At 67.8% G+C, this 230,686-nt stretch carries 195 protein-coding genes and 2 pseudogenes (2 of these 197 cut by a window edge); 58 read left to right on the top strand and 139 right to left on the bottom strand.

Features of this window, described 5'->3' with window-relative positions; genetic code table 11:
* Both MJO54_RS12120 and MJO54_RS12125 read left to right on the top strand, forming a co-directional pair.
* Nucleotides 1-540, top strand: partial view of an NUDIX hydrolase gene (locus MJO54_RS12120; protein WP_082957391.1) — the 3' portion only. 153 nt of this gene lie to the left of the window's left edge; the window shows 540 of its 693 coding nt (coding positions 154-693); its start codon lies off the left edge, out of view; the stop codon is at nt 538-540.
* A 42-nt stretch (nt 541-582) separates the two neighbouring features.
* Nucleotides 583-1,920 carry a lipase family protein gene (locus MJO54_RS12125; protein ID WP_046283085.1) on the top strand — a complete coding sequence of 446 codons (1,338 nt, stop codon included), beginning with the start codon at nt 583-585 and terminating at the stop codon, nt 1,918-1,920.
* On the opposite strand, the gene MJO54_RS12130 is transcribed toward MJO54_RS12125, so the two are convergent.
* The 3 genes from MJO54_RS12130 to bioB are packed head-to-tail and all read right to left on the bottom strand — an operon-like array spanning nt 1,886 to nt 3,752.
* On the bottom strand, nt 1,886-2,518 hold the full coding sequence (locus tag MJO54_RS12130; RefSeq protein WP_046283084.1) for a DUF2567 domain-containing protein: 633 nt from the start codon (nt 2,516-2,518) through the stop codon (nt 1,886-1,888). The genes MJO54_RS12125 and MJO54_RS12130 overlap by 35 nt on opposite strands.
* Complete coding sequence (bsaP, locus tag MJO54_RS12135; protein WP_192830542.1) at nt 2,515-2,754, bottom strand: biotin synthase auxiliary protein BsaP; 240 nt, start codon at nt 2,752-2,754, stop codon at nt 2,515-2,517. The genes MJO54_RS12130 and bsaP overlap by 4 nt, the downstream gene beginning before the upstream one ends.
* A complete protein-coding gene (gene bioB, locus MJO54_RS12140) occupies nt 2,754-3,752 on the bottom strand; it encodes a biotin synthase BioB (protein ID WP_046283082.1) in 999 nt (332 codons plus the stop codon). The genes bsaP and bioB overlap by 1 nt, the downstream gene beginning before the upstream one ends.
* A 101-nt stretch (nt 3,753-3,853) precedes the next feature.
* Here bioB and MJO54_RS12145 point away from each other — a divergent pair, with 101 nt between their 5' ends.
* The gene (locus MJO54_RS12145) at nt 3,854-4,429 is read left to right on the top strand and encodes a TetR/AcrR family transcriptional regulator C-terminal domain-containing protein (protein ID WP_046283081.1); all 576 of its coding nucleotides are present in this window, start codon (nt 3,854-3,856) and stop codon (nt 4,427-4,429) included.
* On the opposite strand, the gene MJO54_RS12150 is transcribed toward MJO54_RS12145, so the two are convergent.
* The 4 genes from MJO54_RS12150 to MJO54_RS12165 are packed head-to-tail and all read right to left on the bottom strand — an operon-like array spanning nt 4,422 to nt 8,099.
* Nucleotides 4,422-4,928 carry a 2'-5' RNA ligase family protein gene (locus MJO54_RS12150; RefSeq protein WP_046283080.1) on the bottom strand — a complete coding sequence of 169 codons (507 nt, stop codon included), beginning with the start codon at nt 4,926-4,928 and terminating at the stop codon, nt 4,422-4,424. The genes MJO54_RS12145 and MJO54_RS12150 overlap by 8 nt on opposite strands.
* Before the next feature lie 2 nt (nt 4,929-4,930).
* Complete coding sequence (gene bioD, locus MJO54_RS12155; RefSeq protein WP_046283079.1) at nt 4,931-5,611, bottom strand: dethiobiotin synthase; 681 nt, start codon at nt 5,609-5,611, stop codon at nt 4,931-4,933.
* Complete coding sequence (locus MJO54_RS12160) at nt 5,608-6,765, bottom strand: 8-amino-7-oxononanoate synthase (protein WP_046283078.1); 1,158 nt, start codon at nt 6,763-6,765, stop codon at nt 5,608-5,610. The genes bioD and MJO54_RS12160 overlap by 4 nt, the downstream gene beginning before the upstream one ends.
* Before the next feature lie 41 nt (nt 6,766-6,806).
* The gene (locus tag MJO54_RS12165) at nt 6,807-8,099 is read right to left on the bottom strand and encodes an adenosylmethionine--8-amino-7-oxononanoate transaminase (protein WP_152665876.1); all 1,293 of its coding nucleotides are present in this window, start codon (nt 8,097-8,099) and stop codon (nt 6,807-6,809) included.
* Nucleotides 8,100-8,256: 157 nt separating this feature from the next.
* Here MJO54_RS12165 and ripD point away from each other — a divergent pair, with 157 nt between their 5' ends.
* The 3 genes from ripD to glgX all read left to right on the top strand — a co-directional run bounded on the left by ripD (nt 8,257) and on the right by glgX (nt 13,396).
* Nucleotides 8,257-8,895, top strand: a complete 639-nt coding sequence (gene ripD, locus MJO54_RS12170; protein ID WP_046283077.1) for an NlpC/P60 family peptidoglycan-binding protein RipD — start codon at nt 8,257-8,259, stop codon at nt 8,893-8,895.
* Between the two features lie 71 nt (nt 8,896-8,966).
* Nucleotides 8,967-11,177 carry an acetyltransferase SucT gene (gene sucT, locus MJO54_RS12175; protein ID WP_434006646.1) on the top strand — a complete coding sequence of 737 codons (2,211 nt, stop codon included), beginning with the start codon at nt 8,967-8,969 and terminating at the stop codon, nt 11,175-11,177.
* Nucleotides 11,178-11,227: 50 nt separating this feature from the next.
* A complete protein-coding gene (glgX, locus tag MJO54_RS12180) occupies nt 11,228-13,396 on the top strand; it encodes a glycogen debranching protein GlgX (RefSeq protein WP_105295552.1) in 2,169 nt (722 codons plus the stop codon).
* Between the two features lies 1 nt (nt 13,397).
* On the opposite strand, the gene MJO54_RS12185 is transcribed toward glgX, so the two are convergent.
* The 3 genes from MJO54_RS12185 to MJO54_RS12195 form a co-directional block, all read right to left on the bottom strand.
* Nucleotides 13,398-14,747: a threonine/serine exporter family protein gene (locus MJO54_RS12185; RefSeq protein WP_240174976.1), complete on the bottom strand. Its 1,350-nt coding sequence runs from the start codon at nt 14,745-14,747 to the stop codon at nt 13,398-13,400.
* 81 nt (nt 14,748-14,828) lie between these two features.
* On the bottom strand, nt 14,829-16,142 hold the full coding sequence (gene ilvA / locus MJO54_RS12190; protein ID WP_434085407.1) for a threonine ammonia-lyase IlvA: 1,314 nt from the start codon (nt 16,140-16,142) through the stop codon (nt 14,829-14,831).
* Nucleotides 16,143-16,170: 28 nt separating this feature from the next.
* Nucleotides 16,171-16,608 (bottom strand): nitroreductase family deazaflavin-dependent oxidoreductase, encoded by a 438-nt coding sequence (locus MJO54_RS12195; protein ID WP_240174977.1) that lies wholly within the window; start codon nt 16,606-16,608, stop codon nt 16,171-16,173.
* A gap of 90 nt (nt 16,609-16,698) precedes the next feature.
* Here MJO54_RS12195 and MJO54_RS12200 point away from each other — a divergent pair, with 90 nt between their 5' ends.
* The gene (locus MJO54_RS12200) at nt 16,699-16,902 is read left to right on the top strand and encodes a hypothetical protein (protein ID WP_046283071.1); all 204 of its coding nucleotides are present in this window, start codon (nt 16,699-16,701) and stop codon (nt 16,900-16,902) included.
* 13 nt (nt 16,903-16,915) lie between these two features.
* Here MJO54_RS12200 and MJO54_RS12205 read toward each other — a convergent pair whose 3' ends face one another.
* The 4 genes from MJO54_RS12205 to MJO54_RS12220 form a co-directional block, all read right to left on the bottom strand.
* Nucleotides 16,916-17,302 carry a hypothetical protein gene (locus tag MJO54_RS12205; protein ID WP_240174978.1) on the bottom strand — a complete coding sequence of 129 codons (387 nt, stop codon included), beginning with the start codon at nt 17,300-17,302 and terminating at the stop codon, nt 16,916-16,918.
* 86 nt (nt 17,303-17,388) lie between these two features.
* Nucleotides 17,389-17,859, bottom strand: a complete 471-nt coding sequence (locus MJO54_RS12210) for a DUF488 domain-containing protein (protein WP_064889589.1) — start codon at nt 17,857-17,859, stop codon at nt 17,389-17,391.
* A gap of 63 nt (nt 17,860-17,922) precedes the next feature.
* Nucleotides 17,923-19,755, bottom strand: coding sequence for a fatty acid--CoA ligase FadD11 (fadD11, locus tag MJO54_RS12215; protein WP_240174979.1), 1,833 nt, complete (start codon nt 19,753-19,755; stop codon nt 17,923-17,925).
* 24 nt (nt 19,756-19,779) lie between these two features.
* Complete coding sequence (locus MJO54_RS12220) at nt 19,780-20,577, bottom strand: enoyl-CoA hydratase/isomerase family protein (protein WP_240174980.1); 798 nt, start codon at nt 20,575-20,577, stop codon at nt 19,780-19,782.
* A gap of 86 nt (nt 20,578-20,663) precedes the next feature.
* Here MJO54_RS12220 and MJO54_RS12225 point away from each other — a divergent pair, with 86 nt between their 5' ends.
* Nucleotides 20,664-21,497 (top strand): class I SAM-dependent methyltransferase, encoded by an 834-nt coding sequence (locus MJO54_RS12225; RefSeq protein WP_240174981.1) that lies wholly within the window; start codon nt 20,664-20,666, stop codon nt 21,495-21,497.
* Between the two features lie 9 nt (nt 21,498-21,506).
* Here the strand turns inward: MJO54_RS12225 and MJO54_RS12230 are convergent, their stop codons facing one another.
* Complete coding sequence (locus MJO54_RS12230) at nt 21,507-22,223, bottom strand: hypothetical protein (RefSeq protein ID WP_240174982.1); 717 nt, start codon at nt 22,221-22,223, stop codon at nt 21,507-21,509.
* Nucleotides 22,224-22,495: 272 nt separating this feature from the next.
* Nucleotides 22,496-22,882 carry a MerR family transcriptional regulator gene (locus MJO54_RS12235; protein WP_240174983.1) on the bottom strand — a complete coding sequence of 129 codons (387 nt, stop codon included), beginning with the start codon at nt 22,880-22,882 and terminating at the stop codon, nt 22,496-22,498.
* A 54-nt stretch (nt 22,883-22,936) separates the two neighbouring features.
* On the opposite strand from MJO54_RS12235, the gene MJO54_RS12240 reads away from it, so the two are divergent.
* Nucleotides 22,937-23,389 carry a PPOX class F420-dependent oxidoreductase gene (locus tag MJO54_RS12240; RefSeq protein ID WP_240174984.1) on the top strand — a complete coding sequence of 151 codons (453 nt, stop codon included), beginning with the start codon at nt 22,937-22,939 and terminating at the stop codon, nt 23,387-23,389.
* A gap of 4 nt (nt 23,390-23,393) precedes the next feature.
* Here the strand turns inward: MJO54_RS12240 and dnaE are convergent, their stop codons facing one another.
* Nucleotides 23,394-26,945 (bottom strand): DNA polymerase III subunit alpha, encoded by a 3,552-nt coding sequence (dnaE, locus tag MJO54_RS12245; RefSeq protein ID WP_240174985.1) that lies wholly within the window; start codon nt 26,943-26,945, stop codon nt 23,394-23,396.
* Between the two features lie 137 nt (nt 26,946-27,082).
* Between dnaE and MJO54_RS12250 the strand changes: the two genes are divergently transcribed.
* Both MJO54_RS12250 and MJO54_RS12255 read left to right on the top strand, forming a co-directional pair.
* On the top strand, nt 27,083-27,313 hold the full coding sequence (locus tag MJO54_RS12250; protein WP_046283061.1) for a dodecin family protein: 231 nt from the start codon (nt 27,083-27,085) through the stop codon (nt 27,311-27,313).
* 14 nt (nt 27,314-27,327) lie between these two features.
* Entirely contained in the window at nt 27,328-28,101 is a 774-nt protein-coding gene (locus MJO54_RS12255) for a methyltransferase domain-containing protein (RefSeq protein WP_240174986.1), read from the top strand.
* A gap of 19 nt (nt 28,102-28,120) precedes the next feature.
* Here MJO54_RS12255 and MJO54_RS12260 read toward each other — a convergent pair whose 3' ends face one another.
* Together MJO54_RS12260 and lspA are read right to left on the bottom strand one after the other, a co-directional pair.
* Nucleotides 28,121-29,041 carry an RluA family pseudouridine synthase gene (locus MJO54_RS12260; RefSeq protein WP_240174987.1) on the bottom strand — a complete coding sequence of 307 codons (921 nt, stop codon included), beginning with the start codon at nt 29,039-29,041 and terminating at the stop codon, nt 28,121-28,123.
* A 7-nt stretch (nt 29,042-29,048) separates the two neighbouring features.
* The gene (gene lspA, locus MJO54_RS12265; RefSeq protein WP_275564459.1) at nt 29,049-29,669 is read right to left on the bottom strand and encodes a signal peptidase II; all 621 of its coding nucleotides are present in this window, start codon (nt 29,667-29,669) and stop codon (nt 29,049-29,051) included.
* Nucleotides 29,670-29,702: 33 nt separating this feature from the next.
* Between lspA and MJO54_RS12270 the strand changes: the two genes are divergently transcribed.
* From MJO54_RS12270 to MJO54_RS12280, 3 genes are read left to right on the top strand one after another with little or no spacing between them, the layout of a single operon-like run.
* Entirely contained in the window at nt 29,703-30,641 is a 939-nt protein-coding gene (locus MJO54_RS12270) for an asparaginase (protein ID WP_240174988.1), read from the top strand.
* A gap of 3 nt (nt 30,642-30,644) precedes the next feature.
* Nucleotides 30,645-31,106 (top strand): hypothetical protein, encoded by a 462-nt coding sequence (locus MJO54_RS12275; protein ID WP_046283057.1) that lies wholly within the window; start codon nt 30,645-30,647, stop codon nt 31,104-31,106.
* Nucleotides 31,107-31,140: 34 nt separating this feature from the next.
* A complete protein-coding gene (locus tag MJO54_RS12280) occupies nt 31,141-31,611 on the top strand; it encodes an OsmC family protein (RefSeq protein WP_064889740.1) in 471 nt (156 codons plus the stop codon).
* A gap of 4 nt (nt 31,612-31,615) precedes the next feature.
* On the opposite strand, the gene MJO54_RS12285 is transcribed toward MJO54_RS12280, so the two are convergent.
* Nucleotides 31,616-32,971, bottom strand: coding sequence for a DNA polymerase IV (locus tag MJO54_RS12285; RefSeq protein ID WP_065153347.1), 1,356 nt, complete (start codon nt 32,969-32,971; stop codon nt 31,616-31,618).
* A gap of 57 nt (nt 32,972-33,028) precedes the next feature.
* On the opposite strand from MJO54_RS12285, the gene MJO54_RS12290 reads away from it, so the two are divergent.
* Nucleotides 33,029-33,595 carry a class I SAM-dependent methyltransferase gene (locus tag MJO54_RS12290; RefSeq protein WP_240174989.1) on the top strand — a complete coding sequence of 189 codons (567 nt, stop codon included), beginning with the start codon at nt 33,029-33,031 and terminating at the stop codon, nt 33,593-33,595.
* Nucleotides 33,596-33,602: 7 nt separating this feature from the next.
* Here the strand turns inward: MJO54_RS12290 and MJO54_RS12295 are convergent, their stop codons facing one another.
* The 4 genes from MJO54_RS12295 to ileS all read right to left on the bottom strand — a co-directional run bounded on the left by MJO54_RS12295 (nt 33,603) and on the right by ileS (nt 40,144).
* On the bottom strand, nt 33,603-33,947 hold the full coding sequence (locus MJO54_RS12295) for a DUF732 domain-containing protein (protein ID WP_046283053.1): 345 nt from the start codon (nt 33,945-33,947) through the stop codon (nt 33,603-33,605).
* Between the two features lie 46 nt (nt 33,948-33,993).
* On the bottom strand, nt 33,994-35,322 hold the full coding sequence (locus tag MJO54_RS12300) for a PPE family protein (protein WP_240174990.1): 1,329 nt from the start codon (nt 35,320-35,322) through the stop codon (nt 33,994-33,996).
* A gap of 18 nt (nt 35,323-35,340) precedes the next feature.
* The gene (locus tag MJO54_RS12305) at nt 35,341-36,600 is read right to left on the bottom strand and encodes a PPE family protein (RefSeq protein ID WP_064889746.1); all 1,260 of its coding nucleotides are present in this window, start codon (nt 36,598-36,600) and stop codon (nt 35,341-35,343) included.
* 388 nt (nt 36,601-36,988) lie between these two features.
* Complete coding sequence (ileS, locus tag MJO54_RS12310; protein WP_240174991.1) at nt 36,989-40,144, bottom strand: isoleucine--tRNA ligase; 3,156 nt, start codon at nt 40,142-40,144, stop codon at nt 36,989-36,991.
* A gap of 281 nt (nt 40,145-40,425) precedes the next feature.
* On the opposite strand from ileS, the gene MJO54_RS12315 reads away from it, so the two are divergent.
* Nucleotides 40,426-41,193 carry a lipase family protein gene (locus MJO54_RS12315; RefSeq protein ID WP_240174992.1) on the top strand — a complete coding sequence of 256 codons (768 nt, stop codon included), beginning with the start codon at nt 40,426-40,428 and terminating at the stop codon, nt 41,191-41,193.
* 4 nt (nt 41,194-41,197) lie between these two features.
* Here MJO54_RS12315 and MJO54_RS12320 read toward each other — a convergent pair whose 3' ends face one another.
* From MJO54_RS12320 to MJO54_RS12330, 3 genes are all read right to left on the bottom strand, one after another.
* Nucleotides 41,198-41,671, bottom strand: coding sequence for a hemerythrin domain-containing protein (locus tag MJO54_RS12320; protein WP_046283048.1), 474 nt, complete (start codon nt 41,669-41,671; stop codon nt 41,198-41,200).
* 135 nt (nt 41,672-41,806) lie between these two features.
* Nucleotides 41,807-44,812, bottom strand: a complete 3,006-nt coding sequence (locus tag MJO54_RS12325) for an MMPL/RND family transporter (protein ID WP_217266634.1) — start codon at nt 44,810-44,812, stop codon at nt 41,807-41,809.
* Between the two features lie 75 nt (nt 44,813-44,887).
* On the bottom strand, nt 44,888-46,384 hold the full coding sequence (locus MJO54_RS12330; protein ID WP_064889751.1) for a flavin-containing monooxygenase: 1,497 nt from the start codon (nt 46,382-46,384) through the stop codon (nt 44,888-44,890).
* Between the two features lie 246 nt (nt 46,385-46,630).
* Here MJO54_RS12330 and MJO54_RS12335 point away from each other — a divergent pair, with 246 nt between their 5' ends.
* The 5 genes from MJO54_RS12335 to MJO54_RS12355 all read left to right on the top strand — a co-directional run bounded on the left by MJO54_RS12335 (nt 46,631) and on the right by MJO54_RS12355 (nt 51,815).
* A complete protein-coding gene (locus MJO54_RS12335) occupies nt 46,631-47,704 on the top strand; it encodes an AurF N-oxygenase family protein (RefSeq protein ID WP_396877162.1) in 1,074 nt (357 codons plus the stop codon).
* A 97-nt stretch (nt 47,705-47,801) separates the two neighbouring features.
* The gene (locus MJO54_RS12340; protein ID WP_046283088.1) at nt 47,802-48,569 is read left to right on the top strand and encodes a phthiotriol/phenolphthiotriol dimycocerosates methyltransferase; all 768 of its coding nucleotides are present in this window, start codon (nt 47,802-47,804) and stop codon (nt 48,567-48,569) included.
* A 177-nt stretch (nt 48,570-48,746) separates the two neighbouring features.
* A complete protein-coding gene (locus MJO54_RS12345) occupies nt 48,747-50,105 on the top strand; it encodes a cytochrome P450 (protein ID WP_046283046.1) in 1,359 nt (452 codons plus the stop codon).
* Nucleotides 50,102-50,932: an SDR family NAD(P)-dependent oxidoreductase gene (locus MJO54_RS12350; RefSeq protein ID WP_046283045.1), complete on the top strand. Its 831-nt coding sequence runs from the start codon at nt 50,102-50,104 to the stop codon at nt 50,930-50,932. The genes MJO54_RS12345 and MJO54_RS12350 overlap by 4 nt, the downstream gene beginning before the upstream one ends.
* Nucleotides 50,933-51,002: 70 nt before the next feature.
* The gene (locus MJO54_RS12355; RefSeq protein WP_064889756.1) at nt 51,003-51,815 is read left to right on the top strand and encodes a phthiotriol/phenolphthiotriol dimycocerosates methyltransferase; all 813 of its coding nucleotides are present in this window, start codon (nt 51,003-51,005) and stop codon (nt 51,813-51,815) included.
* A 33-nt stretch (nt 51,816-51,848) separates the two neighbouring features.
* Here the strand turns inward: MJO54_RS12355 and MJO54_RS12360 are convergent, their stop codons facing one another.
* Together MJO54_RS12360 and MJO54_RS12365 are read right to left on the bottom strand one after the other, a co-directional pair.
* A complete protein-coding gene (locus MJO54_RS12360) occupies nt 51,849-52,634 on the bottom strand; it encodes an alpha/beta hydrolase (protein WP_065153373.1) in 786 nt (261 codons plus the stop codon).
* An 87-nt stretch (nt 52,635-52,721) separates the two neighbouring features.
* Nucleotides 52,722-53,522 (bottom strand): annotated as a pseudogene (locus MJO54_RS12365) (SDR family NAD(P)-dependent oxidoreductase); the annotation flags it as partial.
* A 150-nt stretch (nt 53,523-53,672) separates the two neighbouring features.
* Here MJO54_RS12365 and MJO54_RS12370 point away from each other — a divergent pair.
* Nucleotides 53,673-54,752 carry a PE-PPE domain-containing protein gene (locus MJO54_RS12370; RefSeq protein ID WP_233428757.1) on the top strand — a complete coding sequence of 360 codons (1,080 nt, stop codon included), beginning with the start codon at nt 53,673-53,675 and terminating at the stop codon, nt 54,750-54,752.
* Between the two features lie 162 nt (nt 54,753-54,914).
* Here MJO54_RS12370 and MJO54_RS12375 read toward each other — a convergent pair whose 3' ends face one another.
* The 5 genes from MJO54_RS12375 to MJO54_RS12395 form a co-directional block, all read right to left on the bottom strand.
* Complete coding sequence (locus tag MJO54_RS12375; RefSeq protein WP_240174993.1) at nt 54,915-56,267, bottom strand: hypothetical protein; 1,353 nt, start codon at nt 56,265-56,267, stop codon at nt 54,915-54,917.
* Between the two features lie 239 nt (nt 56,268-56,506).
* Entirely contained in the window at nt 56,507-58,012 is a 1,506-nt protein-coding gene (locus MJO54_RS12380) for a hypothetical protein (RefSeq protein ID WP_046283041.1), read from the bottom strand.
* A gap of 456 nt (nt 58,013-58,468) precedes the next feature.
* A complete protein-coding gene (locus MJO54_RS12385; RefSeq protein ID WP_105294924.1) occupies nt 58,469-59,122 on the bottom strand; it encodes a nitroreductase family protein in 654 nt (217 codons plus the stop codon).
* A gap of 58 nt (nt 59,123-59,180) precedes the next feature.
* Entirely contained in the window at nt 59,181-59,684 is a 504-nt protein-coding gene (locus MJO54_RS12390) for a DUF2505 domain-containing protein (protein ID WP_065153355.1), read from the bottom strand.
* Nucleotides 59,685-59,697: 13 nt separating this feature from the next.
* On the bottom strand, nt 59,698-60,396 hold the full coding sequence (locus MJO54_RS12395; protein WP_082957403.1) for a flavodoxin family protein: 699 nt from the start codon (nt 60,394-60,396) through the stop codon (nt 59,698-59,700).
* A 217-nt stretch (nt 60,397-60,613) separates the two neighbouring features.
* Between MJO54_RS12395 and MJO54_RS12400 the strand changes: the two genes are divergently transcribed.
* Nucleotides 60,614-61,444 carry a class I SAM-dependent methyltransferase gene (locus MJO54_RS12400; RefSeq protein WP_065153356.1) on the top strand — a complete coding sequence of 277 codons (831 nt, stop codon included), beginning with the start codon at nt 60,614-60,616 and terminating at the stop codon, nt 61,442-61,444.
* Here MJO54_RS12400 and MJO54_RS12405 read toward each other — a convergent pair.
* From MJO54_RS12405 to mutA, 12 genes are all read right to left on the bottom strand, one after another.
* Entirely contained in the window at nt 61,437-62,693 is a 1,257-nt protein-coding gene (locus tag MJO54_RS12405; protein ID WP_064889764.1) for a phthiocerol/phthiodiolone dimycocerosyl transferase family protein, read from the bottom strand. The two genes, MJO54_RS12400 and MJO54_RS12405, sit on opposite strands and share 8 nt — an antisense overlap.
* Nucleotides 62,694-62,719: 26 nt before the next feature.
* Nucleotides 62,720-67,126, bottom strand: coding sequence for a type I polyketide synthase (locus tag MJO54_RS12410; RefSeq protein WP_259602738.1), 4,407 nt, complete (start codon nt 67,124-67,126; stop codon nt 62,720-62,722).
* Nucleotides 67,123-72,549, bottom strand: coding sequence for a type I polyketide synthase (locus MJO54_RS12415; protein ID WP_240174994.1), 5,427 nt, complete (start codon nt 72,547-72,549; stop codon nt 67,123-67,125). Before MJO54_RS12415 ends, MJO54_RS12410 begins: the two co-directional genes overlap by 4 nt.
* Entirely contained in the window at nt 72,549-78,002 is a 5,454-nt protein-coding gene (locus MJO54_RS12420; RefSeq protein WP_240174995.1) for a type I polyketide synthase, read from the bottom strand. Before MJO54_RS12420 ends, MJO54_RS12415 begins: the two co-directional genes overlap by 1 nt.
* Nucleotides 77,999-82,789, bottom strand: coding sequence for a type I polyketide synthase (locus MJO54_RS12425; protein ID WP_240174996.1), 4,791 nt, complete (start codon nt 82,787-82,789; stop codon nt 77,999-78,001). Before MJO54_RS12425 ends, MJO54_RS12420 begins: the two co-directional genes overlap by 4 nt.
* Before the next feature lie 19 nt (nt 82,790-82,808).
* Entirely contained in the window at nt 82,809-88,136 is a 5,328-nt protein-coding gene (locus tag MJO54_RS12430) for a type I polyketide synthase (RefSeq protein ID WP_240174997.1), read from the bottom strand.
* 40 nt (nt 88,137-88,176) lie between these two features.
* Nucleotides 88,177-89,934 (bottom strand): AMP-binding protein, encoded by a 1,758-nt coding sequence (locus MJO54_RS12435; RefSeq protein ID WP_064889154.1) that lies wholly within the window; start codon nt 89,932-89,934, stop codon nt 88,177-88,179.
* A gap of 564 nt (nt 89,935-90,498) precedes the next feature.
* A complete protein-coding gene (locus MJO54_RS12440; RefSeq protein ID WP_240174998.1) occupies nt 90,499-91,215 on the bottom strand; it encodes a thioesterase II family protein in 717 nt (238 codons plus the stop codon).
* 82 nt (nt 91,216-91,297) lie between these two features.
* Nucleotides 91,298-92,563: an esterase/beta-lactamase LipL gene (lipL, locus tag MJO54_RS12445; protein WP_275564460.1), complete on the bottom strand. Its 1,266-nt coding sequence runs from the start codon at nt 92,561-92,563 to the stop codon at nt 91,298-91,300.
* 60 nt (nt 92,564-92,623) lie between these two features.
* On the bottom strand, nt 92,624-93,613 hold the full coding sequence (meaB, locus tag MJO54_RS12450; protein WP_064888341.1) for a methylmalonyl Co-A mutase-associated GTPase MeaB: 990 nt from the start codon (nt 93,611-93,613) through the stop codon (nt 92,624-92,626).
* Nucleotides 93,614-95,902, bottom strand: a complete 2,289-nt coding sequence (gene scpA, locus MJO54_RS12455; RefSeq protein ID WP_240174999.1) for a methylmalonyl-CoA mutase — start codon at nt 95,900-95,902, stop codon at nt 93,614-93,616.
* A 5-nt stretch (nt 95,903-95,907) separates the two neighbouring features.
* Entirely contained in the window at nt 95,908-97,824 is a 1,917-nt protein-coding gene (gene mutA, locus MJO54_RS12460) for a methylmalonyl-CoA mutase small subunit (protein ID WP_240175000.1), read from the bottom strand.
* Nucleotides 97,825-97,992: 168 nt separating this feature from the next.
* Between mutA and MJO54_RS12465 the strand changes: the two genes are divergently transcribed.
* The 6 genes from MJO54_RS12465 to MJO54_RS12490 all read left to right on the top strand — a co-directional run bounded on the left by MJO54_RS12465 (nt 97,993) and on the right by MJO54_RS12490 (nt 102,968).
* Nucleotides 97,993-98,754 carry a TVP38/TMEM64 family protein gene (locus MJO54_RS12465; RefSeq protein WP_064888342.1) on the top strand — a complete coding sequence of 254 codons (762 nt, stop codon included), beginning with the start codon at nt 97,993-97,995 and terminating at the stop codon, nt 98,752-98,754.
* Between the two features lie 82 nt (nt 98,755-98,836).
* A complete protein-coding gene (locus tag MJO54_RS12470; RefSeq protein ID WP_046282978.1) occupies nt 98,837-99,127 on the top strand; it encodes a FeoA family protein in 291 nt (96 codons plus the stop codon).
* Nucleotides 99,124-101,037 carry a ferrous iron transporter B gene (gene feoB / locus MJO54_RS12475; protein WP_240175001.1) on the top strand — a complete coding sequence of 638 codons (1,914 nt, stop codon included), beginning with the start codon at nt 99,124-99,126 and terminating at the stop codon, nt 101,035-101,037. The genes MJO54_RS12470 and feoB overlap by 4 nt, the downstream gene beginning before the upstream one ends.
* Nucleotides 101,034-101,636 carry a NifU family protein gene (locus tag MJO54_RS12480; RefSeq protein WP_064888337.1) on the top strand — a complete coding sequence of 201 codons (603 nt, stop codon included), beginning with the start codon at nt 101,034-101,036 and terminating at the stop codon, nt 101,634-101,636. The genes feoB and MJO54_RS12480 overlap by 4 nt, the downstream gene beginning before the upstream one ends.
* A 10-nt stretch (nt 101,637-101,646) precedes the next feature.
* Nucleotides 101,647-102,117, top strand: a complete 471-nt coding sequence (locus MJO54_RS12485) for a nitroreductase family deazaflavin-dependent oxidoreductase (protein WP_240175002.1) — start codon at nt 101,647-101,649, stop codon at nt 102,115-102,117.
* Nucleotides 102,118-102,284: 167 nt separating this feature from the next.
* Nucleotides 102,285-102,968: an MIP/aquaporin family protein gene (locus MJO54_RS12490; RefSeq protein WP_046282981.1), complete on the top strand. Its 684-nt coding sequence runs from the start codon at nt 102,285-102,287 to the stop codon at nt 102,966-102,968.
* Between the two features lie 10 nt (nt 102,969-102,978).
* Here MJO54_RS12490 and MJO54_RS12495 read toward each other — a convergent pair whose 3' ends face one another.
* Genes MJO54_RS12495 through MJO54_RS12505 form a run of 3 tightly spaced genes read right to left on the bottom strand, consistent with a single transcriptional unit; the run spans nt 102,979 to nt 104,953 of the window.
* Nucleotides 102,979-103,362, bottom strand: a complete 384-nt coding sequence (locus MJO54_RS12495; protein WP_064888336.1) for a DoxX family protein — start codon at nt 103,360-103,362, stop codon at nt 102,979-102,981.
* The gene (locus MJO54_RS12500) at nt 103,359-104,504 is read right to left on the bottom strand and encodes an SPFH domain-containing protein (protein ID WP_046282983.1); all 1,146 of its coding nucleotides are present in this window, start codon (nt 104,502-104,504) and stop codon (nt 103,359-103,361) included. The genes MJO54_RS12495 and MJO54_RS12500 overlap by 4 nt, the downstream gene beginning before the upstream one ends.
* 14 nt (nt 104,505-104,518) lie before the next feature.
* Nucleotides 104,519-104,953: an NfeD family protein gene (locus MJO54_RS12505; protein ID WP_046283022.1), complete on the bottom strand. Its 435-nt coding sequence runs from the start codon at nt 104,951-104,953 to the stop codon at nt 104,519-104,521.
* 79 nt (nt 104,954-105,032) lie between these two features.
* On the opposite strand from MJO54_RS12505, the gene MJO54_RS12510 reads away from it, so the two are divergent.
* Nucleotides 105,033-105,866: an Rv1486c family protein gene (locus tag MJO54_RS12510; protein ID WP_065153493.1), complete on the top strand. Its 834-nt coding sequence runs from the start codon at nt 105,033-105,035 to the stop codon at nt 105,864-105,866.
* 222 nt (nt 105,867-106,088) lie between these two features.
* Here the strand turns inward: MJO54_RS12510 and MJO54_RS12515 are convergent, their stop codons facing one another.
* The 9 genes from MJO54_RS12515 to MJO54_RS12555 all read right to left on the bottom strand — a co-directional run bounded on the left by MJO54_RS12515 (nt 106,089) and on the right by MJO54_RS12555 (nt 115,059).
* Entirely contained in the window at nt 106,089-107,129 is a 1,041-nt protein-coding gene (locus MJO54_RS12515) for a ferrochelatase (protein ID WP_240175003.1), read from the bottom strand.
* 11 nt (nt 107,130-107,140) lie between these two features.
* Complete coding sequence (inhA, locus tag MJO54_RS12520; protein ID WP_024443408.1) at nt 107,141-107,950, bottom strand: NADH-dependent enoyl-ACP reductase InhA; 810 nt, start codon at nt 107,948-107,950, stop codon at nt 107,141-107,143.
* A 32-nt stretch (nt 107,951-107,982) separates the two neighbouring features.
* On the bottom strand, nt 107,983-108,726 hold the full coding sequence (gene fabG1, locus MJO54_RS12525; protein ID WP_373693004.1) for a 3-oxoacyl-ACP reductase FabG1: 744 nt from the start codon (nt 108,724-108,726) through the stop codon (nt 107,983-107,985).
* A 108-nt stretch (nt 108,727-108,834) separates the two neighbouring features.
* Nucleotides 108,835-109,842: a VWA domain-containing protein gene (locus tag MJO54_RS12530; RefSeq protein ID WP_046282987.1), complete on the bottom strand. Its 1,008-nt coding sequence runs from the start codon at nt 109,840-109,842 to the stop codon at nt 108,835-108,837.
* Between the two features lie 28 nt (nt 109,843-109,870).
* Nucleotides 109,871-110,782, bottom strand: coding sequence for a DUF58 domain-containing protein (locus MJO54_RS12535; protein WP_046282988.1), 912 nt, complete (start codon nt 110,780-110,782; stop codon nt 109,871-109,873).
* A gap of 62 nt (nt 110,783-110,844) precedes the next feature.
* Nucleotides 110,845-111,963 (bottom strand): chaperone MoxR1, encoded by a 1,119-nt coding sequence (gene moxR1 / locus MJO54_RS12540; protein WP_046283023.1) that lies wholly within the window; start codon nt 111,961-111,963, stop codon nt 110,845-110,847.
* A gap of 142 nt (nt 111,964-112,105) precedes the next feature.
* Complete coding sequence (ripB, locus tag MJO54_RS12545; protein WP_396876351.1) at nt 112,106-112,744, bottom strand: NlpC/P60 family peptidoglycan endopeptidase RipB; 639 nt, start codon at nt 112,742-112,744, stop codon at nt 112,106-112,108.
* Nucleotides 112,745-112,817: 73 nt separating this feature from the next.
* Nucleotides 112,818-114,245, bottom strand: a complete 1,428-nt coding sequence (gene ripA, locus MJO54_RS12550; protein WP_064888333.1) for an NlpC/P60 family peptidoglycan endopeptidase RipA — start codon at nt 114,243-114,245, stop codon at nt 112,818-112,820.
* 253 nt (nt 114,246-114,498) lie between these two features.
* Nucleotides 114,499-115,059, bottom strand: coding sequence for an Rv1476 family membrane protein (locus MJO54_RS12555; RefSeq protein WP_174549801.1), 561 nt, complete (start codon nt 115,057-115,059; stop codon nt 114,499-114,501).
* 105 nt (nt 115,060-115,164) lie between these two features.
* Between MJO54_RS12555 and acnA the strand changes: the two genes are divergently transcribed.
* Together acnA and MJO54_RS12565 are read left to right on the top strand one after the other, a co-directional pair.
* A complete protein-coding gene (gene acnA / locus MJO54_RS12560; protein ID WP_065153491.1) occupies nt 115,165-118,026 on the top strand; it encodes an aconitate hydratase AcnA in 2,862 nt (953 codons plus the stop codon).
* Between the two features lie 14 nt (nt 118,027-118,040).
* Nucleotides 118,041-118,604, top strand: coding sequence for a TetR/AcrR family transcriptional regulator (locus MJO54_RS12565; protein ID WP_046282992.1), 564 nt, complete (start codon nt 118,041-118,043; stop codon nt 118,602-118,604).
* An 11-nt stretch (nt 118,605-118,615) separates the two neighbouring features.
* Here MJO54_RS12565 and MJO54_RS12570 read toward each other — a convergent pair whose 3' ends face one another.
* The 4 genes from MJO54_RS12570 to trxA all read right to left on the bottom strand — a co-directional run bounded on the left by MJO54_RS12570 (nt 118,616) and on the right by trxA (nt 121,797).
* Nucleotides 118,616-118,816 (bottom strand): helix-turn-helix domain-containing protein, encoded by a 201-nt coding sequence (locus MJO54_RS12570; protein WP_046282993.1) that lies wholly within the window; start codon nt 118,814-118,816, stop codon nt 118,616-118,618.
* An 85-nt stretch (nt 118,817-118,901) separates the two neighbouring features.
* Nucleotides 118,902-120,539, bottom strand: coding sequence for an ABC-F family ATP-binding cassette domain-containing protein (locus MJO54_RS12575; protein ID WP_065153490.1), 1,638 nt, complete (start codon nt 120,537-120,539; stop codon nt 118,902-118,904).
* A gap of 23 nt (nt 120,540-120,562) precedes the next feature.
* Nucleotides 120,563-121,396, bottom strand: coding sequence for an enoyl-CoA hydratase (locus MJO54_RS12580; protein WP_064889155.1), 834 nt, complete (start codon nt 121,394-121,396; stop codon nt 120,563-120,565).
* A 26-nt stretch (nt 121,397-121,422) separates the two neighbouring features.
* On the bottom strand, nt 121,423-121,797 hold the full coding sequence (gene trxA / locus MJO54_RS12585; RefSeq protein WP_065038683.1) for a thioredoxin: 375 nt from the start codon (nt 121,795-121,797) through the stop codon (nt 121,423-121,425).
* A gap of 177 nt (nt 121,798-121,974) precedes the next feature.
* Between trxA and MJO54_RS12590 the strand changes: the two genes are divergently transcribed.
* Nucleotides 121,975-122,628, top strand: a complete 654-nt coding sequence (locus MJO54_RS12590) for a DUF5666 domain-containing protein (RefSeq protein ID WP_240175005.1) — start codon at nt 121,975-121,977, stop codon at nt 122,626-122,628.
* Nucleotides 122,629-122,653: 25 nt separating this feature from the next.
* On the opposite strand, the gene MJO54_RS12595 is transcribed toward MJO54_RS12590, so the two are convergent.
* The 9 genes from MJO54_RS12595 to MJO54_RS12635 all read right to left on the bottom strand — a co-directional run bounded on the left by MJO54_RS12595 (nt 122,654) and on the right by MJO54_RS12635 (nt 131,821).
* Nucleotides 122,654-124,387, bottom strand: coding sequence for an amidohydrolase (locus MJO54_RS12595; protein WP_064889158.1), 1,734 nt, complete (start codon nt 124,385-124,387; stop codon nt 122,654-122,656).
* Nucleotides 124,388-124,487: 100 nt separating this feature from the next.
* Nucleotides 124,488-125,312 (bottom strand): MBL fold metallo-hydrolase, encoded by an 825-nt coding sequence (locus MJO54_RS12600; RefSeq protein WP_240175006.1) that lies wholly within the window; start codon nt 125,310-125,312, stop codon nt 124,488-124,490.
* A 2-nt stretch (nt 125,313-125,314) separates the two neighbouring features.
* On the bottom strand, nt 125,315-125,656 hold the full coding sequence (locus tag MJO54_RS12605; protein WP_024443391.1) for a metal-sulfur cluster assembly factor: 342 nt from the start codon (nt 125,654-125,656) through the stop codon (nt 125,315-125,317).
* Nucleotides 125,653-126,168 carry a Fe-S cluster assembly sulfur transfer protein SufU gene (gene sufU / locus MJO54_RS12610; RefSeq protein WP_240175976.1) on the bottom strand — a complete coding sequence of 172 codons (516 nt, stop codon included), beginning with the start codon at nt 126,166-126,168 and terminating at the stop codon, nt 125,653-125,655. The genes MJO54_RS12605 and sufU overlap by 4 nt, the downstream gene beginning before the upstream one ends.
* Nucleotides 126,155-127,414: a cysteine desulfurase gene (locus MJO54_RS12615; protein WP_240175977.1), complete on the bottom strand. Its 1,260-nt coding sequence runs from the start codon at nt 127,412-127,414 to the stop codon at nt 126,155-126,157. The genes sufU and MJO54_RS12615 overlap by 14 nt, the downstream gene beginning before the upstream one ends.
* A 49-nt stretch (nt 127,415-127,463) precedes the next feature.
* A complete protein-coding gene (gene sufC, locus MJO54_RS12620; protein WP_046283001.1) occupies nt 127,464-128,249 on the bottom strand; it encodes a Fe-S cluster assembly ATPase SufC in 786 nt (261 codons plus the stop codon).
* Between the two features lie 34 nt (nt 128,250-128,283).
* Nucleotides 128,284-129,477: a Fe-S cluster assembly protein SufD gene (gene sufD / locus MJO54_RS12625; protein ID WP_434085408.1), complete on the bottom strand. Its 1,194-nt coding sequence runs from the start codon at nt 129,475-129,477 to the stop codon at nt 128,284-128,286.
* Complete coding sequence (gene sufB / locus MJO54_RS12630) at nt 129,478-130,923, bottom strand: Fe-S cluster assembly protein SufB (RefSeq protein WP_046283002.1); 1,446 nt, start codon at nt 130,921-130,923, stop codon at nt 129,478-129,480.
* Nucleotides 130,924-130,990: 67 nt separating this feature from the next.
* Nucleotides 130,991-131,821: a helix-turn-helix transcriptional regulator gene (locus MJO54_RS12635; RefSeq protein ID WP_052741111.1), complete on the bottom strand. Its 831-nt coding sequence runs from the start codon at nt 131,819-131,821 to the stop codon at nt 130,991-130,993.
* 140 nt (nt 131,822-131,961) lie between these two features.
* Between MJO54_RS12635 and mptB the strand changes: the two genes are divergently transcribed.
* The 4 genes from mptB to MJO54_RS12655 are packed head-to-tail and all read left to right on the top strand — an operon-like array spanning nt 131,962 to nt 136,423.
* Nucleotides 131,962-133,710 carry a polyprenol phosphomannose-dependent alpha 1,6 mannosyltransferase MptB gene (gene mptB / locus MJO54_RS12640; RefSeq protein WP_240175007.1) on the top strand — a complete coding sequence of 583 codons (1,749 nt, stop codon included), beginning with the start codon at nt 131,962-131,964 and terminating at the stop codon, nt 133,708-133,710.
* On the top strand, nt 133,707-134,645 hold the full coding sequence (locus MJO54_RS12645) for an ABC transporter ATP-binding protein (protein ID WP_065153489.1): 939 nt from the start codon (nt 133,707-133,709) through the stop codon (nt 134,643-134,645). The genes mptB and MJO54_RS12645 overlap by 4 nt, the downstream gene beginning before the upstream one ends.
* Entirely contained in the window at nt 134,642-135,430 is a 789-nt protein-coding gene (locus MJO54_RS12650) for an ABC transporter permease (protein ID WP_046283005.1), read from the top strand. The genes MJO54_RS12645 and MJO54_RS12650 overlap by 4 nt, the downstream gene beginning before the upstream one ends.
* A gap of 57 nt (nt 135,431-135,487) precedes the next feature.
* Nucleotides 135,488-136,423 carry a COX15/CtaA family protein gene (locus tag MJO54_RS12655; protein WP_240175979.1) on the top strand — a complete coding sequence of 312 codons (936 nt, stop codon included), beginning with the start codon at nt 135,488-135,490 and terminating at the stop codon, nt 136,421-136,423.
* Here MJO54_RS12655 and MJO54_RS12660 read toward each other — a convergent pair.
* Nucleotides 136,379-137,080, bottom strand: a complete 702-nt coding sequence (locus MJO54_RS12660; RefSeq protein WP_046283029.1) for a DcsG N-terminal domain-containing protein — start codon at nt 137,078-137,080, stop codon at nt 136,379-136,381. The genes MJO54_RS12655 and MJO54_RS12660 overlap by 45 nt on opposite strands.
* 31 nt (nt 137,081-137,111) lie before the next feature.
* Here MJO54_RS12660 and MJO54_RS12665 point away from each other — a divergent pair, with 31 nt between their 5' ends.
* A complete protein-coding gene (locus MJO54_RS12665) occupies nt 137,112-138,095 on the top strand; it encodes a quinone oxidoreductase family protein (RefSeq protein ID WP_046283006.1) in 984 nt (327 codons plus the stop codon).
* A 103-nt stretch (nt 138,096-138,198) separates the two neighbouring features.
* Here MJO54_RS12665 and MJO54_RS12675 read toward each other — a convergent pair whose 3' ends face one another.
* The gene (locus MJO54_RS12675; protein ID WP_046283030.1) at nt 138,199-139,791 is read right to left on the bottom strand and encodes a PPE family protein; all 1,593 of its coding nucleotides are present in this window, start codon (nt 139,789-139,791) and stop codon (nt 138,199-138,201) included.
* A 62-nt stretch (nt 139,792-139,853) separates the two neighbouring features.
* On the bottom strand, nt 139,854-141,404 hold the full coding sequence (locus MJO54_RS12680; RefSeq protein ID WP_240175980.1) for a PPE family protein: 1,551 nt from the start codon (nt 141,402-141,404) through the stop codon (nt 139,854-139,856).
* A gap of 169 nt (nt 141,405-141,573) precedes the next feature.
* On the opposite strand from MJO54_RS12680, the gene MJO54_RS12685 reads away from it, so the two are divergent.
* Entirely contained in the window at nt 141,574-142,053 is a 480-nt protein-coding gene (locus MJO54_RS12685) for an NUDIX hydrolase (RefSeq protein WP_046283007.1), read from the top strand.
* On the opposite strand, the gene MJO54_RS12690 is transcribed toward MJO54_RS12685, so the two are convergent.
* Nucleotides 142,050-142,973, bottom strand: coding sequence for a heme o synthase (locus MJO54_RS12690; protein ID WP_046283008.1), 924 nt, complete (start codon nt 142,971-142,973; stop codon nt 142,050-142,052). The genes MJO54_RS12685 and MJO54_RS12690 overlap by 4 nt on opposite strands.
* Nucleotides 142,974-143,202: 229 nt before the next feature.
* Here MJO54_RS12690 and tkt point away from each other — a divergent pair, with 229 nt between their 5' ends.
* From tkt to MJO54_RS12720, 6 genes are read left to right on the top strand one after another with little or no spacing between them, the layout of a single operon-like run.
* The gene (gene tkt / locus MJO54_RS12695; protein WP_046283032.1) at nt 143,203-145,302 is read left to right on the top strand and encodes a transketolase; all 2,100 of its coding nucleotides are present in this window, start codon (nt 143,203-143,205) and stop codon (nt 145,300-145,302) included.
* Between the two features lie 33 nt (nt 145,303-145,335).
* Nucleotides 145,336-146,448 carry a transaldolase gene (tal, locus tag MJO54_RS12700; protein ID WP_064889802.1) on the top strand — a complete coding sequence of 371 codons (1,113 nt, stop codon included), beginning with the start codon at nt 145,336-145,338 and terminating at the stop codon, nt 146,446-146,448.
* 4 nt (nt 146,449-146,452) lie between these two features.
* Complete coding sequence (gene zwf / locus MJO54_RS12705) at nt 146,453-148,009, top strand: glucose-6-phosphate dehydrogenase (RefSeq protein WP_046283010.1); 1,557 nt, start codon at nt 146,453-146,455, stop codon at nt 148,007-148,009.
* Nucleotides 148,006-148,917 carry a glucose-6-phosphate dehydrogenase assembly protein OpcA gene (gene opcA / locus MJO54_RS12710; protein ID WP_046283033.1) on the top strand — a complete coding sequence of 304 codons (912 nt, stop codon included), beginning with the start codon at nt 148,006-148,008 and terminating at the stop codon, nt 148,915-148,917. Before zwf ends, opcA begins: the two co-directional genes overlap by 4 nt.
* Complete coding sequence (gene pgl / locus MJO54_RS12715; protein WP_046283011.1) at nt 148,914-149,651, top strand: 6-phosphogluconolactonase; 738 nt, start codon at nt 148,914-148,916, stop codon at nt 149,649-149,651. The genes opcA and pgl overlap by 4 nt, the downstream gene beginning before the upstream one ends.
* A 13-nt stretch (nt 149,652-149,664) precedes the next feature.
* On the top strand, nt 149,665-150,063 hold the full coding sequence (locus tag MJO54_RS12720; RefSeq protein ID WP_046283012.1) for an ATPase: 399 nt from the start codon (nt 149,665-149,667) through the stop codon (nt 150,061-150,063).
* A gap of 52 nt (nt 150,064-150,115) precedes the next feature.
* Here MJO54_RS12720 and secG read toward each other — a convergent pair whose 3' ends face one another.
* The 5 genes from secG to MJO54_RS12745 all read right to left on the bottom strand — a co-directional run bounded on the left by secG (nt 150,116) and on the right by MJO54_RS12745 (nt 155,313).
* Nucleotides 150,116-150,349 carry a preprotein translocase subunit SecG gene (gene secG / locus MJO54_RS12725; RefSeq protein ID WP_046283013.1) on the bottom strand — a complete coding sequence of 78 codons (234 nt, stop codon included), beginning with the start codon at nt 150,347-150,349 and terminating at the stop codon, nt 150,116-150,118.
* Between the two features lie 43 nt (nt 150,350-150,392).
* Complete coding sequence (tpiA, locus tag MJO54_RS12730) at nt 150,393-151,178, bottom strand: triose-phosphate isomerase (protein ID WP_046283014.1); 786 nt, start codon at nt 151,176-151,178, stop codon at nt 150,393-150,395.
* Nucleotides 151,175-152,413 carry a phosphoglycerate kinase gene (locus tag MJO54_RS12735; protein ID WP_046283034.1) on the bottom strand — a complete coding sequence of 413 codons (1,239 nt, stop codon included), beginning with the start codon at nt 152,411-152,413 and terminating at the stop codon, nt 151,175-151,177. The genes tpiA and MJO54_RS12735 overlap by 4 nt, the downstream gene beginning before the upstream one ends.
* A 13-nt stretch (nt 152,414-152,426) precedes the next feature.
* Complete coding sequence (gene gap / locus MJO54_RS12740) at nt 152,427-153,449, bottom strand: type I glyceraldehyde-3-phosphate dehydrogenase (RefSeq protein WP_046283015.1); 1,023 nt, start codon at nt 153,447-153,449, stop codon at nt 152,427-152,429.
* A 103-nt stretch (nt 153,450-153,552) separates the two neighbouring features.
* Complete coding sequence (locus MJO54_RS12745; RefSeq protein WP_046283016.1) at nt 153,553-155,313, bottom strand: DUF3556 domain-containing protein; 1,761 nt, start codon at nt 155,311-155,313, stop codon at nt 153,553-153,555.
* 282 nt (nt 155,314-155,595) lie between these two features.
* Between MJO54_RS12745 and MJO54_RS12750 the strand changes: the two genes are divergently transcribed.
* Nucleotides 155,596-157,029 (top strand): glycosyltransferase family 39 protein, encoded by a 1,434-nt coding sequence (locus MJO54_RS12750; RefSeq protein ID WP_240175981.1) that lies wholly within the window; start codon nt 155,596-155,598, stop codon nt 157,027-157,029.
* A gap of 18 nt (nt 157,030-157,047) precedes the next feature.
* Here the strand turns inward: MJO54_RS12750 and whiA are convergent, their stop codons facing one another.
* From whiA to MJO54_RS12795, 9 genes are all read right to left on the bottom strand, one after another.
* Nucleotides 157,048-158,025: a DNA-binding protein WhiA gene (gene whiA / locus MJO54_RS12755; protein WP_105295195.1), complete on the bottom strand. Its 978-nt coding sequence runs from the start codon at nt 158,023-158,025 to the stop codon at nt 157,048-157,050.
* Nucleotides 158,022-159,101 (bottom strand): gluconeogenesis factor YvcK family protein, encoded by a 1,080-nt coding sequence (locus MJO54_RS12760; protein WP_046283018.1) that lies wholly within the window; start codon nt 159,099-159,101, stop codon nt 158,022-158,024. Before MJO54_RS12760 ends, whiA begins: the two co-directional genes overlap by 4 nt.
* Before the next feature lie 90 nt (nt 159,102-159,191).
* On the bottom strand, nt 159,192-160,127 hold the full coding sequence (rapZ, locus tag MJO54_RS12765) for an RNase adapter RapZ (protein WP_046283019.1): 936 nt from the start codon (nt 160,125-160,127) through the stop codon (nt 159,192-159,194).
* Complete coding sequence (gene uvrC, locus MJO54_RS12770) at nt 160,124-162,082, bottom strand: excinuclease ABC subunit UvrC (RefSeq protein ID WP_046283020.1); 1,959 nt, start codon at nt 162,080-162,082, stop codon at nt 160,124-160,126. The genes rapZ and uvrC overlap by 4 nt, the downstream gene beginning before the upstream one ends.
* A gap of 114 nt (nt 162,083-162,196) precedes the next feature.
* Entirely contained in the window at nt 162,197-162,625 is a 429-nt protein-coding gene (locus tag MJO54_RS12775) for a PH domain-containing protein (RefSeq protein WP_046287042.1), read from the bottom strand.
* A 47-nt stretch (nt 162,626-162,672) separates the two neighbouring features.
* Nucleotides 162,673-163,155: a 6,7-dimethyl-8-ribityllumazine synthase gene (ribH, locus tag MJO54_RS12780; RefSeq protein ID WP_046287041.1), complete on the bottom strand. Its 483-nt coding sequence runs from the start codon at nt 163,153-163,155 to the stop codon at nt 162,673-162,675.
* Nucleotides 163,156-164,433: a bifunctional 3,4-dihydroxy-2-butanone-4-phosphate synthase/GTP cyclohydrolase II gene (locus MJO54_RS12785; RefSeq protein WP_046287040.1), complete on the bottom strand. Its 1,278-nt coding sequence runs from the start codon at nt 164,431-164,433 to the stop codon at nt 163,156-163,158.
* Between the two features lie 96 nt (nt 164,434-164,529).
* The gene (locus MJO54_RS12790; RefSeq protein ID WP_064889810.1) at nt 164,530-165,138 is read right to left on the bottom strand and encodes a riboflavin synthase; all 609 of its coding nucleotides are present in this window, start codon (nt 165,136-165,138) and stop codon (nt 164,530-164,532) included.
* Complete coding sequence (locus tag MJO54_RS12795) at nt 165,138-165,269, bottom strand: hypothetical protein (RefSeq protein WP_256364668.1); 132 nt, start codon at nt 165,267-165,269, stop codon at nt 165,138-165,140. The genes MJO54_RS12790 and MJO54_RS12795 overlap by 1 nt, the downstream gene beginning before the upstream one ends.
* 78 nt (nt 165,270-165,347) lie before the next feature.
* Between MJO54_RS12795 and MJO54_RS12800 the strand changes: the two genes are divergently transcribed.
* Both MJO54_RS12800 and MJO54_RS12805 read left to right on the top strand, forming a co-directional pair.
* Entirely contained in the window at nt 165,348-166,046 is a 699-nt protein-coding gene (locus tag MJO54_RS12800) for an LppX_LprAFG lipoprotein (protein ID WP_046285321.1), read from the top strand.
* Complete coding sequence (locus MJO54_RS12805) at nt 166,046-167,584, top strand: MFS transporter (protein ID WP_046285320.1); 1,539 nt, start codon at nt 166,046-166,048, stop codon at nt 167,582-167,584. Before MJO54_RS12800 ends, MJO54_RS12805 begins: the two co-directional genes overlap by 1 nt.
* A gap of 13 nt (nt 167,585-167,597) precedes the next feature.
* Here MJO54_RS12805 and ribD read toward each other — a convergent pair whose 3' ends face one another.
* The 6 genes from ribD to MJO54_RS12835 all read right to left on the bottom strand — a co-directional run bounded on the left by ribD (nt 167,598) and on the right by MJO54_RS12835 (nt 174,110).
* The gene (gene ribD / locus MJO54_RS12810) at nt 167,598-168,629 is read right to left on the bottom strand and encodes a bifunctional diaminohydroxyphosphoribosylaminopyrimidine deaminase/5-amino-6-(5-phosphoribosylamino)uracil reductase RibD (RefSeq protein WP_046285319.1); all 1,032 of its coding nucleotides are present in this window, start codon (nt 168,627-168,629) and stop codon (nt 167,598-167,600) included.
* Nucleotides 168,626-169,303 (bottom strand): ribulose-phosphate 3-epimerase, encoded by a 678-nt coding sequence (gene rpe / locus MJO54_RS12815; protein WP_192830614.1) that lies wholly within the window; start codon nt 169,301-169,303, stop codon nt 168,626-168,628. The genes ribD and rpe overlap by 4 nt, the downstream gene beginning before the upstream one ends.
* Nucleotides 169,304-169,307: 4 nt before the next feature.
* The gene (locus tag MJO54_RS12820; protein WP_046285318.1) at nt 169,308-170,714 is read right to left on the bottom strand and encodes an RsmB/NOP family class I SAM-dependent RNA methyltransferase; all 1,407 of its coding nucleotides are present in this window, start codon (nt 170,712-170,714) and stop codon (nt 169,308-169,310) included.
* Entirely contained in the window at nt 170,711-171,643 is a 933-nt protein-coding gene (gene fmt / locus MJO54_RS12825; protein ID WP_046285317.1) for a methionyl-tRNA formyltransferase, read from the bottom strand. The genes MJO54_RS12820 and fmt overlap by 4 nt, the downstream gene beginning before the upstream one ends.
* A gap of 9 nt (nt 171,644-171,652) precedes the next feature.
* On the bottom strand, nt 171,653-173,158 hold the full coding sequence (locus tag MJO54_RS12830) for a bifunctional aminoglycoside phosphotransferase/ATP-binding protein (protein WP_105295179.1): 1,506 nt from the start codon (nt 173,156-173,158) through the stop codon (nt 171,653-171,655).
* A 67-nt stretch (nt 173,159-173,225) separates the two neighbouring features.
* Nucleotides 173,226-174,110 carry a universal stress protein gene (locus MJO54_RS12835; protein ID WP_105295180.1) on the bottom strand — a complete coding sequence of 295 codons (885 nt, stop codon included), beginning with the start codon at nt 174,108-174,110 and terminating at the stop codon, nt 173,226-173,228.
* A gap of 530 nt (nt 174,111-174,640) precedes the next feature.
* Here MJO54_RS12835 and MJO54_RS12840 point away from each other — a divergent pair.
* Nucleotides 174,641-175,510 (top strand): DUF732 domain-containing protein, encoded by an 870-nt coding sequence (locus MJO54_RS12840; protein WP_064889853.1) that lies wholly within the window; start codon nt 174,641-174,643, stop codon nt 175,508-175,510.
* A 19-nt stretch (nt 175,511-175,529) separates the two neighbouring features.
* Here the strand turns inward: MJO54_RS12840 and MJO54_RS12845 are convergent, their stop codons facing one another.
* Nucleotides 175,530-177,473: a primosomal protein N' gene (locus tag MJO54_RS12845; protein WP_240175982.1), complete on the bottom strand. Its 1,944-nt coding sequence runs from the start codon at nt 177,471-177,473 to the stop codon at nt 175,530-175,532.
* 167 nt (nt 177,474-177,640) lie between these two features.
* On the opposite strand from MJO54_RS12845, the gene MJO54_RS12850 reads away from it, so the two are divergent.
* Nucleotides 177,641-178,999, top strand: coding sequence for an alpha/beta hydrolase (locus MJO54_RS12850; RefSeq protein WP_240175008.1), 1,359 nt, complete (start codon nt 177,641-177,643; stop codon nt 178,997-178,999).
* 23 nt (nt 179,000-179,022) lie between these two features.
* On the opposite strand, the gene MJO54_RS12855 is transcribed toward MJO54_RS12850, so the two are convergent.
* The gene (locus MJO54_RS12855) at nt 179,023-179,763 is read right to left on the bottom strand and encodes a lysoplasmalogenase (protein ID WP_240175009.1); all 741 of its coding nucleotides are present in this window, start codon (nt 179,761-179,763) and stop codon (nt 179,023-179,025) included.
* On the opposite strand from MJO54_RS12855, the gene MJO54_RS12860 reads away from it, so the two are divergent.
* The 3 genes from MJO54_RS12860 to MJO54_RS12870 all read left to right on the top strand — a co-directional run bounded on the left by MJO54_RS12860 (nt 179,744) and on the right by MJO54_RS12870 (nt 182,627).
* A complete protein-coding gene (locus MJO54_RS12860) occupies nt 179,744-180,670 on the top strand; it encodes an alpha/beta hydrolase (RefSeq protein ID WP_046285313.1) in 927 nt (308 codons plus the stop codon). The two genes, MJO54_RS12855 and MJO54_RS12860, sit on opposite strands and share 20 nt — an antisense overlap.
* 4 nt (nt 180,671-180,674) lie before the next feature.
* Nucleotides 180,675-181,073 carry a VOC family protein gene (locus tag MJO54_RS12865; RefSeq protein WP_240175010.1) on the top strand — a complete coding sequence of 133 codons (399 nt, stop codon included), beginning with the start codon at nt 180,675-180,677 and terminating at the stop codon, nt 181,071-181,073.
* 69 nt (nt 181,074-181,142) lie between these two features.
* The gene (locus MJO54_RS12870) at nt 181,143-182,627 is read left to right on the top strand and encodes a flavin-containing monooxygenase (protein ID WP_064889826.1); all 1,485 of its coding nucleotides are present in this window, start codon (nt 181,143-181,145) and stop codon (nt 182,625-182,627) included.
* Nucleotides 182,628-182,703: 76 nt separating this feature from the next.
* On the opposite strand, the gene metK is transcribed toward MJO54_RS12870, so the two are convergent.
* The 7 genes from metK to mihF all read right to left on the bottom strand — a co-directional run bounded on the left by metK (nt 182,704) and on the right by mihF (nt 188,782).
* Nucleotides 182,704-183,915 carry a methionine adenosyltransferase gene (gene metK / locus MJO54_RS12875; protein ID WP_046285324.1) on the bottom strand — a complete coding sequence of 404 codons (1,212 nt, stop codon included), beginning with the start codon at nt 183,913-183,915 and terminating at the stop codon, nt 182,704-182,706.
* Between the two features lie 201 nt (nt 183,916-184,116).
* Entirely contained in the window at nt 184,117-184,701 is a 585-nt protein-coding gene (locus MJO54_RS12880) for a TetR/AcrR family transcriptional regulator (RefSeq protein ID WP_046285323.1), read from the bottom strand.
* 26 nt (nt 184,702-184,727) lie between these two features.
* Nucleotides 184,728-186,086, bottom strand: a complete 1,359-nt coding sequence (gene hpnE, locus MJO54_RS12885; protein WP_046285311.1) for a hydroxysqualene dehydroxylase HpnE — start codon at nt 186,084-186,086, stop codon at nt 184,728-184,730.
* Between the two features lie 104 nt (nt 186,087-186,190).
* Nucleotides 186,191-187,438, bottom strand: a complete 1,248-nt coding sequence (gene coaBC / locus MJO54_RS12890) for a bifunctional phosphopantothenoylcysteine decarboxylase/phosphopantothenate--cysteine ligase CoaBC (protein WP_046285310.1) — start codon at nt 187,436-187,438, stop codon at nt 186,191-186,193.
* A gap of 28 nt (nt 187,439-187,466) precedes the next feature.
* Nucleotides 187,467-187,787, bottom strand: a complete 321-nt coding sequence (rpoZ, locus tag MJO54_RS12895) for a DNA-directed RNA polymerase subunit omega (RefSeq protein WP_046285309.1) — start codon at nt 187,785-187,787, stop codon at nt 187,467-187,469.
* A 67-nt stretch (nt 187,788-187,854) separates the two neighbouring features.
* Nucleotides 187,855-188,457: a guanylate kinase gene (gmk, locus tag MJO54_RS12900; RefSeq protein ID WP_064889832.1), complete on the bottom strand. Its 603-nt coding sequence runs from the start codon at nt 188,455-188,457 to the stop codon at nt 187,855-187,857.
* A gap of 7 nt (nt 188,458-188,464) precedes the next feature.
* The gene (gene mihF / locus MJO54_RS12905) at nt 188,465-188,782 is read right to left on the bottom strand and encodes an integration host factor, actinobacterial type (protein WP_003932123.1); all 318 of its coding nucleotides are present in this window, start codon (nt 188,780-188,782) and stop codon (nt 188,465-188,467) included.
* Nucleotides 188,783-189,547: 765 nt separating this feature from the next.
* Between mihF and MJO54_RS12910 the strand changes: the two genes are divergently transcribed.
* Nucleotides 189,548-189,982, top strand: coding sequence for a hypothetical protein (locus MJO54_RS12910; protein WP_240175011.1), 435 nt, complete (start codon nt 189,548-189,550; stop codon nt 189,980-189,982).
* Nucleotides 189,983-190,068: 86 nt separating this feature from the next.
* On the opposite strand, the gene pyrF is transcribed toward MJO54_RS12910, so the two are convergent.
* From pyrF to pyrR, 7 genes are read right to left on the bottom strand one after another with little or no spacing between them, the layout of a single operon-like run.
* Nucleotides 190,069-190,905, bottom strand: a complete 837-nt coding sequence (pyrF, locus tag MJO54_RS12915; RefSeq protein WP_046284734.1) for an orotidine-5'-phosphate decarboxylase — start codon at nt 190,903-190,905, stop codon at nt 190,069-190,071.
* The gene (carB, locus tag MJO54_RS12920) at nt 190,905-194,249 is read right to left on the bottom strand and encodes a carbamoyl-phosphate synthase large subunit (RefSeq protein WP_240175012.1); all 3,345 of its coding nucleotides are present in this window, start codon (nt 194,247-194,249) and stop codon (nt 190,905-190,907) included. Before carB ends, pyrF begins: the two co-directional genes overlap by 1 nt.
* Entirely contained in the window at nt 194,249-195,373 is a 1,125-nt protein-coding gene (carA, locus tag MJO54_RS12925) for a glutamine-hydrolyzing carbamoyl-phosphate synthase small subunit (RefSeq protein ID WP_046284736.1), read from the bottom strand. Before carA ends, carB begins: the two co-directional genes overlap by 1 nt.
* A gap of 60 nt (nt 195,374-195,433) precedes the next feature.
* Entirely contained in the window at nt 195,434-195,940 is a 507-nt protein-coding gene (locus MJO54_RS12930) for a PH-like domain-containing protein (RefSeq protein WP_046284737.1), read from the bottom strand.
* Nucleotides 195,937-197,229: a dihydroorotase gene (locus MJO54_RS12935; RefSeq protein ID WP_046284738.1), complete on the bottom strand. Its 1,293-nt coding sequence runs from the start codon at nt 197,227-197,229 to the stop codon at nt 195,937-195,939. The genes MJO54_RS12930 and MJO54_RS12935 overlap by 4 nt, the downstream gene beginning before the upstream one ends.
* The gene (locus tag MJO54_RS12940; protein WP_046284739.1) at nt 197,226-198,206 is read right to left on the bottom strand and encodes an aspartate carbamoyltransferase catalytic subunit; all 981 of its coding nucleotides are present in this window, start codon (nt 198,204-198,206) and stop codon (nt 197,226-197,228) included. Before MJO54_RS12940 ends, MJO54_RS12935 begins: the two co-directional genes overlap by 4 nt.
* The gene (gene pyrR, locus MJO54_RS12945; RefSeq protein ID WP_046284740.1) at nt 198,203-198,775 is read right to left on the bottom strand and encodes a bifunctional pyr operon transcriptional regulator/uracil phosphoribosyltransferase PyrR; all 573 of its coding nucleotides are present in this window, start codon (nt 198,773-198,775) and stop codon (nt 198,203-198,205) included. The genes MJO54_RS12940 and pyrR overlap by 4 nt, the downstream gene beginning before the upstream one ends.
* Nucleotides 198,776-198,886: 111 nt before the next feature.
* Between pyrR and MJO54_RS12950 the strand changes: the two genes are divergently transcribed.
* Nucleotides 198,887-200,089, top strand: a complete 1,203-nt coding sequence (locus MJO54_RS12950) for a serine hydrolase domain-containing protein (RefSeq protein ID WP_046284741.1) — start codon at nt 198,887-198,889, stop codon at nt 200,087-200,089.
* 108 nt (nt 200,090-200,197) lie between these two features.
* Here MJO54_RS12950 and MJO54_RS12955 read toward each other — a convergent pair whose 3' ends face one another.
* From MJO54_RS12955 to MJO54_RS13015, 13 genes are all read right to left on the bottom strand, one after another.
* Nucleotides 200,198-200,821 (bottom strand): FMN-dependent NADH-azoreductase, encoded by a 624-nt coding sequence (locus tag MJO54_RS12955; RefSeq protein WP_046284742.1) that lies wholly within the window; start codon nt 200,819-200,821, stop codon nt 200,198-200,200.
* Between the two features lie 17 nt (nt 200,822-200,838).
* A complete protein-coding gene (locus tag MJO54_RS12960; RefSeq protein WP_046284755.1) occupies nt 200,839-201,999 on the bottom strand; it encodes an acyl-CoA dehydrogenase family protein in 1,161 nt (386 codons plus the stop codon).
* Between the two features lie 42 nt (nt 202,000-202,041).
* Nucleotides 202,042-202,620: a TetR/AcrR family transcriptional regulator gene (locus MJO54_RS12965; protein ID WP_105295188.1), complete on the bottom strand. Its 579-nt coding sequence runs from the start codon at nt 202,618-202,620 to the stop codon at nt 202,042-202,044.
* Between the two features lie 6 nt (nt 202,621-202,626).
* Nucleotides 202,627-205,338, bottom strand: coding sequence for a fumarate reductase/succinate dehydrogenase flavoprotein subunit (locus tag MJO54_RS12970; RefSeq protein WP_105295189.1), 2,712 nt, complete (start codon nt 205,336-205,338; stop codon nt 202,627-202,629).
* A complete protein-coding gene (locus MJO54_RS12975; RefSeq protein WP_105295190.1) occupies nt 205,335-206,066 on the bottom strand; it encodes an ABC transporter ATP-binding protein in 732 nt (243 codons plus the stop codon). The genes MJO54_RS12970 and MJO54_RS12975 overlap by 4 nt, the downstream gene beginning before the upstream one ends.
* Nucleotides 206,063-206,911, bottom strand: a complete 849-nt coding sequence (locus MJO54_RS12980) for an ABC transporter permease (RefSeq protein ID WP_065153475.1) — start codon at nt 206,909-206,911, stop codon at nt 206,063-206,065. The genes MJO54_RS12975 and MJO54_RS12980 overlap by 4 nt, the downstream gene beginning before the upstream one ends.
* On the bottom strand, nt 206,908-208,269 hold the full coding sequence (locus tag MJO54_RS12985; protein WP_240175013.1) for an ABC transporter substrate-binding protein: 1,362 nt from the start codon (nt 208,267-208,269) through the stop codon (nt 206,908-206,910). The genes MJO54_RS12980 and MJO54_RS12985 overlap by 4 nt, the downstream gene beginning before the upstream one ends.
* Before the next feature lie 24 nt (nt 208,270-208,293).
* On the bottom strand, nt 208,294-208,521 hold the full coding sequence (locus tag MJO54_RS12990) for a 4Fe-4S dicluster domain-containing protein (RefSeq protein WP_046284748.1): 228 nt from the start codon (nt 208,519-208,521) through the stop codon (nt 208,294-208,296).
* Nucleotides 208,518-209,258, bottom strand: coding sequence for a GntR family transcriptional regulator (locus MJO54_RS12995; RefSeq protein ID WP_046284749.1), 741 nt, complete (start codon nt 209,256-209,258; stop codon nt 208,518-208,520). The genes MJO54_RS12990 and MJO54_RS12995 overlap by 4 nt, the downstream gene beginning before the upstream one ends.
* Nucleotides 209,259-209,430: 172 nt before the next feature.
* Nucleotides 209,431-212,169 (bottom strand): aminotransferase class I/II-fold pyridoxal phosphate-dependent enzyme, encoded by a 2,739-nt coding sequence (locus MJO54_RS13000; protein ID WP_046284750.1) that lies wholly within the window; start codon nt 212,167-212,169, stop codon nt 209,431-209,433.
* Between the two features lie 87 nt (nt 212,170-212,256).
* Nucleotides 212,257-212,778, bottom strand: a complete 522-nt coding sequence (gene nusB, locus MJO54_RS13005; RefSeq protein WP_046284751.1) for a transcription antitermination factor NusB — start codon at nt 212,776-212,778, stop codon at nt 212,257-212,259.
* Nucleotides 212,779-212,780: 2 nt separating this feature from the next.
* Nucleotides 212,781-213,344 carry an elongation factor P gene (efp, locus tag MJO54_RS13010; RefSeq protein WP_024442176.1) on the bottom strand — a complete coding sequence of 188 codons (564 nt, stop codon included), beginning with the start codon at nt 213,342-213,344 and terminating at the stop codon, nt 212,781-212,783.
* Nucleotides 213,345-213,359: 15 nt separating this feature from the next.
* Complete coding sequence (locus MJO54_RS13015) at nt 213,360-214,481, bottom strand: aminopeptidase P family protein (protein ID WP_105295191.1); 1,122 nt, start codon at nt 214,479-214,481, stop codon at nt 213,360-213,362.
* 33 nt (nt 214,482-214,514) lie between these two features.
* Here MJO54_RS13015 and MJO54_RS13020 point away from each other — a divergent pair, with 33 nt between their 5' ends.
* On the top strand, nt 214,515-215,252 hold the full coding sequence (locus tag MJO54_RS13020) for a B-4DMT family transporter (RefSeq protein WP_064889545.1): 738 nt from the start codon (nt 214,515-214,517) through the stop codon (nt 215,250-215,252).
* On the opposite strand, the gene aroQ is transcribed toward MJO54_RS13020, so the two are convergent.
* The 11 genes from aroQ to MJO54_RS13075 form a co-directional block, all read right to left on the bottom strand.
* Nucleotides 215,198-215,662, bottom strand: coding sequence for a type II 3-dehydroquinate dehydratase (aroQ, locus tag MJO54_RS13025; RefSeq protein WP_046284753.1), 465 nt, complete (start codon nt 215,660-215,662; stop codon nt 215,198-215,200). The genes MJO54_RS13020 and aroQ overlap by 55 nt on opposite strands.
* Nucleotides 215,659-216,756 (bottom strand): 3-dehydroquinate synthase, encoded by a 1,098-nt coding sequence (gene aroB, locus MJO54_RS13030; protein ID WP_046284757.1) that lies wholly within the window; start codon nt 216,754-216,756, stop codon nt 215,659-215,661. The genes aroQ and aroB overlap by 4 nt, the downstream gene beginning before the upstream one ends.
* Before the next feature lie 5 nt (nt 216,757-216,761).
* Nucleotides 216,762-217,382: a shikimate kinase gene (locus MJO54_RS13035; RefSeq protein ID WP_064889541.1), complete on the bottom strand. Its 621-nt coding sequence runs from the start codon at nt 217,380-217,382 to the stop codon at nt 216,762-216,764.
* A gap of 3 nt (nt 217,383-217,385) precedes the next feature.
* On the bottom strand, nt 217,386-218,612 hold the full coding sequence (gene aroC, locus MJO54_RS13040) for a chorismate synthase (protein WP_082108477.1): 1,227 nt from the start codon (nt 218,610-218,612) through the stop codon (nt 217,386-217,388).
* A 115-nt stretch (nt 218,613-218,727) separates the two neighbouring features.
* Nucleotides 218,728-219,111, bottom strand: coding sequence for a hypothetical protein (locus MJO54_RS13045; protein ID WP_046286943.1), 384 nt, complete (start codon nt 219,109-219,111; stop codon nt 218,728-218,730).
* 185 nt (nt 219,112-219,296) lie between these two features.
* Nucleotides 219,297-219,725 carry a prepilin peptidase gene (locus MJO54_RS13050; RefSeq protein WP_064889539.1) on the bottom strand — a complete coding sequence of 143 codons (429 nt, stop codon included), beginning with the start codon at nt 219,723-219,725 and terminating at the stop codon, nt 219,297-219,299.
* Nucleotides 219,726-219,735: 10 nt separating this feature from the next.
* Nucleotides 219,736-220,563, bottom strand: coding sequence for a shikimate dehydrogenase (locus MJO54_RS13055; protein WP_105295192.1), 828 nt, complete (start codon nt 220,561-220,563; stop codon nt 219,736-219,738).
* A complete protein-coding gene (locus MJO54_RS13060; protein ID WP_064889535.1) occupies nt 220,541-221,803 on the bottom strand; it encodes an endolytic transglycosylase MltG in 1,263 nt (420 codons plus the stop codon). Before MJO54_RS13060 ends, MJO54_RS13055 begins: the two co-directional genes overlap by 23 nt.
* Complete coding sequence (gene ruvX / locus MJO54_RS13065) at nt 221,796-222,320, bottom strand: Holliday junction resolvase RuvX (RefSeq protein ID WP_046286197.1); 525 nt, start codon at nt 222,318-222,320, stop codon at nt 221,796-221,798. Before ruvX ends, MJO54_RS13060 begins: the two co-directional genes overlap by 8 nt.
* Entirely contained in the window at nt 222,317-225,019 is a 2,703-nt protein-coding gene (gene alaS / locus MJO54_RS13070; RefSeq protein ID WP_240175014.1) for an alanine--tRNA ligase, read from the bottom strand. The genes ruvX and alaS overlap by 4 nt, the downstream gene beginning before the upstream one ends.
* Before the next feature lie 84 nt (nt 225,020-225,103).
* The gene (locus MJO54_RS13075) at nt 225,104-225,514 is read right to left on the bottom strand and encodes a secondary thiamine-phosphate synthase enzyme YjbQ (protein WP_046286195.1); all 411 of its coding nucleotides are present in this window, start codon (nt 225,512-225,514) and stop codon (nt 225,104-225,106) included.
* A 205-nt stretch (nt 225,515-225,719) separates the two neighbouring features.
* Here MJO54_RS13075 and MJO54_RS13080 point away from each other — a divergent pair, with 205 nt between their 5' ends.
* On the top strand, nt 225,720-226,340 hold the full coding sequence (locus MJO54_RS13080; RefSeq protein ID WP_046286194.1) for a hypothetical protein: 621 nt from the start codon (nt 225,720-225,722) through the stop codon (nt 226,338-226,340).
* A 59-nt stretch (nt 226,341-226,399) separates the two neighbouring features.
* Here the strand turns inward: MJO54_RS13080 and MJO54_RS13085 are convergent.
* The 4 genes and pseudogenes from MJO54_RS13085 to MJO54_RS13100 all read right to left on the bottom strand — a co-directional run.
* Nucleotides 226,400-226,531 (bottom strand): annotated as a pseudogene (locus MJO54_RS13085) (HpcH/HpaI aldolase/citrate lyase family protein); the annotation flags it as partial.
* An 83-nt stretch (nt 226,532-226,614) separates the two neighbouring features.
* Nucleotides 226,615-227,964 (bottom strand): replication-associated recombination protein A, encoded by a 1,350-nt coding sequence (locus tag MJO54_RS13090; RefSeq protein ID WP_174549793.1) that lies wholly within the window; start codon nt 227,962-227,964, stop codon nt 226,615-226,617.
* Nucleotides 227,965-228,005: 41 nt separating this feature from the next.
* Entirely contained in the window at nt 228,006-229,115 is a 1,110-nt protein-coding gene (locus MJO54_RS13095) for an NDMA-dependent alcohol dehydrogenase (protein WP_046286193.1), read from the bottom strand.
* 287 nt (nt 229,116-229,402) lie between these two features.
* On the bottom strand, nt 229,403-230,248 hold the full coding sequence (locus MJO54_RS13100; RefSeq protein WP_064889524.1) for a DUF3097 domain-containing protein: 846 nt from the start codon (nt 230,246-230,248) through the stop codon (nt 229,403-229,405).
* A gap of 362 nt (nt 230,249-230,610) precedes the next feature.
* On the opposite strand from MJO54_RS13100, the gene MJO54_RS23830 reads away from it, so the two are divergent.
* A protein-coding gene (locus MJO54_RS23830; protein WP_204368935.1) for a transglycosylase family protein crosses the window boundary here: on the top strand, nt 230,611-230,686 show its beginning. Its footprint extends 353 nt past the window's final position; the window shows 76 of its 429 coding nt (coding positions 1-76); the start codon lies at nt 230,611-230,613; its stop codon lies off the right edge, out of view.

Below are 230,686 nucleotides of genomic sequence, written 5' to 3' on the forward strand. Positions count from 1 at the left end.
AACGACGAGGATGTCACGGCATCGGCCCGTCGCCAGCTGGCCGAGAAGGTCGATCTACGTGAGATCGCCCACCTTGAGCAGCTGGCTGTGTTTTCCGACCCCGGCCGCGTGCCGGGAGTCCGCACTATCGCCTCGACGTTTCTGGGCCTGGTGCCCTCCCCCGCCGACCCGGAATTACCGAGTGACACCCACTGGCATCCGGTTGACGACTTGCCGCCGATGGCGTTCGACCACGGACCGATGGTGGCGCACGCACACAGCCGTCTGGTGGCAAAGATGTCGTACACCAACATTGGATTCGGTTTGGCGCCAACCGAATTCATCCTGTCAACGCTGCGCGACATCTACAGCGTCGTGTTGGACTACCAGGTCGACGCGACCAACCTGCAGCGGGTGTTGGTGCGCCGTGGGGTGATCACCCGTACCGGCACCACCGCCCGTTCAGGGCGAAGCGGGGGCCGTCCGGCGGCCCGATATCGGTTCACCGACTCCGAACTTCGCGTCACCGACGAATTCGCCGCGTTGCGTCCGCCCGGGTGAGTCGACTGGAATCTTAACGCCTTCTTAAGCAACAATGCCGGGATGGACGTCGACAGTCTGGCCCGCGAAACATCTGTCGAGTGGATCGGGCAGGCCCCGCACCAGCCGTTGCAAGCGGGCGAACGCCCCCTGCCGGTCGCCGAAGATCCGTTCTATGAGCCACCTGCCGGCTTCCAGCACGCGGTGGTCGGCACCGTTCTCCGCTCTCGCGACGTTGAGCTGGCCTTTTTGGGCCTAATCCCGCAGCAACTGCAGGCCACCCAGCTGCTGTACCGTACCGTCGACCGCAACAACGTCCCGCAGGTGTCGGTGACCACCGTGGTGGTGCCCACCGATCGGGATCGGACCCGGCCGACTCCGATCGTGTCGTACCAGTGCGCGATCGACGCGGTGGACGGTCGGTGTTTCCCGTCTTTCGCGCTGCGCCGCCTCGCTCGGGCGCACGGATCGTTCACCCAACTCGAGTTCGTGCTGATCGCAGCCGTCCTGTCGCAGGGGTGGGCGGTGTCGATTCCCGACCATGAGGGCCGCTTCGGTCACTGGGGGGCACCGGACGAACCCGGCTACTACGTGCTCGACGCGCTGCGGGCCGCGCTGGGCTTCGAACAGCTGGGACTGTCCCCCGACACCCCGGTGGGCCTGTGGGGCTATTCCGGCGGCGGCCTGTCCACGGCGTGGGCGGCCCAGGTCTGCGGCGACTACGCGCCCGACCTCAACATCGTCGGCGCTGCCCTGGGCTCACCGGTGGGCGATTTGGGCAACACCCTGCAGCGACTCAACGGGTCATTCTGGTCCGGCCTGCCGGCCATCATGATCTCCGCGCTGGCCCGGGTCTATCCCGACCTCGACAAGGTCATCGAGGAGCACGCCACCGTCGAAGGCCGTGCACTGCTGCACTCACTGGAGTCGGTCACCACCGCGAGCGCGGTGCTGCGATTGCACCACCGAGCCCTGGACACCTTCATCGACCGGCCGCTGCAGCAACTGATCGAACACCCCGTCGTCCAGCACGTGTTCGACGACACCCGGTTGGGCGGCGAGATCCCGGCTGTCCCGGTGCTGATGCTGCAGGCCATCCACGACCAGGTGATCTCCGTCGACGACATCGACACCCTCGCCGAGACCTACGCCGCCGGCGGCGTGCGGATCACCTATCACCGCGATCTGCTCAGCGAGCACGTGACCTTGCATCCACTGTCGGCACCGATGGTGCTGGACTGGTTGCGGGACCGGTTCGCCAATCGGCCGTTGCCCCAGACACCGGTGAGCAGCGCGTGGCCGGCGTTGCTGAATCCCAAGACCTACCTCGGGCTGTTGCGCCTGGGTGTGGTCGCGGGCCGGGTCATCACCGGCGGGGCGGTGCGACGCCTTCCGCTGTGACGGCAGGCTGCGGTCGCCGCACGGGCTCCGGCGGATAGCCGCCAAGGTCATCACGAGTGCTCCACGTGGCGCACATGCCGTACACCAGCGCCGCAGTGGCGGCGGGCAACAGCAGTGAGGCCGCGATCTGCAGCGGCGTGTGTCCGAAGAACACCGGCGGCCCCTCGGCGACGTAGTGCACCCGGTGCTCGGGGCTCACCGGTGCGGCCTCGACATCGATCGTGCCGTAGCGCCGCTGCACCAAGACGGTGCCGGTCAGTACCGCCAGCACTGCCCCGGCACTCAGGCCCACCAACAGGCCGGCGACCATTCCCGGCCCCCGATGCGCCCGCCACTGCCAGGCCAGGGTGGCCGCTACCACCGCCGTCACACTCAACAGGCCGAGCAGCAGAAACGGCGCGATGAAGAAGTGTTCGGCCTCGTTGCCCAGGTAGGCCTGCACTCGTTCGCCGCTGCGGGTCAATGCCACTACCCCATTGATGGGCGGGGCGACCCACGCCCACAAGGCGCCGATCGGCAGGCCCACCACGGCCAATCCGGCCGCGATGGTCAGGTACGCGCGTCCCCGCGTGATCCGCGGGGCGCCGGGCGATGTCACCGCTGGGTGTCCAGGTCGGTCGAATCGACCAGGCCGTGCCGCGAGCACTTGGCCCACCAACCGTCCGGGCGGACCTGCACCATCATCCGGCGACCGCAGGATGCGCAGAATCGCGGCGGCTCCAGACCCAACTGGGCCGCGGTGGGCAGCGATGCGCCGGCAGGATCGTCGATCTGCACGCCGGTGTAGACGTTGTAGACACCGGCTCCCACCGGAACGGGCAGGTCGCGGACCATCACAGGGTGGCGTTGAGTGCCTTGATCGGCATCTGCAGGTCGTCGAGCAGTTCCAGATCGGTCTCGGCCGGCCGGCCCAGGGTCGTCAGGTAGTTGCCGACGATGATGGCGTTGATGCCGCCCAGGATGCCCTGCTTGGCGCCCAGGTCGCCCAGCGTGATCTCCCGGCCGCCCGCGAAGCGCAGCATGGTGCGCGGCAGGGCCAGCCGGAACGCAGCGACAGCCCGCAGTGCGTCGGCGGCCGGCAGCACTTCCAAGTCGCCGAACGGGGTGCCCGGGCGCGGGTTGAGGAAGTTCAGCGGTACTTCGTCGGGGTTCAGCTCAGCCAGATCGGCGGCGAACTCCGCGCGCTGTTCCAGCGTCTCGCCCATGCCGAGGATGCCGCCGGAGCAGACCTCCATGCCGGCTTTGGCCACCATGCGCAGGGTCTCCCAGCGCTCTTCCCAAGTGTGGGTGGTGACGACGTTGGGGAAATGCGATCGCGCGGTCTCCAGGTTGTGGTTGTAGCGGTGCACGCCCATGGCGGCCAGCTTGTCCACCTGCTCCTGGGTCAGCATGCCCAGCGAACAGGCGATCTGGATGTCGACCTCGTTGCGGATCGCTTCGATGCCCGCGGCGACCTGGGCCAGCAGCCGTTCGTCGGGCCCGCGTACCGCGGCGACGATGCAGAACTCGGTGGCACCGGTCTTGGCGGTCTGCTTGGCCGCCTCGACCAGGCTGGGAATGTCCAGCCACGCGCTGCGCACGGGCGAGGAGAACAGTCCCGACTGCGAGCAGAAGTGGCAATCCTCCGGGCAGCCACCGGTTTTCAGGCTGATGATGCCCTCGACCTCGATCTCCGGACCGCACCAGCGCATCCGCACCTCGTGGGCCAACGCCAGCAGCTCATCGAGGCGGTCGTCGGGCAGCTGCAGCACCTCGAGAACCTGATCGCGCCGCAACGCCTCGCCGCGCTCCAGTACCTGTTCCCGCGCCAGCGCCAGGATGTCGTCAGTCATGCGCGCCGCTCCTCCTCATCGCTTCGCTTCTGCATCGTCGCCGCCGCGGGTCACGCGTGCTCCCCTCAAGACTTGAACGGTGTTCAGGTTAGGCTAGCGGGGTGCAGCTGCACAAACCTGACGTGGTCGCCGCGGCGACCACCATCCTGGACGACTACGGCATCGCCGATCTGTCGATGCGCCGGCTGGCGCGCGAGCTCAATGTCAGCCCCAGCGCGCTGTACTGGCATTTCGCCAACAAGCAGCAGCTTCTGGGGGCGGTCGCCGACCGCGTATTGGCGCCGGCCTGTGCAGACCCCGGGCCGGGCGGCTGGCAGTGGCGGATCCAGACCGTAGGTGAACGCCTGCGGGATGCACTGCTGTCTCACACCGACGGCGCCGAACTGGTGTCGGCCAGCATGGCGGCGGGTCAGTCCCGGGCGGCCACCGACATTCTGGCGCTGTTGGCGGAGTCGGCGACCGCCGCAGGCGTGCACCCGGATCAGGCCGGGCAGGTCGCCCGCACCGTCGTCTACTACGTCTTGGGGTTCACCGCCGACGAACAGTCCCGCCTGCAGTGGGACGCCGCCGGGGCCGCCGAGATCACGCCCGAGGCCGACCCGAGCAGCGCATTCGCGTTCGGGCTGGGATTGCTGATCGACGGGCTGGCGATGCGGGCCGGTCTCGCAGTCAGGTAATGAGATATTCGGTGCGCGCGTTGCCATCCCATCGGCGCAGCCCGACAAAGCTCCCGCTGATATCGGAGCGGCCGGCGATGCGCTGAGCCCGGCCCAACTGGGCCGGACCGACCCGGCGGGCCAGCGTAGTGTGCGCCGTCCACTGGCCGGGCGCCACATTGGCCAGCGGGCCCGGACTCAGATGCGGCGCGCACAACCGGTACACCTGCTCGTGCAGCTCCAGCAGTGCCGCCGTCGGCACCACCAGCCGAGCCAGTACCCCGTGCGAGCGGCCGAAGATCAGCGTCGCGCCAAGCGTGCAGGCCATGGGCAGTCGGTGAGCAACGGTGGCCAGCGCGGCGTCGACCTGCGGGTCGATGCGCTGGGTGACCACCAGGGTGACGTGCGGTCGAGCGGCCGGGGCCTGGCTGGGCACCCCGGCGGCGGCCAGATCGGTCCAGATCTGCCGGACCGTTGTCTCGGTGTCGGCGTCGAAGACCAGCTCGATCGAGTGCACCATTGCTACCCCGCCAGGGTGCGCACCCAATCGGTGTCGAACGCTGCGGTACTCATCGCGGCGAACTCCGCATCGCCCAGCGCGCCGGCTCCGGCCGGCAGCACGGCGCGTACCGGCGCCTGCCGGGCCAGCACCCCGCGATTGCTGGCGGCGGCCGGTCCGGGCTGAGGCGGCCAGCTGCCGATCACCAGACCGGCGCACGACAACCCTTGACCGGCAAGCGATTCCAGGGTCAGTGCGGTGTGATTTAAGGTGCCCAGTTCGGCGTCGACCACCACCAGCACGGCAGCCCCAAGGTCGACGGCCAGATCGCGCAGCGTGACGCCGCCGGCGGCCAGCTCCACCAGTAGGCCACCGGCGCCCTCCACGAGGGTCAGTCGTCCCGGCCGGTCGGCGGCGCGGATCATGGCCAGCAGGTCTGCGCGGGTCGGCAGCGCCATACCGGCCTGCTCGGCCGCTGCCGCCGGGGCCAGCGGCGCCGGATAGCGGGCGGCGCCGAACAGTTCGCTCACCCCCGACAGCCGGCCGACCTCGGCCAGGTCGTCGTCACCGTCCGCGGTGCCGGTCTGAACCGGCTTGCATACCGCCACATCCAGGTCCGCCTGCCGGGCAGCGCCGGCCAGCGCGGCGGTGGCGACCGTCTTGCCCACCCCGGTGCCAGTGCCGGTGATGACCAGGATGGTCATGACAAGGAGGCGGGATGGTCGCGCAGCACGTCGCGCAGCACCCGTCGCGCCAGCTCCAGATCGTCGGTGGTCAGCGAAGCCCGCGCGGTCAACCGCAGCCGCGATGTGCCCGCCGGCACCGTGGGCGGCCGGAAGCAGCCGACCCGGACCCCAGCATCCAGGCATGCCGTCGCGGCGGCTACCGCGGTCTCCGCGTCCCCGAGAATGACCGAGACCACCGCCGATTCCGGCTGATGGCCCAGTCCACAGATCCCCGCCAGCACGCCGGCGTGCCGCAATACGTCGGCGGCGCGCGATGGCTCGGCAATCAGCACGTCCAGGGCGGCCGAGGCGGCACCCAGCGCCGCCGGGGCCAGACCGGTGTCGAAGATGAACGTGCGGGCGGCGTCGATGAGGTGGTCGCGAACCTCCACCGGTCCCAGCACCGCACCGCCCTGACTGCCTAGGGCCTTGGACAACGTCGTAGTGACCACCACGTCGGGTGCGCCGGCCAGCCCGACCTCGTGCACCAGCCCGCGGCCGCCGGCGCCCCGCACGCCCAGCGCGTGCGCCTCATCGACGATCAACAGCGCGCCGTATCGGCGGCATACCTCATGCAGTTGGCGCAGCGGGGCCAGCGCGCCGTCCGTGCTGAACACCGACTCGGTGAGTACCACGGCGCGGTCCTCGGTCCGGCCGGCCAGGGCGACGGCCACCGCGTCCACGTCACGGTGCTCGGTGACGACGACCCGCGCCCTCGAGAGCCGGCAGGCGTCCACCAGAGATGCGTGACAGTAGGCGTCCGACACCAGCAGTGCCCCCGGCCCGGACAGGCTGACCACCGCGCCGAGGTTGGCGGTGTAACCGGAGGAGAACACCAAACCCGCTGGCGCACCGACGAAGTCGGCAAGTTTCTGTTCGAACTGCTGATGCAGTTCGGTATTGCCGGTCACCAGGCGCGATCCCCCGGCGCCGCCGCCCCAGGTCTGCAGCGCCTCGACACCGCCGGCGATGACGGCCGGGTGTGTCGCCAGGCCGAGGTAGTCGTTGGACGCCAGGTCCAGTTCGGTGGCGACGACGGGCCGCACCCGCAGTGAGCGTCGCAGACCGGCCTGTCGACGCCGCTGTTCCACTTCGGCCAGCCAGGCCAGTGGCGACACATCGGTGCGGGTCACGCGGCGCTCCCTGTGCGGTCTCGAGACGACTTGAACACTGTTCAGGCTAAGGCATGCACCGCGCCGACCATCGCGCCGCCGATCCGGGCGATCTCCTCGGGCGTGCAGACGTAGGGCGGCATCGCGTAGATCAGGTTGCGGAACGGGCGTAGCCACACGCCGTCGGCCAGCGCCGCTCGAGTCGCAACGGCCAGGTCCACTGGCTGCCGGCATTCGATGACTCCGATGGCACCGCAGACGCGGACATCGGCGACTCCGGGTAGCTCATGTGCGGGTTCCAGGGCGGCGGTCAACCCGGCACCGATCTCGGCGACCGAGGCGCGCCAGTCCTGGCCCAGTAGCAGCTCGGTGCTGGCGACCGAGACCGCACAGGCCAGCGGGTTCGCCATGAACGTCGGCCCGTGCATCAGTGCGCCGGCTTCGCCGCCGCTGATGGTGTGGGCGATCTCGGTGCTGCACAAGGTGGCGGCCAGGCTGAGGTAGCCGCCGGTCATGGCCTTGCCGACACACATGATGTCGGGGCTCACGCCCACGTGGTCGGCGGCGAAGAGTTCACCGGTGCGCCCGAAGCCGGTGGCGATCTCGTCGAATATCAGCAGCACGCCGTGGCGGGTGCAGGACTCGCGCAGGTCCGCCAGATAACGCGGATCGTGGAAGCGCATGCCGCCCGCGCCCTGCACCACCGGCTCGACGATCACGGCCGCCAACTCTTCGCGGTGCTGCTCCAGCTGCGCCTCGAACGCGGCACTGTAGGCCGGGTCGTAGTCGCGGGGCACCTGCGGGGCGAACAGCTGCGCCGCCAAGACATCGCGCCACAGCGAGTGCATGCCCCCATCGGGGTCGCAGACGCTCATCGGGGTGAACGTGTCGCCGTGGTAGCCGCCGCGCCAGGTCATCAACCGGTGTTTGGCGCCGCGGCCGCGAGCGCGCCAGTACTGCAGCGCCATCTTGACCGCGACCTCCACCGACACCGACCCCGAGTCGGAGAAGAACACCGTGTCCAGCCCGGCCGGGGTGATGTCGACCAGCAGCTTGGCCAGCCGGGCGGCGGGTTCGTGGGTGAGCCCGCCGAACATGACGTGGCTCATCGTGCCCACCTGCGCCGTGAGCGCGGCATCCAGATCGGGGTGGCCGTGGCCGTGGATCGCAGTCCACCAGGAGCTCATCGCGTCGAGTACGTCAACCGGTGCATCGTCGACGACCAAAGTCAGGTAGGCGCCTCGGGCGGCCAGCGCCACCGTCGGCGCCAGAGATTCGGCGCCAATGGTGCTGTATGGATGCCACAGGTGTGCGGCGTCGATGGCGCTGATCTGGTCGGGACTCAACGCGGACATGCCTGACGACAGTAGTGGCCGCCGGCGTAACCGTTGGATCACAGGTTGCGCAATTTCTCCTCCACGGCGGCTGACGGGGCGTAAACGCCGGTAGTCTCTGTGACAGAAGTGACGAGTGATACTGCCGTGAATATCGGCCGAGAAGGGGGTTGCTCCTATGAAACGCGTCTGCGCTACCGCGATCGCATTGGCGGCGGCCCTGGCCCCGGCGCTGACCACCGCGCCTGCCTCTGCCGACCCGCTGTCACAGACCGGTCAGAACCAGCTCGTCGAGCGGGTGATCCAGCGTGCGCTGTCGCAGCGCGGCGTGCCCTTCGTCTACGGCGGCGGTGACGTCAACGGGCCCACCAACAGCGCGCGGGCCCGCGCGGCCACCACCCGCAGCTCGCTGACCGACATCACCGGCCGCGCCAGCCTCCCGAGCGCCCCCAGCAATCCCCTGCTGCCCGGCAGCGTCACCCCGGCCCTGCCGGGTGCGTCGCTGGTGCCGACCGAGGAAATCCCGGACACCACCACCGTCGGTTTCGACGCATCCGGCCTGATCCAGTACGCGTTCGCCGGTGCCGGCATCAGGATGCCGCGCACCTCCGGCGAGCAGTGCAGCGTCGGACAGAAGGTCCCGCCCGCTCAGGCCCGCCCAGGTGATCTGCTGTGCTACGGCCCGGGCGGAACCCAGAGCGTCGCGCTGTACCTGGGCAACAACCAGATGATCGAGGGCACCAGCCCCGCGGTCGCGGTGTCGCCGGCGCGCACCTCCAACATGGTCCCCTACCTGACCCGGGTGCTCGGTTCCTGACCGACTCGGTCGACGTCACAACGCACAGAATGCGGTTTCTCCAGGCAGGTTAGGTAGATTGTCGGGCGATCATGATTGCCCTGTCCCCGCCTCGACCGGCAGTAAAAGCTGTCGCGGAACCCGCATCCGGTCCACGTCCGACCCCCGGGTCGGCCACCGCGATGGGCACCCGCAAACAGGGCTTCTACCGCCACGATCTGGACGGTCTGCGGGGCGTCGCAATCGCGTTGGTGGCGGTGTTCCACGTCTGGTTCGGGCGGGTCTCCGGCGGGGTCGACGTCTTCCTGGCGCTCTCGGGTTTCTTCTTCGGCGGCAAGCTGCTGCGGGTCGCGCTGAACCCGACCTCGTCACTGTCACCGGTCCCCGACCTGGTCCGGTTGGTCCGCCGCCTGCTGCCCGCCCTGGTGGTGGTGCTGGCCGCCTGCGCGGTGCTGACCATCTGGATCCAGCCGCAGACCCGCTGGGAGACGTTCGCAGACCAGAGCCTGGCCAGCCTCGGCTATTACCAGAACTGGGAGCTGGCCCGCAGCGCCGCGGACTACCTGCAGGCCGGTGAGGCCGTCAGCCCCCTGCAGCACATCTGGTCGATGTCGGTGCAGGGCCAGTTTTACTTGAGCTTCCTGCTGCTCGTCTTCGGCTTCGCCTTCCTGTTCCGGCGCGTGCTCGGCAAGCACCTGCGTGCCGCGTTCGTCGTGCTGCTCACGGCGCTGACCGTGGCCTCGTTCTGGTATGCGATCGTCGCGCATCAGGACAATCAGTCACTGGCCTACTACAACAGCTTCGCCCGCGCCTGGGAGCTGTTGATCGGCGCGCTGGCGGGCGCGCTGGTCCCCTACATCCGCTGGCCGATGTGGCTGCGGACGGTCGTCAGCACGGTGGCGCTGGCAGCCATCCTGAGCTGCGGGGCCCTGATCGAGGGCGTGCGAGAGTTCCCCGGCCCGTGGGCGCTGGTGCCGGTCGGCGCCACGGTGGCATTCATCCTGGCCGGGGCCAACCGGCAATCCCGGCCAAGTACCAGCGCCAAACTGCCCTGGCCCAACCGGTGGCTGGCGTCAGCGCCGCTGGTGACGCTCGGCTCGATGGCCTACTCGTTGTACCTGTGGCACTGGCCGTTGCTGATCTTTTGGCTGTCCTACAGCGGGCATCGGCACGCAAGCCTGCTCGACGGCGCAGTGATCCTGTTGGTGTCGGGTGTCTTGGCATATCTGACCACCCGGTTCGTCGAAGATCCGCTGCGCTCCCGCAAGCCCGCCGGCCAGGCGGCTGCGCCGGTGGTGCGGCCGCGGTGGCGCAAGCCCGCGGCCGGCTGGTGGCGGCGCCCGACGTCGGTGCTGGGCTCGACGGTGGTGCTGCTGGGGGTGGCGCTGACGGCGACGTCATTCTCCTGGCGCGAACATGTCACGGTGCAGCGTGCCAGCGGCACCGAGCTGGTCAAGCTCAGCAAGGACGACTACCCCGGCGCCCGCGCGCTGCTGAAGCACAAGCGAGTCCCCAAACTGCGGATGCGGCCCACCATCCTCGAGGCCAAGAAGGACCTGCCGCGCTCCACTCGGGAAGGTTGCATCAGCAACTTCACCAACCCGGACCTGATCAACTGCACCTACGGCGACAAGGAAGCGACGCGGACGGTCGCGCTGGCCGGCGGATCGCATGCCGAACACTGGCTGCCCGCGCTGGACATCCTCGGCCAGCGGCACCACTTCAAGGTGGTCACCTACCTCAAGATGGGCTGCCCGCTGTCCACCGAGAAGGTCCCGCTGATCATGGGAAACAACGCCCCCTACCCGCAGTGCTACCAGTGGGTGGGCAAGACGATGGAAAAGTTGATCGCCGATCACCCGGACTTCGTATTCACCACCGCCACCCGGCCGTGGAACATCAAACCCGGCGACGTGATGCCGGGAACCTATATCGGGATCTGGAAGCAGCTGTCGGACAACCACATTCCCATCCTGGGAGTCCGCGACACCCCGTGGCTGGTCCGCGACGGTGACCCGTTCCAGCCGGCGGACTGCCTGGCCTCCGGCGGTGACGCGGAGTCCTGCGGCATCAAACGCTCCGAAGTGCTCGTCGAGCGCAACCCCACCCTGGACTTCGTTGGGAAATTCCCGCTGCTCAAGCCGCTGGACCTCTCCGACGCCGTCTGCGACAAAGAGATCTGCCGCGCGGTCGAGGGGAATGTGCTGGTCTATCACGACTCTCACCACCTGTCGGCGACCTACATGCGCACCATGACCGGAGAGCTCGGTCGTCAGATGGGTGCGGCCACCGGCTGGTGGTGAACCCGGCCATGCTCGGCGGCGGACGCCGGGAAAGCGGATAAGGTCGAGCGGTGTCGTCGGCTGAGTCGGGTCCCGAGCCCCCACCAGAGCCGTCCGCGCCCACAGTCTGGCCCGGAAACAGCTATCCGCTGGGCGCGGTATACGACGGAGCTGGCACCAACTTCGCGGTGTTCTCCGAAGTGGCCGAGCGCGTCGAACTCTGCCTGATCGACGACCGTGACCACACCGAGACCCGGATCGCCCTCGATGAGGTGGACGGCTACGTCTGGCACGCCTACCTTCCTGGCGTCGGCCCCGGGCAGCACTACGGTTTCCGGGTACACGGACCGTTCAACCCCGCCGCGGGCCAGCGCTGCGACCCCAGCAAGCTGCTGCTGGACCCGTACGGCAAAGCCTTTCACGGCTCCTTCGACTTCGGCCCGGAACTGTTCTCCTACGACCTGGCCGATCCCGACAATGGTGCTGCGCCCCCCGGACTCGACTCGCTGGGCCACACCATGACCAGCGTGGTGATCAATCCCTACTTCGACTGGGCGGCCGACCGATCACCGCGCACCCCGTATCACCAGACGCTCATCTACGAGGCGCACGTCAAAGGCATGACCGCGACCCACCCGGGCATTCCGGCCGAACTACGCGGCACCTACGCCGGGCTGGCACATCCGGTGATCATCGACCACCTCAAGTCGCTGAACGTCACGGCCATCGAGCTGATGCCGGTCCACCAGTTCCTGCACGATCAGCGACTGCTGCAGCTGGGGCTGCGAAACTACTGGGGTTACAACACGTTCGGCTTCTTCGCGCCGCACAACGAGTACGCGGCCAACCGTCAGGCCGGCGGTGCGGTGGCCGAGTTCAAGGCAATGGTGCGCGCGTTCCACCAAGCCGGCATCGAGGTGATCCTCGACGTGGTCTACAACCACACCGCCGAAGGCAACCACCTGGGCCCGACGCTGAACTTCCGCGGTATCGACAACGCCGCCTACTACCGGCTCGACGAGGACGACCTGCGGCACTACACCGACTACACCGGCACCGGCAACAGCCTCAACGCCCGCCATCCGCACACCCTGCAGCTGATCATGGACTCGTTGCGCTACTGGGTGACCGAGATGCACGTCGACGGCTTCCGCTTCGATCTGGCCTCCACCCTGGCTCGGGAATTGCACGACGTCGATCGGCTGTCGGCGTTCTTCGACCTGGTGCAACAGGACCCGGTGGTCAGCCAGGTGAAGCTGATCGCCGAGCCCTGGGACGTCGGCGAAGGCGGCTACCAGGTGGGCAACTTCCCGGGGCTGTGGACGGAATGGAACGGCAAGTACCGCGACACCGTGCGTGACTACTGGCGCGGCGAGCCGGAAACCCTCGGCGAGTTCGCCTCCCGCCTGACCGGCTCCTCGGACCTCTACGAGGCGACCGGGCGACGTCCCAGCGCAAGCATCAACTTCGTCACCTGCCACGACGGATTCACGCTGGCGGATCTGGTGTCCTACAACGAGAAACATAACGAAGCCAACGGCGAGGACAATCGGGACGGCGAGAGTCACAACCGTTCGTGGAACTGTGGTGTGGAGGGCCCAACCGACGACCCCGCGATCCTGGCGTTGCGGGCCCACCAGATCCGCAACATCATGGCGACCCTGCTGATCAGCCAGGGCACCCCGATGATCTTGCACGGCGACGAGATGGGCCGCTCCCAGCGCGGCAACAACAATGTCTATTGCCAAGACTCCGAACTGTCCTGGATGGACTGGACGCTGGCTGAACGCAACGCCGACCAACTTGCCTTCACTCGGGCGATGACCGCGTTGCGCGCCGCACACCCGGTGTTCCGGCGACGCCGGTTCTTCGAGGGCCGGCCGATCTGCGGCGGCGACGAGGTGCGTGACATCGCCTGGTTGACCCCGGCCGGCGAGGAGATGACTCAGCAGGACTGGGGCAGCGAATTCGGCAGGTGCGTCATGGTTTTCCTCAACGGCGAGGCCTTGCCGGAACCGGATCTGCGCGGGCAGCGGATCATCGACGACTCATTTCTGTTGTGCTTCAACGCCGGTGAGACAGCGGTGGACTTCGTGACACCCAATACCGATTACGCACAGGTCTGGACCGCGGTGATCGACACCGCGCATCCGGCCGGCAGTACCGACCTGGTGGTTGACGCCGGGCAGGTGGTGACGGTGGCGGGCCGCTCGCTGACCGTGCTGTGCAAAAGCCGGTGAGCTAGGCCGCCCGGCGCCCGAAGTAGCGGATCCCGGCGAGCTGTGGAATGCGATACGGGCTGCGGAGGCGCCGCGTCGCCTGCCCGCGTCCGCGCAAGTGATATCGGCTCAGTTCGCGTCGCACCGAGGGCGCCAGCAGCGGCCCCAACACGGCGCCGGCGCCCAGCGCCAGGGCAAGCCCGGCGGCCAGTCCGAGGGTGCCTCCGGCGTTGGGCTGCCCGTTGACCAGTTGCACGAAGCCCCGGAACAGGGTCAGTCCGGGAACCAGCGGGATGATGCCCGCCATGATGATCACCAGCGGCGTGACCCGCAGCCGCGGCGCCAGCAGGGTGCCGACCAGCCCGGTCGCCGCGGCGGCCGCGAACGAGCTCACAATCGGATTGGCCTGCACCAGTTGCAATCCGAAGAACAGCAGCGTGGCGGTCGCCCCGGCGAGACCAGCCGCCAGTGCCGCCTTGAGTTGCGCGTAGCCGGCAAGCGCAGCGGCGGCCGCGCCGGTGGCGCCCGCCATTAGGTACACCGGAACGCTCAGCGCCGCGACCGGCATCTCGGGGCTCACCCGGACCTGCACTCCGAACGCCCCGCCGATCTGCACCGCGATCGAGACGCCGACCAAAATGCCGACCGACAAGAGCAGGATGTCCATGCCCCGGGAGACGGCCGTGAGTTGGTAGCCGGTGATGGCGTCCTGCACGGAGCCGACGGTGGCCAGCCCGGACAACAGCACCACGATATTGGCGGCCACCACCGGTGCCACCGGGGTCCCGGCGGGCAGCCAGCCGACGGCATGCAGGCCGATGGCCACCCCGGTGGCGACCGCGGCGGCGACGACCTGCTGGAACAGCAGTGGCAGTTGCCAGCCGTTGAGCACGCGGCCGATCCGGTCGATCAGGGCGGTGGTGCCTGCCGAGATCAGGGCGACCAGGGGCCCGGCGCCGATCAGTACGGCGAAGGCACCGGCCATCACCGCCCAGCCGGTGGTGGCCACCCAGCGGGGATAGGGGTGGTCGGCCCGAATCACGATGTCGAGCTGCTGTTGCACCCACTCGGGATCGGGCGTCGTGTTCACGACGCGCTCGGCCAGGTTGGTGGCCAGCTGCAGCCGGGTGTAGTCCAGTGAGCGTGACTGCACCAGATACATCGCGGTGACCGGGGCGCCCGGCACCCCGCGCGGTACCGACACCCGGATCGAGTTGGCCATGATGTCCACCTGGGTCTGCGGCAGCCCGTAGGCGGTGGCGATGGCCAACATGCTCGAGGCGACGTCGGCGGTTCCCGCCTGTGACCCCAGCAGCAGCTGCCCGAATCGCAGGGCGATATCCAGCACCCGACGGACGTCGGTTTCATCCATGCGCATTGTCTCCGATGACACCATCACGGTCGGCTACCCGTTCGGCGCCCGGAGCTCACCTGCCGCGGCGGATCCGCGCTGCTACAGCAGGTAGCGATAGGCCGGAGAGCCCGGCTCCAGCGGCTCGACGTGGATCTCCGAGGTGCGCATCCGGTCCAGCAGGCCGTCGAGATCGGCAGCCGAGCCCAGTTGCACACCGACCAGGGCCTCGCCGGTCTCCCGGTTATTGCGCTTGACGTACTCGAACAGTGTGACGTCGTCGCTGGGCCCGAGAACCTCGTCGAGGAAGCGCCGCAAGGCGCCCGGTTCCTGGGGGAAGTCGACCAGGAAGTAGTGCTTGAGGCCCAGGTGCACCAGCGAGCGCTCCAGGATCTCGCCGTAGCGGGAGACGTCATTGTTACCGCCGGAGATCAGGCACACCACCGTGGAGCCCGGGGCGACATCGGCCTCCAGCAGCGCGGCCACCGAGAGGGCGCCCGCCGGCTCGGCGATGATCCCCTCGTTCTGATACAGGTCGAGCATCGCGGTGCAGACCGCACCTTCGTCGACGGTGGTCACCGACACCATGTCGCCGGCCCCGGACAGCACCGCAAACGGCAGCGCACCGGCACGCCGGACGGCCGCACCGTCGACGAACTGGTCGACGTGGTCCAGGCTCACCAGCTCCCCCGCGGCCAGCGCGGCCATCATCGATGCGGCGCCGGCCGGCTCGACGCCAAGCACGGCACTCTTGGTGGTCCGCTCGGCCAGGTAGGTGGTGATGCCAGAGATGCAGCCACCGCCCCCGACCGGCACCACCACCAGGTCCGGTTCGGTATCGAGCTGGTCGAGTAGCTCCACCGCGATGGTGCCCTGGCCCGCCATTGTCCGCAGGTCGTCGTAGGGCGGCACCAGCGTCGCACCGGTGCGGGCGACATCGGCCAAGGCCGCCTCCGCGGCCAGGTCGTAGGTCGCACCGCCGACGATCAGCTCAATGAACTCGCCGCCGTGGTAGCGAATGCGGTCCCGCTTCTGCTTCGGCGTCTTGGCAGGCACATAGACCCGGCCGTGCACACCGAGCGACCGGCACGCGTAGGCGAATCCCTGCGCGTGATTACCGGCCGACGAGCACACCACGCCGGCCGCGAGCTCGGCCTCGCTGAGCTGGACCAGCAGGTTGTAGGCGCCACGCAGTTTGTAGGAGCGCACCGACTGCAGATCTTCACGCTTGACATAGACGTTGGCGCCGGTCAGCTCTGAGAGCCGGTCGCTGTACTGCAGCGGGGTGGGTGCGACCACACCGGCGATTCGCTTGGCCGCCGCGTCAATGTCGGCCGCGGTCAACGGACCCTTCAACGGGCCCTGTGCGGGGCCTGGATGGGAGCCACTTCGGTTCTGGCGCAGTTCGGCGGACACCGCAATATGGTGTCACCCAGCAGGGGGTTCAGCCCACCGGGGTCAGCACGAACACCGGGATCTGACGATCGGTCTTCTCCTGATACTCGGCGTAGTACGGGAACGCTTCGACCGCGCGTTCCCACCACAGCGCCTTTTCCTCGCCGAATACCTCGCGGGCGTCGTAGTCGCCGGTGACGGGTCCGTCCTGCAGCTCGACGCGCGGGTTCGCGGCGACGTTGTAGTACCAGACCGGGTTCTGCGGGGCGCCGCCCAGCGACGCGACGATCGCGTACTCACCGTTGTGCTCCACCCGCATCAGCGGGATCTTGCGTAGCTTGCCGGTCTTGGCGCCGACCGTGGTCAACAGCACGACCGGCTTGCCTTTCATCTCGATGCCCTCGGTGCCACCGGACTCCATGTACTTCTCGGCGTTCTCACGTGACCAATCCAACGGGCTGGGTGCATATTCTCCGCTCAGAGGCATGCAGCCAGAGTAGTACCGTGCTACGACATAACAATCCGACCTGCAGATTTCGGCTGGCCTAACAATTGGTTATCGCGTACCGTTAATCGCATGACCACCGCCGAGCGCTTCGGGCAGCAAGTGCCCATCGCCGGTGTGCCCTGGCCGGCCTACAAACTGGTTGCGCTGGCCATTGGCCTGGTCACCCTGTTGATCGTCGGTGCCGTGACAGCCAGCGCAGCGGCCGCGGTTCTGACCGCGGCTGGTGTCTGTACCGCGGTGTGGCTCGGCTTGGGACCGCTTCGCCGATCGTGACTGGGGCCGGGCGTTACTGCTCGAGCTTCTCGCCTTGAAGGCTGTAGCGGGGATTGGCGTGGCCGCGCGGGCCCGTCACTTCCACCTGGATGCGCGGCGGAGCGCCTTCGACAGCCACTAACGGGTAGGAGATCGTCGCCCCGGACGCGGTTGCCTGCTCGATACCCGACTGTCCCGGAGCCTCCTGGATGCTCCTGGCGATCACGTTCGGGTTCAGGTCGGCACGAGGGATGGTGTTCTGCTCGAGTGCGCCCGGTTCACTGCCGGTCAGATCCACCGGGATGGGCGCGTCGACGGCCGCCTTTCCGCGGCGGTAGTCATATTCATCGACATTGCTCGGATTGTTCGGATCCACCACCTGCATCGCGACCATCGACGGGTTGACTGACACCCGGATCACGCCGTAATCCGGCACGCCGACTTTGGCGTCGATCGCCTTGAACGCCCGGGCTGGGGAACCCTAACGCCCGCAGATGGGCCCGGCCCTCAGCCGTCATAGACCAGGACGCCGTGGGCAACTCGGGCTTCGGCGGTCGGCCGATGGTCGCGCAGCTTGCCGTCGTGCATCAGGTGCCGTACCTCGGTTGCGCGGACCAGTGCGAGATAGTCGGCGATCAGCTTGCGATGACATCGCCACCAGACGGTCTCGGCGCACATCACCGCAACCTGTTGGCCCGCCGCTTCCGCCAGCAGCTCGTCGATTCCGGCCTGGAAGTCCGCGCTGCGCATGTAGGCCGCGTAGGACCGAAACGAGTCATTGCGCAACCCGATGTCGGGGCTTGGCCCCTTGACCCGTCGCCAGCCGCCGAGCCGCGGTTCCCACCGATAGCCGATGCCGGCTGCTGGCAGCCAGTGCTGCATCTCCTCTCGCGCGGTGTCGGGATTGCGCCGGCTTCCCGGAGCGCTGCGTACGTCGACCAGGCTTTGCACGCCGGCACCCGCGAGCAGCGTGGCGATCTCGGCCCGGTCCGCGGTGCCGTGGCCGAACGTGAAAACCGTTGGCGACGTAGCATTCTCCCGTCAGACTGCGGCGGCCGGTGCCGCGTCTTCGGCGGCTCGGGGCTGATGTACCTGGGGACCCGGGTCGTGGGCGTAGAGGCTTTCGATCTCCTCGGCGTATTTCTCGGCGATCGGCCGTCGTTTGAGTTTCATCGTCAGCGTCACCTCGTCGCCGCCGGGTTCCCATAATGCGGGCAGAACCCGGAAACGCTTGATCTGCTCGACCCGAGACAGCTTGGCGTTGCCCTCGGCGACGCCCGCCGCGATCTGCGCGATCACACCCGGGTCATCGGCCAGCGCTGACGGTGTCGCCGAAAGGCCATGAGCAGCGGCATAGGGCGCCACCGAGTCGGCGTCGAACACCATCAGCGCGGTGTTGTAGGGCCGGGAATCGCCGATCGTGACCATCGCGCCGATCATCGGGCAGGCCGCCAGGATCGCGTTCTCGATGTTCGCCGGCGACATGTTCTTGCCCGCCGCGTTGATGATCAGTTCCTTCTTGCGGTCGACCACCCGCAGATAACCCTCGGCGTCCTGTTCGAGGATGTCGCCGGTGTGCAGCCATCCGTCGGCGTCGATCGCCTCGGCGGTCTTCGCCGGCTCCTTGCGGTAGCCCCGCATCACCAGGGGTCCGCGCACCAAGAACTCGCCGTCGTCAGCGATGCGGCTTTCCAGTCCCGGCAACAACTTTCCGACCGTACCGAGCCGGGCATCCCGCGGGTGCACGGTCGTCGCCACGCAGCTGAGTTCCGACATGCCCCACACTTCGCAGATCGGGATTCCGAGACCCGCGAAGAACGCGATGGTCTCCTTGGGAATCGGCGCCGCGCCCGACACCGCCCACCGCAGCTCACCCAGGCCCAGCTTGGCACGAAGCCTGGACAACACCAGCTCGTCGGCCTGCGCCCACTCCGCGGCCAGCTCGTCGGGGACCGGGTCACCGGCCAGTTGCGCCGCGGACCGTTTCGCGCCTACTGCCAGCGCCCACTGCAACGCGGCGCGACGATTGTCGTCCGGCTCCCCCGCGACAGCGAATTCGACTGCCGCCTTGAGCTTCTCCCACACCCGCGGCACCGCGCCCCAGATCGTCGGCCGCACATCCGGCAGGGCCGCACCGATCTGGCGTGCGTCGGGCACCACGGTCACCTGGACTCCGGCGATCTCGGAGTTGTAGAGGCCCATCGCGCGGTCGGCGATATGCGCCGAGGGCAGGTACGAGGTGATCCGGTCGCCGAAGCGCACCCCGAGCACCGCGTCGAGGGCAGCCGCCTCGAACAGCAGATTGGTGTGCGTCATCTCCACACCCTTGGGCAGGCCGGTGGTACCGGAGGTATAGATCAGCGTCACGACATCGTCGGGCTGCACTGCCCGCCAGGCAGATTCGAAGTCAAAGTCGTTGTCGGCGGCGGCCAGCAGCTCCTCGACCGACAAAGTGCCGTCCGGATGCCCGTCTACGCAGACGATGTGTTCGATCGCCGCTCCGCTGGCCCGGATGGTCTCCACATACGCCTGCTCGCACATCACGACCTTGGTGCCGGCATTGGCGAACAGGTAGCCGAGCTGCTCGGCTGGCAGGGTGTTGTACACCGAGAACGACGTCGCGCCCAGATGCTGTGCTCCGACCTCCAGCGGGTAGAACTCGATCCGGTTCGCCATCATCAGCGACACCGTGTCACCGCGGCGTACCCCGAGCCCGGCCAGGCCGGCCGCGACTTGGCGCACCTGCTGGGCGTAGTCACGCCAGGTCAGGGTCTGCGTATCGCCGACGGTGCGCAATGCGACCGCGTCCGGATCGATTGCGGCGGTGCGCTGAAAGGCCTCGCATAAGGTGGCCGCCGGCGGTGTCTGCGTCATCTGTTCCTCCTGCTCGCGGCCGCGTCAGCGGCGACTGACTCGTTCCAGATATGCCATCGCCGATGCCTGCGATTCGGGATCGTGCACCGCGGTGACCAGTGCATCGGCGTCGTTCCAGCTGCGAGTGGTCCCCACCATGCCGTCGGTCACGGCATTGACCTGCCGTTTGGTGCCGCCCAACGTGAGGGCGGACTTGTTGACCAGCTGGCCCACCAGCTCGTCGACCGCCGTGTCGAGGTCTGCCTCGGGTACCACTCGGTTGAGGAATCCGATCGCCTTGGCCTCGGCGGCACCGAACGGGCGGCAGGTCATCACCAGTTCCTTGGTGAGCGCCGGACCTATCTCGCGGACCAGCCTCGAGATCCCGCCCCAGGCCAGCGGAATGCCCAGGTCGACCTCCGGAATCGAGAACCGGGTGCCCTCGGCCGCCACCCGCAGGTCACACGCTGCGGCCAACACGACGCCGCCGCCCACACAGTGACCGTGCAGCCGCGCCACCGTCACCGCCCGCATGGCCTCGATGGCCTCTGCCATCCGACGACCGGCGTCGGCGGCCTCCCGCAGGGCTCCGGCACCATCGGCGGCGGCCACGAACGCGGCCAGATCGGCGCCGGCAGAGAACGCCCGGCCGCTCCCGGCCACGACCACCACCTTGACCGCGGGCCGAGCATCGAACCAGCGGGCCGCCGCCACCAGCTCGTCGAGCGTCACGGTGCCCAGCGGGTTGAGCTTGTCAGGCCGACTCAGCGTGATGGAGCCGAGCGCCCCGTCGGCTGTCACCGCGATGGTGGAGGCCTGCAGAATCTCGGTGGCGGTTTCCATGGCGTCGACGTTAGTGGCGCTGCCCCGGCCAAGGCGCGGGATTGCCGTTACGGGCCGCTACCGGCGATATCGCTTACGGTGAGCGAATGTCGATTCCCGTCACCGAGTTCAGCCGCCTCGAGCAGACCGCCTTCCTCACGGCGTATGCCCGCGCACTGGACTGTCGTGCTCCCGTCCCGATCCTCGGTGACGAGTTCTCCGACCGTGTCGTCGGCCTCATCGATTACGACTTCCCCGCATTCCGGATCCCGGCCAGTGTGGTGCGACAGACCGCCCTGCGCGCCAAAATGCTCGATGAGCGCGTCCGCGCCTACACGGCTGCGCATTCCGACGCGGTGGTGGTCGACCTCGGTGCCGGGCTCAACGAGCCGTTGGCGCGGGTGAAGCCGCCGGCCGGCGTCGATTGGTACAGCATCGATCTGCCGCACGTGATCGCGCTGCGCGAGAAGGTGGTACCGGCTCAGCGCGCCGAGCATATGATCGCCGCCGATCTCACCGGTACGGAGTGGACCGACGGGATCCCGGTCGGGCGACCCACCATGGTGATCGCCGACGGGCTGTTCGCCTTTCTCACCGAGCCGCAGGTCATTGCCCTGATAGGGCACGCCATCGACCATTTCGGTACCGGTGAGTTGGCGTTCAACGACTACGGCCGGGTCGGGCCGTTCAGCTGGCTGGGCATGAAGCTGGCGCCCCGCGGAATGTTCACCGTGCTGCGCCATGTCTGGGCCAATCCCGGCTTCACCGACCCTCGCACGCCGCAGCGGTGGGAGCCTCGGCTGCGCCTGGTCGAACAGGCCTGCCTGGCGCACGCCGCCGAGGTGGATTCGTTTCCCGGCCCGGCCCGCGCGATCACCCGGCTTGCCGGCCGATTCAAGTCGGTGGCCGGCAAGGCCCGGGTGCTGCGCTACAAGTTCTGACGTGCCTGGCTAGACACAACCGCCGAGGAAGTCACACGGGTCGAAGTCCAGGTTGGCGAACGGATCGTTCGGAATGAGATAGTCCGGAACCTCAGGGGTCCACGAGTGGAACAGGCTGTTCCATATCTGCATCGGGGCGTCGTCGCCGAACTGGATCACGCCCGCGGACGTGAAGTTGATCGGGTCTGTCACCACGGAGTAGTTGATGTCACCGAGAGACATGACCCAGTAGTTCAGGTCGTGCGGCCCGACGCCGTTGATCGTCAGGTTGGTGAAGTCGCCGATGTTGACCTCGTAGATCGAGGATCCGGACAGATATCCGAAGTTGCCCAGGCTGCTCATATCGAAGTCGGCGGGCAGGCTGGAGTTGGCGGTGAAGTCACCGAATTGGTAGGCCCTGGTGGAGAAGAACGAGTTCCAGTAGTCCTCGATCTTGATGTTGTACGTTCCGGCGTCGATCGTGTTGTCGCCGTCGGTCACCTGGACGGTGTAAGGCTGGTCGCCCTTCCAGTCCGTGATGACCGGACGGATGCCCTCGTATTTCCAGTTCCCATCCAGAATGTCACCCATCACCAGGCAGACCGCCCCGTTGCAGGTCTCGTACGGGCCGCCGTCCAGGAACGGGTCCCCCGCCGCGTTGGCGGTCGACACGGGTAGTACCAGCGCGGCGAATGCGGCGGCAGCGCCCATCCCGAGCAGGTTGAGAAGACGACGCGAAACCCACATGACTGCCTCCGTGTTGTTCATGCACATGCTTTTCTGTGTATCAACAGACGTTTTTCGTTACGTCTGTGTTACAACATTGATATCCTATGCTAATTCTATTCTTGGGTAAAGTTCGATTATTTGGGTTAGTGCGCCCGCCGAAACCGGCTCCGCACAGCCGTCAACAGTCTCCACCTCCCCCCGAGGCCACACGTGTTGTGTGAGAAGTTTCAGACGTTACACCAGTGATGCGATGTTGTAATCAGGAACGGATCTAACCGTAATGTTGAGAGTCAGACTTTCGGCGGATGGATTCCACAGGTACACGCGTCGATGGACGGACAGGTGCACCGCATTCCCCATTCGATGACCGCGCGAGCGCGCGACAACGACTCCAGCTGCGCATCGATCTCGGCGAGCTTGGCCTGGGCCAGCGCATGGCTCGCCGGACGCCCGGGCGCGTCATCGGCGAACAGCAACGCAATCTCGTCGAGCGCGAACCCCGCCGCCTTGCACAGGCCGATCACCTCCAGCCGGGCCAGCACTGCTTCGTCATAGCGGCGCTGGCCGCCGGCCCGAGGCGGCGACGCCAGCAAGCCGATCCGCTCGTAGTAGCGCAGTGTGGTTGCGGCGACGCCGCTGCGGTGAGCCACTTCGCCGATGGTGAACCGACCGGACATCGGCACCTCCGAAGGACTTGACTTGAAGTCAACTCTAAGTTGTTTCGTGGTGGTATGCATCCCCAACAACTCGAAGAGCTACGCGACACCCGCTACGCGCTGCTGCGCACCTTCCGCCGCGACGGCACGCCGGTGGACACTCCGGTGTGGTTCGCGGTCGAAGACGGCGCCGTGTTGTTTCGGACCAAGACCGGACCCAAGACTCGCAGGCTGACCCCTCGTCCGGATGTCGAGCTGACCGCCTGCGATTATCGCGGCCGGCGCCGTCACCATGCGACCGCGCTGCGCGGCCGGGCCACCATTCTGTCTGGCAATGAGGCCGAAGCCGCCAACCGCACCCTGCACCGGCGCTACGGCTGGCAGTGGAACGTCGTGCCGATGGTCCCGGTACCCGGCGTGACCAACGTCCACCGCGACCTGCCACTGCGGGACAAGTTGCGGCGCACCCGAACTCGTAACCTGTGGCCGGACAGCGTGATCGTCCGAGTTGTCCCGCTCGGGCGGTAGACCGTTACCCGCCCAGGCAGCCGGGGCCGAGCAATGCCTTCAAATCGCCCATCAGTGCCGACGACGGCGTCACGCGCAGCGAGGGATCCAGCTCCAATACGGTGATGCGCTCCCCGCTGATCAGCCGCAGCTGTACCTGCGCGGTGCCGGGATGGCGGGTCAACACCTGCTTGAGCGCACTGACCTTGTCCATCGTGCACTGCCGGGTCGGAAGGCTCACCGCCAGTGGACGATCCGGGGCATTGGCGGAGAAATCAGGCACCACCAGTTCGTTGGCGATCAACGAGATCCGGTCGTCGCGGATGTTGACCTTGGCGCTGACCAGCACCACGGCGTCGTCGGCGACGTCAGCGCCGTACGCCGAGTAGGTCTGCGGAAAGAACATCACTTCGATGCCGCCGGTGAGATCCTCCAATTGCGCCGAGGCCCAGGGCAATCCGTTCTTGTTGACGCGGCGGTTCACCGATGCCAGGATGCCGCCCACCCGCACCTGGGTGTCGGCGGCGACGTCACCCTCCAGGATCGCCGGGATCTGGGTGTCGACCTGGGCGGCCAGCAGATGGGCGATGCCGTTGAGCGGATGCCCGGACACATATAGGCCGAGCATCTCTCGCTCCAGGGCCAGCTTGTGCTTGTCGGCCCACTCCTCGTCGGGCACCTTGATGCCGAAAACGGCGTCGGTGGCGGCACTTTCGCCGTCTCCCCCGCCGAACAGGTCGAACTGCCCCACCGCCTCGGCCTTCTTGGTGCCCAACACCGAGTCGACGGCGTCGGTGTGCACCAGGAACAGCCCCTTACGCGGGTGCCCCAGCGAGTCGAAGGCGCCGGCCTTGATCAAGGATTCGGTGACCTTCTTGTTGCAGGCCGCGATGTCGATCTTGTTGAGGTAGTCGGAGAAGTCGGTGAACCGGCCCTTGTGTGTCCGGGTGGCGATCAGGGAACCGACGACATTGGCGCCTACGTTGCGCACCGCGCCCAGCCCGTAGCGGATGTCTGGGCCCACCGAAGCGAAGTTCAGCTCGGACTCGTTGACGTCCGGCGGCAGCACGGTGATCCCCAGCCGGCGGCAGTCAGCCAGGTACACCGCGGCCTTGTCCTTGTCGTCGCCGACCGACGTCAACAGTCCCGCCATGTATTCGGCCGGATAGTTCGCCTTCAAGTAGGCCGTCCAGTACGACACCAGTCCGTAGGCGGCCGCATGCGACTTGTTGAACGCGTACCCGGCGAACGGAAGGATGGTGTCCCACAACGCTTTCACGGCCTTCTCGGAGAAGCCGTTGGCCGTCATCCCCTCATAGAAGCCCTTGTATTCGGCTTCCAGCACTTCGAGCTTCTTCTTGCCCATGGCTTTACGCAGCGCATCGGCCTTGCCCATCGTGTAGGAGGCGACCTTCTGCGCGATGAACATGATCTGCTCTTGGTAGACGATCAGGCCATAGGTCTCCGACAGGATGCTGCGCAGCGGCTCTTCGAGCTCGGGGTGGATCGGCTTGATGACCTGACGGTTGTTCTTACGGTCGGCGTAGTCGTTGTGGGCGTTCATGCCCATCGGGCCGGGCCGGTAAAGCGCCAGCACCGCGACGATGTCGTTGAACTCGGTGGGCTGCATGCGGCGCAGCAGGTCACGCATCGGGCCGCCGTCGAGCTGGAACACGCCCAGGGTGTCACCGCGGCCCAGCAGTTCGTACGTGGCGGGATCATCGAACGGCACGGTGTCCAGGTCCAGGTCGATGCCCCGGTTGGCCTTGATGTTCTCTAGACAGTCGCCGATGATCGTCAAGTTGCGCAGGCCCAGGAAGTCCATCTTCAGCAGGCCGATTTCTTCACACGACGGGTAGTCCCAGCCGGTGATGATCGCACCGTCCTGCGGGCGCTTCCACAACGGGATCGCGTCGATCAGCGGCTCGGAGCTCATGATCACCGCGCAGGCATGCACGCCGGCGTTGCGGACCAGGCCCTCCAGGCCGCGTGCCGTCTCGTAGATGGTCCGCACGTCGGGATCTGTGTCGATCAGCCCGCGAACCTCCGCGGCCTCCTTGTACCGCTCGTGGTTCGGGTCGGTGATACCCGACAGCGGAATGTCCTTGGCCATGATCGGCGGCGGCAGCGCCTTGGTGATCCGGTCGGCGATCGCATAGCCAGGCTGGCCGTAGTGCACACGGGCTGAATCCTTCAGCGCCGCCTTGGTTTTAATGGTGCCGAAGGTGATCACCTGGGCGACCCGGTCACTACCCCACCGCTCTGCGGCGTAGCGCACCATCTCGCCGCGGCGACGGTCGTCGAAGTCGATGTCGATATCGGGGGCCGACGGCCGTTCCGGGTTGAGGAAGCGTTCGAACAACAGCCCGTGCGGGATCGGGTCGATGTTGGTGATCCCCAGCGCGTAAGCCACCAGCGACCCGGCGGCCGAACCTCGGCCCGGGCCCACCCAGATGTTGATCGAGCGGGCGTAGCTGATCAGGTCCGCGACGATCAAGAAGTAGGACGGGAATCCCTTGCCGCAGATGACGTCGATCTCGTAGGACGCGCGGTCGGTGTACTCGCTCGGCACACCTGCCGGAAAGCGTCGTTCCAGACCCGCCTGCACCTCGTGGCGCAACCAGGATCCTTGGTCATGACCGTCGGGCACCGGAAACACCGGCATCCGGTCGCGCGGCGCCCAGACATCGGCATAGGACTGCACCCGCTCGGCGATGAGCAGGGTCGAGTCACAGGCGTCGGGCAGCTGGGCGTCCCAGAGCGCGCGCATCTCGGCGGCCGACTTCAGGTAGTAGCCGTCCCCGTCGAACTTGAAGCGGGTGGGATCCGACAGCGTCTTGCCGGTCTGAATGCACAGCAGCGCCTCGTGATTCTGCGAGGCGTCGCGGGTGACGTAGTGGCAGTCGTTGGTGGCCAATGTCGGGATGCCAAGCTTGCGCCCGACCTCCAGCAGCCCTTCGCGTACCCGGCGCTCGATGGACAGCCCGTGGTCCATCACCTCCAGGAAATAGTTCTCCGCTCCGAAGATCTCCCGCCATTTGGCGGCCGCCTCCAGCGCCTCTCGTTCGTGGCCCAGCCGCAGCCGGGTCTGCACCTCCCCGGACGGGCAGCCGGTGGTGGCGATGATGCCCTCGGCGTGCTCGGCGATGATCTCGGCGTCCATCCGCGACCATTTGCCGAGTTGGCCCTCGAAGGAAGCCAGCGAGGAGAGCTTGAACAGGTTGCGCAATCCGGTGGCGTTCTCGGCCACCATCGTCATGTGGGTGTAGGAGCCGCTGCCGGAAACGTCGTCGCTCTTCTGGCTGGGGTCACCCCACTGGACCCGGCGGGTGTCGAAACGAGACGCTGGGGCGATGTAGGCCTCCACCCCGATGATCGGCTTGATGCCGGACTTGGTCGCCGCGTTGTAGAACTCGCTGGCGCCGAACATGTTTCCGTGGTCGGTCATCCCGATCGCGGGCATCTCCAACCGCTGCGCCTCGGCCAGCATCGGGGCGATCTTCGCCGCGCCGTCGAGCATCGAGTACTCGGTGTGGTTATGCAGGTGCACGAAGGACCGCGAGGATGAACTGTCCATAGGACCGCCAGTCTATGGCCGAGCACCGACGCTTCTCGGGCGTGTCGTCAACCGTGTCTTTCCCGCTGCCGTTTCCCGGGACAGCGGGCGCCGCCGTGCACTACGTTGAGGTTCGGCGCAAGCGAGGAGAGTCACACATGAGCGTGTACCGGGTGATCGACATCATCGGGACCAGCCCGTCGTCTTGGGAGAACGCCGCGGCCGAAGCGGTACACCGGGCCAAGCAGACCATCGACGACATCCGCGTTGCTCAGGTCGTCGAGCAGGATCTCACCCTCGACGACAAGGGCGGGATCATCTACCGCACCAAGCTGCGCATCTCCTTCAAGATCCGGCCGCCGAAGTCGGCCAAGCCGGCCGACGAATAGCGCTAACGAGCTCGATGTCGCGCAGCTTCGACGATTTGGTGGCCGAAGCCGCCGCCGCACCCGTTGACGGCTGGGAATTCTCCTGGCTCGACGGCCGCGCCACCGAACAGCGACCGTCCTGGGGCTATCAGCGTCAGCTGGCGGGGCGGCTGTCGGGTGTCTCGGCCGCGGTCGACCTGCACACCGGTGGCGGCGAGGTGCTGGCCGGCGTGGAGAAGTTGGCGGAGTTCACGAGCTTCCCCCCGACTATGGCGGCCACCGAATCCTGGCCGCCGAATGCCGCACGCGCCACCGCGCTGCTACATCCGCGTGGCGTGGTGGTGGTGACGGTGCCGGACCGGCCGCCGCTGCCTTTCGGCGACGAGGCATTCGATCTGGTCAGCAGCCGGCACCCATTGGCGACGTGGTGGGACGAGATCGCCCGCGTGCTACGGCCCGGCGGCCACTATTTCGCCCAGCAGATCGGGCCGGCGACGATGCGCGAGCTGACCGAGTTCTTTCTCGGGCCGATGCCGGGCAAAGGTGCCCAGTATGAGCCGGAAGCGGTGCGGGCCGAGGCGGCAGCCGCCGGCATGGAGATCCTCGATCTGCGGCTCGAGCGGCTGCGGGCCGAGTTCTTCGACGTGGGTGCGGTCATCTATTTCCTACGCAAGGTGATCTGGACCGTGCCTGACTTTGCGGTCGAGGATCACCGTGATCGGCTGCGCGAGATGCACGAGCAGATCGAGGCGCAGGGGTGCTTCGTCGCACACGCCACCCGGGTGCTCGTCGAGGCCCGCAAGCCCTGACGCTGCGCTTTGGGTGCGCTCAGCGGTTCAGGATGTCCAAGGCGTGTTGCAGGTCAGCGGGATATTCGCTGGTGATCTCGATGCGCCGCCCGTCGCCGGGGTGGGCGAAAGCCAGTGAGCGGGCGTGCAGCCACTGGCGTTCCAGCCCGAGCTTGCGCGCCAACGTCGGATCGGCGCCGTAGGTGAGGTCGCCGCAGCACGGATGCCGCAGGGCCGAGAAGTGCACCCGGATCTGGTGGGTGCGGCCGGTTTCCAGATGGACGTCGAGCAGGCTCGCGGCGACGAACGCCTCCACGGTGTCGTAGTGGGTGATGCTGTGCCGTCCGTCGGCGGTCACGGCGAATTTCCAGTCCGGTCCGTGATGGCGCCCGATCGGTGCGTCGATGGTGCCACTGGACGGATCCGGATGGCCCTGCACCAGGGCGTGATAGCGCTTCTCGACGGTGCGCGCCTTGAACGCGCGTTTGAGCGCGGTGTAGGCGCGTTCGGAGATCGCCACCACCATCACCCCGGAGGTCCCGACATCGAGGCGGTGCACGATGCCTTGGCGCTCCGGAACCCCGGAGGTGGTGATGCGGTAGCCGGCCGCGGCCAGGCCGCCCAGCACGGTAGGCCCGGTCCAGCCCACCGACGCGTGCGCGGCGACTCCGGGGGGTTTGTCGACGGCGACGATGTCGGCGTCGGAGTACAGAATCGTCATGCCCTCGACCTCGGCCGGGGTGTTCTCCAGCGGCGGCGGCGCCTCGGGTAGCCGTACCTGTAGCCACGCACCGGCGACGAGCCGGTCGGACTTTCCGACGGCTACGCCATCCAGTTCCACATCGCCGTTCTCGGCGAGGGTCGCCACAACATTGCGCGACAGGCCCAACAGGCGGGCCAGCCCAGCGTCCACGCGCATGCCGGCCAGCCCCTCGGGGACCGGCATGGATCGTTCGGTCACAGCCGCATCAGGCTTGCTCGCCGTTGCCGCCGCTGTCGCCGTCGGCGGTGCTGTCGCCGGCGCGGCGGCGACCCACCGCGTCGAAGTCGAAGCCGAACACCGACAGCGCCACCAGCAGGATCGCCCCGCCCACCACAGCCGGGTCGGCGACGTTGAACACCGGCCACCAGCCGATCGACAGGAAGTCGACCACGTGGCCCTGCAGATGCCCGGGCGCCCGGAAGAACCGGTCCACCAGGTTGCCCAGCGCGCCGCCGAGGATCATCCCCAACCCGATCGCCCACCAGGGCGACACCAGGCGGCGCGACATCCAGATGATGCCGAGCACCACCGAGCTGGCGATCAGCGTCAGCACCCAGGTGTAGCTGGTGGCCATCGAGAACGCGGCGCCGGAGTTGCGGACCAGCGTCCAGGTCACGGTGTCGCCGATGATCGGCACCGGCTGGCCGGGGGTCAGCATCTTCACCGCGAGCACCTTGGTGACGACGTCGGCCAGCAGCACCACCGTGGCCACTGACAGCAGTAGCCCCAGCCGGCGGGGCGGGGCGGCGGGCTCCGTCTCAGGTGCCGCGACCGGGTCCACCTCCGTCTCGGTCGAGTCGGTTGTCTCGTCAGTCACGCTCCCCATCATCCCTTAACCCAGGTGCGGCATGATCGCGGCATGCTGTCCAAGCGCCTGACCGTCATCACCACCGGCGGCACCATCTCCTGCGGCACCGGAGGCGACGGGGCGCTGCGGCCCGCCCGCAGCGGCTCGGACCTGCTCGCAAACACCGGCGCCGCGGACGTCACCGTGGTGGACCTGATGGCGCGGGACAGCTCGGAGCTGGGCCCGAGCGACTGGGCTGCCCTCCTCGACGCGGTCAATGCCGCGGTGGACGGCGGCGCCGACGGCGTGGTGGTCACGCACGGCACCGACACCTGCGAAGAGGGTGCACTCTGGCTAGAACTCGGCTACCGCGGGGACGCGCCGGTCGTGCTGACCGGGGCTCAGCGGGGTGCGGACGCCCCCGACGCCGACGGGCCGGGCAATCTGCGCGACGCCCTGGCCGTGGCCGCGGATCCGGCGGCCCGGGGGCTGGGGGTGCTGATGTGCTTCGGCGGCCGGGTGCTGGCCCCGCTGGGGCTGCAGAAGGCGACCATCACCGGCCTGACCGGATTCACCGGTCCGCTGCTGGGCAGCGTCACCGGCGGCCAGGTCGCGCTGTCCGGCGACAAGACTCGGCCCTACCTCGGCGCACCGGCCGCCGTGCCGCGGGTGGATGTCGTGGCGCTGTACGCAGGTGCCGACGCGGTCGCCCTGGATGCCTGCGTCGGCGCCGGTGCGCGCGGGGTGGTGTTGGCCGCGTTGGGGTCGGGCAACGCCACGCCGGCGGTGATCGATGGGGTCCGCCGGCACTGTGCGGCCGGCGTCGTGGTCGCGGTGTCCAGCCGGGTTCCGGCGGGACGCATCGGTGCGGACTACGGCCCCGGCCGGGCCCTGGTGGAGGCCGGGGCGGTGGTGGTGCCGCGACTGCGCCCGCCGCAGGCCCGGATCCTGCTGATGGCGGCGTTGGCCGCCGGGCAGCCGGTCGCAGACGTCATCGACCGGTGGGGCTGACCGATGGCCAGGGTTCTCGCCCTCCTCGGTGCCGCAGTTCTCACGCTCGGGTCCGCCGCGGCGGCCCACGCCGAGCCGCCGCCCGGGACGGACGCCGTCGACGACTACCCCGTGGCCACCGGGCGGTACTCGTCGCCGACCGACTTCTACTGGGTGTTCTTCAGAACGCCGGACGGCCGCTCGTGCGGTATCGGCCCCAACGGCGGGCCGATCGGCTGCGATGCGGTGCCGATGGACGCGCCCGACGGCGCCAACCAGACCGTGCTCGAAGCCGGCGGGTTGCCCGCGACCTATCGCCACTCCGACATCGCGTCGTTCACCCGGGACGTGGATGTGCTGCCGGAGGGCCATCGACTGGAGAACTGGGGTTCCAGCTGTGCCGTGGGCTACCAGGGCACCGTGACCTGCAAAGGCTATGGCCACCACGGATTTACCGTCTCCAGCGTCTACGGTGTGCTGTGGTGACGACCCCGCACCACCCCTAGCCCGTGGAGGCCGCGTGTCCACCCAACACACCTACACCGTGGATGTCAGCTGGACCGGCAATCACGGCACCGGGACCAGCGACTATCGCAGCTATGGGCGCGAGCATGAGGTGGGCGCGCAGGGCTGTCCCCCCATTCTCGGCACCGCCGACCCGGCGTTCCGCGGTGATCCGACAAGGTGGAATCCCGAACAGCTGCTGTTGGCCGCACTGTCCCAATGCCACATGCTGTCGTACCTGTATCTGTGTTCGACCAACGGCGTTGTGGTCGTCTCCTACCAGGACAGGCCGGTCGGCACGATGATCGAGAACACCGAGGGCGGACACTTCACCACTGTCGTCCTGCAGCCGCTAATCGAAGTCGCCGACGCCGCGATGGTGGAGCGGGCGCGGGCATTGCATTCCGACGCCCACCGGATCTGCTTCATCGCCAGCTCCGTCAACTTCCCGGTGCACCACGATCCAGTGGTGCAAGCACTCCCCTGACGAGCTAGCTGGGTTCCTCCGGGCGGGCGACGTAGTCCGGCCAGTCCAGGCTGGCCACCGGGTCGGCGCGGCTGATCCCCGGCTCATCGTCGGGAAACGTGCGCACCGGACCGGGGCCTGAGCCGCGCGTTTCGAAGCGGATCGTCATCACCCCGTGCCCAGCACCCTGTACCCAGCCGTGGCCGAGATCAGGGTGCTTGACGTCATCCCCGACTCGCCACGACGCCGCTGTCGTCGGAGAAAGTGGTTCTCGCGCAGTAACTTCCGGTGATACAGAGCCTATTTCTGGAAATTCCAGATCCGGGAACAACGACTCCTGGCGAACATCGGTCAGCCCGGAAAACCCCACACCGAGCAACCGGATCGGGCCGATCTCCTGCGGATCGAGCAGCAGCCGGCCGGCCGCCGCCGTGAGCGCGGCGACGTCGGTGGTCGCATACGGCAGCGTGGCCGAGCGGGTCAGCACACTCATATCGGCCTTCTTGAGTTTCACCGTCACGGTACGAGCGCCGCGCCCATCACGCAGCAGCCTGCGGTAGGCGTGCTCACCGATCGGACCGATCTCAGCCCGCAGCTGTTCCAAGGTGGTCAGGTCGACAGCGAAGGTGGATTCGGCGCTGATCTGTTTGGCCTCAGCACGTTCGGCGACCCGCCGGTCATCGATCCCCCGAGCCAAGCGGTGCAGTGCCGGGCCGATGGTGGCGCCCAGAATGTCAGCGACCTCGCTGTCGGTCAGTGCAGCCAGCTGCCCGATGGTGTCGATGCCCAACCGGTGCAGCTTCTCCTCGGCGACCGGACCGATCCCCCACAGTCGGCGTACCGGAAGCCCGTCCAGCAGCAGTCGTTCCTCGGAGCGGCTGACGACCCGCACCCCGTTCGGCTTTGCCAGATCGGAGGCGATCTTGGCGATCTGCTTGCCCGAGCCCGCCCCGACCGATGCCACCAAGCCGGTCTCGTCGAGTACTCGTCCACGCAGGCTTTCGCAGAACCGCAGCACCTCCGCAGCGGTTGCCCCCGCCAGCTCGGCCGGTTCCCCGAACGCCTCGTCGAAGGAGAGCTGCTCGACGACCGGAATCACCGCACGCACGGTCTCGAAAACCCGTCGGCTGGCCATGCCGTACACGGCGCCACGCGGCGGCAGCACCACGGCTGGGGCCCCCACCAGCCGGCGCGCCTGATGCATCGGCATCGCCGAGCGGGCGCCGAAAACCCGCGCCTCGTAACTTGCCCCGGCCACCACGCCACGGCCCCCGAGCCCGCCGACCAGTACCGGGCGTCCCCGCAACGTCGGGCGGGTCAATTGCTCGACGGACGCGAAAAACGCGTCCATATCCAGGTGCAGGACCCATCGGGCGTCCACGGGCGTAAGCCTATTGGGCACTGCCATGCCTGGCCGCATCCGACTAGGGTCGAGACGATGGCAATGAATCTGGTGCACCGGCTGTGTTGCAGCTCCCGGTACTGGGCACGCAGCGTCGAGCGCGACCTTCTGCCGTGGGCGCTGGCAGACGTTGACCTCGGCGAGAACGCCCTGGAGATCGGGCCGGGCTACGGCGCCAACCTGCGGTGTCTGGTGAACATGACACCTCGGCTGACTGCCGTGGAGATCAACGCACCGATGACCGAACGCCTTCAGGCGAAATACGGTTCACGCGCCCACATCATCAACGGTGACGGCACCGCTACCGGGCTGCCGTCGGAGGACTTCAGTTCGGTGGTGTGTTTCACCATGCTGCACCACGTTCCGACGCCGGCGTTGCAGGACCGACTCTTCGCCGAGGCCTTTCGAGTGCTGCGCCGCGGCGCGGTCTTTGCCGGCAGCGACGGGGTGCACTCGACGATGTTCCGGTTGATGCACCTTCGCGACACCTATAACCCGGTCTCACCCGATGCACTGCCAGAACGCTTGCGCAGCATAGGTTTCCGCGACGTACAGGTGACCACGGCGGGCGGTCAACAGCGCTGGCTGGCCGTCAAAGGATGACGCAGCCCTACTTCGACCCTCCGCCGCCCTTGTTGAGCTGGTGCGGGCAATAGGTTTTCGCCGAGATCGCCGCAAACCGCGCTGCGTCGGCGACCGTCAGGTCGGGGTTGGCTTCGGTGATGTCGTTGAGCAGTTCCAGGCTTGTTTCACCGTTGGCCGCCAAGCCGCAGAGCGCTTCGGCGGCGGCCACGGCTTGGGCCGGGTTGTCGAAGATGATCCCGACCTGCCGAAGCGACGAGATGAACTCTGTACTGTCGACGGCGCTGACCTCCACCGCATTGGGGTCAGCGTGCCCGGGCGCGGCGAGAGCGAGCGCGGCGGCGGCAACGATCGGGACTAACAACAGCTTCATCGGGTTCCTCCTGGGGCGGCCGAGGTCGTGAGGCACCGGGACCGCGTCAGCCGAGCGCGGACTGCGATCCGGCAAGCGCACTGTCCTCGTCGTCGAGGACGTGCACCGCGTGGATGCCCGGTTTCAGGGACAGCTTCGCGACAAGCTCGTCGAGGCCGGCCTGGTCGACGTTCCAATGCTGGACCACATCCGGCGTCTGCTGCAATTGCGCGATCACCTGGTCGAGTGGGACTGGCGCCTCGCGGTCCTTGATGTTGGTCGACACCACACGGGCGACCGGGGCCACCGTGCGGGTGGCCGGCGCGCCCAAGGCGCCGCCGGCCGCACTGCCCAGGGCTGCCGGGGCGAGCATGCCCGGAACGGTTCCCGCTGCGGGGGCAGCGCCCAGCGCGGTCTGCGGCAGCGAGGTGGAGGCGAGCTGGATCGCCGAGGTGGCACTGGCCCAGTTCGGCGGCACCGACAACGCACCCACGCGCATCGCGCTGCCCGTAGCGGCCCCTGCTGCCCTGCTCAGACCGGCGCCCGCGGTCAATCCGGAGCTGTGTAGGCCGCCGAGTGCCGACTTCGGAATCACCGGGACCACCGCCTTGTACCCGGACCGGAACTGGGTGATCCCCATGTTGGTACTGGCATGGACGGCGTTGACCCACCCGGTCTGGCCGCTGACACCGTTGGCCAGCGAGAGGTGGCTCTCCCATAAATTATGCGTGTAGGTGGTCCCGGTCAGGCCGTCGATCATGTTCTGCCAGCCGGTGTTATAGCCCGACGTCCACGAGTTGATCTCTTTGGTGATCAGCTGGATCAGGTCGGGTTCAGCGGAGGCCTCCGCGCTTCCCGGGTCGCCGTTGGTGGTCTGCGGCGCGGCGGTGAACGAGGTCAGATTTGTGGCCTCCGCCGACGCGCCCGCGTACCCGAGCATGGCGGCGACGTCTTGCGCCCACATCCGGCCGTATTCCGCCTCGACAGCGGCGATCGCGGTGGTGTTCTGCCCGAGAATGTTGGTGGCCACCAGCGAGGCCAGCTGGCTGCGGTTGGCGGCGATCGCCGGCGGCGGCACGATTCCCGCGAAGGCCGATTCGTAGGCCGCTGCTGCGGCGGACGCCTGGGCGGCGGTCTGCTCAGCCTGTGCCGCCGTGGTCGACAACCACGTCACATACGGTGCGGCTGCGGCCGCCATGGCTGCGGCCGCCGGTCCCTGCCAGCCGCCACTGAGGCTTGCCAGTGCCGCTTGGTAGGAGGATGCGGCGGCGTGCAGCTCGGCGCCCAGCCCCGACCAGGCCGCCGCCGCGGCGAACAGTGGGTCAGCACCCGGTCCCGAATACAGCTGGCCTGAGATGACCTCTGGGGGCTGCGCTGCGAAACTCTGAAAAACCATGAACGCGTCCTGCTTTCGTTATTTCGCGATCGGCGGGATGACGATGACGGTGGCGGTAGTGGCGATATCGGGCCCCGTCTGGTTGTTGGTGACGTGACTGATTGCGCTGATCGCGCGAGTGGCGGTGGCACCCGCGGCCTGACGTATCGGTGTGCCGATTGCCCGCCCGGCCAGGCTTGACAGCGCCATCTGGCCGGCCAGCATGCCCTCGCCGTTTACCGCGAGTGCCGGGGCGGCCTCGAGCACGCTGGCCTGCAGCGCCACTGTGGCGGTCTTGACCGCCGGAACGGCGCTGGCCCAGCTGGAAGGCACCGACAACGACCCAATCAGACCGGCCCGGCCCACGGCCCCCGACACCGCCGCCGGAACGGCGTGCGAGCCGCTCAACAGCGGGCTGGACAACAACGGCGACAACGCACCGACGATCGGCTTTGGGCTGAGCGTGCTGCTCAGATTTCCGAGTGCATTGGCCACCGCCGGGATGCTGATGGCCATCTGGTACACACTCCGGGCAGAGCTCAGAGCGTTGATACCGTAAGGGCCGTTCGCGGTGCTGATCACGCCGGTGAGGGTCTTGATGATCGCCTGGTAGTCGTCCACGATCTGCGTGGGCGTCAGCGGATTCGTAATCATGTTCTGCAGCGCGTTCGGGATCTGCGTGAGGAAGTCGGACAGGCTCGACTGCGTATTCGAGGCCGCTGCGGACTGCGCCGCGTTGGTGACCGCCGCCGACTGACTGGCCTGGCCGCTGCTGTTGGTGGTCTCCGGCGGGGTGTTGAACGGCTCCAGCTGGCTGGCGGTCGCCGACGAGCCGGCGTAGGCGTACATCGCGGCCGCATCCTGCGCCCACATTTCGCCGTACTGTGCTTCGGTCGCCGCAATCGCCGGTGCGTTCTGTCCGAGGAAGTTGGTGGCCACCAGCGAGGCAAGCAGAGCGCGGTTGGCCGCGATCACCGGCGGTGGCACGGTCGCGGCGTAGGCGGCCTCATAGGCGCCGGCGGCGGCCGTGGCCTTCAGCGCCGTCTCCTCGGCGCCGGCGGCGGTGGCCTTCAGCCACGCGGCATACGGGGCGGCCGCTGCCGACATCGATGCCGCCGAGGGCCCCTGCCACGCCGAGTCGGCCAGGTCGGCGATCACCGAGGCATACGACGTGGCGGTGTAGTTCAGCTCGGTCGCCATCGCCGACCAGTTCGCCGCGGCGGCCAGCAACGGTGCCGAGCCCGGGCCGGCATACATGCGCGCGGAGTTGACCTCTGGCGGGAGTGCCCCGAAATCCATGAATGCCCTGCCCCTCTAGCCAAGTAATGAACGGACCCACCCGAGTTGCGTCACGCAACGGCTTGCCAGGTTCGCCGGCAATTCGGGTGGGTCAGAACCAACCGCAGACAACTGTTCGTATGGCCTGAAGGTTAATCGGGGACGAACAGGCCCTGAAGTCGCCGACGTGGCAGTTCAAGGCCGTTTCGCCGACGTTTCACCGGCCTCACCAGTACCGTCTGCGCACGCCGGTGGAGGGGTTTTCTACCACCGCAAACTGCATAAATGCCGTGATCGAGCTGCCAACAGCTGACGGCGCAGGCCCCGTCGGCGGGCCGCCGACGACCATAAGAATCTGGGCGCGAGAAAGTCGGTCCTGGCCCAGATCCGAATTTTTGCGGCTGAACCCTTAGGCCTTGACGATGGACACCCGCACGCCGTCCCCGATTTCCACCGGATCTGTCGGCTCGCCGAATTCGAAACTGGTCGCCAAGATCTCTCCGGCGATCAACTCGGCGTGATTCTGCGCCCATTGCCGCCGCTGCTCGGGCACCGCGATCACCACGCTGATCCGGTCGGAGACCTCAAGGCCGCTGGTTTTGCGCAGCTCTTGCAGTTCCCGGATCCGATCCTTGGCCCAGCCCTCGGCTTCCAGCTCGGGCGTCACGGCGCTGTCGAGCACCACCAACCCGGCGCCGTCGGGCAGCGCCACGGTGTATTCCGGGTCGGCGGCCACCAGCTTGGAGGTGTACTCGCTCTCCAGCAACACCACCGGACCCGCGCTCAGGGTCCCGTCGGGGTTGACGAAGCCCTCACCGGCCTTCACCGCTTTGATAGCGGCCTGGACATCCTTACCCACACGGGGACCGGCCACCTTCGCGTTGACCGCCAGATCGAAGCGCCCGAAGCGCGCGATGTCATCGGTGAGTTCGACGGCCTTGACGTTGAGCTCGTCGGCGATCAGGTCGGTGAACGGTGCCAGCCGGTGCGGGTCGTCGACGGCGACGGTGAGTTTGGGCAGCGGCAACCGGACCCGCAGCTGGTGCGCTTTGCGCACCGACGACGCCGCCGAACAGACCTCACGGACCTGATCCATCGCGGCCACCAGCCCGGCATCGGCGGGCAGCTCGGCGGCCTCGGGCCAGTCGGTCAGGTGCACCGAGCGTTCCCCGGTGACGCCGCGCCAGATCACCTCGGTGGTCAGCGGCAGCAGCGGCGCGGCCAGTCGCGCGGTGACCTCCAGCACGGTGTGCAGCGTGTCGATCGCGTCGGCGTCCTCATCCCAGAACCGCTGCCGGGACCGCCGCACATACCAGTTGGTCAGCGCCTCGGTGAACTGGCGCAGTTGCTCACAGGCGCCGGAGATATCGCAGACATCCAGGGCCTGTGTCAGGTCGTCGCGCAGTGACGCCAGCTTGGCCAGGATGTAGCGATCCAGGACGTGCTGCGAATCGGTGCGCCAGACACCGGGTTTCGGGGCGTACAGCGTCAGGAAGGTGTAGGCGTTGGTCAGCGGCAGCATCACCTGGCGTACGCCCTCGCGGATACCCGCCTCGGTGACAATCAGGTTTCCGCCGCGCAGGATTGGCGAGGCCATCAGGAACCAGCGCATGGCGTCGGAGCCGTCTCGGTCGAACACCTCGCTGACGTCCGGGTAGTTGCGCAACGACTTGCTCATCTTCTGCCCGTCGCTGCCCAGTACGATGCCGTGCGCCACACAGGTTTTGAATGCCGGACGGTCGAACAGCGCGGTCGCCAGCACATGCATCATGTAGAACCAGCCGCGGGTCTGACCGATGTATTCGACGATGAAGTCGCCCGGGTAGTGGGCAGCCTGCCCGCCGCCACCGTCGAACCATTCGGAGTTCTCGAACGGGTAATGCACCTGGGCATAGGGCATCGAGCCCGAGTCGAACCAGACATCCAGCACGTCGGGGATACGCCGCATCGTCGAGGCGCCGGTGGGGTCGTCGGGGTTGGGCCGGGTCAGCTCGTCGATGTAAGGCCGATGCAGATTGTCCGGGCGCACCCCGAAGTCGCGCTCCAGCTCATCGAGGCTGCCGTAGACGTCGATCCGCGGATACGCCGGATCGTCGGATTTCCACACCGGAATCGGCGTGCCCCAGTAGCGGTTTCGCGAAATCGACCAGTCGCGTGCACCGCGCAGCCAGTTGCCGAAGATCCCGTCCTTGATGTGCTCGGGATACCAGGTGATCTGCTCGTTGAGTTCGACCATTCGGTCCCGGAATTCGGTGACCCGGACGAACCACGACGACACCGCCTTGTAGATCAGCGGGTTGCGGCAGCGCCAGCAGTGCGGGTAGGGGTGCTCGTAGGTCTCGTGGCGCACCAGCACCGCGCCGTTGGCGGCGGCTGGGCCCGTGCCGTTCTTCAGGTCGGCGATGATCGCCTTATTCGCGTCGAAGACGTGCTGGCCGACATAGTCGGCAACGGTGGCATCGAAGCGGCCCTTGGCGTCCACCGGAGTGACCGGGGTGATGCCGGCCGGGTCGGTGGTGTTCTTGTCGTCCTCACCGTAGGCGGGCGCCAGGTGCACGATGCCGGTGCCGTCCTCGGTGGACACGAAATCGGCGGCCAGCACCCGGAAGGCGTTCGCTGAATCCATGAAATACGGGAACGGCGGCGCATACCGCATGCCGAGCAGCTCCGAGCCGCGGTAGCTGCCCAGCACCTGCGCCTGGTCGCCCTCGCCCAAACCCAGTTCGCGCGCGTAGGCACCCAGCCGCGCCTCGGCAAGCAGGTATCGCCGCTCGCCCGCCGCGACCAGCACGTAGGTCACATCCGGGTTGACCGCCACCGCCTGGTTGGACGGCAATGTCCACGGGGTGGTGGTCCACACCAACAGGTGAGCACCCTCGAGGTCAGCGGCCGGTCCCCCGCCCACGATCCGGAACCCGACGGTCAGCGCCGGGTCTTGGCGGCTCTTGTAGACGTCGTCGTCCATCCGCAGCTCATGGTTGGACAGCGGGGTCTCGTCGCGCCAGCAGTACGGCAGCACCTGATAGCCCTCGTAGGCCAGGCCCTTGTCCCAGAGCTGCTTGAACGCCCACAACACCGACTCCATGAAGGGTAGGTCGAGGGTCTTGTAGTCGTTGTCGAAGTCCACCCAGCGAGCCTGGCGGGTGACGTAGGCCTGCCACTCAGACGTGTAGCGCAGCACCGAATCCCGGCATGCCTGGTTGAACGCGGCGATGCCCATGGCGTCGATCTGCGACTTGTCGGTGATGCCGAGCTGGCGCTCCACCTCGAGCTCGGCGGGCAGCCCGTGGGTGTCCCAGCCGAACCGCCGCTCCACCTTGTAGCCGCGCATGGTGCGGTAGCGCGGCACGATGTCCTTGACGTAACCGGTCAGCAGATGGCCGTAGTGCGGCAGGCCGTTGGCGAACGGCGGCCCGTCGTAGAACACGTATTCTTGCGCGCCGTCGCGGCGGGCGATGCTGGCCCGGAAGGTGTCGTCGGCGGCCCAGTAGTCCAGGACGGTGGCTTCAGCCGCCGGGAAGTCGGGGGCGCCGGCGGCCGGCTTCGGATAGCTGCGTTCGCTCACGGTGTGTTGTCTCCCAAGGGCCCGGCCCGGGGACGACGCCGCGCGGTTGCGCGAGCGCCGCGGTACCACCCCGCTTGCCGCACTCCCGTGCTGGGGCGCGACCGCTCGATGTAAGGCTGTGACGGGCCGTCCCGTTCGGTTCTACTGAGCCGGTCGCTGGGCGGTGCGGCTGTTCTTCCGAAGGCTCCCCGGTGATTGCCGGTTCAATGCCGTTGGTCGCAAGTCTAAAGCCTGCCACCAACACCGGCTCTGGCAGGGCTGGCGCTTCTACACTGTTCAACGTGGCTTTCAGCCCGTCATACGCCCGCGATGTGGTGCTGCCGCTGGCGTCTGCGGCCTACACCGTGATGTCCGGCGCGGCGCCCACGCTGCCGCCCGGGTTCAGCCAAACCGCCCTGATCAAGGCAGACCAGGCCCACTTGGCCGCGCTGCCCGAGCAGCATCCTGCGACGGCGATGGCCAAGGACACCAACATCTTTGGGTTGATGGGCCACGACGCCACCAGTGGCACCGCGTTCATCGCATTTCGTGGCAGCTCCGATGTGGCGGACTGGATCGCCGATTTCGACTTCGTCCCGGCGCCGTATGCGCCGGTGGCGGGGTTCGGGCGGTTCGGCCAGGTGCATGCCGGCTTTCAGGACATCTACGGCTGCGTGCGGGCTTCGATCGCCGCCAACCTGTCCGCGGCGACCAGCGGGTGCAGTCAGATCCTCATCACCGGGCACAGTCTGGGGGCCGCCCTGGCGGTTCTGGCCGCACCGGACGTCGAGCAAGGAATGCCCCCGAACACCGTCGAGCCGCGGTTGACCACCTTCGCCGGCCCACGCGTCGGCGTGCTCGACTTCAAGGCCGCGTTCGACGCAGCCATCGAATGCTGTTATCGCGTGGTGAACTTCCTCGACATCGTCCCGCTGGTTCCGCCTGCGCCGTATGTGCACGTGGGCGCCGAGATCGCCGTGGACAGCGGCGGTGCGATCGACATCGGCTGGCGGCACAGTCTGGCCGCCTATCACGCCGGCCTCTCGGCGCTCATCTCCGCCGAAGGTTAACTGCTCAGGCCGCTCCCCGTGCGCAGGTCCACCCTTCGGGCATCCGCCCGGCAGCGAGAAACTCGGCCACTTCTGCTGCCACTTCGGGCGCCAACCCGGTGTCGGCGGCCGGGTAGATCACCGGCTCCTCCACCTTGTTGTGGTCGGCCAGCTGGTCCAGTAGCCGGCAACAGGCACCCCGCAGGGTGTCCTGATCGGCGCCGGCGCGGGCCAGGTCGTCGAGAGCGTTCATGGTGCGCCAGATCTCGCCGTGTCCGCGGATCATCCCGAAGACCGCCATCATGTGCGCGCCCCTGCTGATCGGCGGGAACAGCAGCTGTTCCTCCAGGTAGATGTGGCGTCGCAGCACAGCCAATGTCGCGCGCAGGCCGTCGGCGTCGGGGCTGCCACCCTCGAGGCCCTCCAGGAAAGCTCTGATTCCGGCGTCGATCTGCAGATGCTCACGCTCCAAGGCGGCAGAAAGGGCTTGATCGGACATCTATGGCTCTCCCCTCCGGACCGCCGGCGGGCACCGTTGAACACCGCGTCGGACCCGCGAATTATTTTTACAATCAGGACTCGTTTAAATCTAGCCCACGCGGTAGCGCGCTGACCAGAGCCGGTTCAGCCCAGCTCAGCGGTCGACATCTTCCTCCGGCGGCTGGATCGCGGCCAACACCTCGGTGGCCCGGTCCTCGGCCGACGGCCCCGCCGGGCCACCGGACAGCTCCGGGAACGCCGTGGCGACCATGTCCTCGAAGGTGCGGTCATTCGCGCCGGACTTGCCTTCCGCTGCCGCCGAGGCGGCCGGCACAGCCACCGGCCGCGCCCGCGCCGGGTGCTCGCGCACGTTCAGCGGCCACCAGAACCACCGCCCCAGCAGCGCCGCCATCGAGGGCATCATGAACGAGCGCACCACCAGCGTGTCGAACAACAGGCCGAGTCCGATCGTGGTGCCCACTTGGCCCACCACCCGCAGATCACTGACCAGCATGGACGCCATGGTGAAGGCGAACACCAGCCCGGCAGCCGTGACGACCTTGCCGGTGCCGCCCATGGTGCGGATGATGCCGGTCTTCAGTCCGGCGCCCATCTCCTCTTTGAACCGCGCGACCAGGAGCAGGTTGTAGTCACAGCCCACCGCCAACAGGATGATCACCGACATCACCATCACCAGCCAGTGCAGGTTGATGCCGAAGATGTACTGCCACAGCAGTACCGACAGCCCGAACGATGCTCCCAGCGACGCCAACACCGTCCCGACGATCACCACTGAGGCGATGAAGCTGCGCGTGATCAGCAGCATGATGATGAAAATGATTGCCAGCGAGGTGATTCCGGCAATCAGTAGATCGTAGTCGGCGCTGCCCTGCAAGTCGTTGAAGAGCGCAGCGGTACCGGCGACGTACACCTTGGCGTTCGACAGCGGGGTGCCCTTCAAGGACTCTGTGGCCGCCTTCTTGATCAGGTTGACCCGAGCCATGCCCTCCGGAGTCGCCGGGTAGCCGTCGTGGGTGATGAAGAAGCGCGCCGCGTGCCCGTCCGGCGACAGGAACAGCTGGACCACGCGTTTGAAGTCCGGGTTATCGAAGGCCTCCCGAGGCAGGTAGAACGAGTCGTCGCTCTTCGCCGCGTCGAAGTCCTGACCCATCGCGGCCGAGTCGCCGCCGACCTCCTCGAGCTGCGCCATGATCCCGGACATGGTGCTGTGCAACGTCAGCATCATGGTCTGCAGGCTGCGCATCGCGGCGATCTGCGCCGGCATCATCTCCAGCAGCTGCGGCGTCACCGCGTCGATATTGCTCATGTCGGGCGCCAGCTCGTCGAGTTTCTCGGTGAGAAGGGTGGTGCCGTCCATCGATGCATACGCCGCCCGCAGTGACAGACACGTGGTGTCGCCGCGGCAATCCTTCCCTTCGACGGATTCACGCAACGCTTTGGAATTCTCGTTCAGATCGGCCATGTTGCCGCGCACCTGCGTGGCCAGGTCCCGCGCCTCCTGCGAGACACCGGTCGCGTGATGGGTGCTGGTGCCCAACTGCTGCATCAGCCCGTACATCCGCTGTAGCGAGGCGATAGTGCCCTCGAGATCGTTGGCCTGCTGGCGCATATCGGCCACCCGGCTCTTGACGAAGTCCAGGTTCTGCATCTGCCCGGCGCTCTGCATGCTGAGCAGGAACGGAATCGAGGTGTGACCGAGCGGGGTGCCCTCCGGCCGGGTCACTCCCTGCACCATGGCGACACCCTCGACCGCGAAGACGCTCTTGGCCAGCTTGTTGAGCACCAGGAAGTCCGCGGAATTGCGCATGTCGTGATCGGATTCGATCAGCAGCACCTCCGGCAGCAGGCGCGATTCCGGGAAGTGCCGCGCCGCGGCCGCCCAGCCGAGGTTGGCCGGGGTGTCCTGCGGGATGAACGACGGATCCTTGTAGCTGACCTTGTAGCCGGGCAGGGCGAGCAGGCCGATGAGTGCGATCGCGCAGGCGGCCACGAAGATGGGGCCGGGCCAGCGCACGATCGCCGTGCCCACTTTGCGCCAGCCGCGGTCGGACATCTTGCGCCGGGGTTCGAGCAGTCCGCGGCGCGTGGCGATCGCCAGGACCGCCGGAACCAGCGTCAGCGCGATCGCCACCGCGACCAGCATGCCGACCGCACACGGCACGCCCATGGTCTGAAACACCGGCAACCGGGTGAAGCTCAGGCAGAAGGTGGCGCCGGCGATGGTCAGGCCGGAGGCCAGTACCACATGGGCGACACCGCGATAGGTGGTGAAGTAGGCCGTCTCCGGGTCTTCGCCGGCATGGCGGGCCTCGTGGTAGCGGCCGATGAAGAAGATGCCGTAGTCGGTGCCGGCGGCGATCGCCAACGTCACCAGAATGTTGATCGCGAACGTGGACAGCCCGATCAGGTCGTAGTGCCCCAGGAAGGCGACGATTCCCCGTGCCGCCGCCAGTTCGACCCCGACCACTGCCAGCAGCAACGCGACGGTGCTGAACGATCGGTAGAGCAGCAGCAGCATCAGCGAGATCACCGAGACGGTGGCCACCAGGATCTTGAGCACCGCTCGGTCGCCGCTGGAGTTCATGTCGGTGACCATCGGCGCCGGGCCGGTGACGTAGGCCCGGACCCCCTCGGGCGCCGGGGTGCGCGCCACGATGTCGCGGACCGCCTCGACCGAGTCGTTGGCCAGCGCCTCACCCTGGTTTCCGGCGAGGTTCAGCTGCACCAAAGCGGCCTTGCCGTCGGAACTCTGGGCGCCCCCCGCGGTCAGCGGATCGCCCCAGAAGTCCTGGATGTGCTGCACATGCGTGGTGTCGGCGTTGAGCTGGGCGATCAGCTCGTTGTAGTAGTGGTGCGCGGCATCGCCGAGCGGCTCGTCGCCTTCGATGACGATCATCGCGGCACTGTCGGTGTTGGACTCCGCGAAGTCGTGTCCGAGCCGGGCCATCGCCTGGATGGACGGTGAGTCTTTGGCGCTCAACGACACCGGGTGTTCTTTGGCGACCTGTTCCAGCGGCGGGACGGCGACGCTCACCAACGCGGTGAGGGCAACCCAGCCCAGGATGATCGGCCACGCGAATCGGCGAACGAAGGCGGCCGCGGCCGAGCGCTCGTGGCTCGGGTGGTGTGTACGCGTCACTGTCCCAGGCCCCTCACCTGACAATGTGCCCAAACGATCACTGTAACCCCCTGTTCAGGACCGTAGCAGCGGAAGCTATCCGATCAGATAGTCCGAGAGTGGGAAGTGGTCCTGCTCCTTCACAGCGCTGCGTACCGAGGTGGGCCGGAACAGCGGGGCCTCGCCGGTGCTCTGGTTGAACCAGTAGGAATTCGATGTCGCGCAGTTGCCGAGGTGGAATACCGAGCTGTCCAGCAGGCCCATCATCCGCTCGTAGAACCGGGTGTTGGCCTCCTCGGTGACCTCGAACGTCTGCGCCTGACGCCGCTGCACTTCACCGAACAGCCGGTTCATGTGCCGGGTCTGGTATTCCACGGTGTTGAACCAGGACAACCCGACCCAGGAGAACGGGCTGGCCATGTTGATGAAGTTCGGGAACTGCGGGGCGGTCATGCCCTGGTATGCCTGGAAACGCGTCTCACGCCACCACTTGCCCAGGTTGCGACCGCCGCGACCGATCACCTCGATCGCCGGCAGGTTGCCCTCCCAGACGTCGTATCCCGTTGCCAGCACCAGGGTGTCGATCTCGCGCTTTGTGCCGTCCCGCGCCACGATGCCGTCGGGTTCGATCCGCTCGATTCCCTCGGTCACCAGGTGCACATTCGGCTTGGCGAATGTCGGGTAGTAATTGTTGGAGATCGAGGGACGCTTGCAGCCGAAGTCGAAGTCGGGCGCCATCTTGCGGGCGAGCTCGGGATCCCGCACCGAGCGCCGCCGATGCCGTGCGGACTGGGCCGCCATCGCCTTGTTCAGGAACTTGAAGCGCCGATAGCGCCACATCGTCAGCACCATCATGAAGTCCGTGGTGTTGTCGGTGAGCCACCGGACAATGCGCTGGGTGAACGGCACCCGGGCGAACATCCGTTGCACCACCGGCGGGAAGACCACATCGGACTTGGGTGTCACCAGAATCGGGGTGCGCTGATACACCGTCAGATCGGCGACCTCGTTGGCCAGCTCGGGGATCACCTGGATCCCGGTGGACCCGGTTCCGATGACCGCCGCCCGGCGGCCCGCCATCGAGTAGTCGTGGTCCCACTCCGCGGTGTGCACGATATGACCGGCGAACGTGTCGATGCCGGGGATGTCGGGAATCTTCGGCTGGCACAGGAAGCCGGTGGCGACGATGAGGAACTGCGAGGTCAGCGTCTCACCGCCGGCCAGCGACGTTCGCCAGAGCTTTGCGTCCTCATCCCACTGGGCGCCGTCAACCGTGGTGTTGAAGCGCATGAACCGCGTCACGTCGTACTTGTCCGCCACATGCTCGGCATAGGCCTGGACCTCATTGCCGGGGGCAAACAGCCGCGACCAGTAGGGGTTGGGTTCGAACCAGTAGGAATAAGTAGTAGAGGGCTGGTCGACGGAGAGCCCCGGGTAGTGGTTGACCCGCCATGTTCCGCCCAGGCCGTCCAGGCGGTCGACGATCACGATGTTGTCGTAGCCCAGCTTGTTGAGCTGGATAGCCGCACCGATGCCGCCGAACCCCGCGCCCACGATGACGGCTTGATAGTCCGGGTGTTGCTGGGTCCCCATAAGGTGAACACGCTACCGCAACGCCCTACTGTGGCGCTGTGCGCGCAGGTCAGCGGGACAAAGGCTAAGCCCCGCCTGAATATAAACTAATGGCCGCTGCTCGGTCGCGAGATGGCGGCAATCACACCGAAGTGTGGCGCCTCGCCTTAATGATTTGCCAATCTCCACGCTACGATTGGCCAAGCCGCGGCGCCTGCGGGCACCCGGACGCACTGACGGGGAGAGTGTTCGCCGATGGCGATATGGATGGACATTTTGGGGACGGCGACCGCGCTGCTGGTTGCCAGTTCAGTGCTGATCGGCGGCGTTCGCGCTGTGGGTCGCTACCGGCGCAACATGGATGTCGCCGATGACGACCAATATTCGGCGACGCTGGCGAGTTTGTCGGCGAGCTCGGTGCGACGCCGCTTCGATCCCTTCACCGACATCGATTGGGACGCGCCCGAGCACGCCATCGTCGCCGACGACCCACGGTGGGTGTTGACCAACGACCCGCTGGCACGCACCGACTGGTACCGCAGCCAGCCGTTGGAGAGGCAGATCGCCATCGGAATGTGGCGGCAGGCCAACATCGCCAAGGTCACCCTGCAGTTCGAGAGCATGCTGATCCGGGGTTTGGTGCAGTACGCCTCACGGGTGCCCAACGGATCCCCTGAACATCGCTACTGCATGCATGAGACTGTCGAAGAGTGCAACCACGTCCTGATGTTTCAGGAGCTGGTGAATCGGATCGGCTTCGATGTTCCGGGCATGCAGTGGTGGATGCGCCTTCTCTCGCCGCTGATGCCGCTGTACGCCGGGCCGTTTCCCAACGTGTTCTTCTTCGGTGTTCTGGCCGGCGAGGTACCGGTCGACGTGATCCAGACCAACGCGCTGCGGGAGGCTGAGGCAGGCCATCCAGTGGTGAAGAAGGTGATGGCCATTCACGTCGCCGAAGAGGCGCGTCACATCTCGTTCGCCCACACCTACCTGCGCAAGCGCGTTCCCCATGTGTGGCGGATCAACCGGTTTTGGATGTCGCTGTACGTCCCATTCGTGATGCGGTTGCTGGCAAAACCGATGGTGGTGCTGCCGGGCCGCTTCTTCCGGTATTTCGATGTCCCCCGGTCGGTGCGTAGGCAGCTGCGGGCCAGTTCGCCCGAGTTGAGACAGGCCCTGCAAGACACCTTCGCCGACATCCGGATGCTCTGCGAGGACATCGGTTTGATGTCTCCTGCCGGACGCCTGATGTGGCGCGTCTGCAAGATCGACGGGGCGCCGTCGCGCTACCGCGGCGAACCGCGGCGCACGCAGGCTCCGGCCCCGGTCACCGTCGGATAGCGCGAACGCTGACCTGTGCCATACTTTCGGTATGGTGCGTTCCCCATCTGAGACCTTGGAAAAAGTCGGTGCCGATCTGGTGTACCGCATCTCGGCGATGCCGCTGTACAAGAAGGCCTTCAAATACTGGTACCCGTTCATGACCAAGCGGATGGGACACGACGACGTCGTCTTCCTCAACTGGGGTTATGAGCAGGACCCGCCGCTGGGCCTGAAGCTCGACGAGACCGACGAACCCAACCGGTACTCGATCCAGCTCTACCACCAGACCGCCACCCAGATCGACCTGGCCGGCAAGAACGTGCTCGAAGTCAGCTCGGGCCACGGCGGCGGCGCGTCCTTCCTGGCACGTACCCTCAAGCCGGCCTCCTACACCGGCCTGGACTTCAACCCGGACGGCGTCGCCTTCTGCAAGAAGCGCCACCAGGTGCCCGGCTTGGACTTCGTGCAGGGTGACGCACTGAACCTGCCGTTCCCGGACAACACGTTCGACGCGGTGGTCAACGTCGAGGCGTCGCACATCTACCCGGACTTCGCACAGTTTGTTCGCGAGGTGGGTCGGGTGCTGCGTCCCGGCGGGCACTTCCTGCACACCGACTTCCGCGCCAAAGAGGACATCGAGTCCTGGCAGCAGACCCTGGCCACCCCGCCGCTGCGGCTGGTCAACGAGCGCGACATCAGCCGTGAGGTCGTTCGCGGCCTGGCGGCCAACTCGCCGCGCTCCAACGACCTGATCAACGAGCGGATGCCGTTCTTCCTGCGCCGCTTCGCTCGCGAATTCGCCGTGGTGGAGGGCTCGCTGTTCTACCGCGACCTGGATCGCGGGGAGATCACCTACCGCATTTTCGACCTCGTCAAAGACTGAGGACGCCGCGTCGAAGCGCCGGAGCAGATCGGGACACCCGTCCCGGCGCTCCGGCGCTTCTTTGCTGACCGACGTCCCTTCAGACGACGGAGGAAACCGGGTTAGGGTGGCGCCTACGGCCAATCGCGGCCCAAACGGGGCTCCAAACCCGACGATCGTGACGAGGGGCTTGCCTAGATGGATCAGAAGGAATTGACGCGCCGGCTTCGTTTCCGCGCCAGCCTGCTCAAGATCGGCACCGATGGGCTGGTCGGCGTGGTCCGCGACCGGGCGACCGCCTATCGGTACGCCGTGACCAGACGCGAAACGGCACCGCTGACCGACTTCGACCCGTTCGCTCGCGAGACGATGCGGGACCCTTATCCGGGATATCGCACGCTGCTGTCCGGCCCGAAGGTCTGGTACAGCCGTAAGCGCGGCATCTGGATCATCCCGGGATACGACGAGGTCCGCCAGGCGTTACGCGACGACGAGGCGTTGTCCTCGGCGGAGAGCCAGGCCCGCTTCCGGGTCCGGCTGCAGACCATGAACGCCACCGACCCGCCGGTGCACACTCGGCTGCGCCGGTCAGTATCCCGGGCTTTCACCCCCCGCGCGATGAAATCGTGGGAGATCAACATCAACCGCGCCGCCGACGAACTCGTCGCCGAGATGATCAAACGTGGACGCGTCGAGATTGTGGCCGACCTAGCCAAACCCCTGCCGAACCGGCTGATCACCATGATGCTGGCGATACCGCAGGAAGACCGCCACCAATTCTTGGAGTGGGCCGACACCATCAATGAGGCCGCGTTCGCGCCGCTGTCGTTGCGCGGGATGACGATGAACATGCGGTCGAGTCAGGCGGTCATCGCGATGCACCGCAGCCTTGACCCGATGATCAAGGCGCGCCGCGAGGCCCCCGGCGACGACCTGATCTCGATGCTGGCGGCGCCCAGTGGTGACGACACCCTCTCCGATGACGAGGTGTTCTGGACGGCGTCGATGCTCGTCGGCGCCGGCAGCGAAACCACGACAAATCTGATCTCGGGATTGTTTCTGACGCTGGCACAGCGCCCGGACGTCTACGCCCGGCTGCGCGAGCACCCCGAGCTGATTCCCGCGGCGATCGAAGAACAGCTGCGGCTGGTCTCCCCCGTTCAAGGCTTCTACCGAACTGCCACCCGCGACTATCGGGTCGGCGACCACGTCATCCCGGCCGGTGCGCGGGTCTTGGTGCTGTATGCGGCCGGCAACCGCGACCCCCTGCACTACCCCGATCCCGACACTTTCGATCTGGACCGCAATCCGACCGACCACCTCGCATTCGGTGGCGGGGCCCACTACTGCCTGGGCACCCACCTGACCCGCATCGAGGTGAGCCGGGTACTGACGCAACTGATTCCCCATGTCAGAGAGATCCGGCTCGACGGGGAATACCGCTACCTGGTCAATGCGACCATGCGCGGCCTGGAGCACCTGCCCGTCGAGTTGGTGCCCGCCGAAACCGGCGTGGACCCCTCGCCCGCACAGTCCGGCAACATCGGCACCCGATGAGCGCCCAGCCCGTAGCGCTGGTCACCGGGGCGACGAGCGGGATTGGCGAGGCGAGCGCCGATCGATTGCAGGCCGGCGGTTATCGGGTCTTTGCGGTGGGACGCAATCCCGAAGCGCTGCAACGGCTTGCGGCGCGTGGACTGAACGCCCGCGCGCTCGACGTCACCGATGAAGCCGCGGTGGATCGGCTCGTCGCCGAGATCGAATCCGATCATGGCGCGGTAGATGTGCTGGTCAACAGCGCTGGATTTCCGCTGACGAGTCCGCTCGAGCAGTTGGCTCTCGACGACCTGCGCAGCCTCTTCGAGACCAATGTGGTTGCGACGCTTCACTTAGCCCAGGCAGTGCTGCCGGGAATGCGGCAGCGCGGGTCCGGCGTCATCGTCAACATCGGCAGCACCGGTGGGCGTTTCGCCAGCCCGGGCGCCGGCGGCTATCACGTGATCAAGTACGGCATGGAGGCGCTATCACTGTCCCTGCGTGCCGAAGTGGCGCCGTTCGGGGTACGTGTGGTGCTGCTCGACCCGACCGCTGTGCGGACGCCGTTCGTCACCTCGCAGCAGGAGGCTCGTCCGTCCTATGCCGCCGATGACCCCTACGGCGGCTTCAAGATCCGTTACGCCGACAACACGCGTCAGCTCTCGGCAAAGCGCGGAGTGATGATCGAACCCGACGTGGTCGCGCGCGCCGTACTGCGCGTAGTGCGAGCCAAGAATCCCCGGCCGCGCTACGTCGTTGGACTGTCCGGCAAGGCCACCGTGTTTGCCCGAGCCCTGCTTACCGACCGGATGTGGGACCGAATCCTGATGCGCGGACTACGCGACTGATGGTGCCGCAGCCATAGGCCCGGCCTCGGCACGCTCGTGCGAATCGTGAGATACTTTTTCGATGGTCACGATGAACCGCCTGATCTTCAATCCGGTATCCCACCGCGTCATGACGAACCCGTTCGTCTACCACCTGCTGTTCACCTCGTTTGTGACCAAGCGGTTCTCGACCCAGACCAAGATGCTCAGCGGTGACGACTGGCTGTTCCTCAACTACGGCTACGAAGAGGACCCGCCGATGGCGGTGCCGCTGGAAGCCTCGGACGAGCCGAACCGGTTCTTCATCCAGCAGTACCACCGCACCGCCGCCCAGGCTGATCTGGCCGGCAAGAAGGTGCTCGAGGTGAGCTGTGGCCACGGGGGCGGCGCGTCCTATGTGGCGCGCACCTTCAAGCCCGCCTCCTACACCGGCCTGGACCTCAATGAGACCGCTATCGAGTTCTGCCGAGAGCGCCACCAGCTGCCCGGGATGGACTTCGTGCAGGGCGACGCCGAGAATCTGCCCTTCGAGGACGGCTCGTTCGACGTGGTATTCCAAGTGGAGGCATCGCACCTGTACCCGCACCCGGCCAAATTCTTCAACGGCGCGGCGCGGGTGCTGGCCCCGGGCGGGCACTTCCTCTACACCGATTTCCGACGCCGCAGCGAGCTGGCCCGCTGGGATGCCGAGCTGGCCGCCACGGGATTGCGGCTGGTGTCGCAGGAGGACATCAGCATGGACGTGTTGCGCGGAAATGAGAAAAACTTGGCCCGCAAGCAGGACATGATCGCCCACCACGGCGGTCTGGCCCGCTTCGCCAGCGCCGCAACCGACTGGACCTTCAACGGCGCGTTGAAGAACGGCGAATTCGTCTACCGCCTGTACCACTTCACCAAGGACTGAGCGGCGGGCCGGTCAGGCCCGTACGAGTAGGAGCTAAAGGCCGCGGGAGCCGAGCCAGGTGTGGATGCGCTCGGCCACGGCTTCCCAGCCCGGCTCGAGCATCATGTTGTGGCCCATGCCCGGAAAGAACTCGGCTTCGCTGCCGTAGGCATGCGCGGTGGACCGCACCTCTTTGCAGGTGTGCGCACCGTCGTGTTCGGCACCCAACACCAACAGCGGCGTGGTCACCCTCTTGGGGTGCGGCAGATTGAGCACCAGGCAGTCGACGCTGACGCGGGCGCTGTCCTCCTGCAGCCGTGCCGCGCATTCCAGCACCGTGTCTTCGGGAGTCGCCTCGGAGAAGAACTTCTCGCGGGCCAGTTCGGGGGTGTTGATGTAGGGCAGGGACTTGCCGGTGACCGCCATCTTGACTGCGTGCCACGGGCGGTGGCGCAGCCAGCGCAGACTGGAGCCGAAGTTACCCTGCGGGGGAATCGACGCCATCAAGACCCCGGCCGGCGCCGGCCGGTTCTCCAGGTACTTCTGCACGATCAGCCCACCCATCGAATGGCCAATCACCACCGGAGGCACTGGCAATTCGTCGGCGACCGATCGAACGTCTTGGACATAATCTTCGACGCTGCAGGTACGCAACGGCTTGTCGATGGGACTGCCGCCATGGCCGCGGAAGCTGAGCGCCAGCGCCCGGTAGCCCAGATCGGCGAAGTATCCGAGAAAGTTCTCGTCCCAACACCATGCGGCATGCCATGCGCCGTGGACGAACAGCAAAGGAACCGGATGGGCCTCGCTGACGCAGCCCTTGTCGATCACCTCAAGCACGACACCGCTCCCCCTGTCCGGCGACCCGCTCTTCGTTGCCTTCGACGATAACCCGCCTTTCCCGGTACCTGCTTTGCGCGTCGATAGCGGCGTCCGCCGCGCCAGCAACGGTAGCAGCGGGCCGTGCGGCAGCACCCGATAGGCATCCACCAGCAGCTGATTGGCCCAGCCCGGCGTCACCCGGCCCTTGTCTGCGGCCAAGCCGTCGATGGCAGCTCGGGCAACTGTGTCCACTGGCTTCCACATCACAGCCGGCAGCACCCGCTTGCGCTCTCCCGGTCGGAATCCGGCGACGAGGTCCAGTCCGGTGTCCACCGGCCCCGGGCACAACGCGGTGACGACGACGCCGGTGCCTCGCAGTTCGCTCCGCAGACTCTCGGTATAGGACGCCACGAATGCTTTTGCGGCGCCGTAACTGGCCTGACCCGGCAGCGGGCCGAACCCGGCGACCGATGACACGTTCAGGACGGCTCCGCGGCCCCGCGCCACCATGCCCGGTAGGAAGCGGGTGCACAGATCGACCACCGCGGCCACATCGAGCTCGATCAGGCCCAATTGCCGTTGCGGTTCCGCCGCAGCGGCCAACGCCACCAGGGCCACGCCGGCATTGTTGACCAACACGTCGGGGACCAGGCCCAAGCCGGCAACCCGATCGGGCAGGGCGGCACGCTCGGCGGGGTTGGAAAGGTCGGTGGGCAGCACGTGGGCCGGACCCAGCCCCGACGAGCTGAGCTGGGCGGCCAGCGCGTGCAGCCGATCTGCGCTGCGCGCCACCAGAATCAGCTGGTGGCCGCGCCGGGCGAGTTCACATGCCAAGGCCACACCGATACCCGACGACGCGCCGGTGACAATCGCTGCACGGTCGGCGCCCGGAGCTGGTAGAGCCACGCGCTTACCTTATCCCCCGCTGCGCCGGCCACCAGCAAACGTATCCGGCCGGCGGCGGCGTCCAGAAAATATTCGCTGCCTCGGCGCGCGCTGGGTCAGGTTCCTGTGTACGCTGACACGAGCATGTGTCGGGGATAAATGGGGGATTCGATGACGCATACAAGCAATCGATGGTTGACGGCCGGATTCGTGGCGGGGGGCTGCGCCGGCCTGATGGGGATGACCGCTGTGCTCAGCGCAGGGTTCGCCTTCGGTGAGAACACCGCGCTGATCATGGGATCGGCGTTTCAACCGACGCCGGTACAGTCCTACATCGACCAGGTCATTGCCGGTTTCCTCGATCCCGAGCATCCGTTTGACGGGCAGCCGACGTTTCCGGGGTATACCCCCGTCGGCGTGACGACGCCGGAGACCGATTACGGACCGGGACTGACCCAGGGCGTCGACGACCTGCACCAGGCGCTGTTGGCGCACTTGGCCGAGGGCGACAACATCGTTGTGTGGGGCTACTCGATGAGCGCTGCGGTGGCCACCCAGGAGTTGGTCAACCTCCTGAGTCTTCCGCCCGCCGAGCAGCCCGATCCGGACACCCTGCGCTTTGTTCTGCTGGAAAGCCTGAACAGTCCCAACGGCGGCTTCTTCACCCGCTTCGATTCGGACATGGCAGTGGCGCCAGCGGACGGTGCCTACCACACCGACATCTACAACATCGAGTACAGCGGAGCCACGGACTTCCCGAAATATCCGCTCAACTTCCTCGCGCTGGCCAACGCCATGGCCGGCTACGTCTACCTGCACCCGGCGCTGCTGCCCGGGTGGCCGACGACCTTCGACCCGAACGCGATCCAGGACGCGGTGAAGCTCCCGACATCGTCGGACGACCTCAACACCGATTACTTCCTGATTCCCACCCAGAATCTGCCGCTGCTCGATGGGATCCGCGCATTTCCGGTGTTCGGGCCGGCAATGGCGGATTTGGTGCAGCCCGCCCTGCGAGTACTCATCGATCTGGGCTACGACCGCTCAGATCCGGCCGATGTTCTCACGCCGGTGTCGTGGAGCATGCCGGGAATCGATTGGGACGTCGTGTCGCAGAATCTGCAACTCGGTTTCGAGCAAGGTTGGATTGCCGCCCAAGTCGACCTGGGTATGTTGCCCGACAGCGAGCTGCCGAGTCTCTACCCCTACCTCCCGGATCTGTCGGGCCTCATCGGCGCCCTGGACACATAGCACAAGTGCGACGCCGGGCGATGCCCGAACGCCGTTGCCCTCGCCCGGATGTCGTGGGCCCCAACGGTTTCGACGCTCGTCGGGGCAGGCTGGGCTAGCCTACGATCCCACGCGCCGGGTCGGCCGGCACGTGGGACGCCGAAGTCAGGCTGTTGAGGACGGCTACGCCGCCGGGGTGACGTCGAAGATCGCGTCCCAGAGACCCTGGATGTCGAAGGGCCCGATGATCCCGATGTTGTCGAAGATGTTGTACCAGTAGTCGCCGAAGAAGGCCTGGAGCTGCTCGGGCGTCGGCAAGAAGCCGGTGGTGTCGATGACCGGGTCCGGCGGCAGCGGGTTCTTGATGTCGAGCAACACAGTGCCCAAGCGCCACAACCACGCCTGCGTCTCGATCATCTCCGGGTTGGAGACGTTAGCGGTGCCCTCCTCGTAGGCGTCCATCCATTCACCGATGACGGGGTTGCCCGGCCACAGGTCGTCCATGATCTTGACCAGCCAGTAGTAACTGGGCGTGTTCCAGTCCTCGGGGTTGAAGATGTTGCCGCCGGGCTCGGGAAGCAGGCACGGCCCGGGGCACAGCGGGCTGCCCGGGATGAACGGATTGAAGGCCAGCAAGGACGAGGCGATAAACGATTGCAGTACGCGCGCGAATTCGATCGGGTCGGGGAGGTCAAACTTGTCGACGTCGAACGGCTGCATCAGGCTGTCGAAGAAGTTGGTGAACGGCGTGCTGAAGTCCATCGCGTAGTAGCTGCCCGCCCAGGGCATCAACGGCGCGTCCGGGTCGATATTGGGGTAGTCCTCGGGGTTCAACCCCAGTTCTTCCAGGGTGCGGGTGCCCTGCCAGTAGTACATGTCGTTGGCGTACCCGATGTTGACCATGCCTGGCCCATTGGGGTCGAAGTAGAACTCGTTGCCGTCCGTCATGTCCGAGAACGGGATCTGGAACCAGTTCTCGATCAGCGGGAACTTCTGCAGGCCAGTGGCAATCAGCAAGCTCCACAGCGTCTGGTCGATCCAGGTGAAGCCGGTGATCGGGCTGGTCGGCATCGCCGGCAGACAGTCCAAGCCCGCGCAGCTCAGGTCAATCGGAATCTGAACATTGGCCAACATCGACAGCTGCTGTCCGAGGCCGGGGAACAGTCGGTCCCCCTCGTGACCGGCGCCGGAGATCAACGGGAACGGGAACATCATCTGGAGGATGCCCTCGAAGTGCCCCATGTCGCCGGGGTCCTCGCCCCAGGCGTTGGTGGGACTTCCGGCCATCCAAGGGCCGCTGTAGAACAGCGACTTTGCCAGCGTGTCCAGCCCGTGAATCTCGTTCGCCGGAATATTGACCAACGCCTGGAACAGGTTCAGCGGAACGTTCAACCATGACTCACCGGCGGTCAGCTGCGTGTCCAGGTGAGCCGTGGGCAGCTCTTGGATCGCGGGCGCTGCCGGAGCGACGGCGATGAGTCCGGCGGTGGTGACGACCAGCCCCGCGGAGAAGTACGAACGCAAGGCTGAAACCATCCCGGGGTCCTCCAACAAGCTAAGGTAAGTTACGGAAAGCGGCACGGCCGCATGCGGTTCATGAATCTACCAAAGTGTTACCTGAGCGCAAATCGAGAGTCACATGTTGGTAATGGAGACGTGTGCGATGTGTTTGCTGTGAGAACCGTGGGCGCAGCAGCGCGACGGGCCCCGAACACACGACAGCCCGGCCGCTAATGGGCCGGGCTGCCGCGAAGTCGCTCTGACGCGGAGTCGATCTAGAAGGGGAACCAGCTCGCGAGCTCGCTCCAAAACGCGTCGAGATCGGTGACGAGTCCGCCGCTCGGGTCGAGGAACCGCAGGAAATCGTCCCAGAGCAGCAGCGAATTCTTGCCGCCGTAGTCGCCGATCTCCTGCTCGTCCAGCGGCAGGTCGGGGTTCCAGGTCGGCGGCATGTAGTAGCCGGTTTCGGGGTTGATCGGCCACGGCCCCAGCAGGCCCGGGTCGGTCAGGATCCCGCCGTTGACGGCCAGGGCCGGCAGATACGGGTTGATGTCACCGAGCAAGTCGATGATCTGGTTGTGGGTGTCGGCGTCGAAGGTGAACATCCCGGTCTGCAGAGCAGAGATACCGGCCAGGACCTGCTCGTCGGTCCCGCCGTTGGCATTGCCGATGGCGTTCTCGCCTTCCTGCTCAGTCAGGTCGATCCACTGCTGGATCAGTGGGTTGGGGGCGCCGATCCCCTGGATCGACTTGACGAGGTCAAGGCTGGTCACTCCCCACGGCGGGGAGACCGGCGGCATGTTGCACAGCCCCGGGCACATCGGGCTGCCGGCGACGTACGGGTTGAAGTCGACGACCATCCCGGCGATCAGGGCTTTCATCGCCTGGAAGACCTCCTCCGGGCCGGAGAAGTGGAAGCCGGTGAGCGGGTCGTCGCCGTTGACACTCCAGTCGACCGGCTGCATCAGGCTGTCGAACCATCGCTGCAGGGGGCCGAACGGGTCCAGCTTGAAGGTCAGTCCCGCCCACGGCATCAGGTTGATCTGGTTGCCGTACTCGTCGAGGACGGGGTCGCCGTTCTCGTCGAGGAGCGGGTGGGTGCCCGGGTAGCCGAACCCGGGCTGAGCCTCACCGGACCATGGGCTCCCGCCGTACATCGGCCCGCCCGGCACCGCCCCACCCGGACCGACGCCGGCGTCCGGGTTGGCGATACCGCCGGAGGTCGGATTGTCCGGGTCACTCCACGGGCTGTCGGGGAACTTATAACCGTTCAACAGGTCCTGGATCGGCACCTTGAGCCAGTACTTGAACAGGTCCAGCTGATTGTCGTCGTTCGGGAAGTTGGTGAACTTCAGGAAGAAGTTCAGCGTCGCGTCCAAGCCGGTGATCCCGGTGATCGGCTCGACCGGAGACATCGGATAGCACTGGATCGAGTCACACGATGCGCTGATCGGCAGCATGGCCGCCGCGAACATCGCGAACTGCTGGCCCCAACCCGCGGTGCCGTTGGCCAACGCATCCGGGTCGATCGTCGGGTCATACAGACCGGAGAGCTGCGGGGCGAACGGCAGCATGAAGTCCATGACGGCCATGAAGTGGCCCGGGTCGCCCGGGTCCTCACCCCAGATATTGGTGGCGCTGGGAGTGAACCAGTTGCCGGTGAAGAAGAACGAGTTGGCCAGCACGTTGGTGGCCGACACCTCGTTGAACGGGATGTTGACGATGTCCTGGAACAGGTTGAACGGCACATTGAGCAACGACGCCTCGGCCGCCAGCTGCACCGCGCGCTCGGCCGCGGTCGGATCTTTAATCCAGGGTGCGACCGGCGAGACCGGAGTGACCGCAGCTACGGCTGTCGCGGCCGCGACGGCGGCGCCGGCTGTGGTGTAGCGGCGCTGCGGCGCCGGAGGGCGCGGACCGGCAGCCGCGGATCGCCGCTGTGCCCCTGCGCGGTGCGCCCCGGCAGTCGCCGATCGGCCCTGCGGGACGGCTACCGCCCCCCCGGCAATCGCGAATCGACGCTGCGGAACCGCTCTGTGCGCTCCGCCCGTTGTGTACCGACGCTGACGCGTCCCCCCACCAATCACAAATCCCCCTTGTGTCCCCCACGAACCGTGACAGCATATAGCTGTCACAGCCGGGTGTCTAAGCGAGCAGTGATTAACTTACATCACTTGGGGAATGTTTTCCGCTAAGTTCCACGTAAACTTCGTCAAAGGTTGATCTTTAGCTTTTATTCAGCTATCCCGCCATGCGAGATCGCCATAGCCGTCGAGATGAGCCACCTCCCCGACCGGCTTGCGGGTGGTCGGACCGTAGCGCCCACGGGGCCATCCGAGCGGCACGATGCAACACGGCGTGACCGCGTGCGGCAGGCGCAATACGCGTCGCACCGCGCGCTGATTCCACAGCGGAAGGGTGATCAGCGAGGCGCCCAAGCCCATGGCACGGGCTGCGAGCAGCAGATTCTGAACACTGGGGTAGATCGACCCCCAGTAGGCGGACTCGGCGATGTGCGGCATGCGCACCACCGGCAAGCGGCCCTCCCGTGCCCCCAGTCGCAGGCAGGCCACCACGAGCACTGGAAGCTCAGCGAAATGGTCGATCTGCCACTCCATCGCCCGGGCTATACCGGCGATCGATTCGTCGGTCTTGATCTTTCTCCGCAACACCACACCGCGCTGAATTTTCCAGGCCTGCCGATAACGCCTAGCCAATTCCTCTTTGACGTGGCGGTCCTTCACAACGATGAATTCCCAGTTCTGCCCGTCATTTCCGGTCGGGGCACGCAGCGCCAACTCAATGCACTTGAGCACCACCGCGTCATCGACCGGATCGGAGTACACGCGCCGTATCGCGCGCTGCGTCATCATGGCCTCAGCCAGCGGCATCTCCAGCCGAGCCAACGCCTCGGCCGTCGTCGGCACATGACTGTATGTGAACTCGGATTCAGGCATTTTCACCCAGCCAGGTCGTAGTGAACCGTTGTATTTCCGGAATGCCTTGCGAGAATTCACGGGCAAGGAAGCCCTCGATGGGGCCGCCCACTAACGGCACCTTGAACCGGATCGTGCCATTCAACGCCAGCTTCGATCCCGTGCCGTCGCGTTCGAGCACCGCGGTGCCGCTCCCCGACCCCGGAGCGCCGGTCACCGCGACCGTGATCTCACCGTTGACCCGTCCGTCGCCCGCCGGCGTCCACACCTCGGTGGTGACGATGTTGAGGTCGCCGCGATACACCTTGGCCAACATGCCGGGCAATGCGCCGTGGCGCAGGTCCTCGGTCACCACGACCCGAATGCGGCCGTCGGCATCAACATCCAGGGAGTCGAGGGTTTTGCTTCCGCCAAAGGCCTCCAGCCGGGCCTGCCAGTAGGACCGGTCGCCGAAGGCACGGTGCACCTGCTCGACCGAGGCAGGTGAGGAGAACGTCACCTCAAAGGAACGCGGCATTACTGCTGACCTCTCACTTGCCGAATAACCGGCTCACCAGGCCCGCGGCGAACTTGCGGATCCGGTCGAGCTGCTCGGGCTGAACGTTGGTGGGTGGCAGGCGCAGGCCCAGGTAGCGCTCTCGGTAGCGGCCGCTGCCCAGGTAGCTGGTCAACGCCAGCATCGAGCGCAGCGGGTCCCCGGGGTAGCTGAGGTGAATCTCGTCCTGGTAGCGACCACCGCACCCCTCCGCGAGCCGACAGACCTCGGCATAGTTCTCCTGCCAGAACTCGCGGCACACGGTGAACACCACAAAGGGCTTGCCGTCCAGAAGCTTTCGGGCCTCATCGGTTTGCAGAAATGACCTGATCGGCATGGCAGGCGCCTTCCACCAGGTCGGCGACCCGATGCAGATCAAGTCGTACTCACCGTCGCGCACCGCGTCGGGAGTGCGGATCTCCCCCGTCTCGCCCCGCTGCTGGGCCTTGAGCACACTGAGCATGTCGGGCCAGACCCGGCGCAGCGGGAACTGCGCAAAACGCTGGGAGTAGCGCGGGTCGGTGAATTCGATACCGGCTTTGACCACCTCGCAGCCCCGCTGCTCGAACACCTCCCCGGCAGCCTCGAGCACCTTGAGTGACTGCCCGGAAAAGCTGTAGTACAACAACAGAATCCGCGGCGCCCGTCCGTTGCGCTCGCTGGCCTCAACCGCCATCTGTGCCTCCTGGTTCATGCGGCGTTCCCAGCTTCGGCTCTCCTCCGTCGAGCCTCGCTGAACCGCCGGGTTTATGCGGCGTTCCCAGCTTCGGCTCTCCTCCGTCGAGCCTCGCTGAACCGCCGGGTTTATGCGGCGTTCCCAGCTTCGGCTCTCCTCCGTCGAGCCTCGCTGAACCGCCGGGTCCGACCGTGCGGTGCATCGACTGCCCGTCAAGGGTATTAGGCTCGCCGACGTGGCAGACAAGATCCCCGTCGACCTGCACGGCGCCGCGGCAACCATGCTGACGACGCTCTACCTCAAGGCACTCGACGCTGATTTCGACCAGCCAGTGCTGGGCGATCGGTACGCCAGGGACGCGGTCGCGCGTATCGACTTCGACTGGGACGCACTCAAGGCTCCCGGCCGTTGGGCGCCCTTGGTGACGGTGCGCACCGCCCAGTACGACATCTGGGCGCGCCAGTTTCTGGCTGCCCACCCGGACGCGACCGTCATCCACCTGGGCTGCGGTATGGACGCCCGGGTCTTCCGGATCGATCCCGGACCCGAGGTGGCCTGGTACGACGTCGACCAGCCGCCGGTGATCGCGCTGCGCAAGCAGGTGTACCCCGACCGCCCGGGCTACCACCTGATCGCGACGTTGGCGACGGACCCATCGTGGCTGGACGAGATTCCCACCGATCGCCCGGTGCTGCTGCTGGCCGAAGGCATCAGCATGTACCTGGCCGAGGCCGACGGAGTGGCGCTGCTGCAGAGCTTCGTCGACCGGTTCCCGTCCGGGGAACTGCAGATCGACTTCTACAACTGGCTGGGCGTCAAGACGCAAAAGGCCCAGCGGCTGCAGCGACAGTCCGGCTCCACGCTGCACTGGGCGGTCAACAGCCCCCGCGACATTCTGGACAAGGTCACCGGCATTCGGCTGCTGGCCGCCGCCAATCTCTTCGACGCGGAGACCTTCAGCCGGGTCCCGGCCGGGTTCCGGCGAAGCAGTCGTCTGGCCCGGGCGGTGCGGCCGCTGCGCGGAATGCTGCAGTACCACCGCTACGCCTTCGGCCCGGTCAGCTGACGCCGGCGGCGTGCTGATCGGCGATATCGCACAGCAGCGCGCGAATCGCCTCCACCGAGCGCTCCGGCGCCGGTCCGTGGGAGTGGTATTCGATGTTGAGCTGCCCGGAGAAGATCTGGGTGAAGTAGATGTCAATGCCTGCGCTCACGGCGAAGTAGAGCTCGCCGTGTGTCGTGGTCACCTCGACGCCCGGTGGCGTCCGCACCGGCGGAACCAGGCCATTGTTGCTCAGCACGACGACGTCGGGCAGCCCCGGCGGATTTCCGACGTACTGCGGACTGAAGTGCAACCGGGACTGCTGGATGACACCTTCGTCGAGGTCCTTCTGGAAGTTCGCCGCGATGTCGCGAGCGATCTCGACCAGGTCGGTCTTGGCGTCAACCTCGGCAAGGTAGGTGGCCAGCCCGATCGGGTTGGTGCATCCGGTGGCCGAAACCGGCGGTGACAGAAAGTATCTCAAGTCAACGGTGTAGACGTAGGGCACCGGGATACTCAGCTTGCCGCGCAGCTGCCATTCGGCGATCAACACCGCAGCCGAGAGCACGGCGTGCAGGCTCAAGTCGTGTGCCCGGCCGAACGCAACCACGTTGTCAGTCTGGCTTTCGGTCAACCGGGTCGACGCCATCGGCACGAGCATCGGCGATGACGGCGTCTCCTGCCCGACGGCCCGCCGGGTCGGCGGCAGGTCGTAGGCGAACAGCGCCGGCATGAACCGCTCGATCCCGGAACGCTGCTGCTTCTCGATCCCCCGATCGGCCAGCACCGCCTCGATGGACAACGGAGCGGGCTCAACGTTGATCGCACCGATCCGGCCGGTGGTGACCAGGTCGGTGTAGAAGGACAGCATCTCCTCGATCAGCGCGTACATGTGGTGACCGTCGGCGACGGCATGGTGTACGTACAGGGTCGGCTGAGCCTGCCCGTCACGGATGATCACCCGCATCGCCACCAGCGACTCCGTCTGGTCGAAGCGTGGAGCAGGCGGCTGCGCGTCGGGGCCCTCGAGTTCGATCACCTCGATGCCGTCGGGCATCAGGTCGTCGGTGACGAACTGGTGGCGCCCGTCGGGCAGTCGCTCCAGCCTGCCGGTGAGGATCGGATGCGCCTCCAGCAGCGCCTCGTAGGCCTCCGAGAGCAGATCGATGTCGACCGGACCGGTGACGTGCGCGGCCAGGCCCACGAAATTGTGGGTTTCGGCCAGCATTTCCTCACTGATCGCCAGCTTCCGAATGACCGACGTGGCAAACACTTTCGGTTCTCTCCTAAATCAAAGGACTACGACAGCTCGACCAAGGTCATCTCGTCCTCGCCCTGCGAGGCCATGTCCTCTTCGGCGAGGGCCGCGCGGACCAGGTCCATGACCGCCGTGGTGAACCCGTCGGCGATCGTGCGCACCACAGACTCCTCGATCCGGCGGCTGTCATGCCACCAGTCCAGGTACAGCACACCGCCGGTGCGGTAGGCCCGCAGCTCCAGCGCGTGCCCCAGCCCCGGGATCGCCTCGCGCACCGGCATCGCGGTGTCGGGGTCGAACTGCACGGGAGAATCGCCTAGCGACGGCGGCTCGGGTATCGCGCCCAGGTAGGAGAAGTGCACATCGGCCGGGGCAACAGAGCCGAACATTCGCGCGGTCGGTGCGTACAGGTAGCGGAGCAGGCCGTAACCGATCCCGTAATGCGGTACACCGTCCAGTGTTTCGTGGATCGAGTCCAGCAGCTGCCGGGAGCTTTCCTGACTGTCGGTATAACAGCGCAGCGCAACCGGGTAAAGCGTGGTGAACCAGCCCACGGTACGGCGCAGGTCGACCTCGGGCTTGAGCACCGAACGGCCCGCTCCCCCCATATCGACCGCAAGAGTGCCCTCGCCGACCGCCGAGGCCACCGCCCGGCCCAAGCCGGCCAACAGGATCTCGTTGATCGGCAACCGCAGCCGCCGACGCGCATCGTCGATCTCGCTGACGTCGCCGGCGGGCAGCGTCGTGGTGAGCTTGGACAGATCGGCCGCAGCCGGGGGTTCGGCGACATCCGCGGCCAGCCGCAACGTCGCCGACTTCGTTGTCTTCAGCCAGAATTCACGGCTTTCCAGCACCGCCGGGTGGGTCGCGAGCCCGGCGCAACGCTGCGACCACTCGGTCCATCCGACGCCTGCCGGCTGCAATTCGATGTCGTTGCCACCCAGCTTCTGACCGAACCCGGTGAAGATGTCGGTGACCAGGATGTCGCGGGATGCCTCGTCGCCGACGCTGGCGTGCAGACTCAGGGCCAGGTAGCACAGGTCACCCGAAGCGCCCCGGACGTAGAGCGCCGTCAGCGGCGGGCTGGACAGATCCTGGTCGCGGATGTGCTCGGCCAGCAGCGTACGCACCGCGTCATGCTCGGCGGTCAGGCCCTCGGGAAGTGAGTGGGTGCTGATCTCCCCGAACTCGCCGGGCTCGACGATCCGCTGCTCCCAGGTACCGGCCCGCTCGGTGATGCGCAACCGCAGTGCGTCGTGGTGGTTGACCACCGCGGTCAACACGGCTCGAACGTCGTCGACCGAGACGTCGGGGCGCAACCGCAGGATCAGCGGGATACGCCAGCGACCGTGTTCGCGGACACCGTTTTCCAGGAAGTAGGTGATGTTCGGCGGCACCGGCGGGTGCTCCACCTCGCCGAGCGACTGGCGGCCCAGCCCCCCGGCGGCATAGCGGGCGGTCAGTGCTTTGGCCAGCGCCACCACTGTCGGGTTGTCGTAGAGGTCCTGCGGCGTGAGGTCCAGTCCCTCGTGCGAGGCGGCCATGGCGACGCTGATCGCCACCAGTGAGTCGCCGCCGACATCGAAGAAGTTGGCGGTGCGGTCCACCGAGCCGACACCCAGGCATACCGCCCAGATGCGTTGCAGCGTCGCCTCGATAGAAGTGCCGCTGGAGCCGCTGGTGCCGTCACCGCCGCTCTGCCCGTCCGCGGCACCGCCGGCGGCGCCCGAGCCGGACACCCAGGTGGCGCCGGCATTGTGCTCAAGCCAATGCCGTTGGCGCTCAAAGGGGTAACCGGGGACAGTGACGCGCTTGGGCTGGTAGTCACCGCGCAAAGGCGACCAGTCCACGTCGACACCGGCGGCCCACAGTTGGCCAAGCGCCAGCAGGAAGGTGTCACGGTCGTCGCGGTTCTGGGCATGGTGGCGCATCAGCCGGACGGCCCGATGCCCACTTGCGAACTTGGGGTTGCGGGCCGCCGACGCGGTCAGCGTGGCACCCGGGCCGACCTCGACCAGGACGCGGTGCGGGTCGTTCAGCACGGTGTCGATCTCGTCGGCGAACCGTACGGTGGCCCGCACGCTGCGCGCCCACGTCGCCGGGTTGGTCGCCTCGCTGGGCGCCAGCCAGGTGCCGGTCAGATTCGACAGCAGTGGGATCCGCGGTTCGTTCAGCGTCTGCCGGGACAGGAATGCGGTGAACTCCGAGATCATCGAGTCCATCAGGCGGGAGTGGAACGCGTGCGAGGTCCGCACCCGGCGCGCATTGATCCCGGCCTGCTTGAGCGCCTCGGAGAACTCACGGATGTCGGCTTCGGTGCCGGCGACCACGCAGCCGTCCGGGTCGTTGACCGCGGCCAGGTCCACATCACCGGTCAGGTAAGCACCGACCGCGTCGGCACTGATCGGGACCGCCACCATGACGCCGCGCGGCGCGGCATGCATCAGCCGGGCCCGCATCGCCACCACCTTGATCGCGGTGTCGAGGTCGAAGACGCCGGCGACGGTGGCCGCGGCGTATTCGCCGATGCTGTGACCGACCAGCGCCGTCGGACGCACGCCGTAGCTCTCGACCAGCTTCGCCAGCGCGTATTCGACGGTGAACAGGGCCGGCTGGGTGCGGTCGGTGCGCTCGAGGTCACGCGAGGTGCCCTCGAAGATCATGGTGCGCAGGTCGTAGCCCAGTTCCGCCTCGAAGCCGGCGACGCAGCGATCGAAGTACTCGGCGAACACCGGCTCGTTGTCGTAGAGTCCGCGGGCCATCCCGATGTGCTGGGCACCCTGCCCCGGGAACAGGAACACCACCCGGTCGGCGGCGTCGTCGCCGGGGTCCACACCCTCGCCGATGAAGACGTTCTCGCTCTCCTCGGCACCCAACTGCGCCGCCGCGTCGGCGCGATCGGCGACGACCGCGGCCAACCGCAGGTTGTGCGGGTGCCGGCCGGCCAGCGTGTAAGCAAAGTCATGCAGGTCGGGCGAATCGGGCGCCTGGGCGTCCTCGCCGCCGGAGAGCTCCGCCGCCAGCTCCGAGCGGCCCTGCGCCAGCGCCTCGGCGGTGCGTGCCGACAGCAGCAGCACCTCGGGGCCGGGCTTGGGCGCCGCCGGCACAGCAGCGTCCTCGGGCCATTCCTCGACGATGACGTGGGCGTTGGTGCCGCCGACGCCGAACGAGCTGACGCCGGCGCGCCGGATGCCGTCGGATTCCCAGGGCCCGTACTCGCCGCGGATCCGGAACGGCCCGTCCTCGAGGTGTAGTTCGGGGTTCGGGCTGGTGTAGTGCAGCGTGCCGGGAATCGCCCGGTGCTTAAGGCACAGGATGGTCTTGATCAGGCTGGCGATACCGGCTGCCGACTCCAGGTGCCCGATGTTGGACTTGACCGAGCCCACATAGCAGGGGCCGGAACGCTGTTCCTCGGAGACCGCGAAAGCCTGTCGCAGGCCCTCGATTTCGATCGGGTCACCCAGCGGCGTGGCGGTGCCGTGCGACTCGATGTAGCTGATGGTGGACGCGTCGACCTCGGCGACCGCGTGCGCCTCGGCGATCACGTCGGCCTGCCCGGCAGCGGTGGGCGCGGCGTAGGTCATCTTGGTGCCGCCGTCGTTGTTCAACGCCGAACCCCGGATCACCGCGTGGATCTGGTCGCCGTCATCGACGGCCGCATCCAGCGACTTAAGCACCACCACACCGACACCGCTGGAGAAGATCGTGCCGTCGGCCCGCACATCGAACGGCCGGCAGTGCCCGCTCGCCGAGACCATCGAACCCGGCTCGTGCCAGTACCCGACGTGGTGCGGGACCCGCAGCGACGCCCCACCGGCCAGCGCCATGTCGCATTCGCCGTTGAGGATGCTCTGGCAGGCCAGGTGCAGGGCGACCAACGCCGACGAGCAAGCCGTCTGCACCGACAGCGCCGGGCCGTGCAGATTGAGCTGATGGGCCACCCGGGTCGCCAGATAGTCCTTGTCGTTCTGCAAGGAGAGGTTGACCATCTCGAAGCTGACGCCTTGCCCGATGATCAGGTTCGGGTCGTAGTGCGACATCAGGTTGTGCAGCAGGTAGCCACTGGTGGTGCTGGTCCCGTAGACGCCGACCGATCCCTCGATCTCACCGGGCCGGTAGCCGGCGTCCTCCAAAGCGTGCCAGGCGGTCTGCAGGAACAGCCGGTGCTGCGGGTCCATGGTGCGGGCAGCCAGCGGGGTGAAGCCGAAGAAACCCGCATCGAACTCGTCGATGCCCTCCAGCAACGCAGCGCGGCGCACGTAGTTGTGGTTCGCCAGCGCCTTGTCGCTCACGCCGCTGGCGCGCAGCTCGTCTTCGGACAGCGTGACGATGGATTCGGTGCCGTTGCGCAGGTTGTTCCAGAATCCGGTCAGTGTGCGGGCGCCTGGAAAGCGCCCCGCCATGCCGACGACCGCAATCGCATTGGGCGGCACTTCGTTGTTGGTCACGAACGATCTCCTACTTTTCGCCGTGCCGCGGCCCGCTGACGTGCCGCGGCACGCTGCTGGGCTCGGCTCCGAACACCGTCGCCCGCTCCGTCCGCCCCCTCCTGCTCGGCGAGGCCGAGTTGGCGGCCCAGGTCGGCGGCCAGGTCGGTCAGTGAGGCACCCTGCAGCAGCAACGCCACCGGGGGCTCCGCGCCGAAGTCGCCACGAACGGTGTTGCGGATGCGCACCGCCATCAGCGAGTCCATGCCGAGCTCGGTCAACGGCCGAGCCGGGTCGATGACGCTGCCCTTGGGATAGCCCATGATGGCCATGATCCGCGAACCCAACCGTGCGACAACGGCTTTGGTGGCTTCGTCGGCGCTGAGCTGCTTCAGTCCTTCCGGACCGGGCCAGTCGTCGTCCTCGTCGTCGAGGTCGAGCTCTTCGGCCAGGGTCGCGAAGTACCCGAGCTGCTGCAACTCCGGGAAGGCCGCGGCCACCCGGTCCAGGCGCAGCCGTGCAACACCGATCCGGGAAAGGTCGCCGCCGAGGATCGCTTCGAGGGCTTCCATGCCTTCGTCGGGGTTGATCGGGTCCAGCGCACTGAACTTGAGCTCCTGGGCGACACCGACACCCGACCATTGGCCCCAGTTGATGGTGATCGCCGGCAGCCCGGCGGCCCGCCGCCACGCCACCAGGCCGTCCAGCCAGGCGCTGGCCGCGGCGTAGGACGCCTGACCGGGTGCCCCCAGCAGCGACGAGGTCGAGGAGAACCCGACCCACCAGTCCAGCTCTTTGCCTACGGTCGCGACATGCAGCCGCAGCGCCGCCGCCGCCTTGGGCGCCCACACCCGGCCGAGCGTGTCTTTGTCGATGCCGACCACGATCTGGTCATCGATGACCGCGGCGCCGTGGATGACACCGCGCAGCGCGCACCCGGTCTCTTCCGCGGCGGCGACCAGGCTCTCGGCCACACCGGGTGTGACGAGATCGCCCGAGACGACCGCGATCTGGGCCCGTGCCTCGAGTTCGGCCAGCACGGCGCGCTGCTCCTCGGAGGGCTGCGACCGGCTGTTGAGCACAATCCGCGCGGCACCGTGGTCGATCAGCCACCGGGCGACGACCAACCCGATGCCGCCCAGGCCGCCGGTCAGCACATAGGCGCCGTCGGATCGCACGGTCGGGACACCAGTGGGTGTCAGGGTCGCGCGCTTGAGCCGTTCGGCGTAGCGGTTCTCCCCGCGCCAGGCCACCACGTCGTCCGTACTCGCCAGCCCCAGCTCGGTGATCAGGGTAGCCGCCGGGTCGGCCGAAGCGTCCAGGTCGACCACGCCGGTGTGCAGGTCCGGGTGCTCGTAGGCCAGCACCCGCACCAGCCCCTTGAGGGCGCTGATCGACGGGTCGCCGTACTCGTCACCCACGGTCAGGCCGTTGCGGCCCACCAGCCACAGCCGCGGCGCGGTGCCGTGCCAGCCGCCGACGATGGTGCGCACCGTGGAGGCGACCGACCAGGCCAGGTCGCGACCGCGTGCCGGCGCGTCACCGGTCTCGGTCCCGTCAAAGGAACTGCGGGCGGCCAACACGACCACTCCGACCGGAGGCCGGTCGGGGTCATCGGCGGTCTGCGCGAACGCCTCTCGCACCGCGGGCTCGCTGGTCAGGTCCGCGGTGATCACCCGGCGGCTGTCCGAGCCGAACCGGGCAGCGAAATCGGCTGCCAGCGCTGCGGTTTCGGAGCCGTCAGTCAGCACGAGCCAACTGCCGTCCGCGGCCGCCGGCGGCTGCGCGGGAGCGGCAGCGTCGACCCACTCGGTGTCGAAGATCTTCTGGGTCAACGGCAGCGGCACGGTACGGCGCTGCACCCGCTGCAAGTAGATCCCGGACAGCTCGGCGGTGACCGTCCCGGTGTCGTCGGTCAGGGTGACCCGGCCCAGGATTCCGCCGTCGTCGTGGCTGACCAGCTCGGCGTGCCCGCGGGCCCGACGTCCGACGTCGCCGAAGATCCGGATGTTCTCCACCGCCACCGGAAGATAGGTCGCCTCTTCCATACCGGCCGAGCCCATCAACGACTCGTCGGGCAGCGCCGCGGCCAGGCACTGCAGGGCGGCGTCGAGCATCACCGGGTGGATGCGGTAACCGCGGTGCGCGGTCGCCTCATCGGGCAGCACGATCTCGGCTTCCGAGGCGCCGCCGGGCTTGCGCACGATCCGGGTCAGTGCGGCGAACGCCGGGCCGTGCTGCAGGCCGGTGCGGCGCAGCGCGGTGTACAGGTCTGCCGGTGACAGCGTGGTGCCGCCGCCGCTGGGCGCGGGGCGCTGCGGTTCGGCGGGCTGCGCCGCCGCGGCCCGGGCCACCGCGTGCCGAGACCAACTGCCGCCGGCCGGGCGGGAATGGATCTCGATGCGCAGTTCGTCGGATCCGTCGGCGTCGTGCAGCAGCCGGGTAGTGACCTCGGTTCGCTCGTCGACGCGCAGCATCTGCTCGACCTCGACCCGGTCCACGGCGACAGCTGAGGGCGGCAGCCCCAAAGCCTCGCCGGCCGCGGCCAACGCAATCTCAGCGAAGCCGGTAGCGGGCATCACGACCTGGCCGTGCACCTTGTGGTGGGCCATCCACGCGACGAGGTCGGTGCCCACGTCGGCCTGCCAGACGTGGCCGTGACCCGACGGCAGCTCGACGTGGATGCCCAACAGCGGATGCGCATCTGCGTTGTGGCGGTTGGCGGCGACCGGGGCAGCCCAGTACCGGACGTGCTGCCACGGCCGTGGCGGCAGGTCGGCGCGCCCGATCCCGCCGTCGGGTTGCGGCGCGTCGGCCGACGGCGGCGCGACAGTCGCCAGGTTGGTGTGGAAGCTCAGGGCTTCGGCCTGGTCGCGCAGCAGTGTGCCGGTCACCACGCTGTCGCCGGCAGGCCGCGCCGTGTCGAGGTTGCCGTTGATGGCGTGCGACAGCAGCGGGTGCGGGCTGACCTCGATGAAGGTCGCGTGTCCGGCGGCGGCCGCGGTCACGGCTTGGGCGAACCGCACCGGGTTACGCAGGTTGTGCACCCAGTAGTCCGCGTCAAAAGCCGGTGTGTCACTGCCGGTTTGACCCACCGTGCTGATCAGCGGGATCTTCGGCGCTGACGGCTTGAGGCCGGCGAGTGCGGTCCGCAGTTCGTCCAGGATCGGGTCGACGGTCGGGTGATGCGAGGCCACGTCCACCTCGACGCGGCGGGCCAGCTTGCCCTGGGCGTCGACGATCGCGACCACGGCGTCGACCTGGTCGGGCGGGCCGGCGATCACGGTCTGCTGCGGCGCTGCGTACACCGCCACGGTGATGTCGGGGTGCTCGGCGACGAGCTTCTCGGCGGCGTCGGCATCCAGTTCCAGCAGTGCCATCGCGCCTTGGCCGCTCAGTCGGGCCATCAGCTTGGACCGGGTGGCGATCACCTTCAGCCCGTCCGCGGGGCTCAGGGCACCGGCCACCACGGCCGCGGCCACCTCCCCCATCGAATGCCCGATCACCGCGTCCGGCTCGACTCCGTGGGATCGCCACAGCGCCGTCAATGCCAGCTGCATGCCCACCAGCACCGGCTGGATGCGATCGATGCCGACCACCGGCTCGCCGGACTCGAGGACCTGACGCAGCGAGAACCCGACCTGCGCAACGAAATCGGGCTCGAGCTCGTCGACGGCGGCAGCGAACGCCGGCTCATCGACCAACAGTTGGCGGCCCATGCCGGCCCACTGCGACCCCTGGCCCGAGTACAGGAAGACGGTTCCTTTGCCACGCAACGCGCCGCGTGTGCCGACCACACCGGGGGCCGGGTAACCGCCGGCGACCGCCCGCAGCCCAGCCAACGCCTGCTCGGTGTCGCGTGCGGTGACGGTCGCGAACTTGGCGTAGCGGCTGCGGTGGCGATTGAGGGTGTGCGCGATGTCGGTCAGCGGTACAGCGGCGCCCGGCCCGGCGATCCAGTCGGCCAGGGTGGCAGCCCAATCCGCCACTCGCTGCTCGGTTTTTCCCGAGATCACCAGGGTGGCGACCGGTTCATCCGAAGTGGGCGCGGGGACCGGGTCAGGCCCCTGCTCGAGCACCACGTGCGCGTTGGTTCCGCCCAGCCCGAACGATGACACCGCAGCACGCCGCGGTCCCTCGGCCGCCGGCCACGGCGTCATCTCGGTGGGGACGAACAGCCGTGTCGGGGACGGGTCGATCGCCGGGTTCCACTTGGAGAAGTGCAGATTCGGTGGGATCTTTCCGCGTTGCACGGACAACGCAGCCTTGATGAAGCCGGCGATCCCGGCGGCCGCCTCAAGGTGGCCGATATTGGTCTTGACCGCGCCCAGCGCACACTTGTCGGCGCCGCGCCCATAGACATCGGCGAGCGCCTCGAATTCGATCGGGTCACCCAAAGCTGTTCCGGTGCCGTGAGTTTCGATCAGGTTCACCGAGTTCGCGGCGACGTCGGCGCTGCGCAACGCCCGGCTGATCGCGTCGATCTGGGCAATGGTGTTCGGCGCGGTGAGCCCGTTGGACTTGCCGTCCTGATTGATCGCCGAACCACGCACCACCGCCAGCACCCGGTCGCCATCGCGGATGGCGTCGGTGAGGCGCTTGAGCACGACGATCCCGGCGCCCTCGCCGCGCACGAATCCGTCCGCCCCGGCGTCGAAGGTGTGGCACCGGCCGCGCGGAGACAACATGCCCCACTTGGCCATGGCGATCTGGGTTTCCGGCCGCAGGATGAGGCTCACGCCGCCGGCCAGGGCCAGGTCGCTTTCGCGCATGCGCAGGCTCTGGCAGGCCATGTGGATGGTGACCAGCGATGACGAGCACGCCGAGTCCATCGCGACCGCGGGACCGCGCAGACCCAGCAGGTAGGCGATCCGGCCGACGGCGACGGCGTGGGCGTTACCGGTGGCCGAGTAGCCGTCGATAGCGTCGGGGTTGGCCGCCGAAATCCCTTGGTATTCGGTGTAATACACACCCATCATCACCGCGGAGCGGATGCCCGTCAGGGTTTCCGGCGACAGTCCGGCGTGTTCGAGGGCCTCCCAGGCGACCTCGAGCATCAGCCGCTGCTGCGGGTCCATGGCCTCGGCTTCGCGCGGCGAGATCCCGAAGAAGTCGGCGTCGAATCCGGCGACGTCGGAGATGAAGCCGCCCCACTTCGACGACATTCGGCCCGGGGCGAGTGGGTCGGGGTCGTAGTACTCGTCGGCGTCCCAACGATCCGAGGGGATCTCGGTGATGGCGTCGCGCCCGGCCTCCAACAGCTCCCAGTAGGCGTCCGGGCCGGAGGCGCCACCCGGGAAGCGGCAGCCGATTCCGACGACAGCGATCGGTTCGGCGGCGGCGATCCGCGACGCCTTGTCGAACTGCTCGGTCAGCGCCCCCCGTTTGTCGGCGCCCATGGCCGACATCCTGTTGAAGATCGACGTCGTGGAGGTTCCCGTCATCAATAAATACCGCTCTCGCTACCGGTCGAAGCCGACTCGACCTGATCGAACAACTCATCCAGCACGCCGCCGGATGAGCCGAACCCCAAATCATCGTCGTCTTGCCCCGCGGTGCTGTCCGGCTCGGCATAACGCGACGCCAGCAGTCCCACCAGGTGCGTCGTCAACGCTGAGATGCTGGGGTGATTCCACAGCATTGACGCCGACAAATCCACCCCCACCAACTGTTGTGTCTCTTTCAGAACTGTCATCGCGATCATGGAATCGAGCCCCATCTCCGGGAAGGGCTGATCCACATCGACCGCTGACGCAGATGTCCGAAGTTCGCGGGCCAGGATAGCTTGCAGCCGGACCACCAACTCCTCGCGCCGCTGATCGGCGGGGATGGTCGCCCAGTCCGGCACGCCTGCCGACGACGCGCCGGTGCCTACCTGCTCACCTGTCACAGCAGCCCCGAGCGTCGCTCCGACTTCAGAGGCCTCACCGACCAGGTCTTCGAAGAAGGTCAGATCCCGGAACTCCGGCGAGGTGGCGACCGCACGGTCGATACGCAGTCGTCCCACCCCGATCCGAGCGCCGATCAGGCCGGAGTCCGCACCAAGCACGGCGTCCAGCGCCTCGATGCCTTCGTCGGGGCTGATCGGGTCGAGGACGCTCAGCGTCATCGACCGGCCCAGGCCCACATCCGACCACTGGCCCCAGTTGACGGCGGTAGCGGGCAGGCCCGACGCATGCCGCCACGCCATCAGTGCATCCAGCCAGGCGTTGGAGGTGGCGTATCCGAGCTGGCCGGGCAGGCCCAGCAGTGCGGCCATCGAGGAGAAGCCCACCCACCAGTCGAGCTCGGAGGCGGCGGTGGCGGCATGCAGGCGGGCGGCGCCGACGGCCTTGGCCGACCAGACGCTCTCCAGGCTCTCCCGAGTCACCGCCGTCACCAGGCCATCGCCCAGCACGCCGGCGGCGTGCACCACGCCACGCAGCGGCTTGCCGGTCTCCTGGGCAGCGGCCACCAGTCGGTCGGCCACCCCCAGCAAGCTGATGTCGCCGGGAACAAAGACCACTTCGGTGGCGGCGGCCAGTTCATCGAGGACGGCGCGCTGCTGATCGCCGGGCTCGCTGCGGCCGTTGAGCACGATTCGCCCGGCGCCCCGGGCCACCAGCCAGCGGGCCACCACGATGCCCAGTCCGCCGAGGCCTCCGGTGAGCAGGTAGGAACCGTCGGCGCGGACCTCGGCTTGGGGAGCCGGGGCCACGTCAGCACCGTCGAGGGTGGCCCGGGTGAGACGTTCGGTGTAGCGCTGTCCGCCGCGCCAGGCGATCACGTCGTCGCGCAGCGGGGCACCAAGTTCGGCCAGCAGGGCGTCGGCCAACGCCGCGGCGTCCGCCGAGGCGTCCAGGTCCACCAGGGTGGCGCCCAGGTCCGGTTCGTCGGCCAGCACCCGGGCAAGTTCGCCGGGGAACCGCCAGGTACGGACCACGCCCTTGAGCGCACCGACAGCCGGGTCGCCGGGCTCATCGCTGCCGAACGCCAGGCCGCCCCGGCTGACCAGCCAGAGTCGCGGTTTGGTTGACCCAGATACGCCGGACCAACCCTCGACCGCGGCGCGGGCCGTCGACGAAGCCGTCCAGATGAGCTCGCGGGCGCGGGCCAGGGCGCCGTCGGGGTCGGACCCGTCGAACCCGACCCGGTCGAGGAAGACGACGATGCCGGCCGGCGGATGTGCCGGGTCGGCGCCGGCCTGCGCTACCGCGTCAATCAGCGCGGGGCCGTCGGCGAACGGGCCGGTGAGCACCTTGCGGTTCGGCGCGGCCAACCGGGTGGCGAACTGCGCGGCCAGACCCTCGGTGTCGGTGCCGGTCTCGGAGAGCAGCAGCCAGCTGCCGGCCCCCGCACCGGTGCCCTCTGACGTGGTGACCGATTCCGCCGGAGTCCACTCAGTGGCGAAGAGCTTTTGGTCCAGCGGCACCCGCAGGGCGCGGGGATCCAGCGGGCGCAGCTCGACGCCGGTGAGTTCGGCAACGGCGGTGCCCGTGTCATCGGTCAAGACGACCCGGCCTACGGCGACCTTGTCTTCGTGACTGCTCACCTCGCTGTGGCAACGCACCTGGCGTCCGGCCGGTGCGAAGACCCGCACCGCGGCCACCGCCGTCGGCACGTAGCCACTGTGCTCCGCGTCATCGGTCGCGATCCCCGCCGCCAGCTGCCGCAGCCCGGCATCGAGCAATGCCGGATGTAGGCGGTAGGCGGGATGGGTGGCCACAATGTCGGGCAGGGTGAGCACACTGTGCTCGGTCCCCTCGTCAGACTCCGAGGTCGACCGCTCCGCCGGCGCCGCTGCGATGTCGGCGACCGCATACCGGGTCCAGGCTTCGCCGGCCGGGCGGGCGTGGATCTCAATCCGGCTCTGGCCATCAGCCTCGCTGAACTGGGTGGTGACCTGGGTCCCGCTGTCGAGGACCAGCGGCTGTTCGATCTGCAGGCCGGTCACCGCGAGCGACTCAGCAGGTTCTCCGAGGGCCTGGCTGCCTGCCGCCACCGCCATCTCGATCAGTGCCGCGACCGACGCAACGGCCTGTCCGTGCGCCGGTTGCTCGGCCAGCCATGGCATGGCCGCCGTAAGAAGGTCGTTCTGCCAGAGGTGGCCGCCGGCGAGCAACTCGACGTGGACGCCCAGCAGCGGATGTACGTCCGGTGCCTGGCCGGCCCGCGCAGGCGCCTGCAGCCAGTGCCGGCTGTGCTGCCAGGGGGTGGTGGGCAGCTCGGCGAACCCGCCGGCCTTAGCGACGCCGGTGCCGCTGTGCTGCCCGCCGAGTTCGGTGAGCTGAACGTGGAAGCTCAGTGTTTCGTCGTCGCCGCGGCGCAGGGTCGAGGCCACTGTCACCGGCTCGGAGGTTGCGGCTTCGGCCGTCTCGATGATCGAGTGCGTCAACAACGGGTGGGGGCTGATCTCGACGAAGGTGTCGTGGTCCGCCGTTGCCACGGTCACGGCCTGGCTTACCAGCGCGGGCTTGCGCACATTGGCCACCCAGTAATCCGCGTCCAATCGCGGTGTGGGACCCGCCGGATCCACCGCCGTCGAAATGAACGGGATCTGTGGCATTTGGGGGGTGATGTCGGCCAGTTCGGCACGCAGTTCATCCAGGATCGGATCCATGAACGCGGTATGAGAAGCCACTTCCATGTTCACCCGCCGCGCAAACCGCTCCGCAGCAGCCACCGCAGCAATCACCGCATCCACATCCGCCGGCGCACCCGCCACCACCGTCTGCCGCGGCGACAAATACCCCGCCACCTCAACACCGGGATAACCCGCCAACAACTCTTGGGCCGAGGCGGCATCCAACTCCAACAACGCCACCGCACCCTGACCGGCCTGCCGCGACATCAACCGCGACCGCACCCCGATCACCTTCAAACCCTGCTCCGGCGTCAGCGCCCCGGCCACCACCGCCGCAGACACCTCCCCCATCGAATGCCCAATCACCGCATCCGGAACAACCCCATAGGAACGCCACAACGCAGCCAACGCCAACTGCAACCCCATGATCACCGGCTGCACCTGCGCATCACCGGAAATCTCAACGCCCTGCTCGATCACCTCACGCAGCGAAAAACCCACCTGCCGGGCAAAAACCGGCTCCAACTCATCAACAGCCGCAGCAAACACCGGCTCATCGGCCAACAACCGACGACCCATCCCCACCCAATGCGAACCCTGACCCGAAAACACAAAAACCGGCCGTGATGCCGCCGGCCGCAGCCGGGGCTCGGTGACGCCGGCTGCAGACTCGCCGGCAGCCAGTGCGGTCAATCCGGCCACCGCGGCGGCTCGGTCGCGCGCGGATACGCCCGCGGTGTAGTTGTAGCGGCTTCGGTTCTTCCGCAAGGTCTCTGCGATGTCGGCCAGGGCCACGCCGGCGCCGTCGTTGGCCATCCACTGTGCGAGTACTTCGGCGGTGGCCGCGATACGCGCCGGCGACTTCCCCGACACCACCAACGTGCTCACCGGCACCGCAGCAGCCGCCGCGACAACCTCAGCATCCGGCGCCTGCTCAACGATCACATGCGCATTCGTGCCCGACACCCCAAACGAGGACACCCCCGCCCGACGCACACGCGACACCGCCGGCCACGCCATACCCTGACCAGCAATCTGAAACTTCGACGCCCCCACACCCGCATTCGGCGTCAACACCGAAAAATTCAAATGCCGCGGAATGAAACCCCGCTGCACCGACAACACCGTCTTGATGAACCCAGCAACACCCGACGCAGACTCCAGATGCCCCAAATTGGTCTTCACCGACCCCAACACCAACGGCGCCGAAGAACCCCGCTCACCAAACACCGCCGACAAGGCATCCAACTCAATCGGATCACCCAACGCCGTACCAGTGCCATGCGCCTCGACATAGTCGATATCGCCCGGCTCCAACCGCGCCGACGCCAACGCCGCCCGCACCACCTTCTGCTGCGCCGGACCCGACGGCACCGTCTGACCCGACGACGGCCCATCCTGATTCACCGCCGAACCCCGCACCACCGCCAGAATCCGATCACCATCACGCTGCGCATCCGACAAACGCTTGAGCACCACCACCCCAGCGCCCTCGCCACGCACGTAACCGTCGGCGGCCGCATCAAAGGTCTTGCACTGCCCATCCGGGGCCAACATCCCCCACCGCGACGTCGCAATACTGTTCTGCGGGGTCAAGATCAGGTTCACCCCGGCCGCCAACGCCTGATCCGACTCCCGACGCCGCAAACTCGCACACGCCAAATGAATCGTCACCAACGACGACGAACACGCCGTATCCACCATCATCGCCGGACCATGCACACCCAAGAAATACGACAACCGACCCGCCGCAAAATTCGGTCCGTTGCCGAATGAGAGGTACGGGTCGATGTCGCGCGGGCCGGTCCTCTCCGCTGCGAGTACGGCGTAGTCGTTGGTGGTCAGGCCGACGAAAATGCCGGTCTGGGTGCCCCGGATCGCCTCCTTGGTGATCCCGGCATGCTCCAACGCCTCCCAGGCCACCTCCATCAACAACCGCTGCTGAGGATCCATCGCATCGGCCTCACGCGGCGAAATACCAAAAAACTCCGCGTCAAACTCCGCCGGCTGCCACGACGTCAAAAACCCACCCTCACGAGAACAAATCGTCCCCGGCACCGAATGATCCGACGAATAGAACGCATCAGCATCCCAGCGATCCGCCGGAACCCGAACAATCCCCGAACCCTCATCACACAACAACTGCCACAACGCAGCCGGACCATCCACCCCACCAGGCAGACGACACCCCACACCCACCACCGCGATCGGCTCAGTATCGCCAGCCTCAGCAACAGCCAACCGCGCCGTCAAATCATCAATCTTGCGCAGCGCCTCAGCAACAATCGCCCGACGATCCGGCCCCCCGACCGGCGCAGCACTCTTCTCGCTCAACTCAACCTCTCCGAAAGCTGCGCGAGCAGCTCGTCATCGCTCATGTCGTCGTAGGCGTCGGCGCTGTCCTGCTCGGCGGCTTCCGCTACCTCGGGCAGGATCGTTGCCAGGTACCCCGTCAGCGCGTCGATGGTCGGGTAGTCGAAAACCACTGCGGCCGGCAGAGTTTCGCCCAGGCTGTCGGATAGTGACCGCTGCAGGGTGACGCTCATCAGCGAATCCATGCCGGACTGGAAGAATCCGGCCGTCGGGTCCAGCGCATGGCGCGATCCCAGTCCCATCGCGGCGACGACCTGGTCGGTGACGTGTTCGCGCAACAGCTCCCCACGCTGTTCGGGTTCCGCTTCAGCCAGAACGCGGCGGAACTCGGTGCTCTGCGCCGCCGGCCCGTCAGCGGGTGCATCGACGATCAGCAGATCGTCGACGATGCGCAGCGCCGCCCGGGTGCGGTACGCGGCGGCAAGCCGCGGCCAGTCCGCCGCGACGACGGTGTGCCGCACCGCGCCCCGTGCGCCGATCACCAGTGGCAGGGCTCCGATGGCGACATCGTCGGCCATCGGCTCCAGACCGGAGTCGACAGTCACCTGGCGTTCGACATCGGATTGGGTGTCGGTCAACGACTTCCACAAGCCCCAGTTGATCGCGGTGGCCGGCAGGCCGGCCGCGCGGCGCGCGTAGGCGAAGGTGTCCAGGAAGGTGGTGGTGGCCGTGTAGTGCGCCAGCCAGCGCGACCCGGTGATGCCAGAGATCGACGAGAACAACACGAAGTAGCGCAACGGCTGTCGCAGCGACAGCTTGTGCAACACCGCGACCACGTCGAGCTTCGGGCGGAACATGGTGGTGACGTCGTCGTCGGTCATATCGCGCAGGGTCACCGGTCCGCCGGCGAAGGCGGCCACGTGGATGCCTTCCAGCGGCGGCAGGTCGGCGCCGAACCGATCGAACAGCGCACCCATCGCGGTCTCGTCGGCGGCGTCGGCGGCCACTGTCACCAGTGTCGTTCCGGCCGAAGCCAACTCGGTCGCCAACTCGTCGAGCACTGAGCCCGGGCGTCGGGACACCGCGACGATGGTCTTGGCGCCACTGGCCGCCAGTTGCCGTAGCAGCTGCGGACCGATGTTGCCGGTCGCACCGATCACCAGATGGCAACTGCCGGCGTCGAATTCGACCGGCGCAGCGCCGGTGGGACGGCTACCGAGCAGGCGCGGAACCCGACGAATACCGGCCCGGTAGACGACCTGGTCCTCGTTGTCGGCGGCGTCGGCCTCGGCCTGCAGATATCCGGCGACCAATGCCGCGGGGACCGACTCGTCGACATCGACGACCCTGCCCCAGATCTCGGGGTGCTCCAGGGCCAGGCTGCGGCCCAGGCCCCACAGCACGGCGTGCGCGGGGTTGGCCCGGTCGCCTTCGCCGACAGGTTGCGCATTACGGGTCAGCAGGAACAGTTTCGCCGGGTTCGACGTCTGTTCCGCCATCGCGGTGACCAGGCGCCGGGCGGCGTTGAACGCATCGTAGGCCGGGGCGGCGCTTAGATCCGTCGCGTCCGTCGACGGTGCGTACAGCACATGGGTGGCGGCGCCCAGCGCAGTCGTCAGCGCCGTCCGGTCGGCTTCACCTGCCGTGGCGGCCAACACCGACGCGTCCAGCGCAGTGACGCCGCCGCCCTGCTTCGCGTCGATCTCGGCAACCAGCTCGTCGCCGCCGATCACCAACCAGGTCTGCTGGGTGACGGTGTCGCCGGCCGCTGCGTCAGCAGCCGGCCACGTCAGCTCACACCACCAGTCCTCGGGTACCGCTCCCGGGCTGCCGACGGCCCGTTGTGGCTCTGCGCCTGCCGGGGCGGCGGGGCGCCGGGGGGCCGCGGTCTCAATCCAATAGCTGCTGTGCTGCCACGGGGTGGCGGGCAGCACCGGGTGCGGCTCGGGCGGGTGCGGGGTCTGCGGGGGCTGGGTGGTGTGCGTGCGGTTGAGGTTGGTGTGGAAGCTGACCGCGTCGTCGGCGTCGCGCACCAGGGTTCCGGCCGCGTGGTGATGACCGCCGAGGGCTTCCACCGTGTCAGCAATCGCGTGAGTGAGAATCGGGTGCGCACTGACCTCCACGAACGTGGTGTACTCGCCGGCCGCGGCGGCGACCGCCTGGGTCAGCAGCGCAGGCTGCCGAACGTTGCTCACCCAGTAGTCGGCGTCCAAGATCGGCATGCCACCGGCCGGCATGGCGGCTTCGGTCACCGTCGAGAAGAACGGGATGGTGGCGACTTCAGGCGTGAGGTCCGCCAGCGCTGCCCGAAGCTCGGGCAGGATCGGGTCCATCAGCGCGGTGTGCGAGGCCACTTCCATGTTGACCCGCCGGGCGAACTTGTTCTGGCCGCTGACGGCCGCGATGACCGCGTCGACGGGCGCAACCGGCCCGGCCACCACGGTCTGCTTCGGCGAAAGGTAGCCCGCCACACTGACATCCGGGTAGTCGACCAGCAGCGCCTCGACGGCTTCGGCATCCAGGTTCAGCAGCGCCACCGCGCCCTGCCCGGCCTGCCGCGACATCAACTGCGAACGGGCAGCTATGACCCGGAACCCGTCGGCCGGGCTCAGGGCACCGGCCACCACCGCGGCGGTGACCTCGCCCATCGAGTGACCGATAACAGCGTCGGGGTGGACCCCGTAGGAGCGCCACAGCTCAGTCAGCGCCAGCTGCAGCCCCATCAGGACGGGCTGTACCTGCGCGTCGCCGCTGACCGGTTCACCGGCGGAGATCACCTGCCACAGCGAGAACCCGACGTGTTCGACGAAAGCCGGTTCCAGCACGGCCAGTGCCCGCGCGAACGCCGGTTCGTCGGTGAGCAGCGCACGGCCCATACCGATCCAGTGCGAGCCCTGACCGGAGTACACGAAGACGGTGCCGGGGCCGCACGGGCCGTCGTGCGGACCGATGACTCCGCAGTCCTGGCCATCCGCCGAGGTACCGGCCGCCAGCGCCCGCAAGCCGCTGACGGCAGCATCCCGGTCGCGGGCGCAGACCGTGCCGAACAGGGGTTGGCGGGCACGGTGGTGATTGAGGGTGTGCGCGACGTCGGGCAGTTCCACACCGGCGCCGTCGCCTTCCAGCCAGTCGGCCAGGTCGCTGGCGGTAGCAGCGATCCGTTCCGGAGTCCGCGCGGAGACCACCAGGGTGGTCACGGCCGGATCTACCTCGCGCGCCGTGATCTTGGCGGGGGGTGCCTGCTCGATGACCACGTGAGCGTTGGTGCCACCAAAGCCGAAGGAAGAGATCCCGGCGCGTCGCGGATGATCCGACGAGGGCCAGTCCTGGTGTTCGGCAACGACCTTCAAACGCATCTGCTCGAACGTGATGTGCGGGTTCGGGGTGTTGAAATGCAGGTTCTTCGGAATCCGCCCGCGTTGCACGGCCAGCACCGTCTTGATGAAGCCGACCATCCCGGCGGCCGCCTCGAGATGACCGAGGTTCGACTTGGCGGCGCCGAGCAGCAGCGGGGCCTCCGGGGAACGGCCCCGGCCCAGCACCGTGCCCAGCGCTTTGGCCTCGATCGGGTCGCCCAACAGGGTTCCGGTTCCGTGGGTTTCGACGTAGTCGACTTCCTGCGGGGCGATGCCGGCGTCGGCGTAGGCCGACCGCAGGACCGCCATTTGGGCGGCCGGGTTCGGCGCCAGCAGGCCGTTGGAGTGGCCGTCCTGGTTGATCGCCGATCCACGCACCACCGCCAGCACGCGGTCGCCGTCTTGGCGGGCGACCGACAGCCGCTTGAGCACCACAACACCGCAGCCCTCACCTCGAACGAATCCATCGGCGTCGGCGTCGAACGCATGGCACGCACCGGTCGTCGACAACGCCCCGCTCTGGTCGAAGCCGCGGAACACCGCGGGTGACATCAGCAGGTTCACCCCGCCGGCGATCGCGGTCTCGCACTCCCCGGTCCGCAGGCTCCGGCAGGCCAGGTGCAGCGCGACCAGCGAAGACGAGCATGCGGTGTCCACCGTCACTGACGGGCCCCGCAGGTCCAAGAAATACGACAGCCGGTTGGCGATGATGCTCAGTGCGCCACCGGCGTTGCTCCAGGCGTCCACACTGGGCAGGTCGGCAGACGCATGGCATCCGTATTCGGTGATGCTGGCCCCGACGTACACACCGGTCTGCGATCGCCGCAGCGAGGTCGCCGGAATTCCCGCGTGCTCCAAGGCTTCCCACGCCACCTCGAGCAGCAGCCGTTGCTGCGGGTCCATCTTGACCGCTTCGCGGCTGGAGATGTCGAAGAAGTCGGCGTCGAATGCCGCGATATCGCGCAGGAACGAGCCCCAGCGGGTGGTGCGGGCGATCGCGTTGCTTGTCTCGGCTGACCCGTCGTCGAACGGCGCCCAGCGATCGGCGGGCACTTCTGTCACCGCGTTGCCGCCGTCGAGCAGGAACTGCCACATTGCGTCCGGTGAATTGATGTCACCGGGGAATCGGCACCCCAGACCGATCACCGCGATGGGCTCATCGGTGCCAAAGCGCCCGGGCTCGGGTGCCGACTCTTCGTCGGCGGACTCGGGCTCGATGAGGAACCGGGCCAGTTCCGCGACCGACGGATGCTGCCAGAGTTCTACCGGTGAGACCTTGCGGCCGAGCAGTTCGGACAGCTCACCGCAGAGCACCACGGCGTCGCGGGATCCGACGCCCAGATCGTTGAGCGACGCGTTGAAATCGATGTCCTCGAGACTGCAACCGATGTTGGTGACCAGATAGTCGGCCAGCCAGTGGCGCAGTGCTTCTTCATCAAATGCTGCGGTCATGCGGGGAACTCAATTCCCACTAGATCCCGTCCCATCCGGCCGGAGCCGATTCCACGCTGTCGAACAGCTCGTTCAAAACACTGTCGGTCGACTCCGGCAGCTCACCGCCTGATGCCGCCGCGTCGCCGCCGACATCGTCCTGCGGCAGCAGCTTGCCGGTCAGGTGCGCCGCCAGTGCCGCAGTTGTCGGGTGATTCCACAGCATGGTCGCCGACAGCTCCATACCGACCAGCTGTTCGATATCACGGCGGACCGCCATCGCCATCACGGAGTTCAGGCCGAGTTCGGCGAACGGCCGGTCCAGCTGCAGCTCAGCCTCCGACATGCGAAGCTCGCGCGCCAGAATGCTGCGCAACCCGATTTCCAGCTCGCTCAGTATCTCATCGGCGGGCAGCTGCGCCCAGTCTCGGACCGGTCCGGCGCCACCGGAAGCGGACTCCCCGGGCTTTCCTTCCCTGGGCAGCGGAACCATCACGGCCTGCGCGACGTCGTAGTGCTCCACGTGGTCCCAGGCGGCGAAGGCTTCCGCCGGGGTGATGGGCCGCGAGCCCATCCGTTCCAGTTCGTGCAGCACCACGTGCGCCTCGGCCCCGAAACCCAGGCCCTTCCACGCCACCCAGTCCAGGCTGACGCTGTGGCAACCCAGCTTGTGGCGGGCACGGGCCAAGCCGTCCAGGTAGGCGTTGGCACTCGCGTAGGCGCCCTGACCAGGAACCCCGAACACCGCCCCGGCGGCCGCGGTCATGTAGAAGAAGTCCAGGCTTCCGGGCGGGAAGATCTCGTTCAGCACCTGGGCGCCCGCGACCTTGGGCCACATGGTGTCGCGCAGCCGCTCGGCCTCCACCTCGGTGAGCAGCTGCCCCTCGGTGATACCGGCGGCGTGGATGACGCCGCGGATCGGCGGGGCGCCGGCGGCGTCGCGGCGGGCCAACAGGTCGGTCACCGCAGCCCGGGACCCGACGTCCAGGCCGGCCACATCAACGGTGACACCGCGCCGCTCCAACGCCCGGATGGCGGCGATCTTGTTCCGCACGCCGGCCTCGATCTCCTCGGAGTCCCAGTCGCGCCGGGGCGGCAAGGCACTGCGGCCGGCCAACACCAGGCGGCGGGCACCGCGGTCGGCCAACCATCCGGCCATCAGCAGGCCGAGCGCTCCCATACCCCCGGTAATGAGGTAGGCGCCGTCGGGCTGGCACACCATCGGCTGGCGCTGCGGCGGACCGGAGATCGGAGTAAAAGCCGGCGTCAGGAACTGGTCGCCACGCCACACCAGGATGGACTTGGCCGGCGTGCGCAGGATGCTCGACAGCGCCGCAGCGCTGCCAGCTGCATCAGCGGTGTCATCGGTTGGCAAGTCCACCAACCCACCGCAGAGTTGCGGCTGCTCTGCCCGGATCACGCCCGCCATTCCCCACAGGCAGCTTTGGCGCACGGCAGCTGCGGAGGCGGCCTCGTGGACACCGTGGGTGACGATCCACAGGGCCGGGGGGTGCGTGTCGCGGTCGGCCAGGGCGGCCACCAGGTCGGCCACCTCGCCGGCCAGTCGGGCCGCACAGTCCAGGTCGGATTCGTCTGTGGGGACTGGGTCGGCGACATAGACGACGTTCTGGGCCTCAGCGATCCCGACGCTGTGATGCCCGACCGCGCTCAGTCCGTCGCGCAGACGGTCCGCGGCGACACCGCCACCGACCACCGTCACGGTTCCCGGCTGACTCGGGGCCTGCAGTTCGGCGTCCCAGGGCTGCCAGTCGATCGCGTGGGCGATCGAGCTCGGGTCGTCCGAGTTGGCCACGTTGAGCACCGTGTAGCGCAGTCCCCGGATGTCGACACACTGGGCGCCGTCGGCAGTGGTCACGGCGATGTCGACGATGAGTTCGCCCTCACCACCGTCGCGCCGGTGCACGGTGACTCCGGCCCGACCGTCGGCCGGTGCGTCGCCGAAGCGGACATCGTCGACCGACGCCGGCACCATCAGCTCGGGGTTGGTGTTGTCGACCAGGCGGGCGACATGCAGAGCGGCGTCGAGCAGCGCTGCCGTGCCGGACTGTGCGGACGCGACGTCGGCACGCAAATGGGTCGCGGTGAGGCGACCGGAGGTCAGCGACCACTCGAAAGGACGCCCCTCGCTGCCCCAGGTGAGCCACAGCGCGGTCACCGCGTCGTCATCGAAGGGGGTCCCGCTGTGGCCGTTGGTGAGGCTGGAATCAACAGCGAGCCCGAGGGATTCGTTGCGCGGCGTGATGCGGGCGCTGAGGTGTTTGACCCACCGGGCGGCCGGGTCGTCGGAAACCGACTTCGACGACACTGTCACTGATTCGCCGTCGGCGACCACCTGGATGGTCCGCGGCCGGTCGACGATGATCGGGTGCTCAAACCGGATCTCGCTGACCGCCGAGTCTCCGCTGACTTCGAACGCCGCGTCCGAGAGGGTTTGCAGCAGCACCGACGCCGGGACCAGCTCGACCCCGTTGTTGCGGTGACTGCCGGGATACGGCTTGGAATCCGGCGACAACCGGGCTTGCCACAGGTGGATGGTCGGCGTGCTGCCGATCTTGATGTGGGTGCCCAGCAGCCGGCCCGGCCGTGGTGCGGATTCGGCTGCGGTGATGGAACTTTCGACCACAAGCCAGTGATGGGTGTGTCGCCACGGTGTGGTCGGCAGCACCGGGTAGGACCCCGACGGGTGCGGCAGTTCGCGCGGGCTCACCGGGTGGGCGCTGTTGAGATGCTGATGGAAGGCGACGGTGTCATCGCCTTCGCGCACCAGCGTGGCGACGCTGCAGTGCGGCACCGCGTCCAGGATCTCGTCGATGGTGTGGGTAAGGATCGGATGCGGGCTGATCTCGATGAACGTGCCGTATTTGTCCCCTGCGGCAGCGACCGCCTGATTCACCCGGGCCGGTTGGCGCACGTTGTCCGCCCAGTAGCGGGCGTCGAGCACCGGAGTGGGTCCGAGCGGATCGACCACAGTGGACAGGAACGGGATCTGTGGCATTTGGGGGGTGATGTCGGCCAGTTCGGCACGCAGTTCATCCAGGATCGGATCCATGAACGCGGTATGAGAAGCCACTTCCATGTTCACCCGCCGCGCAAACCGCTCCGCAGCAGCCACCGCAGCAATCACCGCATCCACATCCGCCGGCGCACCCGCCACCACCGTCTGCCGCGGCGACAAATACCCCGCCACCTCAACACCGGGATAACCCGCCAACAACTCTTGGGCCGAGGCGGCATCCAACTCCAACAACGCCACCGCACCCTGACCGGCCTGCCGCGACATCAACCGCGACCGCACCCCGATCACCTTCAAACCCTGCTCCGGCGTCAGCGCCCCGGCCACCACCGCCGCAGACACCTCCCCCATCGAATGCCCAATCACCGCATCCGGAACAACCCCATAGGAACGCCACAACGCAGCCAACGCCAACTGCAACCCCATGATCACCGGCTGCACCTGCGCATCACCGGAAATCTCAACGCCCTGCTCGATCACCTCACGCAGCGAAAAACCCACCTGCCGGGCAAAAACCGGCTCCAACTCATCAACAGCCGCAGCAAACACCGGCTCATCGGCCAACAACCGACGACCCATCCCCACCCAATGCGAACCCTGACCCGAAAACACAAAAACCGTGCCGGGTCCGGGCAGCACTTCAGCGGGTTCCACCACGCCCGGTGCGGATTCACCGGCGGCCAGCGCGGCAAGCGCGGTAACGGCCTGCTCGTGATCGCGGGCGGCGATGGTGGCGAATTTCTGGTGGCGCGTGCGGTGATGGTTGAGCGCATGTGCGATGTCCGGCAGCGCGATCTCGGCGCCGTCGTTGGCCATCCACTGTGCGAGTACTTCGGCGGTGGCCGCGATACGCGCTGGCGACTTCCCCGACACCACCAACGTGCTCACCGGCACCGCAGCAGCCGCCGCGACAACCTCAGCATCCGGCGCCTGCTCAACGATCACATGCGCATTCGTGCCCGACACCCCAAACGAGGACACCCCCGCCCGACGCACACGCGACACCGCCGGCCACGCCATACCCTGACCAGCAATCTGAAACTTCGACGCCCCCACACCCGCATTCGGCGTCAACACCGAAAAATTCAAATGCCGCGGAATGAAACCCCGCTGCACCGACAACACCGTCTTGATGAACCCAGCAACACCCGACGCAGACTCCAGATGCCCCAAATTGGTCTTCACCGACCCCAACACCAACGGCGCCGAAGAACCCCGCTCACCAAACACCGCCGACAAGGCATCCAACTCAATCGGATCACCCAACGCCGTACCAGTGCCATGCGCCTCGACATAGTCGATATCGCCCGGCCCCAACCGCGCCGACGCCAACGCCGCCCGCACCACCTTCTGCTGCGCCGGACCCGACGGCACCGTCTGACCCGACGACGGCCCATCCTGATTCACCGCCGAACCCCGCACCACCGCCAGAATCCGATCACCATCACGCTGCGCATCCGACAAACGCTTGAGCACCACCACCCCAGCGCCTTCCGAGCGGACGTAACCGTCGGCGGCCGCATCAAAGGTCTTGCACTGCCCATCCGGGGCCAACATCCCCCACCGCGACGTCGCAATACTGTTCTGCGGGGTCAAGATCAGGTTCACCCCGGCCGCCAACGCCTGATCCGACTCCCGACGCCGCAAACTCGCACACGCCAAATGAATCGTCACCAACGACGACGAACACGCCGTATCCACCATCATCGCCGGACCATGCACACCCAAGAAATACGACAACCGACCCGCCGCAAAATTAGCCGCATTTCCGAAGGGAACGTAGGGGTCGACTTCTTGTGGTCGGATCTGGCTCATGATGTCCAGCGCGTAATCATTGGTGGTCATGCCGACGAAAATGCCGGTCTGGCTGCCCCGGATCGCCTCCTTGGTGATCCCGGCATGCTCCAACGCCTCCCAGGCCACCTCCATCAACAACCGCTGCTGAGGATCCATCGCATCGGCCTCACGCGGCGAAATACCAAAAAACTCCGCGTCAAACTCCGCCGGCTGCCACGACGTCAAAAACCCACCCTCACGAGAACAGATCGTCCCCGGCACCGAATGATCCGACGAATAGAACGCATCAGCATCCCAGCGATCCGCCGGAACCCGAACAATCCCCGAACCCTCATCACACAACAACTGCCACAACGCGGCCGGACCATCCACCCCACCAGGCAGACGACACCCCACACCCACCACCGCGATCGGCTCAGTATCGCCGGCCTCAGCAACAGCCAACCGCGCCGTCAAATCATCAATCTTGCGCAGCGCCTCAGCAACAATCGCCCGACGATCCGGCCCCCCGACCGGCGCAGCACTCTTCTCGCTCAACTCAACCTCCCCGAGAGCCGCGCGAGCAGCTCGTCATCTGTCATACAGACCGAGCAGTAGCATCCAGTCGGTCGAACCCATCACGCTGGTAGATCTCTACACAGCTGGAACGGCGGATCTTGCCGCTGGTCGTGATCGGGATGGCACCCGGCGACACCAGGACCAAGTCTCCGCTCACCAGGCCGTGCGCCTTCGACAGCGCAGCCGTCACCTTGCGACGCACCTCGGTCAGCCTGTCCAGAATCTCCTCATCGGACCCCCCCTTGTTCTTGAACTCCGCGATCGTAACAAGCTGCTCGGACTGGCTGTCGGGGATCGAGACCGCGGCGACACGACCACCGGTGATCTCCTGAACGGTGGCCTCGATGTCGTCTGGGTAGTGGTTGCGCCCGTCGACGATCAGCAGGTCCTTGATCCGGCCCACGATGTAGAGCTCGCCACCGGAGATGACGCCGAGGTCGCCGGTCATGAGCCACGGCCCCTGCGGGGTCCCCGGTGTCGGGTCGACGAGCTTGCCACCGAAGGTGGCTTCGGTGGCCTGCTGGTTGTGCCAGTAGCCCGCCGCGACGTTGGGGCCGTGTGTCCAGATCTCGCCGACTTTGCCTTCCGGGTTCTCGGTCTGGGTTTCCGGATCCACGATACGCAGGGTGCAGGCCCGAGGAACACCGCAGCTGACCAGCTCGACGCCACCTTCGGCGCCACTGGGCTCGGCCGTACCGGCCGCCAGCTTGGTGTAGTCGAACCGCGCGGTCGGCGGCGGATTTCCGGGAGTGTTGGACGTCAAGTAAACGCTCGCCTCGGCCAGCCCGTAACCGGGACGCAGCGCGGCGGCGTTCACGTTGAACTTGGAGAAGCGGTCGACGAAGCGTCGCAGCGTCGCGGCGTGAATCCGCTCCGCACCGAAACAGAAGGTATGCACGTTGCTCAGGTCGAGACCCGCCATGTCCTCATCGGAGGTCCGCCGCACGGCCAGCTCGTAGGCGAAGTTCGGTCCACCGGTGAATCCGACGGGAACCTTGGCGAGTTCCTGCATCCAGCGGGCCGGCTTCGCCAGGAACGCCATCGGGCTCATGTGCACCGTGTGCACTCCCAGGACCAGCGGGTAGATGACGGTTCCGAGCAGACCCAGGTCGTGGTAGAACGGCATCCACGACACCAGGTTGAGTCCTTCGGGCGCTTTTCCGCCGGTCAGCGCGAAGGTGTCGTCAGCCATCTGCACCATGTTCGACACGGCGTTGGCATGAGTAACCATGACGCCGGCCGGGGTCCGGGTCGAACCCGACGTGTACTGCAGGAAGGCCACCTTGGTCTGTGCCGTCGCGCTGGGTGCTGCCACTGGCTCGGAGTCGAGGTCCAAGGCGTCGACCTCGATAACCACCGGCGGTTTTCCGCCCAGGCCCTTGATCGAGCTGGCGATGTCGCCGACAGCAGACGTGGTGGTCAGGATCGCTGCCGGGGCACTGTCCCGCAGCGCCGCCGACACCCGCTCGTCGTGCACGCCGAACATCGGCACAGGCAGCGGGACGGCAATCATTCCCGCCTCCAGCGCACCGTAGAACCCGACGATGTACTCCAGGCTCTGCGGAGCCAGGATCGCCACCCGGTCGCCCGGAGAGGCGCAGGTCGCCAGTTCTGCGGCCACTACCCGCACGCGGTTACGCAGCTGCGACCAGGTGACGGTCTCGCGGTAGCCAGCGGGGTCGACGTCGTAGTCGATGAACGTGTACGCAGGCTCGTTCGGCTTGTCCCGTTCGAGGTTCGCCAACAGGGTCGGGATGTGCGTTTCAGTTACCGACATTGCGTTGTCTTCTCCTTATGCTGTCAGGTCCGTGGACCTCACCTGCTGAGTACTTCGGCCCCGTCGAGAGTCGTTGCGCTTACTGTCCGAACTGACGGTTTCGCTGCGCAAGGTCCCTGCACAGCGGAGGTATGCAATTGGATTAGCGACATTTGGGATGGATCCCCCACGGGATCAGGTCTGGCGGGCATCCCAAGCGGGCTTGCTCAGCTGAATACTTCAGCCTCAGCGCAGGTTGGTTGCTCGCCGTGCCGGGTGCAGACGGGGGCGGGGACCTCCGAGCGCCGAGATCGCCCGGCCGACACGGCCGGTGCGGATGATTCGACCAACGACACGGGTACCCCTTCTGGATGTTTGGAACCTGCCTAAAACTCCTTGGACCCCGACATCCCAGGCGTTTCCCTCCCGCGGAGGCTACCACGGACGCGCTGCTGACAGGCAATTTATGGCCCACATACAGCGCAAACGCAGCAGATCCGCCATAGTAGCGGAGAAGTCAATTACGCGCATCACGAGTAACTTCGGCACCAAGTGCCCATTCACATTGCGGGCAGGCCGGACGCGTCAGCCCTGGCAGTACTGCGCGATCTTCTGCTCGATCTCGCCGACCAGTTCCGGTAGGTGTTCGGTGAGGTAGAAGTGGTGGCCCGGCGCGGTGAACACCCGCGCGCTGAATTCGGCGGTGGTGCGCTCCGCCCAGGGGCCGACCTTCTCCGCGGTGGCGACGTCATCTTCGTCACCATGGAACGCAAAAATCGGACAGGACACCCGGGCCTCGGGCGGGCAGTCATAGTTCGCAATGGCCTTCAGACCGCGCAGGGTCGGCAGAATCTTGGCCGCGAACTCCTCGTTCTCCAAGAATTCGGGGTTGACTCCCGTCATAGTGCTGACGGCGTCCAGCAGGCCCCGATCGGACTCGGGGATGTTGTCGTAGCCGGCTCGTCCCGGGGCGCCCGCCGCCGACACGAACAGCGCGGCAATTCGATGTCCGTCCGCCTCGAATCGGCGCGCCACCTCGAATGCCAACAGTGCACCCATGCTGTGTCCGAAGAAGGCGACCGGCCCGTCGGTTGGAGCCGGCGGTGCGACTGTCTTGCAGACCTGGTCGGCGAGGTCTTCGATGCTGGTGAAGGCGCCCAGGTCGTGGGTTCCGCCCTTGCCCGGATACTGAACGCCGATGCGCTTGACGTCGGTGGTGAACGTCTTGGAGAACGGCACGTAATACTGCGGCGATCCGCCGGCGTGCGGGAAGATGTAGAGCTTCGGCGTACGGTCAGTCACTCGGCAACCCTAGCGGCGATCGCAAACCCGGCGGAGCCGGGTGAAGCGGGTCGCCGCCATTCAGCACAACACCGCAGCACCACTAGCCGGTCGCTGCATCCGGCGCGGCGAACGGCTCCCCCAGCTGCGGGATCGGCGTGTAGCCGTGCCGACGCCCTTGGGCGACGCCGCGGCGAATCAGCGCGGCCGTTCCGACGAAACCGGCGTGGTCGATCGCCACGAACGGCGTCAGCAGCCGATTGTGGACGAAGCCGATCGCCAGCCCCGAGGCCGGATCCGCCCAGCCCATGGAACCCCCCAGTCCGACGTGACCGAATCCGGGCAACACCGGTCCGAACGGGATCGCGTGATAGCCCAGGTGGAACGCCAACGGAACCCCGATGGTGCGGTCCAGCTCCAGGGTCTGCGGACCGGTCAGGCCCGCCACAAGGCGGGGCGACAGCAATTGGGTGCCATCTATCTGCCCGCCGTTGGCCAGGGCACCGTAGAGGCGAGCCAGCCCGCGGGCGGTGGCAACCCCGTTGAGGGCGGCGGCCTCGGTGTCCAGGAACGGAATGCCGCCGCGGACGGTGTCCATCAACCCTGGGAAGTAGAAGGCGCCCAGGCCCCCGTACCGCAGCGCCGCGGCCGCCCGCGGCGCCAGCAGGTCCACTACAGCGTTCCGCCGACTGCGCTGCGGCATGATGATCTCCGCTGCGACGGTAGGCGCGTCGGCGGGCGGGCGACCCAGGTGCAGTCCGTCGACACCCAGCGGTCCGGCCAGCTCCGTGCGGAACAGCTCACGCATTCCCACGCCGGTGACGGCTCGGGCCAGCCCGGACACCAGCCAGCCGTAGGTCAGCGCGTGATAGGCGGGTTTGCCGCGCTCGGGTCCCGGCGCCGCAGCGGCCATCCGGGCTTCCATCGTCACGTGGTCCAGTAGGTCCGACCTGCTGGCGCCGTTGAGGTGGGTCAGGCCTGCCCGGTGTCCCAGCAGCTCGCGGACGGTGATCGCGGTCTTGCCGTTCGCCCCGAACTCCGGCCAGTACTGCGCCACCGGCACGTCGTAGTCGATGAGGCCCCGATCGACCAGCCGATGAATAACCGTCGACGCCGCACCCTTGGTCGCCGAGAACACCATGGCGCCGGTGTCGGCCGACCACGGCACCCGTCCCGCTCGATCGGACCACCCGGTCCACACGTCCACCACGGGCTGTCCATCGAGGTAGATCGCCAGCGCCCCGCCACCGAAACGGCGACCCGGGAACATCGCGGCGAACGCGCGCACAGCACAGGCGAAGTTCGGGTCGGCCACGCCGTGCACGTTCGCCGGAAGCTGCGCCCGACGAACCTCGAGATGCGGTGTCATGGCTGGGAATCTACCGCGTCGACCGGGCGAAATAAGTCGGATTACCGGACGCGCGTGCCACTAATTCCAGATGGCCCCGAGGATTCGCTGCGCGGCCAGCGCGGGGGTCAGTTCTCCGCGCAGTACCTGTTGTTCCACCTCGGTGCGCACCTCGCGCACCGCCGGGTCCGACAGCGCGCGTTCGAGCACGGCGTCGCGCACCAACTGACGCGTCCAATCCACCTGCTGCGCCCGTCGCCGGGCGTCGAACTCGCCGGCGTCGATCAGCGTCTGCCGATGCCGCTCCACCGTGTCCCAGAACTCCGGCAGCCCGGTGCCCTCGATGGCGCTCATCGTCAAAACCGGTGGCCGCCAGAGAGTTTCGCGGGGGTAGATGAGCCGGATAGCGGTCGACAACTCCCGCGCAGCCAGGCGTGCTTCGGCCAGGTGGTGGCCGTCTGCCTTGTTGACCACCACGATGTCGGCCAGCTCCAGCACGCCCTTCTTGATGCCCTGCAACTGGTCGCCGGTGCGGGCCAGGGTCAAGAAGACGAAGGTGTCGACCATGTTGGCGACCGTGACCTCGGATTGGCCGACGCCGACGGTCTCGATCAGGATCACATCGAAGCCGGCGGCCTCCAGCAGCACCACCGTCTCGCGGGTGGCCTTGGCGACTCCACCCAGGGTGCCCGACGTCGGCGACGGCCGGATGTAGGCGCGTTCGTGCGCCCCCAACCGCTGCATCCGGGTCTTGTCCCCCAGGATCGAACCACCGGTGCGCGTCGACGACGGGTCGACCGCCAGGACGGCGACCCGGTGGCCCTGCTCGATCAGGTGCATTCCGAGGGCTTCGATGGTGGTCGACTTACCCACGCCGGGAACCCCGGTGATGCCCACCCGGCGAGCCCCGCCGGCGTCCGGTAACAGCGCCAGCAGCAGTTCCTGGGCCTGCTGACGGTGGTCGGCGCGGGTGGACTCGACCAGGGTGATGGCCCGGGGCAGCACGGAGCGGTCACCGGAGCGCACCGCCGCCGCCAGCTCGGCAACGGTGTCAGACACGTTGTCGGCCATCTATTTCTGGTCTGCCGCCGGTTCTGCTTGGTCGGCGAGGCTGTAGCCGCGCTGGGACGCGAGGGTCTTCAGCAGGTCCACGGCAGCATCGGCGATCACCGTGCCGGGCGGGAAGATCGCGGTCGCCCCGGCGGCATAGAGTTCGTCGAAATCGCCGGGCGGGATCACGCCCCCGACCACGATCATGATGTCGGGCCGGCCCACCTGCGCCAGCGCGTCACGCAGCGCCGGCACCAACGTCAGGTGCCCGGCAGCCAGCGAGGACACCCCGACCACATGCACGTCGTTGTCCGCAGCCTGGCGCGCCACCTCATCGGGGGTGGAGAACAGCGCGCCGACGTCCACATCGAAACCGATGTCGGCGAACGCGGTGGCGATCACCTTCTGGCCACGGTCGTGTCCGTCCTGGCCCATCTTGGCGACCAGGATGCGGGGCCGACGGCCGTCGGCCTCGGCGAACTTCTCGACCAGGACGGTTGCGCTAGCGATGTTGCTGCCCTTCCCGACTTCGTCACGGTAGACGCCAGAAATCGTACGGATCTCGGCCTGATGGCGACCGTAGACCTTCTCCAGTGCGTCGGAGATCTCCCCGAGCGTGGCCTTGGCTCGAGCGGCGTCGATGGCCAGCGCCAGCAGGTTGTTGCCCAGCCCGTCATCCCCAGCAGGGCCGGTAGCCCCGGCCGCCCGGGTCAGCTCGGCCAGCGCGGCCTGGCAGGCCGCCTCGTCACGCTCGGCGCGCAGCTGCTCCAGTTTGGCGAGCTGTTCGGCGCGCACCCGGCTGTTCTCGACCTTGAGCACCTCGATCTCTTGGTCTTCGGCAACCTGGTACTTGTTGACGCCGATCAGCGGCTGACGCCCGGAGTCGATGCGGGCCTGGGTGCGGGCGGCGGCCTCCTCGATGCGCAGCTTCGGGATGCCGTCACTGATGGCCTGGGCCATGCCGCCGTGCGCCTCGACCTCCTCGATGTGGGCCCGGGCTCGCTGCGCCAACTGATGGGTCAGCCATTCCACGTAGTAGGAGCCGCCCCACGGGTCGATCGGCCGGGTGGTGCCCGACTCCTGCTGCAGCAGCAGCTGCGTGTTGCGGGCGATGCGGGCGGAAAAGTCGGTGGGCAGCGCCAGCGCCTCATCCAGGGCGTTGGTGTGCAGCGACTGGGTGTGGCCCTGAGTGGCGGCCATCGCCTCGACGCAGGTGCGCGCGACGTTGTTGAAGACGTCCTGGGCGGTCAGTGACCAGCCGGAAGTCTGCGAATGTGTGCGCAGTGACAACGATTTCGAGCTCTTGGGGTCGAACCGCGCGACCAACTCACTCCACAGCAGCCGGCCCGCACGCAGCTTGGCGACCTCCATGAAGAAGTTCATCCCGATGCCCCAGAAGAACGACAGCCGGGGCGCGAACTTGTCGATGTCCAGACCGGCGTCCAGACCGGCCTTGATGTAGTCCACTCCGTCGGCCAGGGTGTAGGCCAACTCGAGATCGGCTGTGGCACCGGCCTCTTGGATGTGGTAGCCCGAGATCGAGATGGAGTTGAACTTCGGCATCTTCGCGCTGGTGTAGCCGAAGATGTCGGAGATGATCCGCATCGACGGCTTCGGCGGATAGATGTAGGTGTTGCGCACCATGAACTCTTTGAGGATGTCGTTCTGGATGGTGCCGGCCAATTTCTCCGGTGGCACCCCCTGCTCCTCGGCGGCCACCACATACAGCGCCAGGATCGGCAGCACGGCGCCGTTCATGGTCATCGAGACGCTGACCGCACTCAGGTCGATCCCGTCGAACAGTTGCCGCATGTCCAGGATGGAATCGATTGCCACCCCGGCCATTCCGACGTCGCCTTGCACCCGCGGGTGATCCGAGTCGTAGCCGCGGTGGGTGGCCAGGTCGAACGCGACCGACAGACCCTTCTGCCCGGCCGCGAGGTTGCGGCGGTAGAACGCGTTGGAGTCCGCCGCGGTCGAGAACCCGGCGTACTGGCGAATCGTCCACGGCTGGTTGACGTACATCGTCGGGTACGGCCCGCGTACGAACGGCGCTTCGCCGGGGAAGCTGTCCAGCGGGTAGCCCTCGGCGACCGCGGCGGAGCGATCGGCGGCGGTGTACACCGGCTTGACCGCAATTCCCTCCGGGGTCTGCCATTCCAACTGCTCGGGTGTGTAGCCGTGCGCGGCGGCGGCCGCCGCGACGTGCTCGGCGACAGCGGCTTCGGTCACCGGTTCGGCGACGCGGTCACCGTGCAGCGCGACCTCGGCGAAACTGCCGAGCGTGCCGTGCGAGGTGCTCGTGGTCATGGCTCTCAGGCCCCCAATCGGGTCAGTAAGTCCGACAGCGCCTGCACCGCATTGATTTTCATGGTCAGGTAGTCGTCTGGGTTCGGATCGGTGTCAGCGTTACTGGCCAGTGCCTTGGCGGGCCCCGCCAGGTAGACCCGGTCAACTCCGGCGGTGCGCGCCGCCCCGATGACCGCGGCCGCTTCGGCGCCGTAGCGGGCATCGCTGCCGCACAGCACCGCCGCGGCGGGTGAGCCGGCCGCCGCGACGGCGGCGGCCACCTGCTCGGCATCCAGCGTGCCGGGGTTGATCACCGCGATGCCGCCGGAGGCCAGCAGGTTCGCGGCGAACGTGGTCCGAATGTTGTGTTCGGCCATCGGCCCCAGCGGCAACAGCAACACCTGCGGCCGGGCACCGGTGCGCGCCAGGTAGGCGTCGGAGCGGTCCCGCAACCCCTCGAACTGCGCCGCGTAGCGTCGCACGCCGACCGGGGCCGACGAGTCGGCCGACTCGGAAGGCGCAGCCAACGGCGGCTCATCAAGGTTCGGGTACTCGTTGACCCCGGTGATCGCGCTGCGCCGATGTGCGATGTCCGCGGCCCGCGCGGCGGCAACCTCGGCGATCCGCTCGGCGATGTGCTCGCGGGCGGCCTCGAATCCGCCGAGCGCTTCGATCTCCTGGAACTGGCGCCAGGCCTGCTGCGCCAACTGTTCGGTGAGGTCTTCGACGAACCAGGATCCGCCGGCCGGGTCCAGCACCTGGCCCAGGTGCGACTCCTCCAGCAGCAGCAGTTGGGTGTTGCGGGCGATCCGCCGCGAGAACGTTGTCGAAGTGCCGGGCTGCCCACCGGGAATCACCGTGTCGAACGGCCACACCAGCACGGTGTCGGCCCCGCCGACTCCGGCGCCGAAGGCGGCCAGGGTGGTGCGCAGCATGTTCACCCACGGGTCACGCTGCGTCATCATCGCCAAAGATGTCTCGGCGTGGACGAGGGCGGCCCCGGCTTCGGGCGCCCCGGCGACCTCGGTGACCCGCGCCCACAGTTGGCGCGCCGCCCGGATCTTGGCGATCGTGATGAACTGGTCGTCGTCGGCGGCGATCCGGAAGCTGATCTGGCGGGCGGCGTCGGCCACCGGCAGGCCGGCATCGGTGAGCACCCGCAGGTAGGCCACAGCCGCGGCCAGGCCGGCAGCCAACTCCCCTGACGCGCCGGCGCCCAGGTTGTGCAGGGCCGGGCCGTTGACGGCGATGGCCCGCACCCCCGGATGGGCGACGGCCCGCGACGCCACCGCGACCACCTCGTCGATCGATGGTGCCGGCCGGTCAGTCAGCGGCGCGGTCAGCGGGTCGGCACCCAAATCCACCGACAGGTTGGCGCGGTTGTCCGGGTCGAGCGCGTCGACCAGCGCCAGCATGGTCTCGGCGGCCGTGGTGTAGTCGCCGGCACCGGCACCGTCGAGCAGCACCGGAACCAGGTCCAGGTAGACGTCGTCGAAGACGCCCCGCAGCTCGGCCGCCGGCACGCCCGCCTCGCCGACGCGCAGGGTCAGCGCGCTGACGCCGTCGGTCAGGGCACTCAGCACGGCACCGTTGGCGTCGGCGGCCGAAGCCGCTCCGCCGATGGGAAAGACCTCGGCAACCTTCCAGCCGGTGTTGACATCGCGCCGGGCGTCGGCACCGCGCACGAAGGGCCACTGGCCGGGCAACGGCGGCTCCGGCAGCGCGTCGAACGCGGTGTAGAGCGCCCGCACCGCGAAGCCACCCTGCCCCGCCAACCCCTCGACCGGGGTGTCCAACAGCCGTTCGGGCTCACCGCCGGTCTCGGCGTCGATATCGGCCGGCTCGCGGCGCGCGCTCTTGGCCAGCACCCCGGCTACGGCGGCACGCCACCGGGCCCGGGCCTGCTCCATGCCGGCGGGTTCGGCGGACACGTCGATTGACACCGGCGACTCCTGTGGTTACTCGCGGGTAGCTGTTGAATCGCTACCCAACATGTGTCAACCAGGCTAAATGATGGCGATCGGCCGACTCGGCTGAGGTGTGCCGAGCGGCGAAACTCCCGCTGAGTGACACGAAGTGTTCACCCCCGGCCCGTAGTCTTGGGTGCCGTGATGCCCGCCGCGACCCGAATCCCGGATGTGCTGCGTGGCGCCTGGTCGGTCTTCATCGCCACCGCGCGTCAAGTGGCGCTGCGACGGCTGGCGTTGACGACGGCCGTCGTCGGAAGCCTCGTCGCGGTGGCACTGCTGGTCCCGGTGCCCTCCGCCGTGCAGCTGCGGGACTGGGCGCAGACGTTGGGGCCGTGGTTTCCGGTGGCGTTTCTGGTGGCGCACACCGTCGTCACGGTATTCCCCTTTCCACGGACCGCGTTCACGCTGGCCGCCGGCCTGCTGTTCGGTCCGTGGCTGGGCGTTCTGCTGGCGGTTGTGGCCAGCGCGTTGAGCGCCGTGGGGGTGCTGATTTTGATGCGGGTATTCGGTTGGCAGTTGAGCCGGGTAGTACGTCATCCGCGGCTCGACTCACTCGACGCCCGCCTTCGTCAGCGCGGTTGGCCCGCCGTGGTGTCGCTGCGGTTGATTCCGGCGATCCCGTTCTCGGTGATCAACTACGCCGCCGGCGCCTCGGCGGTGCGACTAGTCCCGTACACGGTGGCCACCCTGATCGGTCTGCTACCGGGCACGGCCGCCGTGGTGGTGCTCGGCGACGCCCTGACCGGTGAGGTGAGCCCGCTGCTGTTCGCGGTTTCGGCGTGCACTGCCGCGGTCGGGGTGGCACTGCTGGTCTACGAGGTGCGCTCGCACCGCGCACACCGGCCCGAGGCCGGCCCGGAAACCCGCGAACTGGATCCGGCCGAATCGGTGACCATCGGCTGATCACGGCGGCTCGGACGCAGACGTGATCGGCGAATCAGGCGTACCTTTCAGGCAGTAAGCTGATCTAACGTTGGGGCTTCTGATGCGCAGGTGGCGGCCGCGATCGTCGCAGGGAACCGAATCGGCGACCGTGCTCGCCGACTTGGCGCCGGGCCAGCAGGCCACCATCACCGGTGCCGCATCGCATGCCCCGCCGGCGGTGGCAAATCGACTGCGGCAGCTCGGTTTCCGCCCGGCCGCCCGCGTTGACGTGGTCCGTCGGGCCCCGCTGGGCGATCCCACCATCTACCGCGTGCAAGACACCGAACTGTGTCTGCGGCGTCGGGAAGCCCGCCTGATCGAGATCGACGGCGTCGGGGGTGGTCAGCGATGACCAACTGTCACGAGGGCAGTGCCACTGCCATCAGGGTGACGCCGGCACAGCGGATCGCGCTGGTCGGAAGCCCGAACGCCGGCAAGACCAGCCTGTTCAATCACCTGACCGGGCTGCGCGCCAAGACCGGCAACTATCCGGGCGTCACGGTGGGGCGCAGCGTCGGGATGGTGACCGTCGGCGGTGTCGAGGTGGCGATCGAAGACCTGCCCGGCACCTACAGCCTGGACCCGATCAGCCCGGACGAACAGGTTGTTGCCGACGTGCTGGCCGGCGGAATCGACGGGATCGGCCGGCCCGACGCGATCGTGTTGGTCGCCGACGCCACCACGCTGCGCCGCTCGATCACCTTGGTGGGCCAGGTATTGCGCCTGGATCTCCCCACCCTGTTGGTGCTCACCATGACCGACGAGTTGCGTTCGCGTCGAGGTGGAGTCGACGTGGAAGCTCTGACGGCCGCGATCGGCGTACCGGTCGTCGCCGTCATCGCCAACCGGGGCGCCGGCATCGAGGGCCTGCGCGCCCTGTTGGGGTCCCGCGACACCTGGTCAGGGCCTGCGGTACTGCCGCCGTCGGAGGCCGAGGCACTCGACGCCTGGGGCACCTCGGTGCTTTGCGCCGCGAACTACGTTGCCCCGCACCGAGATCAGCGGACCGCCCGGATCGACGGCTTGGTACTGCACCCGCTGTGGGGCCTCGTGATCTTCTTCGCGGTCATGTTCGCGTTCTTCCAGATCATCTTCACCGTCGCCGCCCCACTGCAGGACCGGATCGCCGCCGGGCTCGACTGGCTGGGATCGCAGGTCGATGGCCACCTCGGCGGCACGGTGATTGGCGGTCTGATCGGCGACGGAGTGATCGGCGGTGTCGGCACCGTGTTGCAGTTCCTTCCGCAGATTGTGTTGCTGTTCTTGCTGATTGCACTGCTGGAGAACGTCGGTTACATGTCACGTGCCGCATTCCTGATGGATCGCGTCATGGCCAGAACCGGACTGGAAGGTCGCGCGTTCGTGGCGATGCTGTCCTCGTTCGCCTGCGCAGTCCCCGGGATCATGGCAACGCGCACACTGCCGTCATCGCGTGATCGGATCGCCACCATCATCAGTGCGCCCTTGATGACGTGCTCCGCGCGGCTGCCGGTCTATACCCTGCTGGTCGGGCTCCTGGTCGCACCGCAGACGCGTTGGTGGGGCTTCAGCGCGCAGGGCGTCACCATGTTCCTGCTGTATCTGGGTGGTGGCACCTCGGCTCTGCTGGCCGCAGCGGTGTTCAAGTCGACGATTCTGCGCAGCGACCTGCTGCCGTTCACCATGGAACTGCCGCCGTATCGCTTCCCCTCGCCCACTGCGGTTCTCATCGCGATGTGGAACGCGGCGAAGATCTTCTTGCGTAAGGCCGGGACCGTCATCCTGGCCACCTCACTGGTGCTGTGGGTGTTGATGAATCTGCCCACTCGCAGCGCCGAGACGGCAGCACTGCCGCCACCCGACGCCACCGCCTACGTCCTGGACCACAGCTACGCCGCGGGCATCGGCAGGGCGATCGAGCCGGTTTTCGCGCCCCTGGGCTTCGACTGGCGCACCAACATTGCGCTGGTCGGGTCATTGTCGGCCCGGGAAGTGTTCGTATCCACGCTCGGCCAGGTGTCGGCGGCGACCAACCCCACCGACCCCCACCAGGCGCTGCTGTCGATGTCCGACGACAACGGCCGGCGAGTGTTCAGCGCACCGACGGTCATCGCGCTGATGGTGTATTTCATGTTCGCGCTGCAGTGCATGTCCACCGTCGCGGTCATGCGTCGAGAGACCAATTCCTGGCGGTGGCCTGCTTTCGCGTTCGGCTACATGTTCGTCTTGGCCTGGGTGATGGCGTTCGCCGCCCGGTCGATCGCAGTGGGCCTGGGCGCATGATCCCCATGCATGCGGTGGCCACCGCTGACCCGCAACGGGTGCGGTGGGTGATCGACCACGACCGTCTGCCCGCTGCCGGGCGGGTCCAGCAGGCTCCCGGCCGGCTGGGTGAGCTGCGCGACGGCGGCGTCATCGATGAGCTGACGGTGGCCGGATCGGAGATCACGATCACGCTCAGCCGCCGACAGAATTGGCGTGCCCGCGGCGAGGAGATCCGCGTCGCACTCGACGAAGCGCTGCGCGCACCGGCCGACTGGCGGGTCGCGCCCGCCGAGCGCAGCGGCGACCTGACGCGGGCAGCCCGGGAACTGCTGGAGGGGCCGATCGGCGATATCGCCGCATCCCACGGCGGCGCGATCGAGCTGGTCGAGGTGACCGGCGACCGGGTGCGGGTGCGGATGTCCGGCGCCTGCCACGGCTGCCCCGCCTCGGAATCGACGCTGTATGACCGACTGCAACGCGAACTTCGCCGCCGGTTCGGCGACCAGGTCACGGTTCTGGTGGACAACCCGTCGGCCGCGGTGTCTGTCGGCAAGACGTTGTTGGCCTTGTTCGTACGCCCAACGCAGAATCCGTCACGCCGGCGAATCCGCGGGTAGCGTGCTGAAGATGCCGTCCTTGGCCGACACGGTCAGCCGACTGTTGAGTTCACGACGGCTGATGCGCGCCCCGATCTGGCTGTACCGCGCACGACTCGGCGGCCTCCTCGGCCAGCGTCTGTTGATGCTCGAGCACATCGGGCGCAGGACGGGCGCCCGCCGCCGTGTCGTCCTGGAAGTCATCGACCACACCGTCGGCCACAGCTATGTGGTGGCATCGGGCTTCGGCGAGCGCGCTCAATGGTTTCGCAACGTCCGCGCTAACCCCCGGGTGCGGGTCTACGCCGGGAGCAGCGTCGCGATACCGGCCACCGCCCGAGTACTCGAGCAGGCCGAAGCCGACCGGGTGCTGGGCCACTACATCGAGCGCCACCCCCGGGCGTGGGAGAAGTTCAGCGCGGTACTCGAGAAGACACTGGGCGAAGCGGTAACCCCGCCCAATACGGCACTGCCGCTGGTCGAATTGCGCCTGGACCGATAGCGCTTCGGCAAACAACACGAAGCCCTCATTAATCCAGCAACAATTCGGTGAAAAACGGCGTGCGAATAGCGGGCGCAAGACGCTGCGCCGTTACAGTCTTCTTTAGTGCCATGTGCTGGCACAGCACAAATTGGACAAGTGCTCGACGGAGTGAAGGGACCGGATCAATGGCTGATCGGAACGCCTCGGTGCGCAAATATTTGACCGAAATGATCGGCACGTTCGTTTTCATGTTCGCTGTGCTCGGCATCGTCTTGTCCGGCACCGAGTGCGTCGCCGCCACCGCGCTGGGCATCGGCTCGGTGCTGATGGTGATGGTCTATGCCAGTGGGCACATCTCGGGCGGCCACCTGAACCCGGCCGTCTCCGTGGCCGCGTATTTGCGCGGAGCACTGCCATTGGGTGACTTGGGGCCCTACATCGTTGCGCAGTTGGTCGGCGCACTCGCCGCGTTCGGTGTGGGTTTCGGGTTGTGGCATGACAAGTACGCCACTGGGACACTTGATCTGGCCGGCACCGTGTGGCCCGCATTCTTGGCCGAATTAGTATTCACATTCGCGTTGTGTTACGTGGTTTTGCACACCGCAACCAGCAAAGACAGTGCCGGCAACAGCTTCTACGGTCTGGCGATCGGATTCGTGGTGACCGTCGGTGTGGTGGCGGTCGGTGCGATCTCGGGCGGCGCGTTCAACCCGGCCATCACCTTCGGCCTGATGCTGTCGGGGATCTTCGCGTGGAAGTTCCTCTGGGTCTACCTGATCGCCCAGCTGCTCGGCGCGGTCGTGGCCGCCTACGCCTACAAGGCGACCACCCTCGACGAGCACACCGCCGCCTCCTCCCGCAGGGGCTAACTCCCCGACGCTACGGCTCCAGGGCCCGTACCCCGCCCCCGGCGGTGTGCGGGCCCTGCGCCGTCATCGCGGCGAACACCATCAGCAGCAGCACAGCGGGCACGATGTTGGCGATCCGGTTGCGCACGCGCAGGTGGATGCCCAGCGCCCCGGCGAAATACAACGTCAACAACCCGGTGGTGAGCCGGGCGACGGCCGGGAAGCGGAACACCGATGCCAGCCCTAACGCGGTGGCGGCTTTGGCCACCGGGACCGCCCAGCGGACCTCCTCGGGTATCCCCATGGCATCCATGTTCTTGGCGACATAGGGCACCGGGATCGCCGACGCCACGGCGTCTCCGGCCAGGAATGCGGCCAGCGCCGCGTAGGTCGGCCGTGCCGTCAGCGCGCTCACGCCAGACCGGGATCGAGCTGCGCCGGCAACACGCCCTCGACCGGCTTGCGCGCGTCGGCCTCCGCCTTGGCAACCGCCTGGGCGATCGCCGGATCGGTCTGGGTGGTGAACCAGTCGGCGACTTCGTCGCTGTCGTCCTCGGACCGGTGCCGCGGCTCGTCGTCCGGCGACGGCTGGTAGCGGAAAACTCCGTCTTCGCCGGGCGCGCCGAGCAGCTTGGTGAAGCCCTGCAGGGCGGAGCCGAAATCACTGGGCACCACCCACACCTTGTTGGCCTCGCCCCGCGCCATCTCCGGCAGCACCTGCAGATACTGGTAGGCCAGCAGCTCAGGGGTGGGTCGGCCGGCCTTGATCGCGGCGAAGGTCTTCTCGATCGCTTTGGCCTGGCCCTGGGCCTGCAGGTAGGCGGCGGCGCGTTCACCTTGGGCCCGCAACATCCGCGACTGCCGGTCGGCCTCGGCGGCCAGGATCGCCGCCTGCTTGGCACCCTCGGCGGTCAGGATCTCGGACTGCTTCTGGCCCTCGGCCTGCTTGATCGCGGCCTCGCGCTGGCCCTCGGCAGTCAAGATCATGGCCCGCTTCTCGCGGTCCGCCTTCATCTGCTTCTCCATCGACGCCTGGATCGACGGCGGCGGGTCGATGCTGCGCAGCTCCACCCGGGCCACCCGCAGGCCCCAGCGCCCGGTCGCCTCGTCGAGCACGCCGCGCAGCTGGCTGTTGATCACCTCGCGGGAGGTCAACGTCTGCTCCAGCGTCATCCCGCCGACGACATTGCGCAGCGTGGTGGTGGTCAGCTGTTCCACCCCGACGATGTAGTTGCTGATCTCATACACCGCGGCCTTGGGGTTGGTCACCTGGAAGTAGACGACGGTGTCGATGTTGAGCGTCAGGTTGTCCTCGGTGATCACCGGCTGAGGCGGGAACGAGACCACCCGTTCACGCAGGTCGATGCGGGCCCGCACCCGGTCGATGAACGGGACAAGCAGGGTCAGCTGACCACTGACGGTGCGGCTGTAGCGGCCGAGTCGCTCGATCACCGCCGCCTCGGCCTGCGGGATCAGCGCGACCGACTTGGCGACCACGATCACCGCGAACACCACCAACACGGCCAGCAGCAACAGCCCGGTTGTGACGCCTTCCATGACGATTCCTTTCCTTACAGGATCTTGCCGACCACGGCGGTAGCGCCGTCGATGTGCATCACGGTGACCTGCTCACCGGGTTCGAAGACGTCGCCGTCGGTGAGCGCGCGGGCGGTCCACACCTCGCCGTCGAGCTTCACCCGGCCGCCGTGCTGTTCGACGCGGTCGAGCACCAGGGCGGTCTTGCCCTGCAGCGCCAGCACCCCCGTTTCGCCGCCCGTTCCCGCCCACAGCCGGCGACGCAGCGCGGGGCGCACCAAGACCAGCAGCAGCACCGAAACCACCAGGAACACCGCCCCGTCGGTCCACAGCGGCCAGTCGGTCAGGGCGCTGGCTGCCGCCGCCGACAGCGCACCACCGGACAGCATGAGCAGGAACATGTCACCCGTGAGGGCCTCGGCTCCGGCGAGCCCGAGTGCGAAGACCAACCAGATCAGGGCAGTCGGCATGCGGTCAGGATAGCCCGAGAACCGCTTGAACCTGTGCGCTCCGGCAGCGACGCCGCGGGCAACTACACTGCCTTGCATCATGTGGTGCCCGAGTACTTCCCTGTCGGTGTGGGCCAACGCCTGGCTTGCCGGCCGGGCCGCACCCGATGATGTGTTGGACGCATTATCGGCCTGGGCGCCAGCGCAATCGGTGGCCGCCCACGATGCGGTCGTCGCGAGCAGCATCGGCCTGTCATGGCCGGATGCGTGCGACGGCGGCGCGGCCGCCCTGCTCAAATTGGTGCGCGGCGCGGGGCCGTCCGCCGCCGGCTACGGCATCCGACCGGTGTTTCCGGTTCCCGGCGATGTCCGCGGCCTGCCGGCCGCGACGACCTTTTCCCAGGAAGCGATCCTCGCCGGCGAGGCCGTTCTGATCGGCTCATCGGATTCCTCACCGCCGATCGGACTGGTTCCGGCCTACTCAGAAGACACCGAGGATGGTTACGCCGCCGAGCTGTGCTGGACCGTGTTCCCGCTCACCAGCATGCCGCCGAGTGAACAGCACGATCTCGGTGACGCCGAATACACGTTGCGGTCGGCGGTGCGAACGGCCGCCGAAGCATTGGGCTCCACCGGTTCGCGGTGGGCCGACTACGGCGTGGAGGATCCGCGGCTGCGGGTGGAGCAGATGATGGAAGCCGCGCTCTTGCACCGGATTCCGGACCACGCACCGAACCGTGCGGTACGCGTACTGCAGAGCGCCGCCCACGTCGAGGCCATCATCACCGTCAGCGCCGATCTGCTTACCGCCAGCGCTCAGACATCAGCGGCGGTGCAGCGCGCCGTGGATACGGTTGCGCCGCTGACGAGCGTGGTGCGCTCGGCACGCAGCGCCGCGGTGACCGAGATTCTGCATTCGGCCTGGCGGGCGTAGTGCACCGTCGGTGAAGACGGAACCGAATTGGGGTGCGCCGCGCCCTGGCCGAACCATGGAGATCGTTGCCCGCCTCTGAGCGACACCTGGCAGCCGCACGCCCCATACCTCGTCGTTGTCGCTCGAAGGCGGGCAACTCTCCTATCGCTCTATTCCGGCGCCATCAAACCCGCCCACAGCACCGAGACCATGACGGAATCCGGACACGCCGACCTAGGCGGCCTAGCTGGGCTTCGAGGATGTCGGCGCCACCGCCGCGATGCAGTGTGATGACCCGCACGGCGCCCCGTCGACCCCGAACCCGCAGCCCAGACCGGCCGGACCGGCGATGCGTTCGGGTGCGGCGCCGTCGCGCAGCTCCTCGACCAGGCCCCGAGCCAGCCGGGCCAGCCGTCGATCGGCGTTCGGCGTGGTCGCCCGCGCGTAGGCGATTCCGGCGTCCTGCGCCGCGGAGCGGACTTCGTTGTCGAGATCCCAGACCACCTCGATGTTGTCGCTGAGAAAGCCGATCGGGCACACGATCACCGCGCGTGCGCCGGCCTCAGCCAGGGTCGCCAGGTGCGCTTCGACGTCGGGATCCAGCCAGGGCACCTGTGGCGGCCCCGAGCGCGACTGCCACACCTGGTCGTAGTCGGTGTAGCCCGCGGCGGCCGCGACCAGACTCGTCGCGTGGGCGACCTGGCGGCTGTAGAGCTGGGGGCCGTAGCGTGCGTCGGCGGCCACCGGGATGGAGTGCGCGGTGAACACCAGCCGGGCCGAATCGCGCAGGCCGGCCGGCAGGGTGTCGGCGGCGGCGCCAATAGCCTCGGCGAACATCGCCACAAACAACGGATGGTCGAAGTACTGGCGCAGTTTCACCAGTTCCGGTGCCTGCTCCCCTACCGCCGCTCGCGCCCGGGCAATGTCCTCGGCGTACTGGTCGCATCCCGAATATCCGCCCCACGCCGAGGTCGGGAACACCGCGGCACGTCGCACGCCGTCGGCCGCCATCTGGGCGACGACGTCCTCGACGTAGGGGTCCCAGTTGCGGTTGCCGAAATACACCGGCAGCCCGGGCATTTCGGCACGCATTGCATCGGCCAGCGCACGGTTGATCCCATTGATCGGCGACACGCCACCGAAGTGCAGGTAGTGCTCGGCGACCGCGTCGAGCCGGGCCGGGGGCACGCCACGTCCACGGGTGACGTTCTCCAGGAACGGCCGAACCTGCTCCGGGCCTTCAGGACCGCCGAAGGAGAGGAGTAAGACGGCGCCTACATCCATCGCCGTCCTATCTACAGCAACTGGGTGTGCGCGCCGCCGTCGGCGTAGACGACCGTTCCGGTGGTGGACGGCAGCCAGTCGGACAGCAGCGCGCAGACGGTCTTGGCCACCGGCGTCGGGTCCTTCATGTCCCAGCCGATCGGGGCCCGCTGGTCCCAGCCCTCTTCCAGCAGCCGGATCTGCTCGCCGGCGCCTTCACCGAGGGCACCGCCCACGATGGCGCTCATCGCCAGCGTCCGGATCGGCCCGGCCGCAACCAGATTCGATCGCACTCCGACCTTGCCGGCCTCGCGCGCCACGAACCGGTTCACCGACTCCAGGGCACTCTTGGCCACCGTCATCCAGTTGTAGGCCGGCATTGCCCGGGTCGGGTCGAAGTCCATGCCGACGATGCCGCCGCCGGGGTTCATGATCGGCAGAACCGCTTTAGCCAGCGAGGCATAGGAGTAGGCCGAGATGTGGATGCCCTTGGCGACGTCCTCGTAGGGGGCGTCGAAGAACGGGTTGATGCCCATGCCGGTCTGCGGCATGAAGCCGATGGAGTGCACCACCCCGTCGAGTTTGTTGCCCTCGCCGATCACCTCGGTGACGCGCTCAGCCAACGAGCCCAGGTGCTCCTCGTTCTGCACGTCGAGCTCGAGCAGCGGCGCCGGCTCCGGCAGCCGGTCGATGATGCGCTGGATCAGCCGCAGCCGGTCGAAGCCGGTACACACCAGCTGCGCGCCGGCTTCCTGCGCCACCTTGGCGATATGGAACGCGATCGAGGAGTCGGTGATGATCCCCGTGACCAGGATCCGCTTGCCTTCGAGAATGCCTGCCATGAAAAGTCCCCTATCTTGAGCTGAAATAGTCGCTAGTGGCCCATGCCCATGCCGCCGTCGACGGGGATGACCGCGCCGGCGATGTAGCTGGCGTCTTCAGATGCCAGGAAGCTGACCGCGCCGGCGACCTCCTCGGCGGTGCCCACCCGCTTGGCCGGGATGAAGTCCAGCGCGCCTTCTTGGATCCGCTCGTCGAGGGCGCGGGTCATCTCGGTGTCGATGTAGCCGGGCGCGACGACGTTGGCGGTGACGCCCGCCTTGGACAGCTCGCGGGAGATCGAGCGGGCCATGCCGATCAGCCCCGCCTTGGCCGCCGCATAGTTTGCCTGGTTGCCGATCCCCCACATGCCGGAGACCGATCCGATGTAGATGATCCGGCCAAAGCGCTTGCGCTGCATGCTGCGCGAGGCCCGCTGCGTGACCCGGAAAGCTCCGGTGAGGTTGGCGTTGATGACCTCTTCGAAGCGCTCCTCGGTCATCCGCATCAGGAACGCGTCTTTGGAGATGCCGGCGTTGGCCACCAGCACCTCGACGGGACCCTGGTGCTCCTCGACCTCTTTGAAGGCGCGGTCGACGGCGTCGTTGTCGGTGACATCGCAGACCACCCCGAACAGTCCCTCGGGTGCGCCGGAGCCGCGGTGCGTCACCGCCACCTTGTGGCCGTCGGCGGCCAGCCGCTGCGCGATCGCCAGTCCGATGCCCCGGTTTCCACCGGTGACGAGGACCGAACGGGATACAAATGCGGGCTTTCCTGCGGGGGCTTCGCTGTCTGTCACCGGCATAACCTATCAGTGCCCCTGGTCGACTCTGCGCTCACCAAACAGCCCACTCGCACTTTTGCGTGGTAGCCGCAGAGTCAACCCAAACGGCGACCCGCGCGGCAACTAAGCGGGCAGGCGCCGGTTGAGCAGCAGGGCCGCCAGCCCGGCCAACGCCAAGATGAACGAGCCCAGCCGCAGCCAGCCGGTGCTGGCGTCACCGCGGATGGTCTCGAAACCGATCTGGTCCTGCAGGGTCGCGTACACCTCTTTGAGCTGCTGCAGGCTGGAGGCGGTGTAGGCGCTGCCGCCGGAGAGGTCGGCGATCTTCTTCAGCGAATCGTCGTCGACGGGCACCGGTTGACGCTGCTCGTTGATCTCGACGTAGCCGTAGGCCGTGCCGAACGAGATCGTCGACACCGGCACGCCCTGGTCCTTGGCGGTGCGCGCCGCGGTGAACGCCCCCTTGGGATTGTCGGGGTTCGACGGCACCGTCTCCTTACCGTCGGAGAGCAGCACAATGCGGGCCGGCGGTGGGGTGTCACCGCCACCGATGACCGCGCCCACCGTGGCGATCGCCTGCAACGCGGTGAAGATGCCCTCACCGGTGGCGGTGCGGTCGGCCAGTTGCAACTTGTCGATCGCGGCCTTGGTGGCGTCGCGGTTGGTAGTCGGCGAGGTCAACACCGTCGCGGTGCCGGCGTAGGCGATCAGGCCCAGGTTGATGCCCGCGGTCAGTTCGTCGGCGAACTGCTTGCCGGCCTCTTGGGCGGCTGCCAGCCGGCTGGGTGCGACGTCGGTGGCCCGCATGGACTGGGATACGTCGATCACCAGCATCACCACCGCGCGGTTGCGCGGGATCCGGACATCGTGGGTGGGGCCGGCCATGGCCACGGTGAACAGCAGCAACGAGCTGATCAGCAGGATCGCCGACAGGTGCCGCCAGCGGGTCGGCGATTTTGGCGCCACGCTCTCCAGCAGCTCCATGTTGGCGAACCGCAGGATCCGCCGGTGCCGCGCCACCTGCATGAGGATGTACAGCGCGATCAGACCGAGGATCACCAACAGGAACAGGAAGAACCACGGGTGGGCGAAGCCCGTAAGCGTCATCGGCCCGAGTAGCGGCAATGTCATAACAGACCTGTCTGTGTACGGGTCGAGGTCACGGCGTTCCCGCCAGCGCCCCGCGCCGGCGTGACTCGACGAAACGGACGATGTCGGCAATCCAGTCCCGGTCGGTCCGCAGCCCCAGCAACGGTGCGCCGCAGCTGCGCAGCGCGTGCGCGACGTCGGCGCGGTGGGCCACCGCGGCCCGGGCGAAGTCGTCACGCAGCTTGGCGTCGATGGTGAACTCGCGGGTGACCCCGGATTCGGTGTCCTGCAGCACCACGTCGCCGACGTCAGGCAGCTCGACATCGCGCGGGTCGAGCACCTCGATGCCCAAGACCTCGTGGCGGGCAGCGATCGCCCGCAGGGGGCGCATCCAGTTGATCGGGCCGAGGAAGTCGCTGATGATGACCGCCATCCCGCGCCGGCGTTCGGGCCGACGCAGTGCGTCGATGGCCGCCGCCAGGTCACCGCGCACGCCGGCCGGGGCCCGCGGAATGGTGGCGATGGTGCGCAGCAGGGTCTGCTCGTGGTTGCGTCCGGAGCGGGCCGGTACCCGAACGACCCGCTCACCGTTGGCCACCAGTGCGCCCAGCCGGTTACCGCCGCCGCTGTTGAGGTAGACGATGGCCGCGGCCGCCGCCACCGCCAGGTCGCGCTTCTCACAGGTGGCGGTGCCGAAGTCCATGCTGGCCGACATGTCGACCACCAGCCACGTCTCCAGCTCGCGGTCGGCGATCATCTGCCGCACGTGCGGATGGGTGGTGCGTGCCGTGACCGACCAGTCCATCCGGCGCACGTCATCGCCGGGCTGGTACAGCCGCGACTCGCCTGGTTCGGAGCCGGGGCCTGGGATCAAACCGAGGTGATCCCCGTGCAGCACCCCGTCGAGCTTGCGCTTGACCGTGAGCTCCAGCGTGCGCAGCGCCGCCGCCAGCTTCGGGTCGCGGATCCCGCCGCGCAGCATCGACGGCGGTGCAGTGCTGGTTCCGGATGGCTGCAACGATCCAGCCCCGGTGTCGGGGTCGCTCACCGACCGCCGGCCACTGCCGCTGCGGTCGGGGCACCCGGTGCCGGCGAGTGCTGTTGCTGCGGAACCGCGTTCACCTGGGGCAGCGGCACCGTCTGCAGCACCCGGTTGATCACGATCTCCGAGGTGATCTCATCGGCGAGTGCGTCGTAGGACAGCACCAGGCGGTGCCGCAGCACGTCCGGAATGACCTCGATGACGTCCTGCGGAATCACGTAGTCGCGGCCACGGACCAGGGCCAGCGCGCGCGACGCGGAGATGATGCCCAGCGAGGCACGCGGCGACGCGCCGAACGACAGCCAGTTCTTCACGTCGGGCATGCCGAACTGCTCGGGTTGGCGCGTTGCGGTGATCACCCGGACGACGTAGTCCACTAGGGCGTGGTGCACGAAGTTGTTGGCCGCCAGCGTCTGCAGCCGCACCAGGTCGCCGGTGCCGAGGATCTGCTTGGGCTCCGGCGGCGTGACACCCATCCGGTAGATGATCTCGCGCTCTTCTTCCGGCGAGGGGTAGCTGACGTTGATCTTGAACAGGAAGCGGTCGCGCTGCGCTTCGGGCAGCGGGTAGACGCCCTCGTGCTCGATCGGGTTCTGGGTGGCCATCACCAGGAACGGGTTGGGCAGCGCGAAGCTCTTGCCGCCGATGGAGACCTTGCGCTCCTGCATGACCTCCAGCAGCGCCGACTGCACCTTGGCCGGCGCACGGTTGATCTCGTCGGCCAGCAAGAAGTTGGCCATCACCGGGCCGAGTTCGGTGTCGAACTCCTCGCGGCCCTGCCGGTAGATGCGGGTACCGATGATGTCGGTGGGCACCAGGTCCGGGGTGAACTGGATGCGCGCAAAGGTCCCGCCGACCACCTTGGCGAAGGTCTCCACCGCCAGGGTCTTGGCGACACCCGGTACGCCTTCCAGCAGCACGTGGCCCTTGGCGAGCAGGCCGACCAGGATGCGCTCGACGAGCTGGTCCTGACCGACGATGACGCGCTTGACCTCGAAGATGGCCCGCTCCAGCACGTGTACGTCGGCGGCGAGCCCGCTACCGCCGACTGTGCCTGCCTCGGCACCGGCCGAGCCGGGGAAACCGCTGGCGCCCGCGGGCGTCCCATCCGATGACGTCATCGACAAATCCTCCACAAAGGTCGGTCAGACACAACTGCTTGCACGGCACGCGGCCGAGGGGCAGCGTTGTGCCCTCGTTTCACTATTCCAGGGTTCGCAGCATCCGTCGACGTATGGCCCCGCTGTTACGCGACGGCTGCTGTCAGTACTCGATGATCCGGGTCAGATACGGCGTCATCCCCGACGTCCGTACCGGGCTGACGACCACCTTGCCGGCGCTGCCGGAGGCCTCCAGCATCTTCCCGCCGCCGAGGTACATGGTGACGTGCTGGCCGCCGCCGGGGCCGTAGAACATCAGGTCGCCGCGACGGGCCTGATTGGGCGGGATGTGCCGGCCGGCGTTGTACTGGTCGCCGGAGAACCGCGGGATCAGCACGCCGACCCCGGCGAACGCGTACCGCATCAGGCCCGAGCAGTCGAAACCGACCGTGCCCGCCCCGGAGTCGATCCCCTTGCTGGGACCGGTCAGCGATCCGCCGCCCCAGGAATAGGGCACGCCCATCTGCGAGCCACCGCGCCGAATCACGTACTCGATGGCCTGCTTACCGTGCACCCGCTGGCCGGGCGAGACGTTGCCGGCGGCTTCGTCGCCCACGTTGAACCCGAGGCCGGACAGGAACTTGCGGCCCAGGTCCATCGTGGTCTGGGTGGCATTGGCGGTGGCCTGCAGCGAGGCGTTGGCGATGGCCAACGGGTCACCGGGCGCCCCGGCGCTGATCGTCGCCGGCAGGGTGGGGTCCCACCCCGGGTCCGCCTCGGCCGGTCCAGCCAGGCCCACCATCACCGGGATCGCCACCAGCAGCGACCCGAGGAGGCGGAAAAGTCGTAAGGAACTCAGTTGCATTGCACCGCCGTCAGTACTCGATGTATCGGACTACGTAGGGCGTCATGCCGCTCTTGCGGACCGGCGACACCTTCACCGTCTGCCCCACGTCGGGGGCCTCCAGCATCAGGCCGTTGCCGAGGTACAGCGTTACGTGCTGACTGCCACCGGGTCCGTAGAAGATGACGTCGCCACGACGCGCCAGCGCCGAGGGGATCTGGCGGCCCATCTTGTACTGCGAACCCGAGTAGTGCGGCAGCTTGATGCCCACCCCGGCGAAGGCGTAGAGGATCAGCCCGGAACAGTCGAAACCGACTGTGCCCGAACCGGAGCCGATACCACGGCCCGGTCCCGCAGCGGTGCCCCCGCCCCAGGAGTAGGGCACGCCGCGCTGCGAAAGGCCCCGGCGAATCACGTATTCAGAGGCCTGCCGGCCGTAGACCCGCGGGATCTTGCCATTGTTGATACCGGTGTCGTCGGGCTTGGCCAGCCCCAGCGACTGCAGGAACTTCTGGCCCAGGTTGGCCGTCACCTGCGCCGAGGTCTGCGAGATCCCCAGCACCTGGTTGATCACCGCGACCGGGTCACCGGGAACGTCGGCGCTGGGCACCATCGGCAGGGTCGGGTCCCACGGACCGTCCCACTGCGCGGGCTTGCCCACCGTGGGGCCGGCCACCGGATTTCCCCACCGGTCACCGGCGGGAGCACCGGCCGGCGCCGGCCCGGCCTGGGGCTGCTCGTAGCCACGGGCCGCCACGATTTTGGCCTGTGCTGCGTTGCGTCGTGCTGCCAGCCGGTCGATCTCACCCTGCTGCTCGCCGAACTTGCGCTGGGTGTCGGTGAGTGCGGCCACCGCGGCGTCCTGACTGGACTGCGCGTCAGCGACGGCCTGGTCGGCCTTCTGCTTGGCCAGCCGGGCGGCCGACTCCTTGTTCAACTGCTCGGTGCGGGCCTGCTTGAGGTGGTCCAGCGCCTGCTGGGAGGAGAGTGCCAGGGTCTGGCCGGCCGCCGCCGTGGCGATCATCTCCGAGGGGTTGGCCGCGGTCAGGTAACTGTCGGAGGGTCCGTTGACGTACGTCGACGCGGCGAAGGTGTTGAACCGTCGCTGCGCGGCGGCGATCGCGGCATCGGCGTCAGCGATCGCCTGCCGGCCGGACTCCACCTCCTGTTGGGCGGCGGCCGCATCGTCGCGCGCGGTCTGCAGGTCCACCAGAGCCTTGTTGACGCCTTCCTTCTCCTCGGCGATCTGCGCGCCCAGGTTCTGCAGCTGCTGGTTGGCGTCGGCGACGTCGGCGATCAGCGCAGCGATACCGTCGGGGTCCTGCCCGGGTTGAGCTGCGGCCAGCCCCGGGGTGCCCAGCAGCATCGCGGCGCTGAGAACCGACACCGTCGCGGGTTGGGCGACCCGGATCACCTGGCGGAAAACAGAGCCATCGGAGCCACAGCGGATGCGTCTCATTCGGCTTGGATCTCCTCGGACTCTGAGCAGGCGGCGCCATGCTTCGGCCGGTGGCAAAAGCACAGAAACAACAGATGCAACAGCTGCGCCTTTTGAGACCATACGTCACATCAGTCACTGGAGAAACGTTCGTAACAAACTACGTTTGTGTAATTAAGCCGGTTGTGACCATTCGGTGACCTATTTATTTGCAGCAGCCCACAACGGGGCGACAATTAATCGCCCAGTTTCCGTGTTTTCGGAGGTGAGGCCGCTAGTTCGCGACGTCGGCGCGCGCCGTGCCTTCTAAGGCCCGTTTGCTGCGTCGCTGCAGAAAGCGGGTGCCGACGGCCGCCGCCGCCACTCCCACCAGCAGCACCACGGTCAGACCCGTCCAGGGCAGATCGGGGGTGGTCAATTCGTGCAGGAAATTCTGCGCCGAAGTCACCGGATCGCCGGTTTTGGCGTGATCCTCGGCTGCCTCCAGCTTCGACCGGTGAAACTGGCCGCTGTAGCTGCCGACATAGTTCGTACTGACGACTAGGACGGTCGAATCCGGATAGTCGTAGCCGACCACCGTGGCGACGTCGCGCAGCGCGGTGTCCATTCCCGGGTTTCGGGCGACCTCGACGATCTTCAGATCGATGCCGTCGCGGCCCGCCTGCGCCACCACCTCGCGCAGCGCCGGCACATCGGCCGCCGGTGCGCTCACCCCGTCGGAGGCGACAGCAACCTTGACCAACGCCATGCAGTCGTCGGGCGGGGTGGCCGGATCGAGGCCGACAGTGATGCAGAGCTCGCCGGGGATGTAGGCCGGCGGGTGCTGGATCGTCACGGTTGATGACGGTATCAACCCCGGCCAGGTGAGGTGAACCTTACTTTATACAGGACAATCGTACTGTTAGGGTTATGTCGCCCGTCGGCGCGGACCCGTCGATGGATGAGAACTCGATCTCGGGGAGTTGAAGTGACCAGCAAAGATTCGGTGAATTCGTTCGGAGCCCGCGCCACCCTGACCGTGGGTGATCAGGACTATGAGATCTACCGCCTCGACGCCGTCCCCGGCACCGAGAAGCTCCCCTACAGCCTCAAGGTGCTGGCCGAGAACCTGCTGCGCACCGAGGACGGCGCCAACATCACCAAAGATCACATCAACGCGATCGCCAACTGGGACCCGAACGCCGAGCCGAGCATCGAGATCCAGTTCACCCCGGCTCGGGTGATCATGCAGGACTTCACCGGTGTGCCCTGTGTCGTGGACCTGGCCACCATGCGTGAGGCCGTCACCGCCCTGGGCGGCGACCCGAACAAGGTCAACCCGCTCTCGCCCGCCGAGATGGTCATCGACCACTCCGTGATCCTCGACGTCTTCGGCACCTCGGACGCCTTCGAGCGCAACGTCGAGCTGGAGTACCAGCGCAATGCCGAGCGCTACCAGTTCCTGCGTTGGGGCCAAGGCGCTTTCGACGACTTCAAGGTCGTCCCCCCGGGCACCGGCATCGTGCACCAGGTCAACATCGAGTACCTAGCCCGCACCGTGATGGTGCGTGACGGGAAGGCCTACCCCGACACCTGCGTCGGCACCGACAGCCACACCACCATGCAGAACGGCCTGGGCGTGCTGGGCTGGGGCGTCGGCGGTATCGAGGCCGAGGCCGCCATGCTGGGCCAGCCGGTGTCGATGCTGATCCCCCGCGTCGTCGGCTTCAAGCTGACCGGCGAGATCCAGCCGGGCGTCACCGCCACCGACGTGGTGCTCACCGTTACCGACATGCTGCGCAAGCACGGCGTGGTCGGCAAGTTCGTCGAGTTCTACGGCAAGGGCGTCGCCGAGGTGCCGCTGGCCAACCGCGCCACGCTGGGCAACATGAGCCCCGAGTTCGGCTCGACCTGTGCGATCTTCCCGATCGACGAAGAGACCATCAACTACCTGCGCCTTACCGGCCGCACCGACGAGCAGCTCGCGCTGGTCGAGGCCTACGCCAAGGTTCAAGGTATGTGGCACAACCCGGACCACGAGCCGGCCTTCTCCGAGTACCTGGAGCTGGACCTGTCCACCGTGGTCCCCTCGATCGCCGGACCGAAGCGTCCGCAGGACCGGATCCTGTTGTCGGAGAGCAAGATCGCCTTCCGCAAGGACATCCACAACTACGTCGAAGAGCAGCACCCGACGCCGGAGACCAAGCTCGATGAAGCCATCGAGGAATCCTTCCCGGCCTCCGACCCGGTCTCGCTGTCCTTCGCCGACGACGGTGCGGTGGACGTGCAGTCGGCTGCCAACGGCGCCGACGGCCGGCCGAGCAAGCCGGTCCGGGTCAAGGGCGAGCGCGGCGAGTTCATCCTCGATCATGGCGCCGTCGCGGTCGCGGGTATCACCTCGTGCACCAACACCTCCAACCCGTCGGTGATGATCGGCGCGGCCCTGCTGGCCCGCAACGCCGTCGAGAAGGGCTTGTCCTCCAAGCCGTGGGTCAAGACCAACATGGCCCCGGGCTCGCAGGTCGTCACCGACTACTACGAGAAGGCCGGCCTGTGGCCCTACCTGGAGAAGCTCGGCTTCTACCTGGGCGGTTACGGCTGCACCACGTGCATCGGTAACACCGGCCCGCTGCCCGAGGAGATCTCCAAGGCGGTCAACGAGGAAGACCTGACCGTCACCGCGGTGCTGTCGGGTAACCGTAACTTCGAGGGCCGTATCTCCCCCGACGTCAAGATGAACTACCTGGCCTCCCCGCCGCTGGTCATCGCCTACGCCCTGGCCGGCACCATGGACTTCGACTTCGAGACCGATTCGCTGGGCAAGGACACCCAAGGTAACGACGTCTTCCTGCGCGACATCTGGCCGTCGGCCCAGGAGATCGACGACACCATCAAGTCCGCGATCAACCAGGACATGTTCCGCAAGTCCTACGCCGACGTGTTCAAGGGCGACGAGAACTGGCGTAACCTGCCGACCCCGGACGGTGACACCTTCGCTTGGGACGAGGCGTCGACCTACGTGCGCAAGGCCCCCTACTTCGACGGCATGGGCATGGAGCCCGAGCCGGTCTCCGACATCAAGGGCGCTCGGGTGATGGCGCTGCTGGGCGACTCGGTCACCACCGACCACATCAGCCCGGCCGGCCCGATCAAGCCCGGCACCCCGGCGGCGGACTACCTGGACGCCCACGGTGTGGAGCGCAAGGACTACAACTCGCTGGGCAGCCGCCGCGGCAACCACGAGGTCATGGTCCGCGGCACCTTCGCCAACATCCGCCTGCAGAACCGGGTGCTCGACACCATCGGCCTGGAGGGCACCCAGGGTGGCTACACCCGGGACTTCACCCAGGACGGTGGCCCGAAGGAGTTCATCTACAACGCCTGCATGAACTACCAGAAGGCCGGCATCCCGCTGGTGGTGCTGGGCGGCAAGGAGTACGGCTCCGGCAGCTCGCGTGACTGGGCGGCCAAGGGCACCACGCTGCTGGGCGTCAAGGCGGTCATCACCGAATCCTTCGAGCGCATCCACCGCTCGAACCTGATCGGCATGGGCGTGATCCCGCTGCAGTTCCCGGCCGGTGAGACCGCCAAGACGCTGGGCCTGGACGGCACCGAGACCTTCGACATCGTCGGTATCGAAGAGCTCAACACCGGCAAGACGCCGAAGACGGTCAAGGTCACCGCCACCAAGGAGAATGGTGACAAGGTCGAGTTCGACGCGGTGGTGCGCATCGACACCCCCGGTGAGGCCGACTACTACCGCAACGGCGGCATCTTGCAGTACGTGCTGCGCAACATGCTGAAGTCGTCTGCGACCGCGTAGACAGCGATCACCTGATGCCCAGGGTCAGCGAGGATCACCTGGCGGCCCGGCGCCGCCAGATCCTCGATGGCGCGCGGCGCTGCTTTGCCGCCTACGGCTATGACCAGGCGACGGTGCGGCGACTGGAGCAGATGATCGGGCTGTCGCGCGGGGCGATCTTCCATCACTTCCGCGACAAGGACACCCTGTTCTTCGAGTTGGCGCGTGAAGACGCGCAGCGGATGGCTGATGTCGCCTCGCGCGAGGGCCTGATCGGCGTGATGCGGGACATGCTGGCGGCGCCGGAACAGTTCGACTGGCTGGCCACTCGACTGGAGATCGCCCGCAAACTGCGCCACGACCCGGAGTTCAGCCAGGGGTGGGCGGAGCGGTCGGCCGAATTGGCTGCTGCCACAACGGATCGACTGCATCGCCAGAAGCAGGCCGGTCGGCTGCGCGACGACGTCCCCGGGGACGTGTTGCACTGCTATCTGGATCTGGTGCTCGACGGCCTGGTCGCACGACTGGCGTCGGGCGAAGATCCGCAGCGGCTGTCAGCGGTCCTCGACCTGGTCGAGGATTCGGTGCGGCAGAGCTGATTTCGCGCTGGTTAGCGCGATCGGGTGCGGTGGTTGGGCCCGCCGCGGCTGCGCATCGCCGCACCCGACTCGCGCAGCATGCTGTGCACGGAGCCGTACGATCGCCCGGTCGACGCCGCCAAAGTCCGAATGCTCGCCCCGCCCTCATAGGCGCTGCGCAACTCGACCAGTTGACGGTCGCGTTGCTTGTTCGGTTTCGTCGTCGTTGCCACGTCCCCTCACCATCCCCTCGCCGGCCCAACGGGTTCAGCGTAGGAAGGTGGCGGGGATACCGGGCGACTTTGACTCAAATTCCGGTCAGGCGAGCTCGATCAGGTCGCGGTAGTCCGCCGACCAATGATCCTCGGTGCCGTCGGGCAGCAACACCACCCGCTGCGGGTCGAGCGCCTCGGCCGCGCCCGGGTCGTGGGTGACCAGCACCACCGCACCGGCATAGCTGCGCAGCGCGTCGAGTACCTGTTCACGTGAGGCCGGGTCGAGGTTGTTGGTCGGCTCGTCGAGCAGCAGCACGTTCGCGGTGGAGGCCACCAGTCCGGCCAGCGCCAGCCGGGTCTTCTCACCGCCGGACAGGGTCCCGGCCGGTTGCTCCAGCTGCGGCCCGGTGAACATGAACGCGCCCAGCAGTCCCCGCAGATCCTGCTCGGAGGTGTCGGGGGCAGCGTGCCGGATGTTCTCCCACACGCTGGCCGCGTTGTCGATAGTGTCGTGTTCCTGGGCGAAGTAGCCGATCTTGCAGCCGTGGCCGGGCTCGAGCTGGCCGGCGTCGGGGGTTTCGACGCCGGCGAGCAGGCGCAGCAGGGTGGTCTTACCGGCGCCGTTGAGGCCCAGCACGACCACCCGCGAGCCCCGGTCGATGGCCAGGTCGACACCGGTGAAGATCTCCAGCGAGCCGTACACCTTGGTCAGCCCGGACGCCATCAGCGGGGTTTTCCCGCAGGCCGACGGGGTCGGGAACTTGATCCGCGCGACCTTGTCGGCGACCCGTTCCTCGTCCAGCGCCGCCAGCATCCGGTCGGCGCGACGCAGCATGTTCTGCGCGGCAACGGCTTTGGTGGCCTTGGCGCCCAGCTTGGCGGCCTGGTTACGCAGCGCGGCGACCTTGCGTTCAGCGTTGGCTCGCTCCCGGCGGCGACGCTGCTCATCGGTCGCTCGGGCGTCGAGGTACTTCTGCCAGCCCATGTTGTACACGTCGGCCTCGCCGCGCACCGCGTCGAGGAACCACACCCGGTTGACCACGTCGGCCAGCAGCTCCACGTCGTGACTGATCAGTACCAGTCCCCCGCTGTGGTTCTTCAGGAAGTCTCGCAGCCAGCCGATCGAATCCGCGTCGAGGTGGTTGGTCGGTTCGTCGAGCAGCAAGGTGGTGCCCGAGCCCGCGCCGCCGGCGCCACCCTCACCGGCCGCGAACAGGATCCGGGCCAGTTCCACACGACGACGCTGGCCACCGGACAGGGTCCGCAGCGGCTGGGTCAGCACCCGGTCGGGCAGGCCCAGGCTGGTGCAGATCCTGCCCGCCTCGCTTTCGGCGGCGTAGCCACCCAGGGCGGCGAATCGCTCTTCGAGCTGGCCGTAGCGGCGGATGGCGCGGTCGCGCTCGGTGTCGTCGACCACCTCGGCCATGAGCACCTGTTGCTTCTCCAGGTCGGCCAGGATGGTGTCGAGGCCACGCGCCGACAGCACGCGATCGCGCGCCAGGACGTCGAGGTTGCCTTCCCGGGGGTCCTGCGGCAGGTAGCCGACCTCGCCGGTGCGGGTGATGGTTCCGGCGTAGGGCTCGCCCTCACCGGCCAGGATGCGCAGCGTGGTGGTCTTGCCGGCGCCGTTGCGGCCGACCAGGCCGATCCGGTCTCCGGGCTGCACCCGCAGTACCGAGTCGACCGAGTCGAGCAGGGTGCGCGCTCCGGCGCGGACCTCCAGGCCCGTTGCGGTAATCACGCGCGCGTACTCCTGTCGTGGTGCTACTTATCGTCAGTGAAAGCCGGTGGGCGTTTCTCGGCGCGCGCAGCGACGGCTTCCTCGAAGTTGCTGGTCAGCAGGCGCACGTAGAGCTGTCCGAGCCCCTCGGCCTGCATGTGCCCCTCCAGACTACCGGCGTCGAGTCCGCTCCAGAGCGTCCGCTTGGTCAATTCGGCCCCCGGCCGGGAGAAACCCGCGATCCGCTCGGCCATCTCGTAGCAGGTGTCCAGCAGGTCCGGCTGCTCCACCACCCGCGACACCAGCCCTATTCGTTCGGCCTCGGCGGCGTCGACGTCGCGGCCGGTGAGCATGATCTCGAACGCCCGCGACGCCCCGATCGCCCGGGGCAGCAGGTAGCTCAGCCCCAGCTCACTGGCGGTCAGCCCGTTGTTGATGCCGGCGGCCCGGAAGTAGGCACCCGACGCGGCGATCCGGATGTCGGCCGCCAGCGCCAGGCAAAGTCCGCCACCGATGGCCGCCCCGTTGACGGCCGCGATCACCGGCTGGTGCAGGCGCCGCAGCCCCAGGATGATGTCGTCGAGCAGTTCCATCGACCGCAACCCGAACGTGGGCCGGGTCAGTCCAGCCACGTGCGGCACCGAACCCGCGGACTTGTGGTCGGCACCCGAGGAGAACCCACGGCCCGCCCCGGTCAGCACCACCACCCGCACCGAGTTGTCGTAGCTGACTTCCGCCAGCACGTCACGCAGCGGAACCATGACGTCGAACGCCATGGAGTTCATCCGCTCCGGGCGGTTCAGCGTGATCAGGGCGACGTGTGGGCGGGGACGTTCGACTTTGACGAACTCGGAGCCGAACTCAGATTCGGAAGACACGGATGCACGCTATCGCGTGCGCGCCCTCAGACCTGGTCGGGCTTGCCCGCAGCGGCCTGCTCGGCCAGGGCGGCTTCGACGTCGAGATCCTTGACCTGCTGGACCAGGTTCTCCAACGCCGCCGCAGGCAGTGCGCCGGCCTGGTTGAACACCAGCGTGCCCTTCTTGAACGCCATCAGGGTGGGAATGGAGCGGATCTGGGCGGCGGCGGCCAGCTGCTGCTCGGCTTCGGTGTCGACCTTGGCGAACACCACGTCGGGGTGCTTCTCGGAGACGGACGCGAACGTCGGTGCGAACGACCGGCACGGCCCGCACCAGGACGCCCAGAAATCGACGAGCACGATGTCGTTGTCGGCGATGGTTTCTTCGAATTTCGCTGCGGTGAGGTCTTGAGTTGCCATGATTGGCCCAACGCCCGGATACGCCGCGGTGTTCCCGAACCCCGTCGCGCCGGGCCCGAGTGGTCTACACAGCGGGCTCACAGCTGGAAGCTAGCTGCGCGCTAACTCGACCATTGACGGTGGTAGCACCGGTCGGCGGCACCCGCCGCCGCCGATATCAACGAACGGAGACTGCCGATGTCCCCCCGCCCGAGCACACCCACCCACACGATCCGCGCTCTGACCGGAGCGACGGCGCTGTTCGCGGCCGGATTGTTCGTCCCGGCATTGGCTCACGCCCAGGGCGACCACGTGATGGGTTCGGTCTCCTCGGTGTCCGGCAACACCTTCGAGGTGGCCCGCTCATCCGGCACCACGACCGTTTCGTTGACCGACGAAACGCGGATTTTCGAGTCGGTTCCCGCGCAGCGCGGCGAGATCACCGCCGGCACCTGCATCAAGGCCGGCGCCGCTCCCGACAGCGCTCCGGCCGACAGTGGCGCCATCACCGCGAAGTTCGTGGCGATCAGCACCACGGTCGACGGCAAGTGCCCGCAGCGGCCCGCCGCGGCGGCCGACGCCCCCGCGCCCCCGAAGCCGCACCGTGGCGTCCGCGGTGTGGTCGAGTCGGTCTCCGGTGACACCCTGACGATCAGCGGCCCGTCCGGGCCGACCACTGTGACGCTCAACGACAGCACCCACTTCCGTCGCATGGTCGCCGTCAGCGCGCCGTCGATCAGTGCCGGCAAGTGTGTCGCCGCCGGCGGGACCACCGACGGCGACGGCGTGCTGCAGGCGCGGCGCGTCACCGTGTGGGCCGGCGACGGCAACTGCCCCGAACCGCCCGCGTAAGCGGGCCTCGGCGGCATCTGAGCCGCTACCCCAGCACCTTCCCGTAGGTCTGCCGACCCATCAGATAGGTGGCCTCCACCGCCACGTCGCGCAGGTCTTCCGGCGGAACCCGGCGAGGGTTGTGCGACAGCACCACCAGGTCGGCGTACTTGCCGGGTTCCAGGCTGCCGATCTCGGTGTCCAGCCGCAGTTGCCAGGCGGCGTTGAGGGTCTGCGCCTTGATCGCCGCATCGACGCCGATGCGCTGCTCGGGGGCCAGCACCCGGCCGCTGCCCTTGGCGATCCGGTTCACCGCGGTGGCGATGTTGCCGATCGGGTTGGGCGGGGTGACGGTGCCGTCATTGTGGAACGACAGCCGCAGACCGGCGTCCACGGCTGAACGCGCCGACATCCAGTGCGAGCCGTGATCGGGACCGAAGAGCTTGTCCACCAACACATCTCCCCAGAAATAGATGTGTTCGATGAATAGGCTCGGGGTGATTCCCAGCTGTGCGGCCCGCGCGAACTGATCGGGCCGCATGGCCCCGACGTGTTCGATCCGGGGCCGCAGCGCCGGCGGTGTGCGCGCCTGTTCGAACGCGTCCAGCACCACGTCGATCGCGGCATCGCCGTGGACGTGGCAGGAGACCTGCCAATGCTGATCGACGAAGGCCTTGGTCAGGTCCTGGATCTGCTCGGGCGGGTAGTTCATCCTGCCGCGGTGGTCGGGGCCCAGGCCCATGCTCGCGGTAGTGGCGTTAGCCAGATACGGGAAGGTGGTGAAGATGTTGCCCTGCCACGGCGAACCGTCCGCCCAGATCTTCATCCCGATCTTGTCGAACAGCACGTCGGCGCGGGCCCGCTTGCCGCGAACGTTCTTCGAATCGGCAGCCAGTTCCGCGGTGCCGATCTCATAGGCACGCACCCGCACAGCGCAGTCGGCCTGCTGGGCGAGCTTGCCGAACACCTCCGATTGCGCACGCGCGTCATAGGAATGCTCGGTGGCTGTGGCGATGCCCGCGCGCGCGAGTTGGGAGTAGGCCCAGCGCAGATTGTCTCCGGCGTTGGCCATGATGGCGCCGGAGAACGGCGCGACCAGCGCCATCACCGCCGCCGCCTCGCGGACCTCGCCGGTCAGCTGCCCGTCGGGTCCGTGAATGTATTGCGCTCCGGCCGGGTTGGGCGTGGTCTTGGTGATACCTGCAGCGGTGAACGCGGCAGTGTTGCCGTAGGCGGCGTGGCCGCTGTTGGAGATGATCACCACGGGGTTGTTGGGGGCGAGCCGAGACAGTTCGGTACGGGTGAAGGGCTGCAGCCCGCTCTGCAGCAGCGGATCCACCCCGTTGAGCAGAATCGGCTGGCCCTTCGGCGTGTCCGCCACGGCCTCGGCCAGCTTGGCGAACACCCCGTTGGCGGTGGGGACGGTGAAGGGACGCACGTCGATGGCCGGCGGGGCCAGCGTGGAGCCCATCTCGAACGGATGACCATGCGGCTCCACGAACGCCGGCAGCAGCGCCCGGCCGCGCAAGTCGATGACGGTGGTGCCCGACCCGCGCAGTCGCAGTACCTCGTCGGCAGTGCCGACCTGGCTGATCCGTCCTCCGGTGACCGCGAGTGCTTCGGCTTCCGGGGCGCCCGGTGCCACTGTCACCACCGGACCACCGATGAAAATGGTGTCGGCCCCCGGCCCCCGTGATTCGCACGCCGCGAGCCCGCCGACCGCTGTGCCCGCTGCCGCGGCCGCCATCCCGGCCATAAACCGTCGCCTGCTTGTCGTCACCGTGTCCGCTCGTTTTCAGTCACAGTCACGCGACGAGTATGGCAGCGCCCATCCCCCGAGCCACCGGCCGGGACACATGACAACGCTGACCGGTCCCGCGCTAGGTGAGGTCGTCGTGGTCGCCGCGCGCCCAGGCGGCGTGACGGTCCGCCGAGAACCGGACCGCGGCCACCGCGTCGGTGTCGATGGTGTTGGTGTGCAGCCCGTAGACGCGATCGAAGCGCAACTGTTCCATCGTTGCGGCCATTCGCTGGGCGACCGCAGCCGACAGTGGAATCCGGTTGGGATAGCTGCGCAAGAATGCCACGGTGCGCCGATCGGGGTTCGGGAAGACGGTGTCGCCGACCAGCAGCACCCCGCGACCGCCGGCACCGGCGTCCCAGCACGCGACGGAGCTGCCCGGAAAGTGGCCGCCGACCTGAATCAGGGTCAGCCCATCAGCGAGCTCCAGGCGGCCGGACCAATATCGGATCGCCGGATCCGGACGCATCACCCACTGCTTGTCAGCGGCATTGACGTACACCGGCACCCCGCCGAGTCGCCGGCCCCATTCCACTTGGGCGCCGAACATGTGCGGGTGGCTGGCGACGACACCGAGCATCGGGCCCTGCTCCAGCGCCGCGGCGACCCCGGCGTCATCGATGAATCCCGAGGGATCCCACAGCATATTGCCGCGGGGTGTGCACACCAGCTTGCCCAATTGACCGATACCCAGGGGCGGATTGCTACCGATCCCGATCAGCCCGGGTTCTAACTCAAAGGCGTAGGACCGCATCCCCTCGGCGGCCAGGTCGCCCAAGGTGGCCCAGTGCTGGCCGTCCGCCGGAACCCATTGCCGGTCGTCGGCGCAGATGGCGCACACCTGCGGCGTCGCATCGTGTTCGACACCGCAGGTCCGGCAGAGCCAGAACGCGGCTGCCGGCACGGTCAGACCGTGAAACCGACTGCGCGCATCATCTCGCGGCCCTCGTCGGTGATCTTGTCCGGCCCCCAGGCCGGCTCCCAGACCCAGGACAGGTCGACCTTCTTGACCAGGCCGGCACCCACGGTGGCGTTCTCGACCTGCTCGGCGATCATGTCCTGCAGCGGGCAGGCCGGCGAGGTGAGGGTCATGGTGACGACCGCGGCCGCCCCGTCCTCGTCCTGCCGGATCGACAGGTCATAGACCAGGCCCAGGTCCATCACGTTGATGCCGATTTCGGGGTCGATGACGTCGTGCATCGATTCCTCGACTTCGGCGAGCAGCTCGTCCGGTCCCAATTCGCTCATCGATTCATCTCCTGGGTTGTCCCACTGACGGATGCCAGCGATTGTTCCTCTGTCTTCGCGAGCGCCTGCGCCAGCGCATCTTTGAACGCCATCCAGCCGAGCAGTGCGCACTTGACTCGGGCCGGGTACTTGGCCACTCCGGCGAACGCGATGCCGTCGCCGATCACGTCCTCGTCACCTTCCACGGTGCCTCGTGACGACACCATCTCGTGGAATGCATCGAAGGTCGCGCACGCCTGTTCCACCGTCAAACCGATCACCTGGCTGGCCAGCACGGAGGTCGCGGCCTGCGAGATCGAGCAACCCTGCCCGTCGTAGGAGACATCGGCGATCTGGGTACCGTCGGGTGACACCGCCACCCGCAGCGTCAGTTCGTCACCGCAGGTGGGGTTGACGTGGTGCACCTGCGCGCCGTAGGGCTCCCGCAGGCCGCGATGCTGTGGATGCTTGTAGTGATCGAGGATCACCTCTTGATAGAACTGCTCAAGACGCAACGTCTCACACTCCCCCAAAGAATTCCACGGCCCGGCGGACACCCGCCAGCAGGCGCTCCACCTCCTCGTGGGTGTTGTAGACCGCGAACGACGCGCGGGCGGTGGCAGCCACATTGAACTTGCGGTGCAACGGCATTGCGCAGTGGTGGCCCACCCGCACGGCGACGCCGTCGTCGTCGAGCACCTGCCCGACGTCGTGCGCGTGCACCCCGTCGATCACGAACGACACCGGTGAGCCGCGATCGATCGTGGTGGTCGGCCCGACGATGTGTACCCCGGGAATGCCGGCAAGACCCTCGAGTGCGGCGGCCACCAGCTCACGCTCGTGGGCGGCCACCACATCCATCCCGATCGCATCGAGGTAGCGAGCGGCCGCGGCCAACCCGACGACCTGCGAGGTCATCGGCGTGCCTGCCTCGAAACGTTGCGGTGCCGGCGCGTAGGTGCTCGATGCCATCGTGACCGTCTCGATCATCGATCCGCCGGTGAGGAACGGCGGCAGCGCCGCCATCAGCTCACGCCGGCCGTAGAGCACCCCGATCCCGTTGGGCCCCAGCATCTTGTGCCCGGAAAAGGCCGCGAAGTCCACCCCCAGCGCGTGGAAGTCGACCGGCTGGTGCGGAACGGACTGGCAGGCGTCGAGCACGGTGAGCGCACCGACCGCCCGGGCCCTCGACACCAGCTCGGCGACCGGAGCCAGCGCACCCGTCACGTTCGAGTGATGCGTGAACGCAACGACTTTGACCCGCTCGTCGAGTTCCAGTGAATCCAGGTCGATGCGCCCGTCGGGCGTCACCTCGTACCACTTCAGGGACGCGCCGGTGCGCCGCGCCAGCTCCTGCCAGGGAATCAGGTTGGCGTGGTGTTCCAGTTCGGTGGTGACGATGACGTCATCCGGCCCGACGGCAGCCTCGAAGCGGTCGTCACCGAGCACATAGGACACCAGGTTCAGCGACTCGGTGGCGTTCTTGGTGAACACCAGCTCGTCCGGCTCGGCACCGACGAAGCGCGCGATCGCAGCCCGGCCGTCCTCGTAGGCGTCGGTGGCCTCCTCCATCAACTGGTGCGCCCCGCGGTGCACCGCGCCGTTGGAGTTCAGCAGGAATTCCCGCTCGGCGTCGAGCACCGGAACCGGACGCTGCGAGGTGGCCCCGGAGTCCAGGTAGGCCAGCCGGCTCCCGCCGCGCATGACGCGGTTCAGGATCGGGAAGTCCGCCCGAATCGCTTCGAGGTCCAGCACCGCCGGACTGCCGATCGACAACATCGTGTCCGACAACGTCGTGTCTGACAACGTCTTGTCTGACACCGTCATGTCAGGCTCCCGCAGCTGCCTGTTCGGTGAAGCGAACGTAGCCGTTCTCCTCCAGCTCGTCGGCCAGCTCCGGTCCACCCGACTCGACGATCCGCCCGCCGGCGAAGACGTGTACGAACTGCGGCTGGATGTAGCGCAGGATGCGGGTGTAGTGCGTGATCACCAGCACGCCACCGTTCTCGGCCTCCTGGTAGCGATTCACTCCTTCGCTGACCACCCGCAGCGCGTCGACGTCCAGGCCGGAGTCGGTCTCGTCGAGGACCGCGATCTTCGGCTTGAGCAGGCTCAGCTGCAGGATCTCGTGGCGCTTCTTCTCGCCGCCGGAGAAACCCTCGTTGACGTTGCGCTCGGCGAACGCGGAGTCGATACCCAATTCGGCGAACGCAGCCCGCTGTTCCTTGATCCAGGCCCGCAGCTTCGGCGCCTCACCACGCACAGCCGTCACCGCGGTGCGCAAGAAGTTCGACATCGACACCCCGGGCACCTCGACCGGGTATTGCATGGCCAGGAACAGGCCCGCGCGCGCACGCTCATCGACGCTCATCGCCAGCACGTCCTCGCCGTCCAGCGTGATCGACCCCGACGTCACGGTGTACTTGGGATGCCCGGCAATCGCGTAGGACAGGGTGGACTTGCCCGACCCGTTGGGGCCCATCAGGGCGTGTGTCTCACCGGAGTTCACCGTCAGGTCGACCCCGTGCAGAATCGGGATGTCGGCCGTGCCGTCGTCGCCGGCGCCGCCGGGCGACACACTCACATGCAGGCCCTTGATTTCCAGTGTGCTCATTGCTGATTCGTGTCCTTAGGTGATGCGTTCGGGTTTATGGGTTCTCGGTGACCGCGAGTTCACGCTCGACGGCCTCTGCGAGGCGCTCCTGCACAGCCGGAACGGGGATCTTGGCGATGATCTCGCCGAAGAAGCCGCGCACGATCAGGCGCCGGGCCTGCTCTTCCGGGATGCCGCGCGCCTGCAGGTAGAACAACTGGAGATCATCGAATCGTCCAGTCGCACTGGCGTGCCCGGCCTGCACGATCTCCCCGGTCTCGATCTCCAAGTTGGGAATCGAGTCGGCCCGGGCGCCGTCGGCCAGTACCAGGTTGCGGTTCACCTCGAAGGTGTCGGTGCCGACGCCGCTCGCGCGGATCAGCACATCGCCGACCCAGACGGTGTGGGCGTCCGGCAGCGCCGAAGCCGGGTCGCCCTGCAGCGCGCCCTTGTAGAGCACGTTCGACCGGCAGTTGGGCTGGGCGTGGTCGACCAGCAGGCGCGATTCGAGGTGTTGGCCGTCGTCGGCGAAGTACAGGCCGAGCATCTCGGCGTCGCCACCGGGACCGTCGAAGCGGACCCGGCCGGTCAGGCGTACCAGTTCGCCACCCAGCTGCACGGCGCTGTGGCGCAGCACCGCGTCCTTGCCCAGCGCCGCGTGGTGCATGGTGACGTGCACCAGGTCCGACGCGGCGTCGGCGATCCAGACCACGGTCAGCTGTGCGCCGTCGCCGACCACGAATTCGACGTTGTCGGCGTAGGTCCCGCTGCCCCGGACGTCGATCACGACGGTTGCCCGTGACAGTTCCTCGGCACGCAGCTGCAGGTGGCCGTAGGCCGTCGCTCCGGCACCCGGGCCGGTGACAGTGATCTCGATGGGCTCCTCAACGCTGGCTTCCTTGGCCACCGTGACCACCGTCGCCTCACGAAACGCCGAGAAGGCCTGGGCCGCAATGCGATCTGCTGGCACACCAGCGGCGCCCAGCCGGTCGTCGCCGCGCGCAACCGTCTCGGTCCGCACGCCGTCCGAACCGCGGACTTCGATGCCGGCGGGCGCGTCGGCGACCGCGGAGCCGTCGTGCAGGCCGCGCAGCCGGCGCAGCGGGGTGAACCGCCACACTTCATCGCGACCGTGCGGCACCTCGAACGCCTCGACATCGAACGAGGTGAACGCGGTGCCCTTGGTGCCACCTTCGACCGCTGAGGTCAGGTTGGCCGCCGGGGCGGACGTCAAACCAGTGGAAGTCACCTAGCCCACCGAGCCTTCCATCTGCAGCTGGATCAGCTTGTTGAGTTCCAGCGCATATTCCATCGGCAGTTCCTTGGCGATCGGCTCGACGAAGCCGCGCACCACCATCGCCATCGCCTCGTCCTCGGTCAGGCCGCGGCTCATCAGGTAGAACAGCTGGTTCTCGCTGACCTTCGACACGGTGGCCTCGTGGCCGACGGTGACGTCGTCCTCACGGATGTCGACGTAGGGGTAGGTGTCACTGCGGCTGACGTTGTCGACCAGCAGCGCATCGCATTTCACGCTCGACTTCGCGCCGTGCGCGCCCTTGTGGATCTCCACCAGCCCCCGGTAGGAGGATCGGCCGCCGCCGCGCGCCACCGACTTGGAGACGATGTTGGACGACGTGTTGGGCGCCAGGTGCAGCATCTTGGCGCCGGTGTCCTGGTGCTGGTCCTCGCCGGCGAACGCCACCGAGAGCACCTCGCCCTTGGCGTGCTCACCGGTCATCCACACCGCCGGGTACTTCATGGTGACCTTCGAGCCGATGTTGCCGTCGACCCACTCCATGGTGGCGCCGGCCTCGGCCCGGGCCCGCTTGGTCACCAGGTTGTAGACGTTGACCGACCAGTTCTGGATGGTGGTGTAACGGCAGCGGCCGCCCGGCTTGACGACGATCTCCACCACCGCGGAGTGCAGCGAGTCAGACGTGTACACCGGCGCGGTGCAGCCCTCGATGTAGTGCACATAGGCGCCTTCGTCGATGATCATCAGCGTGCGCTCGAACTGGCCCATGTTCTCGGTGTTGATCCGGAAGTAGGCCTGCAGCGGGATGTCGACGTGTACACCCTTGGGCACGTAGATGAACGATCCCCCACTCCACACCGCGGTGTTGAGCGCGGAGAACTTGTTGTCTCCCGCCGGGATCACCGTGCCGAAGTACTCGCGGAACAGCTCCTCGTGTTCCTTGAGCGCGGTGTCGGTGTCAAGGAAGATGACCCCTTGTGCCTCAAGGTCTTCGCGGATCTTGTGGTAGACCACTTCGGATTCGTACTGGGCGGCCACACCACCGATGTAGCGCTGCTTCTCGGCCTCCGGGATGCCCAGACGGTCGTAGGTGTTGCGGATGTCATCGGGCAGGTCGTCCCAGGTCTGGGCCTGCTTCTCGGTGGACCGCACGAAGTACTTGATGTTGTCGAAGTCGATGCCGGACAGATCCGAACCCCAGTTGGGCATCGGCTTCTTCATGAAGGTCCGGTAGGCCCGTAGGCGTGCCTCGAGCATCCACTCCGGCTCGTTCTTCTTCGCCGAGATGTCGCGCACCACGGCCTCGGAGATACCCCGCTGCGCGGCCGCCCCGGCGGCGTCGCTGTCGGCCCACCCGAATTCGTACCGACCCAGCGACGCGATCGTCTCTTCCTGGGTCGGCTCCGCGGTTGCTTCGGTGGCCTCCGGCGTGAGTGTCATGGTGACGCTCCTTCGGTTTTCGTGATGGCTTCGGCGCAGGGTGTGCGCCGAAGGTCGGTCGGTGCTGCTAATGCTGTTTTTTGACGGCCGCGGCGGCGCTGGACTTGCCGGCCTTGGCGACCTTGGCGCTCCGGTTGGTCAGTGGCACATGGGTGGTGCAGACGTAGCCGCCGTCGGCGATGGTCGCCAACCGCTGCACGTGGGTGCCCAGCACTTCGGCCATCGCCTGCCGCTCGGCCCGGCACAACTCCGGGAACTCCTTGGCGACGTTGGCCACCGGGCAGTGGTGCTGCAGTATCTGCACCCCCGGTACGCCACCGTCCACCCGCGCGGTGGTGGCGGCATAGCCGGCCTCCGTCAAGGCGCCGGCGATGCGTTGGGCGGTGGCTTCCAGGTCGCCGTCGTCGTCGGTGCCGTTGCCGGCTGCGACGGCCGCGACTTTGGCCAGGATGGTGTCGATGCGCTGTCGGGCGAAGTCGACCACCGCGTCCTCGCCGCCGATCTCGCGCAGCTGGCGCATGGCGGCCACCGCGAGGTCGTCGTAGCGGTGACCGAGCTTGCCGCGGCCGGCTTCGGTGAGCTGAAACCGCTTTGCCGGACGCCCGCGCCCCACCTGCTGCCAGGATGCCGCCGCATGTGCCTCGGCGTCACCCATCTCGATCAGGGCATCCAGGTGGCGACGCACCCCGGCGGCCGACAAGCCCAGCTGGGCGCCGATCTCCCCCGCGGTGATCGATCCGGATTCCATCAGCAGGCGTACCACCGCCTGACGCGTGTCGTGGCCGCTGGCGACTTCTGCCGCCAGCGGGGTGCCTGCCATAACCGCACCGCCGGGGCGTTGCCCGGCGGATTCGGTTGCGGCTTTCACCTCCCCCATTTCGGAGGCCTCGAATTTCACAACACCAGTGTGACGCAATTCCAGGGCCCGGTCTAGAAAGGGTTACCTCAGTTCAGGCCAGATCGGCCGTTGCGCTGATCACATCCCGCGGGGCGCCGGGCGTCCCCGGGGCATCGGAGAGCGGCCGTTACGCTGCTGGGATGGCCTTCCGCCGGCATTCGCTGAGCACGTCGATCGCGCACCTGCACGGCGACGAGCGCACCGTCGGCTCCCCGCTTAATGCCGCTGAGCTGGTCGCATTGCGGCGAACCCGCCTGTTCGGTGCCACCGGCACCGTGCTGATGGCGATCGGTGCGCTCGGGGCCGGTGCGCGGCCGGTGGTGCAGGACCCGACCTTCGGGGTCCGGCTGCTGAATCTGCCGTCGCGCCTGCAGACGGTGGCCCTGACCATGACCACCACCGGCGCGGTGATGATGGCGCTGGCCTGGCTGATGCTGGGGCGGTTCGCGTTGTCTTCGTCGCCGGACTCCTCCGCCCCTCGTACCTCGGCGCATCGCCGTCCGACAGAAGGCAACCGGCGGATGTCGCGCAGCCAGCTCGACCGCACCCTGCTGCTGTGGATGCTCCCGCTGCTGGTCGCCCCGCCCATGTACAGCAAGGACGTCTACTCCTATTTGGCGCAGAGTCAGATCTCTCGGCTGGGCCTGGACCCCTACCGGGTGGGCCCGGCGCCGGCCCTGGGCCTTGACCACGTCTTCACCCTGTCCGTGCCCAGCCTCTGGAGGGAGACGCCGGCACCCTATGGGCCGCTGTTCTTGTGGATCGGTCGGGGAATCTCGGCGTTGACCGGCGAAAACATCGTCACCGCGGTGCTGTGCCACCGGGTGGTGGTGCTGCTCGGGGTCGGATTGATCGTGTGGGCGGTGCCGCGCCTGGCGGCGCGCTGCGGGGTCGCCGAGGTCAGCGCCCTGTGGCTCGGTGCGGCCAATCCGCTGTTGCTGATGCACCTGGTGGCGGGCATCCACAACGAGGCATTGATGCTCGGACTCATGCTCACCGGCACGGAGTTCGCGTTGCGCGGGATCACGGCGGCACAGCCCCTGCTGCCCGCGCTGCGCGCGCACCCCAATCGGGAGGATTGGGCTCCGCTGGCCGGACTGCTCATCGGCGCGGTGCTGATCACGCTGTCGTCGCAGGTCAAGCTACCGTCGCTGCTGGCACTCGGTTTTGTCGCGATGGCGCTGGGCTGGCGGTGGGGCGGCGACCTGCGGGCGTTTCTGCTGGCCAGTACGAGCATGGCCGCGCTGGCGGCGGCGGTGACGGGCTTGATCGGCTGGGCCAGCGGGCTGGGCTTCGGCTGGGTGTTCACGCTGGGCACGGCCAACGTGGTGCGCAGTTGGATGTCGCCGCCGACGCTGATCGCCCTCGGCACGGGCCAGGTCGGGATCCTGCTGGGACTGGGTGATCACACCACCGCGGTCCTGTCGCTGACCCGCGCCATCGGTGTCCTGATCATCGCGGTGCTGGTGGTGTGGCTGTTGCTGGTGGTGTTCAACGGTCGCCTGCATCCGGTCGGCGGTCTCGGCGTTGCGCTGGGCATCACCGTCCTGCTGTTCCCGGTGGTCCAGCCGTGGTACCTGCTGTGGGCGATCATCCCGCTGGCCGCCTGGGCGACCCGCCCGAACTTCCGGATCGCGGTGATCGCGGTAACCCTGGTGGTGGGCATCTTCGGCCCGACCGCCAACGGCGACCGTTTCGCGCTGTTCCAAATCGTGGACGCCACCCTGGCCAGTGCCGTCGTGGTGCTCGGGTTGTTCCTGCTGACCTATCGGCGACTGCCGTGGCGTGAGTTGCCTGCCGAAGCTGGCACCCCGACAGGCAGCGCAACGGCCGAGGAACAGACCCCACGGCCGGCCGCGGCCACCGACGCTTACGCTGATTCTCCGTGAACTCAGCTGTCGCGGTGCGCTTGCGCGGGGTGCGTAAGCGTTACGGGACCGGTCCGTCTGCGGTCGATGCGGTCGCCGGCCTTGATTTCGACGTACAGACCGCCGAAGTGTTCGCCCTCCTCGGTCCGAACGGCGCCGGGAAGACGACGACGGTCGAGATGTGCGAGGGCTTCGTCCGCCCGGACTCCGGAACCATCGAAGTCCTCGGCTTGGACCCGGTCGCCGACAATGACCGGCTTCGGGAGCGCATCGGGGTGATGCTGCAGGGCGGCGGCGGCTACCCGGCGGCCCGTGCCGGGGAGATGCTCAAGCTGGTGGCGTCGTATTCGGCCAACCCGCTGGACCCGCAGTGGCTGCTGGACACCCTGGGGCTGACCGATGCGGCCCGCACCACCTACCGCCGGCTCTCCGGCGGGCAGCAGCAGCGTCTGGCCCTGGCCTGCGCCCTGGTCGGCCGGCCGGAACTGGTGTTCCTCGACGAGCCGACCGCCGGCATGGATGCGCACGCCCGACTGCTGGTGTGGGAGCTGATCGACGCCTTGCGCCGCGACGGCGTCACGGTGGTGCTCACCACGCACCACCTGCGTGAGGCCGAGGAGCTGGCCGACCGGCTGCTGATCATCGACCACGGCGCCGTGGTCGCCGCCGGCACGCCGGCGGAGTTGACCCGCAGCGGCGCCCAGGGGCAGTTGCGGTTCACCGCACCGCCGCGACTGGACCTGTCGTTACTGATCACGGCGTTGCCGGAGGGCTATCGGGCCAGCGAAGTGCTGCCCGGCGAATACCTCGTCGAAGGAACCGTCGACCCCCAGGTGCTGGCGACCGTGACCGCCTGGTGCGCCCGCATGGACGTGCTGGCCACCCAGCTGCGGGTCGAGCAGCGCAGCCTTGAAGACGTCTTCTTGGAGCTGACCGGACGGGAGCTACGCCCATGAGTGCCCAACAGGTCTTCGCGCCCGGCACCTTCACCCCCGACCCTCGTCCGGCCAGCGTGCCCGCAATGCTGGCCGCCCAGTACCGGTTGGAACTGACCCTGCTGCTGCGCAACGGCGAGCAGCTGCTGCTGACGATGTTCATTCCGATCACCCTGCTGATCGGGCTGACGGTGCTGCCGCTGGGCCCGTTCGGCGAGGGCCATGCCGAACGCGCCACCACCGTGTTGCCGGTGATCATGTCGCTGGCGGTGATCGCCACCGCATTCACCGGGCAGGCGATCGCCGTGGCGTTCGACCGGCGCTACGGCGCCCTGAAACGCCTGGGCGCCACGGCCCTACCGGTCTGGGGCGTCATCGCCGGCAAATCCCTGTCGGTGGCCACGGTCGTTCTGTTGCAGTCCGTGCTGCTCGGGGCGATCGGCGCGGCGCTGGGCTGGCGGCCGACGCTGGCCGGCCTGGGCCTGGGCGCGGTGGTCATCGCGCTCGGTACCGCCTGTTTCGCGGCGTTGGGCCTGCTGCTCGGCGGCAGCCTGCGCGCCGAGATTGTGCTGGCCGGTGCGAACCTGATGTGGTTCGTGTTCGGTGGGTTCTCCGCGCTGACGGTCGAGACCGACCTGGTGCCCGGCACGGTCCGCTGGCTCGCCCGGCTGACCCCGTCGGGGGCGCTCACCGAGGCGCTGGCCCAAGCGCTGAGCGTCTCGATCGACTGGTTCGGTATCGCGGTGGTGACGGTGTGGGGTGTGTTAGCCGCCGTCGGTGCCGTGCGATGGTTCCGGTTCAGCTGACCTACTACGGGATGTAGTTACCGATCCTCTACGATCAGGCGCGTGGGACGGTTCCTGATGCGCCTGGTGGACCTGCTACCCGAACCGGGCCTGCGCACCCAGCGATGGCTGGCTGCCGCGGTCGTCTTCACGCAGGGATTCATCTCGGTCACCGGCGCGATCGTGCGGGTCACCGCGTCTGGATTGGGCTGCCCGACCTGGCCGCAGTGCTTCCCGGGCAGCTACGTCCCGGTGGCGGTCTCGGAGGTTCCGCGGATTCATCAGGCCATCGAGTTCGGCAACCGGATGGTCACCTTCGCGGTCGTGATCACCGCAGCGCTGGCCGTACTGGCCGTGATTCGGGCCCGCCGGCGTACTGAGGTACTGGTCTACGCCTGGCTGATGCCCGGCTCCACGGTGTTGCAGGCGGTGATCGGCGGGATCACGGTACGCACCGGGCTGGCGTGGTGGACGGTGGCCGTGCACCTGCTGGTCTCCATGCTGATGGTGTGGCTGGCGGTGCAGTTCTACGCGAAAGTCGGTCAGACCGATGACGAGTCGGCGGTGGTGACCTACCGGGTCCCGGCGCCGTTGCGCGGGTTGACCGCGCTGTGTGCCGTCACGCTGGCCGCGGTGCTGGTGACCGGCACCCTGGTGACCGGCGCCGGCCCGCACGCCGGCGACAAGAGCGCGGCCCGCACGGTGGCTCGGCTCAAGGTGGAGGTCGCCACGCTCGCCCACCTGCACGAGTCGCTGCTGATCGGATTCCTCGGTCTGCTGGTGGGCCTGGCCTTCGGGCTGGCTGCGGTGCAGGCAGCTAAGCCGGTGATGCGCCGGCTGGCGGCGGTGACTGCCCTGACGTTGGTTCAGGGGCTGATCGGCGTGGTGCAGTACTTCACCGGCGTGCCCGCCGTGCTGGTCACCCTGCACGTGGCGGGTGCGGTGCTGGTCACCGGCGCGACCGCGGCACTATGGGCGTCGCTGCGCCAACGGACCCAACCCGAGGCGCTCTAGCGCCGCGGTGACCTCGACGGCGAAGCGGCGCTGCGCCCGGTCTCGTTCGTCGGCGTCGAGCTCGCTGAAACCCAATTGCGGCGCAATCAGATCCAAGCCGACCAAGCGCGCGTCCGCGGCGGTTCCGGCGACGTCGACCCGCGCGTAGAGCAGCTCTTCGATCCGGATGCTCAGGCGCTCGGCGGCCGAACGCAGCGCGGCACGCCCGACATCCCACAGTTCGAAGTCCGGGTCGGAGCCAGCGGCGCCGAACGCGTGCGACCGGCCGGCACCGAAAAACACCAGCGTGCTCAGCGCTGCCGGCGGCGAGCCCGCCAACGTCGGCACCCCGTCGCACTGCAGGTCGGCCAGGTAGCGGTCGTCGGCGTTCCAAGCCACCGCTTCCGGCGGGTTCAGCAGGTGGGCCACCCGCGTCGTCCACTTCAGGAATTCGGCCTGCCGGGCTGGGCCGCCGCCGGCCGTGCGCAGGATCACCAGGTCGGCTGCCAGCGTCTCCGGGTCATCCCAGGGCAATCGGCGGGCATGCAGTCCACGGTGGCGCAACGCCGCGACCAGGCCGGCGTCATCGTCGGCTTCGACTCCATCGTGGTGGCCGCGCCGCGATTCGACCGCCAGCACGATGCGCGGATGGAAGATGTCGGGCCGGGCCAGCTTCATGCAGACCTCACATTCGGAGATGATAGTCACCATGCACGCCGTGGAAGTGGCCGCGACCGGCGGCCCCGAAGTCCTGAACCTGGTCGACAGACCACAGCCCTCCGCTGCCTCCGGTGAGGTGTTGATCCGGGTCGAGGCCGTTGGGGTCAACTACATCGACACGTATTTCCGCTCCGGGATCTACCCCGCCGAGCTGCCGTTCGTGGTGGGCAGTGAAGCCGCGGGCACGGTCGCCGAGGTCGGCGCGGGAGTGACCGCATTGGCGGTGGGTGATCGCGTGGTGACGGCGGCAGCGACCGGCGCCTACGCCCAATATTGCACGGCCCCAGCGTCTTTGACCGCCCCCCTCCCCGAGGGCATTGCAGCCGACGTGGCCGCGGCCGCGCTGCTCAAAGGCCTGACGGCGCATTACCTGATCAAGTCGGTGTATCCCATACAGTCCGGCGACACCGTGTTGTTGCACGCCGGCGCCGGCGGGGTGGGACTGATCCTGACCCAATGGGCCACCGCACTCGGCGCTCGGGTGATCACCACGGTGTCGGGTCCGTCCAAGGCCGAATTGTCGCGGCAAGCCGGCGCCGTGGAGGTGCTCGACTACCCCGGCTCAGCCCCTGAAGACGCCGCGGCGTTCGGCGCCCGGGTCCGGGAGCTGGCCGACGGCGGGGTGGTCGCGGCGTACGACGGGGTGGGCGCGGCGACATTCGACGCCAGCCTGGCCAGCCTCGCCGTCCGGGGCACCTTGGTGCTGTTCGGCGCTGCCAGCGGTCCGGTGCCGCCGGTGGACCCGCAGCGGCTCAATGCCGCGGGCTCGGTCTACCTGACGCGTCCCAACCTGGCCCACTTCACCCGTACCGCACCGGAATTCACCTGGCGTGCCGGAGAACTGTTCGAGGCGATCGGCAACGGCACGATCGCCGTGACGGTGAGTCGGCACTATCCGCTGGCCGACGCGGCCCAAGCCCACCGCGATCTGCAGGGCCGCCAGACTGTCGGCTCGATCGTGCTGGACGCCTAGCGGGGACCGCAAGCGCGGCGGAGCCGGGCGCAGGGGGTCACCGCCATCGGCCTAGCGGGGACCGCAAGCGCGGCGGAGCCGGGCGCAGTGGGATCGCAAGCGCTCAGCCCCCGTTCCAGGTCTCGGGCAGCAGCGGCTGCCGCGGGCCGTCGGCGAATTGGGGTGCTGCCACCCGGGTCAGCCCCGTCGGCCGGGGTTGCTCGGTGCGTGCGGCGCCGGTGCGTCCCAACTCGCCGGCGCCGTGATCCGACGCCGGGGTCGGCCCCCAGTCCGGGCTGACGCCGACCGTCAGATCCATCACGGCGTCATCGTGGCCCGGTCTGGTCTTGCGTCGGCGCGCGCGCCTGGACCGGCGAGCAGCCTCTGCCGCCTGCGCCGCGGCCGCATCGGGGGTCGGCGACTTCCTTCTGGCCGCAGCCGGGGCGCCGACGTGCGCGCCGAGACCCGAACCGTAATCGATGCCGGGTCCGCCACCGATCAGGTAGGGCATCAGCGGCGCGCTCGCAGGCGCCGCCGCCGGAGGCGCAGGTGCCGGAGCCGGTGTGCTCGCACCGGCCGGGGCGGACGCCGGTGGTCCGGCAGGCGGACCGGTGGGCGGCGTCACCACAGACGGGCCCACCGCGACACCCGACACATCCGCGACAAACACCGGTGGCGCCGCGGCGGCAACCGGTCCGGGTGCAGGCAGACCCAGTCCAGCCAGACCCGTGAGGCCACCCAGCGCGCCGGCGGGAGCCATCACGGCACCCGCCGCGGCGACGAACAGCGCCGGGGATTGACTGATCGTCGTCGCCAACTGCGCGATATGCGTCGGCCAGTCGAAGAGCGCCAGCGCCGCGAAGTACTGCAGCGCCGGAATGATCTGGCTCGGATCCTGGCTGATGTAGAGGAAGTCCTCGAACAGCTCCAGGGACCTGGCCATGTACCACATCGGGTCCGCGGCGTTGACGTAGAAGTCGTAGACGTGGCCGTTGAGGGTGCCGGCGGCGGGATTCCAGTTGATCCCGAAGTTCTGCAGAAAATTCGAGACGGCGGTGGTCAAGGCGTTGGAGACCATCGGATCATGGGCGGTCACACCGTCTTGGATACCGAGACTCTTCAAGATCGGCTCAAGGAAATCCAGCAGTCCCTGCAACGGATTCTGCCACGATGGGGGCGGTGATGAGTCCGCGGCCGAGTTCTGGATCGGGGCAGCCACGGTGGCCTGAGGGCTCGACGCGACCACGGCGTCACAGACCCCCTGATAGGTCGCCATCGTGGTGGCAGCCTGCACCCACATCCGGAGGTAGTCGGCCTCGTTGACGGCGATCGGAATCGTATTGATCCCAAAGAAATTCGTCGCCACCAGTACCCCGTGGGTGACGTGATTGGCGGCCAGTTCCGCCCACGTCGGCATCGCCGCCAGCGCGGCGGCATAGGCCCCCGCCGTCTGGTCGTGCGCGGCCGCCATCCTGGCGCTGTCGGTGCTGGCCCGATACAGCCACGCCAGATATGGCAGATGCGCCGCCTGGTACTGCTCAGCGGCCACACCGCTCCACAGCCCGGCCGCCACCGATCCCAGCAGTGCGCTCAGATCCTGCGCCGCCGTGGTGTAGGCCACGCTCAGCGACGACCACGCGCCCGCGGCCGCAAGCAGCGGACCGGGGCCGGGTCCGGCACTGAGCAGGGTTGCGTGCACCTCAGGAGGAGACGCCATCCACACCGGCCCGAACACAAGGATTCACTCTAGCGAATCAATAGTTTCGGGTTGCCGAACTCCTACCCGTTTTCGTCCGGCCAACTGCCCGGCAGCAAGGGCATGCGCGGCGCGTCGTCGAATGCGCCGCCCGCCGACACCGTCAATCCCCCGGCCGGAGCGCCGTCGCGGGCCGCCGTGCCGGCGAATCCGCTCGCTCCGCGCGACGACGTGGTCACGCTCGCCTCAGCCGGCTCCACCCAATCCGGCGTCACCTCGACGTTGAGGTTCATGACGCCGTCGTCGGGCCGGCGCAGCTTGGTGCGCTTGCGGCGTCGGGCCCGCTGCTGATCGCGTTCGGCCGCGGCTGCCGCAGCGGCAGCAACCGAACCACGCGGCGCGGAGGCCATGCGCGATGCCCCCGTTCCGACAGGCATGCCGGACCCGGCGCCGATGCCGGGCGGGCCGAGCAGATACGGCGGGAAGAACGGCGCGGCGCCCGGTGGCGGGGGCGGCGCCGCCGGCGCGGGTCCGCTGACGCCGGCCGTCGCGGGCGCCGGTGCTGGAGCCGGCGCCGGGGCCGGTGCGGACGGCATCGCGGGCGCCGGCGCTCCTGCCGAGCCGGATCCGACCCCGACCAGGGCATCGGGAGGGGTGCCCAGCGGCAGCGGCGCGAAAGGCTGCGGAAGGCCGGCCAATCCGGCCAGCCCAGCGAAACCTCCCACCGCGCCCACCGGGGCGACCAGCACGCCGATCGCGGCGGCAAACAACTGGGGCGACTGGGCCAGCCACGAGCCGATCTCGGCCAGGTGTGTCGGCCAGTCGAACTCGGCGAGCTGAACCAGGTACTGGAACGCCAGTGCGGGGTTCTGCTGGAAGTTCACGCCGAGCTGCTGAAAGTCCTCCAACAGTTCCAGTGCCCGCACCAGCCAGAACATCGGCTGGTTGGGATCGACGTACTCGTCATAGGGAATCCCGTTCATCATGGCGTGGGCGGGATCCCAATTGATCTGCCCGTTGCTGGCAGTCTGCAGAATCTTGGCGATCAGCTGATCCAGCGGATCGTTGACCGTGGGGTCGGTGCCCTCGTCGTCATCGGCGGGTTGTGCATCGGTCTTGACGATCGGGGGCGCCGCCGGGGTGTGCGGCACCGAGGCCACCGCTGCGCCGCTGACCGCTTGATACGTTGCCATCGTTGCCGCAGCCTGCACCCACATCCGCGCGTAGTCGGCCTCGTTGAGCGCAATCGGAATGGTGTTGATCCCAAAGAAGTTCGTCGCCACCAACACCCCGTGGGTGACGTGATTGGCGGCCAGTTCCGGCAGCGTCGGCATGGCGGCGACGGCGCTCACATAAGCCCCGGCGGCCGCTTCGTATTGGGCCGCAGTTGCCGCGCTGACCGCGCTGGCCTGCCTCAGCCACGCCAGGTAGGGCGAGTGCGCCGTCGCATACACCTGCGCGCTCGGGCCCTGCCACGCCCCGGCCTCAACGAAGCCCAGCAGCGCCAATAGTTCATCAGCGGCGTCGGCGTACTCGGCTTCCAGCGCCGACCACGCGGAAGCGGACGCCAGCAGTGGTCCGGGTCCCGCGCCGGCGCTCAGCAAGGCGGAGTGCACCTCGGGCGGCGAGGCCATCCACACCGGCAAGGCGGCGGTCACGGCCCGACGCCCGCCAACTTGTTGAATATGATTGTCATTATCATCGATTGAATACCTGCGGTAGTCCGCGCACAAGGTGCGCCACCCTCGCGTTACCTGGGCCAATGCTGTGAGATGAACCGAGCCGACTGGCACGATCGATCACATGCCGACTCCGCAGTTCATCGTCGATCTCCGGGCGCAGATAGGTCATGCCCCGCTGTGGCTGATCGGCGTGACGGCGGTGGTCATCCGCGGCGACGAGGTGCTGCTCGTCGAACGCGCCGACAACGGCATCTGGGCGCCGGTGACGGGGATCGTCGACCCCGGCGAAGAGCCGGCTGACGCCGCCGCGCGCGAGGTCGCTGAGGAAACCGGGGTCACCGCGATGCCCGAGCGGCTGGCTTGGGTGCACGTCACACCGCCCGTCATCCACGTCAACGGTGATCAGGCGCAGTACCTCGACCACGTCTTCGTGATGCGCTGGGTGGCCGGCGAGCCCTACCCCGCCGATGACGAGAGCACCGACGCGCGCTGGTACCCGCGTACCGCGCTGCCCGTCATGCCGGAGCGGATGCGGAGTCGGATCAACGCCGCGTTCGACGCGGGCACCGAAACCCGGTTCGAGTGGAGCGCGGGGTCCTAGAACAGGGTGGGCAGCCCGATCGCTGAGTCGACTGCCAGCGCGCAGAAGACCAGCGCCAGATAGTTGTTCGACTGCAGGAACAGCCGCAGCGGCTTGATCGGCTCACCACGCCGCACGCCCGCGTAGAGCTGGTGAGCCATGGCCAGGAACCAGGCGCCGGCCAGTACCGCGACCGCCGCGTACAGCCACCCCGCAGCAGGCACCAGCGCCAACGTCGCCAGCACGGTCGCCCAGGTGTAGACCACGATCCGGTGGGTGACCACGTGCTCGCTGGCGACCACCGGCAGCATGGGCACCCCCGCCGCCGCGTAGTCCTCCTTGTAACGCATCGCCAGCGCCCAGGTATGCGGCGGCGTCCAGAAGAAGATCACCAGGAACATCACCAGCGCGGGCCAGCCGATGGTGCCGGTGACCGCCGACCAGCCGATCACCACGGGCATGCAGCCGGCCGCTCCGCCCCACACCACGTTCTGGGAGGTACGGCGCTTGAGCATCATCGAATAGACCAGCACGTAGAACGCGATGGTGGCCACGGCCAGCAGGCCCGATATCAAGTTCGTGGTGCGCCACAGCCACACAAACGAGCCGGCACCGAGCCCCAGGCTGAACACCAGGGCGTTGCGGGTCGGCACCGCCTCGCGGGCCAGCGGGCGGAGCGCGGTGCGCTTCATCACTTTGTCGATGTCGGCGTCGACCACGCAGTTCAGCGCATTAGCGCTGGCGGCGGCCAGCATCCCGCCGATCAGCGTGTTGAAGATCAGCAGCGGATTCACCGTGCCGCGGTCGGCCAACAGCATCGCTGGAATGGTTGTGACCAGCAGCAACTCGATGATTCGGGGCTTGGTCAGCGACAGGTACGCCAACAACGTGCTGCGCACGGCGCGTATTCGGCGCGGCTGTGCGCGCTCGCGAATACTCACGTGATGACTCCTAGGATGGCAGCTGCGACGCCAGCTTCGACTTCGGACGGACGCCAGCTTCTACTACGGACGATGGTAGACCGCTTGGCCAGGTCGTCCGAATCGCAGGGTCAATTCACGGCGAATCCACACGGCGACCGGACCTGCAACACTGCACATGCCCGCATTAGGGTGAGAACCAGCCAGGCTTGTTTTGAAGACCTATCTCGAAGATGAGGACCCGACGTTCGTGACCACTGCCGCAGAGATCTCCGCCCTTACCCAACCGCACCACCCCGCAGACTGGGCCGAGATCGACTCCACCGCAGTCGACACCGCCCGGGTGCTGGCCGCTGACGCGGTGCAGAAGGTCGGCAACGGCCACCCGGGCACCGCGATGAGCCTCGCTCCACTGGCCTACACGCTGTTCCAGCGCGTGATGCGCCACGATCCGTCCGACACCACATGGCTGGGTCGTGACCGGTTCGTGTTGTCTTGCGGGCACTCCAGCCTGACCCTGTACATCCAGCTCTACCTGGGCGGTTTCGGGCTGGAACTGGCCGACATCGAGGCATTGCGCACCTGGGGCTCCAAGACGCCGGGCCACCCGGAGTTCCGCCACACCAAGGGTGTGGAGATCACCACCGGCCCGCTCGGACAAGGCCTGGCCTCGGCGGTCGGCATGGCGATGGCCGCCCGCTACGAGCGCGGTCTGTTCGACCCCGACACCGCGCCCGGCGAGAGCCCGTTCGACCACTTCGTCTACGTGATCGCCTCCGACGGCGACATTCAGGAGGGCGTCACCAGTGAGGCCTCCTCGCTGGCCGGCGTTCAGCAGCTGGGCAACCTGATCGTGTTCTACGACCACAACAAGATCTCCATCGAGGACGACACCGCGATCGCCCTCTGCGAGGACACCGCGGCCCGCTACCGGTCCTACGGCTGGCACGTCCAGGAGGTCGAGGGCGGCGAGAACGTGACCGGCATCGAGGAGGCCATCGCCAACGCGAAGGCCGTCACCGACAAGCCCTCGTTCATCTCGCTGCGCACGATCATCGGCTACCCGTCCCCGGGCAAGATGAACACCGGCGCCATCCACGGTTCCGCGCTCGGCGGCGACGAGGTGGCCGCCACCAAGTCCGCCCTCGGATTCGACCCGGACAAGGCGTTCGACGTCCGCGAAGACGTGATCACCCACACCCGCGGGCTGGTGGCACGCGGTAAGCAGGCCCGCGCCGAATGGCAGGAGCAGTTCGAGTCCTGGGCGGCCCGCGAGCCGGAGCGCAAGGCGCTGCTGGACCGGTTGATCGCCGGTGAACTGCCCGAGGGCTGGGACGCCGAGCTGCCGTACTGGGAGCCCGGCTCCAAGGCCGTTGCCACCCGCGCCGCATCCGGCAAGGTGCTCAACGCGGTGGGCGCAAAGCTTCCTGAATTGTGGGGCGGCTCAGCCGATCTGGCGGGCAGCAACAACACCACCATGGACGGCGTCAAGTCGTTCGGACCGGCGTCGATCTCCACCGGCGAGTACACCGCCGACCCTTACGGCCGCACCCTGCACTTCGGGATTCGCGAGCACGCGATGGGCTCGATCCTGTCCGGCATCGTGCTGCACGGGCCCACCCGCGCCTACGGCGGCACGTTCCTGCAGTTCTCCGACTACATGCGGCCCGCGGTGCGGTTGGCGGCGCTGATGGACATCGACCCGATCTACGTGTGGACGCACGACTCGATCGGGCTCGGCGAAGACGGTCCGACGCACCAGCCGATCGAGCACCTGGCGGCGTTGCGTGCCATCCCCCGCCTGTCGGTGGTGCGGCCGGCGGACGCCAACGAGACGGCCTACGCCTGGCGCACGGTGCTGGCCCGCGGCGCGAGCAGCGGTCCGGTCGGGCTGATCCTTACCCGGCAGAACGTGCCGATCATCGAGGGCACCGACGCCGAAGGCGTCGCCCGCGGAGGCTACGTGCTGGGCGGTCTCGAAGCCGCCGGTGCCGAGGACCCCGACGTGGTGTTGATCGCCACCGGTTCGGAGGTGCAGCTCGCGGTCGAAGCGCAGAAACTCTTGGCGGCCAAGGACATCAACGCCCGCGTGGTGTCGATGACGTGTCTGGAGTGGTTCGAATCGCAGCCGGCCGACTACCGCGACGCGGTGCTGCCGCCGTCGGTGTCGGCTCGGGTGGCGGTTGAAGCCGGTATCGCACAGTGCTGGCACAAGATCGTCGGCGACACCGGCGAAATCGTGTCGATCGAGCGCTACGGCGAGTCCGCCGACTACCAAACGCTGTTCCGTGAGTTCGGCCTGACCGCGGAGGCTGTCGTCGCCGCCGCGATGAGAACACTGGAAAACTGACGTCAATCGAAACCGATTGAGAAGGAGCGCAACATGACTCAGAATCCCAAGCTTGCCGCTCTCAGCGCCGCAGGCGTGTCGGTGTGGCTCGATGATCTGTCCCGCGATCGGCTCACGTCGGGCAACCTGGCCGAGCTTGTCGCCACCCGCAGTGTGGTCGGGGTGACCACGAATCCGACCATCTTCCAGAAAGCTCTGGAGAAGGGCCACGCCTACGACAAGCAGCTGGCCGAGCTGGCCGCTCGCGGCGCCGATGTGGACGCGGTGATCCGCACCGTCACCACCGACGACGTGCGCAACGCCTGCGACGTGCTGTCTGCTGCGTGGGAGGCGACCGACGGTGTGGACGGGCGTGTGTCGATCGAGGTCGATCCGCGGCTGGCCCACGAGACCGACAAGACCGTGGCCCAGGCCGTCGAGCTGTGGAAGATCGTCGACCGGCCCAACCTGTTCATCAAGATCCCGGCCACCAAGGCGGGCCTGCCGGCCATCACCGCGGTACTGGCCGAAGGGATTTCGGTCAACGTCACGCTGATCTTCTCCGTCGAACGCCACCGCGAGGTGATGGATGCCTACCTGGCCGGCCTGGAGGCCGCCAAGGCCGCCGGACACGACCTGGCCAAGATCCACTCGGTAGCGTCGTTCTTCGTCTCCCGGGTGGACACCGAGATCGACGCCCGGCTGGAAAAGATCGGCTCGGCCGAGGCCCTGGCGCTGCGCGGCAAGGCCGGTCTCGCCAATGCCCGATTGGCCTACGCGGCATACGAGGAAGTCTTCGCCGGTGAGCGCTTCGCCGCGCTGGCGGCCGACGGTGCGCGGGTACAGCGGCCGTTGTGGGCGTCGACCGGGGTCAAGAACCCGGACTACCCGGACACCCTCTACGTCACCGAGCTGGTCGCGGCCCACACCGTCAACACCATGCCGGAACCGACGTTGGACGCCGTCGCCGACCACGGTGACATCACCGGTGACACCATCGCCGGGACCGCCGCGGCATCCCAGCAGGTCTTCGACCAACTCGCGGCGGTGGGCATCGACCTGACCGATGTGTTCGTGGTGCTGGAGAACGAGGGCGTCGAGAAGTTCGAAGCTTCCTGGGGCGAACTGTTGGACGCCACGGCAACGCAGCTCGAAGAGGCCAAGTGATCTGATGGCCGGCGCCGGGGCAGCGCGAAACACCCCCTCGGGGTGGCAGAACCCGCTGCGAGACAAGCGAGACAAACGCCTGCCCCGCATCGCCGGCCCCTGCGGCGTGGTGATTTTCGGAGTCACCGGCGACCTGGCCCGGCGCAAGCTCATGCCGGCCATCTACGATCTGGCCAACCGCGGATTGTTGCCGGCGACCTTCGCGCTGGTCGGTTTCGCCCGCCGGGACTGGGCCGACGAGGACTTCGCCGACGTGGTCTACCAGGCCGTCAAGGAGCACGCCCGGACCCCGTTCCGGCAGGTGGTGTGGGACCGACTGGCGTCCGGATTTCGTTTCGTCACCGGCACATTCGATGACGACGAGGCCTTTGCCCGGCTAGCGCAGACCCTCGAAGAACTCGACGCCGAGCGCGGTACCGGCGGCAATCACGCCTTCTACCTGTCGATCCCGCCCGGCGCCTTCCCGGTGGTCTGCGAGAAGCTGCACTCGACGGGGCTGGCTCGGCCGCGCGACGGCCGGTGGAGCCGGGTGGTGATCGAGAAGCCGTTCGGTCACGACCTGACCAGCGCGGTCGAGCTCAACAGTGTGGTCAACAGTGTCTTCCCGGAAGAGTCGGTGTTCCGGATCGACCACTACCTGGGCAAGGAGACGGTCCAGAACATCCTGGCGCTGCGCTTCGCCAACCAGCTGTTCGACCCGATCTGGAACGCCCACTACGTCGACCACGTGCAGATCACCATGGCCGAGGACATCGGCTTGGGCGGGCGAGCCGGCTACTACGACGGCATCGGAGCTGCCCGGGACGTGATCCAGAACCACCTACTGCAGTTGCTGGCCCTCACGGCGATGGAGGAGCCGGTGAGCTTCTCCCCTGCCGAGCTGCAGGCCGAGAAGATCAAGGTGCTCTCGGCCACCCGGCTGGCACAGCCGCTGGATGAGACCACCTCTCGCGGGCAATACGCCGCCGGGTGGCAGGGCGGCGAACGCGTCGTGGGCCTGCTCGACGAGGAAGGGTTCGCCCACGATTCACGGACCGAGACCTTCGCGGCGATCACCCTGGAGGTCGACACGCGGCGCTGGGCCGGCGTCCCGTTCTACCTGCGGACCGGCAAACGCCTGGGCCGGCGGGTCACGGAGATCGCGCTGGTGTTCAAGCGCGCACCGCACCTGCCGTTCGACGACACCATGACCGACGAATTGGGCAAGAACGCGTTGGTGATTCGGGTGCAGCCCGACGAGGGAATCACCCTGCGGTTCGGGTCCAAGGTGCCCGGCCACCTGATGGAGGTCCGCGACGTCAACATGGACTTCTCCTACGGCTCGACGTTCTCCGAGGATTCACCGGAGGCCTACGAGCGGCTGATCCTGGATGTGCTGTTGGGCGAGCCCTCCCTGTTCCCGGTCAACGCCGAGGTCGAATTGTCTTGGGAGATACTCGATCCAGTGCTCGAGAACTGGGCCGAGCACGGTAAGCCCGAGCCGTATGTGGCCGGAAGTTGGGGACCGCAGTCGGCGTTCGACATGCTCACCCGAACCGGGCGGGAATGGCGGCGCCCATGATTATCGAACTGCCGAACACCACCACCACCGCGATCAACAAGAAGCTCAACGCGATCCGCGAGCAGGTCGGTGCGGCGACGACGGGCCGGGTGCTGACGCTGATCATCGCGCTGGAAACAGACGCCCTGCTCGATGAGTCCATCGCGGCGGCCAACATCGCCAGCCAAGAACACCCGAGCCGGGTGATCGCGGTGGTCAGCAGCGACCCCGATGCCGGTGAGTCCCGCTTGGATGCCGAGGTGCGAATGTTCGGCGATGCGGGCGCCAGCGAGGTGGTGGTGCTCCGGCTGTACGGCCCGTTGGCCGGCCACGCCGACGCGGTCGTCGTGCCCTTCCTGCTGCCCGATATCCCGGTGGTCGCGTGGTGGCCCGATGTCGCGCCCGTGGCGCCGGCCACCGACCCGCTGGGGGCCCTGGCGTTGCGGCGAATCACCGACGCCACCAACGCCCCCGATCCCCGGGCGGCGATCAACAGCCGCCGCGACGGCTACACCGCCGGTGACACGGACCTGTCGTGGAGTCGCATCACCTACTGGCGGGCGCTGCTCGCCTCCGCGCTGGATCAACCACCGTTCGAGCCGATCCGCTCGGCGGTGGTCTCCGGGCTGGCGACCGAACCGGCCCTGGACATCCTGGCCGGCTGGCTGGCCAGTCGCATCGACGGCCCGGTGCGGCGTGCGGTCGGCGAATTGAAGATCGAATTGACCCGCGACAGCGAGACCGTGGCACTGAGCCGCCCCCAAGACGGGGTCACCGCCACTTTGAGCCGCACCGGAAGGCCGGCGGCACTGGTGCCGCTGCCCCGCCGGGTGACCGCGGAGTGTCTGGCTGAAGACCTGCGCCGGCTCGATGCCGACGTTATTTACGGCGCCGCGCTGACGGGCCTGGAAGAAGTGGAGTATCTGTGATCGTTGCGACCTACCCCGACGCCGACGCGCTGGTCGCCGCTGCTGGTGACCGGCTGGCCAATGCCGTCGAATTGGCCATCGCCGCGCGGGGCCGGGCGTTGGTGGTGCTGACCGGTGGCGGTAACGGTATCGCGTTGCTGCATCGCCTCGGCGAGCACGCCGCGCGGATCGATTGGACAAAGGTGCATCTGTTCTTCGGTGACGACCGCTTCGTTCCGGCGGACGACGCCGACCGCAACGACAAGCAGGCCCGCGAAGCGTTGTTGGGCCGCATCGAGATCCCGGCCGCCAACGTGCACGCCATGCCGGCCAGCGACGGTGACTACGGCGATGACCTCGACGCCGCCGCGCAGGCCTACCAGGAGGTGTTGGCGGCCAACGCCGAGCCGGGCCAGCCCGCGCCGGACTTCGACGTGCACCTGCTGGGTATGGGCCCCGAGGGGCACATCAACTCGCTGTTTCCCGACACCGCGGCCGTGAAGGAGACCACCCGGCTGGTGGTTGGGGTACCTGATTCACCCAAGCCGCCCCCGCGCCGAATCACGCTGACACTGCCCGCGATCCAGCGCTCCCGCGAGGTGTGGCTGGTGGTAGCCGGTGAGTCCAAGGCCGAGGCGGTCGCCTCCGCCGTCGGTGGCGCCGACCCGATCGCGGTGCCCGCCGCCGGAGCCACGGGGCGTGAGCAGACGGTGTGGCTGCTCGACGAGGCGGCGGCATCGCAGCTGCCCGGCTAATGCGCACGTCATAATGAGCGCTATGGCAGACAGAAGCTCAGGCACCGGCACGGAACGTAAGCGGCTCAAGACTTTGGCTCAGGCGGCGCTGAACGCCGACGTGACAGTGGGGCAGCTCGAGGATGTGCTCGGCGGTCTGGGCGGCACCATGAATGAGCTCAACAGTTCCTTGGCCAACCTCAACGCCACGATCGAGCGCCTCGGCGGCGGCCTGGATCACCTTGAGGAGACCATGGCGAGCCTGGATGATCTGGCCCGTCGCCTGGTGACGCTGATCGAACCGGTGGAGGCCATCGTCAACCGGATCGACTACCTGGTCGAAGTCGGCGAGACGGCGATGTCGCCACTGGCGGCGACCGAGAACGCCGTGCGCGGCGTGTTCAACGCCATGCGCAACCGGGTGGTGCGCTGACGCGCGGCCGAACCCGGCCGGACCGCGGCGTATTCGCCGCGGCCGGTCGGAATCAGGCGTACTTGATGAGCAGGCCGACGGCGATGATGGAGATCAGCCAGATGGCGATGACGAAGTAGGTCAGCCGGTCCAGGTTCTTCTCGACCACCGTCGAGCCGGACAGGCTGGACTGCACACCGCCACCGAACAGGGTCGACAGGCCGCCACCCTTGGCGCGGTGCAGCAGCACCAGCAGAATCACCAGCAGGCTGGTGATCACCAAGAGAATCTGCAGCGTCAAGATCATGCCGCTACCCTACCGTTCGCCCTGGGCCGGACCCGGCGCCGGGTCAAGGGAGGGGCCCGCCGGCTGCCAGCGCCGCCAGCATCGCGAACTGTTCGCCGTCGAGCGACGCTCCGCCGACCAAGCCGCCATCGACATCGGGCTGACCGATGAGTTCTCCGACGTTCTTGGCGTTGACCGATCCGCCGTAGAGCACCCGGACGGTGTCGGCGATCTTGGGCGAGGCGAGCTTGCCCAGTTCGGCGCGCACGGCCGCACACACCTCCTGCGCGTCCGCCGCACCGGCCACCCGGCCGGTGCCGATGGCCCACACCGGTTCGTAGGCGATGACGCTCGCACCGATCTGCTCGGCGCTCAGCCCGGCCAGCGAGCCGCGCAACTGCTCCAGGCAGTGCTCGACGTGGCTGCCGGCCTCCCGGATCTCCAGGTGCTCGCCGATGCAGATGATCGGGGTCAGGCCGTGCTTGAGGGCGGCGGCGGCCTTCGCGGCGACCAGCGCGTCGTCCTCGCCGTGGTAGCTGCGCCGCTCGGAGTGCCCGACCACGACGAAGGTGCAGCCCAGCTTGGCCAGGAACGCCCCGCTGACCTCGCCGGTGTAGGCGCCCGCGTCGTGCTGCGAGACGTCCTGGGCGCCGAAGGTCAGCCGAAGCTTGTCTCCGTCGACCAGGGTCTGCACGCTGCGCAGGTCGGTGAACGGCGGCAGCACCGTGACATCGACCTTGTCGAAGTACTTGTCCGGCAGCGCAAAAGCCACCTTCTGCACCAGTGCGATGGCCTCGAAGTGGTTGAGGTTCATCTTCCAGTTGCCGGCAATCAGCGGCTTACGACTCATTCCGAACCTCCGGTTTCCAGAACCTGCAGCCCTGGCAGTGGTTTGCCCTCAAGGTATTCCAAGGACGCCCCGCCGCCGGTGGAGATGTGCGAGAAACCGTCCTCACTCAGTCCCAGCGCCCGTACCGCCGCGGCGGAGTCGCCCCCGCCGACGACGCTGAAGGCGCCCTTTGCCGTGGCAGCTGCGATCGCTTCGGCCACTCCCCGAGTGCCGGCCTCGAACGCCGGGAACTCGAACACGCCCATCGGCCCGTTCCAGAAGATGGTCTTGGCGTTGCCCAGTAGCGCGGCGAACCGCTCCACCGAACCGGGGCCGACGTCCAGGCCCATCTTTCCGTCCGGAATGGCGTCTGCGGCGACGACCTCGCCGGTGGCGGCGGCGTCGAACTTGTCGGCGACAACGATGTCCACCGGCAACCGCAGTACGTCGGCGTATTCATCCAGCAGTTGCCGGCAGGTGTCCACCATGTCGGCCTCCAGCAGCGAAGTTCCGACCTCAAGGCCTTGGGCTGCCAGGAAGGTGAAGCACATGCCGCCGCCGATCACGATGCTGTCGGCCTTGGTCGCCAGCGACTTGATCACGCCCAGCTTGTCGGAGACCTTCGACCCGCCCAGCACCACGGCGTAGGGCCGCTCGGTGGACTCGGTCAGCTGCTGCAGCACCTGGATCTCCGCGGCGACCAGCGTCCCGGCATACGACGGCAACAGCGTGGCGATGTCGTAGACCGAGGCCTGCTTGCGGTGCACCACACCGAATCCGTCGGAGACGAACGCCCCCGGCGAACCATCCGGTGCGGCCACCAGCTCGGCCAGCGCCCGGGCCAGAGCCAGGCGCTCGCTGTCGTCCTTGCTGGTCTCCCGCGCGTCGAAGCGGATGTTCTCCAGCAACAGGATGTCGCCGTCGGTCAGGCCTTCGGCGCGGGCCAGCGCGTCGGTGCCGACCACGTCACCGGCCAGCTGGACGTGCCGGCCCAACTGCTCGCCGAGCGCGGCCGCGACCGGCGCCAGCGACAGTTTGGGGTCCGGACCGTCCTTGGGCCGGCCCAGGTGGGCGGTCACCACGACCTTGGCGCCGGCCTCGACCAACGCGCGCAGCGTGGGCACCGAGGCGGTGATCCGGCCCAGGTCGGTGATCTTTCCATCGTCGAGCGGGACGTTCAGGTCGGAGCGCACCAGCACGCCCCGACCCGAAACACCCTCGGCGATCAGGTCAGAGACAGCCTTGACTGAAGACACAGCCACGATCGCGTTACAGCGACTTGCCGACGAGAGCGATCAGGTCGACCAGACGGTTGGAGTAGCCCCACTCGTTGTCGTACCAGGAGACCACCTTGGCCTGGTTGTCGATGACCTTGGTCAACCCGGAGTCGTACAGCGACGAGTGCGGATCGGTGACGATGTCGCTCGACACGATCGGGGCGTCGTAGTACTTCAGGATGCCCTTCATCGGTCCCTCGGCGGCGGCCTTCATGGCGGCGTTGATGTCTTCAACCGACGCCGACTTGCTCAGCTCGGCGGTGAGGTCGGTGACCGAACCGGTGGGGATCGGCACCCGCAGTGCGTAGCCGTCCAGCTTGCCCTTCAGCTCGGGCAGCACCAGGCCGATCGCCTTGGCGGCACCGGTGCCGGTGGGCACGATGTTGACCGCGGCGGCGCGGGCGCGACGCAGGTCGCTGTGCGGGCCGTCCTGCAGGTTCTGGTCCTGGGTGTAGGCGTGGATGGTGGTCATCAGGCCCTTGACGATGCCGAACTCGTCGTTGAGCACCTTGGCCAGCGGGCCGAGGCAGTTCGTGGTGCACGAGGCGTTGGAGATGATGTTCTGGCTGCCGTCGTACTTGTCGTCGTTGACGCCCAGCACGATGGTGATGTCCTCATCGGTGGCCGGCGCGGAGATGATGACCTTCTTGGCACCCGCGTCCAGGTGGCCCTTGGCCTTAGCGGCGTTGGTGAAGATACCGGTGGACTCGACGACGACGTCGACACCCAGGTCACCCCAGGGCAGGGCCGCCGGGCCTTCCTTGACCTCGAGGGCCTTGATCTTGGTGTTGCCGACGACGATGGTGTCGTCGCCTTCGAGGCTGACGTCGTGGGGCAGCCGGCCCAGGATCGAGTCGAACTTCAGCAGGTGCGCCAGGCTGGCGTTGTCGGTCAGGTCGTTGACCGCGACGATCTCGATGTCGGTGTTGTTACCCAGGGCCTTCTGAGCGTCCAATGCCCTGAAGAAGTTCCGCCCGATGCGGCCGAAGCCGTTCACGCCTACCCGGACCGTCACTGGTCTCTCCTCGTGTTCTTAGATTGCTGGTGTATTCGGCCGTCAGCCTAGCCGGGATTGCGAACGCGGCGAAGCCGGGTAAAGCAGGTCCCGGCCATCAACGCTAGTGCGTGACCGAGCCCACAGGACCCTCGGTACGGCGGACGGGCAGCTCGTCGCCGGGTTCGGGCCAGGGCTGGCGGCTGAGCATGTCAGCCACGGCCACGTAACCGGCTTCTATCAGCCCGGATTTGGCGTCGACAATCCGGTAGGCCTGCTCTTTGCGGTGGATGGGCTGGCCTTCGAGCACGATCACCCGCAGGTCACCCTCGGCGAACTGACAGCGGCGCTGCACGGCCGCGAGCAGCTGCTCGTTGTGAAGGTGGCCTTCACCGAAGTTCCACCCGATCAGCGGACCGGCGATGATCTCGCCGTCGCGAATGCTGTAGTCGGCCACGTTGGCCGCTCCATTCAACGCTCGGGGCAGCAGACCGTTCAGCGCCCGACCCTGCAGATGCATGGCTCGGAATGCTCCCGGGACTTTGTCGGCGACGAGGTCGGCGGTGGACTGGTCATAGAACTTCGCCAATTGGTTGATGACCAGCGCCGAGCTCTTGACCACGTTGGTCTCCACGATGTCCTCGGTGCCGGCGCGGAAGCACCAGAAGCTGGCCGCCCAGTTTCCGGCGTAGTAGCGCATGGCCGGAAGGAACGAAATCTGCTGCGGAAACATGTTTCCGGCGACCGGGATCACGATGAGTCCGATGAACAGGATGGCCATCAACAACGGCGACCGCAGGTCATAGACGCTGACTTCGGGGTGCTGTCCGAATAGGAAGAACAGCGAGAATCCGAAGAACACATTCCATTCCAACGGGACTCCCATCGGGAGGTTGGACAGGATGTTGAGGTGAAAGACCACCATGAACGCGATCAAGAACCAGCGCCACGGGTGATCGCCGGCGACGAGCACCAGTAGCGCCGGTACGACGAACTCGGCTGTAGTGCCGCCGACGTGCGCCATCAGCTGCGGTATCCGGGTAGGGCGCAGGTCGTTGACGTGATCGCGGTACATCCGGTGTTTGAGCCCGGTGAAGATCTTTGCGCGCAGCAGGGCATTGTTGCTCGTCATCACCGCGACCACATAGGGAAAGTGGTGGTTGAGCTTGGAGGTGGCCGCACCCCACCACAGCCCGAGGATGATGAGCTTGAACGCGGCCATCTGGTCGACGTAGGGAAAGAAGAACACCAGCAACGTCAGGCCGTAGTGCTCGGCGCGGGCGGCCAGGAAGATCGTCTTGTCCCGCAGGCCCAGGAGCACCAGTGCGACCGCCATCGGCGCCACCACCACCGGGTCCAACAGACCTACCGGGCCGGGATCGCCCTGCCCAGCTGACAGCAACGCCCAGACACCGGAACCCAATACGGCGGCATACAACGCGATATCGACTACGGTGCGGGAATCGCCGCGGGTGAACGGGACCTTGTCGGGCCAGGGCGGCAATCGGATGGTGTTGGGCCGCAACCAGTACAGGACACCGCCGATGGGCGGCCAGAACCGGGCGGTCAGCGGGCCGGATCCGCAGCCCAATCCCAGGATCTCGAACAGCAGGCTGAAGACGACGAGCTTCTGATAGACGATCGGTTGGGTCCACCAGTCGGCGATGTGGCCGAGCTCGCCCAGGCCCGGGGTCAGTGCGATGACCGCCGCGGCGCCTGCGACGTAGGCCGCGACCTTGACCAGGTAGATCAGGTAGACACCGGACGGGGTGCCGAAACCCTGTTCGGCCCAGTGCCTGCTGCACACCTGGATCCGCTTCGGCCATGGGGTGGCGCGCCACGTTTCGGGGTCGACGTCGGGAACCGTCGGTTTGATGAACCCCATGCTGTCCTCACTCCCTGCCGTGTGCCGCGTTCAGTTATAGCCGTACGCGCAGGCGTGCGAAGCGATTTGAGGCTGCTCAGCCTGGTACCCATGTCGATGCCGGGGGCCGCACCCGCTCCTGAGAGCCACGCCGTTCACTATCGCTGGGTTGCCACACCTAGGATCTGCCTTCAGCACATTTTTACCTGCGGGACGGCGGTCGAGTCATTGGGCGATTCAACGGTTGCAATTCGTCCCGCGATAGCTTGGCGGCCAGTGGCGATTGTGGCGGCTGCGGTCGCCATGGTGCACGTGGCGGTAGCGACGCGATACGGCTGGTTTCCCGATGAATTCTATTTCGTAATTTGCGGCCGCCACCCGGCGTGGGGATATGTCGATCAACCACCCCTGGTGCCGCTGCTCGCGCATGCCGCCGAAGCTCTCCCCGGTGGTGGTCTATTCACGGTGCGGTTGTTGGCTATTACCGCGCACGTCGGGTGCGTTGTGTCGGCGGCTCTGCTGGCGGCGGAATTCGGCGGCCGTCGTCTGGCCCAGGTCATGGCTGCCGCCGCCGTTGCAGCCTGTCCGGCATTCGTCGGCCTCTCCATGTTTTTCGGCCCAACAGTCACCGATCAATTGGTCTGGCTGACCGTGCTCACGCTGGTGGCGCGGGCACTACGCCTCGACACCACGCCATCCTGGCTACTTGCCGGCGCGGCCGCCGGAATCGGGCTGGAGAATAAACACACCGCCGTAGTACTGATTGCTGGAATCGCCGCGGGCCTGGTGATGTTCCGGCGCGAGACGCTGCGTACACCACGGCCCTGGCTTGCCGCCGGCCTGGCGGTTCTCGTCGCCGCCCCAAACCTTTGGTGGATGGCGCAGCATGGGTGGCCGAATCTGCAGTTTGCGCGGATGATCTCGCAACATTCGCGCGACACGCTGGGTTCATTGATTCAACTGCCACTGCTGACAATCGGGCTTGCCGGCCCGCTACTGGTGGTGCTCTGGGTGTTCGGGATCCGATGGTTGGCGTCACCGGCCCAGCGTGAGCATCGTTGGACCTTGGTCGTGGTTGCGGTCGCATTGGTCATCTTCACCTGCGCTAGCGGCCGGCCCTACTACGCGGCCCCGGTGTTCGCAGTGCTGTTCGCGGCCGGAGCAGTACGTGTCGAGTCCGCTCGTACAGCCCGCTTGCATCTCAACGGAATGGGCGAGCATGGCTGGCCGCCGCTGCGCTGGACGGCCACTCTTGCGGCGTCGTTCGTGGGCGCCGTTCTGCTGTGCCTGCCGGTGCTGCCGGTCTCGACGGCCCAGGCGTTGCGCTCGATCAACCCGTGGCTTGCCTCGACATACGGCTGGCCGCAGTTCACCAAACAGGTCGTCGCCGCGGCTTCATCGCTGCCCGCACACGTTCCGATCTTCACCGGTTACTACACCGAAGCCGGCGCGTTGAGCATTCTGGGGCCAGCCGCCGACCTTCGCCATCCGGTTTACAGCGCGCATAACAACTACGCCCTGTGGGGCCCGCCGAAGGGCCGCCCGGACACCGTGCTTTGCGTGGGCGACTTCCCGCGCAGTTACCTACTTGAGTACTGGTCCGAAGTGACGGAATTGGCGCCGATCATCGCCGACGATGGCGAACACACCTGGGAAACCGATCGCACGATTTATCTGTGTCAGCAGCCTCGCGGCACCTGGGCCGAAATGTGGCCATCCCTTAGCCATTTCCACTGACGGCTAACGCCGGACCCGCTAGGCGTCTTCGAGCAGCTCTGGGGTGACCGCCGACTCGGTGTCGGGAATGCCGTCCTGCTTGGCCTTGCGGTCGGCCATCGACAGCAGCCGCCGGATGCGTCCTGCCACCGCGTCTTTGGTCATCGGCGGGTCAGCCAGCCGACCCAGCTCCTCCAGGGAAGCCTGCCGGTGCTCAACGCGCAGCTTGCCGGCCGAAGCCAGATGATCGGGCACGGTGTCGCCGAGGATCGCCAGCGCCCGTTCCACCCGCGCCGCCGCCGCCACGGCCGCCCGCGCGGAGCGGCGCAGGTTGGCGTCGTCGAAGTTGGCCAGCCGGTTAGCGGTCGCCCGCACCTCGCGGCGGATCCGACGCTCTTCCCAGACCAGCCTGGTGTCTTGGGCACCCATACGGGTCAGCAGCGCCCCGATCGCCTCGCCGTCGCGCACCACCACCCGGTCCGCGCCCCGCACCTCGCGGGCCTTGGCACTGACCCCGAGCCGGCGCGCCGCGCCGACCAGTGCCAGGGCGGCCTCCGGGCCCGGGCAGCCGATCTCCAGGGCCGACGAGCGGCCCGGCTCGGTCAGGGATCCGTGCGCCAAAAAGGCTCCCCGCCAGGCAGCTTCGGCGTCAGCGACACTGCCACCGACAACTTGGGCTGGCAGGCCCCGCACCGGGCGCCCGCGCAGGTCCAACAGCCCGGTCTGACGGGCCAGAGCTTCACCGTCCTTCGTCACGCGCAGCACATAGCGGGTGCTCTTGCGCATCCCGCTGGCGGTGAGCACATGCACGATCGCGTTGTAGCCGTACAGGTCGAAGATGTCCTTGCGCAGCCGCCGCGCGATGACCCCCAGGTCCACCTCGGCTTCGACCACGACCCGACCGGCCACGATGTGCAGTCCGCCGGCGAAGCGCAGCAGCGCCGCGACCTCGGCGCGGCGTGCACTCACCGAACTGACCACGAGACGGCTCAGCTCGTCCTTGACTTCGGCCGTCATCGCCACGACTTGTCACCTCCCGGCCCGAGCCCGCTCGGTCCACTCACGCCGGATTGCCGGCCCCCGCCCTCGGCATGCGTCGCGACCGGTGTCGGAACGGTCAACGTCGATACGTCGATGCTCCGAACCCCGTCCAGCGCCGCCGCCAACTTTCCTGGGTCATGTAAAGGTGTACCAGGTCGCGCCACGTCCACGAACCGAACCTCGGCAGCGAACAACGTGGCGGCACGCCGCAGCTGCTCACGCTCGCGTTCGCTGGGCACCCGGCCTGCATCGATGATGATGTGGTCGACGGTGAAACCCGGCGCGTGCTGAGCCAATACGTGTAGGTGTCGCTCCACGGAGAATCCGGCGGTCTCCCCCGGTTCGGCCACCAGGTTGAGCACCAGGGCGCGTCGGGCCGTGGTGTTCTGCAGCGCCGAGGCCAGCCCTGGCACCAACAGGTGCGGGATCACGCTGGTGAACCACGAGCCCGGGCCGAGCACCACCAGATCCGCGGACATGATGGCGTCCACCGCCTGGCGCGTGGCCGGCGGGTTGCCCGGCAACAGCCGCACCCGGCGCACCTTGCCCGGGGTGGTTGCGATGGCCACCTGGCCCCGAATCAGCCGGAACAGTCGAGGGTCGGCTTCCAACCCAGCCACGTCGGCTTCGATCTGCAGCGCTATCGGGCACATCGGCAGCACCCGCCCTTTGACTCCCAGCATCCGGCCGAGTTCGTCGAGCGCGGCCACCGGGTCGGCCAGCACTTCGTTCAGACCGGCCAGCAACAGATTGCCGATCGGGTGTCCGGCCAGGGCACCGGAGCCGCCGAAGCGGTGCTGCAAGATGGTCGCCCACAGCTGGCCCTTCGGGGTGTCTGAGGCCAGCGCCGCCAGCGCCATCCGTAGGTCACCGGGCGGCACCACGTCGAGCTCACCGCGCAGCCGACCCGACGAGCCGCCGTCGTCGGCAACGGTCACCACTGCGGTGACGTGTGGGGTCAGCCGGCGGGCAGCCGATAATGTCGCGTACAGGCCATGCCCACCACCGAGCGCGACGATGCTCGGATTGCCATGCGCGGGCTCAACGCTCACTGGCGCCGCTCCTCCTCATCGCTCCGCAAGCTCCGTCCCCCTCGCCGCTGCGCGGCCGAGGGCGCCCCCCTGCATCGTCGCCGGCGCAACTCATTCGCGGCCCAGATCCCGGTGCAGCACTCGCACCGACAGCTCGTCGTTGTCGTCCTCGGCATCCAGCAGCCGCGCCAACGCCTCGGCGATGGCCACACTGCGGTGTTTGCCGCCGGTGCACCCGATGGCCAGGGTCATGTACCGCTTTCCCTCTCGCCGATAGCCGCTCACGACCAGGGCCAACAGCCGGTGGTAGCCCTCGAGGAACTCATCGGCGCCGGGCTGGCCCAGAACGTAGTCGCGTACCGCCGGATGCTGCCCGGTGTGCGGACGCAGTTCGTCGACCCAATGCGGGTTGGGCAGGAAGCGCACGTCCATGACCATGTCGGCGTCCATCGGCAGGCCGTACTTAAAGCCGAAGGACTCCACCGTGATCGACGTGGGCGCGATGACCGCGTCGCCGCCGAACATCTCCTCGATGCTCTCCCGCAGCTCGCGCACGCTGAGCACCGAGGTGTCGATGACGAGATCAGCCACCGCACGCACCGGCGCCAGCATGATCCGTTCGGCCGCGATCCCCTCGGTGAGGGTCTGCTGGCCCTGCAGCGGGTGGCTGCGGCGGTTGTGCTCGTAACGCCGAATCAGTACGTCGTCGCTGGCCTCCATGAACAGCACGCGCGGATTGATGCCACGGGTGGCCAGTTCGGTGCGCACCGAGTCCAGATCGCCGGTGAAACCGGCCGAGCGCACATCCATCACGACTGCCAGCTGGGTGATTCGGGACCCCGCCGCCAGCCCCAGATCCACCATGCGGGTGATCAGGTCTGGAGGCAGGTTGTCGGCGACGTACCAACCCAGGTCCTCCAGGACCTTCGCCGCGGTTCCGCGCCCCGCCCCGGAGAGCCCGGTCACCAGGACCACATCGATACCGGCGCCGTCTCCGGGTCCGGCGACATCGCGCTCCCGTACGCCTTTCGGTGATTCCGTGGTCATCCCGACATCCGTTGCTGTTCAGCGGCGCCCGCCGCGCCGTCGGCTCCCAGCGCCTCGAGGACAGCCGCGGCGGTCGCCGCGCCGATCCCCGGGATCGAGGTGAGCTCTTCGACGGTAGCCCCTTTCAGTCGTGCCACCGAACCGAAATGGGAGATCAGCACCTTGCGTCGATGCTCGCCCAGCCCGGGCACCGCGTCCAGCACCGACTCCGTCATCCGCTTGGACCGCTTGCTTCGGTGGTAGGTGATGGCGAACCGGTGCGCCTCGTCCCTGATCCGCTGCAACAGGTAGAGCCCTTCGCTCTGCCGGGGCAGGATGATCGGGTCCGGTTCGGACGGCACCCACACCTCCTCCAATCGTTTGGCCAGGCCGATGGTCGCGACGTCGGTGATGCCGAGCTCGGCCAGCACCGCGGCCGCGGCATTGACCTGCGGCGCACCGCCGTCCACCACGTAGAGGTTGGGCGGATAGGCGAACTTACGCGATTTTCCTTCGGGAGCAAGGACTTCGGCATCCAGGTGCCGACGGAACCGGCGCCGCGTCACTTCGGCGATCGAGGCCACATCGTCGGAGCGTCCCTCCCCGGCGGCCTCCCGAATCGCGAAGTGACGGTAGTCCGACTTGCGGGGCAGGCCGTCCTCGAACACCACCAGCGAACCGACGACGTCGGTGCCCTGCACGTGACTGATATCGACGCATTCGATGCGCAGCGGGGCGTCGGACAGGCCCAGGGATTCCTGAATATTCTGCAGCGCAGCGGATCTGGCCGTGAAATCCCCGGCCCGCTTCATCTTATGTTGTTGCAGTGCATCTTTGGCGTTGCGCTCGACCGTCTCGGCCAGCGCCCGCTTGTCGCCGCGCAGCGGGACCCGCAGCGAGACCCGCGAACCGCGCAGCTCAGAAAGCAAGCTGGTCAGCTCGTCGGCGTTGGCCGGCAGGCACGGCACCAGCACCTCGCGTGGCACCGGGTTGGTCGGCTCGTCGGCCGCGCCTTCCAGTTCGGCCTGGTCGCCGTAGAACTGGGTGACGAACTGCTCGACCAGCTGCCCCAGGGAGCTGTCGGCATCGCCGGGGTCGCCGGGCTTCTCGACGATCCAGCCGCGCTGCCCACGCACCCGGCCGCCGCGCACGTGAAACACCTGAACCGCCGCTTCCAGCTCGTCCTCGGCGAACGCCACCACGTCGGCGTCGGTCCCGTCGCCAAGCACCACGGCCTGCTTCTCCAGGGCGCGTTTCAGGGCGGCGACGTCGTCGCGCAGACGCGCGGCGCGTTCGAAGTCCAGTTCGTCGGAGGCAGCCAGCATCTGCTGCTCGAGACTGCGGACCAGCCGGTCGGTCTTGCCGGCCAGGAAGTCGCAGAAGTCGTCCACGATCCGCCGGTGTTCCTCGGCGCTGACCCGACCGACGCACGGCGCGGAGCACTTGCCGATGTAGCCGAGCAGGCAGGGCCGGCCGATCTGCTGGTGACGCTTGAAGACGCCCGCCGAGCAGGTGCGGGCCGGAAAGACCCGCAGCAGCAGGTCCAGGGTTTCGCGAATCGCCCAGGCATGCGAGTAGGGCCCGAAGTAGCGCACTCCCTTGCGGCGTGGCCCGCGGTAGACCATCAGCCGCGGGTACTCCTCGTTCAAGGTGACCGCCAACACGGGGTAGGTCTTGTCGTCGCGGTAGCGGACGTTGAACCGCGGGTCGAACTCTTTGATCCAGTTGTATTCCAGCTGGAGCGCCTCGACCTCGGTGTTGACCACCGTCCACTCCACCTTGGCGGCGGTAGTCACCATCTGGCGAGTCCGCGGGTGCAGGCCGGCGATGTCGGCGAAGTAGGACGTCAGCCGTGACCGCAGGCTTTTCGCCTTGCCCACGTAGATGACCCGGCCGTGCGGGTCGACGAACCGGTAGACGCCGGGCGCGACGGGGATTGACCCGGGCGCCGGACGATAGGTCGCGGGGTCTGCCACGGCTACCAGGCTAGCGACGATCGCAAGCGCGACGGAGTCGGGCGAAGCGGGTCGTCGCCACAGGGTCACGACGATCGCAAGCGCGACGGAGTCGGGCGAAGCGGGTCGTCTCCATCAGGCCCGGCCGGAAGGCGGTGCGGCGGGCCGGTAGCGCGCGACCAGGGCCCGCAGCTCCCGCATCGCCTCGACTGCGTGCTCTTTATCGGCGGATTGGATGGCTACCAGCGGAATGTATTCGTCGTCGGGCAACTCCAGCCGGGCCCAGCGCTTGCCCGGCGGGAAGGTCACGCCGACTACCTGGGACCAGGGAATCAACCGGTCTGAAAGCGCATTGCGGACCGATACCCCGGACTCGCCCGCCCGCACACGGGCCCGCGTCAACAGCAGCAGCGCGCCGGCGACGATCAGGCCCAGCACGACGACTGCCACCCGGTCATAGGTACGAAAGATCACGCCGCTGGAACGGATGGTCAGCAACACGCTCACCACGACGTGGATGCTCACAATCAGGATCGCAACGATCCATACGCCAAGGCGCATCATGCGCGGACGTACCTGAAGATCCCAGCGCGGGGATCCGGCCGGGGACGTCACAGTGCGGCGCGAAGCTCGCGCAGGGTCAGCGCCGTACTGAGTGCCGCGGCAGCTGCCTGAGCACCCTTGTCCTCGGTCGAATCGGGCAGTCCAGCACGGTCCAGCGCCTGCGCCTCGTCATTGACGGTGAGCACGCCGTTGGCCACCGGGGTCGCCGCGTCCAGCGAGACCCGGGTCAGACCCTGAGTCACTGCATCACAGACATAGTCGAAATGCGGTGTGGCACCGCGGATCACGACCCCCAGCGCGACGACGGCGTCATGGTTACGAGCAACTTCCTGCGCCACCACCGGGATCTCGATGGCCCCGAGCACCCGCACCACGGTCGGCTCAGCAATACCTGCGTCGGCGGCAACTTTGCGGGCCCCGGCCAGCAGGGCATCACAGATACGGGTGTGCCAGGTACTGGCCACGATCGCCAGACGCACGTCAGAGGCGTCGAGCGCCGGCATGTCCGGCACTCCTGCGGCTGGACTCATCTACAGCGCCCCGCCGAACTCGTCCGGCAACTGCGCGGAGTCGTCGAAGTCCTCCAGGCCGGTCAGTTCATGGCCCATCCGGTCACGCTTGGTCAGCAGGTAGCGGATGTTCTCCGAGTTGGCCCGCACCGGCAGTGGCACCCGCTCGATGATGTGCAGGCCGTAGCCGTCCAGCCCGACGCGCTTGGCTGGGTTGTTGGTGAGCAACCGCATCGAACGAACACCGAGGTCCGAGAGGATCTGGGCCCCGATTCCGTAGTCACGGGCGTCGGCCGGCAAGCCCAGTTTGAGGTTGGCGTCGACGGTGTCGTCGCCGGCGTCCTGCAGCTGGTAGGCCTGCAGTTTGTGCAGCAGCCCGATGCCTCGGCCCTCGTGGCCACGCATGTAGAGCACCACCCCGCGGCCCTCCTGCGCGACCATCGCCAGCGCCGCATCCAGTTGCGGGCCACAGTCACAGCGCCGGGAGCCGAAAACATCGCCGGTCAGGCACTCCGAGTGCACGCGAACGAGCACATCATCGCCGTCGTTGTTCGGCCCGGCGATCTCGCCGCGGACCAGCGCGACATGCTCGACGTCCTCGTAGATGCTGGTGTAGCCGACCGCCCGGAACTCGCCGTGGCGGGTCGGGATGCGGGCTTCAGCGACCCGTTCGATGTGCTTTTCGTGCTTGCGACGCCACTCGATCATGTCGGCGATGGAGATCAGGGCCAGGCCGTGCTCGTCGGCGAAGACTCGCAGCTCTTCGGTCTGGGCCATCGCGCCCTCGTCCTTTTGGCTGACGATCTCGCAGATCGCGCCGGCGGGCTGCAGGCCGGCCATCCGGGCCAGGTCGACCGCGGCCTCGGTGTGGCCCGGCCGCCGCAGTACCCCGCCGTCCTTGGCGCGCAGCGGCACCACGTGACCGGGGCGGGTGAAGTCGTCGGCGACACTGCCCGGGTCTGCGAGCAGACGCATTGTGGTGGCCCGGTCAGACGCCGAAATCCCGGTTCCGACATTGTTTTTCGCGTCGACGGTGACGGTGTAGGCAGTGCCATGCTTGTCCTGGTTCACCGCATACATCGGCAGCAGGCCCAGCCGGTCGCAGATGGCGCCGTCCAGGGGCACACACAGATATCCGGAGGTGTAGCGCACCATGAACGCCACCAGTTCGGGGGTGGCCTTCTCGGCGGCGAAGATCAGATCGCCTTCATTCTCGCGGTCTTCGTCGTCGATGACGACGACGGCCTTGCCGGCCGCAATGTCGGCAACCGCCCGCTCGACGGTGTCCAACTTCGTCATCTGTGCCACCTTGGTTTCGCCGTCGGAAAGCGCCCCGTCGGCGCAACCCGCCCATCCAGTATGAACCACCCCAGACCCAGGGTTTGCCCCGTGGACTCATTCCGTGGGCTTTGTCACCAGTCTCTCGACGTACTTGGCGATCACGTCCACCTCGAGATTGACCACCGTGCCGACCGGCGCCCGGCCCAGGGTGGTCAGTTCCAGGGTGGTCGGAATCAGCGAGACTTCAAAGAAGTCGTCGGGATCAGCACCTAGTCCGGAGACCGTCAGCGAGGTTCCGTCCACGGTGATCGAGCCCTTCTCCACCACGTAGCGTGCCAGCGACGCCGGCAGCCCGATCCGCACCACTTCCCAGTGCTGTCCGGGGGTGCGGGACAGCACCCGCCCGGTGCCGTCGACGTGGCCCTGCACGATGTGGCCGCCCAGCCTGCTGTTCAGAGCGGCCGCACGTTCCAGGTTCACCGGGCTTCCGACCTGCAACGATCCCAGGCTGGACCGCTCCAGCGTCTCGCGCATCACGTCGGCGCTGAACCGGCCGCCAGGCTGCACATCGACGACGGTCAGGCACACGCCGTTGACGGCGATCGAGTCGCCGTGGCGCGCGTCGGAGGTGACAGTGGGGCCCTGGATGACCAGGCGCGCAGCGTCGGCGAGGTCCTCGCGGCCGACCAACTCGCCCAGCTCCTCGACGATTCCGGTGAACATCACAACAGGCTAGCGACGATCGCCAGTGCGACGAAGTCGGGCGCTGGGGGCACCTCCCGCTTGCGGGGGACGGGTCGGCGCCACAGTGCCAAGACGATCGCCAGCGCGACGAAGTCGGGCGCTGGGGGCACCTCCCGCTTGCGGGGGACGGGTCGGCGCCGTCGAACAATGTCCCTGCTGCCCTACCTCGACCCGGCGGCCTCTATACGATGTCCCCCATGCGCAGACTTCTCATCGCCCTGGCCACCGCGACCACCGCCGCCGCGCTGTTCGCGGGCTGTTCTTCCAAGGATGCCGGCGGACCGTTGCCGGACGCGACGACGCTGGTCAAGGAATCGGCCACCACCACCGCCAACCTCAAGAGCGCCCACCTGGCACTCTCGGTGACCGGCCAGATCAAGAACCTGCCGGTCAAGACCCTTGAGGGTGACCTGACCACCCAGCCGACCACCGCAGCCAAGGGCAGCGCGACCATCATGATGCTGGGCTCGGATGTCGACGCCAAGTTCGTCGTGATCGATGGCGACCTCTACGCGGCGATCACCGGTGATGACTACGACAACTACGGCTCCGCCGACAAGATCTACGACGTTGCCGCGATTCTGAGCCCGGAGAAGGGCTTGGCCAACATGCTGTCCAACCTGACGGACGCGAAGGCCGCCGGCCGCGACACCATCAATGGCCAGAAGGCCGTCCGGGTCACCGGCAACGCGCCCGCCGACGCCGTGAACTCTCTGGCGCCGCAGCTCAAGGCCACCGCCCCGACGCCGGCCACGGTCTGGATCCAGGAGGACGGTGACCACCAGCTGGTTCAGGCCCAGCTCAACCCCAGCGCGGGCAACGCCATCCAGATGACCCTGTCGAACTGGAATGCTGCCGTCACGATTGAGAAGCCGGCGGGAGCGTAATGCGGGTCAACCGCACGCTGGCAATCAGCGCGGGTAGCCTCGCCGTTCTGCTCGGGGCACTCGACACCTATGTCGTGGTCACGATCATGCGCGACATCATGGCTCCGCAGCCGGCGGGTGTGGGCATCCCGATCAACAAGATCCAGCAGCTGACGCCGATCATCACCTGTTACCTGCTCGGCTACATCGCAGCGATGCCGCTGCTGGGCCGGGCTTCTGACCGGTTCGGCCGCAAGCTGTTGCTGCAAGTCAGCCTGGCCACCTTCGCCATCGGATCGGTGGTGACGGCACTGTCGACCGACCTGTCGATGCTGGTGGTCGGCCGCACCATCCAGGGCGTCGCGGCCGGGGCGCTGTTGCCGGTGACGTTCGCTCTCGGTGCCGACCTGTGGGCGCAACGCCGCCGGTCGGCGGTGTTGGGCTGGATCGCCGGCGCCCAGGAACTGGGCAGTGTGCTGGGTCCGCTGTACGGCATCTTCATCGTCTGGGCGCTGACCAGCTGGCGAGACGTGTTCTGGATCAACGTGCCGCTGACCGTGCTGGCCATGGTGTTGATCCACTTCAGTCTGCCCCCGCAGTCCACGGACGGCCCCCGAGAGCGTGTCGATGTGGTCGGCGGTCTGCTGCTGGCGGTGATCCTGGGTCTGCTGACGATCGGCCTGTACAACCCCGACCCCAGCGCCAAGCAGGCGCTGCCCGACCACGGTACGGCGTACCTGTTGGTTGCGGCGATCGCGCTGGTGGCGTTCGTGGTCTGGGAGATCAAATCGCCGACGAAGCTGCTCGACCCGGCCGGCGCCCGGATTGGTCCGTTTCTGGCCGCGTTGGGTTCCTCGCTCTGCGCCGGCGCCGCGCTCATGGTCACCCTGGTTGACGTCGAACTGTTCGGCCAGGGCGTGCTCGGCAAGACCCAGAACGAGGCGGCGATGCTGCTGCTGTGGTTCCTGGCCGCACTGCCCGTCGGTGCCGTGGTGGGCGGGGCGATAGCCACCGCGGTCGGTGACCGACTGGTCACGTTCGTCGGGCTGCTCATCGCCGCCGGGGGCTACTGGCTGATCTCGAAGTGGCCGGTCGACCTGATGGCCTACCACCACGATGTCCTGGGCCTCAGCCTTCCGGCGGCACACACCGACCAGGTGCTGGCCGGTTTCGGCTTGGGCCTGGTGATCGGCCCGCTGACCTCAGCGGTGATGCGCGTGGTGCCGCCGAGGGAGCACGGTATCGCCGCGGCGGGTGTGGTGGTGGCCCGAATGACGGGGATGCTGATCGGCATGGCCGCCCTGTCGGCGTGGGGCCTTTACCGGTTCAACCAGATCCTGGCCGGCCTGCCCAAGATGCCCGGCGGCAGCTTGGCCGAGAAGATGGCCGGAACTGCGGCCAACTCCAAGCTGGCCTTCGCCATGATGTACGGCGAGATCTTCGCGATCACCGCCATCATCTGTGTGGTGGGCGCGGTGCTCGGATTGTTCATCGGCAGCAACGACGTACACGCCGAAGATCCGGAAGTGCCCGAGCCGGAGGCCGCCATCTCACGGTGAGCGGTGCCAGGCGCTAGTGCGGGACCAGCGATAGCAGCAGGTCGGGGCCGATCTGCTCCAGGGTGTCGAACCGCCAGCGCAATGCCCGGGCAATGTTGGGCACGCCGACGTCGTCGACGGCGGTGACCGGCCCGCCCAGCAGGATCGGTGCCACGTAGGCCAGGATGCGGTCGATCGCTCCCGCTCGCAGGAATGCCCCGGCCAACGTGGGGCCGCCCTCGAGCAGCACATCGGTGCGGTCGGCGAGGGCCCGCAGTACCTCGGCCGGGTCGTGGGTGCGGATCACCATGGTGCGTGAGTCGTCATTGAGCACGTGCGCGTCCGCGGAGATCTCACGCTGGCCCACCACCACCCGCAGTGGTTGACGTTCGGCCAGGGTGCCGTCGGGCAGCCGGGCGGTCAATGTGGGGTCGTCGACGAGCACGGTGCCGGTGCCGACCACGATGGCGTCGGCTGCCGCCCGACGGCGGTGCAGATCAGCCCGGGCTGCCTCGCTGGTGATCCACTGGCTGGAACCGTCGGCGGCCGCGCTGCGACCGTCAATGCTGGTGGCGTATTTCCAGGTGACGTGCGGGCGGCCGGTGCGTTGCTTGTGCAGCCACTCCCGCAACGGCCCCGTGCTCACGGCCGCGGCCTGCACCCCAGAAATAACCTGAACGCCCGCGTCGGCCAGCCGCGCCGCCCCGCCCCCCGCATCCGGGTTGGGGTCGTCGACGGCGTAGACCACCTGCGCCACCCCGGCGGCCAGCAGCGCGTCCACGCACGGCGGGGTTCTGCCGTGGTGATTGCAGGGCTCGAGCGTGACGACCGCCGTACCGCCGACGCTCAGCTCACCGGCCCGGCGCAACGCCACCACTTCGGCGTGCGCCTCGCCGGCCGGACGGGTTCCCCCGACGCCGACCACCCGGCCGTCGCGATCCAGAATGACCGCGCCCACGGGTGGATTGGGGTAGGTATTGCCCTTGACCCGCTGCGCCTGTTCGATCGCCAGCAGCATCGCGGCGTCATGGCCGACGGCATGCCCGCCGTCGCCTTCGGTGCTCATGCGCGCAGGTGCGGTGACGCCGCCAGAGCCTGACGTCGCAGTGATTCAACGGCGGCGCCCGGGTCAGCGGCGCTGTAGACGGCCGAGCCGGCGACAAAGCAGTCGACGCCGGCTTCCGCGGCCTGTTCGACGGTGTCGGCGTTGATGCCGCCGTCGATCTCCACCAGGATGTTCAACTCCCCGGAATCCACCAGCTTGCGCACGGCGCGCACCTTGCTCAGCACCTCGGGGATGAAGGACTGCCCGCCGAAACCGGGCTCCACCGACATCACCAGCAGGGTGTCGAAGTCCCGCAGGATCTCCAGGTAGGGCTCCAATGGCGTGCCGGGCTTGATGCTGAGTCCGGCTTTAGCGCCCGCGGCGCGGATGTCGCGGGCAACGGCGACCGGGTTGTCGGTGGCCTCGGCGTGGAATGTGACGTTGTATGCGCCGGCCTCGGCGTAGGGCGGCGCCCAGCGTCCCGGGTCCTCGATCATCAGATGGCAGTCCATCGGGATGTCGGTGGCCGCCAACAGACTCTGCACCACCGGCAAGCCCAGGGTCAGGTTCGGGACGAAATGGGCGTCCATCACATCGACGTGCAGCCAGTCCGCACCCTTGACAGCGGCGACCTCATCGGCGAGGCGGGCGAAATCGGCCGACAGGATCGACGGCGCGATCATGGCTCGTGACATGCGCTCAGATTACTTGTAGCGCCGCAGCGAACATGGCGTCGGTCCCGTGCCGGTGCGGCCACAGCTGCACGTGCGGTCCGTCGCCGAGCGCGTCGACCGGCGCGAACAGTTCCCGGGTGTCCAACGCACGCACCGGATGCCGGCGTAGTGCGTCGGCCACCACACCGACCGTTTCGGCCAGGTGCGGCGAGCATGTCGCGTACAGCACCACTCCCCCCGGCCGGGTCAGCCCGATCGCCGCGGCCAGCAATTCACGCTGCAGTTTCGCCAGTACCGGGATGTCGGCAGGCAGCCGGCGCCACCGGGCTTCGGGCCTACGCCGCAGGGCTCCCAACCCGGTGCAGGGCGCGTCGACCAGCACCCGGTCGAAGCCGGGTTCCAGACCCGACTCGCGACCGTCGGCAGTCAGCACCTCCACGCCCAGGCCGCGGGTGTTCTCGGCGACCAGCGCGGCCCGGTGCGGGGCCTGTTCAACGGCGGTCACCCGCGCCCCGGTCTGCGCGCCAAGGGCAGCCAGCAGCGCGGTCTTGCCGCCCGGCCCGGCGCATAGGTCCAGCCACCGGCCGGTGTCACCGTCGACCGGAGCCAATGTCAGGGCGCGGGCCACCAGCTGGCTGCCCTCGTCTTGGACCAGGGCCTGACCGGCGCGCACGGCATCGAGCTTGCCGGGGTCGCCGCCCGGCAGATAAACGGCGTAGGGCGAATACCGACCGACTTCGCCGTCCACCGCGGCGGCCAATTCGGCCGCGGTCAAGGCGCCCGGCCGGGCCGCCAGATGCACGCGGGGCCGTTCGTCGTCACCGGCCAGCACCGCATCGAGTTCACCGGCCGCGGCCCCCAGCGCGTCGGCGAACGCCTGCGCGATCCAGCGCGGGTGGGTGCGGACGAAGGCGGCGTGGCCGATCGGATCGCTGTCGGCATTCGGTGCCAGTTCCGCTGTCCAGGACTGCTCGTCGCGGGTGCTGATGGTGCGCAGCACGCCGTTGACGAAACCCCCACGTGCGGAGTCGAATTCGATGGCCGCCTGATCGACGGTGGTCGAAACCGCGGCATGCGGCTCGACTCGGGTCCGAAGCAGTTGATAGCTGCCCAGCCGCAGCAGATCCAGCAGCACCGGGTTGATCGTCTCGGGTGCTCGCTGCGCCGCCGCCCCGATGATGGCGTCAAGCAAGCCACGCACCCGGCAGGTGCCGTAGGTCAGTTCCGTGGCGAAAGCAGCGTCACGGCCGGTGATTCCGCGTTCGGCCAGCAGTGCCGGCAGCGCCAGGTTGGCGTAGGCATCGCGCTGCGAGACCGCCTGCAGCACATCGAATGCGGCACGGCGAGCCGGGTCCAGCGGTTTCCGGCGGGATTTGCGCGGGCCGTCGTGGGGACGCTGCGGACGGCGCTGGCCGCGTTGCGGTCCGGTCATGATGCCCGCACACCCGCGTCGAGCCGGGCGCCGCGCGCCCAGTCGGCGGCATTCATGAGTTTCTTTCCGGGCGGCTGGATCTGGCCCAACCGCACCGGCACCGATCCGGTACCGACCCACACATGCCGCCGGTCGACATGAATGTCGCCGGGTGACAGTCCTGCTGGGCCATCGTCGGCGAGGCCGACAGGACCGACCCTGACTCGTTGGTCGCCGATCATGGTCCAGGAGCCCGGGTTCGGGGTGACGGCACGGATCCGGCGCTCGATCACCGCGGCCGGCAGCTCCCAACGCACCCGTGCGTCATCGACGCTGATCTTCGACGCATAGCTGACCCCCTCGCTCGGCTGCGGCACCGCGTGCAGCGCTCCCTCATCGATGCCGTCGAGAGTGGCCGCCAGCAGTTCGGCGCCCGAAAGTGCCAGCCTCCCCAGCAGTTCACCCGCGGTGTCATCGGACCGGATGGTCTCGGTCACGACCCCGTAGACCGGCCCGGAGTCCAGTTCCGGCTCGATGCGAAAGGTCGTCGCCCCCGTCACCTCGTCGCCGGCGGCGATCGCCGCCTGCACCGGGGCCGCGCCCCGCCAGGCCGGCAGCAGGGAGAAGTGCAGGTTCACCCAGCCGTGCTTCGGCACCGCCAGCAACGCGTCGCGCAGCAGTGCCCCGTAGGCGACCACCGGGCAGCACTCCGGTGCCAGTTCGGCCAGCTCGGCGACGGACTCAGGTGCGTTGGGCTGGGCCGGCCGCAGCACCGGGATGCCGTGGTCGAGGGCCAGGCGGGCCACCGGAGACGGCTGCGGGGTCCCCCGCCGGCCGGATGCCGCGTCGGGTCGGGTCAATACCGCCACCACGTCGTGGCGCGGCGAATCGATCAGCCGTTGCAACGACGGCAACGCGGTGTCCGGGGTGCCGGCGAAGACAATGCGCACCGGGACAGTTTAGGGAAGTCGCGGCCGCTGGATTGCGGCGCGCCACAGCTCCTGAGCCTCTCGCACGCAATCATCGAGCGGTTGGGCCGTGTCGACGCGATGCGCGGTGTCCCAGTCAAAGTCCTGAGCGGTCAGCGCCGCGGCGATCTGCGGTGTGGCATCGGAGTTGCCCGGGGCTCTGTTTCTGATTCGGTCGGCGGCGACATCGCCGGGTACCACGCACTGGATCTCGGTGGTCGCCGCGTGTTTGTCGGCCGCCAGGCGGCGGGCTTCGGCGCGGACCTGCGCATCGCGCCAGGTGCCGTCGAGGATCACCGACTGACCGCCGGCCAGATGCCGGCCCGCCCGATGCAGGATCGCCTGGTAAACGGCAGCGACATTGGCCGGTGCGTACAAACCGGTGCCGAGGGAACCGGCCTCGCCACTTAGCTGCCCGGACTCGTGTAGTTCTTTGCGCACGTCATCGGTGGACACCACCACCGCCCCGACCCGTTCGGCGAGCGTTCGGGCCAGCGTCGACTTACCGGTTCCGGGACCGCCGCCGACGAGCACCAGCCGAATGGCGCCGTGCTCGAGGTGGCTCACGGCGATCTCCAGGTGGCGCGCCGCGGCGGCGTCGGCGCCGGACTTGCCCTGGGTCAGCTGCACGCAGTCGACTTTGGCCCGCACCGCGGCACGGTAGGCCATATAGAAATCCCGCAGCGACGACGGCGCAGCGTCGCCCGAATAGGCGGTGTAGCGGTTCAGGAAGTGGTCGCCGAGATCCTTGCGGCCGAGGAATTCCAAGTCCATCGCGAGGAAGGCGGCGTCGTCGATCCGGTCGAGGAAACGCAAGTCGTCACTGAACTCCAGGCAGTCGAGCAGCACCGGCTGGTTGTCCGTCCAGAAGATGTCGTCGGCGAGCAGGTCGGCGTGGCCGTCGACGATGCAGCCCTCGTCGATCCGCTGAGCGAACAGGCCCGCCCGGCCGGCAAGGTATGCGCCGGCAAGGTCCTCAACGTGCCGCACCAACTCGGCGGGCACCACGGTGTCGGCGTGGCGGTGCAGTGTGGGGAAGTTGTCGAACCACCGTTGGTAGATCGCCTCGGGCTTGCCCTGCAGGCTGATTCGCGGGCCGCGCTCAGCCCGGTCGTGGAAGTCGGCCAGCACCCGGGCGATGCTGTCGAGCACGTTTTCGACGGCAGCACCGCTGGAGACCATCGAAGCCAACCGCTGGTCGTCGTGATAGCGGCGCATCACGATGATCGGTTCAGGTGCTCCGGTGGATGCCCCGCTGAGATGGGCCACCCCGAAATAACTGTCGGGGGCAATACGGCTGTTGAGTCGGACTTCCCGCGCGCACGCCTCTTCGCGCTGCTCGACCGTGCGGAAATCCAGGAAGTCGGTCTGCACCGGCTTTTTGGCCTTGTAGGCCCGATCGCCGGCCAAGACCACCACGCCGGAGTGCGTTTCATGGGCCGCGACGTAGGGCGCCGCTTTCGGCGCACCCGCGTCGCCGTGTGTCGCGAACTCCATGGAATCCAGTGTTAACCATCGCGGCCGGGTGCGGGGCGGTCACCCCACCGCCCCGCGCGGCCGACGGTCATTTCGAGGCAGGCCGGACCACGATCACCGGAATCCCCGCGGCCTGAACCACCGCGGAGCTGACCGACCCCAAGAGCTGACTGGCGAATCCGCCACGGCCGCGACTGCCGACCACCACCAGCTGAGCCTGCTCGGCCGCCTTGATCAACCAGCGGGCCGGGTGGTCGCAGACGACCCGGCGCTCGACGGCGACATCCGGATATTGCTCCTGATAGCCGGCGAGGCGTTCGGCGAGGATCTCGTGGCCCTGGACCTCGTACTCATGTCGGTCAACGTTGAGGATCGGCATGACCCCGACGTCACTCCAGGCGTGCAAAGCCACTAGCGGCACCCCGCGGAACGAGGCCTCTTCAAAAGCCACCGCCGTAGCTCGCTCCGACGCGGGCGAACCGTCGATGCCCACCACTACGGGCGCATCTGTCGAGCAGGCCCGATCGGTGCGAATGACCGCGACCGGGCCCTGCGCGTGGTGAATCAGGCTGGTGCTCACCGAGCCCAGCAACAGGCGGCCGATCGCACCCAATCCCGTTGAGCCGACGACAGTCAGCCAGCAGTCCTTGGTGATACCGATCAGCGTCGAAACCACCTGGGAGTAGGCCATCACGGTGTGCACCTCCGGCGACGCGGCGTCGCCCCGGCTGGCGTCGACCACGTTGCGGGCCCGCGCCAGGATCTTGGTCGCCTCGTCGGCCTGCCAACTGGGCATCCCTTCAGCTACTGGCCCGGGGGGCCAGCCGGTCTCCAAGGGCGTCACCACATGCAGCAGCGTGATCGGCAACTGGCGCATGATCGCCTCATGCGTCGCCCAAGCCACTGCCGCGTCGGATTCAGGCGATCCGTCTACACCCACCACAACTCCGGGTGCCGTTCTCACTTGTGACATCGCAGCCCTCCAACCATGTTGACCGGCCCGCCAGCCGGCTAGCCGACTTACCTTTGAAATTACTGCGCCCCGGGACGATTCGGCAGGGGTCATTGGACCTCAATCGCACATCCACCGGCCTATCTCGTGAGATGCCCGCCTGCAAACTCTTGCGACAAAACCGATTCCGATCATGAAATATCGGTATACGATCTATTAGGGCAGCTGCCGAGTCGACAGCCACCGAACATCAAACGGAGGCGCACCATATGTTCCATCGCAGCAAGCACACGTAGCGAAGCGCAGGTTCTCGCGAGTACTGCAGCCGTTTGGCTTTCGCCGCTGCGTATTCCTGCGGGTTGCCATGCAGCTCTCTGGTGCGGACCGGGATCCACGCGCAGTAGCCACGAACAACTTCGGCGGAGACAACATCCACCGCCCCGCCCGTTTTCATCTCGTCGGGTCAATTGTCAATACAGACAACGGTGGCGGCCTCCCCCACCAACGGCCGACGACGGGCGCGGTCCGGACAAAGAATGGAGGACCGCGCCATGTTCACCCTGACGTACCACGGCGTCACAATGGCCGCCGCTGCCGCGATCGCCGCCGCCACGCTGCCGTACGGTGCGGCAGCGGCAGACCCGAATCAAGACGATCAATTTCTGGCGGTGCTCCAAGAGAAACAGATTCCCGCCATGGAGAACATCTCGACCGTTGTCGCCGCCGGCCATACCGTGTGCCGCAAACTCGATGACGGTATACCGGCGCGCACCGTACTCGACGGATTGAACAACGATGCCTACGGCATGAACCCCGACTTACGCGAGCAGTCGGATCGACTGTCGGCCACCATGAGCCGATTCATCGCGGCAGCGGTCGAGGTTTACTGCCCAGGCGATCAGAACAAGATTGCATCGCTGGCGGCCGGCCGCACGTGGCGCACCACCGGGCTCGCCCGGGTTTTCGTGGTAGCCAATCACCGTCCCCGCACCGACCTTCCTGGTGCGGTGCTCGGCTCACCGGTCGACACCATAGCCACCGGCGACGCGTCGCAGCCGAAACCGCCGAAGATTCCGCCGCCGCCGGCACCCAAGGCCAAGATCCCCCGGTCCCCCGGCGCCGTCACGAAACCACCGCCCCGGCAACAGCCGCCGCCCCCACAACAACTTCCACCGCCGGCGCCCCAAGCACCACCAGAGCAGCTGCCGCCCCCGCCACCGGAGCAGCCGCCCCCGCCACCGCAAGACCTGCCGGCCCCGGGCGGTCCGCAGTCCGGCAGTGCCACCGACGGCAGCGGCCCAGGCAACGGCGGCAGTGGCAGCGGTGGCGCCGGCGGTGGGGGCGCCGACAACGGCGCGCCCGCAGAGCCCCCACCGGCACCGCCCAGGCCACCCGGCATGATCCAACTCGTGCCGTGGTGAGGCGGGGCCGGCCGATTGGCTAACCGATGTGCAGCGGATCGATCTGCACCCGCACCGGGTGGGTCGACCCACGTGCACTGAGCACCCCGATGCCGTGGCGCAACGCCGACGCCAACGGTAAGCCGTGATCGCGGCCCACCCGAACCAGCATCCGGATGACATTCAGCTCGTCGGGGACACCGGCGGGACGCCGCACTCCCGGCGGCAGCGGCACCGGCCCCAGCAGGTCGGCGCCGTCGGGCAGCCGCGCCTGCTCCAGCAACGTCGTCACCGAGTCCGGATCTCCGTCGAGCGCAGCCATGTGCACCGCGGGCGGCAGCCCCACCTCGGCTCGGGTGGCCAGCTCGGCCTCGGCGTGGCCGACCGGGTCCCACCGGATCAGGGCCTGCACCGTCGGGATCGACGATTCGGCGACCACCGTCACCAGCCCGCCGGACGCATGGTCACGCACCAGCGCCGCCGCTCCCATCCAGCGCCGCAGCGTGTCCTCGGCGGCACGCAGATCCTGGCGGCCCAGCAGCGCCCAACTGTCGAGCAGCAACGCTGCCCCGTAGCCGTGCGGGGCGCGGGGTTCGGCGCCGGGAGTGGCGATCACCAGGGCTGCACCGTCCTCGATGCGGTCGACGATGGTGTCACCGGCGGAGGTGACGACCGGGGTGCCCGGGAAGGCGCGGCCAAGTTCTTCGGCGGTGCGCCGGGCGCCGATGACCACCGCCCGCACGGCATCCGACCCGCAGCGCGCACAGCGCAGCGCCGGATCAACCCTGCCGCACCAGCGGCACAATGCGGCACTACCGCGCTCCGACAGCGACAACGGGCCGGTGCAGTGCCGACAGCGGGCAATCGCGCGACAGCGCCCGCAGGCCAGCGACGGCACATAACCCCGCCGAGGCACCTGCACCAGTACCGGCGCGCCAGCCGCGAGTGCGCTGCGCGCGCTCTGCAGGGCGACGGTGGGCAAGCGAGCACTGCGCGCCGCCGCGTCGCGCTCCTCGGCATAGCCGGTGTCGTCGAGTGCGACCACCCGCGGCACGGCCGCCCGCAACACCGCCCGCGGGGCCACCACGTCGTGCGCCCACCCGGTGCCCACCAGGGCGTGCGCTTCGGCGGTGCGGGCGTGCCCGCCGATCAGGGCCGCGCAGCCCGCCAGGTGGGCCCGCAGCATCGCCACGTCGCGGGCATGCGGGTAGGGCGCCCGTGGCTCGGACAGCGAGTCGTCGCCGTCATCCCAGACCATCACCAGGCCCAGATCGGCCAGTGGGGCGAACACCGCGCTTCGCGTGCCGATCACCAGGCGTGCCCCGCCGCGCAGTACCGACAGCCAGCGGCGGTAACGGGTGGCCGGACCCAGCCCCGCGGACAGCGCTACCACTACCGACGCGTCGATTCGGGCCGTCGCGGCACCACACAGCGCATCGACGTCGCGCTGATCGGGCACGATTGCCAGGGCGGTTCGGCCGGCGCGAATCGTCTGGGCGGCAGCGTCGACGAACCGGTCGGTCCACGAGTCGCCGGGTAGCACCTGCCATACCGCGCGAGCGGCCCGGCCTTCGCCCAGCGCGGCCAGGAACGATCCGCCCGCCACATACCGCTGCCAACCGGCGGGATCTACCGGGGCGATGACGGGGGGCTCGGTTGGCGTCATCGCTTCACGTTCCACCCGGGCGTGCCGCGGCGGCACGGCCAGCCGCAGCACGTCGGCCCGGCTCCCGGCGTAGCGTGCGGCCACCGCTTCCACCAGCCGGCGGACCTCCTCGGTGAGCACCGGTTCGGCCGAGACCACCCGCTCCAGCCGGCCCAGCCGGCCGACATGGTCGGTGTCGACGCGGCGCTCCCAGACGAAGGCGTCCACCAGCCGGCCATGAAAGCGCACCCGCACGCGCGCCCCGGGAAGGGCGTCCTCGGCCTGCTCCGGCGTGACCAGATAGTCGAACTCACGGTCCAGGTGCGGCACCGAGAGCATCGGCAGTACCCGAGCGATGGGCTCGCCGGGGTCGTCGGGCTCGGTGTCGACACTCACCACGCAGGTCTAGCAGACTCCGCCGACCGCAGCCGACGGCGGATCACAAGGGGCGCGGGCTGTGGATCGTCGGAACCGATGCCAGCTGCACTGAATTACGTTGCTGCGGTATGCCCGAACAGCGCGGGGCCCACGCGGCCACGGCGCGGGTCCGTGAAGCAGACCTCGCCACGCGAATGCAGACTGCGCAACTGACCGATCACGCGCTGGCCGCCGCAGTGAACGCCGCGGCCGATCACGCCCGCGCCGCGCGCCGCCACCTCGATGCCATCCACGGCGAGATCCGTGACGCGCTGGACGATCCGTGGGCAGCGGTGTGGGACACCCCGGCCGGCGTCCGCCAGTTCCAGCGGTTCCTGGCTGCCAAGACTCGAGAGATATGGCGGGTGCTCGGCGACGCGGTCGCCGACGACCGACGCCAGACGGCGCGGTTACGGGCGGTGGGTGCCGGTTACGGTGTGCCGGCCCGGCTGCGCGACCGGATCAACAGGCAGGCGCTGGCCGCCGACATCCGCCGGGTGGTCAACGCGACGTCGGCACTCAGTGCCGCCGACATCGTGCGCTACGAAAATGCGCTACGCGTCCGCGACGGGCTCGCCGCCAACTCCGGTGACGGCACGGCCCCGGTGCTGCTGCTCACCTATGAACCGGCAGCGTTCGGCGGGCGCGGGCGGGCCGCAATCGCGATCGGCGATCCGGACAGCGCTGACAACATCACCGTGCTGGTGCCCGGCGCACACAGCAGCGTCCGCGATGGCTACCTGGCGCACCCGCAGGGGCGCAATGTCTATCGCGAGGTGGTCCGCTCCGATCCGGATCGCAGCAATTCGGTCGTCGTGTGGATGGGCTATCGCGCGCCGGACAGCCTGTTCGATCCCGCGGTGACGCAGCCGGCCGCCGCCCGGGCGGGGGGTCGACTGCTGGCCGCCGACGTCCGCGCCCTGGCGGCGTCGCACGTGGGCGCCTCGCACGTCACCGTGATCGGACACTCCTATGGTTCGACAACCGTGGCCGACGCCGCGGCCTCGGCGGGATTGGGCGCCGACGACGTAGTGCTGGTGGGCTCACCGGGAACCGACCTGGCCCACAGCGCCAACGACTTTCACCTGCCCGCGGGAGGACATGTGTATGTGGGGGCGGCCTCGTCGGATCCGATCACCGGTTTCGGCGGCCAGCCGCAACTGCCCCTGCCGACAACGTCGGCGACGGTCGGGCTCGGCGCCGATCCGGCCGCAGATGGCTACGGATCCACTCGGTTCAAAGCCGAGAACCGCGCCGTGACGTTGCCGATGAGCAGCCACAGCTCCTACTTCGCTCCCGGCGGCGAATCGCTTTTCAGCATCGGCGACATCGCCTCGGGTCACGGCGATGCGTTGGCGACCCACCACATGACCGCACTGCACCGCCGTCGACTGCCCGCGTTCGATCCGGAACGACTGCGCCCCGGGACCGGGAATCACCGGCATTGACCGATCTGGCCCGGCGACGAACCTCAGCCCGCAGCCGCTTCTTCGGTGCCGGTGGACCGGCCGAAGAAGAATCCGGCCGTGATCAGCAGCTGTGCTGCCGCGTAGGCCCACCAAATCGGCGCCGCCAGTAGCTCATTGCCCAAGACGAACTGGCTGGCTCCGATCATCGCGTCCGATACCGCAAAGCACACCGCACCGACCGCGGTCCAGGGTGTGGGCAGCTTCGCCAGAAGCGCGGCGCACACCATGGCGCCGAGCACCGCGACGTACACCGTCACGGGCAGCGTCATACCTTCGCGGGCCATTCCGGGCCAGAACCATGCCAACAGCACCAGGCAGCTCGCCGCGACCACGCCGGCCCCGACCAGCCGGCCGCGCGACACCACCGCCAGCGGCAGCAACGCGCCCAAAAAGCACAGGTGCGCCACCAGGAACGCGGCCAGACCCGCAACGAAGGACGGTTCCCACCACGGAATCGCCAGTAACCAGTCGCCGGTCGCCGAGAAGATCAGGGCGGGGATCAGCCAGCGCGCCTCCCGCAGGATCGGGTGGGCAGCCGCAGCGAACGCCAACAGCACCGCCATCGCCGCCTTGAAGGCCGGCTGCCCGATCCACTGTCCGGTCAGCGCCTCTCCCGGCGTCGAGCGCAACGCCACCACCGTCAGGAAGATGCCGTAAGCCACTCCGAGCCATCCCGCCGCTGCCCAGCCGGTGAAAACTCGTCTGGTTGCGTACGGTGTTTTTATGCCAGCAATCGACCCCATAGTGCTGAAGGTACTGGAAGCCATCCCGTTCCGACTGACACTGGACGACGGCGCGGAGGCGGCGCGTCGCGCCATGCGCGACCTGCCCCATCGACCGGTGTACCCGGAGGTGCCCAGCGAGGACCGGGTGATCGCCGGACCCGGTGGCGACCTGCCGATCCGCATCTACCGGCCGGCGGGCACCGAATCGGGCGCCGCTCCGGTGGTGGTGTTCTTTCACGGTGGCGGCTTCGTCGCCGGCGACCTCGACACGCACGACGGCACGGCGCGCATGCATGCCGTCGACGCCGGCGCAGTGGTGGTCTCGGTCGACTATCGGCTGGCCCCGGAGAACCTGTTCCCGGCCGCCGTCGAGGACGCGATGGCGGCCACCGAGTGGGTGGCGGCCCACGCCGCCGAGTTGGGCGTAGACCCGTCGAGGCTGGCGGTCGCCGGGGACTCAGCCGGCGGCAACTTGGCCGCGGTGGTGACACAGCTGGCCCGCGACGCCGGCGCCCCGGCGATCGCCTTCCAGTTGCTCTGGTACCCGGCCACCACCTACGACGGCAGCCTGCCGTCGTTCACCGAGAACGCCAATGCGCCGATCATCGACAGTGCCGCGATCGCCGCATTGACGCGCGCCTATGCCGGGGACCTGGATCTGACCAGCCCGCCGGCGATGCTGGCCCCGGCGCGCGCCGAGAATCTGGCCGGCCTGCCACCGGCCTACATCGCGGTCGCCGGCCACGATCCGCTGCGCGACGACGGCATCCGTTATGGCGAGTTGCTGGCCGCTGCCGGGGTTCCGGTGCAGGTGCACAACGCCGAGACGCTGGTGCACGGTTATCTGGGCTACGCCGGAGTGATCCCGGTGGCCACCGACGCCGCCGACCGTGGTCTGGCCGCTTTGCGGGCTGCCCTGGCGTGATGCGATGCGGCTGAATCAGGTCACCGTCGGCAGCACCGACCTGGACCGTGCCGAGCGGTTCTACCGGCTGCTGGGACTGCGGCTGATCGTCAAAACGGACGACTACCTGCGATTCGAGTGCCCCGACGGGGACAGCACCTTCTCCGTGGAACGCGTCGGCGAGGTCGTGGCCGGCGAGCAGGTGACCATCTATTTCGAAGCCGACGACCTCGACGACCAGTACCAGCGCTTGCGCGGTTCGATTGAGTTCACCCAACCACCGACCGACATGCCGTGGCTGTGGCGAGAGGCTCGGCTGCACGATCCCGACGGCCACCGGTTGTGCCTGTATCACGCCGGCGAGGCTCGCCGGAATCCGCCATGGCGGCTGGGACCGCCGCGGGGAGCCCAGGATTTGCCCTAACACCACCCCGGTCCCCCGGCGTGCGCGTTACCGTCGACCTCGATTCACATAGGCGACGAGGAGCGGACCGTGAGCGAGGAACCCGACCACGAGATCCTGATCGTCGGCGCCGGCTTCTCCGGCATCGGAGCGGCGATCACCCTCGACCGCGCCGGGATGACGGACTATGTGATCATCGAAGCCGGCGACGGGGTCGGCGGCACCTGGCACTGGAACACCTATCCGGGTATCGCCGTGGACATTCCGTCGTTCTCCTACCAGTTCTCCTTCGAGCAGAGCCCGGACTGGTCGCGCACGTACGCGCCCGGCGGGGAGCTCAAGGCCTACGCCGAGCACTGCGTCGACAAGTACGGTCTGCGCTCGCGAATCCGGTTCGGCACCATGGTGGTTGCCGCGGAGTTCGACGTGGACCACGGCTGGTGGCGGGTGCAGACGGACTTCGCCGGCGAGCTCACGGCGCGATTCCTGATCAACGCGAGCGGGGTGCTGACCACCCCGAACCTGCCTGACATCGCCGGTGTCGACACGTTCGCCGGAGTGACGGTCCACACCGCCCGCTGGGACCACTCGCTAGACCTGACCGGCAAGCGCGTGGCGGTGATCGGCACCGGAGCCTCTGCGGTGCAGGTGATCCCGGAGATCGCGCCGGAGGTTTCCTCGCTCACCGTGTTTCAGCGGACACCGATCTGGTGTTTCCCGAAATTCGATGTGCCGCTAGCTGCTCCGATTCGCTGGGCGATGCGAATACCTGGCGGCAAGTCCCTGCAGCGGCTGGTCAGCCAGGCCTACGTCGAGGCGACCTTCCCCATCGCGGCGCAGTACTTCACGGTGTTTCCGCTGGCCAAGCGGATGGAGTCGGCCGGGCGGGCGTATCTGCGGCGGCAGGTGCACGACCCGGAGCTGCGTAAGCAGCTCACCCCGCGCTATGCCGTCGGCTGCAAGCGCCCCGGCTTCCACAACACCTACCTGTCGACGTTCAACCGTGACAACGTTCATCTGGTGGTTGATCCCATCGACCGGATCACCCCCACCGGCATCGTCACCGCCGACGGGACGTCCCACGAGGTCGACGTGCTGATCCTGGCCACCGGGTTCAAAGTGATGGACAGCGACAACATTCCTACGTTCACCGTCACCGGGACCGGCGGCCAGACCCTGGCCCAGTTCTGGGATGAGCACCGGCTGCAGGCCTACGAGGGGGTCAGCATCCCCGGATTCCCCAACCTGTTCAGCGTCTTCGGCCCATACGGCTACGTCGGGTCGTCATACTTCGCGCTGGTCGAAGCGCAGACCCACCACATCGTGCGGTGCCTGACGAGCGCCCGCGACCGTGGGGCGACCCGGATCGAGATATCGGAGGCGGCCAACGCCCGGTACTTCGACGAGATGATGAGCAAACGGCACCGGCAGGTGTTCTGGCAGGACAGCTGCAAATCGGCCAACAGCTACTACTTCGACAAGCATGGTGATGTCCCGTTGCGGCCCACCACCACGGTGGAGGCCTACTGGCGCAGTCGCCGCTTCGACCTCGACGACTACCGGTTCAGCGCCTGATTTATTACGGCGCGAGCAGACGCATAGGCCCCCAAATCCGGTCGGAAATGGGGGCCTATGCGTCTGCTCGGCGGAATTAAATGGCGCGCTTGAGGTCGTCGACCTTGTCGAGCTTCTCCCACGGCAGTTCGATGTCGGTGCGGCCGAAGTGGCCGTAAGCCGCGGTCGGTGCGTAGATCGGACGCAGCAGGTCCAGGTCACGCACGATCGCGCCCGGGCGCAAGTCGAAGACCTCGGGCACGATCTTCTCGATCTTGACCGGGTCGACGGTGGCGGTGCCGAAGGTCTCGATGAACAGACCGACCGGCGCGGCCTTGCCGATGGCGTAGGCCACCTGAACCTCGACGCGCTGCGCCAAGCCCGCCGCGACGATGTTCTTGGCCACCCAGCGCATCGCGTACGCGGCGGAGCGGTCCACCTTCGACGGGTCCTTGCCGGAGAAGGCGCCGCCGCCGTGGCGAGCCCAGCCGCCGTAGGTGTCAACGATGATCTTGCGGCCGGTCAGGCCAGCGTCACCCATGGGCCCGCCGACAACGAAGTTGCCGGTCGGGTTGATCAGGATGCGGGTCGACGAGGAGTCCAGAGTCTCGTGGGCGAGTTCGGCCAGCACGGTGGAGATCACGTGCTCGCGGAGATCGGGGTCCAGGGTCTTCACCAGGTCGATGCCCTCGGCGTGCTGGGTGGAGATCACCACGGTGTCCAGCCGGGTCGGGACGTCATCCTCGTACTCGATGGTGACCTGGGTCTTGCCGTCCGGGCGCAGGTAGTCCAGCGTTCCGTTCTTGCGGACCTCGGTCAGCCGCCGCGACAGCCGGTGGGCCAGCGCGATGGGCAGCGGCATCAGCTCCGGGGTGTCGGCGATCGCGTAGCCGAACATCAGGCCCTGGTCGCCGGCGCCCTGCGAGTCCAGCGGGTCGGCCGCGCCCTCGACGCGCGCTTCATGCGCGGTGTCGACGCCCTGGGCGATGTCGGGCGACTGTGCGCCGATCCCGATGTTGACGCCACAGGTCGTGCCGTCGAAGCCCTTGTCCGACGAGTCGTAGCCGATCTCCAGGATGCGCTCGCGCACGGTGTTGGTGATATTGGCGAACGCTTCGCGGGCGTTGGTCGTCACCTCACCGACTACGTGCACCTGGCCGGTGGTGACCAGGGTTTCCACCGCAACACGTGAACGGGGGTCATCGGCGAGCAGTGCGTCGAGCACCGAGTCGCTGATGGCGTCACAGATCTTGTCGGGGTGGCCCTCGGTCACCGACTCACTGGTGAACAGCCGTCCCTTTTCGCTCACAATGTCGCCTTCCGGGTAATCCATCAAGAAGTTAGCTCGGGCTAATATAGCCGTGCGGTCCTCGGGAGAGCCTGGCAGCCCGGTTCGCATCCCCCGGCGCCAAGGGCCGGGTAATGGCTGCGCTGCCCCGCGTTCAGAAAATCCTCGACAACATCCCCCACGACGAGAAACCTGATCGACTCGGCCCTGCGAGCGCCTACTCTACCGTCCCGCCGTCGCCGTCGCCTTTTCGACCCGAACCGCCCAGCCGACCAATGACCGCAGATAACTCAGAACCAAGTCGTCCGGGTGCGCCCGCGGATCGGTGAGGTGCAGCAGGGCCAGTTCCTCCAACGCCGACAACAACAGCCGTGTCGTCACACCGTCGGCGTCGACCGGGTAGCCCGCCAACCGAGAGAGCCGCCCCGCGGCGATGGTTCGGGCATAGCGACGGCCCGCTTCGGTGCGAGCCCCCAACTGCGGCGGAGCGCCGGCCGGCGGACTCAGGATGATGCGCCAACTGGTAGGCGCCGCATGCAGATACGCCAGGATGCCGCGACCGAGTGCATCCGGGTCGTCGTCGAGCGGACCCTCTACGCTGCGCATCCCAGCGAAGGCGATGGCCGATTCGCGGTCCAGCAGCGCCGTCATCAGTCCGGCCAGATCGCCGAAGTTCTGGTACACCACCGTCCGGGTCACCTCCGCGGCGCGGGCCACCCGGTCGATCGTTACCGCGGCATAGCCCTCGGCGGCGACGATGTCGCGAGCGTGGTCGAGCAACTGCATTCGTCGCGCGTGTGCCGACATCCGCCGCTTCGGCTCCGGCTGGGCGCTCACGTCGATGCCCGCAACTCGAGCAGTAACTCCACGGCGCGGGCAGCGCTCTGCGCGGCGCTCTCCATGGTCGCCGACCAATCGGTACGGGTCCAGTCGCCGGCGAGCACCAGACTCGGCACCGACGTGCGCTGATCCGGGCGGAGCCCATCGGTGCCCACCACCTGCGAAAAGGTGGCCTTGGGCATCTTGACCACCTGCGCGGCCACCACGTTCGCCTCGGCCGCGGCCGGATAGTAGCGGCGCAGCATGTCCATCTGTTCGGCCACGATCTGCTCGTTGGACCGGTGGATCTGCTCGTACGCGCCGCTGGTGGTCAGGCAATACAGCCAGGCACCGTTGGGATCGCGGCGCTGCATCCGCTGCCGGTCGAACACCTCATCGATGACGCCCGTGCCGCCGATCACCGATTCCATCGCCGCCTCGGTGCCCAATGGCCGGTCCAGGTAGAGGTTGGTACTGACGATCGGTGTGTAGTGCAATTTTTCTGCAGCGGCGTAAATTTCGGCGTGCTCGGGCAGATCATCGAGCAAGCCGGCGATATTCGAGTTGGGCACGGCACACACCACCGCGTCCGCCGCCACCTCCGTGCCGTCTGCCAATTGCACGGCACGAACGGCATTGCCCTCCAAAACGATTCGCCGAGCGACTGCGCGGTAACGCACCTCGACACCAAGTCGGTCGAAAACGGCGAGCGCGCCGGAGATATAGAGCGTGTCGAGATCGGTGGTGGGATAGCCGATCGTCACCGCACTGCGGTGGCGCAGCCCGAGTCGGATTCCGGTGGCCAGGACATCGGCAAAGACCTTCGCCGAACCGCGGTCCACCGGCTCGGCGGCAATGCCGAGCGCCAGCCAGTCCCACACGGCCTCCCGGGCGCGAGCCGGCATCCCGACGCGGCGCAGCCACTGGTCGGTGGTCAGATCGGGCAGATCAGCGGGTTGGAACAGCGCCTCGCCGGTCAGACGCACCGTCGCCGCAGCGGTCCGCAGCCGGTCGAACAGGCTCGCGTCGGGGTGCGGCCCGAACAGCGTCCGCACCGCGCCCAGGCCGCGGGTCACCAAGGTGGTGGTGGCCCCGCCGGGCCAGCGCAGCGTTCCACCGGTCGGAAACTCGACCATCGATCGGGTGCCGACACTGGTCAAGTAGCGAAACAAGTGGTCGTAGCCGCTGGCGATCACATGCTGACCGTTGTCCGCGAGGTCCGCTATCCCCTGCACCCGCATCGCCTGGGTGCGTCCGCCGAGCCTCCCGCGCCGCTCCAGCAGCGTCACCTTCTTTCCGGCCTCGGCCAGCCAGACCGCTGCGGCCAGCCCGGCCAGGCCGCCCCCGATCACCACGTAGCGACGATCGTCCATGCCCGGCCCCTCTCGGCTAACTTACGATTTGAAAGTTAGTCCAGGGACGACGAGCGGTCAACGGTCCGCTGTAGTAGTGATTTCAGACAGAGGGCTTAGTCGCGCTAACCGCGGTTGCTGGCCAGGAACGCCACGATCGCATCCACGATGCGGCTGGCCATCAACGTCTTGGAGCCCGACTCCAGGGCGGACTCGGTCCCGTCCGCGGCCAACAGCCACCCGTCGTTGTGGTCGACCTCGAATGCCCGCCCGTCCCCGACCGCGTTGACCACCAACAGGTCACAGCCCTTGCGGCGCAGCTTGGCCCGGGCGTGGAACAGCACGTCGCCGTTCTCGTCACCCGTCTCGGCGGCGAAGCCGACAATGGCCCGCATATTGGGCAGCTGCCCGTCCGTGCGGGCACGCACCGCGCCGGCCAGCACGTCGTCGTTGCGGACCAGCTCGATGGTCGGCTCCCCCGCGCTGTCGGGGCCCTTCTTGATCTTGGCCTGCGCGACCCGCACCGGACGGAAGTCGGCGACAGCCGCGGCCATCACCAACACGTGCGCCTCGGGGGCATGCTTGGACACCGCATCATGCAGTTGCTGGGCCGAGCTGACGTGCACCACGTGGACGCCGGCCGGGTCGATCAGCCCCGCGGTGTGCGCGGCGATCAGGGTGACCTCGGCACCACGCTGGGCCGCCACCCGGGCCACGGCGTAGCCCTGCTTGCCCGAACTGCGGTTACCGATGAAGCGGACCGGGTCGATCGGCTCGCGGGTGCCGCCTGCGGTCACCAGGACCTTCCGCCCGGCCAGGTCGTGCGGCAATGCGTCGGCGCGCTCCAGCAGCAGCGACGCGAAGGTGTTGATCTCTTCGGCCTCGGGCAGCCGGCCCGGGCCGGTGTCGGCGCCGGTCAGCCGGCCCGATGCGGGCTCAAGGACGACCGCGCCGCGTTCCCGCAGCGTCGCGACATTGGCGACGGTGGCCGGATGCTGCCACATCTCGGTATGCATGGCCGGGGCGAACAGCACCGGACAGCGGGCGGTGAGCAGGGTGGCGGTCAGCAAATCGTCGGCGCGACCGGCCACTGCCCGGGCCAACAGGTCAGCGGTGGCCGGTGCCACCACCACCAAGTCGGCCTGCTGGCCGATCGCCACATGGGGCACGCGGGGCACGTCGTCGAAGACCCCGGTGTCGACCGGTTGGCCCGAGAGCGCCTCGAAGGTGGCTGCCCCGACAAACCTCAGGGCGGACTCGGTCGGGACGACGCGAACCGAATGGCCCGCCTCGGCCAGCTGTCGGACGACGGTGCACGCCTTGTATGCGGCGATGCCTCCGGAGACACCGACGACGACCCGTTTCTGGCCCACCGGTATGACCCGTCCTGCCCGGCTCCGGCTACTCGCCTTCGGTGTATTCGAGCAGGTCGCCGTGGATCTCGCGCAGCGCGATCGACAGCGGCTTCTCCTGCAGGCCAGGCTCGACCAGCGGCCCGACGTACTCGAGGATGCCCTCACCGAGCTGGTTGTAGTAGTCGTTGATCTGCCGCGCCCGCTTGGCCGCGTAGATCACCAGCGCGTACTTGCTCGACGCCCGCTGCAGCAGCTCATCGATGGGCGGGTTGGTGATGCCGAGGGGCGTGTCATAACCGCCGATCGAGGCCGGATCGAACTCCTCGGCGTCGGTCACCACGGCCGAGTCGGTCTGCGAGGTACTCACTTAAGACAATCTCCTGAAGCTGTTTGGCTGGGGGCGGGTCGCGCCTGCTGGTTGTTGTCCGGGTAAATCAGACCGCGCCCGGTGCGGTATCCACCAGCAAGGATACCAATTCTGAGCAGGCTGTTTCCAATCGACCGTTGACCACGATGGCGTCGAAGTCTCCCTGCGCCGCCAACTCGGTGCGTGCGGTGGCCAATCGGCGTTCCATGACCTCTGCGGATTCGGTGCCGCGGCCGGCCAGTCTGGCCTGCAGCGTCTCCCAGTCCGGCGGGGCCAGAAACACCGTCACAGCCTCCGGAAGGGCCTGCTTGATGGCCCGGGCCCCGGCCAGGTCGACCTCGATCAGAACGGGCCGGCCGGAGCGGGTGGCGTCGATGACGGGGGCCGCCGGAGTACCTGAGCGCTGCAGGCCGCCGTGGATATCGGCCCACTCCAGCAGCTCATTTTTCTCAACTAGCCGGTCGAACTCGGCCGGCGAAACAAATCGGTAGTCGACGCCGTCCACCTCCCCGGGCCTGGGTGCCCGGGTGGTGGCCGACACACTGAAATACAAGTCCGGTACCCGCTCCCGCAGGCACCGGACCACGCTCGACTTACCGACCGCGGATGGACCGGACAGCACTACAACGCGTCCCGCGTGCCCGCTGTCCGGTCCTCCACCGGTATTCACTGCCGGGTCAGGAGAAGTCGAACTTCTCCAGCAGCGCCTTGCGCTGCCGGTCACCCAGGCCGCGCAGCCGGCGGGTGGGGGCGATCTCCAGCTCGGTCATGATCTCCTGCGCCTTGACCTTGCCGACCTTCGGCAACGCTTCCAGCAGCGCAGACACCTTCATCTTGCCAAGGACCTCGTCGGTCTCGGCGTCCTTGAGCACCTGCTTGAGATTGGTGCCGCCACGCTTCAGCCGGTCCTTGAGCTCCGCTCGGGCCCGACGTGCGGCCGCCGCCTTCTCCAACGCGGCGGCGCGCTGCTCGTCGGTCAACTGGGGAAGGGCCACGATTCCTCCGTCTCGTCATCATCGACAACGTCGATGTTTTCCTTGTCCCGGCCAGGTACTTCGGCCAGAGACGACGACCGTACCCACGCCGTCTGACGAAATCTAACCCCACCCCCCCGTTTCCGGCTACAAATGCCCAGCGTATGGGGTCTGGGCGCGGCGCCGTCGAACCTGAGTCGGCCGCCATCGCTCGGCCCGCCCCAGGTGAACCGCAATCTTCGGCGAACCAGCCCGAAAAACCACGCTGACCTCGCCTTTTGCCAGTTCTTGTCGGCGGGATGGGACGCCGCGCCATGGGCGCAGTGGTGGCCTTCGGGATGTGACCGGACATTCATGCCATTGGCTTCGCACCTCGCGGCGTGTCGGGCGTGTCGAGGTCAGGTTCGGCCCGCCCGGCGCCATCCCCTGGCGGAGCCACCGCGGCGGGCGCCGCCATCCCGACGCGGTAGGTGACCACCATGTTCTGCCCCGAATTCGTCATGCCAGGGAGCACGGGCCCGCTGATTCGCCGGCCCGACAGCCCGTAGCCACCAACCCCGTCTATTTCCCCGCGAAGGCCAGTGGCGCGACAAGAAACTGGAATCCAGCAGCCCCGGTGGACTGACAGCAACTATTCAGGCAGTTTCTACATTTGAACGGTCGAAGGCGCGGGTTAGCCGCCTAATGTTCCGGCCAGGTGGGTGGTCCACCCGGGGGTGTTTATGGGGGGGGTATGACTATGAACATTTCCGCTGAATACCGTTTCGGTAGAGAAAGTGGGAATTGATGGCGATGACGACAATGGGCCGTGCTGGCCGGTGGGCTCTTGCGGCGTCCATGGTGTTGACCCTCGGGGCATTCGGGATAGGCGCGGCCAGCGCGGATCCCAACGACGGAATCAACGGCGCCGCCGGCAACAACGGCGGGGTGAATGTCAACATGGGGCCCTTCGGCGGCGGTATGAATACCGGCAACAACGGCGGCTTCAACTTCGGCCCTAATGGAATCGGCGCCGGCGGCGGCCAAAACAACAGCGCCAACGTCAACATGGGGCCCTTCGGCGGCGGTATGAATGTCGGCAGAAACGGCGGCTTCAACTTCGGCCCTAATGGAATCGGCGCCGGCGGCGGCCAGAACAACAGCGCCAACGTCAACATGGGGCCCTTCGGCGGCGGGTACAACGCCAACACCGGAGGCGGCGTCAACTTCGGCGGCCGGTAACCAGCAAGCCAGGGCCTGCGTGGGCGCCCCGACCGGGCGTCCCGCAGGCCCTGTTGTGTGGAGGGGACCTCGCTGGGTCGCCGGAGCTATCCCGCGGCGGCCAGATAGGCCACGGTGTCCCGCAGCCGCTCCGCCGCGGCACGCAGCGCACCGGCGTCCGGGCCGGCGCGCAGCACCTCACGCGAGACCGCCGGCAGCAACGTGCCCGCAGCGGCCCCTCCCAGCCCGGCAAGGGCCTCTGGGCGCCCTCCCTGGGCCCCAACGCCGGGCACCAGCACCGGCCCGCCCAGGGCACTCAGATCGGGCACCTCACGCAGCGTGGCGCCCACCACCACGCCGATCGAACCCAAACCGGCCGCATTGTCGGCCCGATTGGCTGCTGCGGCGGCGTCGACGATCGCCTGCGCCACAGTGCGGCCGTCCCCGCCCTGGGCACGTTGCACGCTCGCGCCCTCGGGATTGGAGGTGGCGGCCAACACGAACACTCCGCGCCGGTGCTGTGCCGCGGTCTCCAGCAGCGGTTCCAGGGACCCGAAGCCCAGGTAGGGCGACGCCGTCACCGCATCCGCCGCCAACGGCGACGGTCCGGCCCAGGCAGCGGCGTAGGCGGCCATGGTCGAGCCGATGTCGCCGCGCTTGGCGTCGGCGAGCACCAACACACCGGCCTCGCGCAGCGCCGCGATGGTGCGCTCCAGCACCGCGAAGCCGGCCGACCCATAGGCCTCGAAGAACGCCACCTGCGGCTTGACCACCGCGAAGCCGGCGAACGCCGTCACGCAGGTCTCGCTGAACGCCGCCAGCCCGTCGGGCGTCGCGGGCAGGCCCCACGCCGCCAGCAGTTCGGGGTGCGGATCGATGCCCAGACACAGGGGCCCGCGGGCCGCCGTCGCTTCGGCCAGGCGCGCGCCGAACCCCGGTACCACTACTGCCCGCCGAGCGTGCTGTGCAGTTCCTGCAAGGAGCGCACCCCGATATCGCCCCGGATGCCGGCCTCGATGCCCTGCACCGCCGCGGCCGCACCCTGAACAGTGGTGATGCACGGGATGTTCACGCTGACCGCTGCCGAACGGATCTCGTAGCCGTCCACCCGCGGACCGGAGTTGCCGTACGGGGTGTTGATCACCAGGTCCACCTCCCCGGCCCGGATCGCGTCCACCGCGGTCAGCTCCGGGCGCTGCGGACTGGGCTCCTCGAAATTCTTGCGTACCACGTCGCACGGAATACCGTTGCGCCGCAGCATCTCCGCGGTCCCCTCGGTGGCCAGGACCCGGAAGCCCAAGTCGGCGAGCCGTTTGACCGGAAACACCAGCGACCGCTTGTCGTGGTTGGCCACCGACACGAACACCGTGCCCTGAGCCGGCAGCGACCCGTAAGCGGCGGTCTGACTCTTGGCGAACGCGGTGCCGAAGTCGCGGTCGATGCCCATCACCTCACCGGTGGACTTCATCTCCGGGCCGAGGAGCGAGTCGATGCCCGAGCCGTCCGCGCGACGGAAGCGGTGGAACGGCAGCACGGCCTCCTTGACCGCGATGGGGGCGTTCGGGCCGACGGTGGCCCCGTCCCCCGACGCGGCCAACAGGCCCTCGGATCGCAGCTCGGCGATCGTGGTGCCCAGCATGACGCGCGCACAGGCCTTGGCCAGCGGCACCGCGGTGGCCTTGGACACGAACGGGACCGTGCGGCTGGCCCGCGGATTGGCCTCCAGGACGTAGAGCACGTCGTCTTTGAGGGCGAACTGCACATTGAGCAGCCCCACCACCCCGACGCCATGAGCGATGGCCTCGGTGGCCCGCCGCACCTTTTCGATGTCGCTGCGCCCCAGCGTCACCGGCGGCAGCGCGCAGGCCGAGTCACCGGAGTGGATGCCGGCTTCTTCGATGTGTTCCATGATGCCGCCGATGTAGACCTCGGTGCCGTCGCACAGCGCATCGACGTCGATCTCGATGGCGTCTTCGAGGAACCGGTCGACCAGCACCGGGTGCTCCGGTGACAGCTGGGTAGCCCGAGTGATGTAGCCGTGCAGGGTCTCTTCGTCGTAGACGATCTCCATGCCGCGGCCGCCCAGCACATACGAGGGACGCACCAGGACCGGGTAGCCGATGTCGGCGGCGATCCGCTTGGCCTGCTCGAAGGTAGTCGCCGTGCCGTACCGGGGCGCCGGCAAACCGGCCGTGGTCAACACGTCACCGAACGCACCGCGGTCCTCAGCCAGATCGATGGCTTCCGGGCTGGTTCCGACGATCGGCACGCCGGCATCGGCCAGCCGCTGGGCCAGCCGCAGCGGGGTCTGTCCGCCCAGCTGGACGATCACGCCGACGACCCCGGGGCCACCCTGCCCGGACTGCTGCTCGGCGTAGTACACCTCGAGCACGTCCTCGAACGTCAACGGTTCGAAGTAGAGCCGGTCGGCGGTGTCGTAGTCGGTGGACACCGTCTCGGGGTTGCAGTTGATCATCACCGTCTCGAACCCGGCCTGGCTCAAGGTGGTCGCGGCATGCACGCAGCTGTAGTCGAACTCGATGCCCTGGCCGATCCGGTTGGGCCCAGAACCCAGGATGAGCACCTTGGGTTTGACGTCCTGGGCCGCCACCTCGGTCTCGGCGGCGGGGTCGAGCTCGAACGTGCTGTAGTGATACGGCGTCTTGGACTCGAATTCCGCGGCGCAGGTGTCGACGGTCTTGAACACCGGATGAATGCCCAGCCGATCCCGCAGCAGCCGCACCCCGTCCTCGCCGGCCAACTCCGGGCGCAACACGGCGATCTGGTGATCGGACAGGCCGCTGTATTTGCAGCGCCGCAGCAGGTCCGCGTCGAGCACCGGGGTGTCGACGACCTCGGTGCGCAGCGCCACCAGGCCGTTGATCTGCTCAACGAACCACGGGTCCACCCCGGAGGCTTCGGCGACCGCTTCCACACTGGCGCCCTGCCGCAGGGCCAGCTCGATGTCGTAGAGCCGGCCTTCGGTGGGCACCCGCAACCGTTCCAGCGCTGCGGCGGCCGAGTCTTCCTCGGGGTCGGGTTTGGTCCAGAACCCGGCCCGGTCGGTCTCCAGCGAGCGCATCACCTTGCCGAGCGACTCGATGAAGTTGCGGCCCAACGACATCGCTTCGCCCACCGACTTCATGGTGGTGGTCAGGCGCGGGTCGGCGCCAGGGAACTTCTCGAACGCGAAGCGTGGTGCCTTGACCACCACGTAGTCCAGCGCCGGCTCGAAGCAGGCCGGGGTCTCTTTGGTGATGTCGTTGATGATCTCGTCGAGGGTGTAGCCGATGGCCAGCTTGGCAGCGATCTTGGCGATCGGGAAGCCGGTGGCCTTCGACGCCAGCGCAGAGGATCGCGAGACTCGCGGGTTCATCTCGATCACGATGAGCCGGCCGTCTTTCGGGTTGACCGCGAACTGGATGTTGCAGCCGCCGGTGTCCACCCCGACCTCGCGCAGGATCGCGATGCCCAGGTCGCGCATCTTCTGGTATTCCCGGTCGGTCAGCGTCATCGCCGGGGCGACGGTCACCGAATCACCAGTGTGCACGCCCATCGGGTCAACGTTCTCGATCGAGCAGACCACCACGACGTTGTCGTTGCCGTCGCGCATCAACTCGAGCTCGAATTCTTTCCACCCGTAGATGGATTCCTCGATCAGGACGTTGGCGGTCGGCGAGGCGGCGAGGCCGTCGCCGGCCATCCGCGCCACCTCGTCGAGGCTGGCCGCCAGCCCGGATCCCAAGCCACCCATGGTGAACGAGGGGCGAACGACGACCGGCAGGCCTAGTTCGGCGACGGTCTCGGTGACCTCGTCCATGGTGTAGCAGACCCTGGAACGCGCCGACTCGCCGCCGACCTTGGCGACGATGTCCTTGAACTGCTGGCGGTCCTCGCCACGCTGGATGGCCTCGAAGTCGGCGCCGATCAGTTCGACGCCGTACCGCTCCAGCACCCCGTGCTCGTGCAGCGCCACCGCGGTGTTGAGCGCGGTCTGCCCGCCCAGGGTGGCCAGCAGGGCATCGACCTTGTTGCCGCGCTCGGCCTGCTGGGCGAGCACCTTTTCGACGAACTCCCAGGTGATGGGCTCGACGTAGGTGTTGTCGGCGTATTCGGGGTCGGTCATGATGGTGGCCGGATTGGAGTTGACCAGGCTCACCTGCAGGCCTTCGGCCTTGAGCACCCGGCAGGCCTGGGTTCCCGAATAGTCGAATTCGCAGGCCTGTCCGATCACGATCGGCCCGGAGCCGATCACCAGAACATGGCGCAGGTCACTACGGCGCGGCATTACTTCTCCCCTGCCATCAGGTCGACGAACTGGTCGAACAGGTATTCCGCGTCATGCGGTCCGGCCGCGGCTTCCGGGTGGTACTGCACCGAGAACGCCCGGCCGTCGGCGAGCTTGACGCCCTCGACGACTCCGTCGTTGGCGCAGGTGTGGCTGACCACCGCCGGGCCGAAGTCGGTGTCAAAGCGCTGGCCTGCTTCGCCCTCTAATGCGAAGCCATGGTTCTGCGCGGTCACCGCTACCCGGCCGGTGGCGTGGTCGATCACCGGGATGTTGATGCCGCGGTGGCCGAACGTCATCTTGTAGGTGTTCAGGCCCAGCGCCCGGCCCAGGATCTGGTTTCCGAAACAGATTCCGAACAGCGGAATTCCGGCGCCGAGCACCTCGCGGGTCAACGCCACCATCCGATCGGCGGTGGCCGGGTCCCCGGGCCCATTGGACAGAAACACCCCGTCGGGCTTCAGGTCGGCGATCTGTGCGAAGTCCACCGAGGACGGCAGTACGTGGCTGCGGATTCCGCGCCGCGAGAAGTTTCGGGGCGTGTTGGTCTTGATGCCCAGGTCCAGCGCGGCGATGGTGAACCGGTGTGCGCCATCGGGTTCCACCACGTATCCCGCCTCGGTGCTGACCTGGCCGGCGAGGTCGGCGCCGAGCATCGACGGCTGCTCGCGGACCCGGGTCACCAGCTCGTCCGGTGATGCCAGCGCGTCACCGGAGAACACCCCGGCCTTCATCGAGCCGTGATTGCGCAGGTGGCGCACGATGGTCCGGGTGTCAACGCCGGCGATACCGACGATGCCCTGGCGTACCAGCTCGTCGTCGAGGGTTCCGGTGGCCCGCCAGTTCGATGCCCGCGGCGACGGGTCGCGCACCACGTAGCCCGCCACCCAGATCTTCTCGTCGCGGCTCTCCCCGTCCTCGCGGTTCCAGCCGGTGTTGCCGATCTGCGGGGCGGTGGCCACCACGATCTGCCGGTGGTAACTGGGGTCGGTCAGGGTCTCCTGGTAGCCGGACATCCCGGTGGAGAACACCGCCTCGCCCAGGGTCTGTCCCACGGCCCCGAACGGTGTTCCTGTGAACGTCCGGCCGTCCTCAAGCACCAGCACCGCTCGCGCGTTACTCACTTGCGCCACTCCTCCTCATCGCTGCGCTCTGCATCGTCGCGGCGCTTCCGTCACTCGTCTTCACTTTTCTTCTAACCAGCGGCTGTGCTCTGCGCGGTCGTCCGCGCGGAAGCCGGTGTCTATCTCGGTGCCCGACGGCAGTCGCCAGCGGATCGCCAGCACCCCGTCGTGGTTTCGGGTAGGAATAGCGCGTCCGGCGATGCCGCGTTCGGTGCGGACCGCGATCACCGCGTCTGCGGGGATCCAGATCGGCCGGGCGCCGCTGCGCTGCACCATGATTCCCTCGGGGTAGCGGGTCAGCACCGCCTTGGTGCGATAACCCAGGTCGCCGACCACCACCCGGTCGTTCCACTTCGGCGCCAGCGTGCACCCCAGATACTGCCCGCGGGTGGCGGCCACGGTGGGCGACCCCACCGTGTCGGGCACCATCGGCAGTGTCCCGATCAGCGCGTCCTGCAGCTGGCCGCGGCGGCGCCAGCCGCGCATCATCAATCGGATCACCACGCCGATCAGCACCACCAGCAGAAAAGCGAAGACCAGCGAGCCGATCAACGTGGGGGTGTTCATGCCGGGCTCTTCCCGTCCCGGGCGGTGATCCGGCCGCGCAGCAGGGTCGCGGTGACGGTCGCGGGCAGGATCATCTCTTCATAAGGGGTGTTGTCCGAGCGGCTCGCCAGCTGCGCACCGGTGACCACCCAGGTGGTGTCGGGATCGATGACGGTCAGGTTGGCCGGCTCGCCCACCTCCAGTGGACGGCCCTGGTCGGGCAGGCCGACGATCTGGGCCGGCCGCTCGCTCATCACCCGGGCCACATCGCGCCAGCTCAACAGGCCGGTCTGCACCATGGTGGCCACCACCACCGACAGTGCGGTCTGCAGGCCCAACATCCCGGGCCGGGCCGAGGCGAATTCGCAGGTCTTCTCGTGGTCGGCGTGCGGTGCGTGATCGGTAGCCACGCAGTCGATCACGCCGTCGGCCAATGCCTGGCGCAGCGCCTCAGTGTCGGAGGCCTCGCGCAGCGGCGGGTTGACCCGGTTCATTCCGTCGTAGTCGGCGAGCCGGCTGTCATCGAGCATCAGGTGATGCGGGGTGACCTCGGCGGTCACCGAGATACCTTGCGCCTTAGCCCATTTGAGGAGCTCGACCGTACCGGCGGTGGATGCATGGCAGATGTGCAGTCGGGCGCCGGCGTCGCGGGCCAGCAGGACGTCCCGGGCCACGATCGACTCTTCGGCGACGCGCGGCCAGCCGGCCAGGCCCAGCCTTGCGGCGTTGGGCCCCTCGTGGGCCACCGAGCCGACCGTCAGCCGCGGCTCCTCGGCGTGCTGAGCGATCAACACCCCCAGTCCGGTCGCGTACTCCAGTGCGCGTCGCATCACCAGGGGGTGGTCCACACAGACACCGTCGTCGGAGAACATCCGAACACCGGCGGTACCGGCGGCCATCATGCCCATCTCCGTCAGCTGCGTGCCGCCCAGTCCGACCGTGACGGCGCCGACCGGGTGCACGTCGACCAGGCCGATCTGCTGCCCGCGCGCCCAGACATGATCGGTGACCACCGGGGAGTCGGCCACCGGATCGGTGTTGGCCATCGCGAATACCGCGGTGTAGCCGCCCAGGGCCGCCGCCGCCGAGCCGGTTTCGATGTCCTCGGCGTATTCGCGTCCCGGTTCACGCAGATGGGTGTGCAGGTCGACGAAGCCCGGGAGCAACACCTGCCCGGGCGCGTCGATGATCTCGCACTCGTCCGGAACAGCCAGGCCGGTACCGATCTGCGTGATCTGACCGCCTTCGACCAGGACGTCGACCTGGTCGCCTTCGCCGTAACACCGCACACCGCGGATCAGCACGCTCACAACGCTGCTTCCTCTCCAACCGACCCGGCGCCCGACGCGGATTCGCTGCCCACCAGCAGGTGAAACAGCACCGCCATACGCACATGTACCCCGTTGGAAACCTGTTGCAGCACCGCCGATTGCGACGAGTCGGCCACCGACGAGGAGATTTCCATGCCGCGCAGCATCGGCCCGGGATGCAGTACCACCGCGTGGTCGGGCAGCATCGCCCGGCGCTTCTCGCTCAGCCCGTAGCGCACCGAGTACTCCCGCGTCGACGGGAAGAATCCGCCGGTCATCCGTTCGGCCTGCACCCGCAGCATCAGCACCGCGTCGGCGGCCGGCAACTCGGCATCGAAGTCATGCGAGACCCTCACCGGCCAGTCGGCCACCCCGACCGGTAGCAGGGTCGGCGGGGCCACCAGCACCACCTCGGCGCCCAGCGTCGACAGCAGGCTCACGTTGGAGCGGGCCACCCGGCTGTGCACGATGTCGCCGACGATGACGACGCGGCGGCCCTCGATGCCGCCGAGGCGCTGGCGCACAGTCAGGGCGTCGAGCAATGCCTGGGTGGGGTGTTCGTGGGTGCCGTCACCGGCGTTGATCACCGCCGGACCGCCGTCTTCGGCGGCTCCGGTCCACTCCGAGAGCAGGTGTGCCGCACCCGAAGCCGGGTGACGGATGATCAGCGCGTCGGCGCCGGCGGCCCGCAAGGTGAACGCGGTGTCGCGCAGCGACTCCCCCTTGTTGACCGAGGATCCCGACGCGGACACGTTGATCACATCGGCGCTCATCCACTTGCCGGCCACCTCGAAGGAGACCCGGGTCCGGGTGGAGTTCTCGTAGAACATGGTGATCACGGTGCGCCCGCGCAGGGTGGGCAGCTTTTTGACCTCGCGCCCCACCAGCGCCTGAGCGAAGCGGTCGGCGTCGTCGAGGATCGCGGTGGCCTCATCGCGGCTCAAGTCGCCGGCTGCCAGCAGATGCCTGGTGCTCATCGGGTAATCACCACCTGGTCGCGACCGTCGTGTTCAGCCAGTAGTACGTGCACGCTTTCGCCGCGGGCGGTCGGCACGTTCTTGCCGACGTAGTCGGCGCGCACCGGCAGTTCGCGGTGGCCGCGGTCCACCAACACGGCCAGCTGCACGATCCGGGGCCGGCCCACGTCGCGCAGCGCGTCCAGTGCGGCCCGTACCGATCGGCCGGCGAAGAGCACGTCATCGACCAGGATCACGCACGCGTCGTCGATGCCGCCTGCCGGAATCGAGGTGGGCTCCAGGGGCCGCGGAGGCTGCCGCATCAGGTCGTCGCGGTACAAGGTGATGTCCAGCGCGCCGTGCGCGACATCGACACCACAGAATTCGCTGATCTTGGCGGCCAGCCGCTGGGCCAGGGTGACACCGCGGGTGGGAATACCCAACAACACGACGCGCGGGGCATTAGCTCTATCGGGGTCGTCTAAAGCCGTCTTCTCGATGATCTGATGCGCGATCCGAGAAACGGTGCGACCTACGTCCGCCGAGGACATCAATTCCCGGTCGGTGCTGGAATTACCGGCAGCGCCCATGCGAAACCGCAGGACCTCCTTCTCCGCCTCGCAGGACGGATCGTTAAAGGATGTCGAACTGCCGCGTAGCCTAACATCTGCCGCGCTTGCGATCGCCGCTAACCTGACCAGGTGAATCTCGACCCGAATCAGGCGCCGCTGCGCGAGGCCTGCGACAGCGGCCTGCTCGCCGGCGTGGTGACGCTCGTCTGGCAGCGCGGCTCGGTGCTGCAGGTCAATGAGATCGGCCACCGCGATGTCGGCGCCGGCCTGCCGATGACCCGCGACACGATCTTCCGGATCGCCTCCATGACCAAGCCGGTCACCATCGCCGCCGCGATGACCCTGGTCGACGAAGGACGGCTGCGGCTGACCGACCCGATCGCGCACTGGTTGCCGGAGTTCGCCGCGCCGCGGGTGCTGGTCGACCCGGCTGGTTCGCTGGAATCGACCACCGCGGCACGGCGCGCAATCACGGTCGACGATCTGATGACGCACCGCTGCGGCATCGGCTACGGGTTCTCCGTACCCGGTCCGATCGCGCGGGAGTACCAGCGGCTGCCCTTCGGGCGCGGGCCCGAGGCGTGGCTGACCGCGCTGGCGGCGCTTCCCCTGGTGGATCAGCCCGGTGAACGTGTCACCTACGGCCACGGCACCGACGTGCTGGGCGTGCTGATGTCGCGGATGGAGGGCAAGCCGCTACCGCAGGTGATCGAGGAAAGGATCCTGGGCCCGCTGGGGATGGCCGACACCGGTTTCTGCGTCACACCGCAGGCCCGCGGACGCAGCGCCACCATGTACCGCGTCGACGGGGACACACTGCGCGACGACGCGATGGGGCCGGTCCCGATCGCGATGCCGGCGTTTCCCAACGCCGGGGGCGGCTTGATGTCCACCGCCGACGACTATCTGGCCTTCACCCGGATGTTGTTGGCCGACGGGATGTTCGACGGCACCCGGGTGCTCTCGGCCTCCTCGGCGCGGGCGATGCGCACCGATCAGCTCACCGACGACCAGAAGCGCCACCCGTTCCTGGGCGCCCCGTTCTGGGTCGGCCGCGGCTTCGGGCTCAATCTGTCGGTGGTGACCGACCCGGCGAAGTCCCAACCACTGTTCGGACCGGGCGGTGCCGGCGCGTTCGGCTGGCCGGGCGCCTACGGCACCTGGTGGCAAGCGGATCCGGCCGCGGATCTGATCCTGATCTACCTGGTCCAGAACTCGCCGACGCTGTCCACCGACATGGCCGTCGCGGTCGCCGGCAATACCTCGATCGCCAAGCTGCGGGTGGCGCAGCCGAAGTTCGTCCGGCGGACCTACGCGGCCCTGGGTTTGTGAGCCCGGGCTGGCGGCAAGACCGTTGAGCATCAGGCGTGCATCGAGTGTGCGGTTCGGTAGGCCAGAAGACGATTTCGCCGACCAAACCGCACACTCGGCACGTTTCTCCTAGAGCCGCTCCCCCGCCAACCGCGCCTTCTCCAGCGCCGCGTCGCGCATCTGTGCCCGCTCCTCGGGGGTCCACCGGGTGGTCGGTTCGAAGACCAGTGTCTCGACGGCGTAGCCCAGCATGGTGAACACGTACTCCAGATACGGCCGCTGAAAGTCCTGCAGGTCGGCGCGATCGCCGTCGTAGGCGCTGGAGCGCGTCAAGATGAGTTGCAGCGGCTTGCCCTCCCCCAACGTGCCCACGTGTTCGCCGCGCTCGTTGAGGGTGAAGCTGGCCATCGGCTGCACGATGACGTCGATCCAGGCCTTCAGGGCATGCGGCACATGCCAATTCCACATCGGCGAGGAGACCACCAACCGATCGAATGACCGCACCCGCTCGATCTCGGCCAGCACCTGCGACCAGATCTGCTTCTGCTCGGGGGTTCGGCGTTCGCCGTAGAGCGGTGCGAACTTGGCGAACGCGGCATCACGGCCGAACACCAGCATCTCGTCGGTCCACACCGAGAACCGTTCGACGTCGCCGACCGCTGCCGCGGGCGCGGCGTCCAGGAAGGCCTGGGTCAGCGCCGAGGACAGCGAGTGCTCTTGTTTCGGGCTCGCCTCCACCCACAGAGTTTTCATGGTGTCCTTCGCCTCGGTCAGATCATCGAGATCGGTGAGATCTTCACGCCGGCCTCGAGTGCGCCCGACAATTCGCGTGCCACGTCGTAGTCGAAGACGACGTGTCCGCAGATGACGTCGACATCGCGTTTGGCGCGCTGGAGCGGGTTGGCCACGAACTGCGCGCTGGCACCGGAGGCTTCGAGCAGATCGGCGATCACGGCCCGGGATTCGTGCACGATATAGGCGGCCGCAGCCCGGGCATCGGCCCGAACGGGGCGACTGATCCGCTCGCGCGCATCCACCGCGTCTTGAATCCGGCCCGCGGTGTCATCGAGAAGCCCGCGCAGCGCACGCAGCCGAACCCGCGCATCGCCCAGGCGGATCTGGGCCGCCGGCTGATTCTTCTGCGCCGCACCGGAATACGCCAGCACCCGCTCGGTCAGGCGTTCGGCGAACAGGTCGGCGACCCATTCGGCCGACCCGAGGGCGGGCATCGCGGCGACCAGGGCCAGCGCCGGGACCATCGGCCACCGGTACGCCGAGGCGTCATGCAGCTCGGCGCCGGGAGCGGTTCCGGAGTAGATGTCAAGGACCTTGACCAGTCGGTGCGACGGCACGTGCACGTTCTCGATGACGACATCGTTGGAGCCGGTGGCCCGCATGCCCGCGGTGTGCCAGACGTCCTCGATGCGTATGTCGGCCGCCGGGAGCAGCACCAGCGCCGGGTAGGGCGCCTCAGAGCCGTCGCTGGGTCCGCAGATCGCCCCGACCATGATCCAGTCGGCGTCCATCACGCCGGTCGCCCACGACCAGCGCCCGGACAATCGGATGCCATCACCGTCGGGCACGCCGCGCCCGGTCGGCGCCAACGGCGCCGGGCACAGCACCGGCCCGGAAGCGAACACCTCGTCTTGGGCCTGCTCACCGAAGAGCGCCAGCATCCAGTTGTGCAGCATGTAGAACCCGAGCGTCCAGGCACTGGACGCGCAGCCGTGTGCCATGCGCCGAATCGGGTCGAGGATCTCGGGAAATTCCGCCTGCTGCCCGCCATAGCGGGCCGGTAAGAGCAGGTCGGCCAGTCCGGACTTGCGGAAGTCCTCGACGGTCTCGGCCGGAAGACGGCGCAGCTCCTCGGCGGCTGCGGCGCGTTGCGCCAGTCGAGAGATGAATTCCTCGGGCACCACCGGTGCCGTCATGGTCGCCATACCCGGACCGTACCATACCTTTTGGTATGGAGGTCAGTGTCGCAGCATGACGTCCAGGAACCGTTCCCGCCCGCTCGCCGCTCGTGCGCTCGGCGCCGAACCGGACAGATGCAGAAATCCGATTCCGACGGCGAACGTTGCATTGGCGCGCATGTCGGCCTCGTCGGTGTCGAAGCCGTCGTCGAGAAACGCCTGCCGAACCGCCTTGAGCACCCGCCGATCCGAGCTGCGGACCGCCGCGGCGACACTGTCCTCCGACCGGGCCCATTCGCGCATGGCACGTTCGAGCATCCAGTGGGCGGGCCCGACCAGGGCGGCCATCATCCGCGACAGCCGCTCGCGCGGCGGCAGTTCCGACAGCGCATCGAAGTCGCCGCGGTCCGAGTCACGCACTGCGGCAAAGGTGTCGACCAGCGCCTGCCGGTAGGTCTTCATATCGGCGAAATGCCAGTAGAAACTGCCTTTAGTGACTCCGAGCCGCTTGCAGAGCCGGTCGATGGTCAGCGCCTTGACGCCGTCTTCGGCCAGAATGCGGAAGCCGGCCTGCACCCAGTCCTGTACGGACAGCCGGGGATTGCCGCCCGACCCGCCAACTGTGTCCGACGTGGCCATGGCGAGTCAGCGTACTGACCCGGCCGCTTCCTGCAAGGCCCGACGCGCGTACGCGCGAACGTCGGCGTCGTTGTCCTTGACCGCGAGCCCGAGCGCATCGCGAGCGGCGACGTCGGATTCGGCCCAGAGGGTCAGCCCCAGCACGGCGGCTTTGCGCACGTCGAGATGCGGGTCCTCCAGTGCCACCGTCAGCAGCGGCACCGCCGCTTCGGCGTGCGCACCGACCAGCGCGCGGGCCGCGCCGACCCGAACCTGCCACGCCGACTCGCGTAGTGCCGGGGTGATGACGGTGAGGTCCTGCGGCCCGCAGCCGATCTCACCGAGCGCGGCCAGTGCCGCCGCACGCACCAGCGGGTCCGGGTCGCCGATCAGGACCCGTACGGTATCGGCCCCGGCGCGCAACGTCGCCAAGGCGTTGGCTGCGGCGACGCGCACTTCGCGGTTGCCGTCGTCGGCGGCGATCGCCACCGTTGCCGCGTCGTCGACCGAGACCAGTGCCCGCACCGCTTCGATGCGCACGCGGTGGTCGGGATCGGCCAGTGCGGCCCGGTAGTCCGCCGGGTCTCCGGCCCGCCGGCTGGACAGCAGGTACACCACGCAGGCCCGCACCGCCGGATCCGGCGAGTTCAACTGCGCACCTGCCGACTCCGGATCGGCAACCACTTCGACGAGCTCACGCGCCCCGTCGGCAGCGGTCCGGCGCACCGCCGCATCAGCGTCGGCGAGCGCGCCGAACAGCGCAGCGGCGTAACCGTCGGGAGTGTGCTCGCTCAGCGCGGCGACCGCGGTGCGGCGCACCGCCGGATCGGGATCACCGAGGTATTCGGCCAGATCGGCCAGTGTCGGCTCCTCCAGGGCCACGACCGCCGCGATACGCGGCGATGGCGGGTGCACCGCGGCCGGTGCCGCAACCCGTGAACCCGCGGTCGCCGGAGCCTGGCCGCCCAGCAGCGGCGGCTGCGCCACCGCACGCACGGACTGGTCGGTCGGCGGCAACCCGTCCAGTTCGGGGACGGCCACGAAGTAGGGGGCGACCGGGCGTTTGAGGAATTCCATGGTGCCGTCGGCACGTTTGCGCACGTTGAGGTGGTAGCCCCACTGCGCGTCGTCACGACCGGGCAGGTCGGCACGGTCGTGGTACAGACCCCACCGGGACTCGGTCCGAGTCAACGATGACCGGGCGGCCAACTCCGCGCAATCACGGATGAACGACACCTCGACGGCCCGCATCAGCTCGTGCGGGCTGCGGGCGCCCATCTCGGCGATCTCACCGCGCATCCGCTCGAAGGTCTGCACCGCCAGCGAGAGTTTGGCAGCCGACTTCGGCGGCGCCACATAGTCGTTGACGAACCGACGCAGCTTGTATTCCACCTGCGGCTGCGGCGGACCCTCGGGGTGGCGCAACGGGCGATAGATCAGCTCGTGAGCCTCGGCGAGCTGATCGGCCGGCAGCTCCCCCGGCGCCGTGACCTCGCCCAGTGTCGCGGCCGCATCCGCACCGGCGAGGTCACCGAACACGAAGGCGCCGATCATGTAGTTGTGCGGTACGCAGGCCAGGTCGCCGGCGGCGTACAGGCCGCCAACCGTGGTGCGGGCATTCTCGTCGACCCACACCCCCGATGCGGAATGCCCCGAGCACAAACCGATCTCGGAGATGTGCATCTCGATGTCGTGGGTGCGGTAGTCGTGACCGCGGTTGGCGTGAAAGGTTCCCCGGGTGGGCCGCTCGGTGGTGTGCAGGATGTCCTCCAGCGCCGAGAGCGTCTCGTCGGGCAGGTGCGACACCTTGAGGTAGATCGGCCCGCGCGCGGAGTCGATCTCGGATTTGACCTCGGCCATCATCTGACCGGACCAGTAGTCGGAATCGACGAACCGCTCCCCCAGCGAGTTCACCTGATAGCCGCCGAACGGGTTGGCCACGTACGCGCAGGCTGGCCCGTTGTAATCCTTGATCAGCGGATTGACCTGGAAGCATTCGATGCCGGACAGCTCGGCGCCGGCGTGGTAGGCCATCGAATAGCCGTCGCCGGCGTTGGTCGGGTTCTCGTAGGTGCCATACAGATAGCCCGACGCGGGCAGCCCGAGGCGCCCGCACGGCCCGGTCGCCAGGATCACCGCCTTGGCGCCGACGGCCACGAACTCACCGGTGCGGGTGTGCAATGCGGCGGCCCCGACCGCCCGGCCGTCGCGAGTGAGCACCCGCACCGGCATCAGCCGATTTTCGATGCGGATCTTCTCCCGCATCGAGCGCTGCCGAAGCACCCGGTAGAGCGCCTTCTTGACGTCTTTGCCCTCGGGCATCGGCAACACGTAGGAGCCGGAGCGGTGTACCCGACGTACCGCGTACTCGCCGTGCTCGTCCTTCTCGAACTTCACTCCGTAACGTTCCAGCCGCTGCACCATCGCGAAGCCGCGGGTGGCGGTCTGATAGACGGTGCGCTGGTTGACGATTCCGTCGTTGGCGCGGGTGATCTCGGCGACGTAATCCTCGGGCTCGGCTTTGCCGGGGATCACGGCGTTGTTGACGCCGTCCATGCCCATCGCCAGCGCCCCGGAGTGGCGCACGTGCGCCTTCTCCAACAACAGCACCTGCGCGCCGTGCTCGGCGGCGGTCAGCGCGGCCATGGTGCCGGCGGTGCCGCCGCCGATCACCAGCACATCGCAGTCCAGCCGCTGCGGGGTGGCGACATCCGGGATCTGCAGGGACGTCTGCGTCATGAGTGCTCCAATGCGGTGAGGATGGCGGCCCGCAGTGCGGGTTCTGCCCGGCCGCAGCGCGGTTCGGGAACCTCGATCAGTGCCCGCAGTGGCTGTCCAGCACGCCCGAGCACCGCCACCCGGTCACCGAGTGCCAGTGCCTCGTCGACGTCGTGGGTGACGAACACGATCGTGGTGGGGTGGGATCGCCAGGTGTCGATCAGCAGCGCCTGCATGGCGGCGCGGGTCGCGCTGTCCAGCGCCCCGAACGGTTCGTCCATCATCACCGCACGAGGCGCGCCGGCCAGGCCGCGGGCCAACTGAACCCGTTGCCGCATCCCGCCGGAGAGGCTTTTCGGCAGATAATCGCCGAACCCGGTCAGCCCAAGCTCAGCGATCCACCGGTCGGCTTGGGCCCGCCGCCCGGCGCGCGGGACACCGCGCAGTCGCAGCGCCAGCTCGATGTTGGAGCGCACCGAACGCCACGGCAACAGCGCGTTGTCCTGAAACACCACGCCGCGGTCCCGCGAGGTGGTCCTCACCACGGCGTCGTCGGCCAGCACTTGTCCCTGCTCGGGATGCAGTAACCCGGCCAGGGCGCGCAGCACGGTCGATTTGCCGCAGCCGGATGGACCGGTCAGCACCAGGATCTCGCCCGGGCGCACGGCCAGGCTCAGCTCATCAATCACCGGAAAGTCGGTGTAGGACAGCCGGACCCGGTCCAGTGTGAGGCTCATGCCGACCGTCATCGACCGTTCTCCTCACTGCGCGGCAGCCAGCGGGTCAGCCGCCGCCCGACCGTCTCCACCGCAGCCGAGGTGGCGAACCCCAGCACGCCGATGGTGATGATGCCGACGAACACGTCCGGGTAGGCCAGCACGGTGTAGGCCTGCCACGTCCGATACCCGATACCGAGGCGCCCGGAGATCATCTCCGCGGAGATCACGCAGATCCACGACACACCCATGCCGACCGACAGGCCGCCGAAGACCCCCGGCAGGATGCCCGGAATCACCACCTGGCTCAACACATCCCAGCGTCCGCCGCCCAGGGTGCGGACCGAGTCCTCCCACAGCGTGGGCAGGGCGCGCACCGCGTGCCGGGTGCTGACCAAGATCGGGAAGAAGGCGGCCAGGAACGTGATGAACACGATGCCCTGTTCGCTGGCCGGAAAGAGCAGGATCGCGACCGGAACCAACGCGATGGCCGGGATGGGCCGGATCAGTTCGGTGAGCGGGCCGACGACATCGGCGGCCACCCGCGATCTGCCCAGCAGGATGCCGGTGGCGACACCGACCGTCGCGGCCAGACCGAAGCCGGTGAGAATCCGAATCAGCGACTGGGCCAGATCCAGCCAGTACGCCTCGGTGCCCAACCGGCGCACCAACGTGGTGAACACCTCATCGACGGTCGGCAGCGTGTCGAACCGCAGCCACCACCGCACGTCAGCGACGGTCAGCAACTGCCACAGCCCCAGTGCGGCCACCACCGAGGCCAGGCGCAGCAGCCAGGACCACCGTAGGGTCCGGGCCCGGCGCGGTACGGCGCCGACCGGAGCGGACGCGGCCGGGGCGCCGGCGAGGACCGCGGTCACGCCGCACCCGCCAGGGCCTGCCGGTAATCCAGCACGACGCCACCAGGATGCGCGGCGACATAGCGCCTCGCCCCGGCTGTCGTGTCGAAAGACAGGTAGCGCGTACCGTCGCGAACCCACGCCGATTTGTCGGCGAACCATCGAGTCCCCAGCTCGGCGTCGTGCACATAGGCGGCCCGCAGGTGATCACCGCGGGCCGTCGCGGCGCGCACGGCGTCCAGCAGCGCGCCGGAATCCGGCACCGTCACGGTGGTTTCGGATCCATCCAGCCAGAGCTCGCCGCCGACCGTCGTGGGTTTGTCGATCTCGGCGACCGTCTTGTCGTAGTCCAGCTTTCGCGCATCGAACGCCGCGCGTAGCGGCTTGTCGTCGACGAATCCGTCCACGTCGAAGTCGTCCAGCTCGGCGAAGTCGCCGATCGACTTGAGGTAGGGCACGTCGTTCTTCAACGCGGCGACCAGCTGCGGCTTGAGGGTGGCGTCGAACGAGGTGCCGCCCGGCCCGTTATAGAGGTAGACCACCTCCTGCGGCAGCCCGCTGCCCTCGGCGACGATGCGGGCCGCCTCCAACGGCTTGCGTTTCAGGAAGTCGGTCGCATCCAGCTGGGCTTGCAGGAATGCGTCGAGCACTTCTGGGTGGGCCCGCGCATAGCTTTGGCGCACCACCACCCCGTGCAGGGTCGGGTAGTTGAGTTCGGCACCGTCGTAGAGCAGCCGTGCCCGGTCCTGATACACCAGCAGTCCGGGCCAGGCCACGAATTGCGACAGGCCTTGGACCTGACCGGATTCCAGTGCTGAGGCACCCACCTGAGGCTGCTGATTGAGCACCTCGACGCCGGTTCCGGTGCCGGCCAGCGCGCGCAGCAGGGTGCCGTGGCCGGCCGAGCCCACGCTGGCCGACACCTTGGCACCGGCCAGATCGGCCAACGTGTCCGCACGGGAGTCGGGCGACACCACCACCATGTTCAAGGCACCGGCGGGGTGATAACCGGTCACCGCAACGATCGCGGTGCGGGCCTGCTCGTTGGCCCGGGTTCGGACGCCATTGACCAGCATGGGGTAATCCCCCATCGAGCCGATGTCGATCTTCTCGGCGAGCATCTGCGCGGTGATCGGCGCCCCGGTGTCGTAGTCCTGCCAGTCGACCCGGTAACGAGTTCCGGTCCGGTTGGTGATGTCGGCGAGCCGGCGCTCCAGGTAGCCGCGAGCGCGCAGCAGTGTGCCGGCGGTCGCGGTGTTGATGGTCTTGGACTGATAACCCACCACCACGTCGACGGAATCACCCGCGGTCGTGGAATCCAGCGAGCATCCGGCCAGCGCGAGGATGGCGCTGGTCAGCAGAACGAGGGATCTCTTCATGAAACACCTTGATGGTCAATGCATTCAGCGAATGAGATAGGGCATGTTGACGGTGACGGCGCCGGTCGGACAGCGCGCCGCACACGGTCCGCAGTACCAGCACTCGTCGACGTGCATGAAGGCCTTGCCGTTGTCCGGGTTGATCGCCAGGGAATCCAGCGGGCAGATGTCGACGCACAGCGTGCAGCCGGAGATGCACAGTGATTCATCGATCGTCACGGGAACATCGGTACGGCCGTTGACCAGTGTCATGGATCGCTCCTTGTCAGGGTGCCGCGCATGGTGACGCGGTCACCGCGCATCCGGATGTATTCAAGATCGACGGGCCGGCCGTCCTCGAGGCTGGTGAGCCGTTCCAGCATCAGCAGGGCCGCGCCGCCGGGAAGTTGCAGGAGAGCCGCGGTGTGCGGGTCGGCCGGAATCGCCTCCAGCGCCAAGGTCGCATCGCCCAGGCGCTGGCCGCTGATCTGTTCGATCAACGGGAACACGTCGGTGGACTCCAAGGGATGGGCCAGCACAGCAGCGCCGATGTCGGGCGCCAGATAGGTCTGGTCCAGGCTCAGCGGCACATCACCGAGGTAACGCAGTCGTTCGATGAAGACCACCTGGGCGCCGGCGCCGAGGCCGAGCCGGCGGGCGACCGACGGCGGGGCGCCTACCGTGGTCGCCACCCGCACCTCGTTGCGCACCTCTTGCGCATCGAAGGTCTCCTGCAGGCCGCGCAGTGAGTCCAGTCCGTGGTCGTATTTGTGTTGAGCCACGTGGGTGCCGGTTCTCGGCCCGCGGTGGATCAGTCCTTCGGCCTTCAGCGCGGCCAATGCCTCACGAACGATATTGCGGGAGACGACGAACTCGGTGGCCAGTTCCGGTTCGCCGGGCAACCCGTCGTCGTAGGCGCCGGCATGGATCTGATGGCGTAGCACGTCGGCGACCTGCCGGGCCCGATCCGCACGGCGAATCGGCTGCGATGCGACAGGGGCTTCGGCCATGCAGACACGCTAAGGGCCGGTACCTCGGCGACCCCAGAGCTGCGAATTCCGCTGATCGGGGGGTGAAACTCATTGCGCCACCCACCCGCTGCGGGCTGCCAGCGGAAACCTCGTGGTGTGAACGCATTGCGCCGCCGCGGCACCCGCGGCCCGGGTAACAATCGCGGTGAGGCTAATCGGCGACGCCGGGTGCCCGCGCATAGCGGGCCAGGGCCTCGGGAGTGAACACCGCCAACCCCAGCTCGGGGTTGTAGCCGTGAATCTCTTTCACGTCGAGTTCGGCCAGGAAGTACAGAATCTCCTTGGAGATCACCTGACCGGGAACCAGCACCGGGAAGCCGGGCGGGTACGGCACGACGAAGGTGGTCGAGACCAGGGTCTTGCCGTCGGCGACCCGGCGGCCGGCGTCGCCGAGCATCACATATTCGCGATCGGACTCCTCATAGCCGGCGTAGAACGCCAATCGCATGTCACCGAACGTGCTGGCACCGCCGGGACGAAACGCGGGGGCGAACTCGCTGAAGTCCGGCAGCGGCGGCAGGTCTTCGGTGATCTCAACGATTTTGCGCTGCTGCAACGCCCGATCTTCGCTGCTGGCCGCCGCCCAGGCCCGGTCCAGTTCGCCGGCCACCCGGCGCAATGCGTCGAGCAGATAGTGCACGCTGGACCAGGTGACGCCAATGGTGAAGATCAACAGCACAGAGTTGATAGAGGTCTTGTTGATCTGGATGCCGAAGCGATCCATCAGGACCTTCTCGCGGAACTCGTAGCCGTTCATCCCGGTCTGACCCACGAACAGCGTTACCCGGGTCGGGTCCAACACGAATTCGTCGGAACGCCAGGCCTCGTTCCACTCCGCCAGCCCGCCCTGGCGGACCTGACGGTAGGAATTGACCGTGGAAGTCCGGAATTCGCCGGGCACCAGATCGTCCTCATCGAGAATCCGGAACCATTTGTTGATCAGCCGGTCTTTTCGAACCCGGTGGCGAAACACCAGCGCCATGTCGTAAACCCGCCGGACTATGTCAAACCCTTCGATGTCGACCTGGCGGCGGGCCAGGTCCAGTGAAGCGAGCAGCTGCTGATTCGGTGAGGTGGAGGTGTGGGTCAAAAACGCCTCGGCGAACGCATCACGCGCCAGCGCGTTGAAGTCCTTATCCCGGACGTGGATCATCGACGCCTGCCGCAGCGCCGACAGTGACTTGTGCGTGGAGTGGGTCGCATAGACCCGCACCCGTGCCGAAGGGGCGGGCAGCAGCCGGTGCTCGCTCCACTGGTCGCGATCAATTCCCTCCATGGATTCGCGCCACGCTTGGTACTCGTTGGCATATCGCGGTGAGCCGAGCATGCTCTCCAGGCGTTCGGCGGCAACCATGGCGGTGCGTTGCCGGGCCCACGGCACCGCAGTCGCAAACGCGTACCAGGCCTCATCCCAAAGGAAGCAGATGTCCGGCTTGATCGCCAGGACTTCCTCCATCACCCGTTGAGGGTTATAGACAACGCCGTCGAATGTGCAGTTGGTCAAAGACAACATCCGGACCCGGTGCAGCTGTCCGGCAGCCTCCAGGTCCAGCAACGCCCGCTTGATGGTGTGCAACGACACCGCGCCATATATCGCCGTAGGCGCCAACGGGTAGGCGTCCAGATACATCGGATAAGCACCGGCCAGCACCAGGCTGTAGTGATGCGACTTGTGACAGTTCCGGTCGATCAGCACGATGTCACCGGGCCGGGTCAACGCCTGCCCCACGATCTTGTTAGCCGTCGAGGTCCCGTTGGTGACGAAGTAGGTATGGTCGGCGTTCCAGGTCTTGGCGGCCTTGTTCATCGCCACCCGGATAGTGCCGTGGGGGTCCAGTAGCGAGTCCAACCCGCCGGAAGTCGACGAGGTTTCGGCCATGAAGATGTTGCGGCCGTAGAACTCCCCCATGTCCTGCAGCGAGCGGGAATTGAAGATGCTGGCGCCGCGCGCCACCGGCAACGCGTGGAACTGACCGACCGGCTCGGCAGCGTAAGCCCGCAACGCATCGAAATACGGTGTGGCGTAGCGTTTCCGGATGCCGGCCAGCACCGTGCTGTGCAGATCGGTGACGTCGTTGAGCCGATAGAAGGTGCGGTCGTAGACGTCGGGTTCTGCCTCGGTGTCCGCGGCGATTGATTCGTCAGTCAGCATGTACAGGTCGATGTGGGGACGCAGCAGCCGCATCCATTCGCCGCACTCGATTGCATCGTGGCTGCCATCGACGACTCCCGCGTCGTCGTTGGCGCCCAAAAGTGTGTTCATCAACGGGACCCGGTCGCGCGATCGCAGCGGAAGGTCATGCCGCACGATCGCCGCCTGAATCTCACCGTTGAGCGCTACGGCAGTGATGGCGTCCTCGACGCTGGAAGCCACCAACAGCTCGATCTGCACGTCATCGTCGACGTTACGCAGTGCGCGAAGGCTTTCCGCCAGGCTTTCCGGTGCTTCAGGCGGCGAGTCGTCGGCCAGCAGCACGGTGTAGAACTGCTGCCGCCGGGCCTGTGCCACCAATTCCTGATCGGCCAACGGTGAACCGATGTCGAACAACGCCGCCCGGTCCCCATAGTCCGACAGCAGCCGCACCACCAGCGATACCTGCTCGGTCAGCGACACCGTCGCCATGCCTTCGAGGTAGTTGCGAAACGCCGTCAGCCTTCCCGCGCCGGGGAACAACCAATATCGCTCGTAGGCCGCCAGTCGTTGCATCAGGCGCTTGACCTGCGCATATTGATGGGTGGTATCCATGCCGGCGCGGTCGACCGCAGCCAACTCCCGACACGCGTCGTCCAGCAGGTTCCAGGTGTCCACCCGTGAATACGACGGGTTCGCCACCGCCGCCAACGCCGATACTCTCAGTCTCCGATTCCGTGCGTCCCAATCTTGGCCCATGGGGCCAGTCTGCATGATCTTGACGCGGCCTGGCCGGTTTAGCGACCCCCGGCCCCCTCCGCCGGCAGGCTCGCGAGAGCGCGGCGATCAGTCCTGCGGGGTGGCTTCGGAGTCGGTCTCACCGGATGCGGCCGCAGGTTCAGTCGCCCCGCGAACGGCCAGCGAAGCGGCCCGCAGCTGCGGGGTCACCAGCATCACCTGGCCGAGCACGCCGTTGACGAATCCGGGCGAGTCGTCGGTGGACAATTCCTTGGCCAGCTTGACCGCTTCGTCCACGGCGACCGGCTCCGGCACGTCGTCGGCGTGCAGCAACTCCCAGATCGCCACCCGCAGGATCGCCCGGTCCACGGCCGGCAGCCGCTCCAGTTTCCAGCCCTGCAGGTGCGAGGTGATCAGGTCGTCGATGTGGGCGGCGTGCTCGGTGACCCCCTTGGCCACCGTCACGGTGTACGGGTGCAGCGGCGACACGTCGGGCTGCTCACTCGCCAGTGCCGTACGCAACTCCGCACCTTGGGCCGGGGTCAGTCCCCGGGCCTCAGCCTCGAAGAGCACGTCGACGGCACGCTTACGGGCCTGGTGCCGGCCCTTTACCGGCTTGCCAGCGGGCATGGTCAGGAGTTGACCCGTCCCAGGTAGCTGCCGTCGCGGGTGTCGACCTTCAGCTTGTCCCCGGTGTTGATGAACAGCGGCACGTTGATCTGGGCGCCGGTCTCCATGGTGGCCGGCTTCGTGCCCGCGCTCGACCGATCGCCCTGCAACCCGGGCTCGGTGTGGGTGACCTCCAGCTCGACGCTGACCGGCAGCTCCAGGTACAGCGGCACTCCGTTGTGGAAGGCGATCTGTACCAGCATGCTCTCCAGCAGGTAGTTCGCCGAGTCGCCGACCAGCGATTCGGGCAGCGGGTGCTGCTCGTAGTCCTCGCTGTCCATGAACACGAAGTCGTTGCCGTCGCGGTACAGGTAGGTGGCGTCGCGGCGGTCGACGGTGGCGGTCTCCACCTTCACGCCGGCGTTGTAAGTCTTGTCCACGACCTTGCCCGACACCACGTTCTTGAGCTTGGTGCGCACGAAGGCCGGACCCTTGCCCGGCTTGACGTGCTGAAACTCGGTGATCTGCCACAGCTGGCCGTCGATCACCAATACCAGTCCGTTTTTGAAGTCAGCAGTTGAAGCCACGGTCGTTCACGTCTCCTAGAGAATGGTCAGTTCCTTGGGGAACCGAGTCAGCAGGTCCGGGGCCTGCCCGGCAGTATCAGCGACCACGAGCGTGTCCTCGATACGGACCCCGCCACGATCAGCCAGATAGACGCCGGGCTCTACGGTCACCACAGCACCGGCAAGCAGTGTACCGTCGGCCGCCGCATTGATTCCGGGCGCTTCGTGAATCCGCAACCCGACTCCGTGGCCGAGGCCGTGACCGAACGTCTCGCCGTAGCCGGCCTCGGCGATCACCATGCGCGCGGCCGCGTCGACTGCACGCAGTTCCGCGCCCGGTTGCAGTGCCTCGCGGCCGGCCCGCTGCGCCGCTTCGACCACCTGATAGATCTCCCGTTGCCAGTCGGCGGGCGGCCCCAGCACGAAGGTGCGGGTCATGTCGGAGTGGTAGCCGGCCACCAGGGCGCCGAAGTCGATCTTGACGAAGTCACCGGTGGCCAGCACCGCGTCGGTGGGCCGGTGATGCGGAATCGCCGAGTTGGGGCCGGTGGCCACGATGGTCTCGAACGACGCGGCGTCGGCGCCGTGGTCGAGCATCAGCGCTTCCAGCTCCCGGCGGACCTCACGTTCGGTGCGCCCCGGTCGCAGGCCGCCGCGCTCCACCAGGTCGCCCAGGGCCGCGTCGGCCGCCTCGCAGGCCCGTCTCAGCAGGTCGACTTCGCCGGCGTCTTTGACCTCGCGCAGCGTCTCCACGGTGTTCGAGGCGCGGACCAGCTCGACGGGACTGTCCGCGCCGGCCACTGCGCCCTGTGCCTGCATGGCCGCCGAAAGGGCGTCGAATCCGTCCACGGTCACCACGTGGGCTTCGAACCCGACCCGGCGCGCCCCGGCCGCCGCGGCCTGGGTGATCAGGTGGCGGGCTCCGGTGCGTTCGATCGCGACCTGCAGGTCGGGGGCCTGTCGGGCAGCCTGTGTGCGGTAGCGGCCGTCGGTTGCCAACACCGGCGCCCGCTCGTCTGCATAGACCAGCAGCGCCCCGGCCGAGCCGGTGAATCCGGACAGATAACGCACGTTGATCAGGTCGGTGACCAGCATCGCGTCCAGGTCGGCGGCGCCGATCGCGGCACTCAGACGCGCCCGACGGGAGGAATGTGTCACGCGGTGTGACGGTACTCGCTACGCTGTGGCCCCATGAGCAAGTGGTTTCTGCGCGGGCTGGTGTTCGCTGCACTGATGGTCGTGATCCGCCTCATCCAGGGGGTGCTGATCAACGCCTTCGAGGCGCAGGCCGGTCTGATCAGCCTGGCGTTGATGATCTTGTTCGCGATTGCGGTGTTCATCTGGGGCCGTTCCGATGGCCGCGAGGACGCCAAGGCCAACGCCGACCCGGACCGGCGCGCTGACCTCGCGATGACCTGGCTGGGCGCCGGCCTGGTCGCCGGGCTGCTCAGCGGGTTCGTCTCGTGGCTCATCGGTCAGGTCGACAAGGCGCTCTACATCAGCACCTTCTTCAACGAGCTGACCAGCTTCGCCGCCTTCACCGCGTTGCTGGTGTTCGTGGTGGCGGTGGCCGCGGTGGCACTCGGGCGCCGCGCCATCGACAAGGAGTACGAGAAGCATCCGGAACGCCGCCCAGTCCCGGCCGCCGCGGATGAGAGCCAGCCGCCGACCGACGTGTTCGCCACCGTGGGCGCTCCCGCGCTGACCGCCGAAGAGACCGGCGCCGTGCAGACCGAAGCCGCCGCGCCGGCTACCGACGCGACACTGGCCGCCCCCGCCGGCCTTTCTGGCGGCTTCACCACCGAGGAGTTCCCGGCCGACACCGACGCCACCACCGAGTTCCCCGTGATCGAGGACAATGGCGGCGCCGAGGCTCAGTCCGAGAGCGCAGCGCCCGAAGACTCAGCGTCCGACGACTCGACCAAATAGCGCAGCGCCAGCAGGTAACCGCGTACCCCGAAGCCAACGATCACGCCGTTGGCAATCGGACTCAGGTAGGAGTGTCGCCGAAACTCTTCGCGCGCATGCACATTGGAGATGTGCAGCTCGATGAGTGGGGCGGGCAGCTCGGCACAGGCATCCCGCAGCGCCACCGAGGTGTGGGTCAGGCCACCGGCGTTGAGGATCACCGGTTCGGCGGCGTCGGCAGCGCAGTGAATCCACTCCAGGAGCTCGGCTTCGCTGTCGCTTTGGCGCACCACGACCTCGACCCCGAGGACGGCGGCTTCCCGTTCGATCAGGGTTTGCAGGTCCGCATAACTGGTGCTGCCGTAGACATCCGGCTCACGCCGGCCCAGCCGCTGCAGGTTGGGGCCGTTGATGACGTTGATCCGGTTCATCGCCGCTCCAATCGGAATCGCCGACCCACCTCGTCGTAGGCGGCCGCCAGCAGCATCGGGTCGGGCCCTTCCAGCCGGCCCGGCTTCGCCAGACCGTCGAGCACCACGAACCGCAGCACGCCGGCCCGATTCTTCTTGTCCCCCATCATGTATTCCAGCAACGCGGGCAGCGCGTCCTCGTAGTAGCTGACGGGCAGCCCGAGCGACAGCAGGATCGAGCGATGCCGGTCCGCGGTCGCGTCGTCGAGACGTCCGGTGATGCGGGCCAGCTCGGCGGCGAACACCAGGCCCACCGACACCGCGTCTCCGTGGCGCCACTGGTAGTGCTCCAGCGCTTCGATGGCGTGCGCCAAAGTGTGTCCGTAGTTGAGGATTTCGCGCAGATCCGACTCTTTTTCATCGGCGGCGACCACCTCTGCCTTGACGGTGATGGCACGCCTGATCAGCTCGCCGAGCACCTCCCCGTTCGGATCCATCGCGGCAGACGGATCGGCCTCGATCAGATCCAGGATCACCGGATCTGCGATGAAGCCGGCCTTGACGATCTCCGGCATGCCCGCGACGATCTCGCGCTGCGGCAAGGTTTCCAGGGTGGCCAGGTCGACGACGACGGCGGCGGGTTGGTGGAACGCGCCGACCAGGTTCTTGCCGGCGTCGGTGTTGATGCCCGTCTTGCCGCCGACCGCGGCGTCCACCATGGCCAGCAGCGTGGTGGGCACGTGCACGATCGAGATGCCGCGCAACCAGGTCGCGGCGGCGAATCCCGCGACGTCGGTCGCGGCGCCGCCGCCGAGGCTGACCAGGGCATCGCGGCGGTCCAGGCCGATGCGGCCCAGCACGTCCCAGATGAAGCCGAGCACCTGCAGCGACTTACCGTCCTCGGCGTCCGGGATCTCGATGCGGTGCGCCTCGATGCCCTTGTCGGACAGGTAGGTTCGGATGCCCTCGGCGGTCGCTTCCATGGTCGGCTGGTGCAGGATCGCGACCTTGTTGCGCCCGGCGAGCAACCCGGCGAGATCACCGAGCAGGCCTTTACCGATCACCACCGGGTACGGCGGGTCGGTGGCCACCGTCACGGTGATCGGCTCGGGAATCTCGGTCACTTGCGTCCTCCGGTCTGTCGTGCGGCCAGCGTGGCGGGGGTGGGCGGGGTAACCGGCGGGGCGGCAGGGGCTGTTGCCGCCGGTTGGGGGTGCGTCCGGCCGGCGGGTGTGCCAGCCTCCAGCCGAGACACGATATAGCGCACCACCGCACCCGGGTTACGCCGGTTGGTGTTGACCCGGATGGTCGCGAGCCGTCGGTACAGCGGCACCCGCTGCGACATCAGCTCACGAAACTTCTCGGCCCGACCGGGCCCGGCGAGCAGCGGCCGCACCGTGCTGCCACTGGTGCGACGCACGCCTTCGGCGGCGCTGATCTCCAGGAACACCACCGTGTGGCCGGCCAGCGCCTCGCGTACCCCGGGGGTGGTGACGGCTCCCCCGCCGAGCGACAGCACACCGGCATGCTCGGCCAGCGCCTCCCGAATCACGTCTTCTTCGATGCGACGGAATTCCGGTTCGCCATCGGTGGCGAAGATATCGGCGATGGTGCGACCGGTGCGGGCCTCGATGGCGGCATCGGTGTCGAGCATCTCAACGTCGAGGGCCTTGGCCAAGCGCCGTCCTATCGTGGACTTGCCCGCCCCGGGCAACCCCACCAGAACCGCTCTGGGCGCCATGAACTACCCCGAGGCCCGTTCCTGGTCGCCGGCCGGCACGCGGTCGGCCACCGAACGCCGGTAGGCCTCGATGTTGCGCCGGGTCTCGGTCAGCGAGTCGCCGCCGAACTTGTCCAGCGCGGCGCGGGCCAGCACCAACGCCACCATGGCTTCGGCCACCACACCGGCGGCCGGCACCGCGCACACATCGGAGCGTTGATGGATCGCGACGGCTTCCTCGCCGGTGGCCATGTCGACGGTGGCCAGGGCGCGCGGCACCGTGGAGATCGGCTTCATCGCCGCACGCACCCGCAACGGCAGACCGTTGGTCATACCCCCCTCGAGCCCGCCGGCCCGGTTGGTGGAGCGCACCACACCGTCGGGCCCGGGGTACATCTCGTCGTGGGCCGCGCTGCCACGCCGACGGGCGGTGGTGAAACCGTCGCCGATCTCGACGCCCTTGATCGCTTGGATGCCCATGATCGCGGCAGCCAGTTGACTGTCGAGCCGGTCGTCACCGCTGATGAAGGAGCCCAGACCGATCGGCAGGCCCGACACGACCACCTCGACCACACCGCCGAGGGTGTCGCCGTCGGCCTTGGCCGCCTCGATCTCGGCGATCATGGATTCCTGGGCGCCCGCGTCGAAGGCACGCACCGGGCTGGCATCGATGGCGGCCAGGTCGGCCGGTTGCGGCACCGGTCCGTCGTACGGGTCGGAAGCGCCGATCGAGATCACGTGGGAGATCACCTGAACGCCCAGCGCCTGGTCCAGGAAGGCCCGCGCGATGGTGCCCGCGGTGACGCGGGCGGCCGTCTCGCGTGCGCTGGCACGTTCGAGTACCGGACGAGCGTCGTCGAAACCGTATTTGAGCATGCCGGCGAAGTCGGCGTGGCCGGGCCGTGGCCGCGTCAGCGGCGCATTGCGGGCGCCGCCCTCGCTGTCCAGCACTGCCGGATCGACGGGATCGGTCGACATCACCGTCTCCCATTTGGGCCATTCGGTGTTGCCGATCTCGACAGCGATCGGGCCGCCCAGGGTGATCCCGTGCCGCACTCCCGACAGCACGGTGACCGCGTCGGCCTCGAACTTCATCCGGGCCCCGCGGCCATAGCCCAGACGCCGGCGAGCGAGCTGATCGGCGATGTCAGCCGAGGTGACGGCCACTCCGGCGACCATGCCCTCGACCATGGCCACCAACGCGCGACCGTGCGATTCCCCGGCAGTTATCCAACGCAACACGTGTCCCATCTTCCCATGCCGGTCAGGCCCGCCGGGGCTTGGAGGAGTTTACGGTTGCACACACCGGCTGCTCAGTGCAGCGACAACCGTGATTCGATCTCGGCTCGAGACCCGTCAGCCGGGTTCAGGAACCGTTTTTGAGGATCAGGTAGGTGACGGCGTCGCGGCCGTTGCTCGGCGAGGTCACCGCGTTGAGCTGACTACCGGCATTGCCGACCACCCCGTCAAGGATCTGGTCGAAGTCCTCCGCGGAGGTCTCCGGGTCGATCAGAACTAACGGCGATTCACCCGGCGGGACAGCCGAACTCGGGTCCAGCAGGTAGCCGCCGAAGGAATCCGCGTTGGCGGCCGAGGTCTGCGCAAACAGGTCCAGCCACTGCACGGTGGCGTCGTTTCCTTCTGCGCTGGACAGCTGAATCGCCGGAACCTGCACGTCAGGCAAGGATGGTGATGCCATGTTGCCGGCAAGGACAATGCCGCCACCAGCGGCAACCGCAGCAGCTGCCACGCCCCCAACTACAGCTCGCTTCACGGTCACCCCCTCTGGCTACGCACCGGTCAGCAGCAGTTCAATACGGTCGATGCTACCTAATAATGGGCTGAGCGGCAAACGATTCCTGACAAGGTCACACTCGACGTTAATTTACGTTCCCTGAGCATTACACCGCTGAACGGCCGCCGGCGCGCACCTGTTCACCACGCGCCCAAGCCCGCCGCCAGCGCGCTGGCCAGGCACATCGAGGGTCCGTGCGGCACCGTGCGGCCGCGGCCCGCCGTCGCCACGAACAACCCCCACAGTCCGGTCAGCAGCGGTGCGGCCAGCGCGGCCAGCAGCCACACGTCGGCGCCGAAAGAGCCGGTCAGCGCCCCGAGCGCCACGGCCAGCTTGACGTCGCCGGCGCCCAGTCCGGCCGGGGCGATCAGGTGAACGGCCAGATAGACCCCGGTCAAAGCCGCCGCACCGGCCAGCGCCGCCGGTCCTCGGCCAACGGCGGCAGCCACCGCCGGAACCAGCACCGCCGCGGGCAGCGTCAGCCAGTTCGGCAGTCGGCGCTGCCGGATGTCGTAGCCGCTCAGCAGCGTCAGCCACGCCAGTACAGAACCAGCCGCCGCCACTTCCATGGCGTCATGCTCAGCCGAGGTCAGCGACCGCGCAAGTCATCTGTGCGCGGGGCGCGGGCCGACCGGTGAACAGCTCAACCTGGGTGAACGCTTGATGCAGCAGCATCTGCAGGCCGCTGATCACGGTGCCGCCGGCCACGCTCACCGCTGTCGCCAGTGGAGTGGGCCACGGGTTGTAGATGGCGTCCAGCAGGACGGGCACACCGGACAGGACCGGCGCATACCGGGCGGCGACGTCGGCCGGCAATGTGCTGACCAGTACCGACGCTTCGGCGGCCGCCGCGGCCAGGTCGGGGTCATCGAGTGCGCAGAAGCGCGCCGGCACACCGACTTCGGTGGCCAACGCCACCACCCGCGCGGCGTTGTCGGCGTTGCGTGCGGCCACCGTGATGTGGCTGGCGCCCAGTTCGGTCAGCGCCACAACCGCGGCTGGCGCGGTGCCGCCGGAGCCCAGCACGATCGCTGACCCCGACACCGAACCGAGCGCCCCGCTCACCCCGTCGACATCGGTGTTGTCGGCCAACCATCCGGTTGCGGTGCGTACCAGCGTGTTCGCCGAGCCGATGCGTTCGGCGCGCTGGGTGCGTTCGTCGGCGAACGCCAAGGCGGCGAACTTGCCCGGCATGGTGACCGAGACGCCGACCCATTCCGGTCCGAAACCGGCGACCAGCGCCGGCAACTCTTCGGCGCCGCACTCGATGCGCTCATAGGTCCAGTCCGGCAGACCGAGCGCCCGGTAGGCCGCCAGGTGCAGTTGCGGTGAGCGTGAGTGGGCGATCGGCGAACCGAGCACCGCGGCCCGGCGCGGTCCGGGGTCAGCGGGAACTGTCGAGGACACCGTTGTCCAGCGCCATCTCGATGTTGTTCAGGTGCTGCTGGTAGTTGTGCGTGAACAGAGTGGTGCCGTCCTTGTCGATCGTCACGAAGTACAGCCAGTCGCCCGGCTCCGGATGCTCGGCGGCATGCAGGGCGTCCGTTCCCGGTGAGCAGATCGGGGTGGCCGGCAGACCGTCGGAGGCGTAGGTGTTCCACGGCGTCACCTTGGCCCGGTCGGCGTCGGTGGTGGCCACCTCCTGGCGGTCCAGCGGATAGTTGACCGTCGAGTCGAACTCCAGCCGCTGCGGCTCCCCCAGCCGATTGTCGATGACCCGGGCCACCTTGGCGAAGTCGTGCGGCAGCGCTTCGCGTTGCACCAGCGAAGCCACCACCAGCATCTCGTAGGGCGTCATGCCCAGCTGCACGGCGGTGCCGGGCAGGCCGGACTTGCCCAGTTCCGCGCTGCTCTGGCTGATCAATTTCGACAGCACGGTAGGCGCCGACGCGGTCGGGTCGACGTTCCAGGTGCCCGCCGTGATCAGCCCTTCGATGCGTCGGTGGTCGCGCCCCAACTTGCTGACCGGCCCCAAGGCCCACTCGGGGACCGACAGTGCCTGCGGCGTCTCGATCTCCGCGGCGCGACGCAGATCTTGGGCTTTAAGACAGGTGCGGTCACCGTTGAGGTCAAGGCAGCTGGCCTCGGCGATGAGGGTGAACAATCCCGGCGTCACCCGATCGGTCTTCATGTCCGTGGTGTCATCGAGTTGACGACCCTCCGGAATCACCAGCTTGCCCACCCGATTCTCCGGGTCGGTGAGCTGCTGCACCGCGGTGGCCGCCGGGATCTCGGCGCGCAACCGGTAGAAGCCGGGCTGGATCGCCGCGATGGCGGAGTTGCCCTGAGCGGCGTTGAGGAACGTTCCGACGTTGGCGATCACCCCCGCCTCCAACATGGTTTCGGCGATCGCGGTGGTGAAGTCACCCTCATGCACCTCGATCAGCACCTGCTGGCCGCCGTCACCGGTGAAGTCGACGACGGGACCGCTGGCGTGCCAGTACTTGGAGCCCAGGAAGACCCCGGCGATCGCGACCAGGACGATCAGCGCCACGCCAAGGCCCCGGGCGATCCGGCGGTGCCGGTTGAGCTGGCGTCGCCGCCGGTTCTCCCGGGCCCGCTGGGTCCGGCTCATCCGGCGCCTCGGCGGGCCTACCGCTTCCGGTTTGGCCTTGCCGTAAGCCGTCCCACGTTGTTCGTCAGACATCGTTGTCCTCCGTCGGGGCCGGCGCGCTCAGGGCCCGGCGCTGGTCGAGCCAGCTCTGCAGGATCGTCACCGCAGCGGCCTGGTCGATCACCGAACGCTGACGTTTGGCGCGCATCCCGGCCGCGTGCAGCGTCCGCGCCGCGCTGACGGTGCTCAGGCGCTCGTCGACCAGCCGCACCGGCGCGAGCCGACGTCGTTGAGACAGCACCCGGGCCAGATCGTCAGCCACTGCGACGGCATCCTCGACGGCTGAGCCGGCCCGGTCGGCCAGGGTGCGCGGCAATCCCACCACTACTTCGACGACGTCGTATTCGTCGGCAAGATCAGCCAGTCGGCGCAGGTGCGAGCCGGAGGCGTGTCGTCGCACCGTCTCCACCGGGGTCGCCAACAGTCCGTCGGGGTCGCTACACGACACCCCGATCCGCACACTGCCCACATCCACCCCGAGCCGTCGTCCGCGGCCGGGATCGTCCGGCCCGCCGGGCCGGTCCGGGGTGCGATGGTGGGGTGAGGTCACGCCGGCGCGCTCCGGGCGACCGCCGCGCGGACCGCCGCGAGCGCGGCCTCGATCCCGGCGGAGTCCTTACCGGAGCCCTGCGCCAGATCGGCCTTGCCACCGCCGCGGCCGGACACCGCCGCCGCCAGGTCCTTGACCAGATCATCGGCGCGCAACCCGAGCTCTTGCGCGGCGGCATTGGCAGCCACCACATAAGGCACGCTGCCTTGCGAATCCGAGCCATCGGCGATCAGCGCCACCACCGCGGGCGCCTCGCCCAGCTTGCCGCGGATGTCGCCGACCAGCGAACGCAGGTCGCCGCCGCCGATACCGCCCGACATCCGCTGCGCCACCAGGCGCACGTTACCGATCTGTTCGGCGCCGGCGGCGGCATTCGCAGCAGCCGCCCGGGCACCGGCCAGCCGGGCGCGGTCCAACTCCTTCTCGGCGGCCTTGAGGCGCTCGACCAGGTTGGCCACCCGAGCCGGCACTTCCTCCGAGGGCACCTTCAGCGACGAGGCCAGCCCGGCCATCAACGCGCGCTCCTTGGCCAGGTGCCGGAACGAGTCCAACCCGACGTAGGCCTCGACGCGCCGCACCCCCGAGCCGACCGACGACTCGCCCAGGATGGTGACCGGACCGATCTGCGCCGAGTTGTGCACGTGGGTGCCGCCGCACAGTTCCAGTGAGAACGGCCCGCCGATCTCGACGACGCGCACCTTCTCGGGGTACTTCTCGCCGAACATCGCCATGGCGCCCATGGCCTTGGCCTTCTCGAGTTCTTCGGTGAAGGTGTGCACCTCGAAGTCGGCCTGGACCGCCTCGTTGGTGACCTCCTCCACCTGGCGGCGTTGCTCATCGCTGAGCGCGCCCTGCCAGTTGAAGTCGAACCGTAGATACCCGGGCCGGTTCAGCGAGCCGGCCTGAACCGCGTTGGGCCCCAGCACCTGCCGCAGCGCGGCGTGCACCATATGGGTGCCCGAGTGGCCCTGGGTAGCGCCCTTGCGCCAGCCCTGGTCCACCGCTGCGGTAACGGTGTCGCCCTCGACGAATTCGCCGGACTCGACATTGACCCGGTGCACGAACAGCGTCTGAGCGATCTTCTGCACGTCGGTGACCGTGGCTTGGGCGGTGCCGGCACTGATGGTGCCGACGTCGGCGATCTGTCCACCGGCCTCGGCATACAACGGGGTGCGGTCCAACACCAGCTCGACGCGATCCGCGACCACGCCCTTCTGGTCCTCGTGCGACACCACCGGCACCCGCTTGCCGTCGACGAAGATGCCCAGGATGCGGCCCTCGGTGGTGAGCTCGTTGAATCCGGTGAACTCGGTGGGTCCGGCGTCGATCAGCTCCCGGTAGGCGCTCAGGTCGGCGTGGGCGTGCTTGCGCGCGGCGGCGTCGGCCTTGGCGCGCTGTCGCTGCTCGGCCATCAGCGTGCGGAACCCGGCCTCGTCGACCTGCAGGCCGGCCTCCGAGGCCATCTCCAGGGTGAGCTCGATCGGGAAACCGTAGGTGTCGTGCAGGGCGAAGGCGTCGCTGCCGGAGAGCACGGTGGCCCCGGCGGACCGGGTGGCTGCCGCCGCGTCCTCGAACAGCTTCGAGCCCGAGGTCAGGGTCCGGTTGAACGCGGTCTCCTCGGCGACCGCGATCCGGTTGATCCGGTCGAAGTCGGTGACCAGTTCTGGGTACGACGGGCCCATCGCATCGCGCACGGTTGCCATCAGCTCGCCGACGATCGGGCCCTCGATGCCCAGCAGCTTGGCCGAGCGGATCACCCGGCGCAGCAGCCGGCGCAGCACGTAGCCGCGGCCGTCGTTGCCGGGACTCACGCCATCACCGATCAGGATGGCCGCGGTGCGGGAGTGGTCGGCGATGATCCGGTAGCGCACGTCGTCGGCGTCATTGCCGGTGTTGTAGCCCCGCGGCGCGCGGGTGGCGACCAGGTCGATGACCGGGCGAACCAGGTCGGTCTCGTAGACGTTGTGCACGCCCTGAAGCAGGAAGGCGACCCGCTCGATGCCCATGCCGGTGTCGATGTTCTGGCGCGGCAGCGGCCCGAGGATCTCGAAGTCCTCCTTGGAGGTGCCCTCGCCGCGCTCGTTCTGCATGAAAACGAGGTTCCAGATCTCGATGTAGCGGTCCTCGTTGGCGATCGGGCCGCCATCGACACCGAACTCCGGGCCGCGGTCGTAGTAGATCTCCGACGACGGGCCGCAGGGTCCCGGGATGCCCATCGACCAGTAGTTGTCGGCCATGCCGCGGCGCTGGATCCGCTCGAGCGGCAATCCCGCGATCTCCTGCCACAACGCGATGGCCTCGTCGTCGTCGAGATAGACGGTGGCCCACAGCCGTTCGGGGTCCAGTCCGTAACCGCCGTCGGCGACGCTGCCCGTCAGCAGCGTCCAGGCCAGTTCGATCGCCCCGCGCTTGAAGTAGTCGCCGAACGAGAAGTTGCCGGCCATCTGGAAGAAGGTGTTGTGCCGGGTGGTGATGCCCACCTCGTCGATATCCGGGGTACGGATGCACTTCTGGATGCTGGTGGCGGTGGCGTACGGCGGGGTGCGCTGGCCCAGGAAGAACGGCACGAACTGCACCATCCCGGCGTTGATGAACAACAGGTTGGGGTCATCCAGGATCACCGAAGCGCTGGGCACCTCGGTGTGGCCCGCTTTCACGAAGTGATCGAGGAAGCGTTTCCTGATCTCGTGTGTCTGCACTATCTATCGCTTCCCGCCGTCTCGTCCATTTAGACGGCACTACAGTACCGGGCTGCCGATCGCATTCTCAGCAGGCAAGGATCCTCAGGTGGTGGCGGCGACGACAAAACTCAATCGCACACTTCGACGAGGGTTGTCGCGGTTCAGGTCGACCAGGACGACGGACTGCCAGATTCCCAGCAGCGGCTCACCGCCGACCACCGGAACGGTGATCGACGGCGCGACGATCGCCGGCAGCACATGATCGGCCCCGTGCCCCGGCGACCCATGCGCGTGCCGGTAGCGGTCGTCACGCGGCAAGAGCCGCTCCAGCGCGTCGACCAGGTCGGAATCGGACCCGGCACCGGTCTCGATGATCGCCACCCCGGCCGTCGCGTGCGGTACGAAGACATTGCACAGCCCGTCACCGTGACCCGCGCAGAACGACCGCACCTGATCGGTGAGGTCGACGGTGCGACGCCGGGAGGTGTCGACGCCGAGCACTTCGGTCTTCATATCTGCAAGCCTACGGACGTTCCGGCGGGCTCGGTCTGTGGGCGCAGCCTCACTGTTTTGGGCCCAGCGGTGTGGGTTTGCCACTGGTCGGCGCGCATCGCGAGGCAGGCCGAATTTCCTATTGTCACAACCCGTTCAGCGGAGGAGGGTGGTACGTGGGCCGGTGGCGCCACCGGGGCGCTGCCCCGTTACAAAGGAGCCAATCGTGTACGCACGCTCCACCACTGTGATCGCGCAATCCTCACCGCTTGACGACGGAATTGCGCATATTCGGGACGAGACCATGCCAGCACTCCAGCAGATCGATGGGTGTGTGGGTGTGTCGCTGTTGGTCGACCGACAGACTGGCCGCTGCATCGCTACCAGTTCATGGGAGACCGAGGAGGCGATGCACGCCAGCGCAGAGCATGTCCGGCCGATTCGGGACCGGGCGGCGATGACATTCGGCGGATCGCCCACCATCGAAGAATGGGACATCGCGGTGCTGCACCGCGACCACCACACCCACGCCGGGTCGTGCGTACGGGCCACCTGGGTCAAGGTGCCACCGGAGCGGATGGACGAAGGCATCGAGTACTACAAGTCATCGGTGCTACCGCAGATCGAGGGCCTCGACGGGTTCAGCAGCGCGAGCCTGATGGTGGACCGTGCATCGGGCCGCGCTGTCTCGTGTGCCACGTTCGACAGCCGGGAGGCCATGGAGCGAAACCGCGACCAGGCGACCGAGCTCAAGACCCAATCGATGCGGGAAGCCGGCGCTGAGGAACTCGACGAGTGCGAGTTCGAGCTGGCGGTGGCTCATCTGCGAGTGCCCGAACTGGTGTAGCGGGCTGACCCCGTTACCTTCACACCGAGGCCGGCGTTGCACCTTGAGTTCGCGGCGGATTACCCCTCGTCGATCAGTGCCACCCGCGCCAGGGTGTTCCGCGCCACCTTGACGTGCGCGGCGTCAACCAGCACGCCGTCGACCCCGACCGCGCCCAGCCCCTTCGCCTCACCCTCGCGGTAGGCGAGCAACATGCCCCTCGACGCCGGGCGCTCGCTGGCCGATTGGCTGGGCCAGACCGGCTCGGCCGGCTGACGAAAACACGCCTGGTGCGCTAGCGGCGCCGGATGATGGCCCTGAGTCGCGCCAGTCGCCCGCCGATCTCGCGTTCCGCTCCCCGACCGGTGGGCTGATAGTAGTCCACACCGACCAGATCATCGGGTGGATATTGTTGCGGCACAACGCCGTCGGGATGATCGTGGGCGTACCGGTAACCGACCGCATTGCCCAGGGACTGCGCCCCCGCATAGTGCCCGTCGCGCAGGTGCGCCGGAACCGCCCCGGCCTTGCCGGCCCGGATGTCAGCCATGGCGGCGCCCAGCGCGGTGGTCACAGCGTTGGACTTCGGCGCTGTTGCCAGGTGCACGGTGGCGTGCGCCAGGGTCAGTTGCGCCTCGGGCATACCGATCAGCGCGACCGTCTGCGCCGCGGCCACCGCGGTTTGCAGCGCGGTCGGATCGCCCATCCCGATGTCTTCGCTGGCCAGAATCATCAGCCGACGGGCGATGAACCGCGGGTCCTCCCCCGCGACCAGCATCCGGGCCAGGTAGTGCAGCGCGGCGTCGACGTCGGAGCCGCGCACCGACTTGATGAACGCACTGATCACGTCGTAGTGCTGGTCGCCGTCGCGGTCGTAGCGCACCGCGGCCTGATCCAGGGATCCCTCGACGATCTCCACGGTGATCTGTTCGCCCGCCGCCACCCCTTCCGACGCTACTTCCAGTGCGGTCAAAGCCCGGCGGGCATCGCCGGCGGCCAGCCGAACCAGCAGGTCGACGGCGTCGGGCGCCACCTCGATGCGTCCGCCCAGGCCGCGCTCGTCGTCGATAGCGCGCCGCACCACCGTGGCGATGTCCTCGGGCCCCAGCGGCCGCAGCTGCAGGATCAGCGACCGGCTCAGCAGCGGGGCGACCACCGAGAACGACGGGTTCTCCGTGGTGGCGGCCACCAGCAGCACCACGCGGTTCTCCACCGCGGCCAGCAACGCGTCCTGCTGGGTTTTGGAGAAGCGGTGTACCTCATCGATGAACAGCACGGTCTGTTCGCCGTATGCGGCCGCGCGTCGCGCGGTGTCGATCACGGCGCGCACTTCTTTGACCCCGGCACTCAGGGCTGACAGCGCCTCGAATCGTCGTCCGGTGGCACCGGAGATCAGCGAGGCCAGCGTGGTCTTTCCGGTACCGGGCGGACCGTAGAGGATGACCGAGGCCGCTCCGGAGCCGTCGACCAGCCGACGCAGCGGGGAGCCCTGGCCCAGCAGGTGATCCTGGCCGACCACCTCGTCGAGGGACGCCGGACGCATCCGCACCGCCAACGGCGTGGAGGTGCCGGCGCCCGCCCCATGCGGCTCGGGCGCCGGGGCGCCGGTGAGGTCGAACAGTCCGTCGGACACGCCTTCAGGCATACCACGCACGCCCGCTGATCGCTGTCAGCCGCCCCGCCGGTTCAGCGGTGCATGATCACCCCGCGGATGTTCTTGCCGTCACGCAGATCCTGGTAGCCCTCGTTGACCTGCTCCAGGGTGTAGCGGCGGGTCACCAGCTCATCGAGCTTGAGCTGGCCGGCATCGTAGAGGCGCAGCAGTCGCACGATGTCGTACTGCGGGTTGGCGCCCCCGAAGAGCGTGCCTTTGATCGTCTTTCCGAACAGTGCCAGCATGGTGCCCGACACCTGCACATCGAGGTCCTCCAAGCGTGCCATCGCCGCGATGACGACGGTGCCGCCCTTGCCGACGGTGTTGATCGCGGCGGTCGTGACGGCCTCACCGAGATCGCCGACGGTGATCAACGCCTGGTCGGCCATCTGCCCCCAGGTCAGCTCGGCGACCTTCTCCATCGCCTCCTCGGCGGTGGCGAACGCATGCGTGGCACCCAGCTTCAAGGCAGTCTCGCGTTTGAACTCCACCGGGTCGACCGCCACCACGTACTTGGCGCCCGCGTGCGCGGCGCCCTGCACCGCGTTGATGCCGACCCCGCCGATGCCGTAGACCACCACGGTGTCCCCGGCGCGCACCCCACCGTCGTAGTTGGCCGTCGCCCAGCCCGTGGGCACGCCGCAGCCGGCCAGCACCGCGGTCTCCAGCGGCAGCCAATCGTCGACCTTGACCACCGAGTGCTGCGAGACCGTCGCCCGCTCCGCGAAGGTGCCGAGCATGCAGAACCCGCCGTAATCGGTTCCACCCGAGTGGAATCGGAAGGTGCCGTCGGGCATACAGCCCTCCAGGATGGTGGCGCCCATGTCGCACAGGTTCTGCCGTCCGGTCGAGCAGTACCGGCAGGCCCCGCAACTGGGGATGAAACAGCACACCACGTGATCGCCGGGCTTGACCTTGGTGACCCCAGGTCCGACGTCCTCGATGATCCCGGAGCCCTCGTGCCCGCCGACGATCGGGAACCGGTTCGGCCAGTCACCGTCGGCAACATGCAGGTCCGAGTGACACAGCCCAGCCGCGGTGAACTTGATCAGCACCTCGCCCGGGCCGGGCCCGTCGAGGTCCAACTCCATGATCTCGAAGGGCTGGTTGGGCGCATGCGCCACGGCGGCAATTGTTTTCATGCCTGCCATCCAACCGGCTCAGGCGACCGCGGTGGCCCGATTCAGCCGGATTGCCGGTCCAGGCTCGCTAACCGCCGGATGGTTGCGCCGGTCCAGCTTCGCCTCTCCTACGTCGAGGCTCGCTAACCGCCGGATGGTTGCGCCGGTCCAGCTTCGCCTCTCCTACGTCGAGGCTCGCTAACCGCCGGATGGTTGCGCCGGTCCAGCTTCGCCTCTCCTACGTCGAGGCTCGCTAACCGCCGGATGGTTGCGCCGGTCCAGCTTCGCCTCTCCTACGTCGAGGCTCGCTAACCGCCGGATGGTTGCGTCACGAAGTCGATCAACTCCTCAACCCGGCCGATCAACTCCGGCTCCAGGTCGGTCCAGTCCCGCACCCGGCCCCGGATGCGCTGCCAAGCCGCGGCGATATCGGCCTGATCGGCGTGCGGCCAGCCCAGCGCGGCGCAGATCCCGTGCTTCCACTCAACGTTGCGTGGAATCTTGGGCCACGCCCGCATTCCGAGCCGCCCCGGCTTCACCGCCTGCCAGATGTCGACGTAGGGGTGCCCGACGATCAGGGTGTGTGCACCGCCCGGTCCACGGCGCACCGCCTCGGCGATGCGGGTCTCCTTGGAACCGTCCACCAGGTGGTCGACCAGGACCCCGAGCCGTCGGCCGGGCCCGGGCTGGAATTCGGCGACGATGCCGGCCAGGTCGTCGATGCCGCCCAGGTACTCGACCACCACACCTTCGATGCGCAGGTCTTCGCCCCAGACCTGCTCGACGAGTTCGGCGTCGTGGCGGCCCTCCACGTAGATGCGGCTGGCCAGCGCGACCTTGGCGCGCGCGCCGCGTACCGCCACCGAGCCCGACGCCGTCCGGGCCGGCGCCGCGGGTGCCGTCGGGCGGGGCTCGGTCAAGATCACCGGCTTGCCATCGATCAGGTAGCCGGGGCCGACGGGGAATCCGCGGGTGCGGCCGTGCCGGTCCTCCAGATCCATCCGACCGTAGGCGATCCGCACGACGGCCCCGACGTAGCCGCTTTCGGCGTCTTCGACCACCATGCCGCGTTCCACCGGCACCTCTACCGAGCGGACCCTGCGGGCGGCGTGCGGGTTGGCGGCGAGGATGTCGGTTCCATAGCGATCGGCCACCCGAGGCAGCCTAGGGGCGTCCGGACGCGCCGCCGGGGAACCGGGTGCGCGATTCCGACGATTTTTTCTCGACCGATCCATGCCGGTGGGCCCTTTGCTTCGCGACCAACACGCACCACTTTGGCCCCAATAGCCACTCCAGCAACATTAGTAACTCAAAATTCTCTTAATTTCTAAGAGATCTCTCGCAACATACGTAACAATAACAACTTCGTTAACTCAAACAACTGTTGTTTACTTTTGCCTCAATTTATAACAACAAACTCATTCGCATCTTTAGGTGACCAAAATGTGCAATTTCATCATTTATCGCGTTATGCTCGGAAACCTCATTGATAGACACCTATCACGGAGGTTGTGATATGTACCGGAACACGGCACGGCGTGTCGTGCAGTTTGGACGGCGGCAGCTCACTTGGGCCACGTCCGGGCTGATCA

This window comes from Mycolicibacter virginiensis (assembly GCF_022374935.2).
In the GTDB taxonomy this organism is placed as follows: domain Bacteria; phylum Actinomycetota; class Actinomycetes; order Mycobacteriales; family Mycobacteriaceae; genus Mycobacterium; species Mycobacterium virginiense.

Bases quoted from the DNA above. Each gene is read 5' to 3' on its own strand.
- MJO54_RS12275 (WP_046283057.1), top strand. From the start codon at position 30,645: ATGGCCAGGGTTCTCGCCCTCCTCGGTGCCGCAGTTCTCACGCTCGGG.
- inhA (WP_024443408.1), bottom strand. From the start codon at position 107,950: ATGGCAGGCATTCTCGAAGGCAAGCGGATCCTGGTCACGGGGATCATC.
- MJO54_RS12805 (WP_046285320.1), top strand. From the start codon at position 166,046: ATGCGGGTCAACCGCACGCTGGCAATCAGCGCGGGTAGCCTCGCCGTT.
- MJO54_RS12680 (WP_240175980.1), bottom strand. From the start codon at position 141,404: ATGGCCTCGCCGCCCGAGGTGCACTCCGCCTTGCTGAGCGCCGGCGCG.
- ripB (WP_396876351.1), bottom strand. From the start codon at position 112,744: ATGGTGGGCCTGGCTGGACCGGCCGAGGCGGACCCGGGGTGGGACCCC.
- MJO54_RS12940 (WP_046284739.1), bottom strand. From the start codon at position 198,206: ATGAGCACCAGGCATCTGCTGGCAGCCGGCGACTTGAGCCGCGATGAG.
- MJO54_RS12485 (WP_240175002.1), top strand. From the start codon at position 101,647: ATGCCGTCCTTGGCCGACACGGTCAGCCGACTGTTGAGTTCACGACGG.
- MJO54_RS12865 (WP_240175010.1), top strand. From the start codon at position 180,675: ATGCGGCTGAATCAGGTCACCGTCGGCAGCACCGACCTGGACCGTGCC.
- MJO54_RS12480 (WP_064888337.1), top strand. From the start codon at position 101,034: ATGATCCCCATGCATGCGGTGGCCACCGCTGACCCGCAACGGGTGCGG.
- MJO54_RS12975 (WP_105295190.1), bottom strand. From the start codon at position 206,066: ATGACGGTCGGCATGAGCCTCACACTGGACCGGGTCCGGCTGTCCTAC.
- MJO54_RS12675 (WP_046283030.1), bottom strand. From the start codon at position 139,791: ATGGCGTCTCCTCCTGAGGTGCACGCAACCCTGCTCAGTGCCGGACCC.
- MJO54_RS12240 (WP_240174984.1), top strand. From the start codon at position 22,937: ATGCATCCCCAACAACTCGAAGAGCTACGCGACACCCGCTACGCGCTG.
- MJO54_RS12345 (WP_046283046.1), top strand. From the start codon at position 48,747: ATGGATCAGAAGGAATTGACGCGCCGGCTTCGTTTCCGCGCCAGCCTG.
- MJO54_RS12335 (WP_396877162.1), top strand. From the start codon at position 46,631: ATGGACATTTTGGGGACGGCGACCGCGCTGCTGGTTGCCAGTTCAGTG.
- MJO54_RS13000 (WP_046284750.1), bottom strand. From the start codon at position 212,169: ATGGGCCAAGATTGGGACGCACGGAATCGGAGACTGAGAGTATCGGCG.
- dnaE (WP_240174985.1), bottom strand. From the start codon at position 26,945: ATGGACAGTTCATCCTCGCGGTCCTTCGTGCACCTGCATAACCACACC.
- MJO54_RS13060 (WP_064889535.1), bottom strand. From the start codon at position 221,803: ATGTCTGACGAACAACGTGGGACGGCTTACGGCAAGGCCAAACCGGAA.
- MJO54_RS12235 (WP_240174983.1), bottom strand. From the start codon at position 22,882: ATGTCCGGTCGGTTCACCATCGGCGAAGTGGCTCACCGCAGCGGCGTC.
- MJO54_RS12660 (WP_046283029.1), bottom strand. From the start codon at position 137,080: ATGAAGCTGGCCCGGCCCGACATCTTCCATCCGCGCATCGTGCTGGCG.
- MJO54_RS12745 (WP_046283016.1), bottom strand. From the start codon at position 155,313: ATGGGGTTCATCAAACCGACGGTTCCCGACGTCGACCCCGAAACGTGG.
- MJO54_RS12860 (WP_046285313.1), top strand. From the start codon at position 179,744: ATGCCAGCAATCGACCCCATAGTGCTGAAGGTACTGGAAGCCATCCCG.
- carB (WP_240175012.1), bottom strand. From the start codon at position 194,249: ATGCCGCGCCGTAGTGACCTGCGCCATGTTCTGGTGATCGGCTCCGGG.
- bioD (WP_046283079.1), bottom strand. From the start codon at position 5,611: ATGACCATCCTGGTCATCACCGGCACTGGCACCGGGGTGGGCAAGACG.
- MJO54_RS13095 (WP_046286193.1), bottom strand. From the start codon at position 229,115: ATGAAAACAATTGCCGCCGTGGCGCATGCGCCCAACCAGCCCTTCGAG.
- MJO54_RS12355 (WP_064889756.1), top strand. From the start codon at position 51,003: ATGAACCGCCTGATCTTCAATCCGGTATCCCACCGCGTCATGACGAAC.
- MJO54_RS12225 (WP_240174981.1), top strand. From the start codon at position 20,664: ATGTCGATTCCCGTCACCGAGTTCAGCCGCCTCGAGCAGACCGCCTTC.
- zwf (WP_046283010.1), top strand. From the start codon at position 146,453: ATGGCCGGCGCCGGGGCAGCGCGAAACACCCCCTCGGGGTGGCAGAAC.
- MJO54_RS12470 (WP_046282978.1), top strand. From the start codon at position 98,837: ATGCGCAGGTGGCGGCCGCGATCGTCGCAGGGAACCGAATCGGCGACC.
- MJO54_RS12965 (WP_105295188.1), bottom strand. From the start codon at position 202,620: ATGGCCACGTCGGACACAGTTGGCGGGTCGGGCGGCAATCCCCGGCTG.
- aroQ (WP_046284753.1), bottom strand. From the start codon at position 215,662: ATGAACCGGATCAACGTCATCAACGGCCCCAACCTGCAGCGGCTGGGC.
- MJO54_RS12840 (WP_064889853.1), top strand. From the start codon at position 174,641: ATGTTCACCCTGACGTACCACGGCGTCACAATGGCCGCCGCTGCCGCG.
- MJO54_RS12800 (WP_046285321.1), top strand. From the start codon at position 165,348: ATGTCCCCCATGCGCAGACTTCTCATCGCCCTGGCCACCGCGACCACC.
- MJO54_RS12535 (WP_046282988.1), bottom strand. From the start codon at position 110,782: ATGCTGCGCGGCGGGATCCGCGACCCGAAGCTGGCGGCGGCGCTGCGC.
- tal (WP_064889802.1), top strand. From the start codon at position 145,336: ATGACTCAGAATCCCAAGCTTGCCGCTCTCAGCGCCGCAGGCGTGTCG.
- MJO54_RS12510 (WP_065153493.1), top strand. From the start codon at position 105,033: ATGTGGTGCCCGAGTACTTCCCTGTCGGTGTGGGCCAACGCCTGGCTT.
- MJO54_RS12650 (WP_046283005.1), top strand. From the start codon at position 134,642: ATGAGTGCCCAACAGGTCTTCGCGCCCGGCACCTTCACCCCCGACCCT.
- MJO54_RS12340 (WP_046283088.1), top strand. From the start codon at position 47,802: ATGCCGCTGTACAAGAAGGCCTTCAAATACTGGTACCCGTTCATGACC.
- MJO54_RS13050 (WP_064889539.1), bottom strand. From the start codon at position 219,725: ATGGAAGTGGCGGCGGCTGGTTCTGTACTGGCGTGGCTGACGCTGCTG.
- MJO54_RS12750 (WP_240175981.1), top strand. From the start codon at position 155,596: ATGGTGCACGTGGCGGTAGCGACGCGATACGGCTGGTTTCCCGATGAA.
- MJO54_RS12330 (WP_064889751.1), bottom strand. From the start codon at position 46,384: ATGGGGACCCAGCAACACCCGGACTATCAAGCCGTCATCGTGGGCGCG.
- MJO54_RS12820 (WP_046285318.1), bottom strand. From the start codon at position 170,714: ATGACCGGACCGCAACGCGGCCAGCGCCGTCCGCAGCGTCCCCACGAC.
- MJO54_RS12490 (WP_046282981.1), top strand. From the start codon at position 102,285: ATGGCTGATCGGAACGCCTCGGTGCGCAAATATTTGACCGAAATGATC.
- mptB (WP_240175007.1), top strand. From the start codon at position 131,962: ATGGCCTTCCGCCGGCATTCGCTGAGCACGTCGATCGCGCACCTGCAC.
- MJO54_RS12830 (WP_105295179.1), bottom strand. From the start codon at position 173,158: ATGGAGTTCGCGACACACGGCGACGCGGGTGCGCCGAAAGCGGCGCCC.
- MJO54_RS13035 (WP_064889541.1), bottom strand. From the start codon at position 217,382: ATGGCGCCCAGAGCGGTTCTGGTGGGGTTGCCCGGGGCGGGCAAGTCC.
- MJO54_RS12985 (WP_240175013.1), bottom strand. From the start codon at position 208,269: ATGAAGAGATCCCTCGTTCTGCTGACCAGCGCCATCCTCGCGCTGGCC.
- MJO54_RS12125 (WP_046283085.1), top strand. From the start codon at position 583: ATGGACGTCGACAGTCTGGCCCGCGAAACATCTGTCGAGTGGATCGGG.
- MJO54_RS12970 (WP_105295189.1), bottom strand. From the start codon at position 205,338: ATGACGCAGACGTCCCTGCAGATCCCGGATGTCGCCACCCCGCAGCGG.
- MJO54_RS12195 (WP_240174977.1), bottom strand. From the start codon at position 16,608: ATGCCTCTGAGCGGAGAATATGCACCCAGCCCGTTGGATTGGTCACGT.
- moxR1 (WP_046283023.1), bottom strand. From the start codon at position 111,963: ATGACGTCATCGGATGGGACGCCCGCGGGCGCCAGCGGTTTCCCCGGC.
- MJO54_RS12775 (WP_046287042.1), bottom strand. From the start codon at position 162,625: ATGATGCGCCTTGGCGTATGGATCGTTGCGATCCTGATTGTGAGCATC.
- MJO54_RS12855 (WP_240175009.1), bottom strand. From the start codon at position 179,763: ATGGGGTCGATTGCTGGCATAAAAACACCGTACGCAACCAGACGAGTT.
- bioB (WP_046283082.1), bottom strand. From the start codon at position 3,752: ATGACTGACGACATCCTGGCGCTGGCGCGGGAACAGGTACTGGAGCGC.
- MJO54_RS12435 (WP_064889154.1), bottom strand. From the start codon at position 89,934: ATGTCGGTAACTGAAACGCACATCCCGACCCTGTTGGCGAACCTCGAA.
- hpnE (WP_046285311.1), bottom strand. From the start codon at position 186,086: ATGGACGATCGTCGCTACGTGGTGATCGGGGGCGGCCTGGCCGGGCTG.
- MJO54_RS13075 (WP_046286195.1), bottom strand. From the start codon at position 225,514: ATGAAGACCGAAGTGCTCGGCGTCGACACCTCCCGGCGTCGCACCGTC.
- MJO54_RS12390 (WP_065153355.1), bottom strand. From the start codon at position 59,684: ATGCCGCGTTCCTTTGAGGTGACGTTCTCCTCACCTGCCTCGGTCGAG.
- acnA (WP_065153491.1), top strand. From the start codon at position 115,165: ATGAGAACTCGATCTCGGGGAGTTGAAGTGACCAGCAAAGATTCGGTG.
- MJO54_RS12320 (WP_046283048.1), bottom strand. From the start codon at position 41,671: ATGTCCGATCAAGCCCTTTCTGCCGCCTTGGAGCGTGAGCATCTGCAG.
- sufB (WP_046283002.1), bottom strand. From the start codon at position 130,923: ATGACACTCACGCCGGAGGCCACCGAAGCAACCGCGGAGCCGACCCAG.
- MJO54_RS12790 (WP_064889810.1), bottom strand. From the start codon at position 165,138: ATGTTCACCGGAATCGTCGAGGAGCTGGGCGAGTTGGTCGGCCGCGAG.
- MJO54_RS12505 (WP_046283022.1), bottom strand. From the start codon at position 104,953: ATGCCGACTGCCCTGATCTGGTTGGTCTTCGCACTCGGGCTCGCCGGA.
- MJO54_RS12835 (WP_105295180.1), bottom strand. From the start codon at position 174,110: ATGTCACAAGTGAGAACGGCACCCGGAGTTGTGGTGGGTGTAGACGGA.
- MJO54_RS12990 (WP_046284748.1), bottom strand. From the start codon at position 208,521: ATGACACTGGTCAACGGCCGTACCGATGTTCCCGTGACGATCGATGAA.
- MJO54_RS12350 (WP_046283045.1), top strand. From the start codon at position 50,102: ATGAGCGCCCAGCCCGTAGCGCTGGTCACCGGGGCGACGAGCGGGATT.
- nusB (WP_046284751.1), bottom strand. From the start codon at position 212,778: ATGCCCGCTGGCAAGCCGGTAAAGGGCCGGCACCAGGCCCGTAAGCGT.
- MJO54_RS12200 (WP_046283071.1), top strand. From the start codon at position 16,699: ATGACCACCGCCGAGCGCTTCGGGCAGCAAGTGCCCATCGCCGGTGTG.
- ripA (WP_064888333.1), bottom strand. From the start codon at position 114,245: ATGAGACGCATCCGCTGTGGCTCCGATGGCTCTGTTTTCCGCCAGGTG.
- MJO54_RS12290 (WP_240174989.1), top strand. From the start codon at position 33,029: ATGGCAATGAATCTGGTGCACCGGCTGTGTTGCAGCTCCCGGTACTGG.
- MJO54_RS12305 (WP_064889746.1), bottom strand. From the start codon at position 36,600: ATGGATTTCGGGGCACTCCCGCCAGAGGTCAACTCCGCGCGCATGTAT.
- MJO54_RS12255 (WP_240174986.1), top strand. From the start codon at position 27,328: ATGTCGCGCAGCTTCGACGATTTGGTGGCCGAAGCCGCCGCCGCACCC.
- MJO54_RS12615 (WP_240175977.1), bottom strand. From the start codon at position 127,414: ATGTTGTCGATCGGCAGTCCGGCGGTGCTGGACCTCGAAGCGATTCGG.
- MJO54_RS12300 (WP_240174990.1), bottom strand. From the start codon at position 35,322: ATGGTTTTTCAGAGTTTCGCAGCGCAGCCCCCAGAGGTCATCTCAGGC.
- fadD11 (WP_240174979.1), bottom strand. From the start codon at position 19,755: ATGACGCAGACACCGCCGGCGGCCACCTTATGCGAGGCCTTTCAGCGC.
- MJO54_RS12930 (WP_046284737.1), bottom strand. From the start codon at position 195,940: ATGAACACCCCCACGTTGATCGGCTCGCTGGTCTTCGCTTTTCTGCTG.
- ribD (WP_046285319.1), bottom strand. From the start codon at position 168,629: ATGAGCACCGAAGGCGACGGCGGGCATGCCGTCGGCCATGACGCCGCG.
- MJO54_RS12415 (WP_240174994.1), bottom strand. From the start codon at position 72,549: ATGACGGGAACCTCCACGACGTCGATCTTCAACAGGATGTCGGCCATG.
- scpA (WP_240174999.1), bottom strand. From the start codon at position 95,902: ATGACCACGAGCACCTCGCACGGCACGCTCGGCAGTTTCGCCGAGGTC.
- MJO54_RS12250 (WP_046283061.1), top strand. From the start codon at position 27,083: ATGAGCGTGTACCGGGTGATCGACATCATCGGGACCAGCCCGTCGTCT.
- bsaP (WP_192830542.1), bottom strand. From the start codon at position 2,754: ATGGTCCGCGACCTGCCCGTTCCGGTGGGAGCCGGTGTCTACAACGTC.
- MJO54_RS12655 (WP_240175979.1), top strand. From the start codon at position 135,488: ATGCGCCTGGTGGACCTGCTACCCGAACCGGGCCTGCGCACCCAGCGA.
- MJO54_RS12605 (WP_024443391.1), bottom strand. From the start codon at position 125,656: ATGAGCGAATTGGGACCGGACGAGCTGCTCGCCGAAGTCGAGGAATCG.
- lipL (WP_275564460.1), bottom strand. From the start codon at position 92,563: ATGACACCGCATCTCGAGGTTCGTCGGGCGCAGCTTCCGGCGAACGTG.
- MJO54_RS12995 (WP_046284749.1), bottom strand. From the start codon at position 209,258: ATGGCCGAAGCCCCTGTCGCATCGCAGCCGATTCGCCGTGCGGATCGG.
- MJO54_RS12425 (WP_240174996.1), bottom strand. From the start codon at position 82,789: ATGACCGCAGCATTTGATGAAGAAGCACTGCGCCACTGGCTGGCCGAC.
- MJO54_RS12230 (WP_240174982.1), bottom strand. From the start codon at position 22,223: ATGTGGGTTTCGCGTCGTCTTCTCAACCTGCTCGGGATGGGCGCTGCC.
- tpiA (WP_046283014.1), bottom strand. From the start codon at position 151,178: ATGAGTCGTAAGCCGCTGATTGCCGGCAACTGGAAGATGAACCTCAAC.
- MJO54_RS12955 (WP_046284742.1), bottom strand. From the start codon at position 200,821: ATGAAAACTCTGTGGGTGGAGGCGAGCCCGAAACAAGAGCACTCGCTG.
- MJO54_RS12500 (WP_046282983.1), bottom strand. From the start codon at position 104,504: ATGGAAGGCGTCACAACCGGGCTGTTGCTGCTGGCCGTGTTGGTGGTG.
- MJO54_RS13020 (WP_064889545.1), top strand. From the start codon at position 214,515: ATGAGCAAGTGGTTTCTGCGCGGGCTGGTGTTCGCTGCACTGATGGTC.
- MJO54_RS12465 (WP_064888342.1), top strand. From the start codon at position 97,993: ATGCCCGCCGCGACCCGAATCCCGGATGTGCTGCGTGGCGCCTGGTCG.
- MJO54_RS12385 (WP_105294924.1), bottom strand. From the start codon at position 59,122: ATGCCGCTGGCTGAGGCCATGATGACGCAGCGCGCGATACGGCGCGTG.
- sucT (WP_434006646.1), top strand. From the start codon at position 8,967: ATGATTGCCCTGTCCCCGCCTCGACCGGCAGTAAAAGCTGTCGCGGAA.
- MJO54_RS12910 (WP_240175011.1), top strand. From the start codon at position 189,548: ATGGCGATGACGACAATGGGCCGTGCTGGCCGGTGGGCTCTTGCGGCG.
- MJO54_RS12395 (WP_082957403.1), bottom strand. From the start codon at position 60,396: ATGAACCAGGAGGCACAGATGGCGGTTGAGGCCAGCGAGCGCAACGGA.
- MJO54_RS12590 (WP_240175005.1), top strand. From the start codon at position 121,975: ATGTCCCCCCGCCCGAGCACACCCACCCACACGATCCGCGCTCTGACC.
- MJO54_RS12295 (WP_046283053.1), bottom strand. From the start codon at position 33,947: ATGAAGCTGTTGTTAGTCCCGATCGTTGCCGCCGCCGCGCTCGCTCTC.
- ribH (WP_046287041.1), bottom strand. From the start codon at position 163,155: ATGAGTCCAGCCGCAGGAGTGCCGGACATGCCGGCGCTCGACGCCTCT.
- sufC (WP_046283001.1), bottom strand. From the start codon at position 128,249: ATGAGCACACTGGAAATCAAGGGCCTGCATGTGAGTGTGTCGCCCGGC.
- MJO54_RS12845 (WP_240175982.1), bottom strand. From the start codon at position 177,473: ATGCTCTCGGTGCCGCACCTGGACCGTGAGTTCGACTATCTGGTCACG.
- MJO54_RS12850 (WP_240175008.1), top strand. From the start codon at position 177,641: ATGCCCGAACAGCGCGGGGCCCACGCGGCCACGGCGCGGGTCCGTGAA.
- MJO54_RS12375 (WP_240174993.1), bottom strand. From the start codon at position 56,267: ATGGTTTCAGCCTTGCGTTCGTACTTCTCCGCGGGGCTGGTCGTCACC.
- whiA (WP_105295195.1), bottom strand. From the start codon at position 158,025: ATGACGGCCGAAGTCAAGGACGAGCTGAGCCGTCTCGTGGTCAGTTCG.
- MJO54_RS12530 (WP_046282987.1), bottom strand. From the start codon at position 109,842: ATGACATTGCCGCTACTCGGGCCGATGACGCTTACGGGCTTCGCCCAC.
- lspA (WP_275564459.1), bottom strand. From the start codon at position 29,669: ATGGGGAGCGTGACTGACGAGACAACCGACTCGACCGAGACGGAGGTG.
- MJO54_RS12150 (WP_046283080.1), bottom strand. From the start codon at position 4,928: ATGGTGCACTCGATCGAGCTGGTCTTCGACGCCGACACCGAGACAACG.
- pyrR (WP_046284740.1), bottom strand. From the start codon at position 198,775: ATGGGCGCTGCCGGTAATTCCAGCACCGACCGGGAATTGATGTCCTCG.
- MJO54_RS12565 (WP_046282992.1), top strand. From the start codon at position 118,041: ATGCCCAGGGTCAGCGAGGATCACCTGGCGGCCCGGCGCCGCCAGATC.
- MJO54_RS12220 (WP_240174980.1), bottom strand. From the start codon at position 20,577: ATGGAAACCGCCACCGAGATTCTGCAGGCCTCCACCATCGCGGTGACA.
- MJO54_RS12165 (WP_152665876.1), bottom strand. From the start codon at position 8,099: ATGTCCGCGTTGAGTCCCGACCAGATCAGCGCCATCGACGCCGCACAC.
- trxA (WP_065038683.1), bottom strand. From the start codon at position 121,797: ATGGCAACTCAAGACCTCACCGCAGCGAAATTCGAAGAAACCATCGCC.
- feoB (WP_240175001.1), top strand. From the start codon at position 99,124: ATGACCAACTGTCACGAGGGCAGTGCCACTGCCATCAGGGTGACGCCG.
- rapZ (WP_046283019.1), bottom strand. From the start codon at position 160,127: ATGACCACGGAATCACCGAAAGGCGTACGGGAGCGCGATGTCGCCGGA.
- MJO54_RS13090 (WP_174549793.1), bottom strand. From the start codon at position 227,964: ATGCCTGAAGGCGTGTCCGACGGACTGTTCGACCTCACCGGCGCCCCG.
- MJO54_RS12880 (WP_046285323.1), bottom strand. From the start codon at position 184,701: ATGTCGGCACACGCGCGACGAATGCAGTTGCTCGACCACGCTCGCGAC.
- MJO54_RS12960 (WP_046284755.1), bottom strand. From the start codon at position 201,999: ATGACGGCACCGGTGGTGCCCGAGGAATTCATCTCTCGACTGGCGCAA.
- secG (WP_046283013.1), bottom strand. From the start codon at position 150,349: ATGATCTTGACGCTGCAGATTCTCTTGGTGATCACCAGCCTGCTGGTG.
- MJO54_RS12370 (WP_233428757.1), top strand. From the start codon at position 53,673: ATGACGCATACAAGCAATCGATGGTTGACGGCCGGATTCGTGGCGGGG.
- MJO54_RS12720 (WP_046283012.1), top strand. From the start codon at position 149,665: ATGAGCGCTATGGCAGACAGAAGCTCAGGCACCGGCACGGAACGTAAG.
- MJO54_RS12515 (WP_240175003.1), bottom strand. From the start codon at position 107,129: ATGGATGTAGGCGCCGTCTTACTCCTCTCCTTCGGCGGTCCTGAAGGC.
- aroC (WP_082108477.1), bottom strand. From the start codon at position 218,612: ATGGGACACGTGTTGCGTTGGATAACTGCCGGGGAATCGCACGGTCGC.
- MJO54_RS12685 (WP_046283007.1), top strand. From the start codon at position 141,574: ATGCCGACTCCGCAGTTCATCGTCGATCTCCGGGCGCAGATAGGTCAT.
- ripD (WP_046283077.1), top strand. From the start codon at position 8,257: ATGAAACGCGTCTGCGCTACCGCGATCGCATTGGCGGCGGCCCTGGCC.
- MJO54_RS12665 (WP_046283006.1), top strand. From the start codon at position 137,112: ATGCACGCCGTGGAAGTGGCCGCGACCGGCGGCCCCGAAGTCCTGAAC.
- MJO54_RS12185 (WP_240174976.1), bottom strand. From the start codon at position 14,747: ATGGATGAAACCGACGTCCGTCGGGTGCTGGATATCGCCCTGCGATTC.
- opcA (WP_046283033.1), top strand. From the start codon at position 148,006: ATGATTATCGAACTGCCGAACACCACCACCACCGCGATCAACAAGAAG.
- rpe (WP_192830614.1), bottom strand. From the start codon at position 169,303: ATGTCACGAGCCATGATCGCGCCGTCGATCCTGTCGGCCGATTTCGCC.
- MJO54_RS12270 (WP_240174988.1), top strand. From the start codon at position 29,703: ATGCTGTCCAAGCGCCTGACCGTCATCACCACCGGCGGCACCATCTCC.
- meaB (WP_064888341.1), bottom strand. From the start codon at position 93,613: ATGGCCGACAACGTGTCTGACACCGTTGCCGAGCTGGCGGCGGCGGTG.
- MJO54_RS12785 (WP_046287040.1), bottom strand. From the start codon at position 164,433: ATGACGAAGTTGGACACCGTCGAGCGGGCGGTTGCCGACATTGCGGCC.